This is a genomic window from Streptomyces sp. LaBMicrA B280, from assembly GCF_049222185.1.
GTDB classification, from domain to species: Bacteria; Actinomycetota; Actinomycetes; order Streptomycetales; family Streptomycetaceae; genus Streptomyces; species Streptomyces murinus.
In genome coordinates this window covers 1-227,478 of the sequence record NZ_JBMJCT010000004.1, presented here as the reverse complement: position 1 = coordinate 227,478, position 227,478 = coordinate 1, and the positions used below count along the sequence as shown (strand labels likewise).

General features: G+C 72.0%; 189 protein-coding genes, 1 tRNA gene, 1 other RNA gene, 12 pseudogenes and 1 riboswitch. Of the genes and pseudogenes, 79 read left to right on the top strand and 124 right to left on the bottom strand.

Going from position 1 to position 227,478, the window contains the following annotated elements; all coding sequences use genetic code 11:
- The coding region (locus tag ACLF5H_RS04565) for a transglycosylase domain-containing protein (protein WP_421674777.1) at nt 1–2,529 on the bottom strand (2,529 nt) is incomplete at its 3' end.
- 830 nt (nt 2,530–3,359) lie between these two features.
- Between ACLF5H_RS04565 and ACLF5H_RS04560 the strand changes: the two genes are divergently transcribed.
- The 4 genes from ACLF5H_RS04560 to ACLF5H_RS04545 are packed head-to-tail and all read left to right on the top strand — an operon-like array spanning nt 3,360 to nt 6,612.
- Complete coding sequence (locus tag ACLF5H_RS04560) at nt 3,360–4,160, top strand: ABC transporter permease (protein ID WP_421674758.1); 801 nt, start codon at nt 3,360–3,362, stop codon at nt 4,158–4,160.
- A 49-nt stretch (nt 4,161–4,209) separates the two neighbouring features.
- Nucleotides 4,210–4,974 carry an ABC transporter permease gene (locus tag ACLF5H_RS04555; protein WP_421674776.1) on the top strand — a complete coding sequence of 255 codons (765 nt, stop codon included), beginning with the start codon at nt 4,210–4,212 and terminating at the stop codon, nt 4,972–4,974.
- 6 nt (nt 4,975–4,980) lie between these two features.
- Nucleotides 4,981–5,943, top strand: coding sequence for an ABC transporter ATP-binding protein (locus tag ACLF5H_RS04550; RefSeq protein ID WP_421674757.1), 963 nt, complete (start codon nt 4,981–4,983; stop codon nt 5,941–5,943).
- Between the two features lie 9 nt (nt 5,944–5,952).
- Complete coding sequence (locus tag ACLF5H_RS04545; RefSeq protein WP_421674756.1) at nt 5,953–6,612, top strand: DUF1707 SHOCT-like domain-containing protein; 660 nt, start codon at nt 5,953–5,955, stop codon at nt 6,610–6,612.
- Nucleotides 6,613–6,633: 21 nt separating this feature from the next.
- Here ACLF5H_RS04545 and ACLF5H_RS04540 read toward each other — a convergent pair whose 3' ends face one another.
- The 3 genes from ACLF5H_RS04540 to ACLF5H_RS04530 form a co-directional block, all read right to left on the bottom strand.
- Complete coding sequence (locus ACLF5H_RS04540; RefSeq protein WP_421674755.1) at nt 6,634–7,020, bottom strand: hypothetical protein; 387 nt, start codon at nt 7,018–7,020, stop codon at nt 6,634–6,636.
- A 74-nt stretch (nt 7,021–7,094) separates the two neighbouring features.
- Nucleotides 7,095–7,832, bottom strand: a complete 738-nt coding sequence (gene rph, locus ACLF5H_RS04535; RefSeq protein ID WP_421674754.1) for a ribonuclease PH — start codon at nt 7,830–7,832, stop codon at nt 7,095–7,097.
- A gap of 98 nt (nt 7,833–7,930) precedes the next feature.
- Nucleotides 7,931–8,164, bottom strand: a complete 234-nt coding sequence (locus ACLF5H_RS04530; RefSeq protein ID WP_037651475.1) for a glucose PTS transporter subunit EIIB — start codon at nt 8,162–8,164, stop codon at nt 7,931–7,933.
- Nucleotides 8,165–8,361: 197 nt separating this feature from the next.
- Here ACLF5H_RS04530 and ACLF5H_RS04525 point away from each other — a divergent pair, with 197 nt between their 5' ends.
- Nucleotides 8,362–9,654 (top strand): PTS transporter subunit EIIC, encoded by a 1,293-nt coding sequence (locus ACLF5H_RS04525; protein WP_421674753.1) that lies wholly within the window; start codon nt 8,362–8,364, stop codon nt 9,652–9,654.
- A 150-nt stretch (nt 9,655–9,804) separates the two neighbouring features.
- Nucleotides 9,805–11,058 carry a PTS transporter subunit EIIC gene (locus tag ACLF5H_RS04520; protein ID WP_421674752.1) on the top strand — a complete coding sequence of 418 codons (1,254 nt, stop codon included), beginning with the start codon at nt 9,805–9,807 and terminating at the stop codon, nt 11,056–11,058.
- Nucleotides 11,059–11,141: 83 nt separating this feature from the next.
- Here the strand turns inward: ACLF5H_RS04520 and ACLF5H_RS04515 are convergent, their stop codons facing one another.
- On the bottom strand, nt 11,142–11,894 hold the full coding sequence (locus ACLF5H_RS04515) for an MBL fold metallo-hydrolase (RefSeq protein WP_421674751.1): 753 nt from the start codon (nt 11,892–11,894) through the stop codon (nt 11,142–11,144).
- 267 nt (nt 11,895–12,161) lie between these two features.
- Here ACLF5H_RS04515 and ACLF5H_RS04510 point away from each other — a divergent pair.
- Together ACLF5H_RS04510 and ACLF5H_RS04505 are read left to right on the top strand one after the other, a co-directional pair.
- Nucleotides 12,162–12,275, top strand: a pseudogene (locus tag ACLF5H_RS04510) (mechanosensitive ion channel domain-containing protein); the annotation flags it as partial.
- Nucleotides 12,276–12,280: 5 nt separating this feature from the next.
- Nucleotides 12,281–12,700: a type II toxin-antitoxin system PemK/MazF family toxin gene (locus tag ACLF5H_RS04505; RefSeq protein WP_421674775.1), complete on the top strand. Its 420-nt coding sequence runs from the start codon at nt 12,281–12,283 to the stop codon at nt 12,698–12,700.
- A 16-nt stretch (nt 12,701–12,716) separates the two neighbouring features.
- Here ACLF5H_RS04505 and ACLF5H_RS04500 read toward each other — a convergent pair whose 3' ends face one another.
- The 8 genes from ACLF5H_RS04500 to clpS form a co-directional block, all read right to left on the bottom strand.
- Nucleotides 12,717–13,151, bottom strand: a complete 435-nt coding sequence (locus ACLF5H_RS04500; RefSeq protein ID WP_421674750.1) for a hypothetical protein — start codon at nt 13,149–13,151, stop codon at nt 12,717–12,719.
- 177 nt (nt 13,152–13,328) lie between these two features.
- On the bottom strand, nt 13,329–15,416 hold the full coding sequence (locus ACLF5H_RS04495; RefSeq protein WP_421674749.1) for a putative Ig domain-containing protein: 2,088 nt from the start codon (nt 15,414–15,416) through the stop codon (nt 13,329–13,331).
- A 295-nt stretch (nt 15,417–15,711) separates the two neighbouring features.
- Nucleotides 15,712–16,662: a PLP-dependent cysteine synthase family protein gene (locus ACLF5H_RS04490; protein WP_421674748.1), complete on the bottom strand. Its 951-nt coding sequence runs from the start codon at nt 16,660–16,662 to the stop codon at nt 15,712–15,714.
- A 16-nt stretch (nt 16,663–16,678) separates the two neighbouring features.
- Nucleotides 16,679–16,957 carry a MoaD/ThiS family protein gene (locus ACLF5H_RS04485; protein ID WP_086808566.1) on the bottom strand — a complete coding sequence of 93 codons (279 nt, stop codon included), beginning with the start codon at nt 16,955–16,957 and terminating at the stop codon, nt 16,679–16,681.
- A gap of 196 nt (nt 16,958–17,153) precedes the next feature.
- Complete coding sequence (locus ACLF5H_RS04480) at nt 17,154–17,576, bottom strand: Mov34/MPN/PAD-1 family protein (RefSeq protein ID WP_421674747.1); 423 nt, start codon at nt 17,574–17,576, stop codon at nt 17,154–17,156.
- Nucleotides 17,577–17,721: 145 nt separating this feature from the next.
- Nucleotides 17,722–19,155, bottom strand: a complete 1,434-nt coding sequence (locus ACLF5H_RS04475; RefSeq protein WP_421674746.1) for an amino acid permease — start codon at nt 19,153–19,155, stop codon at nt 17,722–17,724.
- A gap of 327 nt (nt 19,156–19,482) precedes the next feature.
- Nucleotides 19,483–20,088 carry a DUF2017 domain-containing protein gene (locus ACLF5H_RS04470; RefSeq protein ID WP_421674745.1) on the bottom strand — a complete coding sequence of 202 codons (606 nt, stop codon included), beginning with the start codon at nt 20,086–20,088 and terminating at the stop codon, nt 19,483–19,485.
- A 12-nt stretch (nt 20,089–20,100) separates the two neighbouring features.
- The gene (gene clpS / locus ACLF5H_RS04465) at nt 20,101–20,418 is read right to left on the bottom strand and encodes an ATP-dependent Clp protease adapter ClpS (protein WP_421674744.1); all 318 of its coding nucleotides are present in this window, start codon (nt 20,416–20,418) and stop codon (nt 20,101–20,103) included.
- Between the two features lie 56 nt (nt 20,419–20,474).
- Between clpS and ACLF5H_RS04460 the strand changes: the two genes are divergently transcribed.
- The gene (locus tag ACLF5H_RS04460) at nt 20,475–21,821 is read left to right on the top strand and encodes a nicotinate phosphoribosyltransferase (protein WP_421674743.1); all 1,347 of its coding nucleotides are present in this window, start codon (nt 20,475–20,477) and stop codon (nt 21,819–21,821) included.
- A gap of 79 nt (nt 21,822–21,900) precedes the next feature.
- Entirely contained in the window at nt 21,901–22,494 is a 594-nt protein-coding gene (locus ACLF5H_RS04455; RefSeq protein ID WP_421674742.1) for a nicotinamidase, read from the top strand.
- A gap of 4 nt (nt 22,495–22,498) precedes the next feature.
- Here the strand turns inward: ACLF5H_RS04455 and ACLF5H_RS04450 are convergent, their stop codons facing one another.
- Together ACLF5H_RS04450 and ACLF5H_RS04445 are read right to left on the bottom strand one after the other, a co-directional pair.
- Entirely contained in the window at nt 22,499–22,819 is a 321-nt protein-coding gene (locus ACLF5H_RS04450; protein ID WP_421674741.1) for a hypothetical protein, read from the bottom strand.
- A gap of 121 nt (nt 22,820–22,940) precedes the next feature.
- On the bottom strand, nt 22,941–25,298 hold the full coding sequence (locus ACLF5H_RS04445; protein WP_421674740.1) for an immune inhibitor A domain-containing protein: 2,358 nt from the start codon (nt 25,296–25,298) through the stop codon (nt 22,941–22,943).
- 317 nt (nt 25,299–25,615) lie between these two features.
- On the opposite strand from ACLF5H_RS04445, the gene ACLF5H_RS04440 reads away from it, so the two are divergent.
- Nucleotides 25,616–25,855: a hypothetical protein gene (locus ACLF5H_RS04440; RefSeq protein ID WP_421674739.1), complete on the top strand. Its 240-nt coding sequence runs from the start codon at nt 25,616–25,618 to the stop codon at nt 25,853–25,855.
- Between the two features lie 10 nt (nt 25,856–25,865).
- On the opposite strand, the gene ACLF5H_RS04435 is transcribed toward ACLF5H_RS04440, so the two are convergent.
- Both ACLF5H_RS04435 and ACLF5H_RS04430 read right to left on the bottom strand, forming a co-directional pair.
- Nucleotides 25,866–26,654 carry an RDD family protein gene (locus ACLF5H_RS04435; RefSeq protein WP_421674738.1) on the bottom strand — a complete coding sequence of 263 codons (789 nt, stop codon included), beginning with the start codon at nt 26,652–26,654 and terminating at the stop codon, nt 25,866–25,868.
- Between the two features lie 89 nt (nt 26,655–26,743).
- Nucleotides 26,744–27,893, bottom strand: a pseudogene (locus tag ACLF5H_RS04430) (RDD family protein).
- Nucleotides 27,894–28,138: 245 nt separating this feature from the next.
- Here ACLF5H_RS04430 and ACLF5H_RS04425 point away from each other — a divergent pair.
- Complete coding sequence (locus ACLF5H_RS04425; protein WP_421674737.1) at nt 28,139–28,552, top strand: SsgA family sporulation/cell division regulator; 414 nt, start codon at nt 28,139–28,141, stop codon at nt 28,550–28,552.
- Between the two features lie 29 nt (nt 28,553–28,581).
- Here the strand turns inward: ACLF5H_RS04425 and ACLF5H_RS04420 are convergent, their stop codons facing one another.
- Nucleotides 28,582–30,006, bottom strand: a complete 1,425-nt coding sequence (locus ACLF5H_RS04420; protein WP_421674736.1) for an FAD-binding oxidoreductase — start codon at nt 30,004–30,006, stop codon at nt 28,582–28,584.
- 92 nt (nt 30,007–30,098) lie between these two features.
- Here ACLF5H_RS04420 and ACLF5H_RS04415 point away from each other — a divergent pair, with 92 nt between their 5' ends.
- A complete protein-coding gene (locus ACLF5H_RS04415; protein ID WP_421674735.1) occupies nt 30,099–31,625 on the top strand; it encodes a tetratricopeptide repeat protein in 1,527 nt (508 codons plus the stop codon).
- A gap of 73 nt (nt 31,626–31,698) precedes the next feature.
- Here ACLF5H_RS04415 and hppD read toward each other — a convergent pair whose 3' ends face one another.
- Nucleotides 31,699–32,847, bottom strand: a complete 1,149-nt coding sequence (hppD, locus tag ACLF5H_RS04410; protein ID WP_421674734.1) for a 4-hydroxyphenylpyruvate dioxygenase — start codon at nt 32,845–32,847, stop codon at nt 31,699–31,701.
- Between the two features lie 122 nt (nt 32,848–32,969).
- Here hppD and ACLF5H_RS04405 point away from each other — a divergent pair, with 122 nt between their 5' ends.
- The 3 genes from ACLF5H_RS04405 (at nt 32,970) to ACLF5H_RS04395 (ending at nt 34,328) form a co-directional block, all read left to right on the top strand.
- A complete protein-coding gene (locus ACLF5H_RS04405; protein WP_037651437.1) occupies nt 32,970–33,437 on the top strand; it encodes an Lrp/AsnC family transcriptional regulator in 468 nt (155 codons plus the stop codon).
- A 94-nt stretch (nt 33,438–33,531) separates the two neighbouring features.
- Nucleotides 33,532–34,116: an ArsR/SmtB family transcription factor gene (locus ACLF5H_RS04400; protein WP_421674733.1), complete on the top strand. Its 585-nt coding sequence runs from the start codon at nt 33,532–33,534 to the stop codon at nt 34,114–34,116.
- Nucleotides 34,117–34,142: 26 nt separating this feature from the next.
- On the top strand, nt 34,143–34,328 hold the full coding sequence (locus tag ACLF5H_RS04395; RefSeq protein WP_421674774.1) for a hypothetical protein: 186 nt from the start codon (nt 34,143–34,145) through the stop codon (nt 34,326–34,328).
- Nucleotides 34,329–34,345: 17 nt separating this feature from the next.
- Here the strand turns inward: ACLF5H_RS04395 and ACLF5H_RS04390 are convergent, their stop codons facing one another.
- From ACLF5H_RS04390 to ACLF5H_RS04365, 6 genes are all read right to left on the bottom strand, one after another.
- Nucleotides 34,346–35,137, bottom strand: a complete 792-nt coding sequence (locus ACLF5H_RS04390; protein ID WP_421674732.1) for a S16 family serine protease — start codon at nt 35,135–35,137, stop codon at nt 34,346–34,348.
- A gap of 117 nt (nt 35,138–35,254) precedes the next feature.
- On the bottom strand, nt 35,255–35,896 hold the full coding sequence (locus ACLF5H_RS04385; protein WP_421674731.1) for an IclR family transcriptional regulator: 642 nt from the start codon (nt 35,894–35,896) through the stop codon (nt 35,255–35,257).
- Between the two features lie 290 nt (nt 35,897–36,186).
- Nucleotides 36,187–37,977: a DEAD/DEAH box helicase gene (locus tag ACLF5H_RS04380; RefSeq protein ID WP_128790254.1), complete on the bottom strand. Its 1,791-nt coding sequence runs from the start codon at nt 37,975–37,977 to the stop codon at nt 36,187–36,189.
- A gap of 112 nt (nt 37,978–38,089) precedes the next feature.
- On the bottom strand, nt 38,090–38,539 hold the full coding sequence (locus ACLF5H_RS04375; protein WP_421674730.1) for a type II toxin-antitoxin system death-on-curing family toxin: 450 nt from the start codon (nt 38,537–38,539) through the stop codon (nt 38,090–38,092).
- Nucleotides 38,536–38,736 carry a CopG family ribbon-helix-helix protein gene (locus ACLF5H_RS04370; RefSeq protein ID WP_421674729.1) on the bottom strand — a complete coding sequence of 67 codons (201 nt, stop codon included), beginning with the start codon at nt 38,734–38,736 and terminating at the stop codon, nt 38,536–38,538. The genes ACLF5H_RS04375 and ACLF5H_RS04370 overlap by 4 nt, the downstream gene beginning before the upstream one ends.
- A gap of 42 nt (nt 38,737–38,778) precedes the next feature.
- Entirely contained in the window at nt 38,779–40,230 is a 1,452-nt protein-coding gene (locus ACLF5H_RS04365; RefSeq protein ID WP_421674728.1) for an MFS transporter, read from the bottom strand.
- Nucleotides 40,231–40,403: 173 nt separating this feature from the next.
- On the opposite strand from ACLF5H_RS04365, the gene ACLF5H_RS04360 reads away from it, so the two are divergent.
- Nucleotides 40,404–40,478: transfer RNA gene (locus ACLF5H_RS04360), tRNA-Cys, on the top strand.
- A gap of 125 nt (nt 40,479–40,603) precedes the next feature.
- On the opposite strand, the gene ACLF5H_RS04355 is transcribed toward ACLF5H_RS04360, so the two are convergent.
- From ACLF5H_RS04355 to ACLF5H_RS04315, 9 genes and pseudogenes are all read right to left on the bottom strand, one after another.
- A complete protein-coding gene (locus ACLF5H_RS04355; RefSeq protein WP_393954042.1) occupies nt 40,604–41,047 on the bottom strand; it encodes a PIN domain-containing protein in 444 nt (147 codons plus the stop codon).
- Complete coding sequence (locus ACLF5H_RS04350; protein ID WP_421674727.1) at nt 41,044–41,304, bottom strand: CopG family transcriptional regulator; 261 nt, start codon at nt 41,302–41,304, stop codon at nt 41,044–41,046. The genes ACLF5H_RS04355 and ACLF5H_RS04350 overlap by 4 nt, the downstream gene beginning before the upstream one ends.
- Nucleotides 41,305–41,361: 57 nt before the next feature.
- The gene (locus tag ACLF5H_RS04345; RefSeq protein WP_421674726.1) at nt 41,362–42,522 is read right to left on the bottom strand and encodes an SUKH-4 family immunity protein; all 1,161 of its coding nucleotides are present in this window, start codon (nt 42,520–42,522) and stop codon (nt 41,362–41,364) included.
- A gap of 146 nt (nt 42,523–42,668) precedes the next feature.
- Nucleotides 42,669–44,972 (bottom strand): xanthine dehydrogenase family protein molybdopterin-binding subunit, encoded by a 2,304-nt coding sequence (locus ACLF5H_RS04340; protein ID WP_421674725.1) that lies wholly within the window; start codon nt 44,970–44,972, stop codon nt 42,669–42,671.
- Nucleotides 44,969–47,219 (bottom strand): annotated as a pseudogene (locus ACLF5H_RS04335) (2Fe-2S iron-sulfur cluster-binding protein). The gene ACLF5H_RS04340 and the pseudogene ACLF5H_RS04335 overlap by 4 nt, the downstream one beginning before the upstream one ends.
- Nucleotides 47,216–48,109 (bottom strand): FAD binding domain-containing protein, encoded by an 894-nt coding sequence (locus tag ACLF5H_RS04330; protein ID WP_085564975.1) that lies wholly within the window; start codon nt 48,107–48,109, stop codon nt 47,216–47,218. The pseudogene ACLF5H_RS04335 and the gene ACLF5H_RS04330 overlap by 4 nt, the downstream one beginning before the upstream one ends.
- Nucleotides 48,110–48,402: 293 nt before the next feature.
- The gene (locus tag ACLF5H_RS04325; RefSeq protein WP_421674724.1) at nt 48,403–49,944 is read right to left on the bottom strand and encodes a beta-N-acetylhexosaminidase; all 1,542 of its coding nucleotides are present in this window, start codon (nt 49,942–49,944) and stop codon (nt 48,403–48,405) included.
- A 426-nt stretch (nt 49,945–50,370) separates the two neighbouring features.
- Nucleotides 50,371–50,664 carry a DUF3039 domain-containing protein gene (locus ACLF5H_RS04320; protein WP_421674723.1) on the bottom strand — a complete coding sequence of 98 codons (294 nt, stop codon included), beginning with the start codon at nt 50,662–50,664 and terminating at the stop codon, nt 50,371–50,373.
- 29 nt (nt 50,665–50,693) lie between these two features.
- Nucleotides 50,694–51,266, bottom strand: coding sequence for a YqgE/AlgH family protein (locus ACLF5H_RS04315; protein ID WP_421674722.1), 573 nt, complete (start codon nt 51,264–51,266; stop codon nt 50,694–50,696).
- A gap of 272 nt (nt 51,267–51,538) precedes the next feature.
- On the opposite strand from ACLF5H_RS04315, the gene murA reads away from it, so the two are divergent.
- The gene (gene murA, locus ACLF5H_RS04310) at nt 51,539–52,879 is read left to right on the top strand and encodes a UDP-N-acetylglucosamine 1-carboxyvinyltransferase (RefSeq protein ID WP_085564978.1); all 1,341 of its coding nucleotides are present in this window, start codon (nt 51,539–51,541) and stop codon (nt 52,877–52,879) included.
- Between the two features lie 213 nt (nt 52,880–53,092).
- On the opposite strand, the gene ACLF5H_RS04305 is transcribed toward murA, so the two are convergent.
- The 5 genes from ACLF5H_RS04305 to ACLF5H_RS04285 all read right to left on the bottom strand — a co-directional run bounded on the left by ACLF5H_RS04305 (nt 53,093) and on the right by ACLF5H_RS04285 (nt 60,055).
- Nucleotides 53,093–53,374, bottom strand: a complete 282-nt coding sequence (locus ACLF5H_RS04305) for an HU family DNA-binding protein (protein ID WP_014673024.1) — start codon at nt 53,372–53,374, stop codon at nt 53,093–53,095.
- Between the two features lie 308 nt (nt 53,375–53,682).
- A complete protein-coding gene (locus ACLF5H_RS04300) occupies nt 53,683–55,098 on the bottom strand; it encodes an NAD-dependent malic enzyme (RefSeq protein ID WP_421674721.1) in 1,416 nt (471 codons plus the stop codon).
- 369 nt (nt 55,099–55,467) lie between these two features.
- Complete coding sequence (locus ACLF5H_RS04295; protein ID WP_421674720.1) at nt 55,468–57,834, bottom strand: HelD family protein; 2,367 nt, start codon at nt 57,832–57,834, stop codon at nt 55,468–55,470.
- A gap of 139 nt (nt 57,835–57,973) precedes the next feature.
- Complete coding sequence (locus tag ACLF5H_RS04290; RefSeq protein ID WP_421674719.1) at nt 57,974–58,537, bottom strand: CGNR zinc finger domain-containing protein; 564 nt, start codon at nt 58,535–58,537, stop codon at nt 57,974–57,976.
- Between the two features lie 105 nt (nt 58,538–58,642).
- The gene (locus ACLF5H_RS04285; RefSeq protein ID WP_421674718.1) at nt 58,643–60,055 is read right to left on the bottom strand and encodes an FAD-binding oxidoreductase; all 1,413 of its coding nucleotides are present in this window, start codon (nt 60,053–60,055) and stop codon (nt 58,643–58,645) included.
- Nucleotides 60,056–60,227: 172 nt separating this feature from the next.
- Between ACLF5H_RS04285 and ACLF5H_RS04280 the strand changes: the two genes are divergently transcribed.
- Nucleotides 60,228–61,052, top strand: coding sequence for a class I SAM-dependent methyltransferase (locus tag ACLF5H_RS04280; protein ID WP_421674717.1), 825 nt, complete (start codon nt 60,228–60,230; stop codon nt 61,050–61,052).
- 1 nt (nt 61,053) lies between these two features.
- On the opposite strand, the pseudogene ACLF5H_RS04275 reads toward ACLF5H_RS04280, so the two are convergent.
- The 6 genes and pseudogenes from ACLF5H_RS04275 to ftsE form a co-directional block, all read right to left on the bottom strand.
- Nucleotides 61,054–61,236, bottom strand: a pseudogene (locus ACLF5H_RS04275) (ankyrin repeat domain-containing protein); the annotation flags it as partial.
- Nucleotides 61,237–61,369: 133 nt separating this feature from the next.
- Nucleotides 61,370–61,738: a transfer-messenger RNA gene (ssrA, locus tag ACLF5H_RS04270) on the bottom strand.
- Between the two features lie 92 nt (nt 61,739–61,830).
- On the bottom strand, nt 61,831–62,373 hold the full coding sequence (smpB, locus tag ACLF5H_RS04265; RefSeq protein ID WP_421674773.1) for an SsrA-binding protein SmpB: 543 nt from the start codon (nt 62,371–62,373) through the stop codon (nt 61,831–61,833).
- A 57-nt stretch (nt 62,374–62,430) separates the two neighbouring features.
- The gene (locus ACLF5H_RS04260; protein WP_421674716.1) at nt 62,431–63,597 is read right to left on the bottom strand and encodes a S41 family peptidase; all 1,167 of its coding nucleotides are present in this window, start codon (nt 63,595–63,597) and stop codon (nt 62,431–62,433) included.
- Nucleotides 63,598–63,664: 67 nt separating this feature from the next.
- Nucleotides 63,665–64,582: a permease-like cell division protein FtsX gene (gene ftsX / locus ACLF5H_RS04255; protein ID WP_145485249.1), complete on the bottom strand. Its 918-nt coding sequence runs from the start codon at nt 64,580–64,582 to the stop codon at nt 63,665–63,667.
- Nucleotides 64,583–64,625: 43 nt separating this feature from the next.
- A complete protein-coding gene (gene ftsE, locus ACLF5H_RS04250) occupies nt 64,626–65,315 on the bottom strand; it encodes a cell division ATP-binding protein FtsE (protein WP_037651391.1) in 690 nt (229 codons plus the stop codon).
- Nucleotides 65,316–65,542: 227 nt separating this feature from the next.
- On the opposite strand from ftsE, the gene ACLF5H_RS04245 reads away from it, so the two are divergent.
- Entirely contained in the window at nt 65,543–65,734 is a 192-nt protein-coding gene (locus ACLF5H_RS04245) for a hypothetical protein (RefSeq protein ID WP_421674715.1), read from the top strand.
- Nucleotides 65,735–65,848: 114 nt separating this feature from the next.
- Here the strand turns inward: ACLF5H_RS04245 and ACLF5H_RS04240 are convergent, their stop codons facing one another.
- The 4 genes from ACLF5H_RS04240 to ACLF5H_RS04225 form a co-directional block, all read right to left on the bottom strand.
- A complete protein-coding gene (locus tag ACLF5H_RS04240) occupies nt 65,849–66,697 on the bottom strand; it encodes a hypothetical protein (protein WP_421674714.1) in 849 nt (282 codons plus the stop codon).
- Between the two features lie 306 nt (nt 66,698–67,003).
- Entirely contained in the window at nt 67,004–68,110 is a 1,107-nt protein-coding gene (gene prfB / locus ACLF5H_RS04235; protein WP_145485246.1) for a peptide chain release factor 2, read from the bottom strand.
- Between the two features lie 136 nt (nt 68,111–68,246).
- Nucleotides 68,247–69,626 carry a serine/threonine-protein kinase gene (locus ACLF5H_RS04230; RefSeq protein WP_421674713.1) on the bottom strand — a complete coding sequence of 460 codons (1,380 nt, stop codon included), beginning with the start codon at nt 69,624–69,626 and terminating at the stop codon, nt 68,247–68,249.
- A gap of 112 nt (nt 69,627–69,738) precedes the next feature.
- Nucleotides 69,739–71,439 (bottom strand): protein kinase domain-containing protein, encoded by a 1,701-nt coding sequence (locus ACLF5H_RS04225; RefSeq protein WP_421674712.1) that lies wholly within the window; start codon nt 71,437–71,439, stop codon nt 69,739–69,741.
- A 436-nt stretch (nt 71,440–71,875) separates the two neighbouring features.
- Between ACLF5H_RS04225 and ACLF5H_RS04220 the strand changes: the two are divergent.
- The 4 genes and pseudogenes from ACLF5H_RS04220 to ACLF5H_RS04205 all read left to right on the top strand — a co-directional run bounded on the left by ACLF5H_RS04220 (nt 71,876) and on the right by ACLF5H_RS04205 (nt 78,742).
- A pseudogene (locus ACLF5H_RS04220) lies at nt 71,876–74,792 on the top strand (FHA domain-containing protein).
- Between the two features lie 320 nt (nt 74,793–75,112).
- Nucleotides 75,113–76,489, top strand: a complete 1,377-nt coding sequence (locus ACLF5H_RS04215; RefSeq protein WP_421674711.1) for an ABC transporter substrate-binding protein — start codon at nt 75,113–75,115, stop codon at nt 76,487–76,489.
- Between the two features lie 7 nt (nt 76,490–76,496).
- Entirely contained in the window at nt 76,497–77,840 is a 1,344-nt protein-coding gene (locus ACLF5H_RS04210) for a carbohydrate ABC transporter permease (RefSeq protein WP_421674710.1), read from the top strand.
- A complete protein-coding gene (locus ACLF5H_RS04205) occupies nt 77,837–78,742 on the top strand; it encodes a carbohydrate ABC transporter permease (protein ID WP_421674709.1) in 906 nt (301 codons plus the stop codon). The genes ACLF5H_RS04210 and ACLF5H_RS04205 overlap by 4 nt, the downstream gene beginning before the upstream one ends.
- A 56-nt stretch (nt 78,743–78,798) precedes the next feature.
- Here ACLF5H_RS04205 and ACLF5H_RS04200 read toward each other — a convergent pair whose 3' ends face one another.
- The 7 genes and pseudogenes from ACLF5H_RS04200 to ACLF5H_RS04170 form a co-directional block, all read right to left on the bottom strand.
- Nucleotides 78,799–79,350, bottom strand: coding sequence for a GNAT family N-acetyltransferase (locus ACLF5H_RS04200; RefSeq protein WP_421674772.1), 552 nt, complete (start codon nt 79,348–79,350; stop codon nt 78,799–78,801).
- A 7-nt stretch (nt 79,351–79,357) separates the two neighbouring features.
- Nucleotides 79,358–80,089, bottom strand: a complete 732-nt coding sequence (locus tag ACLF5H_RS04195; RefSeq protein ID WP_421674708.1) for a lasso peptide biosynthesis B2 protein — start codon at nt 80,087–80,089, stop codon at nt 79,358–79,360.
- Complete coding sequence (locus ACLF5H_RS04190) at nt 80,082–81,146, bottom strand: albusnodin/ikarugamycin family macrolactam cyclase (protein WP_421674771.1); 1,065 nt, start codon at nt 81,144–81,146, stop codon at nt 80,082–80,084. Before ACLF5H_RS04190 ends, ACLF5H_RS04195 begins: the two co-directional genes overlap by 8 nt.
- A 122-nt stretch (nt 81,147–81,268) precedes the next feature.
- A pseudogene (locus ACLF5H_RS04185) lies at nt 81,269–81,358 on the bottom strand (hypothetical protein); the annotation flags it as partial.
- Between the two features lie 625 nt (nt 81,359–81,983).
- The gene (locus tag ACLF5H_RS04180; RefSeq protein WP_148024611.1) at nt 81,984–82,121 is read right to left on the bottom strand and encodes an albusnodin family lasso peptide; all 138 of its coding nucleotides are present in this window, start codon (nt 82,119–82,121) and stop codon (nt 81,984–81,986) included.
- Between the two features lie 213 nt (nt 82,122–82,334).
- Nucleotides 82,335–82,799, bottom strand: coding sequence for a hypothetical protein (locus ACLF5H_RS04175; protein WP_421674707.1), 465 nt, complete (start codon nt 82,797–82,799; stop codon nt 82,335–82,337).
- Nucleotides 82,796–83,233, bottom strand: coding sequence for an ATP-binding protein (locus ACLF5H_RS04170; RefSeq protein WP_421674706.1), 438 nt, complete (start codon nt 83,231–83,233; stop codon nt 82,796–82,798). The genes ACLF5H_RS04175 and ACLF5H_RS04170 overlap by 4 nt, the downstream gene beginning before the upstream one ends.
- 252 nt (nt 83,234–83,485) lie before the next feature.
- Between ACLF5H_RS04170 and ACLF5H_RS04165 the strand changes: the two genes are divergently transcribed.
- From ACLF5H_RS04165 to ACLF5H_RS04145, 5 genes are all read left to right on the top strand, one after another.
- Nucleotides 83,486–84,373, top strand: a complete 888-nt coding sequence (locus ACLF5H_RS04165; RefSeq protein ID WP_421674705.1) for a helix-turn-helix domain-containing protein — start codon at nt 83,486–83,488, stop codon at nt 84,371–84,373.
- The gene (locus ACLF5H_RS04160) at nt 84,360–84,551 is read left to right on the top strand and encodes a DUF397 domain-containing protein (protein ID WP_153814167.1); all 192 of its coding nucleotides are present in this window, start codon (nt 84,360–84,362) and stop codon (nt 84,549–84,551) included. Before ACLF5H_RS04165 ends, ACLF5H_RS04160 begins: the two co-directional genes overlap by 14 nt.
- Nucleotides 84,552–84,610: 59 nt before the next feature.
- Nucleotides 84,611–84,826, top strand: a complete 216-nt coding sequence (locus tag ACLF5H_RS04155) for a DUF397 domain-containing protein (RefSeq protein ID WP_421674704.1) — start codon at nt 84,611–84,613, stop codon at nt 84,824–84,826.
- Between the two features lie 107 nt (nt 84,827–84,933).
- Nucleotides 84,934–85,125 (top strand): DUF397 domain-containing protein, encoded by a 192-nt coding sequence (locus tag ACLF5H_RS04150; protein WP_402146244.1) that lies wholly within the window; start codon nt 84,934–84,936, stop codon nt 85,123–85,125.
- A gap of 191 nt (nt 85,126–85,316) precedes the next feature.
- Nucleotides 85,317–85,760 (top strand): NUDIX hydrolase, encoded by a 444-nt coding sequence (locus ACLF5H_RS04145; RefSeq protein WP_421674703.1) that lies wholly within the window; start codon nt 85,317–85,319, stop codon nt 85,758–85,760.
- A 69-nt stretch (nt 85,761–85,829) separates the two neighbouring features.
- Here the strand turns inward: ACLF5H_RS04145 and ACLF5H_RS04140 are convergent.
- Nucleotides 85,830–86,347: pseudogene (locus tag ACLF5H_RS04140) on the bottom strand (DUF6879 family protein).
- 344 nt (nt 86,348–86,691) lie between these two features.
- Between ACLF5H_RS04140 and ACLF5H_RS04135 the strand changes: the two are divergent.
- From ACLF5H_RS04135 to ACLF5H_RS04110, 6 genes and pseudogenes are all read left to right on the top strand, one after another.
- On the top strand, nt 86,692–88,941 hold the full coding sequence (locus ACLF5H_RS04135) for a bifunctional glycosyltransferase/CDP-glycerol:glycerophosphate glycerophosphotransferase (protein ID WP_421674702.1): 2,250 nt from the start codon (nt 86,692–86,694) through the stop codon (nt 88,939–88,941).
- A 147-nt stretch (nt 88,942–89,088) separates the two neighbouring features.
- A complete protein-coding gene (locus tag ACLF5H_RS04130; RefSeq protein ID WP_421674701.1) occupies nt 89,089–91,290 on the top strand; it encodes a bifunctional glycosyltransferase/CDP-glycerol:glycerophosphate glycerophosphotransferase in 2,202 nt (733 codons plus the stop codon).
- A 2-nt stretch (nt 91,291–91,292) separates the two neighbouring features.
- Nucleotides 91,293–93,502 (top strand): annotated as a pseudogene (locus ACLF5H_RS04125) (bifunctional glycosyltransferase/CDP-glycerol:glycerophosphate glycerophosphotransferase).
- Between the two features lie 103 nt (nt 93,503–93,605).
- Nucleotides 93,606–93,959, top strand: a complete 354-nt coding sequence (locus tag ACLF5H_RS04120; RefSeq protein WP_421674700.1) for a hypothetical protein — start codon at nt 93,606–93,608, stop codon at nt 93,957–93,959.
- On the top strand, nt 93,956–95,248 hold the full coding sequence (locus tag ACLF5H_RS04115) for a WXG100 family type VII secretion target (protein WP_421674699.1): 1,293 nt from the start codon (nt 93,956–93,958) through the stop codon (nt 95,246–95,248). The genes ACLF5H_RS04120 and ACLF5H_RS04115 overlap by 4 nt, the downstream gene beginning before the upstream one ends.
- A gap of 25 nt (nt 95,249–95,273) precedes the next feature.
- A complete protein-coding gene (locus tag ACLF5H_RS04110; protein ID WP_421674698.1) occupies nt 95,274–96,278 on the top strand; it encodes a hypothetical protein in 1,005 nt (334 codons plus the stop codon).
- A 149-nt stretch (nt 96,279–96,427) separates the two neighbouring features.
- Here ACLF5H_RS04110 and ACLF5H_RS04105 read toward each other — a convergent pair whose 3' ends face one another.
- Nucleotides 96,428–96,841 (bottom strand): organic hydroperoxide resistance protein, encoded by a 414-nt coding sequence (locus ACLF5H_RS04105; RefSeq protein WP_421674697.1) that lies wholly within the window; start codon nt 96,839–96,841, stop codon nt 96,428–96,430.
- 123 nt (nt 96,842–96,964) lie between these two features.
- On the opposite strand from ACLF5H_RS04105, the gene ACLF5H_RS04100 reads away from it, so the two are divergent.
- Complete coding sequence (locus ACLF5H_RS04100) at nt 96,965–97,450, top strand: MarR family winged helix-turn-helix transcriptional regulator (RefSeq protein ID WP_421674696.1); 486 nt, start codon at nt 96,965–96,967, stop codon at nt 97,448–97,450.
- Here ACLF5H_RS04100 and ACLF5H_RS04095 read toward each other — a convergent pair.
- The gene (locus ACLF5H_RS04095) at nt 97,395–98,981 is read right to left on the bottom strand and encodes a glycosyltransferase family 39 protein (protein ID WP_421674695.1); all 1,587 of its coding nucleotides are present in this window, start codon (nt 98,979–98,981) and stop codon (nt 97,395–97,397) included. The two genes, ACLF5H_RS04100 and ACLF5H_RS04095, sit on opposite strands and share 56 nt — an antisense overlap.
- Before the next feature lie 180 nt (nt 98,982–99,161).
- Here ACLF5H_RS04095 and ACLF5H_RS04090 point away from each other — a divergent pair, with 180 nt between their 5' ends.
- From ACLF5H_RS04090 to ACLF5H_RS04075, 4 genes are all read left to right on the top strand, one after another.
- Complete coding sequence (locus ACLF5H_RS04090; protein WP_421674694.1) at nt 99,162–100,433, top strand: glycosyltransferase 87 family protein; 1,272 nt, start codon at nt 99,162–99,164, stop codon at nt 100,431–100,433.
- Nucleotides 100,434–100,477: 44 nt separating this feature from the next.
- Nucleotides 100,478–102,118 (top strand): glycosyltransferase family 2 protein, encoded by a 1,641-nt coding sequence (locus tag ACLF5H_RS04085; protein ID WP_421674770.1) that lies wholly within the window; start codon nt 100,478–100,480, stop codon nt 102,116–102,118.
- 140 nt (nt 102,119–102,258) lie between these two features.
- Entirely contained in the window at nt 102,259–103,254 is a 996-nt protein-coding gene (gene galE / locus ACLF5H_RS04080; protein WP_421674693.1) for a UDP-glucose 4-epimerase GalE, read from the top strand.
- A 58-nt stretch (nt 103,255–103,312) separates the two neighbouring features.
- Nucleotides 103,313–104,254, top strand: coding sequence for an ADP-ribosylglycohydrolase family protein (locus tag ACLF5H_RS04075; protein ID WP_421674692.1), 942 nt, complete (start codon nt 103,313–103,315; stop codon nt 104,252–104,254).
- A gap of 27 nt (nt 104,255–104,281) precedes the next feature.
- Here ACLF5H_RS04075 and ACLF5H_RS04070 read toward each other — a convergent pair whose 3' ends face one another.
- A complete protein-coding gene (locus ACLF5H_RS04070; RefSeq protein WP_421674691.1) occupies nt 104,282–104,920 on the bottom strand; it encodes a TetR/AcrR family transcriptional regulator in 639 nt (212 codons plus the stop codon).
- A gap of 208 nt (nt 104,921–105,128) precedes the next feature.
- On the opposite strand from ACLF5H_RS04070, the gene ACLF5H_RS04065 reads away from it, so the two are divergent.
- The 4 genes from ACLF5H_RS04065 to ACLF5H_RS04050 all read left to right on the top strand — a co-directional run bounded on the left by ACLF5H_RS04065 (nt 105,129) and on the right by ACLF5H_RS04050 (nt 110,976).
- Complete coding sequence (locus ACLF5H_RS04065) at nt 105,129–106,040, top strand: ABC transporter permease (RefSeq protein WP_421674690.1); 912 nt, start codon at nt 105,129–105,131, stop codon at nt 106,038–106,040.
- Nucleotides 106,041–106,119: 79 nt separating this feature from the next.
- Nucleotides 106,120–106,929 carry an ABC transporter ATP-binding protein gene (locus tag ACLF5H_RS04060; RefSeq protein WP_421674769.1) on the top strand — a complete coding sequence of 270 codons (810 nt, stop codon included), beginning with the start codon at nt 106,120–106,122 and terminating at the stop codon, nt 106,927–106,929.
- A 181-nt stretch (nt 106,930–107,110) separates the two neighbouring features.
- On the top strand, nt 107,111–109,306 hold the full coding sequence (locus ACLF5H_RS04055; RefSeq protein WP_421674689.1) for a CDP-glycerol glycerophosphotransferase family protein: 2,196 nt from the start codon (nt 107,111–107,113) through the stop codon (nt 109,304–109,306).
- The gene (locus ACLF5H_RS04050; protein WP_421674688.1) at nt 109,303–110,976 is read left to right on the top strand and encodes a glycosyltransferase family 2 protein; all 1,674 of its coding nucleotides are present in this window, start codon (nt 109,303–109,305) and stop codon (nt 110,974–110,976) included. The genes ACLF5H_RS04055 and ACLF5H_RS04050 overlap by 4 nt, the downstream gene beginning before the upstream one ends.
- Nucleotides 110,977–111,070: 94 nt before the next feature.
- Here the strand turns inward: ACLF5H_RS04050 and ACLF5H_RS04045 are convergent, their stop codons facing one another.
- Together ACLF5H_RS04045 and ACLF5H_RS04040 are read right to left on the bottom strand one after the other, a co-directional pair.
- Nucleotides 111,071–112,585, bottom strand: a complete 1,515-nt coding sequence (locus ACLF5H_RS04045; RefSeq protein WP_421674687.1) for a hypothetical protein — start codon at nt 112,583–112,585, stop codon at nt 111,071–111,073.
- Between the two features lie 182 nt (nt 112,586–112,767).
- On the bottom strand, nt 112,768–117,720 hold the full coding sequence (locus ACLF5H_RS04040; RefSeq protein WP_421674686.1) for an NAD-glutamate dehydrogenase: 4,953 nt from the start codon (nt 117,718–117,720) through the stop codon (nt 112,768–112,770).
- 598 nt (nt 117,721–118,318) lie between these two features.
- Here ACLF5H_RS04040 and ACLF5H_RS04035 point away from each other — a divergent pair.
- On the top strand, nt 118,319–118,885 hold the full coding sequence (locus ACLF5H_RS04035) for a DJ-1/PfpI family protein (RefSeq protein ID WP_421674685.1): 567 nt from the start codon (nt 118,319–118,321) through the stop codon (nt 118,883–118,885).
- A gap of 63 nt (nt 118,886–118,948) precedes the next feature.
- Here the strand turns inward: ACLF5H_RS04035 and ACLF5H_RS04030 are convergent, their stop codons facing one another.
- Together ACLF5H_RS04030 and ACLF5H_RS04025 are read right to left on the bottom strand one after the other, a co-directional pair.
- Nucleotides 118,949–119,617 carry an HAD family hydrolase gene (locus ACLF5H_RS04030; RefSeq protein ID WP_421674684.1) on the bottom strand — a complete coding sequence of 223 codons (669 nt, stop codon included), beginning with the start codon at nt 119,615–119,617 and terminating at the stop codon, nt 118,949–118,951.
- Nucleotides 119,618–119,675: 58 nt separating this feature from the next.
- Nucleotides 119,676–120,179 (bottom strand): DUF6912 family protein, encoded by a 504-nt coding sequence (locus tag ACLF5H_RS04025; protein WP_421674683.1) that lies wholly within the window; start codon nt 120,177–120,179, stop codon nt 119,676–119,678.
- 289 nt (nt 120,180–120,468) lie between these two features.
- Here ACLF5H_RS04025 and ACLF5H_RS04020 point away from each other — a divergent pair, with 289 nt between their 5' ends.
- Nucleotides 120,469–120,972, top strand: a complete 504-nt coding sequence (locus ACLF5H_RS04020) for an Rv3235 family protein (protein ID WP_421674682.1) — start codon at nt 120,469–120,471, stop codon at nt 120,970–120,972.
- Between the two features lie 96 nt (nt 120,973–121,068).
- On the opposite strand, the gene secA is transcribed toward ACLF5H_RS04020, so the two are convergent.
- The gene (secA, locus tag ACLF5H_RS04015; protein WP_421674681.1) at nt 121,069–123,882 is read right to left on the bottom strand and encodes a preprotein translocase subunit SecA; all 2,814 of its coding nucleotides are present in this window, start codon (nt 123,880–123,882) and stop codon (nt 121,069–121,071) included.
- A 253-nt stretch (nt 123,883–124,135) separates the two neighbouring features.
- Here secA and ACLF5H_RS04010 point away from each other — a divergent pair, with 253 nt between their 5' ends.
- Together ACLF5H_RS04010 and ACLF5H_RS04005 are read left to right on the top strand one after the other, a co-directional pair.
- Nucleotides 124,136–124,708: a GNAT family N-acetyltransferase gene (locus tag ACLF5H_RS04010; protein WP_421674680.1), complete on the top strand. Its 573-nt coding sequence runs from the start codon at nt 124,136–124,138 to the stop codon at nt 124,706–124,708.
- A 48-nt stretch (nt 124,709–124,756) separates the two neighbouring features.
- Nucleotides 124,757–125,932, top strand: a complete 1,176-nt coding sequence (locus ACLF5H_RS04005; protein WP_421674679.1) for a winged helix-turn-helix domain-containing protein — start codon at nt 124,757–124,759, stop codon at nt 125,930–125,932.
- A 17-nt stretch (nt 125,933–125,949) separates the two neighbouring features.
- On the opposite strand, the gene ACLF5H_RS04000 is transcribed toward ACLF5H_RS04005, so the two are convergent.
- The 14 genes from ACLF5H_RS04000 to ACLF5H_RS03935 all read right to left on the bottom strand — a co-directional run bounded on the left by ACLF5H_RS04000 (nt 125,950) and on the right by ACLF5H_RS03935 (nt 139,704).
- The gene (locus ACLF5H_RS04000) at nt 125,950–126,705 is read right to left on the bottom strand and encodes a response regulator (protein WP_037661626.1); all 756 of its coding nucleotides are present in this window, start codon (nt 126,703–126,705) and stop codon (nt 125,950–125,952) included.
- 204 nt (nt 126,706–126,909) lie between these two features.
- A complete protein-coding gene (gene hpf, locus ACLF5H_RS03995; protein WP_421674678.1) occupies nt 126,910–127,602 on the bottom strand; it encodes a ribosome hibernation-promoting factor, HPF/YfiA family in 693 nt (230 codons plus the stop codon).
- Nucleotides 127,603–127,916: 314 nt separating this feature from the next.
- Nucleotides 127,917–128,762 carry a ComF family protein gene (locus ACLF5H_RS03990; protein WP_421674677.1) on the bottom strand — a complete coding sequence of 282 codons (846 nt, stop codon included), beginning with the start codon at nt 128,760–128,762 and terminating at the stop codon, nt 127,917–127,919.
- Between the two features lie 138 nt (nt 128,763–128,900).
- Nucleotides 128,901–130,610, bottom strand: a complete 1,710-nt coding sequence (locus tag ACLF5H_RS03985) for an LpqB family beta-propeller domain-containing protein (protein WP_421674768.1) — start codon at nt 130,608–130,610, stop codon at nt 128,901–128,903.
- Nucleotides 130,505–132,844, bottom strand: coding sequence for an MtrAB system histidine kinase MtrB (gene mtrB / locus ACLF5H_RS03980; RefSeq protein ID WP_421674676.1), 2,340 nt, complete (start codon nt 132,842–132,844; stop codon nt 130,505–130,507). The genes ACLF5H_RS03985 and mtrB overlap by 106 nt, the downstream gene beginning before the upstream one ends.
- 1 nt (nt 132,845) lies before the next feature.
- Complete coding sequence (mtrA, locus tag ACLF5H_RS03975; protein WP_187279108.1) at nt 132,846–133,535, bottom strand: two-component system response regulator MtrA; 690 nt, start codon at nt 133,533–133,535, stop codon at nt 132,846–132,848.
- Between the two features lie 73 nt (nt 133,536–133,608).
- Nucleotides 133,609–133,890 (bottom strand): hypothetical protein, encoded by a 282-nt coding sequence (locus ACLF5H_RS03970; RefSeq protein WP_421674675.1) that lies wholly within the window; start codon nt 133,888–133,890, stop codon nt 133,609–133,611.
- Complete coding sequence (locus ACLF5H_RS03965; RefSeq protein WP_421674674.1) at nt 133,890–134,612, bottom strand: RNA polymerase sigma factor; 723 nt, start codon at nt 134,610–134,612, stop codon at nt 133,890–133,892. Before ACLF5H_RS03965 ends, ACLF5H_RS03970 begins: the two co-directional genes overlap by 1 nt.
- Nucleotides 134,613–134,927: 315 nt before the next feature.
- On the bottom strand, nt 134,928–135,242 hold the full coding sequence (locus ACLF5H_RS03960; RefSeq protein ID WP_421674673.1) for a hypothetical protein: 315 nt from the start codon (nt 135,240–135,242) through the stop codon (nt 134,928–134,930).
- A gap of 17 nt (nt 135,243–135,259) precedes the next feature.
- On the bottom strand, nt 135,260–135,865 hold the full coding sequence (locus ACLF5H_RS03955) for an RNA polymerase sigma factor (protein ID WP_421674767.1): 606 nt from the start codon (nt 135,863–135,865) through the stop codon (nt 135,260–135,262).
- 178 nt (nt 135,866–136,043) lie between these two features.
- A complete protein-coding gene (locus tag ACLF5H_RS03950; protein WP_421674766.1) occupies nt 136,044–136,385 on the bottom strand; it encodes a hypothetical protein in 342 nt (113 codons plus the stop codon).
- A gap of 214 nt (nt 136,386–136,599) precedes the next feature.
- Nucleotides 136,600–137,166, bottom strand: a complete 567-nt coding sequence (locus ACLF5H_RS03945) for a hypothetical protein (RefSeq protein WP_421674672.1) — start codon at nt 137,164–137,166, stop codon at nt 136,600–136,602.
- Nucleotides 137,167–137,257: 91 nt separating this feature from the next.
- Nucleotides 137,258–137,977, bottom strand: a complete 720-nt coding sequence (locus ACLF5H_RS03940; RefSeq protein WP_421674671.1) for a DUF4328 domain-containing protein — start codon at nt 137,975–137,977, stop codon at nt 137,258–137,260.
- 158 nt (nt 137,978–138,135) lie between these two features.
- Nucleotides 138,136–139,704 carry a beta-N-acetylhexosaminidase gene (locus ACLF5H_RS03935; RefSeq protein WP_421674765.1) on the bottom strand — a complete coding sequence of 523 codons (1,569 nt, stop codon included), beginning with the start codon at nt 139,702–139,704 and terminating at the stop codon, nt 138,136–138,138.
- Nucleotides 139,705–139,912: 208 nt separating this feature from the next.
- Here ACLF5H_RS03935 and ACLF5H_RS03930 point away from each other — a divergent pair, with 208 nt between their 5' ends.
- The 8 genes from ACLF5H_RS03930 to ACLF5H_RS03895 all read left to right on the top strand — a co-directional run bounded on the left by ACLF5H_RS03930 (nt 139,913) and on the right by ACLF5H_RS03895 (nt 145,978).
- Nucleotides 139,913–140,461 carry a 2-oxo-4-hydroxy-4-carboxy-5-ureidoimidazoline decarboxylase gene (locus ACLF5H_RS03930; protein WP_421674670.1) on the top strand — a complete coding sequence of 183 codons (549 nt, stop codon included), beginning with the start codon at nt 139,913–139,915 and terminating at the stop codon, nt 140,459–140,461.
- Between the two features lie 192 nt (nt 140,462–140,653).
- Nucleotides 140,654–141,034, top strand: a complete 381-nt coding sequence (gene sdhC / locus ACLF5H_RS03925) for a succinate dehydrogenase, cytochrome b556 subunit (protein ID WP_078967379.1) — start codon at nt 140,654–140,656, stop codon at nt 141,032–141,034.
- A gap of 5 nt (nt 141,035–141,039) precedes the next feature.
- Entirely contained in the window at nt 141,040–141,522 is a 483-nt protein-coding gene (locus ACLF5H_RS03920; RefSeq protein ID WP_037656035.1) for a succinate dehydrogenase hydrophobic membrane anchor subunit, read from the top strand.
- A 19-nt stretch (nt 141,523–141,541) separates the two neighbouring features.
- Nucleotides 141,542–143,296 (top strand): succinate dehydrogenase flavoprotein subunit, encoded by a 1,755-nt coding sequence (gene sdhA, locus ACLF5H_RS03915; protein WP_421674669.1) that lies wholly within the window; start codon nt 141,542–141,544, stop codon nt 143,294–143,296.
- Nucleotides 143,296–144,075, top strand: a complete 780-nt coding sequence (locus ACLF5H_RS03910) for a succinate dehydrogenase iron-sulfur subunit (protein ID WP_037656031.1) — start codon at nt 143,296–143,298, stop codon at nt 144,073–144,075. The genes sdhA and ACLF5H_RS03910 overlap by 1 nt, the downstream gene beginning before the upstream one ends.
- A 96-nt stretch (nt 144,076–144,171) precedes the next feature.
- Nucleotides 144,172–144,684 (top strand): hypothetical protein, encoded by a 513-nt coding sequence (locus ACLF5H_RS03905; protein ID WP_421674668.1) that lies wholly within the window; start codon nt 144,172–144,174, stop codon nt 144,682–144,684.
- Between the two features lie 63 nt (nt 144,685–144,747).
- Nucleotides 144,748–145,158, top strand: a complete 411-nt coding sequence (locus tag ACLF5H_RS03900) for a VOC family protein (protein WP_037656029.1) — start codon at nt 144,748–144,750, stop codon at nt 145,156–145,158.
- A gap of 37 nt (nt 145,159–145,195) precedes the next feature.
- Nucleotides 145,196–145,978: a TetR/AcrR family transcriptional regulator gene (locus tag ACLF5H_RS03895; protein ID WP_421674667.1), complete on the top strand. Its 783-nt coding sequence runs from the start codon at nt 145,196–145,198 to the stop codon at nt 145,976–145,978.
- Between the two features lie 51 nt (nt 145,979–146,029).
- Here the strand turns inward: ACLF5H_RS03895 and ACLF5H_RS03890 are convergent, their stop codons facing one another.
- Both ACLF5H_RS03890 and ACLF5H_RS03885 read right to left on the bottom strand, forming a co-directional pair.
- A complete protein-coding gene (locus ACLF5H_RS03890) occupies nt 146,030–147,574 on the bottom strand; it encodes an ABC transporter substrate-binding protein (RefSeq protein ID WP_421674666.1) in 1,545 nt (514 codons plus the stop codon).
- A gap of 227 nt (nt 147,575–147,801) precedes the next feature.
- Entirely contained in the window at nt 147,802–148,050 is a 249-nt protein-coding gene (locus ACLF5H_RS03885) for an SCO4848 family membrane protein (RefSeq protein ID WP_421674665.1), read from the bottom strand.
- A 79-nt stretch (nt 148,051–148,129) separates the two neighbouring features.
- Here ACLF5H_RS03885 and ACLF5H_RS03880 point away from each other — a divergent pair, with 79 nt between their 5' ends.
- A complete protein-coding gene (locus tag ACLF5H_RS03880) occupies nt 148,130–149,353 on the top strand; it encodes a D-alanyl-D-alanine carboxypeptidase family protein (RefSeq protein ID WP_421674664.1) in 1,224 nt (407 codons plus the stop codon).
- Here the strand turns inward: ACLF5H_RS03880 and ACLF5H_RS03875 are convergent.
- Complete coding sequence (locus ACLF5H_RS03875) at nt 149,301–150,212, bottom strand: YihY/virulence factor BrkB family protein (RefSeq protein ID WP_421674663.1); 912 nt, start codon at nt 150,210–150,212, stop codon at nt 149,301–149,303. The genes ACLF5H_RS03880 and ACLF5H_RS03875 overlap by 53 nt on opposite strands.
- Nucleotides 150,213–150,372: 160 nt before the next feature.
- Here ACLF5H_RS03875 and ACLF5H_RS03870 point away from each other — a divergent pair, with 160 nt between their 5' ends.
- A complete protein-coding gene (locus ACLF5H_RS03870; protein ID WP_421674764.1) occupies nt 150,373–151,128 on the top strand; it encodes a decaprenylphospho-beta-D-erythro-pentofuranosid-2-ulose 2-reductase in 756 nt (251 codons plus the stop codon).
- Nucleotides 151,129–151,144: 16 nt separating this feature from the next.
- On the opposite strand, the gene ACLF5H_RS03865 is transcribed toward ACLF5H_RS03870, so the two are convergent.
- The 5 genes from ACLF5H_RS03865 to ACLF5H_RS03845 all read right to left on the bottom strand — a co-directional run bounded on the left by ACLF5H_RS03865 (nt 151,145) and on the right by ACLF5H_RS03845 (nt 156,297).
- Nucleotides 151,145–151,729: a 2'-5' RNA ligase family protein gene (locus tag ACLF5H_RS03865; protein WP_421674662.1), complete on the bottom strand. Its 585-nt coding sequence runs from the start codon at nt 151,727–151,729 to the stop codon at nt 151,145–151,147.
- 214 nt (nt 151,730–151,943) lie between these two features.
- On the bottom strand, nt 151,944–152,960 hold the full coding sequence (trpS, locus tag ACLF5H_RS03860) for a tryptophan--tRNA ligase (RefSeq protein ID WP_421674661.1): 1,017 nt from the start codon (nt 152,958–152,960) through the stop codon (nt 151,944–151,946).
- Between the two features lie 115 nt (nt 152,961–153,075).
- Entirely contained in the window at nt 153,076–154,524 is a 1,449-nt protein-coding gene (locus ACLF5H_RS03855) for a glycine hydroxymethyltransferase (protein ID WP_421674660.1), read from the bottom strand.
- Between the two features lie 33 nt (nt 154,525–154,557).
- Nucleotides 154,558–154,646: riboswitch (ZMP/ZTP riboswitch) on the bottom strand.
- 72 nt (nt 154,647–154,718) lie between these two features.
- On the bottom strand, nt 154,719–155,903 hold the full coding sequence (locus ACLF5H_RS03850) for a glutathionylspermidine synthase family protein (protein WP_421674659.1): 1,185 nt from the start codon (nt 155,901–155,903) through the stop codon (nt 154,719–154,721).
- Nucleotides 155,904–155,916: 13 nt separating this feature from the next.
- Entirely contained in the window at nt 155,917–156,297 is a 381-nt protein-coding gene (locus ACLF5H_RS03845) for a hypothetical protein (protein WP_421674658.1), read from the bottom strand.
- A 128-nt stretch (nt 156,298–156,425) separates the two neighbouring features.
- Between ACLF5H_RS03845 and ACLF5H_RS03840 the strand changes: the two genes are divergently transcribed.
- Both ACLF5H_RS03840 and ACLF5H_RS03835 read left to right on the top strand, forming a co-directional pair.
- Nucleotides 156,426–157,259 (top strand): DMT family transporter, encoded by an 834-nt coding sequence (locus ACLF5H_RS03840; RefSeq protein WP_421674763.1) that lies wholly within the window; start codon nt 156,426–156,428, stop codon nt 157,257–157,259.
- 785 nt (nt 157,260–158,044) lie between these two features.
- Complete coding sequence (locus ACLF5H_RS03835; protein WP_421674657.1) at nt 158,045–158,902, top strand: helix-turn-helix domain-containing protein; 858 nt, start codon at nt 158,045–158,047, stop codon at nt 158,900–158,902.
- 11 nt (nt 158,903–158,913) lie between these two features.
- Here the strand turns inward: ACLF5H_RS03835 and ACLF5H_RS03830 are convergent, their stop codons facing one another.
- Nucleotides 158,914–160,302, bottom strand: coding sequence for a PLP-dependent aminotransferase family protein (locus ACLF5H_RS03830; RefSeq protein ID WP_421674656.1), 1,389 nt, complete (start codon nt 160,300–160,302; stop codon nt 158,914–158,916).
- Between the two features lie 46 nt (nt 160,303–160,348).
- On the opposite strand from ACLF5H_RS03830, the gene ACLF5H_RS03825 reads away from it, so the two are divergent.
- Both ACLF5H_RS03825 and ACLF5H_RS03820 read left to right on the top strand, forming a co-directional pair.
- Nucleotides 160,349–160,846, top strand: a complete 498-nt coding sequence (locus tag ACLF5H_RS03825) for a carboxymuconolactone decarboxylase family protein (protein WP_421674655.1) — start codon at nt 160,349–160,351, stop codon at nt 160,844–160,846.
- Nucleotides 160,843–161,592, top strand: coding sequence for an isocitrate lyase/PEP mutase family protein (locus ACLF5H_RS03820; RefSeq protein ID WP_421674654.1), 750 nt, complete (start codon nt 160,843–160,845; stop codon nt 161,590–161,592). Before ACLF5H_RS03825 ends, ACLF5H_RS03820 begins: the two co-directional genes overlap by 4 nt.
- 4 nt (nt 161,593–161,596) lie before the next feature.
- Here ACLF5H_RS03820 and ACLF5H_RS03815 read toward each other — a convergent pair whose 3' ends face one another.
- The 6 genes from ACLF5H_RS03815 to ACLF5H_RS03790 all read right to left on the bottom strand — a co-directional run bounded on the left by ACLF5H_RS03815 (nt 161,597) and on the right by ACLF5H_RS03790 (nt 169,858).
- Nucleotides 161,597–162,550, bottom strand: a complete 954-nt coding sequence (locus ACLF5H_RS03815; protein ID WP_421674762.1) for an ABC transporter substrate-binding protein — start codon at nt 162,548–162,550, stop codon at nt 161,597–161,599.
- Between the two features lie 7 nt (nt 162,551–162,557).
- The gene (locus tag ACLF5H_RS03810; RefSeq protein WP_421674653.1) at nt 162,558–164,486 is read right to left on the bottom strand and encodes an ABC transporter permease; all 1,929 of its coding nucleotides are present in this window, start codon (nt 164,484–164,486) and stop codon (nt 162,558–162,560) included.
- Complete coding sequence (locus ACLF5H_RS03805) at nt 164,486–165,604, bottom strand: quaternary amine ABC transporter ATP-binding protein (RefSeq protein WP_421674652.1); 1,119 nt, start codon at nt 165,602–165,604, stop codon at nt 164,486–164,488. The genes ACLF5H_RS03810 and ACLF5H_RS03805 overlap by 1 nt, the downstream gene beginning before the upstream one ends.
- The gene (locus tag ACLF5H_RS03800; RefSeq protein WP_421674651.1) at nt 165,601–167,139 is read right to left on the bottom strand and encodes a GMC family oxidoreductase; all 1,539 of its coding nucleotides are present in this window, start codon (nt 167,137–167,139) and stop codon (nt 165,601–165,603) included. Before ACLF5H_RS03800 ends, ACLF5H_RS03805 begins: the two co-directional genes overlap by 4 nt.
- 69 nt (nt 167,140–167,208) lie before the next feature.
- Nucleotides 167,209–168,729 (bottom strand): aldehyde dehydrogenase family protein, encoded by a 1,521-nt coding sequence (locus ACLF5H_RS03795; RefSeq protein ID WP_421674650.1) that lies wholly within the window; start codon nt 168,727–168,729, stop codon nt 167,209–167,211.
- 160 nt (nt 168,730–168,889) lie between these two features.
- Complete coding sequence (locus ACLF5H_RS03790; RefSeq protein ID WP_421674649.1) at nt 168,890–169,858, bottom strand: LysR family transcriptional regulator; 969 nt, start codon at nt 169,856–169,858, stop codon at nt 168,890–168,892.
- 94 nt (nt 169,859–169,952) lie between these two features.
- Between ACLF5H_RS03790 and ACLF5H_RS03785 the strand changes: the two genes are divergently transcribed.
- Complete coding sequence (locus tag ACLF5H_RS03785; RefSeq protein ID WP_421674648.1) at nt 169,953–171,260, top strand: MFS transporter; 1,308 nt, start codon at nt 169,953–169,955, stop codon at nt 171,258–171,260.
- Between the two features lie 70 nt (nt 171,261–171,330).
- Here ACLF5H_RS03785 and ACLF5H_RS03780 read toward each other — a convergent pair whose 3' ends face one another.
- The 4 genes from ACLF5H_RS03780 to ACLF5H_RS03765 all read right to left on the bottom strand — a co-directional run bounded on the left by ACLF5H_RS03780 (nt 171,331) and on the right by ACLF5H_RS03765 (nt 175,312).
- On the bottom strand, nt 171,331–172,320 hold the full coding sequence (locus ACLF5H_RS03780) for a malate dehydrogenase (protein ID WP_421674647.1): 990 nt from the start codon (nt 172,318–172,320) through the stop codon (nt 171,331–171,333).
- A 306-nt stretch (nt 172,321–172,626) separates the two neighbouring features.
- A complete protein-coding gene (locus ACLF5H_RS03775; protein ID WP_421674646.1) occupies nt 172,627–173,811 on the bottom strand; it encodes a DUF2690 domain-containing protein in 1,185 nt (394 codons plus the stop codon).
- A 186-nt stretch (nt 173,812–173,997) separates the two neighbouring features.
- A complete protein-coding gene (locus ACLF5H_RS03770; protein WP_421674645.1) occupies nt 173,998–174,468 on the bottom strand; it encodes a DUF3017 domain-containing protein in 471 nt (156 codons plus the stop codon).
- Nucleotides 174,458–175,312, bottom strand: a complete 855-nt coding sequence (locus tag ACLF5H_RS03765) for a bifunctional methylenetetrahydrofolate dehydrogenase/methenyltetrahydrofolate cyclohydrolase (RefSeq protein ID WP_421674644.1) — start codon at nt 175,310–175,312, stop codon at nt 174,458–174,460. The genes ACLF5H_RS03770 and ACLF5H_RS03765 overlap by 11 nt, the downstream gene beginning before the upstream one ends.
- 277 nt (nt 175,313–175,589) lie before the next feature.
- On the opposite strand from ACLF5H_RS03765, the gene ACLF5H_RS03760 reads away from it, so the two are divergent.
- From ACLF5H_RS03760 to ACLF5H_RS03745, 4 genes and pseudogenes are all read left to right on the top strand, one after another.
- A complete protein-coding gene (locus ACLF5H_RS03760) occupies nt 175,590–176,114 on the top strand; it encodes a hypothetical protein (RefSeq protein ID WP_421674643.1) in 525 nt (174 codons plus the stop codon).
- 147 nt (nt 176,115–176,261) lie between these two features.
- Complete coding sequence (locus ACLF5H_RS03755; RefSeq protein WP_421674642.1) at nt 176,262–177,059, top strand: FHA domain-containing protein; 798 nt, start codon at nt 176,262–176,264, stop codon at nt 177,057–177,059.
- A pseudogene (locus ACLF5H_RS03750) lies at nt 177,056–178,602 on the top strand (serine/threonine protein kinase). The gene ACLF5H_RS03755 and the pseudogene ACLF5H_RS03750 overlap by 4 nt, the downstream one beginning before the upstream one ends.
- A 94-nt stretch (nt 178,603–178,696) precedes the next feature.
- A complete protein-coding gene (locus ACLF5H_RS03745; RefSeq protein ID WP_421674641.1) occupies nt 178,697–179,167 on the top strand; it encodes a hypothetical protein in 471 nt (156 codons plus the stop codon).
- 118 nt (nt 179,168–179,285) lie between these two features.
- On the opposite strand, the gene purH is transcribed toward ACLF5H_RS03745, so the two are convergent.
- Both purH and purN read right to left on the bottom strand, forming a co-directional pair.
- Complete coding sequence (gene purH / locus ACLF5H_RS03740; RefSeq protein WP_421674640.1) at nt 179,286–180,848, bottom strand: bifunctional phosphoribosylaminoimidazolecarboxamide formyltransferase/IMP cyclohydrolase; 1,563 nt, start codon at nt 180,846–180,848, stop codon at nt 179,286–179,288.
- Nucleotides 180,845–181,474 (bottom strand): phosphoribosylglycinamide formyltransferase, encoded by a 630-nt coding sequence (gene purN / locus ACLF5H_RS03735; protein ID WP_421674639.1) that lies wholly within the window; start codon nt 181,472–181,474, stop codon nt 180,845–180,847. The genes purH and purN overlap by 4 nt, the downstream gene beginning before the upstream one ends.
- 281 nt (nt 181,475–181,755) lie before the next feature.
- Here purN and ACLF5H_RS03730 point away from each other — a divergent pair, with 281 nt between their 5' ends.
- A complete protein-coding gene (locus ACLF5H_RS03730) occupies nt 181,756–182,658 on the top strand; it encodes a hypothetical protein (protein ID WP_421674638.1) in 903 nt (300 codons plus the stop codon).
- A gap of 21 nt (nt 182,659–182,679) precedes the next feature.
- On the opposite strand, the gene ACLF5H_RS03725 is transcribed toward ACLF5H_RS03730, so the two are convergent.
- A complete protein-coding gene (locus ACLF5H_RS03725; protein WP_421674761.1) occupies nt 182,680–184,386 on the bottom strand; it encodes a DUF6350 family protein in 1,707 nt (568 codons plus the stop codon).
- A gap of 113 nt (nt 184,387–184,499) precedes the next feature.
- On the opposite strand from ACLF5H_RS03725, the gene ACLF5H_RS03720 reads away from it, so the two are divergent.
- Nucleotides 184,500–185,552, top strand: a complete 1,053-nt coding sequence (locus ACLF5H_RS03720) for a sigma factor-like helix-turn-helix DNA-binding protein (protein ID WP_421674637.1) — start codon at nt 184,500–184,502, stop codon at nt 185,550–185,552.
- Nucleotides 185,553–185,657: 105 nt separating this feature from the next.
- Here the strand turns inward: ACLF5H_RS03720 and sucD are convergent, their stop codons facing one another.
- The 6 genes from sucD to ACLF5H_RS03690 all read right to left on the bottom strand — a co-directional run bounded on the left by sucD (nt 185,658) and on the right by ACLF5H_RS03690 (nt 192,954).
- Complete coding sequence (gene sucD / locus ACLF5H_RS03715) at nt 185,658–186,542, bottom strand: succinate--CoA ligase subunit alpha (protein WP_421674636.1); 885 nt, start codon at nt 186,540–186,542, stop codon at nt 185,658–185,660.
- A gap of 27 nt (nt 186,543–186,569) precedes the next feature.
- Nucleotides 186,570–187,748: an ADP-forming succinate--CoA ligase subunit beta gene (gene sucC / locus ACLF5H_RS03710; RefSeq protein ID WP_086811745.1), complete on the bottom strand. Its 1,179-nt coding sequence runs from the start codon at nt 187,746–187,748 to the stop codon at nt 186,570–186,572.
- Between the two features lie 514 nt (nt 187,749–188,262).
- A complete protein-coding gene (locus tag ACLF5H_RS03705) occupies nt 188,263–189,420 on the bottom strand; it encodes a VWA domain-containing protein (protein WP_421674635.1) in 1,158 nt (385 codons plus the stop codon).
- On the bottom strand, nt 189,417–191,654 hold the full coding sequence (locus ACLF5H_RS03700; RefSeq protein WP_421674760.1) for a DUF5682 family protein: 2,238 nt from the start codon (nt 191,652–191,654) through the stop codon (nt 189,417–189,419). The genes ACLF5H_RS03705 and ACLF5H_RS03700 overlap by 4 nt, the downstream gene beginning before the upstream one ends.
- A gap of 35 nt (nt 191,655–191,689) precedes the next feature.
- Nucleotides 191,690–191,818 (bottom strand): hypothetical protein, encoded by a 129-nt coding sequence (locus tag ACLF5H_RS03695; protein ID WP_421674634.1) that lies wholly within the window; start codon nt 191,816–191,818, stop codon nt 191,690–191,692.
- Nucleotides 191,815–192,954 carry an ATP-binding protein gene (locus tag ACLF5H_RS03690; protein WP_421674633.1) on the bottom strand — a complete coding sequence of 380 codons (1,140 nt, stop codon included), beginning with the start codon at nt 192,952–192,954 and terminating at the stop codon, nt 191,815–191,817. Before ACLF5H_RS03690 ends, ACLF5H_RS03695 begins: the two co-directional genes overlap by 4 nt.
- Nucleotides 192,955–193,086: 132 nt before the next feature.
- Between ACLF5H_RS03690 and ACLF5H_RS03685 the strand changes: the two genes are divergently transcribed.
- Together ACLF5H_RS03685 and ACLF5H_RS03680 are read left to right on the top strand one after the other, a co-directional pair.
- Nucleotides 193,087–194,445 (top strand): SWIM zinc finger family protein, encoded by a 1,359-nt coding sequence (locus tag ACLF5H_RS03685; RefSeq protein WP_421674632.1) that lies wholly within the window; start codon nt 193,087–193,089, stop codon nt 194,443–194,445.
- A 38-nt stretch (nt 194,446–194,483) separates the two neighbouring features.
- A pseudogene (locus ACLF5H_RS03680) lies at nt 194,484–195,881 on the top strand (DUF5691 domain-containing protein).
- Between the two features lie 189 nt (nt 195,882–196,070).
- Here ACLF5H_RS03680 and ACLF5H_RS03675 read toward each other — a convergent pair.
- Nucleotides 196,071–196,493, bottom strand: a complete 423-nt coding sequence (locus tag ACLF5H_RS03675) for a cobalamin B12-binding domain-containing protein (RefSeq protein WP_421674631.1) — start codon at nt 196,491–196,493, stop codon at nt 196,071–196,073.
- Nucleotides 196,494–196,700: 207 nt separating this feature from the next.
- Between ACLF5H_RS03675 and ACLF5H_RS03670 the strand changes: the two genes are divergently transcribed.
- Both ACLF5H_RS03670 and ACLF5H_RS03665 read left to right on the top strand, forming a co-directional pair.
- Complete coding sequence (locus tag ACLF5H_RS03670; RefSeq protein WP_421674630.1) at nt 196,701–197,558, top strand: esterase/lipase family protein; 858 nt, start codon at nt 196,701–196,703, stop codon at nt 197,556–197,558.
- A gap of 228 nt (nt 197,559–197,786) precedes the next feature.
- Entirely contained in the window at nt 197,787–199,322 is a 1,536-nt protein-coding gene (locus ACLF5H_RS03665) for a M23 family metallopeptidase (RefSeq protein ID WP_421674629.1), read from the top strand.
- 59 nt (nt 199,323–199,381) lie between these two features.
- On the opposite strand, the gene pcrA is transcribed toward ACLF5H_RS03665, so the two are convergent.
- Nucleotides 199,382–201,946, bottom strand: coding sequence for a DNA helicase PcrA (pcrA, locus tag ACLF5H_RS03660; protein ID WP_421674628.1), 2,565 nt, complete (start codon nt 201,944–201,946; stop codon nt 199,382–199,384).
- Between the two features lie 297 nt (nt 201,947–202,243).
- Here pcrA and ACLF5H_RS03655 point away from each other — a divergent pair, with 297 nt between their 5' ends.
- A complete protein-coding gene (locus ACLF5H_RS03655) occupies nt 202,244–203,233 on the top strand; it encodes a tellurite resistance/C4-dicarboxylate transporter family protein (protein WP_421674627.1) in 990 nt (329 codons plus the stop codon).
- Here the strand turns inward: ACLF5H_RS03655 and ACLF5H_RS03650 are convergent.
- A complete protein-coding gene (locus ACLF5H_RS03650) occupies nt 203,211–203,564 on the bottom strand; it encodes a hypothetical protein (protein WP_159704256.1) in 354 nt (117 codons plus the stop codon). The genes ACLF5H_RS03655 and ACLF5H_RS03650 overlap by 23 nt on opposite strands.
- Before the next feature lie 349 nt (nt 203,565–203,913).
- Here ACLF5H_RS03650 and ACLF5H_RS03645 point away from each other — a divergent pair, with 349 nt between their 5' ends.
- The gene (locus ACLF5H_RS03645) at nt 203,914–204,981 is read left to right on the top strand and encodes an NlpC/P60 family protein (protein ID WP_421674759.1); all 1,068 of its coding nucleotides are present in this window, start codon (nt 203,914–203,916) and stop codon (nt 204,979–204,981) included.
- Between the two features lie 66 nt (nt 204,982–205,047).
- On the opposite strand, the gene ACLF5H_RS03640 is transcribed toward ACLF5H_RS03645, so the two are convergent.
- Both ACLF5H_RS03640 and ACLF5H_RS03635 read right to left on the bottom strand, forming a co-directional pair.
- On the bottom strand, nt 205,048–205,794 hold the full coding sequence (locus tag ACLF5H_RS03640) for a LuxR C-terminal-related transcriptional regulator (RefSeq protein ID WP_421674626.1): 747 nt from the start codon (nt 205,792–205,794) through the stop codon (nt 205,048–205,050).
- Nucleotides 205,791–207,080: a PspC domain-containing protein gene (locus ACLF5H_RS03635; RefSeq protein ID WP_421674625.1), complete on the bottom strand. Its 1,290-nt coding sequence runs from the start codon at nt 207,078–207,080 to the stop codon at nt 205,791–205,793. Before ACLF5H_RS03635 ends, ACLF5H_RS03640 begins: the two co-directional genes overlap by 4 nt.
- Before the next feature lie 222 nt (nt 207,081–207,302).
- Between ACLF5H_RS03635 and ACLF5H_RS03630 the strand changes: the two genes are divergently transcribed.
- A complete protein-coding gene (locus tag ACLF5H_RS03630) occupies nt 207,303–208,871 on the top strand; it encodes a PspC domain-containing protein (RefSeq protein ID WP_421674624.1) in 1,569 nt (522 codons plus the stop codon).
- The gene (locus ACLF5H_RS03625) at nt 208,858–209,067 is read left to right on the top strand and encodes a hypothetical protein (RefSeq protein ID WP_421674623.1); all 210 of its coding nucleotides are present in this window, start codon (nt 208,858–208,860) and stop codon (nt 209,065–209,067) included. The genes ACLF5H_RS03630 and ACLF5H_RS03625 overlap by 14 nt, the downstream gene beginning before the upstream one ends.
- Nucleotides 209,068–209,438: 371 nt before the next feature.
- On the opposite strand, the gene ACLF5H_RS03620 is transcribed toward ACLF5H_RS03625, so the two are convergent.
- The 3 genes from ACLF5H_RS03620 to ACLF5H_RS03610 all read right to left on the bottom strand — a co-directional run bounded on the left by ACLF5H_RS03620 (nt 209,439) and on the right by ACLF5H_RS03610 (nt 212,407).
- On the bottom strand, nt 209,439–209,951 hold the full coding sequence (locus tag ACLF5H_RS03620; protein WP_136100084.1) for a DoxX family membrane protein: 513 nt from the start codon (nt 209,949–209,951) through the stop codon (nt 209,439–209,441).
- 165 nt (nt 209,952–210,116) lie between these two features.
- Complete coding sequence (locus tag ACLF5H_RS03615; RefSeq protein WP_421674622.1) at nt 210,117–211,397, bottom strand: hypothetical protein; 1,281 nt, start codon at nt 211,395–211,397, stop codon at nt 210,117–210,119.
- A 215-nt stretch (nt 211,398–211,612) separates the two neighbouring features.
- Nucleotides 211,613–212,407: a class II aldolase/adducin family protein gene (locus ACLF5H_RS03610; protein ID WP_421674621.1), complete on the bottom strand. Its 795-nt coding sequence runs from the start codon at nt 212,405–212,407 to the stop codon at nt 211,613–211,615.
- A 187-nt stretch (nt 212,408–212,594) separates the two neighbouring features.
- Between ACLF5H_RS03610 and ACLF5H_RS03605 the strand changes: the two genes are divergently transcribed.
- Entirely contained in the window at nt 212,595–213,062 is a 468-nt protein-coding gene (locus tag ACLF5H_RS03605) for a pyridoxamine 5'-phosphate oxidase family protein (RefSeq protein ID WP_421674620.1), read from the top strand.
- 30 nt (nt 213,063–213,092) lie between these two features.
- On the opposite strand, the gene guaA is transcribed toward ACLF5H_RS03605, so the two are convergent.
- Nucleotides 213,093–214,667 carry a glutamine-hydrolyzing GMP synthase gene (gene guaA / locus ACLF5H_RS03600; protein ID WP_421674619.1) on the bottom strand — a complete coding sequence of 525 codons (1,575 nt, stop codon included), beginning with the start codon at nt 214,665–214,667 and terminating at the stop codon, nt 213,093–213,095.
- Nucleotides 214,668–214,960: 293 nt separating this feature from the next.
- On the opposite strand from guaA, the gene ACLF5H_RS03595 reads away from it, so the two are divergent.
- Complete coding sequence (locus ACLF5H_RS03595; RefSeq protein ID WP_421674618.1) at nt 214,961–215,239, top strand: chorismate mutase; 279 nt, start codon at nt 214,961–214,963, stop codon at nt 215,237–215,239.
- Nucleotides 215,240–215,703: 464 nt separating this feature from the next.
- Here the strand turns inward: ACLF5H_RS03595 and ACLF5H_RS03590 are convergent, their stop codons facing one another.
- The 8 genes and pseudogenes from ACLF5H_RS03590 to ACLF5H_RS03555 form a co-directional block, all read right to left on the bottom strand.
- Nucleotides 215,704–217,485, bottom strand: a complete 1,782-nt coding sequence (locus ACLF5H_RS03590; protein WP_421674617.1) for a GMC family oxidoreductase N-terminal domain-containing protein — start codon at nt 217,483–217,485, stop codon at nt 215,704–215,706.
- Nucleotides 217,486–217,558: 73 nt separating this feature from the next.
- The gene (locus tag ACLF5H_RS03585) at nt 217,559–219,187 is read right to left on the bottom strand and encodes a succinic semialdehyde dehydrogenase (protein WP_421674616.1); all 1,629 of its coding nucleotides are present in this window, start codon (nt 219,185–219,187) and stop codon (nt 217,559–217,561) included.
- A 136-nt stretch (nt 219,188–219,323) separates the two neighbouring features.
- The gene (locus ACLF5H_RS03580; protein WP_421674615.1) at nt 219,324–220,325 is read right to left on the bottom strand and encodes a serine/threonine-protein kinase; all 1,002 of its coding nucleotides are present in this window, start codon (nt 220,323–220,325) and stop codon (nt 219,324–219,326) included.
- Nucleotides 220,326–220,440: 115 nt separating this feature from the next.
- Nucleotides 220,441–221,458 (bottom strand): annotated as a pseudogene (locus ACLF5H_RS03575) (serine/threonine-protein kinase); the annotation flags it as partial.
- Between the two features lie 295 nt (nt 221,459–221,753).
- Nucleotides 221,754–223,412: a serine/threonine-protein kinase gene (locus ACLF5H_RS03570; RefSeq protein WP_421674614.1), complete on the bottom strand. Its 1,659-nt coding sequence runs from the start codon at nt 223,410–223,412 to the stop codon at nt 221,754–221,756.
- Between the two features lie 121 nt (nt 223,413–223,533).
- Nucleotides 223,534–225,301 (bottom strand): annotated as a pseudogene (locus tag ACLF5H_RS03565) (serine/threonine-protein kinase).
- A 164-nt stretch (nt 225,302–225,465) separates the two neighbouring features.
- Nucleotides 225,466–226,764 (bottom strand): serine/threonine protein kinase, encoded by a 1,299-nt coding sequence (locus ACLF5H_RS03560; RefSeq protein ID WP_421674613.1) that lies wholly within the window; start codon nt 226,762–226,764, stop codon nt 225,466–225,468.
- Nucleotides 226,761–227,478: protein kinase (locus tag ACLF5H_RS03555; RefSeq protein ID WP_421674612.1), on the bottom strand; the 718-nt coding region annotated here is incomplete at its 5' end. The genes ACLF5H_RS03560 and ACLF5H_RS03555, both read right to left, overlap by 4 nt.

The following is a 227,478-nucleotide window of genomic DNA, read 5'->3' as shown; positions in this document are numbered from 1 at the left end:
GCCGCCGTCGGTGGGGGTGCCGCTCGGGGTGCCGCCGGGCTCGGTGGAGCCGCCGGTGTCGCCGCCGTCCGTGGTGGCGGACGCGCTGGGGTCGCCGGGGCCGGGCGGCTGCGGCTGGTCCGCGCCCTCCTGGAGCTGGAGGTCGAAGGACGAGGCCGGGGTGTTCTTCAGGGCGTCGCGGGTGTACTGGGCCCAGATCTGGGTGGGCGGGCCGCCACCGTTCATACGGGTCTGGCCGAGCGCGCCGTACAGCGGCATGTGCTTGGCCGTCACCGGGTCCTGGCCCATCACGGAGACCACGGTGGCGAGGTCGGGGGTGTAGCCGGCGAACCAGGCGGCGGTGTCGTTCTCCGCGGTACCGGTCTTACCGGCGGCCACATGGCCCGAGGTCTGCGCGGCGACGGCGGTGCCGCCCTGGACCACGCTCTTCAGCATGGCGGTGGTGGTGTCGGCGGCGGCGCGGCTGACGGCCTGCTTGACGGTGTTGTCGGGCAGCTTGACCTCGTCGGTGCCGTTGCGGGTGATCTTCTTGACCATGGTGTACGTGCCGTGCTTGCCGTGGTTGGCGAGCGTGGCGTATCCCTCCGCCATGTCCAGGACGCTGGCGGTGGCGGGGCCGAGCGCGATGGACGGGTAGGGCTGGAGGTCCGGGGTGTCGGCGGGGATGCCCAGGTCGATCGCGGTCTGCTTGACCTTGCTCGGGCCGACGTCGACGGCCATCTGCGCGTACACGGCGTTCACCGACAGGTCGGTGGCCTTGGTGACGGTGATCTGGCCGTACGACTTCAGGTCCTCGTTCTGCGGGGCGTACGCGCCGCCGCTCCAGCCCTGTACGGGGCGCTCGTTGGTGCCGTCGTACTGGGTGTTCGGGGTGATGCGGCGGCCGTCCTGGGTGGTGGACCCGTTCTGCACGGCGGAGGCGAAGACGAAGGGCTTGAAGGTGGAGCCGACCTGGAAGTCACCGCGGGTCGCGCCGTTGGTGTACTGCTTCACGTAGTCGATGCCGCCGTACATCGCGACGACCTGGCCGGTCTTCGGGTCGACGGAGGCGCCGCCCGCGCGGACGTAGTTGTCGGCCTTGAGGGCCTTCTTGTCCAGCTTGGAGACCAGCTGGTCGTTCACGGCCTTGACGAAGGCGTCCTGCCGGCTCTTCTGGATGGTGGTGGTGATGCGGTAGCCGCCGGCCTCCAGCTGGTCGGAGTCGAGGATGTGGTTGGCGATCAGGTAGTGCTTGACGGCGTCCACGAGGTAGCCGCGCTGGCCGGACATGCCGGTGGACAGCGTCTGCTCCTTCGGCATGGGGAACTTCATCCCGGTGCGCTCGGACTGGCTGAGCCAGCCCTGCTTGACCATGCCGTCCAGGACGTAGTTCCAGCGGGCCACGGCCGCGGACTTGTTCTCCGGGTGCGCGACGACGTCGTACTCGCTGGGCGCGTTGACGAGCGCGGCGAGGTAGGCGGCGCGGGCCGGGTCGAGGTCCTTGGCGTCGCGGCCGTAGTAGGCCTGGGCGGCGGCCTGGATGCCGTAGGCGTTGCGGCCGAAGTAGCTGGTGTTGAGGTAGCCCTCGAGGATCTCGTCCTTGGACTTGTTCCGGTCGAGCTTGATCGAGATGAAGAATTCCTTGGCCTTGCGGGTGACCGTCTGTTCCTGGGCCAGGTAGTAGTTCTTCACGTACTGCTGGGTGATCGTGGAGCCGGACTGCTTGCCCTTGCCGGTGGCGGTGTTCCAGGCGGCGCGGAGCATCGCCTTGGGGTCGATGGCGGACTCGGTGTAGAAGTCGCGGTCCTCGGCGGCCAGTACGGCGTGCTGGGCGTTCTTGGAGATCTCGCCGAGGGTGACCTTCTCGCGGTTCACCTGGCTGTCGCGGGTGTCGCGGGCGATCTGGGAGCCGTCGGCGTAGAGGTAGACGTTGGCCTGCTTGGTGGCGAGGGCGTTGGCGGGCGGGATGTTGACGAGGGAGTAGCCCACGAAGAACAGCCCGACGACCGCGAGCACGAGGAGGACGAAGGTGCCGAGCACCATCTTCCAGGTCGGTACGAGGCGGCGCCATCCGGTGCGCTTGGGCTTCTTGGCCTTGGTCTTGCCCTTGCCCTTGCCCTTGCCCTTGCCGTCGTCCGCGCCGGTGCCGGTGGCGGTGTCCGAGGCGGTGGGGGGCGTCGGGCCGGAGGCGGCACCGGCGGTGGCGTTCGCGGCGCTCGCGGCACCGGCCGTGCCCGCGGCCTTCGCGGTGGCCGCGGCACCGGCGGCTCCTGCTGCCGCCGCGCCGCCCGTGCGGCGGGGGCCGCCCGGCCGGGAGCCGGTCGTGTGGCCGGTGGGTCCGCTCGCGTTCGCCCCGGTCGTGGACGTGCCCGTCGTGGCGGGGCCGCCGGGCTCGCCCTTGCGCGGGGCGTTGACGCGGCGGAGCACCTGGGTCGTCTCGGGTGCCGGTGTGTCCTGGCCGGGCTTGCCGGGCTGACCGGACTGACCGGGCTTGCCGGATCCCTTCGCGGGGTCCCGGGGCTCCCGGGGCGGCGTGACGCGGCGCAGCACCTGGGTGCTCTCGGCGGGCTGTTCGGGGGTACGGGCGCCCGGTACCTGCGGCTTGCCGGTGCCGGTGGGCTTGTCGGTCCCGCCGCGTTCGGCGGTGCCCTCGCCCTCGGCGGCCGTGGCCGCGCCCTTCTCGGTGCGGGCGTCCCGCGCCGCCTGCCGGGCGCGGGCGATGGAGGCCGTACGGTCCTGGGGCGCGGGCACGGCAGCGCGCGCCGCGTCCGCGGTCGCCGTCCCGGAGTCCCGGGTCGCGCCACGGTCACCGGCGGGCGTGTCGTCGGCCTCGCCCCGGGCCTTGCCCGCGCCCCGGGTGCCGTCGGCGCCCTGTGCCTTCCCGGTGGCCTCGGCCGCGCCGGAGCCCTCGGTCAAGGTCGCGTCGTCGGCGCGCCCCTCGGACCCCTCGGCCCGCTCGGGCCTCCCGGTCTTCCCGGATCCCGCGGGCTTCTGTGCCGCCTCGGGCTTATCCGATTCCTCGTCCCTCCCCGATTCCTCGGTGTCCTTCACTCGGCCGGCCCCCTCCGACGGGGTGGTGGGGGATCCCGGCGTCGGGGTCCCGGGCCTCGCAGCCGGCAGCGGCTTATCCGGTGCCACGCCTTCGTTCGGCTGCTGCGGCTGTGGCTCGTCGCTCATGTCGTGCACGGACTCCTGTTTCGCGTCGTACGTCGCCGTACGCCTCGTACGCCTTCTGCGGCCCCCCGTTTGAAGACTCTCGCACCTGGCGTTCCGTTCCCGGATTCCGGCACGCTTCGGCCACAAAATGCGTGGCAGGCCGCCGGGCCTCCGGACTAGGCTCCTGCGCTTCGGTGTCGAGCTGTCCGAGGAGGTCGACTGACGTGGGCGCGGGACGGTTGTACGCGGCCGTCGCGTTAGGGGGATTCAGACGGTACGCGACGTATAGGGCCGCCACTGCGGCAGGGGTCTTCACCAACACGGTCTTCGGGCTCATTCTCGTCTACACCTACAAGGCCCTATGGGACCTGAAACCGCATCTGGGGGGATACGACCAGGCGCAGGCCGTCACCTATGTGTGGCTGGGTCAGGCCTTCCTGTCGACGCTCGCGATCAGTGGCGGGGGCGTCGAGGACGAGCTGATGGAACGCATCCGCACGGGGGATGTGGCGATCGATCTGTACCGGCCGGCCGACCTCCAGCTGTGGTGGCTCTCCGCCGATCTGGGCCGGGCGTTCTTCCAGCTGCTGGGGCGGGGCGTGGTGCCGTTCGTCTTCGGCGCGCTGGTCTTTCCGGCGTACCTGCCGACGGAGCCGGGCACCTGGGCCGCGTTCCTGCTGGCCGTGCTGCTGGCGATGCTGGTCGGCTTCGGCATCCGCTATCTGGTGGCGCTGAGCGCGTTCTGGCTGCTGGACGGCACGGGCGTGAGCCAGATGACGTGGCTGCTCGGCTACTTCTGCTCGGGGATGCTGCTGCCGCTGAACGTGTTCCCGGGGGCGCTCGGCACCGTCGTACGCGCCCTGCCCTGGTCGTCGCTCCTCCAGGCGCCCGCGGACATCCTGCTGGGGCAGGGGGACCCGGGGCGCACCTATCTGTTCCAGGGGGCGTGGGCCGTGGTGCTGCTGGGCGGCGGGCGGCTGCTCCAGTCGGTGGCGACGCGGCGGGTGGTGGTGCAGGGTGGCTGAGCGCGGGCGGCTCGCGGCGGGGGCGCGGGCGTACGGGCTGATCGCGGGGATGTGGATCCGGTCGACGATGACGTACCGGGCGTCGTTCGCCATGACCACGTTCGGGAGTTTCGCGGCGACCTTCTTCGACTTCGTCGCGATCATGCTGATGTTCTCGCGGGTGCGTGCGCTGGGCGGCTGGACGCTGCCCGAAGTGGCGTTCCTGTACGGCCTGTCGGCGGTCTCCTTCGGTCTCGCGGACCTGGTGATCGGCTCGATGGACCGGCTGGGCCGGCGGCTGCGGGACGGCACGCTGGACGCGCTGCTGGTGCGGCCCGCGCCGATACTGGCGCAGGTGGCGGCGGACCGGTTCGCGCTGCGCCGCCTCGGCCGGGTGACCCAGGGCTCGCTGGTGCTGGGCTGGGCGCTGACCCGGCTGGACGTCGACTGGAGTGTGGGGCGGCTGCTGCTGATGCCGGTGGCGCTGCTCGCGGGCTGCGGGATCTTCTGCGCGGTGTTCGTGGCGGGGGCGGCGTTCCAGTTCGTGGCGCAGGACGCGGCGGAGGTGCAGAACGCGTTCACGTACGGCGGTACGACGCTGCTCCAGTACCCGCCGACGGTGTTCGGCCGGGAGCTGGTGCGCGGGGTGACGTTCGTGCTGCCGCTGGCCTTCGTCAACTGGCTGCCCGCGAGTTACCTCCTCGGGCGGCCGTATCCGCTGGATCTGCCGGGCTGGGTGGCCTGGACGACCCCGCTGGTGGCGGCGGGCTGCTGCGCGCTGGCCGGGCTGGCCTGGCGGGCGGGACTTCGTTCGTACCGGAGCACAGGGAGCTAGGGCCTCATGGACGACTTCATCGCGCTGGAGAAGGTGGAGAAGGTCTTCTCGGTGCGCCGCAGGACCGGTTTCCTCAAGCGGGAGCGGCACGAGGTGCGGGCGGTGGACTCGCTGTCGTTCACCGTGGCGCGCGGGGAGATGGTGGGCTACATCGGGCCGAACGGCGCCGGGAAGTCCACCACGGTCAAGATGCTGACCGGCATTCTGACGCCGAGCGGCGGGCGGCTGCGGGTGGCGGGCATCGACCCCTCACGGGAGCGGGCGCGCCTCGCGCACCGCATCGGGGTGGTGTTCGGGCAGCGCACCACTTTGTGGTGGGATCTGCCGCTGCTCGACTCCTACCGGCTGGCCCATCGCATGTACCGCATCCCGGACGCGCGTTACCGGGAGAACCTGGACCGGCTGGTCGAGCTCCTGGAGCTGCGGACCCTGTTGGACACGCCGGTGCGTCAGCTGTCGCTGGGGCAGCGGATGCGCGGGGACATCGCGGCGGCGCTGCTGCACGATCCGGAGGTGCTGTACCTGGACGAGCCGACGATCGGTCTGGACGTCGTCTCCAAGGCCAAGGTGCGGGGGTTCCTGCGGGAGTTGAACGCCGTGAGCGGTACGACCGTGCTGCTGACCACCCATGACCTCCAGGACATCGAGCAGTTGTGCTCCCGGGTGATGGTGATCGACCAGGGCCGGCTGGTGTACGACGGCGCGCTCACGGGGCTGCACGAGGCCGGGGAGAGTGAGCGGACCCTGGTGGTGGACCTGGAGCGGGAGCTGCCGCCGGTGGATGTGCCGGCGGCGCGGGTGGTGCGGGTGGAGGGGCCCCGGCAGTGGCTGGCGTTTCCGGCGGGGCAGTCGGCGGCGCCGCTGGTCGCGGATCTCGCGGCGAGGTATCCGCTGGTGGACCTGTCGGTGCGGGAGCCGGACATCGAGGCCGTCATCGCGAAGATGTACGCGGAGAAGGCGGTCTCGTAGGCTGCTGCCATGACCGACGACGCACGTCCCGAACTCCGCGCCTCCGACACCGACCGGGAACGGGTCGCCGAGGTGTTGCGCGACGCCCTCGCCGAAGGGCGCCTCGACATGGGTGAGTTCGAGGAACGGCTGGAGGCGACGTACGCGGCGCGTACGTACGGCGAGCTGGTCCCGATCACCCGTGACCTGCCCGCGGGCTCGGCCCCCGCGCCGGTCTCCTTCAGCAAGGCGCCGGTTCAGGGCGACGACTGGGCCTCTCGCATCGTCGGCGGGGAGGGCTCGTCCTCGGGTGGCATCGCCATCCTGTCCGGCTTCGAGCGCAAGGGCCGCTGGACCGTGCCCAAGCGCTTCAAGTGCTTCGCGTTCCTGGGCGGCGCCAACCTCGATCTGCGTGACGCGAACTTCGCCGACCGCGAGGTGCAGATCAACATCGTGGCCCTGCTGGGCGGCGCGCAGATCACCGTGCCGCCGGGTGTCGAGGTCGTCGTACGCGGTCTGGGCATCATGGGCGCGTTCGAACACCCGCGGGACGAGGGCCTCGCGGACCCGGGCGCCCCGAGGGTGGTCATCGGGGGCTTCGCGTTCTGGGGCGGGGTGGGGGTGGAGCGCAAGGCGGGCAAGCGGTCGCTGAAGCGCGGCCCGAAGGGGCGCGGGGAGCTGCTCGACTAGCCGGGACGGGCCCGCGGCCGACTACTTCGCGCACCCCTTCGTCAGCTCCCCCGCCGCGTCCGTCACCGGTCCGACGTCCGGCGTCCGGTCCCCGTTACGGATGGCCGTACGAACATGGCCCACGGCCTTGTCCAGATCGTCCACCGCCTTGTTGACATCGGCGTCGTCCGTCTTGTCGCCGATCTTCCGCACGTTCTTCTCGATCGTGTCGAGCGCGGAATCGGCCCGCCCGGGGTCGTGCGCGGCGTTCTCCACCGCCTGCTGAAGATCCGTGACGCCGTCGGCGATGGTGTCGGCGGTGTGCACACAGTCCATCGCCTTGTGCACGGCGCCGCAGCCGCCGACGAGGCCTGCGGTGAGCGCGGCGGTCGCCATGACGGCGGCGAGACGGCCTCGGCTGGCGGCCATGATGATGTTCCCCTCCCCGGGTGTCCCTCTACTGCGTAGAGGTAGGACGCGGGGAGGGGCCGGCAGGTTGCCCGTCAGGGGGCGAGCACGGCTTCCAGGGCCGCCCGCTGGTGCGCGGCCAGCGCGTCGCAGCCGCCGACCGCGAGGTCGAGCAGCGCGTTCAGCTCGTCGCGGGCGAACGGCTCGGCCTCGGCGGTGCCCTGGACCTCGACGAAGCGGCCGTCGCCGGTGCAGACGACGTTCATGTCGGTCTCGGCGCGCACGTCCTCCTCGTAGCAGAGGTCGAGGAGGGGGACGCCGCCGACGATGCCGACGGAGACCGCGCTGACCGTGCCGGTCAGCGGCTGCCGGCCGGCCTTGATCAGCTTCTTGCCCTGCGCCCAGGTGACGGCGTCGGCGAGGGCGACGTACGCGCCGGTGATGGCCGCCGTGCGGGTGCCGCCGTCGGCCTGGAGGACGTCGCAGTCGAGGACGATGGTGTTCTCGCCGAGCGCCTTGTAGTCGATGACGGCGCGCAGGGAGCGGCCGATGAGGCGGGAGATCTCGTGGGTGCGGCCGCCGATGCGGCCCTTGACCGACTCGCGGTCGCCGCGGGTGTTGGTGGCGCGGGGCAGCATGGAGTACTCCGCGGTGACCCAGCCCTCGCCGCTGCCCTTGCGCCAGCGCGGGACGCCCTCGGTGACGGAGGCGGTGCAGAAGACCTTGGTGTCGCCGAAGGAGACGAGGACGGAGCCCTCGGCGTGCTTGCTCCATCCGCGTTCGATGGTGACCGGGCGGAGCTGATCGGGGGTACGGCCGTCGATGCGAGACATGACATGGAGCCTAGCCGTAGATACGGAAGGGGCTCCTCCCGCGTCGGGAGGAGCCCCTTACCGGTGAATCCCGGCAGAACCCGTACGGGTCCCGGGGTTCACATCATGTCTTCGATCTCCGCGGCGATCGGGTCGGCGTCGGTGCCGATGACGACCTGGACGGCGGTGCCCATCTTGACGACACCGTGGGCACCGGCGGCCTTCAGGGCGGCGTCGTTCACGAGCGAGGGGTCGGACACCTCGGTGCGCAGGCGGGTGATGCAGCCCTCGATCTCCTCGATGTTGTCGATCCCGCCGAGGCCGGCGACGATCTTCTCAGCCTTGCTGGCCATGTTGCTTCTCCCCTGATCCGAACCGCTTTGTCGCAGTAACCCACAGTTGGCCCATCTTCGCGAGCGGTCATGCCGTCCGTGCCGAAAGATGGCGTTCACGACAGCGGAACCGTCCGGGCAACTGGTCTACACCAGCGGAGGGACGGTCGCCAAACCGCGCCCGAGTCGAGTGGCCGCCGAGTGGCCGGAGGACGCCCATGAGCGAGGGGAGCGCGACGGGGGGTGTGGCGCGGGAGCGCTGGGGCCGGTTGTTCCAGGGGCTGCAGAAGATGGGGCGCAGCCTCCAGCTGCCGATCGCGGTGCTGCCGGCGGCGGGGCTGCTGATCGGGCTCGGGCAGCAGGGCGTGGTGGGCGCCGACGGGCTGGGCTGGACGACGGTCGCGAAGGTGATGCGGGGCGCGGGCGGGGCGCTGCTGGACGGTTCGCTGGGGTTGCCGCTGCTGTTCTGTGTGGGCGTGGCCATCGGGATGGCGAAGAAGGCGGACGGCTCCACGGCGCTCGCGGCGGTGGCGGGCTTTCTCGTCTACTACGGGGTGCTGCACCAGTTCCCCGAGGACTGCCCGGCCGGTTCGACGGCGCTGGCGGGGATCGGCTGCCGGGCCGGGGACGGGACGGTGGCGGCGTTCACCTTCCAGAATCCGGGGGTCTTCGGCGGGATCGTGCTGGGTCTGCTGGCCGCGTTCCTGTGGGCGCGGTTCCACCGGACGCGGCTGGTGGACTGGCTGGGCTTCTTCAACGGACGCCGTCTGGTGCCGATCCTCATGGCGTTCGCGGCGATCCTGTTCGCGGCGCTGTGCCTGTGGGTGTGGCCGCCGGTCGGTGCGGGGCTGGAGAGCTTCAGCCACTGGCTGCACGCGGCCGGGGCGTGGGGGGCGGGGCTGTTCGGTGTCACCAACCGGGCGCTGCTGGTGGTGGGCCTGCACCAGTTCCTGAACGTGCCCATCTGGTTCCAGTTCGGCAGTTACACCCAGCCGGACGGGACGGTGGTGCACGGTGACATCAGCATGTTCCTTGCGGGCGATCCGCACGCGGGGCAGTTCACCTCGGGCTTCTTCCCGATCATGATGTTCGCGCTGCCGGCCGCGGCGCTGGCGATCACGCACTGCGCGAAGCCGCATCGCCGCAAGGAGGTCGGGGGGCTGATGCTGTCGGTGGCGCTGACGTCGTTCGTCACCGGTATCACCGAGCCGATCGAGTACTCGTTCATGTTCATCGCGCCCCTCCTGTACGCGATCCACGCGGTGCTGACCGGGGTGTCGATGGCGGTGACCTGGGCGCTCGGGGTGCACGACGGCTTCAGTTTCTCGGCGGGGCTGATCGACTACGTCATCAACTGGCATCTGGCGACCAAGCCGTGGCTGATCATCCCGATCGGCCTGTGCTTCGCGGTGGTCTACTACGCCGTCTTCCGCTTCGCCATCACCCGCTTCGACCTCAAGACCCCGGGCCGCGAGCCGGAGGCGGAGGTCGAGGACGTGACCGGACTCTGACTCCCCCGGCCCGCCCGCGCGGCGGCCCCGCCCTGCACGGCGCGTAGCGCTCCGGTCGCGGAATTCGTGGTTCCTTACGGCACCTTCATCGTGCTACAACAGGTCTACACCAGTGAGTGGTGTAGACCACCACCCGATGGAGGACGACGTATGAGCACCGCCACCGCCACGGCGGCCCCCGCAAAGAAGCGGGGAGCGGGCCTGTTCCAGGGCCTGCAGAAGATCGGCCGGAGCCTTCAGCTCCCGATCGCCGTACTGCCGGCCGCGGGCATCATGGTCCGACTGGGCCAGGATGACATCTTCGGCAAGGACGGCCTCGGCTGGGACAAGGTCGCGACCGTCTTCAACGCGGCCGGCGGTGCCCTGACCGGCTCGCTCCCGCTGCTGTTCTGCATAGGCGTGGCGATCGGCTTCGCCAAGAAGTCCGACGGTTCCACCGCCCTGGCCGCGGTGGTCGGCTTCCTCGTCTACAGCAAGGTGCTCCAGGCCTTCCCCCTGGTCGACCAGCACGTGGACGCCCACGGCAAGATCGTGGACGCCACCTACAACGACCCCGGTGTCCTCGGCGGCATCATCATGGGTCTGCTGGCGGCCGTGATGTGGCAGCGCTTCCACCGCACCAAGCTGGTGGACTGGCTCGGCTTCTTCAACGGCCGCCGCCTGGTGCCGATCCTGATGGCCTTCGTCGGCACGCTGGTCGGCGTCTTCTTCCTCCTGATCTGGGAGCCCATCGGCAAGGGCATCACGCACTTCGGCGAGTGGATGACCGGCCTCGGGGCCGTCGGCGCCGCGCTGTTCGGTCTGGTCAACCGCGGTCTGATCCCGATCGGCATGCACCAGTTCGTGAACACGGTGGCCTGGTTCCAGATCGGCGACTTCAAGAAGGCGTCCGGCGAGGTCGTCCACGGCGACATCACCCGGTTCCTCGCGGGCGACCCGTCCGCCGGTCTCTTCCAGTCCGGCTTCTTCCCGATCATGATGTTCGGCCTGCCGGCCGCCGCCCTCGCGATCGCGCACTGCGCCCGGCCCGAGCGCCGCAAGGTCGTCACCGGCATGATGGTCTCCCTCGCGCTGACCTCCTTCGTCACCGGTGTCACCGAGCCGATCGAGTTCTCGTTCATGTTCATCGCGCCGCTGCTGTACGTGGTCCACGCCGTGCTCACCGCGGTGTCCATGGCCGTGACATGGGGGCTGGGCGTGCACGCCGGCTTCAACTTCTCCGCCGGCTTCATCGACTACGCGCTCAACTGGCATCTGGCGACCAAGCCATGGCTGATCATCCCGATCGGACTGGTCTTCGGCGCGGTGTACTACGCCGTCTTCCGCTTCGCGATCATCAAGTTCGACCTGAAGACGCCGGGCCGCGAGCCCGAGGAAGAGGTGGAGGACCTCACGAAGGCGTGAGGCCGCTCCGTACGACCTGACGAAGGCCCCGGAACCGACCAGGTTCCGGGGCCTTCGTGCGCGTACCGGCTCCTACCGGACCCTCAGATCTCGTACACCGCGCCGCGCGCGGCCAGCTCCACCGGGCCGGGGAACGCCTCGCGGGCGTCGCGGAGGTTGATCTCCGGGTCGGTCCAGGGGGCGATGTGGGTCAGGACCAGGCGGCGGGCGGCGGCGCGGGTGGCGGTTTCGCCGGCCTCGCGGCCGTTGAGGTGGAGATCGGGGATGTTCTCCTTGCCGTACGTGAACGCGGCCTCGCACAGGAACAGGTCGGTGTCCCGGGCCAGCTCGTCCAGTGCGGGGGTGACCCCGGTGTCCCCGGAGTACGTGAGGGATCTGCCCCCGTGCTCGATCCGGATCGCGAACGCCTCCACGGGGTGGCGGACCCGGTCGGTGTGCACCGTGAAGGGGCCGATCTCGAACGTGGCCGGCTTGACGGTGCGGAAGTCGAAGACCTCGCTCATCGCGGAGGCGGCAGGCGTGTCGCCGTGCGCCGTGGTCAGCCGGTGCTCGGTGTGCTCAGGCCCGTAGACCGGCAGCGCCGCGCAGCGGCCGCCGTCATGGCGGTAGTAGCGGGCGACGAAGTACCCGAGCATGTCGATGCAGTGATCGGCGTGCAGATGGCTGAGGAAGATCGCGTCGAGGTCGTAGAGACCGCAGTGGCGCTGCATCTCGCCCAGGGCGCCGTTGCCCATGTCGAGAAGCAACCGGAAGCCGTCGGCCTCGACGAGGTAGCTCGAGCAGGCCGATTCCGCGGACGGGAACGACCCCGAGCAGCCGACGACGGTGAGCTTCATGAAGCAGAAACCTCCGTAGGCGAAGACAGGTGGGCCGAGGGTCCTCATGGGGGGCGAGGAACCTCGAAAAAGGGCTGACGGGGGTCGTGCGGTCCGTCGAGCGTACGGCGCCCGGGCGCGGGCCGCTCCTCTGCCAGGGGCCGTTGTGGGCGAACTCACCTGTGCTGTCACCGGTTCGGCTGGTGCCCGGGGCGCACGGGATCCGTACAAGGGCGCGCGCCCGGCGCCGCGCGCCGGTAACGTCGTCGTATGGACACGTCCTGGTGGCTGGCGCTCGCGCTTCAGGACACCCTCGCGAACCTCTTCGCGGGCGTCCACATCCTGGCGTCCAAGACCGTCCAGCCGGGCGACTACATCCAGCTGAGCAGCGGTGCGCCGGGCGGCGGCTGCGGCCACCGGGCCGGGCGGGCAGCAGGCCCCGGCAGGCCGGGGCCGCCCTCGGCGGGCGCCCGTCACCGGGCGACATCTGGTGGGCGAACGTCCCGTACGAGGACCGCGCAGAATCCAATGGGGCCGCGCGCAGCGCGTCGGACAGGGTGGCGGCGGGCGACGGGCGGGCGAAGGACCGGCCCTGTCTGGTGCTGGCCGTGCGCGGGGACCGGGCCACGGTCGCGAAGATCACCACCAAGTACCACGACGAGCGCGCCGGGGTGATCCCGCTGCCGCCCGGCGCGGTGGGCGACGCGCGGGGCCGCCCGAGCTTCCTGCAGACCGACGAGCTGCGCGAGGTGCCGGTCGGTGACTTCCGCCGCCGGGTGGGGGTGGTCGACCCGGTCCTGTGGGACCAGGTGCGCCACCTCGCCTAGAAACGGTGCGGACCGGTCAGCCGCTCTTCACCGTCACGGTGACCGTCCACTCCTGGATGCCCTTGCAGGACATCTGGCCGGGGGCGGTCGCGCACATGGGGCGGGAGGACGTCAGCTTCCCGGTGCCGGGCGCGCTCGCGTGGTAGGCGGCCTCGGCGGTGCCCGGCCGGACGACAAGGCCGGAGTTGATCGCCTTGAGGGCGCCGCCGGTGACCGCGACCGGCTTCCAGGGGCGCTCCTTCGTGCCGCCGAGGCTCAGCCGTACCTCTCCGCCCTTGGCCACGCAGACGGTACGACCGCTGTCGGCGGCGGTCAGCCGCACGTCGTTGCGGCACACCGGGCCGCCGGGGGCCGGGGAGACCTTGGCGCTGCCGGTGGGGGTGGTGTGGGTGCCGCAGCCCGCGAGGAGCAGGGGGGTGGCCGCGAGGGCGAGAAGTGTCGTACGGCGCATGGGGGGACCGCCTTTCTGCGGGGCCGCCGGTTGGCCCGCCTGGTACGGATGGGACGTACCGCGACCGCGAACGGATCCCGCCATCAGGCAAAGTACCGGCCAACGAACGGATCCCGCACGCGGAGTTCCGCGTGCGGGATCACAGGGTGGTTCAGGTGATGCGGGTGGTGCGGGTGATCAGCTGGTGGTCACGGACGCGTCGTCCACGACGAAGCTGGTCTGCAGCGAGGAGTCCTCGACGCCGTTGAACTTCAGGGTGACCGTCTGGCCCGCCAGCGAGGACAGGTCGAAGGTCTTCTGGGCGTAGCCCGTCGCCTTGTTCAGGTTCGAGTACGACGCCAGGGTGGTCGAACCGGCGGTGACCGTCAGCTTGTCGTACGCGGTGCTGGTGGTGGTCTCGGCGGAGTCGATGTGCAGGTAGAAGGACAGGGTCGCCTTGCAGCCCGCGGGGATCGTCACCGACTGGGAGAGGCTGTCGGTGTGCGAGGTGCCGTAGCCGTCCATCCACGCCTTGTACGAGCCGCCGTGCGCGGCCTCACCGGTGTCGTTGGTGATGACACCGCTGGAGGCGGTCCAGCCGGTGTTGCCCGACTCGAAGCCCGGGTTGGCCAGCAGCTGCGAGGAGGTGCAGCCGCCGCCACCGCCGCTGGTGCTCACGGTCCAGGTGAAGGAGGCGGAGCCGGTGGCGCCGGTGGAGTCGGTCGCGGTGACGGTGACCTGGTAGGTGCCCGCGGTGGACGCGGTACCGGAGATCACGCCGGTGGAGCTGTTGATCGACAGGCCGGTCGGCAGGCCGGAGGCGCTGTAGGTCAGGGCCGCGCCCGCGCTGTCGGAAGCCTTCACGGAGAGGCTCACGGAGCTGCCGGTCGTGGTGGACTGGCTGCCCGGGTTGGTGACGGAGACGGTGTTGCCACCGGTGCTGCCACCCGAGGTGAAGGCGGCGGTGCCGTTCGGGGTGCCCCAGCCGGTCGGACCGTCGTAGCCGGTCTGCGCCTTGCAGTAGTACGCCGTGGAGCAGGAGCCGTTGGAGCCGCTCGTCACGTCGTTCAGGTTGCTGGTGTGGCTGTAGGGGTACTTCGCCGGGTAGTCACTGGAACCCGGGGTGCCCGCGAGCGCGTAGACGCTGGCGATGATCGGCGAGGAGGCGCTGGTGCCGCCGTAGACCGCCCAGCCGCCGCTGTAGGTGTCGTAGACCGCCACGCCGGTGGCCGGGTCGGCGACCGCGGAGACGTCGGACTCCATGCGCTTGGAGCAGCCCGTGTCGGTCTGCCAGCTCGGCTTGGCGTCGTACGCCGAGCAGCCGGAGCCGGTGCCCTCGGTGGAGCTGGTGTTCCACACCGACTCGCTCCAACCGCGGGAGTTGGAGGCGGTGTTGAGGGCGGTGCCGCCGACGGCGGTCACGTACTGCGAGGTCGCCGGGTACTCGGCACCGTAGCCCTCGTCACCGGCGGAGACGGTGATCGCGACGCCCGGGTGCTTGAAGTACTGGGTGTCCTCGCTGGTCTGCGAGGAGTCCTCGGAGCCGCCCCAGCTGTTGGAGACGAACTTGGCGCCGAGCGAGACGGCCTCGTTCTCGGCGGTGCCCAGGTCCGCGTCGGTGGCCGAGTTGGCCTCGACGAGAACGATGTTGCAGTTCGGGCAGACCGCGCTGACCATGTCGATGTCGAGCATCTCTTCGCCGGACCAGCCACTGTCGTTGGTCGGCAGCGAGGTGGTGGAGCCGGTCTGGCTGACCTGCTTGAAGCAGCCGTTGGCCTTGGTGCAGGCGGAGAGGCCGTACTGGGACCGGTAAGTGGCCAGGTCCGACTCGGCGTTGGGGTCGTTGTAGGCGTCGACGATGCCCACGGTCATGCCCGAACCGGCCGCGGTGGGCAGGTTGTAGGCGCTGTGCAGGTTGGCCGGGGAGAGGCCGGAGGGCGTGGCGTTCGGCGAGATCGCCGCGGCCAGCTTGCTCTTGATGTCCGTGCGGCGCTGGGCGAAGCAGGACGCGTGGCCCGGCGTGTGGTCCGAGGCACACACATGGGTCGTGGGCACCTTCTGACCGGCCTTGCCGGTCGAGTGGAACGCCTGGCGCTGGGGGTCGGTCAGCGCCTTGTTGTTCGTGGTGACCTTGCTGGTCGCCGGGTGGGCCGCGACGGCGGGCTGGGCCGCGCCGGCCGTCGGCGCGGCGGCGAATCCGGCGACGGTCAGGGAGAGAGCGGGAAAGGCGACGGCCAGAAGTCTTCGGGCACTTCGGGTTCGCCCGCTCGGGCGTGACTCACGCATGTGGGTACTGCCTCCATCGGGAAGTGGGGTTTCTCGCACTGGTTGGCAGCCCGTGACGCGCGTAGCGGCGACCACGCAGTCATGAGCATGACACCTCAGACACTCTCCATGTCGCTGAACGTGACATGACAGGGTGCGGGAGGAACCTAGCCCCGGACACCGACCACCGGGCAGTGCCAGAAGGATTTCTTTGCTTCCCCATAGGAACGGCTTAGCCCCCTCGTGAGAGGGGGCTGGCGATCACTTGAGACGTAACGCGGCCGAAACCGACGCCCCTGAACCGGCGCTCCGGGACCTACGCCCAGAGCTGGCCCTGGAGGGTGTCGACGGCGGCTTCCGTGGTGGGTGCCGTGTAGACGCCCGTGGACAGGTACTTCCAGCCGCCGTCGGCCACGACGAAGACGATGTCGGCGGACTCCCCCGCCCTCACCGCCTTGTTGCCGACGCCGATCGCGGCATGGAGGGCCGCGCCCGTGGAGATGCCCGCGAAGATGCCCTCCTGCTGGAGGAGTTCACGGGTGCGGGTGACCGCGTCGGCGGAGCCCACCGAGAAGCGGGTGGTGAGGACCGAGGCGTCGTACAGCTCGGGCACGAAGCCCTCGTCCAGGTTGCGCAGGCCGTAGACCAGGTCGTCGTAGCGCGGCTCGGCGGCCACGATCCTGATGTCCGGCTTGTGCTCGCGCAGGTAGCGGCCCACGCCCATCAGGGTGCCCGTGGTGCCGAGACCCGCGACGAAGTGGGTGATCGAGGGCAGGTCGGCGAGGATCTCCGGGCCCGTCGTGGCGTAGTGCGCGCCCGCGTTGTCCGGGTTGCCGTACTGGTAGAGCATCACCCAGTCCGGGTGCTCGGCCGAGATCTCCTTGGCCCTCCGCACCGCGGTGTTGGAGCCGCCCGCGGCCGGCGAGGAGATGATCTCCGCGCCCCACATGGCGAGCAGGTCCCGGCGCTCCTGGGAGGTGTTCTCCGGCATCACGCACACCATCCGGTACCCCTTGAGCTTGGCCGCCATGGCCAGCGAGATACCGGTGTTGCCGGAGGTCGGCTCCAGGATGGTGCAGCCGGGGGTGAGCCGGCCGTCCTTCTCCGCCTGCTCGATCATGTGCAGCGCGGGCCGGTCCTTGACCGAGCCGGTGGGATTGCGGTCCTCCAGCTTCGCCCAGATCCGGACCTCGGGGGACGGCGACAGCCGCGGCAGGCGCACCAGAGGGGTGTTGCCCACCGCGGCCAGCGGGGAGTCGTAGCGCATGCTGCTCAGCGGCCGATCAGCGCATGCCACCGGCGACGGCCGGCAGGATCGTCACGCTGTCGCCGTCCGACAGCTTGGTGTTGATGCCGTCCAGGAAGCGGACGTCCTCGTCGTTCAGGTAGACGTTGACGAACCGGCGCAGCTGGTCGCCGTCCACGATGCGGGCCTGGATGCCCGCGTGCCGGCTCTCCAGGTCGGTGAACAGCTCGGCGAGGGTGTTCCCGCTGCCCTCCACGGCCTTCTGGCCGTCGGTGTACGTGCGGAGGATGGTCGGGATGCGGACCTCGATGGCCATGTTGCGGGCTCCTGTCGGAAGGGTCTTCGGGGGCTGCGGGCTCGGTACGTCAGCCGAGGGGCACCGAGGGGCACACCACCGTCAGAAGCCGAGGGCGCGCACCACAGTCGTAACCATGGGCTCATCGTATCGATTCCCGGTCAGTGGACCGGAATGTGATCCCACCTGGCGGACGGATCTCGGTCGGATGCTGAGATCAGTAGGTTTCGACGACCCTGACCTCCTCCTCGGTGACCTCTCCGTCCACGATCCGGAAGGATCGGAACTGGAAGTCGCCGAGGCCGTCCGTGTCGGCCGTGGACACCAGGACGTAGTGGGCACCGGGCTCATTGGCGTACGAGATGTCCGTGCGCGAGGGGTACGCCTCGGTCGCGGTGTGCGAGTGGTAGATGACCACCGGCTCCTCGTCGCGGTCGTCGAGCTCGCGGTAGAGCTTGAGCAGATCGCCGGAGTCGAACTCGTAGAAGGTCGGCGACATGGCCGCGTTCAGCATCGCGATGAACCGCTCGGGGCGGTCCGCGCCGGCCGGGCCCGCGACGACGCCGCACGCCTCGTCGGGGTGGTCCTTGCGGGCGTGGGCGACGATCTGGTCGTACAGGGCCTGGGTGAGGGTCAGCATGGGGGTCAGGATAAGCAGAGAGCCGCCTCGTACCGAGGGATGGTACGAGGCGGCTCGCATGCTGGACGTCCTTGAGCGGCGGCCGCCGGGGGCGCCACGAGTGCTCCCGGCGGCCGGACGTCCCGGTGAGGGTCCGGCGGTGGCGTCAGCGCTTGGCGAAGGCCGCGGCCTGCGGGTTGCGGCGCTTGAGCACCGCGTAGGAGACGCCGAGGATCACACCCCACAGCGGCGCGCAGTACAGCGAGACCCGGGCGTCCTTGTCGATGCCCATCAGCACGATCACCATGCCGATGAACAGCAGGGAGAGCACGCTGGCGTACGGGGCGCCGGGGGCCCGGAACTCCGAGCGGGGCAGGAGCCCGCGGTCGGACGCCCTCCGGTAGCGGATGTGGCAGATCAGGATGACGATCCACGCCCACATGCCGGAGATGGTCGCGAAGGAGACGACGTAGTCGAACGCCTTGCCCGGCCACTGGTAGTTGATCCAGACACCGACGAGCATCAGCGCGGCGGAGAACGTGGTGCCGACGAGCGGGGTACCGCTGCGGGTCAGCCGGGTGAACAGCTGGGGGCCCTGGTTGTTGAGCGCCAGGTCACGCAGCATGCGGCCGGTGGAGTACATGCCGGAGTTGCAGGAGGACAGCGCGGCGGTCAGCACCACGAAGTTGACGATACCGGCGCCGACGGACAGGCCCATCTTCTGGAAGGCGGCCACGAAGGGACTCACCCCCGGGTGGAACTCGGTCCAGGGCACCACCGACAGGATCATGATCAGCGCGCCGACGTAGAAGACGGCGATCCGCCACGGCACGGTGTTGATCGCCTTGGGCAGCACCTTCTTGGGGTCCTTGGACTCGCCCGCGGTCACACCGACCAGCTCGACGGCGAGGAAGGCGAACATGACCATCTGAAGCGTCATCAGGGTGCCGCCGACGCCGTGCGGGAAGAAGCCGCCCTGGTTCCACAGGTGGGCGACCGAGGCGGTGTCGCCCGCGTCGGAGAAGCCGACCGTCAGGATGCCCGCGCAGATCAGGATCATGCCGATGATCGCGGTCACCTTGACCATGGAGAACCAGAACTCCAGCTCACCGAAGAGCTTCACGGAGATCAGGTTGGCGGCGTAGAGCACGAACGTGAAGATCAGCGCCGAGGCCCATTGCGGAATGTCGAACCAGTACGTCATGTAGGCGGCCGCGGCGGTGACCTCGGTGATGCCGGTGACCACCCAGAACAGCCAGTACGTCCAGCCGGTGACAAAGCCCGCGAAGGGGCCGATGAACTCGCGCGCGTACTCCGAGAACGAACCGGAGACCGGGCGGTACATCAGCAGTTCGCCGAGCGCGCGCATGATGAAGAAGATGACGAGGCCCGCGACGGCGTACGCCAGGATGAGGCTGGGTCCCGCCTTGGAGATGCCCTTGCCCGCGCCGAGGAACAGACCGGTGCCGATGGCGCCGCCGATGGCGATCATCTGGATCTGACGAGAGCCGAGCCCGCGCTGATAACCCTCGCCCTCGCCGCCCTCCGCCGACACGGGCTCCGTGCCGTCGGAATGCTGGTCGACCTGCGCTGAGGTCATGGTGGTGCGCCTTTCTCCATTCCGATCCGTGCCTTTCGTCGGCCGCGGACCGGGTTTCGAATCCCCCCGGATTGATGGAGTTGATGCCTGGCCGACGGTCGTCGGCTCGGTGGCGCACCCGGCGGACAAGGGTGGTGTTCGCCGGGCGGTCGTGAAGATTTATCACGACCGCAATATTGATCGCGGGATGGAAATGTGGCGCGCTTCACAGGGAAAAGCGGACAAAGAGCGAGCGAATACGGCAAACCCGGCCGCAAGGGTGACGGGATCGTTATCCGGATTTGAGCGTCCGCTGAGCGGACGCACAAATCACCGGGTTCGCCGGAATCACGGCATAAGGGTCAGAACCAGGGTCTCCTGGAGGCTGCCCAGCCACAGATAGGCCATCACCGTCGGCTTGCGCGGGTCCGCGTCGGGGAGCCGGTAGAGCAGCTCGGTGTCGTCGTCGTCCGCGATCTCCAGCCGGGAGCCGATCGCGAGGCGCAGATCATTGAGCGAGCAGAGCCAGCGCCGGGACTCCTCGGGCGACAGCTTCAGCACGGCGCCGCCCTCGTCCACCGGGGCGAGCGCGTCGAGGCTCCGGATCACCGCGAGGGCGTTCTCCCGCTTGCCGGCCCTGAGGTCGTTCTCCGTGAAGCGGCGGAACTCGGCGGAGTGCGCGCGCCGCTCCTCGGCCTGGGCGGGCGAGTCCGGGGCCTTCTCCGGGTCGCTGTAGGCGTCCGGGAAGAGCCGGCGCAGCACCGGGTCGGCGGGCGGCTCGCTCGGGCCCTGCGCGAACAGCTCGGCGAGCGGGTCGCTGGGGGCGTCCGCGCCGGGGCCCGGTCCGATCAGCTCCAGGAGCTGGACGGCCAGCGAGCGGATGATGGAGATCTCGACGTCGTCGAGTGCGACGGCCGCGCCGCCGCCGGGGAGCGGTTCGAATTGTCCGGGCATGGGATGGGGTCGCTACTTCCGGTCCTGCTGGAGGGTGGCCCACAGACCGTAGCCGTGCATCGCCTGCACGTCGCGCTCCATCTCCTCGCGGGTTCCGCTGGAGACGATCGCCCGGCCCTTGTGGTGGACATCGAGCATGAGCTTGGTGGCCTTGTCCTTGGAGTAGCCGAAGTACGTCTGGAAGACGTACGCCACATAGCTCATGAGGTTGACCGGGTCGTTGTGCACGATGGTGACCCAGGGGACGTCGGGCTCGGGTACGGCGAAGACCTCCTCCGCCGACTCGGTGCGTTCGATCTCTACGGGCGCGGGTGACGTCACAGTGCCCATGCTGCCACGTGGCCCGGAAATCGTCACACTGACGAATAGGGGGTACGATCCCTGCCATGAACACAGGGGACCTTGGGCTGCCGGTGGATGTGCCCTCGACGGCGCTCTTCACGGACCAGTACGAACTGACGATGTTGCAGGCCGCGCTGAAGGCCGGCACGGCCGAGCGACGCAGCGTGTTCGAGGTCTTCACCCGGCGGCTGCCGGAAGGCCGGCGCTACGGCGTGGTCGCGGGCACCGGGCGCGTCCTGGACGCGGTGGAGAACTTCCGCTTCGACGAGGGCCAGCTCGGCTTCCTGCGCGAGCGGCGGATCGTCGACGAGGAGACCCTGGCGTGGCTCGCCGGGTACCGGTTCACCGGGGACATCTGGGGCTACCCCGAGGGCGAGGTGTACTTCCCCGGCTCCCCGATCCTGCGGGTGGAGGGCAGCTTCGCCGAGTGCGTGCTGCTGGAGACGGTGATCCTCTCCATCCTCAACCACGACTCGGCGATCGCGGCCGCCGCCTCCCGGATGGCCTCCGCCGCCGGTGAGCGCCCGCTGATCGAGATGGGCGCCCGCCGCACCCATGAGCTGGCGGCCGTGGCCGCCGCGCGCGCCGCCTATGTCGGCGGTTTCGCCACCACGTCCGATCTCGCGGCCGGTTTCCGCTACGGCATCCCGACCGTCGGCACCTCCGCGCACGCCTTCACCCTGCTGCACGACCACGAGCGGGACGCCTTCCGGGCCCAGGTGGACACCCTCGGCCCCGGCACCACGCTGCTGGTGGACACGTACGACGTCGCCGAGGCGGTCCGTACGGCGGTGGAGGTGGCCGGGCCCGGCCTTGGCGCGGTGCGCATCGACTCCGGGGATCTGCTGCTGGTGGCGCACCGGGTCCGCCAGCAGCTGGACGAGCTGGGTGCGACCGGGACCCGGATCGTGGTCACCTCGGACCTGGACGAGTACGCCATCGCCTCGCTGGCCGCGGCGCCCGTGGACGCGTACGGGGTCGGCACCCAGCTGGTCACCGGTTCCGGGCATCCGACCGCGTCCATGGTCTACAAGCTGGTCGCGCGCGCCGAGACCGCGGATCCGGGGGCGCCGCTGGTGTCCGTCGCGAAGAAGTCAAGCGGCGGCAAGGCGTCGGTCGGGGGCCGCAAGTGGGCGGCGCGGCGGCTGGACGCGGACGGGGTGGCCGAGGCGGAGGTCGTGGGCACCGGACCGGTACCGGCGCAGCTCGCCGACCGGCAGCTGCTGGTACGGCTGGTCGAGGCCGGCCGGGTCGTGGCGCGCGAGCCGCTGGACGTGGCGCGCGAGCGGCACCTCGCCGCGCGGGCGAACCTCCCCCTGTCCGCGACGCAGCTGTCGCGGGGGGAACCGGTCCTCCCGACGGAGTACGTCCACGAGCACTCGGGTAGCTAGGGTCTGTCGTCCGCCCCCTCCCCTACGGGCCCGTCATTCTCTAGGCTCGGGTACTTCACACCAGTAGAAGGACACCATCATGCGTCGCGCGTTGATCGTCGTGGATGTGCAGAACGACTTCTGCGAGGGGGGCAGCCTCGCGGTGGCCGGGGGGGCGGACGTCGCCGCCGCGATCACCGAGCTGATCGGGCAGGCGGGCGGCACCGGGTATCGCCATGTGGTGGCCACCCGGGACTGCCACATCGCGCCCGGCGGCCATTTCGCGGACGACCCGGACTACGTACGCTCCTGGCCCGCGCACTGCGTCGCGGGCACCGAGGGGGTGGGCTTCCATCCGAACTTCGCCCCCGCGGTCGCCTCCGGCGCGATCGACGCCGTCTTCGACAAGGGCGCCTACTCCGCCGCGTACAGCGGTTTCGAGGGCGCCGACGAGAACGGCACTCCGCTCGCCGACTGGCTGCGGGCCCGGGAGATCGACGAGGTCGACGTGGTGGGCATCGCCACGGACCACTGTGTGCGCGCGACCGCCCTGGACGCCGCCCGGGAGGGCTTTCGCGCCCAGGTCCTGCTGGACCTGACCGCGGGCGTCTCCCCGGCGACGACGGAGCGGGCCCTGGAGGAGCTGCGGGAAGCGGGCGTGGAGCTGGCCGGCAAGCCGGTCGTGAGCGGCTGATCCGCTACCGCGCCACCGCTGACCTGCGCAGCAGCGCCCGGATCGGATGCCAGAGCTCGGGCGGCAGGACCCCGTTGTCCGCGGGTGCCGTGCGCCATATGAGGCCGTCGGGGTGGTGCAGGACCGCCGTGATCTCGTCCGGCGTCGGAGGCGCGCTGTTGCCCCGCAGATAGATCGGCCGCAGGCCCAGATTGCGCAGCCGGGTCAGGGCGCGGGCGCGGTTGCCGGCGTGCACCAGGACCCGTACGCCGGCGGCGTCGTCGGGCAGGTTCAGCGCGACGACGACCGTGCCGTTCGGCAGTTTGCAGAAGCCTCCAGCGGCCATGCGGTCACATCCCCGTTCCGGTCGGTGTCAATAAGCGAGTCACAGAACGCACCTAAACACGATCGGCGGCAACCCGCCAGGGGGTTGCCGCCGATACGCGTCTGACCTGCGAAGGTGCCGACTACTTCACCGCGGGTCCGACCTTGACCGAGATCGTCGAGCCGTCCTTGGCCTCGCGGACGATCGAGATCTTGGTGTTGGTGTCAGTTACCTTCACGCCACCGGCGGGGTTCGCCGGGTCGTAGTAGGTGCTGGCGTGGTCGTTGAAGACCGAGACGCCCCTGGAGGACTTGATCTTCGTCGCGACGTCCGCGTTGTGCAGCGTGAGGCCGTCCGTGCGGTACAGGCTGAACGGGGAGTCGTACGCCTGCATCCGGTTGCGCATCAGCGTGCCGTCACTCCAGCGCAGCGCGGTCGGGTGCGAGTCGATCGGCAGGATCTGGCCGACGCCCGGGTGGTCCTTGGCGTTGGTGTTGTTGTCCGCCTGGGACAGGTCCCACTTCCAGATCAACAGGCCGTTCTGGTACGGGTAGTGCTCCACCCAGTCGGGCCGCGCCTTCGAACCGAAGTTGTACGGGCCGGTCTTGAGCGTGGTGTCGTACGACACGTACTGCCGGTTCTCGGCGATGTAGTACTGCTTGTAGTCCTTGGTGAAGGACGCGCCGATGCGGGAGAACCCGGTCGAGGTCCACGCGTTGTCCGCCGACTCGGCGTCGTCCGAGAAGAGCGCGGCACCGTCGGCGGTCACGGTGATCTCGTCCGCGGTGAAGCCGTTCTCCGCGACGCCGCCGTCCGTGAGGTAGCGGAAGCGCAGCTGGATCTTCTGGCCGGCGTAGGCGTCCAGGGGGTACGACAGCTTCTTGTCGGTCTCCGAGAAGCCGGTCAGCGCGGGCTTGCCGCCGCCGTCACGCGGGATGGGCTGGCCGTCGGCGGTGCCGTCCAGGGCGGTCCAGTTGGCGCCGCCGTCGGTGGACACCTCGGTGTAGAGGAAGTCGTAGTTGTTCTCGGTGGCCCACCAGCCGTCCAGGCTCAGCGTGGCCGAGGACTTGCCCGTGAGGTCGACGGACCGGGTCAGCGTGTTCTTCAGGTCGTTGCCGCTGCCGCTCCACCACTGGGTGGCACCCTGCGCGGGCTGGGTGATCTCGGTGGTGACCGCCTTGTCGGGCAGGCTGACCACCAGGGCCTGCTTGTTCTTGGTGTTGTACTCGGCGACGCCCAGCTTGTGCGAGGACTTCTTGCCGGCCTTGGCGGTGTCGTAGTTCAGCCAGCCCAGCTGCAGCTTGTCCCAGGCGTTCATGTCGCCGGGCAGGTCGCCGATGGACTCCTTGCCGGTGCCCAGCCAGGAGCCGGAGGACATCAGGGTCCAGAAGCCGGTGGAGTTGTCGCCGCCGTCGGTGTCGTACTCGTCCGGCAGGCCGAGGTCGTGGCCGTACTCGTGGGCGAAGACGCCGAGTCCGCCGTTCTCCGGCTGGATGGTGTAGTCGCCGACCCAGATGCCGGTGTCGCCGATCTGCGCGCCGCCGAGCTTGTTGGCGTCGGGGCCGGTGGAGCCGGTGTCGGTGCCGAAGGCGTACCAGCGGTGGGCCCAGATGGCGTCCGTGCCCTGGGCGCCGCCGCCCGCGGACTCGTCCTCACCGGCGTGCACCAGCTGGAAGTGGTCTATGTAGCCGTCGGGCTCGTTGAAGTTGCCGTCACCGTCGTAGTCGTAACGGTCCCACTGGTCGTACTTGGCCAGGTCCTTCTTGATGTCGGCCTCGGACTTGCCGGCCGCCTTCTGCTGGGCGACCCAGGAGTTCAGGCCGTCGCTGACCACGTTCCACACGGTGGTGCAGTTGGTGGAGCCGCACGCGTCGTTGCCGTAACGGGCCTCGTTGTAGGGGACCTTGACCCAGTCGGAGACCTCGCCGTCCACGGAGTAGCGGCCCGAGGACTGCTTCTCGTAGTACTTCTTCAGCGACTCGGTCTTCTTGCCGGTGCCGAAGTACAGGTCCTGGAAGTGCTTCTGGTTGTAGTCCTTCTGCCAGGCCGTGGAGTTGTCCTGCTTGCGGTCCGGCGCGGCGATCGTGTTGTGCAGCGGCCCGGGGGTGCCGCCGAACTTGGGATCGGTCTTGTCGCCGAACTCCACCAGGATCGTGAAGATCTTGTCGGTCTTCTCGCGGCTCAGCTCGACGTACTTGCTCTTGCCCTTGCCGCTCTTGAGCTTGACGACCTTGGAGCCGCCGCGCTCCTGCGGGCTCGCCTTGCCCGCGATGATCTGGTTGAGCGCCTCTTCGCGCTGGGCCTTCTGGGTCTTGCTCAGCGGGCCGTCGAGGTCGTGCGACTTCTGCTGCACCGGGGCCGGGTCGTGCCGGTGCACGGCGTCGGCCGGTGCCTGCCGGGTGCTCGCCTCCGCGACCGCGAAAGTGGCGAACGTGGCGGAGGCCGCCGCGATCGTGACACCGATCGCCGTCGCTCTGAACGTCCAGGATCTGCTGGTCACTTGAGTTCCTCCCCCGCGCCCCGCGCGCGGACAGGGGGTTCCCGTGTTCGGAAGTCCGTGCGCGCATGACAAGCGCGTGTTCAAGTGACGACATTTGACTAGAGGTTTAGAAGAAAAGACAGATCTTGACTCGGTAAGGCTCGGTGCACTATGCGGAGTTGACACCGGCTTTAGACAGAGCGTGCTTCCTGTGCGCCCCCCATGCATCGGCGGCGTGGGTTAGGTCACGCTTACCGCGGCGCCCGCTCGGGCATGCAGGCGGGGAGAGAGTCGAACGGCCACCCCGACACCCGAAGACCTCCGAGGACACGATTGCCATGCCTCGTCCGACCGTCGCCCAACTCGCCTACGGCGCGAGCACCGTGATCTTCTCGACCCTCGCCATGCTGCTGCTGTCCCAGACGAGTTCGGGCGTCGGGATCGCCGTCATCGCCCTCGCGGCGCTCGCGCTCGGACTGCTGGTCGCGATGACGGTTCCGGCGCCGGGGGCCCGCGGCGCACAGCAGGAGGCCGCCGGCACGGCCCCGGAGGGGGAGCGCGTCCCGACGGCCCTGTGAGGCCGACCGCTCAGCGGCGCGGTTCGGTCTCGGTGCTGACCACGACCGTCTTGGCGGCCTTGTCGTGCAGACCCTGTTTGTAGGGCTTGTCGAAGAAGCTCCAGCCGCCGCAGATCACGGTCCAGATGCAGGCGCAGCAGAAGGCGAACGGCAGCCACAGCACCAGCGCGCGCAGCAGCGAGGTCTGCGCGCTGGGGGTCGCGCCGTCGGACAGGTTGGCCACCCGCAGGTGCAGCCACTTCTTGCCGAGGGTCTGGCCGGTCTTGTGGATGAAGAAGGTGTCGTAGGCGATGTAGAGCACGGCGGCGATGACGGACTGCCCCAGGGAGCGGGCGGCGTCGATCCGGTCGCCGTTCACGTCGTACTCACGCACGTTGAACGCCCAGGTGAGCAGGTAGACGACGATGCCGACGAGGATCATGTCGATGATGCGGGCGAGGGTCCGCTTGGCGCTGTCGGCGAGCGGGGGCATCCCGGCCAGCGGGTCGCCCGGGTAGCCCCCGGCGCCCTGCGGGCCTCCCCCGTAGGGGCCGCCACCGGGCGGGGGCTGGCCGCCGCCGTAGGGACCGCCCCCGTAAGGGCCGCCCGAGGGTGGGGGCTGCTGGCCTCCGTAGGGGGGTGGCTGCCCGCCTCCGTAGGGCGGGGGCTGCTGCCCGTCGTAGGGAGGCGGCTGTCGGCCGTCGCCCGGGGGCGGGGAGTCGTACGGTGAGCCCTGCCCCTGGTTCGGCGGGGGCGGCTTCCTGAACGGGTCGTCCTCGGGTGGCTGCTCTCCGGAGCCGGGGGGCGGTGCGCTGCTCATGGCCCGAGTGGATCGCGAACGCCCCGGCTCCGCACCCGGCGGACGGCCGTACGGGCTACGGGGTACGGCCGATCCGCCGACGCCCGGGGTCAGCCCGCGACGAAGGTGTGCGCCGCCTTGTCGTGCCAGCACTGGTGCCAGGGCCGGTCGAACAGGCACCACAGCACGCCCACGATCCCGATGCCGAGCAGCCCCGGAACGCTGTACACCAGCCAGCGGCGCAGCGCCGGGGCGAAGGCCGGGGGCTCATGGCCCTCGATGTCGCGGACGTCGAGGCCGCACAGCTTCTTGCCGAGGGTGCGGCCCCATCTGACGGTGGGCAGCACCTCGTAGAGGACGCCGAGGACGAGCAGGACGGCGAGGACGATGCCGAGGCTGGTGCCGGTGGTGCCGTCGAGCAGCCAGACGGTGACCTCGTGCCCGGACCGCCGGGCCGTGTCGACCTTCTGCTGGATGTGGTCGAGGGCCCGGGTGCCGAGGGGGACGGCCGCGACGGCGGTCACGGCGCCCACCACCACGGTGTCGATCAGCCGGGCCGCGAGCCGCTTGCCGAGTCCGGCGGGGCGGGCGGCGGCCTGCCTGCGCGCCGCCGCCTGGAAGACGTCCTCCACCGGTGGCTTCCACGGCGCGACGGGCTGCTCCTCCGCCGCTCCCCCGGCCAGTTGGTGCACCTGCTGCGCCCAGGACCCCTGGCCGGGACCGCCCTGCTGCGGCACCTGCGGGGCGGCGGGCGCGGGCCCCCGGTTCTGGGGCGGCTGCACGGCGCCGAAGCCGGGCCCCGGGCCCCGCGGGCCCCGACACGCCTGCCGGGCCCGCCTGTTGGCCGGGTACGCCCGCGCCCGGCTGCCCGGCCGCCGCCGCGGGGCGGCCGGAATCACCCGCGTGGCCCCCTTGACCGGGCACCCCCGACAGGCCCGGGGCACCTGCTCCGTCCGCCGCGGGCCACTGTCCGGGCATCCCCGAACCCCCCGTCTGCCGGGCGGAGTCGCCCGTGACCGCCGGGCCCGAGGCGGCCGGGCCGCCGGGTTCCTCGTCGAAGAAGTGCGGGCCCGTCTCCTCCACGGCCGGGGTGGCACCCGGGGGCGGGGCGAGCGATTCGCCGTCCTTCGGGGCCGGGCGACTGGTGCCGGGCACCCAGGCGGCGCCGTTCCAGTACCGGACGTAGCCGGGGATGGACGGGTCCGGGTAGTAGCCCTCGCGGGGCCGGTCGTCACCGGGGGCCGGGGTTGGGGCGCTCATGTCCGTCGTCCCGTATCTGCTCGTGGGTGGGATGGGGCCTCCCACATCTATCAGACGCGGGCACCCGCCACCGCCAGTCCCGCAGGACCCACTCCTTCCGGGCAACGCCGCGCGCGCCGCGCGGACCGGGCCGAAAAAATTTTCTCCGGACCCGCGTAATGCCCGGGCCGTCGCCCCCTCTCCCCTGGTACGGGCCCGCACCGAGCGGCCCCGCGCAGTCCCCGGCACGAAAGGAAACCCAGGTCATGCAGCACACCGTGGTGGAGCGGGAGCTCGAACTCAAGCTGATCCTGTCGCCCGAGCGGAGCATCCCGGTCCCGGCCCGGCTCGTCTACCGCTCCGACGACCCCTACGCCGTCCATGTCGTCTTCCACATCAACTCCGAGTTCCCGGTGCACTGGACCTTCGCCCGCGATCTGCTGGTGGAGGGGGTGTTCCGGCCGTGCGGGCACGGGGACGTGCGGGTGTGGCCCACGAAGTCGGCGGGGCGCAGCGTCGTCCTGATGGCGCTGAGTTCGCCCGACGGGGACGCGCTCCTGGAGGCGCCGACCCCGCAGGTCTCCGCCTGGCTGGAGCGCACCCTGCGGGTGGTCCCGCCGGGCGCGGAGGGCGGGCAGCTCGGCATCGACGACGCCCTCGACCAGCTGCTCGCCCGGTGAGCCCGGCCGGAGCGACCCGCCCGGCGGACTCAGAAGAGCTTGCCCGGGTTGAGGATGCCGAGCGGATCGAAGACCTGCTTCACCGACCGCTGCATCTCCACCCCGACCGGCCCGATCTCCCGTGCCAGCCAGTCCTTCTTCAGGACCCCGACGCCGTGTTCGCCGGTGATGGTGCCGCCCAGTTCCAGGCCGAGCGCCATGATCTCGTCGAAGGACTCGCGGGCCCGGCGGGACTCGTCCTCGTCCGTCGCGTCGAAGCAGACGGTGGGGTGGGTGTTGCCGTCGCCCGCGTGGGCGCAGACGCCGATCGTCAGGTCGTACTTCTGAGCGATCCGGTCGATGCCCTCCAGCATGGCGCCGAGCTGGGAGCGGGGCACGCACACGTCGTCGATCATCGTCGTGCCCTTGACCGCCTCCAGCGCGGTCAGCGAGAGCCGCCGGGCCTTGAGGAGCAGCTCGGACTCGGCCGCGTCCTCGGCCGGGACGACCTCGGTGGCGCCGGCGGCCTCGCACAGGGCGCCGAGGGCGGCGAGGTCGGCGGCCGGGTCCGGGGTGTCGAAGGCGGCGAGCAGCAGTGCCTCGGTGGTCTCCGGCAGGCCCATGTGGGCCAGTTCGTTGACCGCCTTGACGGTCGTACGGTCCATCAGTTCGAGGAGCGAGGGGAGGTGGCCGCCGGCCATGATCCGGCAGACGGCGTCGCAGGCGCTCGCGGCGGAGGGGAACTCGGCGGCCAGCACGAGCTGCTGGGGCGGCTTGGGCTTGAGGCCGAGGACCGCGCGCACCACGATGCCGAGGGAGCCTTCTGAACCGACGAACAGCCGGGTGAGGTCGTAGCCCGCGACGCCCTTGGCGGTGCGCCGTCCGGTGGACATCAGCCGGCCGTCGGCGAGGACGACGTCCAGACCGAGGACGTACTCGGCGGTCACGCCGTACTTCACACAGCACAGGCCGCCGGAGCCGGTGCCGATGTTGCCGCCGATGGTGCACATCTCCCAGCTGGAGGGGTCCGGCGGGTAGTACAGGCCGTGCTCCTCGACGGCGCGGGAGAGGTCCGCGTTGATCACGCCCGGTTCGACCACGGCGACCCGGTCGACGGGGCTGATCTCCAGGATGCGGTCCATCTTGGTGAGGGACAGCACGACGCAGCCGTCCGAGGCGTTGGCCGCGCCGGACAGTCCGCTGCGGGCGCCCTGGGGGACGACGGGGACGCGCAGCGCGGTGGCGGTGCGCATGACGTGCCGCACCTGCTCCACGGTGCGCGGCAGGACCACGACGGCGGGGGCCCCGGCGGGGCAGAAGCTGGCCATGTCGTGGGCGTAGGCGGCCGTGATGTCGGGGTCGGTCAGCACGGCCTCGGGGGGCAGTCCGGCCAGGAGCCGGTCGGTGAGGCTGCCGGTTGCTGCGATGGCTTCGATGGCTTCATCGCGACGTGCTTCGATGCGGCTCATGATCACAGGTTCGCACTCACGGCCATCGGTGTGAACCCCGTCAGCCTCTCGCCACGCCCGGCGCGATCTTCTTGTCATATTGACGCACAGTGAGCGCCATGGACAACCGAGTGAGCGAGCCGGGAACGCCCCTGCCGAGCGGGCCGCCCGCGCCCCGCCGTTCCCGGCGGTTGCTGCGGCGAGTACTGATCACCGCGCTGAGCGGCGGGGTGGTCGCGGGAGCGGTCCTCACCCTGTGGCCGGGGATCGGACCCGGGGCCGCGAGCCCGCCCGCCCCCGGGCCGCGGGCCCACCGGGCGCAGCTGCGCGCCCCGGCGCAGGCGGCCCACCGGGCGCAGCTGCGCGCCCCGGCGCAGGCGGCGCTGGCGCTGACCGCGGTGACCTCCGGGATGCCGGCGACGCTGCCGGCCCTGACGGCGCTGATCGGGCAGCAGGAGCAGCGGGTGCGGGCCCGGCCGCAGGACGCGAGGGCGTGGGCGGTGCTGGGGACGGCGTACGTCGAACGGGGGCGCGCCACCGCCGGGACGGCGGACTTCCCGCGGGCCGAAAAGGCGCTGGAGACCTCGCTCCAGGTGGTGGACGAGGAGCAGAACGTCCAGGCGCTGGACGGCCTGACCGCGCTGTCCCTGGCCCGCCGTGACTTCACCGAGGCGAAACGTTACGCCGAGCATGCCCAGGAGCTGGCGCCGACGCGGTGGTCGTCGTACTCCCAGCTCATCGAGGCCGATACCGGGCTCGGTGACGACGACGCGGTCGGCGACTCCTTCGACAAGCTGATGGCGCTCAAGCCGGGCCCGGCCGAGCGCCCCGCGGTGATGGCGCGGGCCGCCGCGGTCTACCGGAACCGGGGCTGGCGCGAGGACGCGGTGGCCCAGCTGACCGACGCGGCCGCCGCCGCCCGCACCCCCGCCGAACAGGCCGCCTATCTCACCCAGTTGGGCCAGCTGGCGTTCGAGCGCGGCGACCTCCAGGACGCGCTGCGGCACTATGACGCGGCCCTGCGCCAGGACGCCGACCAGCCGGCCGCCCCGGCGGGACGGGCCCGGGTGCTGGCGGCGCTGGGCCGTTCGACGCAGGCGGTGACCGCGTACCGCACCGCGCTGGCCCGCCGCCCCGACCCGCGCGACGCGCTCGACCTGGGCGAGCTGTACGAGTCGCTGGGCATGGTCAAGCAGGCCCGCGCGAGCTACGACCAGGTGCGGGAGCTGGCGCGGCGGGAGACCTCGAACGGGGTGGACGACGAGCTGGTGCTCGGCCGGTACGAGGCCGACCACGGGGACGCGCAGCAGGCCGTGGAGCGGCTGCGCGGCGAGTACGACCGCCAGCCCGGCACCGAGGTGGCCGACGCCCTCGGCTGGGCGCTGCACCGGGTCGGCGAGGACGACGAGGCCCTGGAGTACGCCACGACGGCCACGGACGGCACGAAGGGCGGGGGCGTGCGCAGCGCGCTGTACGCCTATCACCGGGGCGCGATCGAAGCCGCGCTGGAACTGGACGGCCCCGCCCGGCGCAGCCTCCAGAAGGCGTTGCAGATCAGCCCGGCGTTCTCCCCGCTGTGGGCCCGCGAGGCGAAGTCGGCGCTCGCGGCGCTGGGGAACCCGCCGGACGTGGCGGTGCCGGGCTGAGCCATGACGGGGACCGGCCGGTGGGTGCGGCACCGGGCGGTCCCCGTCATGCGGGGGGTGGCGGTCGCTCGGTCTAGAGGTTGCCGCGCTTCTCCTGCTCGCGCTCGATCGCCTCGAACAGGGCCTTGAAGTTGCCCTTGCCGAAGCCCATCGAGCCGTGCCGCTCGATCATCTCGAAGAACACCGTCGGACGGTCCTGGACCGGCTTGGTGAAGATCTGGAGCAGGTAGCCGTCCTCGTCGCGGTCGACGAGGATCTTCAGCTCGCGCAGGGTCTCCACCGGCACCCGGGTCTCACCGGCCCACTCGCCGAGGGTGTCGTAGTACGAGTCCGGGGTGTTGAGGAACTCGACGCCGGCCGCGCGCATGGTGCGGACGGTCCCCACGATGTCGTTGGTGTTCAGCGCGATGTGCTGGACGCCGGGACCGCCGTAGAACTCCAGGTACTCGTCGATCTGGGACTTCTTCTTGGCGATCGCGGGCTCGTTGAGCGGGAACTTCACCTTCAGGGTGCCGTCCGCGACGACCTTCGACATCAGCGCGCTGTACTCGGTCGCGATGTCGTCGCCCACGAACTCCTTCATGTTCGTGAAGCCCATGACCTTGTTGTAGAACCCGACCCACTCGTCCATCTTGCCGAGTTCGACGTTGCCCACGCAGTGGTCGATCGCCTGGAAGGTGCGGTGCTCGGGCTGCGCGACCATCGGCGCGGCGGCCACGAAGCCGGGGAGGTAGGGGCCGTCGTAGCCGGTGCGCTCCACCAGGGTGTGGCGGGTCTCGCCGTAGGCGGCGATGGCCGCGAGGACGACGGTGCCGTGCTCGTCCTTGACCTCGTACGGCTCGTCGATCGAGCGGGCGCCCTGCGCGACGGCGTACTCGTACGCGGCGCGGGCGTCCGGGACCTCGATGGCCAGGTCGATGACGCCGTCACCGTGCTCGGCGACATGCTGCTCGATGAAGCGGCCCCACTCGCTCGACTGCTTGATCACCGAGGTGAGGACGAACCGGGCCGAGCCGTTCTCCAGGACGTAACTGGCGGTCTCGCGGCTGCCGTTCTCCGGTCCGGAGTAGGCGACCAGCTTCATGCCGAAGGCGGCGGAGTAGTAGTGCGCCGCCTGCTTGGCGTTGCCCACGGCGAAGACGACCGCGTCCATTCCCTTGACCGGGAAGGGGTCGGCCTGCCGGGTGGTCGCGTCGGGAGTGTGCTGTGTGGTCTGCGTCATAGCGGAAGGGTGACCGGACTCTGCAAGGTGCGCAATAGTTTCCGCATTCACTGGGCATTTTGTTAAGCGGAACGGCCCAGTGGCCGGACTTTCTGTACATGATGACCACCCCGGGAGCGGCTGTGGCGATCGATCATCTGGACGGGCAGATCATTGTGCTGCTGGCGCGGGAGCCGCGGATCGGCGTGCTGGAGATGTCCCGGCGGCTCGGGGTCGCCCGGGGCACGGCACAGGCCCGGCTCGACCGGCTCCAGTCGAACGGCGTGATCCGCGGCTTCGGCCCCCAGGTCGACCCCGCGGCCCTCGGCTATCCGGTCACCGCGTTCGCCACGCTCCAGATCCGGCAGGGCCAAGGGGCCGACGTCCGGGCCTACTTGACGACGGTGCCGGAGGTGCTGGAGCTGCTGACCACGACCGGCAGCGGGGACATGCTGTGCCGTCTGGTGGCCCGTTCGAACGCCGATCTGCAACGGGTGATCGACCGGGTCGTCGGCTTCGAGGGCATCGTGCGGGCCTCCACGGCGATCGTGATGGAGAACCCGGTGCCGCTGCGGGTGATTCCACTGGTGGAGCAGGCGGCGGAGGAGTGAAGGACCCAAGGGGCTGACGCGCGGGAGTTGATGCAAAGAAGTTGATGCAAAAGAGGCGTTGCAAAGGAGGCTTTGCATAGCTATCTTTGTACGCATGACGGAGCACGAGACACCGAAACAGCGCCGGCTGGACGCCCGCTCACTGCGCGGGCTCGCCCATCCCCTGCGGATGCAGCTGCTGGACGCCCTGCGGGACCACGGCCCCGCCACCGCGTCCCAACTGGCCGAGCGGCTCGGTGAGTCCAGCGGCGCGACCAGCTACCACCTGCGCCAGCTCGCCGACCACGGCTTCGTCGAGGACGCGCCGGAGCTGGGCAAGGGCCGGGAGCGGTGGTGGCAGGCGGTCGCCCAGGGACTGGCGTACGACAGCACGGACTTCGAGGACGCGAGCCCCGAGGTACGGGGGCTGACGGAGGTCTTCCTCCAGGAGGGCGCCGCCCGGCACGCCCGCGAGCTGGCCGCCTGGCTCGGCACCCGCGACGCATGGTCCCCGGCGTGGTCCCGCGCGACCGACATGAGCGACATGAAGCTGCGGCTCACGCCCGACCTCGCGCTCGAACTCATCGAGAAGATGCACGAGTTGATCGACGGCTACCGCGACCGCGAGATCGCCGCGGACGCTCCGGAGGCGGAGCAGGTCCGCGTGCACACGCACCTGTTCCCCATCGACGCGAAGTAACCCGACCCGAAGTGAGAGGCAACGCCATGGAGATCAACGCCCAGCTCGCCCGGCAGCACCGCGCCGACCTCCGCACCCGGGCCACCGCCCACCGCCTCGCCGCCGCGGTGCGGCCGGCGACGGAACTGCGGACCCGCGTCGGCTGGACCCTGGTCGGCCTGGGCCTGCGGCTCGCTACCGCACCCCGCCCGACGGTGGCGCTCGCGCGCTAAGGCTCGTCGGACAGGCCCTAGCAGCTCGGTACCGAGCCCTTTCCGGTCTCCAGGGCGCGCAGCGCGTCGACCGCGCTCTTCAGGGTGGTCACCGGGACCAGGCGCAGCCCCTTGGGGAGATCGCCGCGGGCGTCGGCGCACTCGGCCCTCGGCACCAGGAACACGGTGGCACCGTCCCGGCGGGCGGCCTGCGTCTTCAGGCCCACCCCGCCGACCGCGCCGACCTTGCCCGCCTCGTCGATCGTGCCCGTACCGGCGATCGTACGGCCGCCGGTGAGATCGCCGCCGCGGCCGTCGCCGTGCAGCTTGTCGATGATCCCCAGCGTGAACAGCAGGCCCGCGCTCGGGCCGCCCACGTCCGCCAGCTTCAGCGTGACCTTGACCTTGTCGGGGCTCAGATCGAGGTACGTCAGCGCCGCGCTGGTCGCCGCGTCCTGCGACTGCCGCATCTGCGCCGTGTTGTGCCGCTCGATCTCCTTGAGCGTGTCGCCACTCGGGTACACCGCGTCGCGGGGCATCACGGCCCGGTCGGTACGGAACCAGTCACCGGCGAGGTCCCAGAAGGTGAGGCGGGCGTCGGGGTTGGTCGCCTCGATGGTGACCATCCGCAGCTGGCCGCTCGTCGGGCGGGTGTCGGCGCCCTTGACCGTGATCACCTGCGCGCCCCGGTTCGAGCCCAGCACGTTCGCCGTCATCCCGGGCTGCGCCACGGAGAAGGGCAGCGGCGCGAACACCGCGGTGGCGAGGAGCGCGACGACGGGGAGCGCGCACAGGGTGAGGGCCTGGGGGCGCGTGAGACGTGAGAGCACGGGTTCAATTTACGTGACGCGTGCCGTCCGGCGGCTCGGCGGTGACCGGCAGGGGTGCCGGGCGCCGATTTCGGCTCCCGTCGAGCGGGGGCCGGGCGCGCGCCTTCGGGACGCCGGTCAGCGCAACGCCTCCGCCACCTCCCGGGCCGCCTCCACCACCCTCGGTCCCACGCGTTCCGGGACGGAGTCCGCGAGCATGACGACGCCCACGCTGCCCTCCACCCCGGTCACCCCCACCAGCGGCGCGGCCGCTCCGCACGCGCCGGTCTCCAGTTCGCCCCGGGTCAGGGTGTAGGCCGGTTCCGCGGCGGGGGCCCGGCGCGCGGCCAGGATCGCGCGGCCCGCGGCGCCCCGGTCCAGGGGGTGCCGGAAGCCCGCGCGGTACGCCACGTGATAGTCGGTCCAGGTCGGCTCGACCACCGCCACCGCCAGCGCCTCCGTGCCGTCGACCAGCGTGAGATGCGCCGTCGCGCCTATCTCCTCCGCCAGCGACCGCAGCGCGGGCAACGCGGCCTCCCGGACCAGCGGATGCACCTGGCGCCCGAGCCGCAGCACCCCCAGCCCGACGCGGGCCCGGCCGCCCAGATCACGTCGTACCAGAGCGTGCTGCTCCAGCGTGGCGAGCAGCCGGTACACCACGGTCCGGTTCACGCCCAGTTTGTTGGACAGCTCGGTGACGGTGAGGCCGTGGTCGGTGTCGGCGAGCAGCTTGAGGACGCGCAGTCCCCGATCGAGCGTCTGAGAGGTCTCCGCGGTCACGACGCCCACTCCTTCGGCGGTGAGGTCGGCGTACCCCCGAGCGGGAAATGCGTCACCGAGTCCCGTCGGCGACGCGCTCCAGAGGCCGCCGATCGGCAGGACGGCCCGGCGGCTCCGGACCCTGTCGCTTTCACGGCTGCGCTCCGCGGCGGCGCTGCCACGGGGCGTTGCGTAGCGGGACAGTAGCGAAGCGGGTTCGCTGAGCGGAAGTCTTGGTCCAGAATCCGGGCAAGGACGAAGACGAACTGACGGTATACGTCCAGATACGTACGGCAGCGTAACCTGACGCGTCAGCGCATCCGCGTCGCCCACTCCTGCACCTTGGTGATCCGCTGCTTCAGCTGTCCCGCCGTCGCCTCCGCGCTCGGCGGTCCGCCGCACACCCGGCGCAGCTCGGTGTGGATCACCCCGTGCGGCTTGCCGCTCTGGTGGACGTAGGCGCTCACGAGCGTGTTGAGCCGCTTGCGCAGCTCCATCATCTCCTTGTGGGAGACGACGGGGCGCCGCTCGGCGGGCAGTTCGAGCAGATCGGCCTCGGTGTCCGGCTTCTTCTTGCTGTGCGCGATCTGCCGGGCCTGCCGCTTCTGGAGCAGCATCTGCACCTGGTCGGGCTCCAGCAGTCCGGGGATGCCGAGGTAGTCCTGCTCCTCCTCGCTGCCCGGGTGGGCCTGCATGCCGAACTCGGCGCCGTCGAAGAGCACCCGGTCGAAGACGGCCTCGGACTCCAGCGCCTCGAAGGAGAACTGCTCCTGCTCGCCGGTGTCCTCGTCCTGCTCCTTGTTCGCCTCCTCCATCTCCTTCTCGGATTCGGCGTACGGGTCCTCCTCGCCCTCCTTCTTCGGCTTGTCGAGGGCGTGGTCCCGTTCCTTCTCCATCTCGTTGGCGAAGGTGAGCAGGTCGGGCACCGTCGGCAGGAAGACGGAGGCGGTCTCGCCGCGCCGCCGGGAACGCACGAAACGGCCGACGGCCTGCGCGAAGAACAGCGGGGTGGAGATGGTGGTGGCGTACACGCCGACCGCGAGCCGGGGCACGTCGACGCCCTCGGACACCATGCGGACCGCGACCATCCAGCGGTCCTCGCTCGCGCTGAAGTCGTCGATGCGTTTGGAGGCGCCGGTGTCGTCGGACAGGACGACCGTGGCCTTCGTACCGGTGATCTCGCGGATCAGCTTGGCGTAGGCGCGGGCGGAGTCCTGGTCGGAGGCGATGACGAGGGCACCGGCGTCCGGGATGGCCTTCCTGACCTCGGTGAGCCGCTGGTCGGCGGCGCGCAGCACGCTGGGCATCCAGTCGCCGCGCGGGTCGAGCGCGGTGCGCCAGGCCTGGCTGACCGCGTCCTTGGTCATCGGCTCGCCGAGCCGGGCGGCGATCTCGTCACCGGCCTTGGTGCGCCAGCGCATCTGCCCGCTGTAGGAGAGGAAGATGACCGGGCGCACGACGCCGTCGGAGAGCGCGGAGCCGTACCCGTAGGTGTAGTCGGCGGCCGAGCGGCGGATGCCGGCGTTGTCCTCCTCGTACGTCACGAAGGGGATGGGGTTGGTGTCGGAGCGGAACGGCGTACCGGTCAGCGCGAGCCGCCGGGTCGCGGGTTCGAACGCCTCCAGGCACGCCTCGCCCCAGGACTTGGAGTCGCCCGCGTGGTGGATCTCGTCCAGGATCACCAGGGTCTTGCGCTGCTCGGCGCGGTTGCGGTGCAGCATGGGCCGGACGCCGACGCCCGCGTACGTGACGGCGACGCCGTCGTACTCCCGGCCGAGCGGCCCGGCGCTGTACTCCGGGTCGAGCTTGATGCCGACCCGCGCCGCGGCCTCGGCCCACTGCTTCTTCAGGTGCTCGGTGGGCGCGACCACGGTCACCTGCTGCACCACGTGGTGGTGCAGCAGCCACGAGGCCAGCGTCAGCGCGAAGGTGGTCTTGCCGGCGCCGGGTGTGGCGACGGCGAGGAAGTCACGCGGCTGCTCCTGGATGTACTTCTCCATCGCCCCCTGCTGCCAGGCACGCAGCTTGTTGGCGGTGCCCCACGGCGCGCGGCCGGGGAACGCGGGGGAAAGGTGATGCGAGGAAGCGGCGGTGGTAGTCACGGTCTCCGTGGTCAGGTTCAGTCGGCTACGTATGACAACCGGGCCACCCTACCGGCGTCACCCTCCCCTCCCGCCCCGAACGACCCGGGGTCACCGCCGGGTGGGACCCACGTCACAGCCCCCGCAGCCGCCCCGCGATCACACCCACGTCGCTCTGTGTCCCCGCCGCCACATCGATGACCAGCGCGTACGCCGCCTCCTGGTCGACTCCGGCCAGATCGACCCCGTTGAGCGCGAGGAAGGTGGCGGTGGCGAGCCAGGCGGTGCGCTTGTTGCCGTCGACCAGGGGGTGGTTGGCGGCGAGGGCGTGCAGGAGGGCGGCGGCCTGTTCGTACAGGTCGTCGTAGGCGGCCGTGCCGAACATCCGGGCGCGGGGCCGGTGCACGGCGGAGGCGAGCAGCCCCGGCTCCCGCGCCTCGGGCGGCCGGCCGCCGAAGGCGAGCGTGGCGAGGGCGGTGACGTCGGCGACGGTGAGGTGGCGGGTGGGGCGGGTGTCCTGGGCGCCGTGGGTGTCCTGGGTACCGGGGGTGACTCGGGTGCCGTGGATGTCTCGGGTGTTCATTCGCCGAGCCTCCTCAGCAGGTCGGCGTGGGCGCCCGCCAGCCGCTCGGCGGTCTCGCGCACGGCCGTCTCCTCCGTCGCCAGATATCGGCGCACGGCCTCCACCACCGCCTGCTCCGGTGTACGCCCCTGCGCGTCGGCGAGGTCGCGGAGGGCCTGGTGGGTGGCGGGGTCGAGGTGCACGGTCAGTGGGCGCATGACGGCCAGCCTCATCGCCTGGTCAGGGGCCGGACCACGGGATTACGAGCCCGCCGGGGCCGTCCTCGTGGTGGCCGGCCGAGCGCCGCTCCCGCAGCGGGTCGCCACCCACACACCCGCCAGGGCGACCACCGCCATGGCGAAGAAGACGACGGCGAACGCGGCGGGACGGGCGGCGGTGCCGCCGCCGAGGGCCGCGAAGGCGGCGCCCGCGGCGGCGAGGAGGAGGGCGTTGGAGAGGGCGTCGGAGATCTGGAGGGCGGCGGAGTTGGCACCGGCCTCCTCGGGGGCGGACAGGCGCAGCAGCAGGACGCTGGTGGAGGAGATCACCAGGCCCATGCCGAGACAGCCGAAGGCCCAGACGACGGCGACGATCCAGGCCGGTACGGCGGGCAGCAGCACGCTCGGCGCGGTCACCAGCGCGGCGACGACCAGCACCATCCCGGCCGTCATCAGCCGCTCCCGGTACGGCGCGAGGCGCGGCCGGGACTGGAGCCAGGAGCCCAGCGCCCAGGTGCCGCCGCCCGCGGCCAGCGAGAGTCCGGCGAGCGTCGGCGACAGGCCGCGCTGGGTGACCAGCATCAGCGGCACGAAGGACTCGGCGGCGACGAACGATCCGGCGCACACCCCGCGCAGCAGGACGACGGAGGGCAGGCCGCGGGCGGCGCGGTAGGTGCCGCGCGGCAGCAGGCCGAGGACGGCGGGGACCAGCAGGGCGGCGCCGGCCGCGGCGGGGAGCAGGGAGAGGGGGCGCAGGTCCTGGGCGGCGTACTGGACGAGCCCGGCGCCGAGGGCGATACCGAGGGCGAGCCGGATGCGGCGGCGGTCGAGGGGGGCCGCGGCGGCCTCCGCGTCGACCGGTCCCGACGCCCGGCGGCGTATCTGGGGCAGGGCGAGGGCCAGCGGGAACACGACGAGGACCGGGATGCCGAGGAAGACCCAGCGCCAGCCGAGCTGTTCGGTGACGGCGCCGGAGGCGAGGGGGCCGACGATGGACGGCACGACCCAGCCGGCCGCGAACGCCGCCATGATCGCGGGGCGCAGCCGCTCGGGGTAGGCGCGGCCGACGACCACGTAGAGCGCGACGATGACGAGGCCGCCGCCGAGTCCCTGTACGGCGCGCCCGAGGATGAACACCCACATGGTCCCGGCGGTGCCGGCGATCACGAGGCCCGCGGCGAACGCGCCGATGCCGGTGGTCAGCGCGGCGAGCGGGCCGCGGCGGTCGGCCCACTGACCGGCCAGGACCATGCCGAAGAGGCTGGTGGTGAAGAAGCCGGAGAACGCGAAGGCGTAACTCGCCACGCCGTCCAGTTCGCGGGCCGCGACGGGCATGGCGGTGCCGACGGCGGTCGCCTCGAAGGCGATCAGGAACACGACGGACACGATGCCGACGCTCAACGCCCGGTGGGCCCGGCCCAGCACGCCGCCTTCCGGCTCGAAGCCTTCCTCCACCACGACGTCGTCGTCGGCACGGGACCCCAGCACACTCATGCCCGCCAGGGTAAGGCCCACAACCCCCGATGACTCCTGTCGAAGGTCCCCCTCTCCCCTGCGACCTTGGACCTAGGCCCCCTCCCATGAACGCCGTATGGCAGTCACATTGCACCCGCCCCAGACCCCTTGAGCCCCCCTCCGCCCCCGCCATACGGTCGTCCCATCAACACGGCCGTGTGCCCGAGTGGTTCAGGGGCTCGCCTGCAAAGCGAGTTACGCGGGTTCAATTCCCGCCACGGCCTCCAAGCATCACCTGAGCCCGCCCGAGCGGTTCAGGGGCTCGCCTGCACCGCATCCATCAGCGAGCTCCGCTCGCGGGGAGTTACGCGGGTTCAATTCCCGCCACGGCCTCCAAGCGGTGCCGCTCGCCTCAGAGTGGCAGGTCGTCGGGGAGTACCCGGAATGCCTTGTGTCGGCCCAGTGGCCGCACGGCCCGGAAGTCGCGTCGGTCGAGGGTGAGGATCGCATCGGTGTCGTAGTCCGCCGCCAGCGCCATGTTCACCGCGTCGGCGAGGTCGAGGTTCAGGGCGCGGTAGCGGATGCGCAGCATCTGCGCGGCACCTAGATGATCCTCCGTGATTTCCGGAACGACGACCCGGCCGCGGCGCATCCAGCGGCGGATGTCATCGACCGCGCTGAGGGCGGCCTCACGTCCCAGCTCACGCGTGGCGACGTGATCGAGCTCCGCCAGCAGGAGCGGAGATGCGATCAGGAGGCCGGCGGCCATGATCGCCTCGTTCGCCGCTCCGTGATCCGAGTGCGTCGAGTCAAGGGCGGCCAGGAGACCGGACGTATCGGCGATGACGATGATCACGCGGCGGTTCCGGTGTCCGTCTCGCGGCGAACCGCATCCGCGACCGTGTCACGGACCTCCGAGTTGGACAACGTCCGGCCCGCTCCTTCGAAGGTGCGTGAGAACAGCGGCTCGTCCCAGACACGGTTCGCCATCGCCGCGAGGTGAATCCCCTGGCGGATGATCTCGGCCTCGCTTATCCCCCGGCGTTTGGCCGCCTCCTTGATGATCGCCAGATCCTCCGGGTCGGCGTAGACATTGGTGCGCTTCATAGACATGTACCAAGCTTAGTCCATGTACCAAAGCTGCACATACTGCTGGCTCGGCTCTCGTACTCAGAGCACCCCGCCCGCCTCGTCCTGGAAAGTGTCCGTCCAGTAGTGCCACGTCGTGCCCGGGAGGGTGGCGGTGGGGTCGAGGGTGGTCAGGGTGTGGAGCATGGCGGCGGCCAGTTGGTCGTAGGAGGTCGTCGTCAGTTCGTGGGAGAGGTGCTGGTCGATGGTGCGTTCGTGGTGGAGGAGCCAGAGGGTGAACGCGAGGGTGGAGACGTCGGTGTTGAGGGGGTAGAGCGCGGCCTCGGGGGCGGAGAAGGTCAGTACCGCGCCCGTGCGGCCGTCGACGACCAGGCTGTTGTCCTCGACCAGGTGGCCGAGGCGGATCAAGTGGTCGCAGTGGGCCGGGAGTTCGGCCGGAGGGTACTCGGCGCGCTCCTGGGTGAAGTACTCGCGCAGCGTCGGCAGCGGGGCGTCCGGGTCGGTGAAGAAGAGGACCGCCTCCTCGGGCAGCCCGGTCTCGCGCAGGAAGCGGCGGGTCGGCTCATGGGTGAGCGTGGCCGGGAAGTCGACGTCCTCGAAGCGGGCCACCCTGCCGTGCCCGAACTCCTGGTCGAGGACGCGCGCGGGGATGTCCAGGGTGAGCCCGGACACCGTGCCGGGGCCCGCGGCGAGCGCGAGCGGGCGGATCAGGGCCGCCGCCTTCCAGTACGGCGGCACCCGGCCGTCCGTGCCCTCCTCGAAGAGGGCGAGCAGCCGGCGGGACGCCTCGGCGACCGTCCGCGGGCCGTACTGCCCGGCCAGTGAGGCGAACCGGCCGCGCAGGCCCGCCAGTTCCTCGGTGACCGCGGCGAAGCGCAGCAGCGTGGCCAGGGACGGGGCGAAGGGGCGCCATTCGGCGGGGTCCCGCAGATACGCCGTGGTGATCTCGCCCGTGTCGCCGTCGAGCAGGATCGACTCCCGCTCCATCCCGGCCGGATTGAGCAGCTCGCCTATCACCAGGCGGTCCCGCAGCTCCTCCGCCAGATGGAAGGGGCCGTCCGCCGCGTCCGCGAGGGTGCGCAGTCCGTGGGCGCGCAGGGGCGAGAAGGTCAGCACATCGGTGACGGCGGGCAGCCCGGGGCCCGCGAGCAGGCCCCGCGTCGCGGCATGCGTGACATGGCGGTCCAGCTCGGCCTCGGTCAGCGTGATCGCCGCTGTCCCGGCATCCGTCGTCGTACCCATCGCTCCCCCGCGGTCTGGCCCGTGCGTGAAAAGTACGGGCGCCCGCCACGCGGCTCCCCCACCGCTGAGCACACTACGCGGCCCCACTGACAACGCCCCCGCGGTGGAAAGACGCCGGGCGGCCCCGACACGTTGCGCGGCGCCGGTCAGCGGTCGGTGACCACGGCCGCCTGGGGGCGGATCGGGAGCCGGTTGACCGGGCGCCCGGTGGCCGCGCGGACGGCGGAGGCGATGGCCGCCGGGGACGTCACCACCGGCACCGCGCTGACCGACTTGGCGCCGAACGGCGCGACCACGTCCCGCTCCTCCACCAGCTTGACGATCCGGATGTCCGGCACGTCCAGGGCGGTCGGCAGGGCGTACCCGGTCAGATCGGGGTGCCGGATCAGCCCGCGCGGGGTGCGCAGGTTCTCGGTGAGCGCGATGCCCACACCCTGCGTGACGCCCGCCTCGATCCGGGCCGCCAGCTGGGCGGGGTTGAGCACCCGGCCCACGTCCTGGGCGACGGCCAGCTCCACCACCCGCACCGAGCCCAGCTCGATGTCCACGTCCACCACCGCGCGGATCGCGCAGAACGCGAGGCCCACGAACGCGTCGCCCTGCCCGGCCGCGTCCAGCGGCTCGGTGGGGTGCGGGCGGCACTGCGCGGTGGCCCACAGCTCCTTGCCGTCCAGCGCCTCGGTGACGGTGGTCGAGAGCACCCCGTCGTACGAGGTGATCTTGCCGTCGTCGATCTGGAGCAGCTCCGTCGACATGCCGAACTTGTGGGCCAGCGGCTGGAGAAGCTGGGTGCGGACCATCTTCGCGGCCCGCTCCACCGCGCCGCCCGACACCCAGGTGTGCCGGCCCCGGCTGCCCGGTCCGGACGGCGGCTGGTCGGTGTCGACCGGGGCGACCCGGACCTCCTCGATGCCCAGGGTCTCCTGGACGATCTGCCGGGCCAGCGTGGTGAATCCCTGGCCTGCCTCCACGGCCGCGCACAGCACGGTCGCGATGCCGTCGTGGACCTTGACCGTCGCCGTGGACACCTCGTCGGCGCCCTCCCCGCCGAGCATGTGCACCATGCCGAGGCCGTAGCCGACGCCCCGGCGCACCGCGCCCGGCTCCCCCGCGCCCTCGGGTCCGCCGGGCAGCAGCCAGTCCTCCTCGGGGGTGTCCTTGGGCAGCTCCGGAAGCGGGAAGTCCCGTACGGCCTGGAGGAGTTCGGCGACCGGGGCCGGGCAGGTCACGGTCTGGCCGATGGGCAGCACATCGCCGGTCGCGAGCGCGTTGCGCAGCCGCAGTTCGGCCGGGTCCACATCCAACTTGCGGGCCAGCTTGTCCATTTGGGCCTCGTACGCGGCGCACACCTGCATCGCGCCCTCGCCGCGCACATGGCCGGAGGGCGGGTTGTTGGTGCGTACGGCCCAGCCCTCGATGAAGGCGTTCGGCACGACGTACGGCCCGCACGCGAAGGAGACGGCGGCCGCCAGCGCCTCCGCGGAGGTGTCGGCGTACGCGCCCGCGTCCAGGAGGATCTGCGCCTCCACCTTCACCAGGTTGCCCTCGGCGTCCGCGTGATGGCGGTAGCGCAGCAGGGTGGGGTGGCGGTGGGCGTGGCCGAGGAAGGACTCCTCGCGGCTCGCGGTGAGCTTCACCGGCAGGCCGGTGCGCAACGCCAGCAGGCCGAGCGGGAGTTGGAAGCTGCCGTCCTCGCGGTCGGCGGTGGCGCCGGGCACCCCGGTGACCACGATCTTCACCCGATCCGGGGACAGCCCGAAGCAGGCGGCGGCGGTGTCGCGGTCGTGGTGCGGGTCGGTGGAGGCCAGGTACAGCTCCACCCCGCCGTCGGGGCGGGGCACCGCGAGACCGGCCTCGGCGCCGATCGGGGCCGGGTCCTGGCGGCCGATCCGGTACAGCCCCTCGACCACGACCTCCCCGGCCGCGTCCGGGTCGCCGTGGCGCAGCGGGATGTGCCGGATCAAGTTGCCGTCGGGGTGCAGGGGTTCGGCCTCGAACGCCTGCTCGGGGTCGGTCACCGGGTCGAGGATCTCGTACTCGACGATGATCGCGGCGGCGGCGATCCGCGCGGTGTCCGGGTGGTCGGCGGCGACGGCGGCGATGGGCTCGCCGTGGTGCCGTACGACCTCGGCGGCGAACACCGGCCGGTCGGGGGTGCCCCGGCCGTGGCGGGGGGCGCCCGGCACGTCCTCGTGGGTGATGACGGCGCGCACGCCGGGCATCTCGCGGGCGTGGGAGGTGTCGATGGACACGATCCGGGCGTGCGCGTGCGGGGAGCGCAGGACGGCCGCCCAGAGCAGCCCCTCGGCCCACAGGTCGGCGGCGTACGGGAAGGTGCCCTCGGTCTTGGCGCGGGCGTCCGCGTGCGGCAGCGAGACGCCGAGGCCGTGCAGTACCTGCTCGGGCTCGGGGGCGGGTTCCGCGGTGGCGGTGGCGGCTTCGTCGCTCACGCCTGGCCTCCGTCCTGGCCGTAGTGCTGGTCGTACGGGCCGGGCGTGTCGCCGTAGCCGTCCGGGGTGGGTGGCGGCGTGTCGAAGACGCCCGGGGCCTCGAACACCGACGGGCCCGCGCTGCCGGAGCCGGGGCCCGCCTGGTGCGGTACGCGCGCGTCGTCGGCGTCCGCGGCCGCCTCCTGCTCGGGGGCGTGCGCGCTCTCGCGTTCGGCGACGACCTCCTGGACGGCCTGGACGACGCCCCGGTAGCCGGAGCAGCGGCACAGGTTGCCGCACAGGGCCTGCCGGGTCTCCAGTTCGGTCGGCGCGGGGTTGCCCTCCAGCAGGTCGTGCACGGTCATCGCCATGCCGGGCACGCAGAAGCCGCACTGCACGGCGCCGCACCTGGCCAGCGCCCGCTGCACGTCCGAGGGGTGCCCGTCCTGGGCCAGCCCCTCCACGGTGCGCACCTCGGTACCGGCCGCGGTGACGGCGGGCACCAGGCAGGAGGCCACGAGCCGCCCGTCGACCTGCACGTTGCAGGCCCCGCACTCGCCCTGCGAGCAGCCGTCCTTCGCCCCGGCGAGGCCGAGCCGCTCGCGCAGCACGTAGAGCAGCGACTCCCCGATCCAGGCGTCGGTGACGGGCCGGTCGGCGCCGTTGACCCGCAGGACGTAGGAGGCGAGGGGGTGGTCGTCGTGGGGCGGGAGGGGGGCCGGTTCCGGCTCCTCCGGTGCCTCGGCGGCTTCGGACGCCCCGGCCTGCCCGGGCTCGGCGTCGGCGTGTTCGGCCGCCTCCGGCGCGGGGGTCGGCGTGTCGCCGTCGTGCGCCGGAGCGGGCTCCGTGGGTACGGCGGGCGCGGGCACGGGCGTGTCGGACCGCTGCCCGGGAACACCGGGCACGGCCGCGCCGGACCGCTGTTCGGGTACGACGGGTACGGCGGGTACGGCCGGGTCGCCGGTGGGCGCCGGGGTGCCGTGCGGCGGCGTGGCGGCCGGGTCGGGCGCCGTCTCCGGCGTTCCGATCTGGCGCCCTGCGCGTGCCCGGCGGGGTCGTACCCGCCCTGCGCCTCCACGCCCCGCGCGTGCCCGGCGGCGTCGTACGCGCCCGGCGCCACCGCGGGCTCCCCGGCGCCACCCTGCTCGTACGCCTCGTGCCCCAGCGTGTCCTGGCCGTACGCGCCCGGCGCGGAACCGTTCTGCTCCGGCGCGCGGCCGGTCTGCTCGTGGGCGCCCGGGACGGGACCGGTCTGCCCATGGGCGGCAGGCCCGTACGCGGCGCCCGGCTGCTCCCGCACGGCGTGTTCCTGACCCGCGTGGGCGGCCTGCTCGGGCCCCGTGTGCTCGTACTCGCCCTGCCCGGCCCCGGGCTGCTCGTACGCGGGCTGTGCGGCCCCCGACTGCTCGTACGCGGCCTGGGCGCGGGCCTGGCGGCGCGCCCGCGCGCTGCCGACCCCTTGCGCCGTGCTCTGCGCGCGCGCCCGCGCGCTGCCGACCCCTTGCGCCGTGCTCTGCGCGCGCCCGGCGCGGAACTCGCCGGTCCCGGGGTCGTACGCCTCGGCGTGGCCGCCGGTCTCGGGACCGAACGCCTCGCCCTCGACGGGCGCTCCGGCCTCGCCGCCGTACGTCTCGTGTCCGTACGCCTCGCCGGATCCGTACGTGTCCGGGCCCTGCGCGGCCTCTTGCCGGTCGCCCCACGGCTGGCCCGCGTTGGTGGCCCAGGGTGCGGGCGCGCCGCCCGGGAGCGTGGCGGGCGGGGTGCCGCCCCACTGCTCCACCAGGGACGACGTGGTGAACTCGCCCGATTCGTCCGGAAGTTCCCCACCGGCGACCGGGATGGACCACTGCCCGGTGACGTCATGGCCGGGCGCGGCGGGCGCCGGGGGCTCCTCGAAGTTCCAGTGCTGGGTGGCCGCGGGGTCGTACGTGAAGCGGTCGCCGCCCTGCGTCGCCCCCTGCCCGGTGTCCGGGTCGGGCCACTGGCCGCCGCCCTGGCCGCCGTTCGGGTCGGGCCACTGGGCGGCGCCGCGCCCTCCGGCGCGGGCCAGCCGCCCTGGCCGCCCTCGGCCGGGGCCCCCGGGATGCGCGGCGGCACATAGCCGTGGCCCGGCGCGGCCAGCGGGCTGTTGCCGGACAGCAGGGCGTCTATGCCGCCCTCGGGGAGCTTGACGAAGGCGGTGGCGCCGTCGTCGTAGTCGCCCTGGGGCAGCGGGTTCCAGCGGCCGCCGCCCTCGGGCGTGCCCTCTCCGTGCCGGTCGTCGGTCACGACAGCGCCCTCCCCAGTGCTCGTCGGGCCAGCGCGGCGACGGTGCGCCGCAGGTGCAGTACGGCGGGCGGCAGCGACGGCACCGTGCCGTCCGCCTCCGGCGCCGGGTCGGGGATGCAGGCCGCGGCGACGTACTCGCCGAAGGCGCTGAGCGCCTCGGGGACGAGCGCGCGGTCGTTGTCCCAGTCGATGAGCTGCGCGACCCACTGCTCGGCCTCCAGCGGCCGCAGCGGCATCGGCGCGATGGCCCCGACCGCGCAGCGCACCCCGCGCCGGGCGGGGTCGAGGACGAGGGCCACGGAGGCCAGCGCGCGGCCGGGTCCGGTGCGCCCGGTCGCCTTCAGGAAGACCTGCGGGGCGTGCAGCAGCGGCACCCGCACGAAGCCGATGAGTTCACCGGCGCCCAGCATCTCCACGCCCGCCAGCAGGTGCGAGACCGGGACCTCCCGGCGCGCCCCGCCCGGTCCCGCGACGATCAGCGTCGCCTCCAGCGCGGCGAGCACCGGCAGCGCGTCGCCGGTGGGCGCGGCGGAGGCGATGTTGCCGCCCAGGGTGCCCGCGTTGCGGATGTGCGGCGGGCCCGCGGCGCGCGCGGCGGCGGCGAGCGCCGGGATCAGGGCCGCGAAGTCGGGGCGGCCCATGCGCGCGAGGGTGAGCCCGGCGCCGAGCAGCGCGTGGCCGTCCTGGTACTGCCAGCCGCGGATCTCGCTGATCCGGCCGAGCCCGACCAGGGCGGCGGGCCGCAGCTGCCCGGAGTTGACGGCGGCCATCAGGTCGGTGCCGCCCGCGACCGGGACCGCGGTGGGCATCGCGGCGAGTGCCGCCACCGCCTCGTCCAGCGTCGTGGGCAGCGTGACGGCCTGCCCCGCCTGCGGTGCGTGCGTGGTCAACCCGGCTGCCCCTTCCCGCTGCCCCACCTGGTCCCGCCTGTTGCGCCGTACGGTACGTGCTGACAGGGCGGACGTGGCAACTCTGGCACATCTTCGCAGGGCTCGAACGCGGGGGTCCGCTAGGAGGCATTCGCCCACCCCACCGAGGAGATGGTCTGGTTTCGCACCGCTTCACCGGTGCGCGCGAATTGCCACTCTTCGGTGAAACTGACGGGGTTTTTCCGCTATCTGTTCCATCCGCGTTGCGCGACCCGCCCGTTGGGGTACACCCGGCGGGTTCCGGCCGTTCGGGATCACCTGTTGGGCGGCGGTCCGTCGAGCGGGCGGCCCAGCACACCGGGTCGGCGCTGCCACGGCCGGGGTCCGCCCGGCGGCCGGTAGTCGACGCCCAGGGCGTCAAGTCGCCGGTAGTGCGCGGTCATCCGGCGTTCGAAGTCCGCGAAGTCCCGCTCCGGGGGCGCGGGCAGCCGGCTCCAGGCGACCTCCGCGAACGCGACGAGCCGGGGAAACGCCTGGTAGTCCACGCGCCGGGCGTCCTCCAGGGCCTCGGTCCACACATTGGCCTGGGTGCCGAGCACATGGCGCGCCTCGGCCTCGGTGAGCGCGGCGGGAACGGGTTCGAACCGGTAGACGTCCTCCAGGGTGCGTACGAAGCCGATCGGCACGGGTTCCTCGTCGCCGGGGGCCTGCCGGTGGTCCAGGTAGACGTACTGCTCGGGGCACATGACGACGTCGTGTCCGGCGCGCGCCGCGGTGACCCCGCCCTCGTAGCCGCGCCAGGAGGAGACCGCGGCGCCCGGGGCGAGTCCGCCCTGGAGGATCTCGTCCCAGCCGATCAGCCGGCGTCCGCGCGCCCCGAGCCAGGTGTCGAAATGCCGTACGAACCACGACTGGAGCTGGTCCTCGTCGGCGAGACCGAGATCGGCGATGCGCTCCTGGGCGGCCGACGACTTCTGCCACTGGTCCTTCGGGCATTCGTCACCACCGATGTGGATGAACCGTGACGGGAACATCTCCAGGACCTCCTCGAACACCCCTTCGTAAAACCGGAGGGTGTTGTCGGTGGGGGCCAGTACGTTGGAGTTGATCCCCCAGGTGTCCCAGACGGAGAGCGCGGAGGTGTCGATGACGTCGGTGTTGCCGAGTTCCGGATACGCGGCGACGGCCGCCTGCGAATGCCCCGGCACATCGATTTCCGGCACGACGGTGATATGCCGCTCGGCCGCGTAGGCGACGATTTCCCGGATGTCGTCCTGGGTGTAGTAACCCCCGTGCGGCTTGTCCTCCCACAGCGGTGAGGCCCGGTGACCGAATTTCGTCCGCGCCCGCCAGGAGCCGGTCTCGGTCAGTTCCGGATACCGCCTGATCTCGATCCGCCAGCCCTGGTCGTCCGTCAGATGCAGATGCAGCACATTGAGTTTGTGCGCGGCCATCAGATCGAGATAGCGCAGCACCCCGTCCTTGGGCATGAAGTGCCGGGCCACGTCGAGCAGCAGCCCGCGCCAGCCGAACCGGGGGCTGTCGTGCACGGTGAGCGCGGGGAATTCCCAGGTGGCGCGGCCGCTGACGGGAGCCCGCCGGAAGGCCTCGGGTCCGAGCAGCTGCCGGAAGGTGCCCGCGGCCCAGAACAGCCCGGCCTCACTCGCCCCGTCCAGGGTGACCACCCTGTTTTCGGCGGTCAACCGGTACGACTCCGGGCCGCCGAGTTCGTCGGCGAGCGCGGGCACGATCCGCAGCCGTACCCGGCCGTCCTGTATACGGCTTTCACCCTCGCGGTACGGCGCGAAGGGCAGCCCCGTCGCCGCGCCGACCGTCGACCGCAGCCAGCGGGCCACCCGTTCGGTGCCCTCGGCGGCCTCGATCCCGGTGTCCGCGTCGACCGCGCAGCACGGCCGGGGTCCAGCGGGCGATGCCGTACTCCTGGGTGCCCGGGTCGGCGAGGTCCGCGTCGAAACCGCTCTCGGCCCTCAGCATGGCCGCGACGCGCCGCCCGGCACCGAGACCCGGCCCGGGGGAGGGGGGAGGGGCAACTCCCCAGCCGTTGCCGCTTCCCCCCCCCCCCCTTCCCCCCCACTGGCTCCACGCCCCGTGTTGCACCCCGTGCAACAGCCGTTTCGCTCTGCACAACCAGTCGATCGGCAGGAAGGCTAGGACCCCCGGAACCGGCCCACAAGAGGTCTCGACCAATCGGGTATGCAAAGGGCCCCGGCGCACACCGAAGCGCGCCGGGGCCCTCGCGGGTCACAACGGGAGGCGGGGCCTTACTTGCCCTTGCCCTTGTCGCCGCCCTTGTCCTTGTCGCCACCGGCGCCCATGGACTCGTAGATCTCCTTGCACATGGGGCACACGGGGTACTTCTTCGGGTCGCGGCCCGGCACCCAGACCTTGCCGCACAGCGCCACGACGGGGGTGCCGTCGAGGGCGCTCGCCATGATCTTGTCCTTCTGGACGTAGTGGGCGTAGCGCTCGTGGTCGCCGTCGCCGTGGGACACCTGCGGCGTCGGCTCTACGAGGGTCCCCGTACCAGTCCCGCGCTCGGGCTCAAGAGTGCTCATATTGCCCAGGGTACTGAAGCGTCCGGGCATCAGTTGAGCGAAGGGTCGTCCGGATACGTGGCCACCATCGCCAGCTCGCTGCGCTGGCGGCGCAGCACCTCCCGCCACAGCCGTTCGGGCTCCGGCGAGGACACGTCGCCGGGCTCGGACTCCACCACGTACCAGGCGCCCTCGGCCAGTTCCTCCTCCAGCTGGCCGGGCCCCCAGCCGGCGTATCCGGCGAAGATCCGCAGCGAGCCGACGGCCGGGGCGAGCAGCTCGGGCGGCGCCTCCAGGTCGACCAGGCCGATCGCGCCGTGCACCCGCCGCCAGCCCAGCGGGGCCTCTTCTCCGTTCGCCCCGCCCGGTATGACCGCCACGCCGAGCGCGGAGTCCAGCGAGACCGGTCCGCCCTGGAAGACGACGCCGGGCTCGCCGGTCAGCTCGGCCCAGCCCTCCAGGATGTCGCCGACACCCACCGGGGTGGGGCGGTTGAGGACGACGCCGAGGGAACCCTCCTCGTCGTGGTCGAGGAGGAGCACCACCGCGCGGTCGAAGTTCGGGTCCGCCAGGGCGGGGGTGGCCACGAGCAACCGCCCTGTGAGCGAGGACACCTCGGTCATGCCAGACATGATCCCGCATCTTCCCCCGGAGTGGGGAGCCAATCGGAGTGCCCGGGTGAACGCAGCTCAGGGTGCGTGGAAGCAGGCCCGGCGCACGCTCACGGTCGGTGACCCCGTGTGTCCGATTGCAAACGGTTCGTGTTGTGACACACCCATGACGCGACAGGGCGGTGCGTGGACTTACGGACGGGGGGTGATCGGCGATTACCCTGTCCCACGGCCCGCCCGTGATCGGCGGCCCCCCATGCCCATCTGATCGGAACGCGAGATTCATGACCGTCAACGACGATGTCCTGCTTGTCCACGGCGGAAACCCGCTTGAGGGTGAGATCCGTGTCCGCGGTGCGAAGAACCTCGTGCCGAAGGCCATGGTCGCCGCGCTGCTCGGCAGCGCGCCGAGCCGGCTGCGCAATGTTCCGGACATCCGTGACGTGCGCGTCGTACGCGGGCTGCTCCAGCTGCACGGGGTGACGGTCCGTCCGGGTGAGGAGCCCGGCGAGCTGGTGCTCGACCCGACGCGCGTCGAGAGCGCCAACGTGGCCGACATCGACGCCCACGCCGGCTCCAGCCGGATCCCGATCCTGTTCTGCGGCCCGCTGCTGCACCGGCTCGGGCACGCGTTCATCCCCGGCCTCGGCGGCTGCGACATCGGCGGCCGGCCCATCGACTTCCACTTCGACGTGCTGCGGCAGTTCGGCGCGACCATCGAGAAGCGCGCGGACGGGCAGTACCTGGAGGCGCCGAAGGGCCTGCGCGGTACGAAGATCACGCTGCCGTACCCGTCGGTGGGCGCGACCGAGCAGGTGCTGCTGACGGCCGTACTGGCCGAGGGCGTCACGGAGCTGTCCAACGCGGCCGTCGAGCCGGAGATCGAGGACCTCATCTGCGTGCTGCAGAAGATGGGCGCGATCATCGCGATGGACACCGACCGGACCATCCGCATCACCGGTGTGGACCAGCTCGGCGGCTACACCCACCGGGCCCTGTCGGACCGCCTGGAGGCCGCGTCCTGGGCCTCGGCGGCGCTGGCGACCAGCGGCAACATCTACGTCCGCGGCGCCCAGCAGCGCTCGATGATGACGTTCCTGAACACCTACCGCAAGGTCGGCGGCGCCTTCGAGATCGACGACGAGGGCATCCGCTTCTGGCACCCGGGCGGCCAGCTGAAGTCCATCGCCCTGGAAACGGACGTGCACCCCGGTTTCCAGACCGACTGGCAGCAGCCGCTGGTGGTGGCGCTCACCCAGGCCACGGGCCTGTCGATCATCCACGAGACAGTCTACGAGTCCCGGCTGGGCTTCACCTCGGCGCTCAACCAGATGGGTGCGCACATCCAGCTCTACCGCGAGTGCCTGGGCGGCTCCGACTGCCGCTTCGGCCAGCGCAACTTCCTGCACTCCGCGGTCGTCTCGGGCCCGACCCGGCTGCAGGGCGCCGACCTGGTCATCCCCGACCTGCGCGGCGGCTTCTCCTACCTGATCGCGGCCCTCGCCGCCGAGGGCACCTCCCGGGTCCACGGCATCGAGCTGATCAACCGCGGCTACGAGAACTTCATGGAGAAGCTCGTGGAGCTGGGCGCCAAGGTCGAACTCCCGGGCAAGGCCCTCGGCTGACCCCGAGCAAACAAGCAAACAGGGCGGTCCCCCTCCGTGGAGGGGGACCGCCCTGTTTTCACGCCTTCAGCTGACATGCCCCGAAAGGGGCACGGGGCTGTACTCGATCTGCGGCTCCACCGCGCGGGCGCGACCAGCCACAGCGGCTCCGCGGCCGCGGCACGGCGCTGGAGCGCAACGGCGCTTCAGTGAACGGCGTTGCAAGCGCAGCGCTTACTTGCCCTTGGCCGCTTCCTTGAGCTTGGAGCCCGCGGTGACCTTCACGCTGAACCCGGCGGGGATGTTGATCGGCTCGCCGGTCTGCGGGTTGCGCGCGGTACGAGCGGCACGGTGGGTGCGCTCGAAGGTCAGGAAGCCGGGGATGGTGACCTTCTCGTCGCCCTTGGCGACGATCTCGCCGACGGTCTCGGCGAACGCGGCCAGCACGGCGTCGGCGTCCTTGCGGGTCACCTCGGCACGGTCGGCCAGCGCGGCCACCAGCTCACTGCGGTTCATGTTGTTACTCCCGTGTTTTCTTGCCGTTGGGGTGTGCCACGCGGCGGTTATGCCCGCGGCACTGCGATGCCGATGCGCTCGCGCCCAGGGACGCATCCTGCCCCTACCTGCGGCGGGAAAGCCAATCCGGCACCCGTAGGAGTCGTGAGAACACCCTGGGGAGTCACACGAAAAGCGCCTGATCGGCGTCACCCTAGAGTGCACCCGGCGTCAGGTGGTTCCACGACGCGCCGGTGCGGGGGCCAGCGTGGTGATCCTCACAGCCCCCGGCACCGTACGACACGCCGTGGTCGGGCGATCCGCCCTGGTCAGACCGTTGCGCCGACCGCCTTGGCGGCCTCGCGGACCGCACCGGCGACGGCGCCCGCGACCTTGTCGTTGAAGACGCTCGGAATGATGTAGTTGGGGTTCAGCTCGTCCTCGCTGACCACATCGGCGAGTGCCTTCGCGGCGGCGAGCATCATCTCAGTGTTGACGGTACGGGACTGCGCGTCCAACAGCCCGCGGAAGACACCCGGGAAGACCAGCACATTGTTGATCTGATTGGGGAAGTCCGAGCGGCCGGTGGCCACCACCGCGGCCGTCTGGCGGGCGATCGCCGGGTCGACCTCGGGGTCCGGGTTCGCGAGCGCGAACACGATCGCGCCGTCCGCCATGGTGGCCACGTCGTCGCCGTCCAGGACGTTCGGGGCCGAGACGCCGATGAAGACGTCCGCGCCGCGCACGGCCTCCTTCAGGGTGCCGGTGAGGCCCTCCGGGTTGGTGTTGTCGGCGATCCAGCGCAGCGGCGAGTCGGCCGGGGCGTTCACCAGGTCCTCGCGGCCCGCGTGCACCACGCCGTGGATGTCGGCGACGACGGCGTTCTTGGCGCCCGCCGCGAGCAGCAGCTTGAGGATGGCCGTACCGGCCGCGCCGGCGCCGGACATCACGATCCGGATGTTCTCGATCGCCTTGCCCGTGACGCGCAGCGCGTTGGTCAGCGAGGCGAGCACCACGATGGCGGTGCCGTGCTGGTCGTCGTGGAAGACCGGGATGTCCAGGGCCTCGCGCAGCCGGGCCTCGATCTCGAAGCAGCGGGGCGCGGAGATGTCCTCCAGGTTGATGCCCGCGAAGCCGGGGGCGATCGCCTTGACGATCTCCACGATCGCGTCGGTGTCCTGGGTGTCCAGGCACAGCGGCCAGGCGTCGATACCGGCGAAGCGCTTGAAGAGGGCCGCCTTGCCCTCCATCACGGGCAGCGCGGCCTTGGGGCCGATGTTGCCGAGGCCGAGCACCGCGGAGCCGTCCGTCACGACCGCGACCGAGTTGCGCTTGATGGTGAGCCGACGGGCGTCCTCGGGGTTCTCGGCGATCGCCATGCAGACGCGGGCCACACCCGGCGTGTAGACCATGGAGAGGTCGTCACGGTTGCGGATGGGGTGCTTGGACTGCATCTCGATCTTGCCGCCGAGGTGCATCAGGAACGTACGGTCGGAGACCTTGCCGAGGGTGACGCCCTCGATCCCGCGCAGCTTCTCGACGATCTCCTCGGCATGGGCCGTGGAGGTGGCCGCGATGGTGACGTCGATACGGAGCTTCTCGTGCCCGGACGCGGTGACGTCGAGGCCGGTCACCGAGCCTCCGGAGGACTCCACGGCGTTGGTGAGCTGCGAGACGGCGGTTCCGCTCGCGGGCACCTCCAGCCGGATGGTCATCGAGTAGGAGACGCTGGGCGCCGTTGCCATGGCCGACTTCCTCTGCTTTCACCGTGTCGCTAAGTTGTGCCGTCCGATCGTCGCACCTACCGATCAGTACGTGGTAGTCGCCCTCGGTTGCGGACGTTTTGTTCATGGGTGACTACCGAGTGGTGCGTGTTTTCGGAAAACGACTTCCACCATACGAGAGTCAGCGGGCATAAGAAAGAGGCCCACGTCACTCTGTCGTGACGTGGGCCTCCCACGTAGATGACACCGGCCCGCCATGCTCGCCTCGCGGCAAGTGGTCCCTCGAAGGGACGAAGGTTGGGCCCGGGGGCTTGGATCGAGCCGGTGCCGTACCAAGGCTAACAAACGGATGCCGGATGCCGTTCCCCGCGCGGGGAGTTCGTCGAAAACTCAGTCGCGCAGCAGATCCGGCACCCCGGCCGGATCCGGCTCGTCCCGCTCCCCCGACACCACCGTGAGCTGCTGGGTCGCCCGGGTGAGCGCCACGTAGAGCACGCGCAGCCCCGCCGGGGACTCGTCGGCGATCTCCGCGGGCGAGACGACGACCGTCGCGTCGTACTCCAGCCCCTTGGCCTCCAGGCTGCCGAGCGCCACCACCCGGTCGCCGAGCCCGGCGAGCCAGCGTCTCGCCTCCTCGCGCCGGTTCATCGCGACGACCACGCCGACCGTGCCGTCCACGAGGTCCAGCAGCCGCTCCGCCTCGGCCCGCACGGTGGCCTGTAGGGACTCCCGTACGACGGTGAAGCGCGGCGCGACACCGGTGGACCGTACGGCGCGGGGCGACTCGGAGCCGGGCATGGCGAGCGCGAGCACCTTGGCGGCCAGCTCGGCGATCTCGGCGGGGTTGCGGTAGTTCACGGTGAGCTGGAAGCGGCGCCGGGGGCGGCTGCCCAGGGCCTCGTCGCGGGCCTCGGCCGCCTCGTCCGGGTCGGACCAGGAGGACTGGGCCGGGTCCCCGACGACCGTCCAGGTGGCGTGCCGGCCGCGGCGGCCGACCATCCGCCACTGCATCGGGGTGAGGTCCTGCGCCTCGTCCACGATGACGTGCGCGTACTCGGTGCGCTCCTGCGCCAGCCGCTCGGCCCGCTCCCGCTGGGTCTCCTCGCGCACCGGCATCAGCTCCTCCAGACCGGTGAGCTGGTCCAGCGGGTCCAGCTCCCGCTTCTTGCGGGGCCGGGCGGGGACGCCGAGGATCGCCTGGAGCTCGTCCAGCAGGGCGATGTCATGCACGGTGCGGCCGTCGCGCTTGAGCGAACGCGCCACCTTGCGCACCTCGCCCGGGTTGAGGATCCGGCGCGCCCAGCGGCCGAGCCGCCTCTCGTCGGCCATCGCGTCGAGCACCCGCGCCGGGGTCAGCTCCGGCCACCAGGCGTCCAGGAAGCCGATGAAGGCGTCCTCACCGGTGATGTCCTCGTCGAAGGAGGAGCGCAGCTCGGCGGCCAGCTCCGGGTCGGTGTGCCGGGACCCGGCGCCGGACCTCGCCCACAGGGCGTCCAGCAGCAGCTTGCGGGCGCGCGGGCGCAGCAGGTTGACGGGGGCGGTGCCGCCGAGGGCCGTACGGCGGATGCGGTCCAGCTCCTCGGCCTCCAGTTCGAGCCGGCGGCCGAAGGCGACGACGCGGAGCCGGGTGGGGTCGACGGCGGGACGCGGCGTGTCCTCGTCGTCCTCCTCGTGGCCGTTCACCGGAGCCGCCAGGTCCTGGCCCAGTTCCAGAGCTCCCCTGGCGGCCTTCCGCAGCACCTTCAGCATCCGGTACGAGCCCTTGGCGCGGGCCACGGACGGGGAGTCGTACAGCGTCGCCGTCACGCCGTCGACCAGCGAGCCGATCGCCCGGATCGCGACCTGGCCCTCCTCGCCGAGCGAGGGCAGCACGCCCTCGGTGTAGGCGACGAGCAGCGGGGTCGGGGAGACGATCAGGATGCCGCCCGCGTACCGCCTGCGGTCCTGGTAGAGCAGGTAGGCGGCGCGGTGCAGGGCGACGGCGGTCTTGCCGGTGCCGGGGCCGCCCTCCACGTACGTGATCGAGGCGGCGGGCGCCCGGATGACGAGGTCCTGCTCGGCCTGGATGGACGAGACGATGTCCCGCATGGTGTGGCCGCGGGCCTGGCCGAGGGCGGCCATCAGGGCGCCGTCACCGATGACGGGCAGTTCCCTGCCGTCGAGGCGGGCGGTGAGCGCGGGCCGCATCAGGTCGTCCTCGACGCCGAGCACCCGGCGTCCCTTGGACCGGATGACACGCCGGCGCACCACCCGTCCGGGCTCCACGGGGGTGGCTCGGTAGAAGGGCGCGGCGGCGGGGGCGCGCCAGTCGATGACGAGCGGGGCGTAGTCCGCGTCGAGGACGCCGATACGCCCGATGTGCAGGGTCTCGGCGATGTCGGCGGTGTTGTCCTCGCGCACCGCGCCCTCGGCCGGCTCGACCGCCGTGTAGGCCCCGTCCGGCCCCTTCTTGCCGTCCTTGCCGAGCAGCAGGTCGATGCGCCCGAACAGGAAGTCCTCGAACTCGTTGTTGAGCCGGTTCAGGTGGACACCGGCGCGGAAGACCTGCGCGTCCCGCTCGGCGAGCGCGCCGGGCGTGCCGACCTGGCCGCGCTGGGCCGCGTCGTTCATCAGGAACTCGGCCTCGTGGATCTTCTCCTCCAGCCGCCGGTACACCCGGTCCAGATGTGCCTGTTCGACGCTGATCTCTCGGTCGCGCACGGAGTCCTGTGCGCCGTGTTCCGAACCGACCGCGGAATGCTGAACCTGAGCGGCCACCGGGCCCCCTTCTGACGTGCTGGGCAGCCGTCAACCGTACGCGAAGGAGGGCGGGCGAGGCTACGGGACCCGGGCGCTTCGCCGGATACGGCGATCTTGTACGTGCGGGTGCCGGAGGCGGACGCGCGGGCGCCGGGGCTCAGGCGCGGGTCGGGGCGGCCGCCCGGCGGCGGTGGCGGGCCACCCGCTCCCGGTTGCCGCAGACCTCGCTGGAGCACCAGCGCCGGCGGCGGCCCCGGGAGGTGTCGAGGTAGAGGAGCGGGCAGTTGTCCCCCTCGCACTCGCGCAGGGCGGCCCGCGCGACGGGGTCGGTGAGCAGTTCCACGGCGTCCCGGGCGAGGAGCGCGAGCAGGGCCCCGGGGCCGGGCGGCGCGACCAGTTCCCGGACGAGCGGCCCGTCGCCACGCCGTACGGCACAGGGCACCGGCGGCGTCTCCCGGGCCACCTCGTTGACCCGCCCGAGCGCCCCGCCGTACGACACCGTTCCGCCACCGCGCCGTACCAACTGCCCTATGTCCTCCCGCACTTCCCGGAACCGCACGACCCAGGTCTCGTCGGCGTGCCCGAGGCCCGTACCGGCCGGCACCAGTCCGGCCTCCTCGATCCAGCCGCACAACGCCCGGACGGAGTCGAGCCGTTCGCCCGGATGACCGGTCGCCAACAGGTCCAGACAAATCCGTCCGGCATCGAACCGCAGCGCCATGTGCCTGCCACCGCCTAGGCATACGGGGAGTCGTACAGCCACCTCCCTCCCACAGTGCCCGTCCGACCGCTTCCCCGGAACCCCCCGCACGGGGGCCGGTCGCGGTCAGGCCGGCGGGATGTTCTGGTTGGCCCGGAAGAAGTTGGTCGGATCGTAGGTGTGTTTGACCTCGGTCAGCCGGTCGTAGTTGCCGCGATAGGCGGCCCGCACGCGGTCGGTTGGCTCCTCCTCGCCCAGGAAGTTGAGGTAGCCGCCGCCCATGGAGTGGGGGTGCAGGTCGGTCCAGTAGTCGACGCACCAGCGGCGGAGCAGGGCGGCGTTGGCGGGGTCCGGGTCGATGCCCGCGATGACGCCGGACCACAGGGCGTCCCGGTAGGCCCAGGCCGTCTCGTCGGGGCCGGGGCGGTGGGCCGCTCCGTCCACCGGGTAGAGGTGCATGGTGGACAGGCCGGTGGGGAGGTTCTGGCCGTACTTCTCGTGCACGGCGATGGCGTCGTCGGAGATGGCGTCGAAGAAGTCCCCGCGCCAGTACCACTGGAGCCCCTTGGGCAGCAGCTGGTCGAACATGGTCTGGAGAGCGGGGTAGGGCATGACCGTGGTGAAGTGGAAGGCGGGCGGCCCGGCCCCGGCCACGGCGGCGACGGCCTTCTCCAGCCGCGCCTGCTCTTCCTCCGGGGCCGTCCCGGGGTGCGTCGGCGTGTGGCACCACACCACCCCGCACATCTTCCGCCCGTGCAGCGGTTCGGGGAACGGCGGCCCGGGCGGGACCGTCAGGAGCGCGAAGAACCCGCTCAGCTCCTCCGGCGCGCCGGGCAGGAACTCCCGGTACCAGCACAGCACTTCACGCACCTGGTCGAGTGGCCAGAGGGTGATCGCGACCCCGACGGCGTCCACCGGGTGCAGCCGGAAGGCGAAGGACGTGACGACGCCGAAGTTCCCGCCGCCGCCCCGGAGCGCCCAGAACAGATCGGGGTGCTGGTCGACGGACGCGGTGACGAAGCTCCCGTCGGCAAGCACCACGTCCGCGGAGAGCAGGCTGTCGATGGTGAGTCCGTAACGGCGGGTGAGATGTCCATGTCCACCGCCGAGGGTGAGCCCGCCGACCCCGGTGGTCGACATGATCCCCGAGGGCACCCCCAGCCCGAAGGTGTGCGCCGCGTGGTCGAGATCGCCGAGCCGGCTCCCGCCGCCGACCCGGGCGGTCCGGGCCTCCGGCTCGATGTGCACCCAGCGCATGGGCGTCAGGTCAAGGGTGAGCGCGCCGTCCACCAGGCACAGCCCCGGTCCGCTGTGCCCGCCCCCGCGCACGGCCGTCGCCATCCCGTTGTCCCGCGCGAAGGCGAGCGCGGTCCGTACGTCCGCCACGTCCACGCACCGCGCGAACGCGGCGGGGCGCCGGTCGATCATGGCGTTGTAGAGGCCGCGGTCCCGGTCGTACCCGGGATCCCCCGGTCCTACGACGCCTCCCCGCAGAGCCCCCCGCAGAATGTCCAGAGCGGTCTCGTCGATGACGCTCATGGCCGAACACCTCGGTTCGCACAGCGGAACCCCTGCCAAACGCCGCAAACATTGTCCGCCCGGGAAGCGGATCCCGCATGTCAGGGGCGCCCGGACGGGGAGCGGCGGCGCCGGGGCGGTCCGTCGTACGGAACCCGCCCAGGGGCGGCGCGGGGCGCCGTAGGTTCGGGGGATGACGAACAGCGCCGTGCAAGAAGAGTTCCTCCGGTCCTTCCACGCCGTGCGGCCCGCCGTGACCGCCGAGGCGTTCGGGCGGGGGCGGGGGCCGGACGGGCGGTCCAGCTACGAGCTGCTGCGCGACCGGGTCGCCGGGCACCGGCGGGTGCTCGATCTCGGGTGCGGGGACGGCCTGTTGCTCGAACTGCTCGCGCGGGACGGCGGCAGGGAGTTGGCCGGGGTGGATCTGTCGCCCCAGTCGCTGGCGCTCGCGCGGCGGCGGCCGGGGCTCGGCGCGGCACGGCTCCACATCGGGCGGGCGCAGGAACTGCCGTTCGCCGACGGGAGTTTCGATGCCTGCGTCTCCCATCTCGCGCTGATGCTCATGGGTGACATCGAGCAGGTCGCGGCCGAGGTGGCGAGGGTGCTCGTGCCGGGCGGGGTGCTCGCGTGCGTGATGGGCGGCGGGGCGGTCGGCGGGGAGGCGTACGAGCGGTTCGTGCGGCTGCTGCGGCGCGCGGGCGAGGAATCCGCCACGCGCATCCCCGCGTTGGGGGACGGGCGGGTGCGCGGCCGGGAGGGGCTTGAGGAGGTGCTGCGTCCGGTGGGGTTCGGGGAGGTCGAGTGGGAGACCGTGCCCATCGACATCGGCGGGACCCTGGAGCAGGTGTGGGAGTGCGTGTCCGGGCTCTACGATCTCGCGCCGATGGAGGCGAGGACCGTCGCCCGGCTCCGCCAGGACTTCCTCGCCGAGGTCACCGACCTGCTCACGCCGGAGGGCACCGTGCCCTGCGGGTTCAAGGTGCGCCTCGCCTCGGCGCGGCTCGTCCGGCTGGTCTGACTCACACGGCCCCCGCCGCGGTCAGACGGTCGGCGGTCTCGGCGTGCGGGCCGGGCAGCGCCTGTGCAAGCGCCGTAAGGCCGGTGCCGTGATCCTCCCGGAGGTTCGGGTCGGCACCGTGGGCCGGCAGCGCGCGCACCGTCTCGGTATGGCCCCAGCACGCCGCCGCGCACAACGGCGTCCCCCCTCAGGATCGCGGTGAACAGACGTCGGAGGCCGCCCATGAGGCGGTGCCAGCGATAAAGGCGCATGGCAAAGGCCCCGTCGCGTGAAGCGGCGGGGCCTTTGCCCACATGGGGTTACCTCCCGGGGGAGGTTCGTGGAGATGGCGGGAATCGAACCCGCGTCCAACGGTGCGGAATCAGGGCTTCTCCGTGTGCAGTTCGCTGTGATTTTCTCGGCCCCGGCAATCACGCGAACAAGTCGCCGACGGGCTCAGTCACTGTTTGATTTCCCTCTTCACCCCGTGACCGGGATCAAGGTTTAGTCCCCTAGCTGATGCCAGGATCCGGGTCGGGAACAGCCCCGGGCTGACACTTCGCAAGTCGCTACTTAGGCAGCGAGGGCGAAGGAATCGCGCTTGGTATTGGCGATTATTTTTTTCGGCCTGTGGTTTACGAGATCATGGCCGCTTCCTCGACACGCTTCCCCTGCTTCGACATCCGCTGTCGAAACCGATCATCCCCATGTTGTTTTTTCAAGGTGCGCACCGGGCTGACGTCCGATGCTGCCGCCATCGTACGGGAACAACGCGGCTCCGTGCCACCGTATTCCCGCCCTACACGCCGCGCTGCCTCCGCTTCGCCGCCGCGATGGCGCGGTCCGACTCACGACGGTCCTGCTGCTCCCGCAGGGTCTGCCGCTTGTCGTACTCCTTCTTGCCCCGGGCGAGCGCGATCTCGGCCTTCGCCCGGCCGTCCCGGAAGTACAGGGCGAGCGGCACGATGGTGTGACCGGTCTCCTGGGCCTTGGACTCCAGCTTGTCGATCTCCTCGCGGTGCAGCAGCAGCTTGCGCTTGCGGCGCGCGGAGTGGTTGGTCCAGCTGCCCTGGTGATACTCGGGGATGTGGGCGTTGTGCAGCCACGCCTCACCCCGGTCGATGTGGACGAAGCCGTCGGTCAGCGAGGTCCGGCCCTCGCGCAGCGACTTGACCTCGGTGCCGGTGAGCACGATGCCGGCCTCGTAGGTGTCGATGATCGCGTAGTCGTGCCGGGCCTTCTTGTTCTGGGCGACGATCTTGCGCTTGCCGCCCTTCTCGCCGTCCCTGGCCTTGCCCGCCCCGCCGCCCTGCTTGGGCTGGGACTCCTTGGGTACGTACATTCCCTTACTCATAGTGCCGTCCATTTTCGCACTACGCGGGGGGCTCGGGGCCAGCCTTTAATCGGCGTCGCCCAGGCCGGTGAGCACGGTCTCGGCACGCCGCAGGACGCCGTCCCCCGCCTCCAGGTCGGGCGTGATGCCCCGGCCGTCGACCGCGTGCCCGGACGGGGTGCGGTAGTGGCCCACGGTCAGCTCGGCCACCGAGCCGTCGGGGAGGTTCGTCGGCATCTGGATGGAGCCCTTGCCGAAGGTGCGGGAGCCGATCACGACCGCGCGGCCCCGGTCCTGGAGGGCGCCGGTGAGCAGCTCGGCCGCGCTCATGGTGCCGCCGTCGACCAGGGCGACCAGGGGGCGGGCGGTGTCCCCGCCGGAGGTGGCGTGCAGGGCGCGCGGGGCGCCGTCGACGTCGTAGGTGGCGACCAGGCCGCCGTCCAGGAAGGCGGAGGCGGTGGCCACGGCCTCGGTGACCAGGCCGCCGGAGTTGCCGCGCAGGTCCAGCACGATCCCGTCGCCGGGCGGGGCGGCCCGCAGCGCCTCGCGGACCTGGGCGCCGGTGCCCTTGGTGAAGGCGGCGATCCTGATCAGGGTGGCCCGCACGGACAGCCTGCGGACGCTGACCGAGTCGGTGGTCAGGGTCGCCCGGCGCAGGGTCTCGGACCAGGCGCGGGTGCCGCGCTGGAGGCCGAGCGTGACGGTCGTACCGGCGGGCGCGTCGTCGGCGTCGCCGCGCAGCCGGGCGACCACCTCGGTGACCGGGAGGCCGTCGGCGCGGGCGCCGTCGACGCTGCGCAGCCGGTCTCCGGTGCGGATGCCGGCCGCGGCGGCGGGCGATCCGGGGCGCACCCCGGTGACCTCGATACGGCCGTCCTGTTCGCGTGCCGCGGAGAGGCCGACGCCGGTGTAGCGGCCGTCGAGGGAGTCCTGGAACTCCTGGTACTCGCCCTCGGAGTAGACGGCGCCCCAGCGGTCGCCGCTGCGGCTGACGGCCCGCTCGGCGGCCTCCATCGGGGACGTGCCGTCGGCCATCGCACGGGCGGCGGCCTCCCGTACGTCCTCCTTGCGCCCGGCGCCCACGGGCACCGTCGTCGTACGGCGGGCCGGGTGGTCCGGGTCCGGGAAGGCCCCGGTGACCGCCCCGGCGACGATGACTCCGGCGAAGACCAAGGTCAGCGCGGCCCCTTGGCGGGCGCGCCGAGGCGGACAGAGCGGGTCTCGGCCGGACATGGCGGTGAGTCTAGGACAACGGGCCTCTCGTCACGGCCCGTTGCCCCGCCCACCGCCTTGGTTTGCGTCACACCTTCAGGTACTTGCGCAACGCGAAGAACGCGGCCAGGGACGGCATCAGCACACTGGTCGCGAGGATCAACGGCAGCTTGGTCAGCACCGAGTCCCAGCCGACGAAGTTGATCAGCGTCAGCTTGTGGGAGAGATCCATGCCGTGGTCGATGGTGAAGTACCGGCCGACCACCAGGAACACGCAGGCCAGGCCACCGCCGATGAGCCCGGCGACCGCGGCTTCGGCGATGAACGGCGCCTGGATGTAGAAGCCGGAGGCGCCGACCAGGCGCATGATCCCGGTCTCACGCCGACGGCTGAACGCCGACACGCGCACGGTGTTGACGATCAGCAGCAGCGCCACGAACAGCATGAGCGCCATCACGCCGAGCGCGCCCCGGTTCATCAGGTTGAGCAGCTGGAAGAGGTTGTCCAGGATGCCCTTCTGGTCCTGCACCGACTGCACTCCGTCACGGCCGTTGAACGCGGTCGCGACCACCTGGTACTTCTGCGGGTCCTTGAGCTTGATCCGGTACGACTCCTGCATCTGGTCCGGCGTCAGCGAGCCGGCCAGCGGGGAGTTGCCGAACTGCTCCTTGTAGTGCTTGTACGCCTGGTCCTGCGACTCGTACGACACCTTCTCGACGATCGGCATCTTCTGCAGGTCGGAGAGGATCTGCTTCTTCTGGTCCTCGGTGACCGCGCCCTTGGCGCAGTGCACGTCCTGCTCGGCGTCGTGCTTGTTGCACAGGAAGATCGAGACGTTGACCTTGTCGTACCAGTAGCCCTTCATGGTGCTCACCTGGTCGCTCATCAGCAGGGAGCCGCCGAAGAGGGCCAGGGACAGGGCGACGGAGACGATGACAGCGAAGGTCATCGTCAGATTGCGGCGGAGACCGACACCGATCTCCGACAGGACGAACTGGGGGCGCATGGCGTCGGGTTGTGCCTTTCCGTGGACGAACTGGGGCGCGAGGTCAGTGCTGGTAGCCGTAGACGCCGCGGGTCTGGTCGCGGACGAGGCGGCCCTTCTCCAGCTCGATGACGCGCTTGCGCATCTGGTCCACGATGTTCTGGTCGTGCGTCGCCATGATGACGGTGGTGCCCGTCCGGTTGATCCGGTCGAGCAGCTTCATGATGCCGACGGAGGTCTGCGGGTCGAGGTTGCCGGTGGGCTCGTCGGCGATCAGCAGCTTGGGCCGGTTGACGAACGCGCGCGCGATGGCCACGCGCTGCTGCTCACCGCCGGACAGCTCGCCGGGCATCCGGTCCTCCTTGCCGCCGAGGCCGACGAGGTCGAGCACCTGGGGCACGGACTTGCGGATCTCGCCGCGGGACTTGCCGATCACCTCCTGCGCGAAGGCCACGTTCTCCGCGACCGTCTTGTTGGGCAGCAGGCGGAAGTCCTGGAACACGGTCCCCAGCTGGCGGCGCATCTGCGGCACCTTCCAGTTGGAGAGGCGGGCGAGGTCCTTGCCCAGCACGTGCACCTGGCCGTGGCTGCACCGCTCCTCACGGAGGACCAGCCTCAGGAAGGTGGACTTTCCGGAGCCGGAGGACCCCACGAGGAAGACGAACTCGCCCTTTTCCACTTCCAGTGAGACATCCCTGAGTGCGGGACGGGTCTGCTTGGGGTAGACCTTGGAGACATTGTCGAATCGGATCACGGATGCACCACGGGTCGCCGGGGGTAGATGAGCGTGACCATACGCGAACCGGGTGCGCAAGCGCAGGCGCAGGCAGAGGTTGGGCAAGACTTGTACGCTTTTGCCCCGGCCGCCGCGGCACGGGCCCCGCGCACGCCGCGGCGGAAACTGGCACAGTGGGAGGGGAACGTTCGCGTTCCTGTGAGCGTTGTACGAAGTGATACGGCCGGTGCGAGGAGGGCGAGCGCATGACGTACGACCGGTTGGTGTGCGCGAACTGCGCGGCGCCCGTGAGCGAGGGCCGGTGCCCGGTGTGCCGTGCCAACCGCGCGCGTCTCCAGCAGGAGGGCTTCCTGGGCGGGATCAATCCGATGGCGCTGATCGCGCTGCTGGCGGTGCTGATCGCCGCGGTGGCGCTGCTGGCCCACCAGACCGCCTGACCGCGCAGGCCCGAGACGTAAGAAGCGGCCGAGAAAACCCCCAGAAACCCGTCAGGGCCCGGAGCCGAAGCTCCGGGCCCTGATCGCGTACGGCGGGTACGCGGGCGGCTACCGTCAGGCGGCCGCGCCGCCCCGGCCCGCCAGACGCGGCAGGACACGGAAGCCGATACCACCGGCGATCATCGTCGCGGCGCCGATGACCAGGAACGTGGTCTGCCCGGCACCGGTCTCGGCGAGCTGCTTGCCGCCGGTCTGCGGCTGCGGGTTGTCCGACCCGGTGTTGGTGAGCGCCGAGGAGCCCTCCTCCTGGGTGGCGTTGTCGTTGCCGCCGCCCTGGGGGCTGTCGCCACCGGTGCCGGAGCCGCCGCCGGTGCCGCCGCCGTGGTGACCGCCACCGCCGTTGCCGCCACTGTTGCCACCGCCGGTGCCGTTGCCACCGGAGTTGCCCTGGCCACCGGTGTTGCCGTTGCCGCCGGTGGTCTGATCGCCACCCGTAGTGGTGGTGTCGCCGCCGGTGGTCTGGTCGCCGCCGGTTGTGGTGGTGTCCCCGCCGGTGGTCTGGTCGCCGCCCGTGGTGGTGTCGCCGCCGGTGGTCTGGTCGCCGCCCGTGGTGGTGTCGTCCCCGCCGGTGGTCTGGTCGCCACCGGTCGTGGTGGTGTCCCCGCCGGTGGTCTGGTCGCCACCGGTCGTGGTGTCATCGCCACCGGTGGTCTGGTCGCCGCCCGTGGTGGTGTCGTTGCCGCCGTCGGACTGACCACCATCGGTGCAGATGCTGATCGGGCAGCCGCCATCGGTGTCGCCACCGTCGTCCTGGCCGTCGACACTCGCACCGAGGCTGATCGGGCCCGCGTGGACATCGAGGTCCAGGGCGGAGGCCGCGCCGGCGGCCGTCAGGGACGCACCGGCCGCGATCACGGCGCCCGCGGCTATCCGCGCGACCCGGATCCGCGTCTTCTTCGTCATATGGTTGCTACCCCCAGTAGCTGTTCGTCAATGAGGCCGCGCAGTGGGGCTGGCCGTGATCGACGGAGGCAGCTGGCCAAGCCCGAATCAAGGTCGAGCGATTCGGCACCCCCGGTTCACATGCGCCCCAGATACACGCATGCCGCGCTCACCCTTCCGATTTTTCAAAGCAACGTCAAGGGCGTTCTATTCGCTTTGTCCGAACCAGAGGGTATTCAGGGGGATTTGAAACATGTGACTGTGACGTAAAAGCCGGACAAAACAACAACTGCCGCCACGCGGGCGGCAGTTGTCATGTCGACAAAGTTACTTCTCCTGCTGCTTGCGCCAGCGAATGCCGGCCTCCAGGAAGCCGTCGATCTCGCCGTTGAAGACGGCCTCGGGGTTGCCGACCTCGTGCTCGGTACGCAGGTCCTTGACCATCTGGTACGGGTGGAGCACGTACGAACGCATCTGGTTGCCCCAGGAGTTGCCGCCGTCGCCCTTGAGGGCGTCCATCCTGGCCTGCTCCTCCTGGCGGCGGCGCTCCAGCAGCTTGGCCTGGAGGACGTTCATCGCGGTGGCGCGGTTCTGGATCTGCGACCGCTCGTTCTGGCAGGAGACCACGATGCCGGTGGGCAGGTGGGTGATGCGGACCGCGGAGTCGGTCGTGTTGACGCCCTGGCCGCCGGGGCCGGAGGAGCGGTAGACGTCGATGCGCAGCTCGGACTCGTCGATCTCGACGTGGTCGGACTGCTCGACCACGGGCAGCACCTCGACACCGGCGAAGGACGTCTGGCGGCGGCCCTGGTTGTCGAAGGGCGAGATCCGCACCAGGCGGTGGGTGCCCTGCTCGACGGAGAGGGTGCCGTAGGCGTACGGCGCCTGCACGGAGAAGGTGGTCGACTTGATGCCGGCCTCTTCGGCGTACGACGTCTCGATGAGCTCCGTCTTGTAGCCGCGCTGCTCGGCCCAGCGCAGATACATCCGCTGGAGCTTCTCGGCGAAGTCGGCGGCGTCGACGCCACCGGCCTCGGCGCGGATGTTGACCAGGGCCTCGCGGGAGTCGTACTCGCCGGACAGGAGGGTACGGACCTCCATCTCATCCAGCGCCTTGCGCACGGCGGCCAGCTCGGACTCGGCCTCGGCGCGGGTGTCCGGGTCGTCCTCCTCCTCGGCCATCTCGAAGAGGACCGAGAGGTCGTCGATGCGACCGCGCAGCGCCTCCGCCTTCCTGACCTCGGCCTGGAGGTGGGAGAGCTTGCTGGTGATCTTCTGCGCCTCGTCCGGGTTGTCCCACAGGGACGGGACCGCCGCCTGCTCCTCAAGCGCGGCGATATCTGCCCTCAGCTTGTCGAGGTCCAGGACGGCCTCGATCGACTCCATGGTCGAGGAGAGGGACTTCAGCTCTTCGGATACATCGACGACTGCCACGGTTCAAGCGTAACGGCTGTGGCAAGCGACCTCCGCCGCGCTGGTCACGGCCGGGTCTCGTCCATCCGCCCACCCGACTCGGTGGCTTGCCGGGTGAACGTCTGGACCCGGGGTCGGAGTGAAGAGGGCGGGCAGGTCAGGGGGCCGAGGATGTCGATGCCGGGGGCGGAGTGTCCTGCGGGGAGTCCGAGGTCGCCCACCACGCGCCGACCGACACCAGCGCCGCCACGGCCACCCCCGCCACCCCCAGCGTGATCCGGCGCCGTCGCACCGCCGCGCGGTGTTTCGCCGAGCCCGGCCGGGGGGCACGGAGAAGCGTTCGGCCGTCATATGGGCCAGCGTGGTGTCCACGTCGAACACCGGCTGCGGGATCATCGTCGCCCCGCGCATCAGACACGCGAGCACCCCGGCCTTGTAACCGAACGTGTGGAAGAAGGGAGCCCGGCCGGGGGGCTCCCGCGGGGCGGGGTGCCCGGGCCGTGCCGTGCGCGCCGCCGGCCAGCTCGTCGGGCGCCGGCACCCGCATCGACGTGTGGGTGTCGCGGTTGGAGTCGGGCCGGGCGCCCTGGACGAGGGAGACCGCGCCCCGTCGTCGTACCGGCTCACCCGGCGCGGGAGCCGACGGCGTCGCCGGTTCCTCCTCGGCCGCCTCCTCCGGGAGGTCCGGCTCGTCCACGTCCAGCGGCGGCAGCCCGGCCAGGGTGGGCAGCTGTTCCCGCAGCCGCGCCGCCAGCTCGGACGCCCGCAGCCGGGACGCGGGCGCCTTGGCGAGGCACTGCACGATCAGCTGCCACAGCTCCTCGGGGATGCCGGGGAGCGGGACCACCGTCTCGGTGACATGGCGGCGCAGCACCGCGCCCGGGTGGCCGCCGCCGAACGGCGTGAAGCCCGCCAGCAGCTCGTACAGCACCGTGGCCAGCGCGTAGATGTCCACGGAGGCCCGCGGGGGCAGCCCCTCGACGATCTCGGGGGCCAGATAGTCCGGCGTACCGATGATCTTCGTGGCGCGCGTCCGCCGGGGCGCGTCGATCAGCTTGGCCACCCCGAAGTCGGTCAGCAGCGCCGGATGCGCCCCGCCGGGGCCGAGCGGGCCCTGCATGTCGAGCAGCACGTTCTCCGGCTTGACGTCCCGGTGCACGACCCCCGCCGCGTGCGCCGCGGCCAGCGCGTCCGCGACATCGGCGACGATCGCCACCGCGGCCTCGGGCGAGAGCCTGCGCTCCCGCTCCAGGCGGGTGCGCAGATCGGTGCCGCGCACCAGGTCCATCACCAGGGCCAGGTCATTGCCGTCGACGACGAGGTCGCGCACGGTGACGATGTGCGGGTGCTCCAGCCCGAGCAGCGCCGTGCGCTCCTGGACGAAGCGCCCGACCAGCTCCTGGTCCGAGGCGAGGTCCTCCCGCAGCAGCTTGATCGCGACGGGTCCCTCGGGCCCCTCGCCCAGCCACACCGTGCCGGCGCTGCCCCGCCCCAGGATCTGGTGCGCGGTGTACCGGCTGCCGATCTTCCGTGCCAAGACTGCTCCTACAGACGCGTGTTGTCGTTAAAACTACGCGTCCGGCGAGCCAACCTTCACCGTGGAGGCGGAAATCACCCGTCAGATGTCGACAAATCCCCTACCCCATGGATCAGTTGTTGCCGCCCAGGTCCTTCACCCAGCCGCTCACCTGACCGGCCCAGTGGGACAGCTCGTGCCAGTAGCCGCGGCCCTGGCCGACCCAGGTGTGCAGCGGGGTCAGCTCCCAGATCAGCCAGCTCGCCACCACCAGGATGACGATCGTGAACAGGCAGCCCTTCAGACAGCCGAGCCCGGGGATCTTCATCGGGTTGGCGCTGCGCTGCCGCGGCGCCCTGGGCTCCCGCGCGGGTCGCTGCGGCTGCTGGGGCTGCTGGGGCTGCTGCGGCGGGGCGTACTGCTGGGGCTGGCGCTGAGGCTGGTGTTGCTGAGGCTGCTGGGGCGCGTAGCCGTACCCCTGCTGGTACCCCTGGGGCCCCTGCTGCCGTCCGCGCTGCTGCGGCTGCTGGGGGCGCGGCTGCGGCGCCTGCCGCGGCTGGTGCTGCGGGCGGGCCACCTGCCGCTGGGGCCGGTGGTGCAGCGGGTCGTCCTCCGGGGAGAGGTACTGGATCTGCGTCTGCTCATTGCGGTCCCGGGCGGCCCGCAGCTGGTTCTGCCAGGGGTGCGGCTGCTCGGGTCCGGGGCCCTGCGGTCCGGTGTTCGGCAGCACGGCCGTCGGATCGGCGGCGCCGGTGTGCGGCAGTACGGCGGTGGGGTCCGCGGCACCGGCGGGCCCGGCGGTGTGCGGCAGGACGCTGGTGGCGCCGTTCGGGTCGTACGAGCCCTGCGGGGCGCCCGTCGGCAGGACGGCGGTGGGGTCCGCCGCGCCGACGATGCCCGGCTCGCCCGGCACCGAGGTCGGGGCCGGGTCGGGGGCGAGCAGCGCGCCGACGCCCTCGGCCGCCGCGATCTGCGCGGAGTTCGCGTGCACCCCGATGCCCTCGGCGACGACCCGCAGGCCGCGCGCCAGGTTCTCGGCGCTGGGCCGCTCCAGGGGGTTCTTGCGCAGGCAGCGCTCGATCACCGTCCACAGCGGGTCGGGCACGGTGGAGGGCCGGCGCGCCTCGGCGCTGAGGTGCTGGTGCAGCACTTCGAGCGAGGTGGCGCCGGAGAACGGCGGACGGCCGGTGACCAGCTCGTACAGCAGGATGCCCGCGCCGTACACATCGACGGCGGAGGTCTGCGGGCGGCCCTCGGCGGACTCCGGCGCGACGTACGCGGGCGTGCCGACGAACTCCTGGGTGCGGGTCAGGCCCGGGGAGTCGGCGAGGCGGGCGATGCCGAAGTCGGTCAGCATCGGGTGCATCTCGCCGTCCCGCTGCCGCAGCAGCACGTTGGCGGGCTTGAGGTCGCGGTGGACGACGCCGTCGCGGTGGCTCGCGGCGAGCGCGTCGGCGACCTGCGCGGTCAGCAGGGAGGCGGCGACCGGCGTCAGGGGGCCGTTCTCGCGCAGATAGCGGTGCAGGTCGGGGCCGTCGACCAGGTCCATGACCAGCGCCAGCAGCTCACCCTCGACGACCAGGTCGCGGACCCGGACGATGTTCGGGTGGGTGAGCCGGAGCAGGACGGAACGCTCGCGCAGGAAGCGCATCACGATGTCCGGGTCGCTCGCCAGCTCTTCCTTCAGGACCTTGATCGCGACCGTTTCGCCCGGCTGGCCGGCGACGGCCGCCTCCGCGCCCGCGGTCTCGCGCTGGCGGGCACGCCAGACGGTGCCTGTGGCGCCGCGTCCGAGCGGCTCCTCAAGCAGGTACTTGCTGCCGACTGGCCGCACGTCACGCGCTCCCTGCTGCTTGCTGATGCTGCTTGCCTGCATTCCGGATGTTCCGAACCACTGTAGTGGTGCCGGATGGGACGCCACGTAAGCGTTCCCGGGCGGGCTCGAAGGAAAGACGCGCGTCTTTCGTCCGTGGTTGCCCGAAGCCAGACGGAAGCCAGACGGAAGCCGACGGAAGCAGCAGGAAGCAGCCATAAGGCCGACGGAAGCCGCCATAAGAGGGGACGTGACCGATCTCAACTGATCGCCGTGGTGGTCCATGTCAGGCACTTTTGGGGTCAGAGCCGACCAATCAAGATCACTTCGCACCGGGTGGCGGGCACGGTGTCGGCGGCAGGTGCGAGGATGCTCCCCGTACTGGCCGACGTGCTCGTGTGGGGTGGGGGGTAGTCCGCGCCCGCGCAGACCCGCGCAGAAGGGACCGCTGACGCCGATGCAGATCCGGCTGACCGTCGTAGACCCGCCGGGCCCGCCCCCACAGCGAGGCGCGAGCCGCGACGTGCTGGTCACGGCGCCCGTGGGCACCGACCTCGCCGCGGTCGCGTCCGCGCTGGCCGGGGCGGTCACCGGGGAGGGCGCGGGCCGCGACACCGGGGGCGCGGCGGTCGTGCTGTACTCCGGCGGTGAGCGGCTGGATCCGCGCCGCGCCGTGCTCGGGGAGCCGCCGCTGGTCGACGGCGCCGTACTGGCCCTGGGCGCGCCCCTGGCCGCCGAACCGCATCCCGAGCTGGACGACGCGCCCACCCAGCTGCATGTGGTGGCGGGCCCGGACGCGGGCGGGGTGCATCTGCTGCACGGCGGCCGGATCACGGTCGGGCGCTCCGCGGACGCGGACGTACCGCTGGACGATCCCGATGTCTCCCGGCTGCACTGCGCGGTGACGGTGGGCGCGGACGGCCGGGTGTCCGTGGTGGACCTGGGCTCCACGAACGGTACGACGCTGGACGGCACCCGGATCGGGGAGCGGGCGGTGCGGGTGCCCGCCGGGGGCCTGCTGCGGATCGGGGAGTCGGCGCTGCGGGTCGCGCCCGGGGGCCCGCGGGTGCGGGTGCCGGTGGTCGCGGACGGCGAGGGCTGTCTGCGCGTCGGGCCCGGCGCGGCCGTGCTCTTCCGATCTGACACCGGGGTCCCGCAGCGGCCCGACACCTGGCCGGACCCCGCCTCGCTGCTGCTCACCGCGCTCGGCCCCGGGCCCCGGCTGTGGGAGCGCGGCCCCGGCCACCCGGAGGCGCTGACCGTGCGGCTCGGTACCGCCGACCGGAGCGCGCCGGACGGCTCGGGCCTGCTGCCCGCCGTACCGGTGACCGCCGCGCTGCGGGAGGCGGGCGCGCTGGGCCTCGCCGGTCCCCGGCCCCGGCTGTCCGGGCTGGCCCGCGCGGTGCTGGCCCAGCTCGCCGCGCTGCACTCCCCCGATCTGCTGGAGATCGTGCTGATCAGCGCGGACGGCTCCCGCCCGGTGGAGGAGCGGGCGGCCGAGTGGTCCTGGCTGGGCTGGCTGCCGCACGTCCGTCCGAACCACGGCCAGGACTGCCGGCTCCTGCTGGCCTACGACCGCGAACAGGCCGCCGCCCGCACGGAGGAGCTGCTGCGCCGGGTGGACGACCTCACGGCGCGCGGCGCGGGGACCGCCGTCACCCGCTCGATCCCGGCGCAGAGCACGAGGGGCTCCGGGGGCTCCGGACCGCGGTCGCACCCGGCGCCGTACGACACCCCGCTGATCCCCCACCAGAGCCAGGCGCCCGGCACGCCCGGCACGCCCGCCGGGCCGCTCGGCGACCCGGCCTCCGGCACCCTCTCCCCCGCCTTCGGCACGCCGCCGCGGAGCCCGCGCCGCCCGTCCTGGGCCAAGGAGGAGGCCGACCTCGGCGGCACCGGTTTCCCCGGCCCCTACACGGTGGTCGTGGTCGACGGCGACCCCGGCGGGACCGGGCTCCAGGAGGCCCTGGCCCGGCTCGCCGCGGTGGGCCCCCGGGCCGGGGTGCATGTGCTGTGTCTGGCGGAGGTCTCCGCGTCCTCGGCGTCCTCCCCGGTGTCCCGTACCTACGACACCGCGTGCACGGTGACCCCGACGCTGCGGCACTGCGGGGCCGTGGCCCTGCTCAGCGGCGATGTGGCCGGCACCCTCCAGCTGATGCGGGTCGCCCCCGGCGGGCCGGTGGCGCCCGGGGTGCTCGCCACGGTGGACGCGGTGTCCCCGGCGTGGGCGGAGCGGTTCGCGCGGGCGCTGGCCCCGCTGCGGCCGGGACGAGCTGGGCCTGGCCCGGGCCACCCCCGCCTCCCTGATGGCCCGCTGGGCGGACGCGGCCGACGATCCGGAGGCGCTGGGCGGCCGGGCGCGTGCCGTGCTCGGCGCCGGTCCGCACGGCCCGGTCACCGCGGACCTGGTGGCCGACGGACCGCATCTGCTGATCGAGGGCCCGGCGGGCAGCGGCCGTACCGAGCTGCTGCGGGCCGTGGTGGCCTCGCTGGCCGCGGCCGAGCGGCCGGACCGGCTCGGCATGGTGCTCATCGACGGCCGGGACGGCGTCGGCACCGGCAACGGGCGCAACGAGGGTCTGCGGGTCTGCGTGGAGATACCCCATGTGACGACCCATCTGATCGCCAACGACCCGGTCCGCATGCGGGAGTTCGCGCAGTCGCTCAGCGCGGAGCTGAAGCGGCGCGCCGAGCTTCTGGGCCGGACCGACTTCGCGCAGTGGCACGCGGGGCGGGCGACGCCCGGCCGGGTGGTCGCGCAGCGCACCCCGCCCGGCGCGGGGGACATCGAGGCGCCGCCCAGCTCCACGCTGCGGCTGCGGCCGGGCGCGGCGGCACGCCAACGCGCCGAGGCGGTACCGCCGTTGCCCCGGCTCGTGGTGGTCGTCGACGATCTGGACGCGCTGGTCTCCCCCGCGCTCGGCGCCCCGGGGCGGCCCGCCGCGGGCTCGGTGACGCGGGCCCTGGAGGCGGTGGCCCGGGAGGGTGAGCGGCTCGGCGTGCACCTGGTGGCGGCGACCGGCACGGACGGCCGTACGGCGGACAGCGAACCGGCCCGCCGGGCGACCCTCCGCGTCCGGCTCGCGGCCCCCCAGCAGGGTCCCGACGAACCGGCTCCGGGGCGCGGTGAGTTGGCCCATCCGGACGCGCCCGCGGTGGAGTTCCAGGCGGGCCGGGTCACCGGCCGTATCCCGCGCACCGCGACCCAGCGCCCCACGGTGGTCCCGCTGGACTGGCACCGGGTGGGCGATCCCCCGACCCGCCGCCCGGTCCGCGAACTCGGCAACGGCCCCACCGACCTGGCCCTGCTGGCCAGTGCCGTGGAACGCGCCGCCCGCCAGGTCGCGGCCGCTCAGGTGCCGTCGCTGCTGTAGGCGCCCGCAGGCCCCAACTCGCCCTGGATCACGGCGCATACGCCCCTGATCACGACCCGGTCACGATCACCCCTTCGCGCCCGCAGGCGCTCTTGCCGCGCCTCCACGGCCCGCGTACACCGGAGCGCACGGACAGTGTTCCGGCGTTCACGATGCACGGACGTTGACGGTGCACGGACGTGCGCGGTGCGCGGACGTGCCCGATGGGCGGACGTGCCCGATGGGCGGACGTGCCCGATGGGCGGACGTGCCCGATGGGCGGACGTGCCCGATGGGCGGACGTGCCCGGTGGGCGGCGGAGAACGACGAACGGGGAAGTGATGCACAGCAGGAGCAGCACCATCCGGACCGGCAGGACCGTCGGCGCGGTCGCCGCGTTGCTCGCGGGGGGCCTTGTGCTCGGCGCGTGCTCCGGCGGGGGCGGCGACGGCAAGACGGGCAAGGAGAGTTCGCCGTCCACCGGCGGCTCCGTGCCGCTGCCCAAGCTGGACGGCGCGCGTCTGGAGATCGCGGCCGTGTGGACCGGGCAGGAGCAGACGAACTTCAAGAAGGTGCTTGCGGAGTTCGAGAAGCGGACCGGGGCGCAGGTCACCTTCGTGCCCGCGCAGGACCCGATCATCAACTTCCTCGGCTCGAAGATCGCGGGCGGGCAGCCGCCGGACATCGCGCTGCTGCCGCAGCCGGGCGCCATCAGGCAGGCCGTGGACAAGGGCTGGGCCAAGCCGGTCGGGCCGGACGCGCTCAAGGAGGTGCAGAAGAACTACTCGCAGGGCTGGCAGGACATCGGCAAGGTGAACGGCAAGCAGTACGGCGTCTATTACAAGGCCGCCAACAAGTCGCTCATCTGGTACAACGCCAAGGTCTTCGAGAACGCGGGCGCCAAGGAGCCCGCGACCTGGAAGGACCTGCTGACGACCGCGCAGGCCGTCTACGACTCCGGGGTCACGCCCTTCTCGGTGCCGGGCGCGGACGGCTGGCCGCTCACGGACTGGTTCGAGAACGTCTACCTCTCGCAGGCGGGGCCGGAGAAGTACGACCAGCTCGCCCAGCACAAGATCAAGTGGACCGATCCCTCGGTCAAACAGGCGCTCCAGACGCTGGCGCAGATCTGGGGCAAGAAGGACTATCTGGCGGGCGGGCAGGACGGCGCGCTCCAGACCGAGTTCCCGAACTCGGTCACCCAGACCTTCACCGGCGGCGACCAGCCGAAGGCCGCGATGATCTACGAGGGCGACTTCGTGCAGGTGAACATCGGTGAGACCAAGGCGAAGGTGGGCACGGACGCCAAGGTGTTCCCGTTCCCGGCCGTCGGCTCCACCGCGCCCGTGGTCTCCGGCGGTGACGCGGCGGTCGTCCTGAAGGACTCCAAGGCGGCGCAGGCCCTGATGACCTTCCTGGCCTCCCCGGACGCGGCCACCATCCAGGCGAAGCTGGGCGGCTATCTCTCGCCGAACAAGAACGTGGCGATCTCGGCGTACCCGAACAGCGTCCAGCAGAAGATCGCCAAGTCGCTGATCGCGTCCGGCGACGACTTCCGCTTCGACATGTCCGACCAGGCCCCGCAGGCGTTCGGCGGCACCCCCGGCAAGGGCGAGTGGAAGGATCTCCAGGACTTCCTGAAGAACCCGGGCGATGTCGCGGACGCCCAGGCGGCGCTGGAGAAGGACGCGGCGGCCGCGTACGGAAGCGGGAGCTGAGCCGGCCATGGCGTCGGCAGCGGCGGCCGGGGCCCCACCGGGTCCCGCCGCGCCCCGCGCGCGCAAGAGCGTGACCGGCACCCGCAGGGCCGTGGCAGTGCTGTTCCTGCTGCCCGCCCTGGTGCTGCTGGGCGCGCTCGTGGTCTACCCGATCGGGTACTCGGTCGTCCGCAGCTTCGGCACGAACTCCGGGCACGGGTTCGCCGGATTCGACAACTACAAGACGGTCTTCACGGACGACGGCATCCTCACCGCCCTGAAGAACAACGTCATCTGGGTGGTGTTCGCGCCCGCCGTCTCCACCGCGCTCGGGCTGATCTTCGCGGTGCTGACCGAACGGGTGCGCTGGGGTACGGCGTTCAAGCTGGTCGTCTTCATGCCGATGGCGATCTCGATGCTCGCGGCCGGGATCATCTTCCGGCTGGTGTACGACCAGGACCCGGGCAAGGGCGTCGCCAACGCCGCGTGGGTGTCGGTGCACGACACCTTCGCGCGGTCCTCGGCGTTCCCGATGGCGCACCCGGGCCGTGAGTCGCCGCTCGTCCCGCAGGGCGGCGGCTTCGTCACCAGGGCCGCGGTGCACGCCGGGCAGCCGGTCACTCTGCCGCTCGTCGGGGTCGCCCCGGACAAGATGCCCGGCGACGCGCACCGGGCGGCGGCCGCGCACGCCGAGCCGGGCAAGGTCACCGGCACCACCTGGCAGGACTTCACCCGCGGTAAGGGCGTCGGCCGGCTCGGCGCGCCCGACCCGGGCGAGCTGGGCTATCCGGGGATGCGGATCGAGGCGGTGAAGGACGGCAAGGTCGTGGCCTCGACGAAGGCGGCGGCGGACGGCACCTTCACGCTGCCCGCGGCGGCCGACGGGGCTCGGCTGCGGCTGCCCGCGGCCAACTTCCGGGAGCCGTACAACGGCGTCGAATGGCTCGGCCCCTCGCTGGTCACCCCGGCGATCATCGGCGCGTACGTCTGGATGTGGGCGGGCTTCGCGATGGTGCTGATCGCGGCCGGACTCGCGGGCATGCCACGGGAGTTGCTGGAGGCCGCGCGGGTGGACGGCGCCAATGAGTGGCAGGTGTTCCGCAAGATCACCGTGCCGCTGCTCGCACCGGTCCTCGCGGTCGTCGCCGTCACCCTGATGATCAATGTGCTCAAGGTGTTCGACCTCGTCTACATCATCGCCCCCGGCTCCTCCCAGGACGACGCCAACGTGCTGGCCCTGGAGCTGTACCGCAGGGGCTTCGCGGAGGGCCAGCCGGGCGTGGCGAGCGCGATCGCGGTGTTCCTGCTGGTGCTGGTGATCCCGGTGATGCTGTTCAACATCCGACGGCTCCGGCGGGAGGTACGACGATGACGGCGCTCGCCACCGATACGCGCGGGACGACCCCACCCGCCTCCGCGCCCCGGCCCTCGCTCGGCACCCGGATCACTCGCGCGCTGGGCGGCCCCCTGGTCCGCGTCCTCCTCATCCTGGTCGGCCTGTTCTGGCTGGTGCCGACCATCGGCCTGCTGATCTCCTCTCTCCGCTCCCCCGACGACATGAGCGCGAGCGGCTGGTGGACGGTCTTCACCAAGCCCTCCCAGCTGACCTTCGGCAGCTACCAGAAGCTGCTGGAGAACAGCGACATCACCCACTCCCTGCTGAACACGGTCCTGATCACGGTCCCGGCGACCGTCCTGGTCGTGGTCATCGGCTCGCTCGCCGGATACGCATTCGCGTGGATGGAGTTCCCGGGCCGGGACTGGTGGTTCCTCGGCGTGGTCAGCCTGCTGGTGGTGCCGGTGCAGGTGGCGCTGATCCCGATCGCCGAACTCTTCGGCAAGATCGGCCTGTTCGGGACGATCCTCGGCGTGGTCCTGTTCCACACCGGCTTCGGACTGCCGTTCGCGGTGTTCCTGCTGCGGAACTTCTTCGCCGAGATCCCCCGCGAACTGCTGGAGGCCGCCCGCCTGGACGGCGCCGGTGAACTGCGCCTGTTCACCCGCGTGGTGATGCCGCTCGGCGGCCCGGCCATCGCGAGCCTCGGCATCTTCCAGTTCCTGTGGGTCTGGAACGACATGCTGGTCGCCCTGGTCTTCACCAAGTCCGGCACCCAGCCGATCACGGTCGCCCTCCAGACCCAGGTCCGCCAGTTCGGCAACAACATCGACGTCCTGGCACCCGGCGCGTTCATCTCCATGGTGATTCCGCTGGCCGTGTTCTTCGCGTTCCAGCGGCAGTTCGTGTCGGGGGTGATGGCGGGGGCGGTGAAGTAGGCCCTGCCGGACGTGGCCGACGGCCCTGGTACCCCGTGCACGGGGGCCGGGGCCGTCTACGACTCCAGCGGGACGATCACGGAGGGGCCGGTGAACTCGACGGCGAGCGCGTCCATGATCACCTCGTCGCAGACCTGACCGAGCCAGTACCCCGCCTGGCGGAGCCTTCCGACGGTGCGGAAGCCGGCCTTCTCGTAGGCGTGAACGGCGGCGGTGTTGGGTGCGAGGACCTTGAGCCAGATCATCCGCAGGTTGGTGATGTGGAACCCGTAGTCCAGGACAAGCCGGGTCGTCGCCGCCCCCAAGCCCTTCCCGCGTGCCTCGGGGGCGAGCATCACGACGTACTCGGCGGTGCGGACAGCGGAGTCGGGCAGCAGGGTGGCGATTCCGGCGGGAACCGGTACCTCGCCGGTGAGGTCGTAGACGGTGAAGCGGATGTTGTCGCCCCGGATCTGGTGGGACATGCCCTCGGTGCGGGCCTCCAGCGACTCGGGCTGCTGGCGGCCGTAACCGACGAGGACGACGGGATCCTGTTCCCACCGCCAGTAGGTCTCCACCAGATCGGCACGGTACGGGCCGAGTCCGCAGGCGTTGTCACGGACCCAGATGGTCGGCTCAGGGCTGGCGGTGATGGCGGCCTCCGATGGTGAGGACGGGCGTGTAGACGAGGGTGGACTCGGGCTCGGCGACCGGGGCGCCGTCTTCAGTCTGCACCCAGGCGTGCAGTCGCACGGGGTCGGCGGCGATGCCGTGGCACCAGGTGACGGCGAGCCGTCGAGCGGCCAGCAGCAGCACGGCGGCGGCGGACTCCTCCAGACAGGCGGTGCGTGCCGGGGAGCACCACCCGGCGGCTCGGACCGCTCGAACGGCGGCTTCCGCCTGCCGAGGGGTGGCCGGGCAGCGGCAGGTTGACGCGGCCCGCTCGACGACCCGGACGACGCGGTTCATCGCGGTGCCGCGCTCGCCGACGGCCTTGACGGCAGCGACGACGGCAAGCGCTCCGGACCCACCCAGCAGGGCAGATGTCCGGACGGGGCCGGGGCGGACAGTGCCGGCGGGGTGCTCGGTGCTGCCCCAGCTCGCGGCCACGGTGGCGGCCGGGGTCACCGGCCACGGACCAGCGGCCGGGGTGGGGGCCAGGAGCCCTGCGGTCAGCAGCTGGTCGGCGAGCCGCCCCGGTAAGGAGCCGACGTGGCCCGTGCGGGCGGCGGTGCGGAAGCGTTCAGCGGCGGCGGGCAACAGTCCACGGACTTGGCCGGTGCGGTAGTCGATGAGGACCAGGACGTGCCCGAAGTCGACGGCGCGGACGTGTGCGGGTGGGACGGCGAAGCTGGTCGGCTCAGGCACGAGGTCTGCTCCTCACCGGCGTACGGGTCCAGCCGGGGGCGAGGTCGCGGTGATGGGCGGTGAGCCATGCTTCGGCGGCGAGTGCCTGTTCGAGGGTGGCAAGCGGCATCGGCAGCCCGGCCGCGGCCTGGGCCAGGTGCCGACGGAAGTTTCCGGGATGGAGCAGGCCGAGCGCGGCTAGGTAGCCGTCCGCGAGGGCGGACAGGTCACCCAGGTTGGCCCGCATCCCGGTGTAGTGGTCGGCGTCGAAGCTGCCCTTGGTCGTGCGGGCGGTGGTCTGCGGCGGCAGCAGGTCAGCCATTGCGCGGGCCAGGTGCGGTTTGTAGGCGTACAGCGCGGGTCGGCTGCCGATCGGGCAGGTCAGCACGGCGTCCACCACGACCGGGTCGAGGAAGGGGTTGTGCAGGTCTATGCCGCAGGCAGCGGCGAGCCGGGCGTCGGCGACAGCGGTGCGGGCGACCTCGCGGATCTCGTCCACGAGTACCCGCACCGCGAAGTCAAGGGCCGGCAGTGGGTCGGGCTCGGCGGCGGCCCGTTGGGCGGCCTCGGCCAGCAGACGCCGGGCCTGCGGCTCGGCCCAGGACGGGAGAGGCAGCAGCGGGAACCAGGTGACGCGGCCGTGGTCGTTGCGGCCGGCCGCCGTTCCGGCCTGTGCGGCAAGCAGGTCCAGAGCCCGGTGCCGGGTGGTGCGCACGAGGCGGACTGCGTCTCGTAACAGCGGACCGACCGGAACGTGTCGAAGGCGAGCCCACCCGAGGGCCTCGGCCACCGCGCGGCCCGGGTTGCGGTGGCGGATCAGGTCGGCGAGGTGGGCCGGTGGCTGAAACAGGATGCTGTCGCCGCCGTCGCCGGTCAGGTGAGTACAGCTGCCCAATTCAGCGCGCATCCAGTTCAGTTGGTGGATCAGACGGGTGTTGGTCAGCGTCGAGGGCGCTGGTTCGTCGGACGCCGGGACATCGGTGATCCGCGTGTAGGGCAGGTGCCGGTCCGTGAGCGGCAGCAGATGGTGGGCGATGCGGCGCGGATATCGGTCGGCGGCCAGGCGGGCGTGGTGCAGGTCGGCCCCACGGAGGTTGCCGTCCGGGTGGACGGTGACCGCGTCCAGTCCAGACGCTGCCCGGCGGGCAGGGTGGTGGCGGCCAGCACCGCGATACTGGTGGAGTCCAAACCGCCTGACAGGTCCGAGGACAGATCAGGGGCGTCTGCCCGTAACTCGACCGCGCTCTCCAGCGCGGTACGCAGCCGGACGTGGGGCGGGCCGCCGAGCACCGGCTCCGGGCGCCAGACGGTGGTTGCCCGCCAGGCGGTGGCATGCGCCGGCAACTCGACTCGTGCGCCGGGGGGCAGCTGACGCACGCCGCTGAAGAAGGTCCGGTCTCCCGCGAGAGCGGGCACCGAGGGCAGCAGAACCGCGCAGGCCAAACGCCCGGTGTCGATGGCCGCACCGGTCAGGCTTGCCAGCAGTCGGGCGGAGGTCGACCAGGCCCAGCCGCCGTCCCACCGGGCGGCGTACACGGGGTAGGCAGCGGCAGGGTCGGTGTACACGACCACCGCACCGTCGTCGGCCTCCTCGACGATCGTGTAGGTGCCGGGCCAACGCCAGGCCGCGTCTGCGGGCAGGGCGCCGTCGGCCAGATGAGAGAACTCGACAGCGCTCGCCCCGCACCAGCCAAGGAGCAGGACGCGGCGTCGGCCGACGATGTCGGCGAGCACGTGGGCAGGGCCGTCGCCGAGTCGCCAGGAACTCGATGCGGCCGCGAGCGGGGTGGAGCCGATGGGACGCGGCAGGCAGACGTCAGGAGTGGTATTGAAACCGCCGAAGATCACGAATTCCTCCCTGGTTGCGGTTGGACCGGTGGTGCGGCCCGGCCGGACCGCACCACCGGGTGGAGGATCAGCTGTTGTAGGCCCGTCGCTTGTCCTCGCTGTGGCCGCCGCCCTGGCCCTCGGTGAGGGCGGCAGCGTCGCCGAGCTCGACCAGCGTCAGCTCGTCCTCGTCGGCCTCGGTGGCGCGAATCTGCTGCTCGATCATCGTGTGATTCCTCTCTGTGTGAACGGAGTTGTGTCCGCCCGGCTTGCCTCAACAGGCCGGGTCCGACGCCCAGAAGGGGGCGCCATCTCCCGCCCGGGGTACCTGCGGCGGGAAGTCTCGGTGGTTCAGCTCACGGGGTCAGCGGGCGTCGGGTGCGCCAGGTGTGGTCGCCGGTCCCGCGAACTGGCGGCGCCGGTCCTCGACCAGGAGCTGTCACTGGTTCCGAAGGGCCGTCGTGCCCGCATAGGCCCGTCGAGTGGAGGCGACGCGGTCCAGGTAGTTCGCGAGGGCGTCGGGGCCGGCGCCCGGGGGGATCGGGTCGAGGGCGACGACGAGCAGGGCGGGGCCGCCACGGTTGAGATGAGACCGCCATGCGACACCGACGGTGGGTACCTGCATGAAGACTGTGGGATGCCCGTAGTCGAGGGCGACGTAAGGGCCTCGCATCACAATGCGGAGCCCCACAGCCGGCACGGTCTCAGCTGCGGGACGCAGCCCCATGGCGTCGACCATGCCCATCAGGCCGACCTCGATCGATTCGGCCGTCTCACCGGGGCGTTGCGGAGGAGGGTGTCCGATCAGCAGGAAGGCAACCATGTCGAGCCATGTCGACACGGTGCACCCCGCGACGAAGTCGGCGCCGGGTACGGCCCGGATGGTGAGGCCGGGGCCGGTCACCTGGTCACCTCGACCCATACCTTCTTGCCGAACGGCCTGTCGTCCACACCCCACCGATCCGCGAGGGCACCGACGATGTGCAGACCGCGCCCTCGGATGCTTTCGCCCGTTGCCTCACGAGGCCGAGGGCGGCGTCGTCTGGGGTCGTGCACCTCGACGCGCACGCAGTCGGGCGTCGTACTGACCACGACGAGGACCGAGTCGCCCGGCTCGGTGCCATAGCGGTAGGCGTTCGTCACCAGCTCGGAGACGATGAGCACGACGGTGTCGACACAGTCGGCGGCAACCGGGGGTTCACCATGTGCCAGTACCTCGCGCACGTAGGTGCGGGCCCGACCGACTGATTCGGGATCGCTCGCCAACAACAGCGTGGGCGGTGGGCCGTCGGGAGGCGGGCAACATGCGGGCGGAGGCGCTTGCGGCAGATTGATCACGATCACCCCTCATGGGCAAGTTCCGTGCGTGGTAGCCGACTTGTATGGGCTGGTACGGCTACGTAGCGAAAAGTTGGCTTACGGGAAGCGGATTTTCAGGCTGCACGGCTGGCTCGACTGCGTGCAAGACTTCACGGCGTAACACCACCGAGAAGGTGTCGAACGAACGTCCTGCATTGCGGAGCGGGTGTCCGAGGGCTTTCATCGTGAGGGGCGAAAGTCGCTCATACCGAGTTCTCGGAGGGGCTGTAGATGACTGAGGGCCCGACCGGATCAACCGTTCCTCGCCGCCAACTGGGACGGAACTTACGAGATTTGCGTAACCGAGCACGCCTGACAGTGCGTGCGGCGGCGACGAAGCTGGAATGGTCCGAGGCGAAGATGTGGCGCATCGAGACCGGCCAGACTCCGCTGCGGAGCCTCGATGTTCAGGCGATGTGCTCGGTGTATGGCGCTCCACCGGACATCACCGAGGCCCTGATGGGACTCGCGAAGGAGACCAAGGCGCGCGGCTGGTGGCACGCGTACGGCGACGTGATCCCGGAGGGCTTCGACATCTATGTGGGCCTCGAAGAGGCTGCGCAGTCCCTGTCGTCGTACGAGAGCGATCTCGTACATGGTCTGCTTCAAACCGACGGGTATGCGCGCGAGATCATCCGCACACATATCCGGGGAATTGACGACGCAGACCTTGATGGCCGCGTGCGCTTCCGCCTCGCACGGCAGGCACTCCTGACCCGAGCCACCGACCCGCCGGTGTTTCGGGCGGTTCTGGGCGAGGCCGTGCTACGTCGTCCCGTCGGCGGGCGGGAGGTGATGATGCAGCAACTCGCGCACCTTGTCTATGTCTCAGAGCTGCCCAACGTCTCGATTCGCGTGGCGCCCTTCGCTGCTGGTATGCACTCAGGAGTGGTTGCCGGCCCGTTCATGATCCTCCGGTTCCCGTTGACCGGTGACGGGGTGGACACGGAACCGCCGACGGTCTACGCGGACGGGTACACCGGGGGCCTGTACCTGGACAAGGAACGGGAGGTGCAGCAGTACGACGCGGCCTTCAACAACGTCTGGGAAGCATCACTGAACGAGCAGGCGTCGAGGCGTCTGATTGCTGAAGTTGCAGGGAGCTATGAAGAGAGTTGAGAACGCCGAGTGGTTCAAGTCGAGCCACAGCAACGGAAACGGCAACTGCGTCGAGGTGGCCTACCTTGACGACGTAGTCGCCACGCGAGACAGCAAAGAGCAGGCAGGCCCGGTCCTGACCAGCGCCTTCGAAGGGTGGCAGGCATTCATCGGAAGCCTGGTCAAGGGCGAGCTTTAGGTGCTGCCAGGCGCTGATCCGGGCACGTCTCCCCTCTGTTCCGGAAGGGAAGATCACTGATGGCTCACGTTGAAGACTCGTCGCTCCTGCCCGTGACGTGGTGGAAGTCGTCGGCGAGTGGTACGCAGTTCGACTGCGTCGAGCGCGGCATCGTCGATACGCAGACGATCGCGGTACGGGACAGCAAGAGGCCGACCGGCCCCGCGTTGCTTCTGTCGCGGGCGAGCGTTGCCAGGCTGGTGAGCGGTATCCGGATGGGCGGTTTCGAAGCGTAAGGCGCCACACAACGACAGAACGCCTCCCGCACAGACCGTTCGGGAGGCGTTTCTCATGCTCTCCGCTGGGCCATACCTGGACAAGGGACAGGAGGTAGCAAGGAACTATGAACAAGGCTGAGAACGCTCAGTGGTTCAAATCGAGCCACAGCAACGGAAACGTCAACTGCGTCGAGGTGGCCTACCTTGACGACGTGGTCGTCACGCGAGACAGCAAAGAGCAGGCGGGACCGATCTTGACCAGCGCCTTCGAAGGGTGGCGGGCATTCATCGGAAGCGTGGTCAAGGGCGAGCTATAGGGATTGCCCGGAGCGATCCGAAGGGCAACGCGCCTCCTGTGGCCACACAGGAGGCGTTTGTCAATTCCCACCGAAGAGGCCAGGTACCAGATGGCCTGCTCGTCTACGGCTCGCGCGCCGAATCGCCGACGCGATCCCCGCCCTCCCCCTACCGTCAGGGCCCCAGTCACCACCCCAACCCCCCAGGAAACATGAGCGGACAGCCGGCACAGCCCATCATCGACACTCACGTTCTTCTCCTCGACGGCGAGAAGATCCTGCTCTCGCAGAGAGGCGGCCCCTACGGCTACCGCCGGTGGCACCTGCCCTCCGGCAAGCTCGACCAGGGCGAAACCCTCACCGTCGGGGCGGCCCGCGAACTCTTCGAGGAGACCGGTGTCACGACCGACCCCGGCCACCTGGAACTCCGGCACGTCGTGCACCACCGCCAGGAGGACGGTTCCGAGCGAATCGGATTCTTCTTCGTGGCCACCGAGTGGGCGGGAACACCTGTCGACAAGGAGCCCGATAAGTGTCTCGCCCTCCAGTGGTTCGCCCCCCATGACCTCCCCGAGGACATCATCGAGTACCCCTACGCGGGCTTGCACGGCTGTCTCGACCAGTCCGGCACCCTGACGCTGCACGGGTGGCAGTAGCCACTGCGTATCAGCATCTGACCAACCGCACATGACGACCGGCCGGCTGTGGGCACGGAGCGGCTCTCGTCAGATCTTGTACAGGTGGTGCGGGATCGCTCGCTCCCAGACCGCTTCGAAGCCTGCGGAGCACAGCTTCACGGCTTCCGGGTCCGTCGTGATCTCGTCCTCCACCACCACGCCGTCACCCGAGAAGTGGTGCACCCGAAGCAGTGCGCCATCGAACAGCCAGAAGTCATTTCCCGGCAAGGGGATACTCGTGGCCTGTCTCCGCGGCAGCCTGCGCACTTCCTCACCGGCCGTGACGTTGGCACGGGTGACATAGTGCTCCCACCGGATGTAGAGTCCGATACCGGCTCGGAGATCACCCGGGCCCGGCGGATCGTCACGCCCCGGGCCACGGCGTCAGTGGTCAACTGATCGTAGGGGTGCCACCAGGACTCACGGTCCTCCCAGTCGATCCGCTCGCCCCGCTTCCACGCCTCGAAGCGGTCCGTCGACGCGTAGGAGTCACGCAGCTCCAAGTGGATGGCGGACCGCTCGCACTGGCCAAGCAGCTCAGCGAAGCCGGGCACGCTCGACGGCATCACATGCCTCCCTGACCAACGAGACGTCAGCCATGGGGCGGCTGGCGAACGCCGGTTGGTTCACAAGCAGTTACAGCGCCGCCGACAACGAGCGCGTGGAAGTAGCACTCCACGGTACGACAGTCCCCCGGGCCGACTTCGATCGCACGAGGGAAGCGTTGTCATGTGGCGACCGGGACGTGAACGCAGCGCCACAGAAGCCTCGTTGGCTCCCTGTCCGCCAGGACCCAGCCACCCCCTCCCGTTCACCGGGCATCCCCCGAATGCCGTACGGACCGTAACCCCGTCACCCTTTCGGCCGTTCCCGGGCAGAACGCCCGCGCCGTCAGACCCATGGATGTCCCGTGCCCAGGTTCAGTGTCATCGTCCCCGCGTACCAGGTCCAGGCGTATCTCTCCGAGTGCCTGGACTCGGTGCTGTCGCAGTCGTACCCGGATCTCGAAGTGATCGCAGTGGACGACGGTTCGCCGGACGCGTGCGGCGAGATCATCGACGAGTACGCGGCCCGGGATCCCCGGGTGAAGCCGTTACACCTGGCCGAGAACCGGGGGCTCGGCCGGGCCCGCAACGCCGGGATCGCGCAGGCCGGCGGCGAGTATCTGATCTTCCTGGACAGCGACGACACCCTCACCCCGGGCGCCCTCGCGGCGATCGCCGGGCGGATCGAGGCGACCGGCGAACCGGATGTGCTGGTCTACGACTACGAGCGCACGTACTGGGACGGCCGACGGGTGCGCAACCACCTCGCGGCCGAGCTGAGCGAGTGGGGCCGGGCGCCCTTCCGGCTCACGGACCGGCCCGGGCTGCTGCGGGTGCTGATGGTGGCCTGGAACAAGGCGTACCGGCGGGAGTTCGTCGCGGCCGAGGGCTTCACCTTCCCGCCCGGCTACTACGAGGACACCCCCTGGACCTTCCCGGTGCTGATGACGGCCGGTTCGATCGCCACGCTGGACCGGGTGTGCGTGCACTACCGGCAGCGCAGGCAGGGCAACATCCTGTCCACCACCAGCCGTAAGCACTTCGATCTGTTCGACCAGTACGAGCGGGTCTTCGCCTATGTCGCCGACCACCCGGAACTCGCCTCCTGGAAGCCCGAGTTGTACCGGCGGATGATCGACCACTACGGCGTCGTGTTCACCCGCCCCGGACGGCTGCCGCGCGGCAGCCACGGGGAGTTCCTGCGCCGGGCCCGCGACCACCACCGCCGCTACCGGGTGCCGAAGGCGCGGCTGCGGCGCCGGCATCTGCTGATCCGGTTCGGGCTGCACCGCACCTTCCGGGCGCTGCGCCACATCGCCGCCGCCCGCCGCCGTCTGCGGAGGCTCGTACTGGGTCCGGCGCGCGCGATGCGCTCCGCCGCGCTGCGGCTGCACTACCGGATCCAGCTGCGGCTGCCGCTGCGGCCCGAGCGCGCGGTGTTCGCCGTCGAGGGCGGGTACGGCGGGGACCCGGCCGCGCTGGAGGAGGCGATGCGCCGGTACGCCCCGCATGTGCGCTCCTCCTGGATCGCCGACCCGGCGCATCCGCGTCCGCTCCCGGCGGGCCCGCGCCTCGTCACCCCGGGCACGGCCGCCCACTGGACGGCGCTCGCCCGCTCCACGTACCTGTTCGGCGACGCCCGTCTCACCCGGGGGCTGCGCAAGCGGGACGGGCAGATCCTCGTGCGCGTCCTCGGCGGAACCCCCCTGGGACATACGGGACTTGATCTGGTGGAGCGACCCGCGGCCGTCCCCGGCGCCGACCCCGTGGGCCTGCTGCGGGACGTCGACCGGTGGGACCACGTCATCTCCGGCAACCGGCACTCCACCCTGACCTGGGAGCGGGTCCACCCGGGCCGCTGGACCACGCTGGAGTACGGCAGCCCGCGCACCGATGTCTTCCAGCGGGCCACCCCGGACGACGTGGCCCGGCTGCGCGCCACCCTGGGCATCCCCGCGGGCGCGGTCGCGATCCTCTACGCGCCCGCCCGCCGCGACCACCGCCGCACCCAGCACCTCCCGCTGGACCTGCCGAGGCTCGCGCACGGCCTCGGCCCGCGCTTCGTGCTGCTCGCCCGTGCCCACGGGGACGTCCCGGTCGAGGGCGCCCGGGTCATCGACGTCTCCACGCACCCCTGCCCCGAGAACCTGTGCCTGGCCGCGGACGCGCTGCTCACCGACCAGTCGCCGCTCATGTTCGACTACGCGGGGCTCGACCGGCCGATCGTGCTGCACACCGGGGACTGGGCGGCGTACACGGCCGTCCGGGGCGCCTATGTCGACCTGCCCGGCGCCCCGCCCGGCGCGGTGGGGCGCGACGAGGACGAACTGATCGGCGTGTTCACCGAAGGCCACTGGAACGGCGCGCGGGCCGCGCTGCTGCGGGCCGCGTTCCGGGAGCGGTTCTGCCCGTGGGACGACGGGCGGGCGGCCGAACGGGTCGTACGGCACATCGTGCTGGGCCGCACCGAGCCGTCCCCGGTGGTGCCGCTCGGCGAGCGCCGCCCGGTGCGCTCCGCCATGGCGAACACCTCGTATCCGGCGCGCTCCCCGCTGGTCACCGTGCCGCATCCGACCGGTCCGCGCACGGCCCCCAAGGCCGCCGAACACCGTTGATCCGCCCGGGAGTTCCCCTGCTCCGCGACTCGACCCGGCCCGCCCCGAGCCGCCCGCCCACCTGGCGCCCGGCGGGCCGGGTGCGCGCCGCGCCGTAGAGACACGACACGTCCGCAGGACGACAGAAAGAACGACAGAAAGAGCAGTATGCCCCGCTTCAGCATTATCGTCCCCACCCATGGGGTCGCCGGCCGACTGTCCCAGGCGCTGGACTCGGTCCTCGGCCAGTCCTTCGGCGACCTGGAGCTGATCCCGGTCCCCGACGCGCCCGACACCCCGGCCGCCGAGGTGGCCGCCGGGTACGCCGGGCGGGACCCCCGGGTGAAGCCGGTCCACTCACCGCCGTCCGCCGGGCTCGGCGGGGCGCGCAACGCCGGGATGCGGGCGGCGAGGGGCGCGTATGTGCTGTTCCTGGACGGCGACGACCTGCTGCCGCCGGGCGCGCTGGCCGCCGTGGACGCCCGGCTGACCGAGACCGCCGGGGTGGATGTGCTGTACGTGGAGCACGAGCGCGCCCCCTGGTGGGAGGGCGATCCGGTGAACCCGGTCGGGCCGCTGTTCGCCGGTGCCCCGAAGGGCGCCTTCGCCCCCGCCGAGCTGCCGGGGCTGACCGGCGCCGCGCTGCCCGCGTGGAGCGCGGTGTACCGCCGTACCTTCCTCACCGAGCATGAACTCACCTTCCCCGAGGGCCACTTCACGGACCTCGGCTGGGGCGGTCTGGTCACGGTCGCCGCCCGGCGGATCGCCGTACTGCGCCGGGTCGTCGTCCGGCACCGGCTGCGTCGGCAGGGCAGTCGGCTGAACCTGCCCGGCGAGGGCCAGCACGCCCTGCTCGACCAGGTGGAACTGGTCCTCGCGCGGGCCGCCTCGTGCGCGCTGCCCGCCGAACGCACCGGCCCCCTCTTCGACCAGCTGTTCGCGCTGGTCCTGAAGACCGCGGCCCGGCCGGAGCGGCTGGCCCGCGGACACCGGGCGTTCTTCCGCCGCGCGGCCCGCCTGTACCGGCGGTTCCGGCCGGCCGGGCACCGGATGCCGCGCGGCAGCCTCGGGGTGCAGCACCGGCTGCTCGCGGTCGGCGCGTACGACGCCTTCCGCGCCCTGCGCGACGCGAACCGGCTCGCGGGCCGGGCCGTCGAGACCGTGCCGCGCCCGCACGCGGTCCGCACCCGGCTGCGCTACCGCGCCGCCCTGCGCCGCCCGCTGGACCCCAATCTCGCGGTGTACTGCGCCTATTGGGGCCGCGGCTACGCCTGCAACCCGGCCGCGATCCACGCCAAGGCCCGTGAACTCGCCCCGCGGTTGCGCTCGGTGTTCCTGGTGGAGGCCGGGCAGGAGCACACGCTGCCGAAGGACGTGGAGTACGCGGTGCTCGGCTCGCACCGCGCCTGGGAGCTGCTGGCCCGCGCCACCTATCTGGTCAACAACGCCAACTTCGCGGAGGGCGTGGTCAAACGGCCCGGCAGCGTGCACCTCCAGACCCAGCACGGCACCCCGCTGAAGACGATGGGCGTGGACCAGTCGACGTACCCGGTGGTGGCCGCGCGCTCCGGCAGCTTCACCCGGCTGCTGGGCCGGGTCGACCGCTGGGACTTCAACCTCTCCGCCAACCGGCACTCCACCCGTATGTGGGAGCGCGCCTTCCCCGGCTCCTGGGAGGCGCTGGAGTACGGCTATCCACGCAACGACGTCTTCTACACGGCGACCGCCGCCGATGTGGCCCGGATCCGGCGGGAGTTGGGCATCCCCGAGAACCGGCTCGCCGTGCTCTACGCCCCCACCCACCGCGACCACCACTCCGGCTTCGAACCCGGCCTGGACCTCGCGGAGTTCTGCGCGGCCGCCGGTGAGGACGTCGTCGTGCTGCTGCGCGCCCACTACTTCTACGACCAGGGCCGCACCCGGCACTCGGACCGGATCATCGACGTCACCGCGCACCGCAGCACCGAGGACGTCTGCCTGGCCGCGGACGCGCTGATCACCGACTACTCGTCCATCATGTTCGACTACGCCAATCTGGACCGGCCGATCGTGATCTACGCCGACGACTGGGAGGTCTACCGGCGGTCGCGGGGCGTCTACTTCGACCTGATGGCCGAGCCGCCGGGACCGGTCGCCCGCACCCCTGAGGAACTGGCCGCCGTCTTCCGCGAACGCGCCTACGCGGACGCCGAGTCGACGGCGCTGCGGGCCGGATTCCGGGCGCGTTTCTGCGAGTTCGACGACGGGCGGGCCGCCGAACGCGTCGTACGGCGGGTGCTGCTGGGCGAGCCGCCGCAGGCGCTCCCGCCGGTGCTGCCGCTCGCCGAACGCGTCCCCGCCCCCGCCGCCGTGACCCTCGTGAGGAGCTGACCGTGCCCCGCTTCAGTGTGATCGTGCCCTGTTACCGGGTGCAGGCGTACCTGAGCGAATGCCTGGACTCGGTGCTGACGCAGTCGTACCGGGACCTGGAGGTGATCGCCGTGGACGACCGCTCGCCGGACGACTGCGGCGCGATCCTCGACGAGTACGCCGCGCGCGACCCCCGGGTGAAGGTGCTGCACCTGCCGGAGAACATGGGCCTCGGGCGGGCCCGCAACGCCGGGCTGCCGCACGCCACCGGGGACTACCTCTTCTTCCTGGACAGCGATGACACCCTCACCCCGGGCGCGCTCGCGGCGATCGCCGACCGGCTGGCGGAGAGCGGTGATCCGGAGGTGCTCGTGTTCGACTACGCGCGCACGTACTGGTGGGGCGGCACCCGGCGCAACGCCCTCGCGGAGGTGCTCGCGGAGGCCGGTCCCGGCACCTTCACGGCGGCCGGGTACCCGCGGATCCTGGATCTGCTGATGGTGGTGTGGAACAAGGTCTACCGGCGGGAGTTCGTCGCCGCGGAGGGCTTCACCTTCCCGCCCGGCTACTACGAGGACACCCCCTGGACCTTCCCCGTCATGCTCAGCGCCGGGCGGATCGCCGCGCTGGACCGGATCTGCCTGAACTACCGGCAGCGCAGGCAGGGCAACATCCTGTCCACCACCAGCCGCAAGCACTTCGACGTGCACGACCAGTACGAGCGGGTCTTCGCCTTCCTGGACGCGCATCCCGAACTCGACTCCTGGCGGCCCTACTTGCACCGAAAGATGGGTGAGCACTGCCTGGACATCCTGGCCAAGCCGGACCGGCTGCCGCCTGCCGACAAGGCCGAGTTCTTCCACCGCACGGCCGACCTGTTCCGCCGGTTGAAGCCCGAGGGCGCCCAAGTGGACGGCGAAGTGGCCCTGTTGGAGGGCGGCTGGGCGGGCTACCGGCTGCGGCGGCAGGCGGTCCGTGCCGGGCGGGGTGCGGCACGGCGGGCGGGCGCGGTACGGCGGGTGGCGGCCGGGCCGACGCTCTTCCGATCTGCTGGGCCTCGCTGCACGCCCGCCGCCCGCTGGACCCGGAGCTGGTGGTGTACTCGGCGTCCGCGCACCGGGGCCTGCTCGGCGACCCGGCCGCCGTCCACCGCGCGGCCCTGCGGATCGCGCCGCGGCTGCGCGGGGTGTGGGTGGTGCGGGACGCGGAGACGGCGGCGGGGCTGCCGCCGGACGTGGAGCATGTGATCGCCGGCACCCGGCGCTGCGCCGAGGTCATGGCGCGGGCCGCGTTCCTGGTGAACGACGTGCCCTGGACCGGCGTCCCGGCCAAGCGGCCCGGCGGTGTGCACATCCACACCCATCAGGGCACCCCGCTGAAGTACCTCGGCGCCGATCTGCTGGACAAGCCGGGCGCCCGGCTCGGCGTCGACGTGCCGCAGCTGCTGCGCCGCGCCGACCGCTGGGACCACAGCCTGGTCGCGAGCCGCTACGCGGAGCTGGTGTACGAGCGGGCCTACCCCTGCCACTTCGCCTCGGCGCGCACCGGCAGCCCGCGCAACGACGTTCTGGTCAACGGCGGTTCGAGCGACTTCCGCGCGCGGCACGGCATCCCGGACGACCACACGGTGGTGCTGTACGCGCCGACCCGCCGGGACTACCGCAGGGGCGGCCATGTGGACCGGATCGACGTGGCCCGGCTCGCGGCCGACCTCGGCGCGGGCCACACGCTCGTGGTCCGGCTGCATCCCGCGCTGGCGACCGGTCCCGCGCGCGGCCTTGGCCTCACGGAACTGGCCCGGCGCGGCACCGTGCTCGACGCGACGGACGAGCCCGACCTGGCCGACGTGCTGCTCGCGGCGGACGCCCTGATCACCGACTACTCGTCCATCATGTTCGACTACGCCAACCTGGACCGGCCGATCGTGATCCACGCCGACGACTGGGACGTCTACCGGCAGACCCGGGGCGCCTACTTCGACCTGCCGACCGAACCCCCCGGCCATGTCACCTACTCCCAGCGGCAGTTGACCCAGCTGTTCACCTCAGGACGCTGGCAGGACGACGACTCGACCCACCTGCGCTCCCGATTCCGCTCCCGCTACTGCGAGTTCGAGGACGGCCGGGCCGCCGAACGCGTCGTCCACACCCTGCTCCTGAACGAGCCGATGCCGGGCACGGTACGACTCCCGGGCCAGCCGACGACGGGACGGGACGCGCTGACGTCGGCGTGAGGGTCGTACCGGCTGGTCTCCGGCTTCTTCAGACCGCGTCCAGCACCCGGGACCAGCCGAAGGCCGAACCACTCGCGGAATCATGGCGGTGAGGAAGGAAGTCATGGGCGACAGCGGCGAAGTACTCGATATCAAGATCGCCGATCTCAAGGCGACAGCACCACGCTTCGACCATGAAAGCGTCGCCCTTGCGCACGCCCTGACCAAGCTGAGGAACGGGCTGACCGCGGCCGGGGCGCCATGGGGCGATGACGACCAGGGCGGGGAATTCCACAAGGCGTACGGGCCGCGCGTCGAACAGATCGAGCACGCCACCCAGATCCTGGTCACCGGCCTGGCCGGCATCCACGAGGCCATGGCCGACATGGCCGACGGGCACGTCGACAACGAAGAACTGGTCCACAGCATGTTCAGCCGGATCCAGATCCCTCATGGCGCCAAAAGCGACGGCCGGTGAGCGTCGCCGACAAGGCCCGCGAGATCGTCCAGGACATGACCGGCATGTGGTGGCCGGCGGCCGACGAAGACGGGCTGCGACATGCCGCGAAGGCATGGCGGGACTTCGCCGACGATGTCGAAGACGTCACCTCCGGCGCCAACAACGCGGCCCGCACCATCATCGAGCACAACAAGGGCGAGGCCATCTCCGCCTTCGCCGACCCGTACTGGCGTCGCTACTACTACGACAAACGCGGCTGGCTGAAGGATCTGGCAGACGCCGCTCGCGACATGGCCAAGGCGCTGGACGCCTACGCGGACGCTGTCCATGGAGCGAAGAAGAAGCTGGAACACGAGCTGGAGATTGTCGGCGCCACCTTGGTCGCCGGCACTCTGCTGGCTGTCTTCACCGCGGGCCTCTCGACGGAGGCAGCGGCAGCCGCGGCGGCCTCGGTCGCGGACGTGGCCGTCGGCTTGGGCATCGCCGTGACCGAGGAGATCGCCGCGATCGCGGGTACCACGCTGGCCACTGCGGCCTTCGCCGGCGTCGAATCGGTTGCCGTCGACCTGGCCGTCACCCAGCCCGTTTCCATCGCTCTCGGCGAGAGCAAGGGCCTCAGCCTCGACGAGGCCGGCCGGACAGCCGTTGAAGGGATGCTCTACGGCGGTATGTCCGGCGCCGCGGGACGCGCGACAGGAGTCGTCGCCGAGAACGGTTTCGAGGCGGTCTTCGGTGATTCACTGCGCGTGAAAAGTGCCGCCCTCGACCAGATGGGCAAGTCCCGCACATGGAATCTCCTGCGCGGCGAAGACTCGAAGGTTCCGGTGCCTCCGGGGAAACCCGGGGACTACGAGCTCGTATCAGGAGATCCCGTCTACTTCGGCAAGTCCACCACCACGATCGGCTACGACCAGCGCACCCTGAACAATCTGCAACGTGTCGCCCGGATGCCCGGCGTCCACGACGTGGTCGTCCACGGGACGAACGAGGGCGTGTTCCTGCCCGGGCGCGTCAATATGGCGGGCAAGACGCTGACCGACTTCGAGGTACACCCCAATAACGTCGTGGACGCGATCCGCAGCAACCCCGACTACCGCGGTGGACCGGTACGCCTCGTCTCCTGCCACTCCGGGGCCGACGCGAAGCCGCCGGAGCTGCCGCTGGCGCAGTCTGTGGCCAACGAGCTGGGCGTACCCGTGTACGCCCCCACGAACAGGGTGGGCACCTCACCCGACCTGGGCCTCAACCAGACTCCTACGATCGGCAACAATGGCTATTGGCGCACCTATCTCCCCCTGCACCACTGAGGCCCGCGGTTCGACTGGAGAGACGATGATCAAGCGAGTGGGCTTCTTCACCGAGCTCGGCGGCCACAGCGACGCGTCGGGCCCCGCCCCTTCGCTCCGGGACTCGACCCGGGTCGCCGGTCAGTGGGACGAAGACCAGGTGGTCGCATACCTGGAGTCATCCACCGAGATCTACTCCACCATGGGAGCCGAGCGGGACATCATCACCGGCGACGTGTGGATCCCAGGCGCCGGATCGCTGGTCACGGACGGCGCCTGGCTCTGGCCCGTCGAACTCGCACACTACGTACGCCACCACCACGTCGCTCTCCCCGCCGATTTCGTCGACCACATCCGAGCCAACGGCTACGCGAGCCCCGCCCTGTCCCGCGAGCAGGCCCTGGAAGTCTTCAACGAGTACTTCGACCGGGATGCCTCGGACGACTCGGCCGCACCAGGCTCTGCCCTGAGACCGTATTTCACGTGGTATTCGCCGACGCTGACCGGTGCAACGGGCCGAGAGCTGGTCAAGCAGCTCGGAACGGCGGGCCTCTCGGTCGCACATCCGCTCACGGACGCCGTGTTCGGCTTCGGCGAGACCGCGGAAGGCACAAAGGAACCGTTCATGGGTGGTCCCGGCCTACTGACGGCATCCCTGGCCGACGGCAAGTACCGCGAAGTCGAATTCCAGTGCTGGACGGGATACGACCAGTACTTCACGGTCAATGTGCAGCGCATCGATCCGTCGATCCAGAGATTCACCTTCCAGATCGCCGATCTCCCCTCAGCCGATCGGGAGAAGGCCGTCGCAGCGCTGGTACGAACGCTCGACCAGGGCGCGGCGCGCTGCCTCGGATTCGTCATCGACCGCGTCGGCACATCCGGCGGACAGGACTGGGACCGCATCCTGATCGGTTCCGGAGAGCGACTGGCCGTCTGGCCGGACATCGTCGGTATCCAGCGGGATCGCCTGCCCGCCCACCCGGAACTCAGCGCCGCGCAGCCCACTGAGTACGGGGCGCTCGCGGTCTTCCATCGCCCTGAGCGCTGACATCGGCGTGAGAGCCGTACGGCCGCAGCGCGAAAGCCGTACCGGCCGGTGGCGGGGGGGGGGGAAGCCACGGCCGGTACGGCGGCTGCGGGGTCTGCTCGGTCCTGTTCGACCTGCTCGGCTTGCCCGACTCGCTCGCCTTACCCGACTTACTCGACGACGAGGTCGACCTCGATGTTGCCGCGGGTCGCGTTGGAGTAGGGGCAGACCTGGTGGGCGGCCTCGACGAGCTTGCGGCCGGTCTCCTGGTCCACGGTCTCGGGCAGTTCGACCCGCAGGGTGACCTTCAGGCCGAAGCCCTCGCCCACCTTGCCGATGCCGACCTCGGCGGTGACGGCGGCGTCGGTGACGTCCACCTTCTCCTTGCGGCCGACGACGCCGAGGGCGCCGCCGAAGCAGGCCGCGTAACCGGCGGCGAAGAGCTGCTCGGGGTTGGTGCCCTCGCCGTTGCCGCCCAGCTCCACCGGCGGGGCCAGCTTGACGTCGACCTTGCCGTCGGAGGAGACGGCACGGCCCTCACGGCCGTGGGTGGCGGTGGCGACGGCGGTGTAGAGCGCGTCCATGACGAACCATCCCTCTCGATGTGTCCTGCGTCGTGCTGATTCGTTGGCTTCCTGCCGGCACAAGTAGAGCACACAATTTAGTTGCACACAATCAAATGCCGGACGAAGAGCTACCCTGGACCCATGACCGCTTCTCCCGCCGAGACCGAGACGGACTGGCTCCGCCTGGACAACCAGATCTGCTTCTCGCTGCACGCCGCGTCCCGCGCCTTCAACGGCGTCTACCGCGTGGTCCTCAAGGAGCTCGGCCTCACCTACCCGCAGTACCTGGTGATGCTGGTGCTGTGGGAGCAGGGCGAGCTGCCGGTCAAGAAGCTCGGCGAACAGCTGCGGCTCGACTCCGGCACGCTGTCCCCGCTGGTCAAGCGGCTGGAGGCGGCGGGCCTCGTGCGCCGGGAGCGCAGCGTCGAGGACGAGCGCTCGGTGCGGGTGCTGCTCACCGAGGAGGGCGCGGCGCTGCGCGAGCGGGCCCTGGAGGTGCCGCGCCGCATCATGCGTTCCACCGGCTTCGACCGCGCCGAGATCGCCGAGCTGCGCGCCCGGCTCGACCGGCTCACCAGCGCGCTGGACGCGGCGGCAGCGACGGAGGCCGAAGACTCGCGGGGCTGAGGGGCCGTACGTAGAGCCGTACGACGGTCCGCCCGCGCACGGCCTCGCCGCCCACGGTGAACTCCCGCTGGAGCAGGTCGAGTTTGGCCCGCTCGCCCGGGTTGCGCGGTGTCCAGCGGCCCGCCAGTACGGACCGGTCGGCGACGACCCACACCCGCCGCACCCCGGCCACCCGGCTCCGCACCTCCGGGGCCGGGACCTCCACCCCGTACAGGGTCCCGGACACGTCCCCGGCCCGCGCGAGCACGAGATCCCGTGTACCGCGAAACGCGCCGGGGTACGCCAGCTCGGTGTTGCGCGTGTACGCCGGCAGATACAGCACCGCGTCCCCCTTCCGCACCCCGTGCGCCGCCGCCCGCGCGATCGCCGCGAGGTCATCGGGCCGCCGGGCGGGGTCGCGGTCCTGCCGGAGGAGAGGGAACTGCTGGAGCGGGACGAGGGCGACGGCGAGGAGACCGAGGAGGGCGGCGGAGGCACGCCCACGCGACCAGGACCCGGTGCCCGGGCGAGCGGGCGGGCGCGCGCCCCCGGGCCGAAGGCGTGCCGCGGTCCCCGCCACCCACTCACCCCCCGCCGCGACCAGCAGCGGTGCCCCCGCCAGCGCGTACAGCACATACCGGTCGACGTACAGCGGCGGTGAGGACTGCGAAGCCAGCATCAGCACCGCCGGCGGCACCACCACCAACGGCGCCGCCACCCCCACGAGCGTGACCCGCCCCTTTCCCGCACCGGCCCCGCCCCGCAGCCCGGTCACCCCCGCCAGCAGTCCCGCCGGCACCCCCGCCAGCAGTCCCGCCACCGCGAGCCCCAGGCAGACCCAGTACACGCCCTCGGACGCCCCGAAGAACTGCCGGGCCAGCCCCGCCGCCGTCTCCCCCGTCGGCCTGCGCAGCCACGCCACCTGTGCCGCCTGCGCCCGGGACACGACCACCAGCGGCAGCAGGGAGAGCAGGACCGCCCCGGCCGCGCATCCCCAGCCCCGCCACACCCGTCCCCGCACCCGGGCCAGCGCCAGGGACAGACCGTGGGCCAGGACCACCAGCACCGCGAACTCGTGCAGCCAGCAGGTGACGCCGAGGACGAGGCCGTACCCCCACCACGCCCCGCGCTCCACCCCGCGCACCAGCAACACCGTCGCGCCCATCACCCCGGCGGCGACCAGCGCGTACGACCGGCCCTCCTGCGCGTAGTGGCCGACCATCGGGTTCACCGCGTAGAGCAGCCCCGCCCAGAGCCCCACCCGCGGCCGGGCCAGCCGCGCCCCCACCTCGGCCACCAGAGCCGTGGTCAGCACCGCACCGGCCACCGACGGCAGGCGCAGCACCACCTCGTCGGCGCGCACGGCGAGCACCGCGTGCAGGAGGACGTAGTAGAGCCCGTGCACCGCGTCGACCCCGTGCACGAGCCGCCAGATCTGCGGCACCGTCCGCCCCGCGACCTGGAACGTGACCGCCTCGTCCCGCCACATCCCGCCCCGGTCCACCCCCCACAGCCCGAGCGCCAGCATCACCGCCGCGGGTACCCCCACCACGACCGCGCGCCGCCCCCGCCCCCCGGGCGGCTTCCGCGACGGCGCTGGCACAGCTTCGACAGCTTCCACAGGGAGCCCGACGTTCACCACGGCCCGATCTTTTGCGATGAGACGATGTTTGCGGGTGATTGCGGCGTATCGCCGCCGATACTCCATCCACCCGGCTTAGGCTCCAACGCGATGAACGGTCCCCGTGTCACCCCCGGCCCCGTCCTCAAGCTCACCCTCGGCTGGCTCGCCACCCGGGCGTTGATGCTGTGGCTGCTCGCGCACGACAGTTCGCCGCTGCTCAGCGGCGGTTCGGTGGCGCGGGAGGTGGGGCGGTTGTACTTCCACTGGTACGGCGTGCTCGAACAGGGGTCGTACCCGGTGCACGACACGCTGTGGCAGTACCCGCCAGGCGCGGGCGCGGTGCTGCTGGCGCCGGGGCTGGTGCCGGGGTTGTCGTACGTCCAGGCGTTCGTGACGCTCACGCTGGCCGCGGACGCGCTGATCGAGGTGGCGCTGGTGCGCGCGGGGCGGCGGCCGGGGCGCAGTCTGCTCGGCGCGGCGCTGTGGACGGGCGGGCTGCCGCTGCTGCTGCACCTGCCGCTCGCGCGGTACGACGTCCAGGTCACCGCCCTCGCCGTCCTCTCCCTGCTGTCGCTGGCGCGCTCCCCGCGCGCGGGCGGTGTGCTCGGGGCGCTCGGCGCGCTGGTGAAGGGCTGGCCCGCGCTGGTGCTGCTGGGCACGCCCCGGGGCGCGGCGACGCGGAGCGCGTGGACATGGGCGGCGGGCGCCGGGGTCGTCGTCCTGGGGCTGCTGTCCGTCGCGTTCCGGCACCCGCTGTCCTTCCTGGCGGAGCAGGGCGGGCGCGGGGTGCAGATCGAGTCGCTGGGCGGTACGGCGCTCAACCTGGCCCGGCACGCGGGATGGTCGGGCCGGCCCCATTACCGGTACGGCGCCATCGAGTTGGTGGGTCCGTACGTGCCCGTCGTCGCCGCCGTGTCCCTCGCGCTGACGGCGGTCGCGTTCGGGCTGCTGGTGCTGTGGCGGGTGCGGGCGCGGCGCTGGACCGAGGCGACGGCGGCCGACGCGGCGCTGTGCGCGGTGCTGCTGTTCACGGTGACCAGCCGGGTGATCAGCCCGCAGTACATGGTCTGGCTGCTCGGGCTCGCCGCGGTGTGCCTGGTCTCGCGGCACACCGGTCAGCGCCCGGTCGCGGTGCTGGTCCTGGCGGCCTCGGCGCTGAGCACGGTGGTGTATCCGCTGTGCTACGGGCAGGTGATCGGGGGCAGTTGGGCCGGGTGTCTGCTGATGCTGGGCCGCAACGGGCTGCTGGCGGCCGCGGCGGTGCTGTCCTTCGTCAGGCTGTGGCGGGCCACGGTCGCACCGATGGTAAATGGTAGGCAAAGAACACAACCTTGCCCTGATTCCGACCGTCTACCAAACCGAGCACTAAGCCTCTCTTAACGGAGTATTACCGAACATTTCTACGCTCCCGGCCTGTGGACCCCATGCTTCCCGACCTGCCCGCCCAGTCAGAGAACACACAGACCCCACAGCGCACTCCGCGCACCGGTGCCGTCGGTGTCGTCGTGATCGACTACAACGACCGTGCCCATGTGGCCGACGCCGTGCGTTCGGCGCTCGCGCAGGGGCCCTCGGTCGCGGAGGTCGTCGCGGTGGACGACCGGTCCACGGACGGCAGCGCCGAGTGGCTCGACCGGCTGGCCGCCGACGACGCCCGGTTGCGGGTGATCCGGCGGGACGTCAACAGCGGTGGCTGCGGCAGTCCGCGCAACACCGGGATCGACGCGGTGACGGCGCCGTACGTGATGTTCCTGGACAGCGACGACGTGTTGCCGCCGGGCGCGGTGGACGCGCTGCTGACGGCCGCCGAGGAGGCGGGCGCCGCGGTGGCGAGCGGGCTGTGCGTGCGCCGGGAGCTGCCCTCGGGGCGTGAACAGCCCTGGCAGGAGCCCCTCTACACGGCGCACTCCGTTCTCGCGCGCCCCGCCCAGCGCCCGCTCCTGGTCCACGACACGCTGTGCGTCAACAAGCTGTACCGCACCGACTTCCTGCGCGAACACGGCATCCGCTTCCCCGAAGGCCGTTTCCTCTACGAGGACTTCGTCTTCACCGCCCGGGTGCTGGCCGCGGGCCCGCGCATCGCGCTGGTGCCGGACCGCGTCTACGTCTGGCACGTGCGCCGCGCCGCCGAACGGCTGTCGCTCTCCCTCGACCGGGGGCACATCGACAACTGGGAGGCGCGCACGCGGGCGTGCGCGCTGGCGTACGACATTCTGCTGGCCGCCGGTCAGAAGGAGCTGGCGCGGGCGGCGCGGGCGAAGTTCCTCGACCACGACGTGCGGATGTACGCGCGGGAACTGGGCCTGCGCGACGCGGAGTACCAACGCGCGTGGTGGACGCACACCCGTGACTACCTGCGGCGCTACGACGCCGCCGACTGGGAGCAGGACCCGGCGGCCCCCGGCCGGCTGCTGGGCCGGCTGCTCCTGGAGTCGCCCGAGCCGCGCGATCTGCCCCGGCTGCGGGACCTGGCCGCGCGTCCCGGCCGGCTGCTCCCGCCGTACGCCCGTACCCCGGACGGCGCCCCGGTCTGGTCCGGTGACCTGCCCCAGGTGTCCCTCGGCCCCTTCCTGACCGGCCCCGTCGAGACGCTCCCCCTCGCGCTGGACGCGGAGGCGCGGCCACGGGCGGGCACCGGGGCGCTCACGCTGCGGCTGCACGAGCTGTACGGCAGGGTGGCACAGGCGGGGCCGCGCGAGGTGGCGGTGCGCTGGGAGTCCCGGGACGACGCGCGGACCCGGGGGCGTACGACGGCCGCCCTCACCCCCGCCGGACCGGATCTCTGGTCGGCCGAACTGCCCCTGGACGTGGGCGCGTTCGGCGCGGGCGTCTGGGATCTGCGGCTGGCCGTGCGCTTCGCGGACGGCGCGGAACGCGAGGTCACCGCGGCCGCCCGCGCGGGCGCGGGGCGGCTCCGCCGACGGATCGTGCCCGACCTCCGGCACGGCGTGCTGCTCGTACAGCCGTACGCGACGCACTCCGGCGCGCTGGCGCTGCGCGTGGCGACGGGGGCCCGCGGGCTCGCCCGGATACTGCGCGGACGGCTGCGGCGACTGCTGCGCTGACGGCCGGCGGGCCGCTCGCTCGTACTGTGTCCGGAACCGCCGGGCCGTCCGGAACTGCTGAGCCGTCCGGAACTGCTGAGTCGTCCGGAACTACTGAGTCGTACTACTGGGTCTGGAACGAGACCGGGAAGAGAGTCAACGTGTCTGTCCTCATCGCCGGTGGAGCGGGTTACATCGGAAGCACCGTCGCGTCGGCCTGTCTGGACGCGGGCATCACCCCGGTGATCCTCGACAGCCTGGTCCGCGGCCGCGTCGAGTTCACCGAGGGGCGGATCTTCTACGAGGGCGACATCGCGGACGGCGCCCTGGTCGACCGGATCTTCGCCGAGCACCCGGACATCTCCGCTGTGGTGCACTGCGCGGCGCTGATCGTGGTGCCGGAGTCGGTGGCGGACCCGATCGGCTACTACGAGGCGAACGTCACCAAGAGCCTGGCCTTCGTCGAGCATCTGCGGCGCAACGGGTGCGACCGCCTCGTCTTCAGCAGTTCGGCGGCCGTCTACCGGGCCGAGGACGGCTCGCCCGTCACCGAGGACTCGCCGCTGGCGCCGCAGAGCCCGTACGCGCGGACCAAGGCGGTGTGCGAGGAGATGTTCGCCGACATCGCCGCGGCCGGGAAGATGCGGGTGCTGTCCCTGCGGTACTTCAACCCGGTCGGCACGGATCCCCTGCTGCGCACCGGTCTCCAGCTCAAGCGGCCCAGCCACGCGCTGGGGATGCTGATCCAGGCCCACCAGGCGGGGACGCCGTTCCCGGTCACCGGCGTGAACTACCCGACCCGCGACGGCACGGGCATCCGTGACTACGTCCACGTCTGGGACCTCGCGGCGGCCCACATCGCGGCGATCGAACGCTTCGACTCCATCCTCACCGCGTCCGCGCCGTCGATCGCGATCAACCTGGGCACGGGCTCCGGTACGACGGTCCGCGAGCTCTGCGCGGCCTTCGACAACGTCGTGAGCACGCCCCTGGCCACGATCGACGCGGATCCCCGGCCGGGGGACGTGGCCGGCGGCTACACCACGAGCGACCGCGCGTCCCGCCTGCTCGGCTGGACCCCGGCCCGCTCCCTGGAAGAGGGCATCCGCTCGGCCCTGGAATGGATCCCGGTCCGCGACAAGATGCTGGGGGACTGAGCGGGGGCGCGCCGCAAGGGGGCGCAGGGCGTACGCCGGGGAGAACTACCCTGAGCCGATGACTCCCCCTCGCCCCTCCGCCCTCGATCGAGCCGTCGGCGCCGTCGTCGGCAGCGCCGTCGGTGACGCCCTCGGCGCGCCCTTCGAGTTCGGGCCCGAGGGTGCCTTCTCGGGCCGTTTTCCGGCCGCCGGTGACGAGATGTGCGGCGGCGGTGGCTGGGACCCCGGGGAGGCCACCGACGACACGCAGATGGCCGTGCTCGTCGGCGAATCCCTCCTGGAGCGCGGCGGGTTGGACCTCCCCGACGTCTTCCGGCGGTTCCGGCGCTGGGCCGCGGCCGAGCCCAAGGACATCGGGTTGCAGACGGAGGCGGTGCTGACCGGCGGCCACCCCTGGGACACCGCCGCCGACCTGCACTTCCGGGTCAGCCAACGGGCCGCCGGAAACGGTGCGTTGATGCGGGCCGCGCCCTCCGCCGTGTACTTCGCGCGGCACGGCCGTACCGCCACCCTCGACGCCGCCCGCCGCCTCTCCGCGCTGACGCACGGCGATCCGGCCGCCGGTGAGGGCGCCGCCCTCCTGCACGATCTGGTCCGGGTCGCGCTCGCCGGTGGGGATCCGCTCGACGCCGTACCGGAGGCGCTCGCCGCGGTGCGGGCCGGTCAGCGTGCGCGGTTCGCGGTGGTGCTCGCGCCCGGCTGGCACCCGGACGAGGCGACCGAGTTCAACGGCGCGGTGTGGCCCTGCCTGGGGTCCGCCGTGTGGGCGCTGCGGACCACGGCGTCGTACGAGGGGGCCGTGCGCGCCGCCGTCGACCTGGGCGGCGACACGGACACCGTGGCGGCGGTCACCGGGGCGCTGGCGGGTGCGGTGTACGGGATCGGGGCCGTGCCGGAGCGATGGACCCGCGCCCTGCACGTGCCGCTGCCGGGCTTCGACGGGCGGGTGCTGCGGGCGCCGGAGCTGACCGCCCTCGCCCGCCGCCTCACCTCCCCCTGAGCCGCGCCCCGAGCCCCTCCCCGCCCCTCACAACGCCTTCAGCGCCCCCGCCGTAGCCCGTGCCAGCTTCTCCAGGTATCCCTTCGGCGGCTTCGGGGAGCGGATGACCACCGAGCGCCAGTAGAGCGGGCCGGAGATGAGGTCGAGGGCGAGGTCGGGGTCAAGGTCGGGGGTGAGCTCGCCGCGGGCCGTCGCCGCCGCGATGACCTTGCTGGCCACGCCCTCCTGACCGTCCCGCAGGGCCTTCTGGAACGCCTCGGCGATCTCGGGGTTGCGGGCCGCCTCGGCCTGGAGGTCCGGGATGACCTGGGAGGCCACGGGGTGGCGCAGCGCGCGCGAGGTCACCTCGTAGAGGAGCCGCAGATCGCCCTCCAGGGAGCCCGTGTCCGGCGCCGGCAGGCCGAGGACCGCCATCGCGGAGACCACGTCGAGCACCAGGTGCAGCTTGGAGCGCCAGCGCCGGTACACCGCCGTCTTGCCGACCCCCGCCCGCCGGGCGATCCCCTCGATGCTCATGCGCGCGTAGCCGACCGCGGCCAGTTCCTCGAAGACGGCCGCCCGGATGGCCTCGGTCACATCCGGACGCAGCACCGCGGCCCCGGCAGGGGTACGGCGGCGTGCGCGCTGCGGCGGTTCGGCTGCGGGCCCGGCGACGTTCGTGGTCATGGAACCCAGCATAGGGCGTTACGACGAAACGGTTGCGTTGCGACGTCATCACGTTCTACGCTCACGTCACGACGATACGGTCCCGTCCCGTCGTAAGAGAACGTGAAGAGAAACGTAAGGAAACGCCGGACGACGGGACCGGCCCGCCCTGGTTCCGGACACAGTCGGAGCCGTGGCACCCCCCTCCCCCCGAGCGAAAGCAGCGGATGTGAGCCAGGTCCTCGACACACCGCCCCCGATCCAGGCCCCGGCCGACGACCTCAAGGCGCTGGCCGCCCGGCACGGCCTGTCGGTCAGCGGCGCCCGCCCCTCCCTGCCGGAGTACGTCCGCCAGCTGTGGGCCCGGCGTCACTTCATCACCGCCTTCGCCACCGCCAAGCTCACCGCGCAGTACAGCGAGGCGAAGCTGGGCCAGATCTGGCAGGTCATGACCCCGCTGCTGAACGCGGCGGTCTACTACTTCATCTTCGGCGTCCTGCTCGGCACCAAGAAGGGCGTCCCGGACTACATCCCCTTCCTGGTCACCGGCGTGTTCGTATGGACGTTCACGCAGAGCTCGATCCAGGTCGGCACCCGGGCGATCTCCGGCAACCTCGGCCTGGTGCGCGCCCTGCACTTCCCGCGCGCCGCCCTGCCGATCTCCTTCTGCATCCAGCAGCTCCAGCAGCTGCTGTTCTCGATGGCCGCCCTGGTCGTCATCCTGCTCTGCTTCGGCGTGCCGGTCAGCGCCTCCTGGCTGCTGGTGATCCCCGCGCTGATCCTCCAGTTCACCTTCAACGCCGGCGTGGCGATGATCATGGCGCGCTGGGGTGCCAAGACCCCCGACATCGCCCAGCTGATGCCGTTCATCCTGCGCACCTGGATGTACGTGTCCGGCGTGATGTGGAGCATCGACAAGCTCACCAAGAACGACCATCTGCCGCACATCGTCACGGTGCTGCTCCAGACCAACCCGGCCGCGGTCTACATCGACCTCATGCGCTTCGCGCTGATCGACAGCTTCCACTCCAAGCAGCTGCCCCCGCACGTGTGGCCGATCGCCATCGGCTGGGCCCTGCTCGCGGGCATCGGCGGCTTCATCTACTTCTGGAAGGCTGAGGAGACGTACGGCCGTGGCTGAGCAGAGCGAGCAGAACCAGCGGACCACCACCGATCAGTCTCAGCAGACCACTCATCGGACCGAGCAGACCGGGCAGACCATGCAGAGCGAGCGGATCCCCACCGTCGTCGCCGACAGCGTCGACATCGTCTACCGGGTCAACGGCACCGGCACGGGCCGCGGCTCCGCCACCGCCGCCCTCAACCGCATCATGCGCCGCAAGCAGGCCGACACGGCCGCCGGTGTGCGCCGGGTGCACGCGGTGAAGAAGGTGTCGTTCGTCGCCTACAAGGGCGAGGCGATCGGCCTCATCGGCACCAACGGCTCCGGCAAGTCCACCCTGCTCAAGGCCGTCGCCGGCCTGCTGCCGGTGGAGAGCGGCCACATCTACACCCACGGCCAGCCCTCCCTCCTCGGCGTCAACGCGGCGCTGATGAACGACCTCACCGGCGAGCGCAACGTCTACCTCGGCGGACTCGCCATGGGCATGTCCCGCGAGCAGGTCAGGGAGCGCTACCAGGGCATCGTCGACTTCTCCGGGATCAACGAGAAGGGCGACTTCATCACCCTGCCGATGCGCACGTACTCCTCCGGTATGGCCGCCCGGCTGCGCTTCTCCATCGCCGCCGCCAAGGACCACGACGTGCTGCTCATCGACGAGGCCCTGGCCACCGGCGACCGCAGGTTCCAGGTGCGCTCGGAGGAGCGGATCCGCGAGCTGCGCGAGACGGCGGGCACCGTCTTCCTGGTCAGCCACAACAACAACTCGATCCGCGACACCTGCGAGCGGACGCTGTGGCTGGAGCGCGGCGAGCTGCGCCTGGACGGCCCCACGGAGGACGTCCTCAAGGAGTACGAGGCCTTCACCGGCGACAAGGCGAAGAAGCCCGCCCCGAAGAAGGCCGCGTAACGCGCTCACAAACCCCTCACCACATGAAGGTGGCCAAGAGGGCAACCAGGGACCCGGGACGTCTGTCTAACACCCGGGTCCCTTTCTTCTTACCCCGAACGTGGTCATCCCTTTCATCCGCTTAGTGACAGTATGTTATGAAGGGTGATCCTCCACCGACGAGCCGAAGGAGTCCACCGCGATGCCCCAACTCAGCGTCATCGTCTACGGACCCAACGCGCAGGGGCATCTGACGGAACTGCTCGACTCCCTGGAAGCGCACCCCCTGTCCGACGCCGAGGTCGTGGTCGCCGCGGTCGGTGACTGGGCCCGGGAGACGGCCGAGGCCCACGCTCCCGACACGGTCGTGGTCCCGCTGCCCGACGGCACCACCGACGCGGCCGCCCGGGCCGCGGGCGCCGCCCGTGCCAGGGGCCGCTGGCTGCACTTCGTGCACGCCAAGGACGGGCTGCCGGCCGGCGCGCCCCGCCTGATCGCCGAGCGCGCCGCCGAGCTGGACGACTCCGTGGACGTCCTCCTCCTCGACCACCTCACCACCACCTGGCAGGCCGCCGCCCGGCCCTCCCGCGACGGCCGCTTCCTCGCCGCCGTCGGCCGCGCCGCCCTCCCCCTGGACGAGGCCGTCGACCTGCTGCGGCTGACCCCGCTGCTCGGCAACCGCGCCCTGCGCAGGGAGTTCTGGGCGGCCCACGAGGAGCGGCTGACCACCGACGACGAGCCGCGCGCCGCCCGCGCCGCCCTGCTGTGCGCGGGCCGCGTCGCCTGCCTCAACCAGGTGGCGTACGAGAACCGGGAGCTGCGCCCCGAGAGCCTGCCGCCGCTCACCCCCGAGGACCGCTTCGAGCTGGTCGAGCGCTACGAGTCGCTGATGCCGCTGGCCCGCGACCGCCGCGCGCCCCGGGTGGTGCTCTACGACCTGATGATGCGCGACCTGGTGCGCACCTTCGCCGGTGAGGACCTGCCCGACGAGGTGGCCCGCGAGTTCTTCCGCCGCGCCTCCCTCGCGGCGGTGCGCTGGCGGCCCGAGCGCCATGAGCACCCGGCGGGCGTGGAGGGCGTACGGCACGCGCTGCTGGAGGAGGGCGCGTACACGAAGTACCGCGCGTTCCAGGCCGCCAACCGCGCCCGCCGCGCCGCCCGCAAGGCCGTACGCGTCCGTAAGCGGCAGGTCGGCGCCAAGCTGCGCGAGCAGCAGTACCGGCGCGCCCTGAGCCGCCCCGTCGACCCGGACCTCGCGGTGTTCGCGGCCTACTGGGAGCGCGGGGTGGCCTGCAACCCGGCCGCGATCGCCGCGAAGCTCGCCGAACTGGCCCCGCACATCCACCCGGTGTGGGTGGTGGCCAAGGACAACACGGCCCTGCTGCCGCCCGGCACCGACCATGTGGTGCCCGGCACCCGCCGCTACTGGGAGGTGCTGGCCACCGCCAAGTACCTCGTCAACAACGTCAACTTCCCGAACGCGGTGGTCAAACGGCCCGACGCGATCCACCTCCAGACCCATCACGGCACCCCGCTCAAGCGCATGGGCCTGGACCAGATCGAACACCCGGCCGCCGCCAAGGGACTGGACTTCGACGCGCTGCTGGCCCGCATCGACCGCTGGGACTACAGCGTCAGCGCCAACAGCCACTCCACCCGGATGTGGGAGCGCGCCTACCCGGCCCGCTACACCTCGCTGGACCACGGCTATCCACGCAACGACGTCTTCTACACCAGCGGCGCCGACGCGGTCCGCGCCGCCCGCGCCCGGCTCGGCATCGCCCCCGGCAAGACGGCGGTCCTCTACGCCCCCACCCACCGCGACTACGAGGCCGGCTTCACCCCCCGCCTCGACCTCGCCGAACTCGCCGACCGGCTCGGCGAGGACACCGTCCTGCTGGTGCGCGCCCACTACTTCTACGGCGGCGCCACCTCCCCGCTGACCGGCCTGCGCCGCTCCGGGCGGCTCATCGACGTCTCCTCCTACGACCCCGTCGAGGAGCTGTGCCTGGCCGCCGACGCGCTGGTCACGGACTACTCGTCGATCATGTTCGACTACGCCAACCTGGACCGCCCGATCGTCGTCTACGCCGACGACTGGGAGACCTACCGCACCACCCGCGGCGTCTACTTCGACCTGATGACCGACCATCCGGGCCAGGTCGCCCGCACCCAGGAGGAGCTGACGGAGATCTTCCGCTCCGGCGCCTGGCGCGACGAGACCGCGGCCAAGGCCCGCACCGCCTTCCGGCGCCGGTTCTGCGAGTACGACGACGGGCGCGCCGCCGAACGGGTCGTACGACGGGTGTTCCTGGGCGAGCCGGAGGACGCCCTGCCCCCGGTGCTGCCGATCGAGGACCGCACCCCCGCCCCGACCCCCGAGGAGGCCACGGCATGACGACCCCGGCCACGACCCCCGACGTCACGGTCACCGTCATCGTGTTCAACGACGCGGACCGCCTGCCCCGGGCGGTCGCCTCGCTGCGCGCGCAGACGCACGCCAACATCGAGATCGTCATCAGCGACGACCACTCCACCGACGACACGCCCGCGGTGGCGCGCCGCCTGGAGGCGGAGGACCCGCGGGTCCGCTACCTGCGGCTGCCCAAGAACAGCGGCGGGTGCAGCGCGCCGCGCAACCGGGCCATCGAGATCGCCCGCGCGCCGTATCTGATGTTCCTGGACAGCGACGACGAACTCCCGCCGCAGGCCGTGGAGTCGCTGCTGGCCGCGCACCGCGAGCGCGAGGTCGACTTCACCATGGGCGCGGTGCGCCGGGTACGGGTGGACAACGGCCGTCGTACGACATGGATGCCGCACCTGGTCGCCGAGCGGCGCACGGTCGAGGGCATCGAGGCGGACCCCCGGCTGCTGTTCGAGCACCTGTCGACGAGCAAGATGTACGCGCGCTCCTTCCTGGACCGGCACGAACTGCGCTTCCCCGAGGGCATCCACTACGAGGACCAGCTGTTCTCGGCCCAGGCGTACTGCCTGGCGAAGGCGTTCACGATCATCCCGGACCCGGTGTACGTCTGGTACATCGACCCGTTCGCGGCCGCCGCGTCGGCGTCCATCTCCAACCAGCGGCACAAGGTCACCAATGTGCGCGACCGGGTCCATGTGCAGCGGCTCATCGACGACTTCCTGGTGGAGAGCGGGCACGCCGGGCTGCGCGAGGACAAGGACTTCAAGTTCCTCAAGCACGACTTCCGGATGTACGCGGGCGATCTGCCCTACCGGGACGAGGAGTGGCTGGCCGCGTTCGCGGACATCATGAACCCCTACCTCGACACCCTGGCCCCGGGCGCGTTCGCCCGGCTGCCCCGGCCCGAGCGGGTGGTCCTCGAACTGCTGCGCTCCGGGCGCCTCGACGACGCGCGGCTCGCGGCGCGGGGGCTGGGCCAGGAGGTGGCGCCGCGCCAGGTCACGACGGACGCGGCGGGCGTGCCGTACTGGGGCGGGAGCGTCCCGGACACCGAGCGCGGCCGACGTGAACTGTCCGTGGCCGACCTGGAGCTGGAGACCCGGCCGTTCCCGACGGCGCAGTTCCGGCACGAGATCACGGACTTGAGCCGGGGCAGCGGGGCGACCGTGACGCTCGCCGTCCGGACGTACGACCCCGGGCTGCGGCTCCCGGTCGGGCCGCAGCGCGCCGGTCTGATCGTCTCCCCCGGCGGGCGCCGGATGACGGTGCCCTTCCGGCTCGACCCGGTCAGCCCCGGTGTCTTCGAGGGCACGGTGCGGCTGGACCTCGCCGCCGCGCGGATCCCCCTCCAGGGCTTCCAGGGCATCCGGCATCCGCTGGTCCGCCTGAACCAGCAGGGCCTGTGGAACTCCGGGGTCCTGCTGGCCCCCCTGGACTTCCCCCCGGCCACGACCCGCGTCGACTACCGCTCCGGTGCCTCGCCGCACGCGGTCACGGTGGAGCCGGAGGGCCGCAACCCCGGCCGCCTGCAGCTCCGCTGGGAGCCGGTGGGGGTGACGGCGGTGATCCGGCCGGTGCTCCACAAGGTCGCGCGGCCGAGGGTCCGCAAGGCGGCGAAGCTGGTGGCGAGCCTGCTGAAGTAGCGAGCGCCGCTGGGCTCCGGGTGCGTGGGCGGCTGCGACTGCGTCGTGGCCGCTCGCGCAGTTCCCCGCGCCCCTTCGGGGCACGGGCCCCAGCTCAGCCCACCACCCGGTACAGCACCTGCTCCCCGGGGCCCGTCGTCACCTTCCGCAGACCGGGTCCGGCCAGGTCCGCCGAGCCCACGACCCACCGCACCCCGTACTCCCGCAGAATCCCCCGCCGCTCCGCCGCGGACGTCCCCGCCGCGAAGAACCGGTCCACCGCGGCGGAGCGCCGCGCGGAATCCCGTAGGAACACATCCGGATATCCCGGCGCCACCGTGTATCCCCCGTACGCCGGAATCTGCCGCGCCGCGATCGTCCGCGCCATCACCACGTCCCCGTACCGCACCCACGGCGTGATCCAGTGATAACCGACCCACGGGATCTGGTACTTGTCGGCGAGCGCCGACGGCAGCGCGGACCTCCCCGTCGCGTACCCGATCGTCCCCGCCTGCCCCCAGAAACCCACCGCCAGCGCGAGCCCGAGCACACACGCCCATCCGGCCCGCACCGCCCGCCGCCCCGCGGACACCACCTCAAGCGCGGCCGCGAGCTGCGCCGGGATCAGGGCGGCGGGCATCGCGCGGCCCCAGGAGTAGTGGCCGGTCAGCCCGCCCGCCGCGACGACCAGGGCGCCCAGCGCGAAGAACAGCGCCAGCGCGTCCCACCGGTCCCGCCGCAGCCGCGGCGCCAGCGCCGCCACGCCCAACAGCACCAGCCCGAACCGCGCGAACAGATGCTGGTAGAGCGACTTGTGGATGGCCTCCAGATCCGCCCCGGCGGAGAACAGCGAGAAGAAGTCGTAGTACGGCCACACCCACAGCAGCACCGCCCCGAGCAGCAGCCCGGCCCCGAGCCGGAGCCACACCTGGCGGCCCGGGCGGGCGGAGAGGACCATGGCCAGCGCGCCGAGCGTGGCGACGACGCCCGTGAACTGGTGGCAGAGCAGGATCAGCGCCCACAGCAGCCCGAGGGCGAGCCACCGCGCCCAGGACGCCCGCTCGCGCAGCGCCCGGGTGAGCCAGGCCCAGAAGTGGAAGCTCAGACCGAGCGCGAACACGCTCGGGTAGGAGATGGTCAGGGCGAGCGAGTGCAGCCCGATGAACCCGCTCCAGTTGAGGACGGCCGTCCCCCACAGCAGCACCAGGCTCAGCAGCGCGAGCGCCGGTGCCGCGCGCTGGGCGCTGAGCGTCCTGACGTACCGCCAGACCCCGGTGACCAGCAGGGTCAGCCCGATCAGCGCCCCGATGCGCAGCACCACGAACACCGACAGGCCACTCACCTTGGCGAGCGCGCCCAGCAGCAGCATCCACGGCGAGTAGTAAGGACTCGGTGTGTCCGCGTCGACCAGCGGATTGCCGGGGTGCAGCAGGCTGTGGCCGAGCCGCTGGATCGTGGCCGCGTGCATGCCGAGGTCACCGATCCACGGCAGCCGGACGATCACCGCCAGCAGCAGCGCCACCACCAGCACCGCGGCCCCCTGCGGCACCGCACGGGCCACCCGCGCGCCGCCACCGGAGGGCTCCGGGGTGCTCAGCTGTTCTTCGAGGTCGGACTGTGCTGCGTGCATTCTGCTGGAACACCCAATCGCGGAAGCCCAGGTAATTACAGCGCAGACCCTATCCGAAACACCCCGATAAGCAGGAAACGGTAAATCCGCCTATCTCCTTTGTACAAAGGACGGCAAGAAAAGGAACGCCCCGGACCGATTCTCCATCGGCCCGGGGCGTTCCGCCCGCTTGCGCGGTATCGCTACGAGTGCGTGCGCAGCAGCGTCCGCATCGTCCGCATCGCCACCGACAGGTTGGCGAGGTCGAAGGCGTCCGAACTGCGGATCTCCTCCAGGGTGGTGCGCGCCCGGCCCAGGATCGGGGCGTTCTTCTGCTCCCAGTCCCCGAACCGCTGCTCCGGCGACGCGGTGCCGTTGCCCGCCGCGAGCACGTCCGCGGTGAGCGCCGCGTGCGCCGCGTAGAGGTCCTCGCGGATGGAGGCGCGGGCCATGGACTGCCAGCGGTCGTTGCGGGGCAGCTCGATGATGCGGTCCATCAGCTGGGTGATGCCGAGGCGGTCGGCGAGGTCGTAGTAGACCTCGGCGACGTCCAGCGGCTCCTTGCCCATGCGGTCGGCCACCGAGACGATGTCGAGCGCCGGGAAGGCGGAGGAGAACCCGGCCACGCGAGTGGCGAGTTCGTCCGGGACGCCGGCCGCGGACAGCTCGTCGTACACGTGCTGGTACCACTCCAGGTCCGCGCCGCGCACCAGCTTGGGCAGCTGCTGCCAGACCTGCTCGACGCGCTCGGCGAAGAACTCCACCGTCTCGGCGAGCTGGAGCGGCTGCGGCCGGTTGTTGAGCAGCCAGCGGGTGCCGCGCTCGATCAGGCGCCGCGAGTGCAGCCGGATGCGGGTCTGCACGGCCGCGTCGACCTGGTTGTCCAGCGCCTCCACCGCGTCCCACACCGGGGCCGAGCAGAAGATCGCGCGGGCCGCGGTCTGGGCGCGGACGATCTCCTCAAGGGAGGCGCCGGTCTCCTCGCGCAGCCGGTGCAGATACGTCGTACCGCCCGTGTTGACCGTGTCGTTGACCAGCACCGTGGTGGTGATCTCGCGGCGCAGCGGGTGGTTGTCGACGGCCTCCGAGAACCGCTCGCGCAGGTCGGACGGGAAGTACGCGTGCAGCAGGCCGCGCAGGTACGGGTCGTCGGGCAGCGAGGTGGCCAGCAGCTCCTCGGCGACCGTGATCTTCGTGTACGCCATGACGACGGCCGTCTCCGGGCCGGTCAGGCCCTGGCCCTGGCCGAGCCGCTCGCGGATCTGGCGGTCGGTGGGCAGGAACTCCAGCGCCCGGTCGAGGTGGCCCTCGCGCACCAGGTGGCGCAGGAAGCGCTGCTGGGCGTGGAGCATGTCCTTGGCCTGGAACAGCGCGTTGGCGAGCGCGGTGTTCTGCGCGTAGTTGTTGCGCAGCACCAGCGCGCCGACCTCGTCGGTCATCCCGGCGAGCAGCTTGTTGCGCTGCTTGACGGTCATGTCACCGTCCGCGACCAGGCCGTTCAGCAGGATCTTGATGTTCACCTCGTGGTCGGAGGTGTCCACGCCGGCGCTGTTGTCGATCGCGTCGGTGTTGATCTTGCCGCCCTGGTGGGCGAACTCGATGCGGCCGAGCTGGGTCAGGCCCAGGTTGCCGCCCTCGCCGACGACCTTCACGCGCAGGTCGGCGCCGTCGACGCGGATGGCGTCGTTGGCCTTGTCGCCGACGTCCGCGTTCGACTCGGCGGACGACTTCACATAGGTGCCGATGCCGCCGTTCCACAGCAGGTCGACCGGCGCCTCCAGGATCGTCTTCATCAGGTCGGCCGGGGTCATCTTGGCGACCTTGGCCTCGATGCCGAGGGCCTCGCGGATGTGCGCGTTGAGCTGGATCGACTTGGCGCTGCGCGGGAAGATCCCGCCGCCGGCCGAGAGCAGCTCGGTGTTGTAGTCGGCCCAGCTGGAGCGGGGCAGCTCGAACAGGCGGCGGCGCTCGGCGTACCCGGTCGCCGCGTCCGGGTTCGGGTCGATGAAGATGTGCCGGTGGTCGAAGGCGGCGACCAGGCGGATGTGCTCGGACAGCAGCATGCCGTTGCCGAACACGTCACCGGACATGTCGCCGATGCCGACGACCGTGAAGTCCTCGGACTGGGTGTCCACGCCCAGCTCGCGGAAGTGCCGCTTGACGGACTCCCAGGCGCCGCGCGCGGTGATGCCCATGCCCTTGTGGTCGTAGCCCGCCGAACCACCGGAGGCGAAGGCGTCGCCGAGCCAGAAGTTGTACTTCTCGGCGACCCCGTTGGCGATGTCGGAGAAGGTGGCAGTGCCCTTGTCGGCCGCGACGACCAGGTAGGTGTCGTCGCCGTCGTGCCGGACCACGTCCTTGGGCGGGACGACCTCGCCGCCGACCATGTTGTCGGTGATGTCCAGCAGCGCCGAGATGAACGTCTTGTAGCTGGCGACGCCCTCCGCGAGCCACGCGTCCCGGTCCTGCGCCGGGTCCGGCAGCTGCTTGGCGACGAAGCCGCCCTTGGCGCCGACCGGCACGATGACGGTGTTCTTCACCATCTGCGCCTTGACCAGGCCGAGGATCTCGGTACGGAAGTCCTCACGCCGGTCGGACCAGCGCAGACCACCGCGCGCGACCTTGCCGAAGCGCAGGTGCACGCCCTCGACCCGCGGCGAGTACACCCAGATCTCGAACGCCGGGCGCGGCGCGGGCAGGTCCGGGATGGCCTGCGGGTCGAACTTCATCGACACGTAGTCGTGGGGGTGGCCGTCGGCGCGGCGCTGGAAGAAGTTGGTCCGCAGGGTCGCCTTGATGACGGTCAGGAAGGAGCGCAGGATGCGGTCCTCGTCCAGGCTCGCCACCTGGTCGAGGGCCGCGTCCAGCTCCTCCAGCAGCGCGTCCGTCAGCTCCAGGCCGGCCCCCTGCCGCTCCGGCGACATCCGCGCCTCGAACAGGGAGACGAGCAGCCGGGTGGTGTGGACGTTGTTGCGGAGGGTGTCCTCCATGTAGTCCTGCGAGAAGGTCGAACCGGCCTGGCGCAGGTACTTGGCGTAGGCGCGCAGCACCATCGCCTCGCGCCAGTTCAGCCCGGCGCTGAGCACGAGGGAGTTGAAGCCGTCGTTCTCCGCGCGGCCGGTCCAGGTCGCGGCGAACGCCTCCTGGAAGCGCTCACGGCCGTCGTCGCCCAGGTGGTCGCCGCCCGCGCCGGCGGGCGACTTGGGGATGCGCAGACCGAAGTCGTAGATCCAGCCGGTGGTGCGGTCCGAGCAGCGCAGCTCGTACGGCCGCTCGTCCACGACCTCGACGCCGATGCGCTGGAGGACCGGCAGCACGGCGGACAGGGAGACGGAGGCGCCCTTGCGGTAGATCTTGAAGCGGCGCTCGTCGGGGGCGGCGCCGACCGGCTCGTACAGGCTCAGCGCGAAGTCGTTGCCCGGCTCCTCGGTCAGCCGCTCCAGGTGCACGAGGTCGGCCACGGCCGCGCGCGGGGTGTGGTCGGCCTTGTAGCCCTCGGGGAAGGCGTTGATGTAGCGGCGCAGCAGCTCGGCGGCGCGCTCCTCGCCCAGCTCGGCGTTGAGCGCCTCGGCGAATCCGTCCGCCCAGGAGCGGGCGGCCTCGACCAGGCGGGACTCGATGCGGTCCTTGTCGGCGTCCGACAGCTCGGGCAGCTCGGTGCCCTGCGGGACACGGACGACGAAGTGCAGCCGGGACAGGATCGACTCGGTGTTCCAGGCGGTGAAGTCGACGTTGGTGCCGCCGAGCTCCTCCTTCAGGATGTCGATGATCCGCAGGCGCACGCCGGTGGTGTAGCGGTCGCGCGGCAGGTAGACGAGGGCCGAGTAGTAGCGGCCGTACTCGTCCTGGCGCAGGTACAGGCGCAGCCGGCGGCGCTCCTGGAGGTAGAGCACGCTGGTGACGATCGCCTGGAGCTCGGCGGCCGGCGTCTGGAACAGCTCGTCGCGCGGGTAGGTCTCCAGGATCTGGAGCAGGTCGCGGCCGTCGTGGCTGTTGGGCGAGAACCCGGCGCGGTCGAGGACCTCGGCGACCTTGCGGCGGATCACCGGGACGCGGCGCACCGACTCGGTGTACGCGGCCGAGGAGAACAGTCCGAGGAAGCGGCGCTCCCCGACGACGTTGCCGTCCTTGTCGAACTTCTTGACGCCGATGTAGTCCAGGTACGACGGCCGGTGCACGGTGGCCCGGCTGTTCGCCTTGGTCAGCACCAGCAGCTTGTGCTCGCGGGCCTTGGCGCGGGCGTCGGCCGGCAGCCGCTCGAAGGAGGGGCTGACCGGGTGCTGGTCGTCCTCGGCGTGCTGCGGGTCGGAGCGCAGGATGCCGAGGCCGGTGCCGGGCACGGCGGCCAGGGTGTCGTCACCGCGCAGTTCGTACTCGCGGAAGCCCAGGAAGGTGAAGTGGTCGGTGGCGAGCCAGCGCAGCAGCTCGCGGGCCTCCTCCACCTCGGCCTTCGGCAGGTCGGCGGGGACCGGCTCGCTCTCCAGCTCGCCGGCGACCCGGGCCGCCGCCTCCCGCATCTTGTCCCAGTCCTCGACGGCCTCGCGGACGTCGGAGAGCACGCGCAGCAGGTCGGAGGTGATCTGCTTGAGGTCGGCGCGGTCGGTCTCGCGGTCGATCTCGACGTGGATCCACGACTCGACGTGCGCGTCGTGCGGCAGCTCGGCGGAGGGGGCCGGGGTCGGCAGGATCTCCAGCAGCTTGCCGGTGAGGTCGCGGCGGACCACGAACTGGGGGTGGATCACGACATGGATGCCGCGCCCGCCCCGGGTCAGCTCATTGGTGACGGAGTCGACCAGGAACGGCATGTCGTCGGTCACGACCTCGACGACCGTGTGGCTGCACGTCCAGCCGTTCTCCTCGACCGTCGGGGTGTGCACCCGGACGTTCGCGGTGCCCTGGGGGCGGTTCTCGGCGAGACGGTAGTGCGAGACCGCGGCGCCGAAGGCGTCCACCGGGTCGCGGTCGGCGAGGTCTTCCGGTGCGGTGTGCAGGTAGTAGCGCTGGAGGAACGCGAGGGTTGACTCACTGTCCGGGGTGTCCGGGGAGCCCTCGCCCGTCGACCCGGTCGGTAGGTTCCCCCCGACCGGGCTGTTCTCAGCTACCCGAGCGGCCCGTTCGAGCATCTCGGCCTTGGCTTCGTCCAGCTTGGTCTGCATTGTCCTCTGGCTCCTGTCGCGCGCCGTTGCGTGACGTAGAAGGAAGTACTGGCTCTTCCCCTGCGGCTCGACGCCACGGCCCGGAGTTTCCGGTCCGTTCCGACGCTATGCCGACAGGTGAGATGAGCGGGGGGTATTCGGCCATTTCCGACACGACCACGGGATGTGACGCTGCTCTCGGCACCGTCGTGTTCCGGGCCGGCCTCGGCGTCCTGGGGGCTGCGGCGCCCCCGTCCCGCCCGCGCGGACCAGCGACCGCCGCCCGGTCACGGAGGTCCTCCGTGCAACCCGGGCGCAGGGCGGGAGCCTGATCGCTCCCGCGAGCTATCGCGCTGATCACGCCACAAGGCTATCGCCCCTGACCCCGGAACCGTCATGAGCCGTATGTGTACAAAACAGGGGGTCAAAGTTTGACGTTCTGCACAGCACCGGGGGCCGCCCGGGTGGCGTAACCGGATTCGGCCAGGTGAGAGGCGGGGTGGGGTAGCGGCCCCGCGTCTTCCGCCGCACCCTGAGAGCTACGACCCCGGGGGACCGGCCGAGGAGTCCGTCCCCGTCCGTCCCTGTCCGTCCCCGTCTGTCCCGGAGGAGCGCCGACATGCCCGCGAAGATCCTCATCGTCACCGGCGACGCCGCGGAGTCCCTGGAGGTCATGTACCCCTACCAGCGCCTGCGCGAGGAGGGCTACGACGTCGACATCGCGGCCCCCTCCCGCAAGACGCTGCGCTTCGTGGTGCACGACTTCGAGCCCGGCTACGACACGTACACCGAGAAACCCGGGTACACCTGGCCGGCCGACCTCGCCTTCGCCGAGGTGGACCCCGGCGCGTACGCCGCCCTCGTCATCCCCGGCGGCCGGGCCCCCGAGTATCTGCGCAACGACCCCGAGCTGCGCAAGATCCTCAAGGCCTTCTTCGACGCGGACAAGCCGGTCGCCCAGATCTGCCACGGACCGCTGCTCACCGCCGCGATCGACACCCTGCGCGGCCGCCGCGTCACGGCCTATCCGGCCCTGGAACCGGACATGCAGGCCGCGGGCGCGAGCTTCCAGGACACGGAGACGGTGACGGACGGCACACTGGTCTCCGCGCGTGCCTGGCCGGACCACCCATCCTGGATGCGGGAGTTCATCAAGGTGCTGCGGGCGAAGGCGCCGGTGAGCTGAGACCCGCGGGGGCTCCTCACAGGGCTGTTCGCCGCGCGGCCTCACACGGCCGTTCGCGGGACCTCACACGGCTATTCGCTGTGCGACCTCCACCGCCTCCGCCAGCGTGTCCACCACCGGGACGCCGACCTCCTCCAGGCTGGCCCTGCTGTGCGACCCCCCGGTGTACAGCACCGCCCCGGCCCCCACATGCCTCGCCGCGACCGCGTCGTCCGCCGCGTCCCCGATCACCACGGTCCGCCCCGGCTCGACCGCCCCCGTGAGCCGCGACAGATGCCGCACCATGTGCTCCGCCTTGCTCCCCCCGGACGGCCCCGTCCGCCCGTCGACGCGCACGAAATGCTCCTCGATCCCGAACCCCCGCACGAGCGGCACCAGTTCCTCGTGTCCGTACATGCTCAGCAGCGACTGGCTGTGCCCCGCCGTCCGCCAGCCGCGGAGCAGCTCCGCCGCCCCGTCGGTCAGCACGCACTCGGCCCGCCGCTCCGTGTACCGCTGATGGAACGTCCCGTCCATCAGCTCCCACTCGGCCTGGCTCGGCAGCCGCCCCATCAGCCGCTCGTAGAACTTGGGCACCGGCACGCAGTACAGCGCGCGGTACTGCTCCAGCGTGATCGGCGCCAGACCCAGCTCCGCGAAGGCGGCGTTGGTCGCCTCGATGATCGCCTCGTTGTCATGGAACAGCGTGCCGTTCCAGTCCCAGACGATGTGCGCGCGTGCGTGCTTCCCCATGCCCAAGACCGTACCCGCCCCCACTGACAATCCCCCGGGGGCGGCCGATCCTGCCTGGTCAGCGGCGCCCGAGGAGGTTGGGCAGCTCCTGTGTGGCGAACCACAGCAGCTCGTGGTCCTCCGCCTCGTCCACGACGCTCTGCGCGGCCTCGTCCCCGCCGTCCGCCGCCGCCAGCGCCCGCGCGGCCTCCGTCACGTCCCGCTCGGCGTCGTCGGCGTCGGCGTGGACCGCCGCCGCCTTGGCGAGCGGCACCGTCACCCGCACGGTCACCTCGCCCGGCTCGGCCCCGCTGTCGGACGCGGCCACGACCGCGCCGTCGGCCACGTCCACGGCCACCACGATCCGGCGCCGCGGCGCGTCCTCGTCGGCCGCGAGCAGGCGCAGGGAGGCCAGCGCGGCCCGGCCGAGCGCGGCGTACTCGAGTTCCTCGACGTCGTCGGAGCGGTACCAGGCGCGCAGGGCGGGCGTGACGGCGTACCCGGCGAAGGGGCCCGCCCCCAGCTCACCCGACCTGTGCGCCTCGGCGAGACCGGGGAGGGTCAGGGGGACGTAGACGCGCATGCTCGCCGCTCTTTTCCTGGTCGTTCCGGGGGGCTTCAGGATACGTGTGGCTGTCCCCTTTCGAGTCCCTGCCCACACCCCGTAAATGTCAGCCCCGTACGTCGTACTTCACCCGGTGCACCCGCGTGATCTCGGGGCTCAGCCCTCTGTCCATCCTCCCGGAGGGTGAATCCCCTGGCCCCCTCGCCACCACCGCCCACGTCCTTGCCGCGCGGCCCCCGGCCCCGTACAAGATCCCCACCACCTAGTTACCGCCCGGTATCCCCCGGGCCGTCGAACGGGGACCCCCATGAACAAGGTCATGAGCCGCACCCCTCACCCCCGCCCCCGGCACCGCCCGCCGACCCGCCACGACACCCGCCGCCCCGCCCCGGGCCCACGCCGGGCATCCGCCGAGGGCCGTACGACCGCCGCCCGCACGGCGCGCCCCCAGCCGCCCCGTACGGCCCCTCTGGAGCCCGCCCGGCCCACTCGCCCCACCGACCTCTTCGCGGACCGTCTGGTGGCCGTCCTCAGCGGTCAGCGCCCGGTCCACTGGATGCTCCGCCACACCGCGGGCCGCGCCTACGACGACCTGGCCCGCCTCGCCGCCGACGGGCCCCTGCGCACGCGGGGCACCCGCCCGGTCGTCCACGACATCGGCTACTACGTCGCCGGCGAGGGCGCGCTGGAGGTCTTCGCCCGCATCGCCGCGGGCAGCCGGCTCCGCGCCCTCGCCTTCCGCCTCGAACGGGGCGCGGACCTGCGCTGGCGCTGCACAGCGGTGGAAACGGGCCCGCGGTCTGCGCCGTAAGCAGACGGGCGCCGCTGGGCCCCGCACCCGGCGGCGACCGGAGACGCGAAAGGGGCCGGGCTCCAAAGGAACCCGGCCCCCCTCACGGAGTGCGCGTCACTTCTTGCGACGCCGTCCGCCCTTCGCCTGCTTACGCCGCTCCGCCCGCGTCAGCCCGTCCGACTCGGACCGCACCGGCCCGTCGTCCTCCAGGTCGCGCTCGACGATGCCGCCCTCGCCGTCCACCGTCGGCGCGGAGAAGTGCAGATCCCGGCGCTGCGGAACATCGAGCCCCTTGGCGCGGATCTCCGGGCGCCCCGCACCGGCCTGCGCCGGCACCGCGTCCTCGGCACCCTCGCCGACCTGCTCGGCCGCCTCGACCGGCACCTCCTCGACCTGCTGCTCGACCTGGACCTCCAGGTTGAACAGGTAGCCGACGGACTCCTCCTTGATGCCCTCCATCATCGCGGTGAACATGTCGAAGCCCTCGCGCTGGTACTCGACCAGCGGGTCCTTCTGGGCCATCGCGCGCAGGCCGATGCCCTCCTGGAGGTAGTCCATCTCGTAGAGGTGCTCGCGCCACTTGCGGTCGAGGACCGACAGCACGACCCGCCGCTCCAGCTCACGCATGATCTCGGAGCCGAGCTGACCCTCACGGGCCTCGTACTGCTGGTGGATGTCCTCCTTGATGGACTCCGAGATGAACTCGGCGGTCAGACCGGCACGGTCACCGGCCGCCTCCTCCAGCTCCTCCACGGTGACCTTCACCGGGTAGAGCTGCCTGAAGGCGCCCCACAGCCGCTCCAGGTCCCAGTCCTCCGGGAAGCCCTCGGCGGTCTCCGCGGCGACGTACGCGTCGATCGTGTCGTCCATGAAGTGCTGGATCTGCTCGTGCAGGTCCTCGCCCTCCAGCACGCGCCGGCGCTCGCCGTAGATGACCTCGCGCTGGCGGTTGAGCACCTCGTCGTACTTCAGGACGTTCTTACGCGTCTCGAAGTTCTGCTGCTCGACCTGCGACTGCGCGGAGGCGATCGCGCGGGTGACCATCTTGTTCTCGATCGGCACGTCGTCCGGCACGTTCGCCATGGACATCACGCGCTCGACCATCTGGGCCTTGAACAGGCGCATCAGGTCGTCGCCGAGGGAGAGGTAGAAGCGGGACTCGCCGGGGTCGCCCTGACGGCCGGAACGACCGCGCAGCTGGTTGTCGATACGCCGCGACTCGTGCCGCTCGGTACCGAGGACGTACAGGCCGCCGAGGTCCTCGACCTCGTCCTTCTCCGCCTTGACGGCCTGCTCGGCCTTCTCCAGGGCGGCGGGCAGCGCCGCGGCCCACTCCTCGATGTGCTCCTCGGGGTCGAGGCCGCGCTGGCGCAGCTCCGCCTCGGCGAGGTCCTCGGGGTTGCCGCCGAGCTTGATGTCGGTACCGCGGCCGGCCATGTTGGTGGCGACCGTGACGGCACCCTTGCGGCCGGCCTGGGCGACGATCGACGCCTCACGCTCGTGGTGCTTGGCGTTCAGCACCTCGTGCTGGATGCCGCGCTTGCTGAGCTGCTGCGAGAGGTACTCGGACTTCTCGACCGAGGTGGTGCCGACGAGGATCGGCTGGCCCTTCTCGTGCTTCTCGGCGATGTCGTCGACGACCGCCTCGAACTTGGCCACCTCGGTGCGGTAGATCAGGTCCGACTGGTCCATCCGCACCATCGGCTTGTTGGTCGGGATGGGGACCACGCCGAGCTTGTAGATCTGGTGGAACTCGGCGGCCTCGGTCATCGCCGTACCGGTCATGCCGGAGAGCTTGCTGTAGAGGCGGAAGAAGTTCTGGAGGGTGATGGTGGCGAGGGTCTGGTTCTCGTCCTTGATGTCCACCCCTTCCTTCGCCTCGATCGCCTGGTGCATGCCCTCGTTGTAGCGGCGGCCGGCGAGGATACGGCCGGTGTGCTCGTCGACGATCATGACCTCGCCGTCGATGACGACGTAGTCCTTGTCCTTCTTGAACAGTTCCTTCGCCTTGATGGCGTTGTTCAGGTAGCCGACGAGCGGGGTGTTCACCGACTCGTAGAGGTTGTCGATGCCCAGCCAGTCCTCGACCTTGCTGACACCGGACTCGTGGATGGCGACCGTGCGCTTCTTCTCGTCCACGTCGTAGTCGCCGGTTTCCTCGACGCCCTTGAGCGGGTTTCCGGCCTCGCCCTTCTTCAGGCGCAGGACGAGCTTGGCGAAGTCGCCGTACCACTTGGTGGCCTGGTCGGCCGGGCCGGAGATGATCAGCGGCGTACGGGCCTCGTCCACGAGGATGGAGTCGACCTCGTCCACGATGGCGAAGTTGTGGCCGCGCTGCACCAGTTCGTCCTGCGACCACGCCATGTTGTCGCGCAGGTAGTCGAAGCCGAACTCGTTGTTGGTGCCGTAGGTGATGTCGCAGCCGTACTGCTCGCGGCGCTGGGCCGGCGTCATGTTGGCGAGGATCACGCCGACGTCGAGGCCCAGGAACTTGTGGACGCGACCCATCATCTCGGAGTCGCGCTCGGCCAGGTAGTCATTGACCGTGACGATGTGGACACCGTCGCCGGACAGCGCGTTCAGGTACGCGGGCAGGGTGCCGACGAGGGTCTTGCCCTCGCCGGTCTTCATCTCGGCCACATAGCCGAGGTGGAGCGCGGCGCCACCCATCATCTGCACGTCGTAGTGACGCTGGCCGAGGACGCGCTTGGCGGCCTCGCGGACGGTGGCGAACGCCTCGGGGAGCAGGTCGTCCAGGCTCTCACCATCGGCGTACCGCTGCTTGTACTCCTCGGTGAGGGCCCGCAGCTCGGCGTCGGAGAGGTCGACGAAGTCCTCTTCGATGGAGTTGACCTGGTCCGCGATGCGGTGCAGCTTGCGCAGGATCTTGCCTTCGCCTGCACGCATGATCTTCGAGAGGACGGACACGGGGGCTGGTCTCCTTGCCGGTCGGGCCTGGGACGGTCGGGTTTCCATGTGACGTACTGAGCAACGGCCATCGTATGCGAGGACCCCGCCGCGCCGGGAGTGCCTGGTGCCCCGGCCGCTGCTTCACAGGAACAACGGACGGGATATGCGGATAGTGCCGCATCGGCGCAGGGATTTGTGCGAAATGTGATCGCGCGCTCACGGATCGCGGAAATCGATGGCCCTTGCGGGGTGGTACGAGCAGAATCGCCCGATGGAACCCGTCACGCTCACCACCGGCCGTCTTCGTCTGCGCGCCGTCGGACCGGCCGACACCGAGGCCGTGCACGAGGCCGCCCAGGACCCGGACATCCAGCGCTGGACCACGATCCCGTCCCCGTACCTGCCCGAGCACGCGCGCGGCTTCACGCACGAGACGGTCCCGGGCGGCTGGGTCCACGGCGCGATGTTCACCTGGGGGATCTTCCTCACCGGCGGGGAGCTGGCCGGCATGCTCAGCCTGACCATGCGCGCCCCCGCCGCCGCGGAGGTCGGCTTCTGGGCCACCAAGGAGCACCGCGGCCTCGGCTACGTCACCGAGGCCGTGCTCGCCGCCTGCCGCTGGATCTTCACCGACCTGGGCGTCGACCGGGTCGAGTGGCGCGCCGAGGTGGGCAACCACGGCTCGCGCGGGGTCGCCGAACGCGCGGGCTTCACCCTGGAGGGCACCCTGCGCTCCGCCATCGACAACAAGGGGGTGCGCCGGGACTGCTGGATCGCCTCCCTGCTGCCCTCGGACCTCGGTCTGCCGTCCACCGCCCCCTATCTGCCCGGGCCGGTTCGGTAAACCGCAGCTCAGGACGGGTTGTCAGTGGCGCCCTCTATCGTCCGGGGCATGACGACCCTGCCGCGCCCGACCCTCACACTCACCGCGGACGACGCCCGCCGTATCGCCCTGCGGGCCCAGGGCCTGCTGGGCGCGCCCGACCGGCGGGCCGGGGTGCGCGGGGTGCTGCGCCACCTCGGCGCGGTCCAGCTCGACACGATCTCGGTCCTCGCCCGGTCGCACGAACTGGTGCCGTACGCCCGTCTCGGCGCCGTCGGCCGCACCGCGGTGGAGGACGCCTACTGGAAGGACACACACGCCTTCGAGTACTGGTCGCACGCCGCCTGTCTGCTGCCCGTCGAGGAGTGGCCGCACTTCGCCTTCCGCCGCCGCGCCTACCGCAGCCGCCCGCACTGGAACCACGAACTCCCGGACGGGGTCTACGAACAGGTCGTCAAGCAGCTGCGCACCGAGGGCCCGCTGACCGCGACGGAGCTGGGCGGCGCGAAGCGCACCAGCGAGTGGTGGGACTGGTCCGGCACCAAGGTCGCGGTCGAAAGGGCGCTGATGTACGGCGAGGTGGTGTGCGTCGAACGCCGCGGCTGGAAGCGGGTGTACGACCTCGCCGAGCGCGCCGTCCCCACCGCGCTGCTGCACGACGAGCTGGACGACGCCGAGTGCCTGCGCCGCCTGGTCCGGCTGGCCGGCGAGTCCCTGGGGGTGGGCACCCGCTCGGACATCGCCGACTATCACCGGCTGAAGGGCGAGCAGGTGGACGCGGTGCTCGCGGACTCGGGTCTGGTGCCGGTCGAGGTGGCGGGCTGGGGCAGGCCCGCCTGGGCGGATCCGGCGGCCCTGGCGACCCCGCCGCGCGGCCGCCACCGCACCACCCTGCTCTCGCCGTTCGACTCGCTGATCTGGGAACGGGCGCGCACGGAACGGATCTTCGGCTTCACCCACCGCCTGGAGGCGTACACCCCCAAGCCCAAGCGGGTGTACGGCTACTTCGCCATGCCGGTGCTCGCGGGCGGCCGCCTCGTCGGGCGTGTCGACCCGGCCCGGGAGGGCCGCACCCTGGTGGCCCGGCAGGTCACCCTGGACGGCCCCAGGGCGGTCCCCGCGGTCGCCCAGGCCCTGCTGGAGGCCGCCACCTGGGTGAACTGCACGAACATCCGGGTGGAGCGCGTGGACGACCCCGCACTGCGCGGACCGCTCACCGCGGAACTCGCCCGCGCCCTCGGCTGAGGGCCGGTGCCGGGCGGCTAGCGGATCTCCAGGATCTTCTCCCGCATCGCGTAGACCACGGCCTCCATCCGGGAGTGCAGCTGGAGTTTCTCCAGGATGTTGCGGACGTGGTTCTTCACCGTGTTCTCGGAGATGAACAACTCCTTGGCGATGTCCCGGTTGTTCATCCCCGTGGCGACGAGTTTGAGGACCTCCAGTTCACGGTCGGTCAGCCGGGGCGCGGGCACCAGCCGGCGTTCGTCGGTGCGCTGGATCATCGACTTGAACTCGGTGAGGAGTTTCGACGCCATGGACGGGCTGATCTGCGACTGCCCGTCGGCGACCGCGCGAATGGCGGTGGCCACCTCGTCGGTGGAGATCTCCTTGAGCAGATATCCGGTGGCGCCCGCCTTGATCGCGTCGTAGAGGTCGGCCTCCTCGTCGCTGATCGTCAGCATGATGATCTTCGCGCTGGGGGCGACCTCCTTGATGGAGGTACACGCCTCGATCCCCCCGCGCCGGGGCATCCGGACGTCCATCAGCACGATGTCCGGCAGCAGATCGGCGGCCTTGTCCACGGCCTCGGCGCCGTCGCCCGCCTCGCCGACGACCTGGATGTCCTCCTCGGCCGCGAGCACGATCTCCAGGCCGCGTCTGAAGAGCGCGTGGTCGTCCACCACCAGGACTCTGATCGGTTCATCCCGCGAAGAGCCCCCGTCAAGGCACCTGCCGAGTACACCGTCGTCGGTGTCGTCGGCCTCCTCGCTCCGCATCGGTCCGAAGGTGTCCGCCATCGTTCCTCCCCCTGAAGGCTGTGGCCTGTGTGGTCCCGTGCCATCGCCAACCCAAGGCAGCGGCCCACCGGTTGGGCCCTTGCGGTCATGATTTCATGCCGGAACGACACCGAGGCGCCGTGCGCGGCGCGAAGTGGTCGCACACTGGTGCCCCGGGGGCGCACGCGCGCTCCAGGGGCACCGGTCAGGCTTCGACGCCGGCGGTCAGCCGCCCAGCGTGCCCCCTGCCGCTGGGGGCTGCGCCTCGGCGACCATCGGGTCCGTGCTGAGGTGGATCACGCCGTAGTCGTAGGCGTGCCGCCGGTAGACGACACTCGGCTCCTTCGTCTCGGAGTCGACGAACAAGTAGAAGTCATGGCCGACCAGTTCCATCTCGTAGAGGGCCTGGTCCAGGCTCATGGCGGAGGCGACGTGGGTCTTCTCGCGGACCACGAGGGGGCCTTCGCCCTTGACCTCGAGCGAGCCGATCTTCGTGGTCGGCACTCCGTCCGTCTCGTCCTCCGCCACCGGGACGCCGTTTCCGTTCAGCGTCGCCGCGCCCGGGACGTGGTCGGGGACCTCCGCCGCCGAGATCCGCCGTGCGCCGCGGCGCGAGAACCGCTTGTCGTGCTGCTTGCGCAGTCGCGCGTCCAGCTTTTCCGCCGCCATGTCGAGTGCCGCGTACGGGTCGCTGGCCGCTGCCTCCGCCCGGATCACCGGGCCCCGGGAGCGGAGCGTGATCTCCACCCGGTCGCAGCGGTCGGCCTGTCGAGGGTTGGGCTCCTTGGACACCTCGACGTCGAGGCTGATCACCTTGCCATCGAGCTTCTGGATCTTCTCCAGCTTCAGCTTCTCGGCCACGTGCTTGCGGAACCGCTCGGGCACCTCGGTCTTGCGGCCTTTGACGACGATGTCCACGCAGAACTCCGTTCCCGGATCGCTCCGCTGCTTCGGCGGAGCATCTCCCTTTTGCACCAGGTCCGGTGAGTACCGAACCTCGGACTCGGTGACGTCCACCTCCTCCTCCCCCAAGGGCGGGATCTCCACCCCACCGGCGCGGGTGATTGCGCAAAACCCGCGGCACGGCATTCGGATATGAGAGGTGTGGCCTGCGCCTCTTTCCTCACAACCGAACATATCTCGCCCGGACGGATGTCGTCACCCTCTACTGCGGCGTACCTCCGTTCAGGTGAATAAACCCTCTCGCTACCTGCAACGATGCAGGTCGGCGGTCAGTTCCTGTTTATTTCGAAAGAATCCGCAGGAGCGGCGATCACGGCCGCACGCGGCGGCGGTCCGAGGGCGTTCACCACCGTCTTTTTCGCTGCACCATGCACCCACTTCGCCTTCACCCGCTTCGCCTTCTCCGGTCCTTGGGTACTTCGTTCCTCCCTTCCTTCCCGAGTTGCGTTCTTGTACACAGCTCTTGACTCGCCGATTCGCAGGGCCCGTGCCGCCTCCGCCAGACTGGCGCCGGTGGTGACGAGGTCGTCGACGAGCACGATCCGGCCCCCGGCGAGCAGCCGGTCCCCGCCCGCCGTCACCTCCAGCGCGCCCGCCATGTTCGCCAGTCGCCGCCGCGCGTCCAGCCCCGCCTGGTCCGCCACGGGCCCGCGCTGGCGCAGCACCGCCGCCACCCGGGCCGGTGTCCCGGTGCGCCGCAGCTCCCCGGCCGCCGCGAGCGCCATCCGCCGTACCGGATCGTGTCCCCGCGCCCGCACGGCCCATCGCGCGGAGGGCACCGGCACGAGCACGACGGGCCCCGGGGCCCCGGTCCCGGCCGACGCGTCGAGGCCCGCCCGCACGGCCCCCGCCAAGGCCGTACCCAGCGCTCCCGTGAGCGTCAGCGCGCCCCGCTCCTTGTGCGCGAGAAGCAGCGCGCGCACCGCCTGCGCGTACGGCGCCGACGCGTACACCGCGGGGAGTCCCGGCGGCTCCGGCTGCGGCCGCACCCGCCGGGGCGCGCTCCCGGCCAGCGCGGTCCGGCAGCGCGCGCAGAGCGTCGTACGAGGTGCTCCACAGCCCGCGCAGTCGGTCGGCAGCACCAGGTCGGTGAGGTCCCGCCACCACCCCCGCATGACCACCACTGTGCCAAGGCCGGAGCCGGCCCCACCACCCCTGTGGACAACGGCCTGTGGACAACGCGCACAGGCCGTTGCCCTGGTCTCCTCGACCAGGCTCTCTCGTCTCGGCCGGGCAGCCCCCCGTCAGCCCCGTCAGCCCGGATAGACCGGTGCTGTCCCGTCCTTGTCGACCTTCTGCCACTGCGCCCCGGTCGGCAGCCGGACGATCCCGTCGTCCGAGTAGGCCACCAGCGGCACCCGGTCGTCCTCGGAGGCGGCGATCGCCTTCAGTCCGGGCAGCGCGCCCGGCGCCGGACCGTCGAGGGTGGCGCCGTCGACCTGGACGTAGCGCATCTGCTGCACACCGCCCTGCTCCTGCCCGACCACCAGCAGCTGGCTGTCCCCGGCCCAGGTCATGGCGCTGACCTGCTCCAAGTCGGGTGCGGCGGGACGGAGGTCGACCACCGAGGGCGCCTCGTCGGTCCCGTCCTCGCGCTCGATCCGGCCGATCTGCAGGGACTGCTTGCCGTCCTTCTCCACGACCAGCGCGACCCGCACGCCGTCGGCGGCCACCCGGACGTCCTTGATCCGGCCGGGCAGGTCCGGGACGGTGACCTTCTCCGCCTTGGCGACACCGTGCTCCACGACGTACAGAGCCGTGGCCTGCGGATCACGGTCGGCCACCCACAGGTCGCCGCGCGCGTCCCAGCTGGGTGTGGTCAGCCGGTCGGCGGGCGTCGGGCCCTTGCTGGTGACCAGGGCGCTGCCGAGCGAGCCGTCGGAGGTCAGCGATGTCACGCGCAGCGTCGCGCCGTAGTCGTCGACCGCGGCCACGCTGTGCTCGTCCCGCGACACGGCCACCGACCGGAGCGTTTTGTCGCCCTCGCCGAGCACGCCCGGCACCTGCAGGGACGCGGTGCCGGTGCTCCCGGTCGGCATCCGCACCAGCCGGTGCTTGCCGTCGACGTAGTACAGGTATTCGGGCCGCTTGGACGAGCCGTGCCAGGCGGCGGACTCGGCGCGCTCCTCGGTCAGATCGCACAGCCGGTGGCCGCCGGTGCCCTGCAGTTCGACGGACTCCAGGGTCGGCGCCAGGTTCCGCAGCGTGAACAGCAGCTGGGTGGCCATCTCGGTGCACTTGGACGCCGAGACGCGCGACTCCTTGAGGTTCAGGGGCACCGTCAGCCGGTTCTGGTCGTCCGGCGTCAGCCCGGACACGCCCTTCTGGAGGGCCGTGCCGGTCGGGAAGCTGGAGCGCACCACCGGGCGGAGCCAGGTGGACGGCTTGCCCAGCACCGAACGGACCATCTGTGTCATCGCGTCGACCTTGCCGCGCAGGAACACCGGATCGGCGACCGCCACCGGCTCCCCGGCCGACCCGACCGACGTACCGGAGGCGAAGTAGTACTTGTCGACGGACGTGTAGTTGCGCTGGAAGTCCGACTTGCCCATGACCACACCGTCGGGCAGCTCGTCGATGCGCCACTGCCTGGTCTTGCTGTCCCGGCTCAGATGCACCTTCTTGCGATAGGTGCCGGCCGCGGGCTCGTACGCCTGCTCCCCGTCGACCGTGGCCACCTGGGCACCGGTCAGCACACAGGTGCTGCTGTCGGCCGCCTCCCTGCCGCTCGGGCGGCAGGCGGTCTCGATGCTCGGCCCGTTCGCGAGCACCGTGGTCGACTTCTCCGGCCGCCAGGTGCGCGCGGCGTCGTCCGCCAGGTACTTGCGCGCCGTGTCGTACGACGGGTCGTCGCTGGTCAGCGCCTCCAGAAAGCCCTGCACGATCTCGCCCGGGTTGGCGTCCTCGGCGGGCGGCATGGCGAACACCCGTACCCCGGTGTCCTGCCGGGGCGTGGACTCCACGTCCCGCAGATCACCGCTGTCGGGCATCGAGGCGCACCCGGCCAGCAGAACGACCCCCAAGGCGGTGTACGCCGCCGCGCGCCATGGCTTGCGCCGGGCGCCCCCCTCGCGGTCAGCGCCCACGAAATGCCTCCCCTGGCTCGGTCGAATCCTCCGGCCGCGCCGTCTGCCGCCGATCGGATTCCGGTCGTACGGCTCCGGTGTCCGGGCCCGGCTCCGCGGCGGGCCGCTCCGCCGGGCGCCGTACGGGCCCCGTGGGCCGGGGCACCACGCGCGCGCCGTTGCCGTTGCCCGGCACGTCCAGGTGAGCGGGGCGACGGTGCGGAACACCGGCACGGTCGTGGTGCAGGGGGCAGCGCGGGCGCATGGCCGCCGTTCTGCTGCGCCGGAACGGTCGCCCGCTTCTCCGTGCGGGGCGCCCCGGAGTCGTCGGGGCGGCGCCTGCGGCGCGCGTCCTTGGGCTCCAGCGGTATCGGCGAGCCCCGCAGCGGCTCGTCCGCGGTCCTGGGCAGAGTCAGCCGGAACTGCGAACCGCCGCCCGGCTCGCCCCAGGCCTGGAGCCAGCCGCCGTGCAGGCGCGCGTCCTCCAGGGCGATCGACAGCCCGAGGCCGGTGCCACCGGTGGTGCGGGCGCGGGCCGGGTCGGCCCGCCAGAAGCGGCTGAACACGCGGGTCGCCTCGCCCGGCTTGAGCCCGACGCCGTAGTCGCGCACCGCGACGGCGACCGCGCCACCGGCGGAGGCCAGCTTGACGATGACGTCCTTGCCCTCGCCGTGCTCGACGGCGTTGACGACGAGATTGCGCAGCACCCGCTCCACCCGCCGGGCGTCGGCCTCGGCGACTACGGGCTGGAGATCGCCGACCACCCGTATACGGGTGCCCTTGCGCTCGGCGAGCGGCTCGGCACCGCCGACCACGCGCCGTACGACCTCTCTGAGGTCGATCGGCTCGGCCTCCAGGGCCGCCGCGCCCGCGTCGAAGCGGCTGATCTCCAGCAGGTCCGCGAGCAGCGACTCGAAGCGGTCCAGCTGGTCGGCGAGCAGTTCGGCGGAGCGCGCGGTCACCGGGTCGAAGTCCTGGCGGGCCTCATGGATGACATCGGCGGCCATCCGGACCGTCGTCAACGGGGTGCGCAGTTCGTGCGAGACGTCCGAGACGAACCGGCGCTGCATCCGCGACAGGTCCTCCAGCTGCTGGATCTTGCTCTGGAGGTTCTGCGCCATCTTGTTGAACGCCTCGCCCAACCGGGCGATGTCGTCCTCGCCGGTGACCTTCATGCGCTCCTGGAGCTGACCGGCGGACAGCCGCTCGGCGATCCCGGCCGCCATCCGCACCGGCGTGACGACCTGCCGTACTACCAGCCAGGCGATGGCGCCCAGCAGTACGACGACGAAAAGCCCGGCGGTCGCCAGGGTGCCCTTGACCAGGCTGAGGGACTTCTCCTCCTGGGTGAGCGGGAAGAGGTAGTACAGCTCGTACGGCCGCCCGTTCGGGTCGTTGACCTGCTTGCCGATGACCAGCGCGGGCTGCGCGCCCTTGCCGTTGGAGTAGACGATCTGGGTGTAGCTCTGGGCTGCCGTCGTGCCGTTGTTGACCCGTTTGCGCAGGTCGGAGGGGACACTGGAGGTCGGGTTGACGTTGCCGGAGCCGCGCGGGCTGCGGCCGCCGCCGCTCTCGTCGTCGACGGGCAGCGTCACCACGTCGAAGGCGCCCGCGCCGCCGCTGGACAGCGACTCCACGAGGTCGCTCATCCACTGGATGACGTTCTGGGTGGGCCGGCCGTCCGCGGCGCCCGCGGTGCCGTCCGTGCTGCCGTCGGCGGTGCCGGTGCCCGTGCCATTGGTGCTCGCCGCCTCGTCGGCGCGCTGCTTGGCCACCGCGAAGCCGCCCGTGGCCTGACTCTGCGAGGCGCGCACCTTCGCGTCCAGCAGGCCGTTGCGGACCTGCCCGATCACGACGAAGCCGAGCAGCAGGACGACGCCCAGCGACATCAGCAGCGTGGTGGCGACGACCCTGAGCTGGATGTTGCGCCGCCACAGCCGCATCACCGGCAGCAGCGGACGGCGCACCCAGCGCAGGAAGAGCCGCAGGACCGGGCTGCCCTGCACCCCGCCCTGAAGCAGTCCGCCCTCGAAGAGGCGCCTCAAGCGTGTACCTGCCGCCGTCCGGCCGACAGGCCGCTTCGGACGGTCCCCGGGCATGCCGGACCCCGAAGCGACACTGTCCCCGGACACGTCAGCTCGGTCCCGCCTTGTAACCGACACCACGGACGGTCACCACGATCTCCGGCCGCTCCGGGTCCTTCTCGACCTTGGAGCGCAGCCGCTGGACATGCACGTTGACCAGGCGGGTGTCCGCGGCGTGGCGGTAGCCCCAGACCTGTTCCAGCAGCACCTCGCGGGTGAAGACCTGCCAGGGCTTGCGGGCGAGCGCGACCAGCAGGTCGAACTCCAGCGGGGTCAGCGCGATCGACTGCCCGTCCCGCTTCACCGAGTGCCCGGCCACGTCGATGACCAGGTCACCGATGGTCAGCTGCTCGGGCGCCGGTTCCTCGGAGCGCCGCAGCCGCGCCCGGATCCGCGCCACCAGTTCCTTCGGCTTGAACGGCTTGACGATGTAGTCGTCCGCGCCCGACTCCAGGCCGACCACGACATCCACGGTGTCGCTCTTGGCCGTGAGCATCACGATCGGCACGCCGGACTCGGCGCGGATCAGCCGGCACACCTCGATGCCGTCCCGTCCGGGCAGCATCAGGTCCAGCAGCACCAGATCGGGCTTGCTCTCACGGAACGCGGCCAGCGCCTTGTCGCCGTCGGCTACGAAAGACGGCTCAAAACCTTCACCACGCAGCACGATGCCGAGCATCTCGGCCAGTGCGGTGTCGTCGTCGACGACAAGGACTCGTCCCTTCATAAACGACATCATCCCATTCTCGTAACGACGGCAGAGGCGCAGGTGAGCAGGCTCACTGGCCTGTGACGATAGTCGTACGGAGCAGTCACTGTCTGCCCCCGGCCGTCTCGCGGGGCGCCCCGCGGCGGAGCGCGGCCGTGCGCTCGTCGGCGGCGGCCTCGCGGGCCTTGCGGAACGCGGCCAGGGCGGCCTGCTCACCGGGGAGTTCGACGGCGGCGGGCGTCGCCTGCGCGGACAGCGCGCCGAGCACCCGGGCGAGGCGTTCGGCCTGGTCACGGGTGGCGGGGTCGACGGCTTCCAGGGGCTCCCCGGCCAACAGGCGTTCCGCCGTCTCCGGGTTGAGCCACGTGTCCTGCTCGTCGGCCATCACATGTCCTTCTGCGTCCGCGCGCGCGTATGCGTCACAGTGGCGGACGTCACCGCGCGTGCACGCGGTTCTCGCTCGGGTTCCTGCCGGTCCGCTCGCCTCGATCCCGGCCGGGGTGTCTGCTCGGGGTCCCGCTGGGGTGGCAGCGCGTCGAGGACGCCCGCCGTCTCCGGGTCGTCGCCGAGCAGTTCGGCGAGCCGTTTCAGGCCGCGGTGCGCGGCGGTGCGGACGGCTCCGGCGCGTTTGCCGAGGGTCTCGGCGGCGGTCTTGGCGTCGAGGCCGACGACCACGCGCAGGACGACCGCCTCGGCCTGGTCCTGCGGGAGCCGGGCGATGAGGGAGAGGGTGCTGCCGGTGGTGAGCGCCTCGATGGCCTCGCCCGCGGTGTCGGACTCGGCGGCGCGGCCGGTCAGTTCGGTCTCGTCGCCGCCGATCGCGGGGCGGCGGCCGCGCATCCGGATGTGGTCCAGGGCACGGTTGCGGGCGATCCGGGCGGCCCAGCCGCGGAACCGGTCGGCGTCCCCGCTGAACCGGTCGAGGTCGCGGGCGATCTGCAGCCAGGTCTCGGAGGCCACGTCCTCGGCGTCGGGATCCCCGACGAGCGTGCGCACGTACCCGAGCAGGCGTGGATGCACCGCGCGGTACACCGCACGGAACGCGCTCTCATCGCCGTCCTGTGCCGCACGCACCGCGGCGGTCAGCTCCGCGTCGTCCCCCAGCACCGCACTCCCTTTACGCCTGTCTTCTGGTCGGCGCGAATGGCACGTTACGGCCTGAAACCTTGCTCCGTCCATGTCCGTAGAAGATGCAACTAACTCGTGACCGGGTGCGGGTATGCGCAGGGTGAGCACCGGGTGAGGACGGAACGCACCCGGGGTGTGACAGAAAACGCACCCACGGCGCTGTAGAGAGTACGGGTCGCCCAGCGGCCCTCAGAGCGACGGTCGGGGCCTCTCCTGTGGGGGGTGGCGGCCCCGGCCGTTGCCCTTGCCGCCGCCGTGGCGCCCCGCGGGCCGACTCGCCCCCGCTTTCTTACCTCACTTCTTACGGCCGCCCCGCTTCGAATGTGCGCCGTTTTCGCCCGACTTGCGAGTTGTCTGCGCCGCGCCACCCACGATGGAGGCAGGGCGCCAGTCGTCGCGGGGGCGGGTGCGCAGGGGGTGGTTGGTGGAGGCGTAGGCGGTGCGGAAGGCGGCCAGGGCGCGGTGTTCGGCCTCGGGGTCGGGGGCGTACGCGCGCAGGGCCGGGCCGAGGTGGGACTCGACGGCGGACGCGGCGCCGCCCCCGGTGTCCCGCCGGTCGCCGGGCGGGCCGTCGTCGCCGTCGCGTTCACCCATGTCCGATTCACCCATGTCCGATTCCGCGCCGGTCACTTCGGCTCCCCGTCGTCCGTCGCACCCGGGTCGGCCGCCAGGGTGCGGGCGAGGCGTTTGAGGCCGCGGTGCGCGGCGGTACGGACCGCGCCGGGGCGCTTGCCGAGGACGCGTGCGGCGGCGGGGCCGTCGAGGCCGACGACCACCCGGAGCAGCACGGCCTCCGCCTGGTCCCGGGGCAGGGAGCGCACCAGTTCGAGGGCGCGCGCGGTGGACAGCGACTCCAGGGCCTGCTCGGGGGTGGTGCCCGGGGCCGCCCGGTCCAGCGCTTCCTGGTCGAGCGCGGTGGTGCGGGGCCGGGTGCGGCGGCGGCGCAGATGGTCCAGGGCGCGATGGCGGGCGATGGTCGCGGTCCAGCCGCGAAAGCCCGCGCCGTCGCCGGTGAAGCGGCCGAGGTCGCGCGCTATCTCCAGCCAGGCGTCGGCGGCCACGTCCTCCGCGTCCTCGCCGACCAGAGCCCGCAGATAGCCGATCAGGCCGGGCTGCACGATCCGGTAGGCCACCGCGAAGGCGCTCTCGTCGCCGCCCTGGGCCCGCACGACGGCCGCACCCAGCTCCCCGTCCCGCGGCCGCCGGCCGCGGGGCTGCCCTCCCTGGCCCAAGACCGTCCCCGTCGTGCCGAGTTCATGGCCACCGGCGCGTCCCGCACGGTGCGGCACGCTCCGGCCGTGTCTTTCGCCCTCCATGGTCATCAGCGTCCCCCCTGACAGAAGTGTCACAGCGAACGCCCCGGTGGGCGCCTCTCGGTGAACGGCCCGTCAGGCGGCGGCCGCCACGCTCTCAGGCGTCCGCCGTCGCGTCCCTGCACAGCAACCGCAGCGAACCATGGCCCAGGAAGGAGCGCCGGGCCTCCTCGATGGGGTCCCAGAGCCGGCCGTCGGGGGTACGCACCCAGTGTTCGCCGCCGGTCGCCCACCACTCGGCGCCGGTGCGGCGCACGACCACCTCACCGGCGTACGCGCCGAAGCCCCGCAGCACGCCGCCGACCGCCTCGATGGGCGCACCCTCGCGCCGTATCTCCTCGATCACGCGGTCCACGCGCCACAGGCTCCGCGCCGAGTAGTCGAGCCGCACCCGGGCGCCCTCGCGCAGGGTCGCGACCGCGTCCGCCGCCCAGCGCACGGGCTTCGCGGCGGCGTGGGGCCTGGTCTCCTGCGCGGCCGTCCCGTCCGGGGCGGTCGCGGCAGCGGTCGTATCGGCCGTCGCACGGGCCGTCACATGGGCGTTCACATGGGCGTTCACATAAAGAAGAGCGAGCGGGGCGGAGCTTTCGTCACCCTCCGAGGAAGCGTTTCGCCAACCGTCGCAGGACCACCCCACCGCCACCGCACGACCGTCACACCCCGCTCTCCGCGTTCCCCCGCGCCCGCCGCGAGACCACCGCGCGCAGCACCCGGCGCCCCTCGCCCGACACATCGAGCGCGCGGCGCAGGCCCTGCTTGCCGTGGCCTTCGAGGAGTTCGAGCACGGTGATCTGGCGGCGCAGCTCGGCGGCGACGAGCGGCGGCGGGTCCTCGGTCCCGGCGGGGTCCGGGGCGCCCTCGGCCGCGGGGTCGAGCAGCCGGTGGACGCGCAGCGAGACCGCGGAACAGGACTCGGCCCAGGGCCGTACCGCCTCGGCGGTGCGCTCGGCCGGGGCCGTGTCCAGCAGGTGTGCGACGAGCCGTACCGCCTCCGCGTGCTCGCCGCCGCCCGCCGCCTCTTCCCCGCCGAGACCGAGGAGCGCGCCCCGGGCCTTCTCCAGGGGGGCGCTCCAGTCCGATCCGTCGGCGAGGCTCCCCCACAGCGGGCGCAGCAGTTCCTCGTCGCCGTCGAGCAGGGGCAGGCACCGATCCAAACAGGCCAACCCACTGGCGGCGAGCCCCCGTTCGTCGGCCCGCGCGATCCGTTCCTCAAGGCTCATGAAGCCTCCCTGGTCTGGGCGCCGACCGGCACGGAGCCCGCACTTCCCCTTACTGCGTGCGACCGGGCGGAAGTGTCACAGCGGTCGAGTTTCAGCCAAAGGCGGGCATGGCGGCGGGGCCCGCGAGGATCCTGGCCCGCTGCATCCGGGTCAGGTGGACGACGACCAGGACGGCGAGGATCGCGGCCGCGGCGTCCACCGCGTCGGAGAACAGCATCTGCCGGGCGGCGTCGGCGAGTTGATCGGGGGCGTGCGCGTCGTCGTACTCCCGGGCGGCGAACCTGCCCAGGAGCAGGCTGAGCACCCACAGCGTCCACCAGGCGTTGACCGGGGTGGTCCGCACCCGGGCGCCCGGCGGGACGCTGGCCCGCCAGACGTCCACGACGACCCGGCGCGGCAGCCACAGGTTCCCGATCGGCACGAACCAGCCCCCGATGGCCCAGCCGCGCTTCATGCGGTGCCCGTGCGGCTCGAACACCTCGGCGTTCGTCCGCACCCGCCACAGCCAGCACAGGTAGACGGCGATGGTGGCCACCAGGGTGATCCCCTGCGCGACGCTCGCCGCGTTGTAGAACGTGTCGGCATGGTGGGCCCGGTCGATCATGCCCTGGTCGACAGCGCCGCCGACCATGTCCTGGGCGGCGTTCACCTCCATCTGGTCCGCGAAGCAGGCGAACAGGTCGGTGACGGCGACCAGCCCCAGCAGGACGGCCGCGGCCAGTCCGAGCCCGGCGGGCGAGCGCGGCCAGTGGCCGTACGGAGGCGCCAGGGGCGGCGCGGGCTGGGGCGGGACGGGCATGGGCGTGGCCATGGTGCGGAATTCCCCCGAAGGTGAGAAACGGCGACCGGCGGCCCGTGTACGACATGCACACGTCCCGCCGGAAATATGAACACCGGAAGATACGCCCGAAGATCAGCCCGCGTCCACAGAAATCGCACAGTCCCACCGGGTACCGGCCCGGCCAGGCGTCAGCCCAGCCGGTCCGCCAGGGACTTGAAGTCCGTCCAGGACAGGGCGGGCGTGCCCGGGTCCCACAGCTTCTGGACGGTGGCCCGCAGCGGCATCCGGATGCCGGCCGCGACCTGGTCCGGCGTCTGCGCGTCGGGGAAGTCGCCCCACACCGCGAAGGCGCCGCCGAGGATCTGGTCGTCGTACCGCGCCGGGACGGCGGTGGTGCCGCGCACCACCCGGGGGTTCCACTGCTCGTAGATCCGCTGCCCGGTCGGGTAGACGAAGGTCTGCGGCTGACCGAGGACGTAGTAGAGGAACTCGTCGTTGTAGTTGATGAGTTTGCGGCCGGCGCTCAGATAGTCCTCCGGCGGCCGGGCGCCGATCTCCTTGCCGGTCCAGTAGGCGACCTGGAGATCGTCCGCGGGCCGCACGGCGGTGGCGCTGCGGTAGAAGCCGTCGTTCCAGGCGCGCATGGTCCTGCCGTGGGCCCGGACGGTGGCGGCGCGGTCGTTGAGCCACTGGGTGGTGAGGTCGGCGACATTGCCGTGCGCGCCGAACTTCTGCCGGGCGGCCGCGGCCAGCTGCGGATAGGCGGTCTGGGGATTGCTCGCCATCAGCGCCTGGTACTCGTCGCCGCCGAGGTTCCACCGAGCGCCGGTGAACAGCCCCGCGTACTCGTTCAGCAGATCGTCGATCAGCTTGGCCGAGCCGGGCTCGGAGATGTCGATCGCGCCCTTGGTCACCACGCCGTTTCCGTTGCGCAGTTTGAGATCGGGGTGGGCGGCGAGGACCGCGCCCAGGTGTCCGGGCGAGTCGAGTTCCGGTACGACGGTGATGTGCCGGCTGTTCGCCAGGTCCACGATCCGCTTGACCTGCGCCTTGGTGAGATGGTCCGGGGAGACGATCTCCGGGTGGGTGCTGGACTCGATCCGGAAGGCCTGGTCGTCGGAGAAGTGCAGCCCCAGCTCGTTGTACTTCAGGTCCCCCAGCTCCCGTATCCGGTCCTCTATCCAGGACTCGGAGTACGGTTTGCGCGCGATGTCCAGCATGAAGCCGCGCACCGGCTTGGCCGGTTCGTCGCGCACCACGCCCTCCGGCGCCGTACCGCCCCCGTGGACCTCCTGTTTCAGGGTCCGGGTGCCGTAGAAGACCCCCGCCTGGCCCGGCCCGCTGATGTCGACCCGGCCGCCCCGGACGGTCATGGTGTACGACTCCTGGCCGCCACCCCCGCCGCCCAGCGACAGCCGCAGATCGCCCGCCCTGGTGTCGTCCTTCTGTCCCGCGTAGCTCATCCCCAGCTCGCCGGCTATCAGCCTGCCCTCGTCGGCGAGGCCCGCGTCACCGATCACCACGCGGTCGCCGGGCGACGGACGCCAGCCGGGCCCGCGCGCCGGGGTGTGGGAGCGGACCGCCGGGATCGTCCGCGGCGCCTTGGACATCGGGTACGAGCGGGTGGGCGAGGGACTCGTCTCGGCGACGGTCGCCTGTCCGGCGGAGCCCTGGTCACCGCCGCCGCCCGACGAGGCCCACACCCCGATGCCGGTCCCGAGGGCGACGGTCCCGGCCACCGCCGCGGCCACCGTCATCCGCTTCCGCTTCACCTGTTGCGCCGACGCCCGGCGCCTGTGCTGGGTCACTGGCCCAACGTAAGGCCCCTCGCCACCCGAACGGTCACCCGAGCGTTCGCAAACTCTCCCGTCCGGGTGAATTTCAGGCATCAGGCGGACACAGAGTTACCACTCTCGATAACCTGACGACACATCTTTCACAGCACTCCCCTGCCACACACGATCTGTGACGCGAGGACCCACGCTGCCCGCCCACCACCCCCCACAGCTGCCCCGCCCCCTCGACGCCTTCAACGCGGCGTGCGCCACCGAGGTCCGGGCCCTCCTTCTGCGCTGCCTGCACAGCCCGCGCTGGTCCCACCGCGTCGCGGCCCACCGTCCCTACCCCGACCTGGACGCCCTCCTGGCCGCGGCGGACGAGGCGGCGTACGACCTGTCCCCGCTCGACATCTCCGAGGCCCTCTCCCACGAGTCCCTGCCGCGGCTGCCCGAGGACACGTACTCGGCCGCACATATGGCCCTGGACGCGGCACATGCCGCCTACGAGGCACGATTCGGACACGTGTTCGTCATCTATCTGGGGGACACCGAGCCGGGCGAGACCGCCGACCGCGTCCTGGAGGCCATCCGGTCACGATCGGCGAACGATCCCGACGAGGAGCGCGCGATAGCCGCGGACGAGCTGCGCCGCCTCGCAAGGGGCCGTCTGGGCACCTTTCTGCGGGGCGCGGGGAGCTGTGCGACCAGCCCAAACGCACCCACACCCGGGCGATAACGGGACGGATCGCCCCCGTATCCGCCCCCCGCTAGCCCAACCGCGTGCCAGTTTGATCACACAGGTAGGCCCCCCGTAAGCCTCGCCCCGCCACACGGATACCATGCTGGGGGCCGGTGGACCGTACCCGGCCGGGCCCGACCGACAGTGAAGCCGGCGCGGCCCTAATCCCCGCTCCCGGAGGGTTCTTCCGTGCCGGCTGGAACGCTGTACCGCGGCCGGGAAGGAATGTGGTCCTGGGTGGCTCACCGAGTCACCGGCGTCCTCATCTTCTTCTTCCTGTTCGTTCACGTGCTGGACACCGCTCTCGTGCGTGTCTCCCCCGAGGCCTACGACAAGGTCGTGGCCACGTACAAGACGCCGATCGTCGCGCTGCTGGAGTACGGCCTCGTCGCCGCAATCCTCTTCCACGCGCTCAACGGTCTGCGCGTCATCGCCGTCGACTTCTGGTCGAAGGGCCCGCGCTACCAGAAGCAGATGTTCTGGACCGTGATGGGTGTCTGGGTCGTGCTCATGCTCGGCGCGATCTACCCCGTGCTCGGCCACGCCGCTCGTGTTCTGTTCGGGAGCTGACGCCGATGTCTACCACTGAGACCACCGCCTCCGGGGTCGGCCCCGTCGAGGGTGCCGCCGTCTACAACGTGGACAACCCGGCCCCGCTGATCGAGGCGCCGCGCAAGCGGACCAAGAAGACCCCGAAGTCCACCCGCGGCAACTTCGAGCTGGCGGCGTGGCTGTTCATGCGCCTGTCCGGCATCGTGCTGGTCGTCCTCGTCATCGGCCACCTGGTGATCCAGCTGGTCCTGGACGGCGGCGTCTCCAAGGTCGGCTTCGCCTTCGTGGCCGGCCGCTGGGCCTCCCCCTGGTGGCAGATCTGGGACCTGGCCATGCTGTGGCTCGCGATGCTGCACGGCGCCAACGGCCTGCGCACGGTCATCAACGACTACGCCGAGCGGGCCGCGTCCCGCATGTGGCTGAAGGCCCTGCTGTACACCGCCACGGTGTGGACCATCCTGCTGGGCACGCTGGTGATCTTCACCTTCGACCCGAACATCCGCTAGGCACGGGGCTGCGAGAATCATGAAGATCCACAAGTACGACACCGTCATCGTCGGCGCCGGTGGCGCGGGCATGCGTGCCGCCATCGAGGCGACGAAGCGCAGCCGCACCGCGGTCCTGACCAAGCTCTACCCCACCCGCTCCCACACGGGCGCCGCGCAGGGCGGTATGGCCGCCGCGCTCGCCAACGTGGAGGAGGACAACTGGGAGTGGCACACCTTCGACACGATCAAGGGCGGCGACTACCTGGTCGACCAGGACGCCGCCGAGATCCTGGCGAAGGAGGCCATCGACGCGGTCCTCGACCTGGAGAAGATGGGCCTGCCGTTCAACCGGACGCCCAAGGGCGAGATCGACCAGCGCCGCTTCGGCGGCCACTCCCGCAACCACGGTGAGGCCCCGGTCCGCCGCGCCTGCTACGCGGCCGACCGCACCGGCCACATGATCCTCCAGACGCTGTACCAGAACTGCGTCAAGGAGGGCGTGGAGTTCTTCAACGAGTTCTACGTCCTGGACCAGCTGATCACCGAGGTCGACGGCGTCAAGAAGTCCGCCGGTGTGGTGGCCTACGAGCTGGCGACCGGCGAGATCCACGTCTTCCAGGCGAAGTCGGTCATCTACGCGTCCGGCGGCACCGGCAAGTTCTTCCGGGTGACCTCCAACGCGCACACCCTGACCGGTGACGGCCAGGCCGCCTGCTACCGCCGGGGTCTGCCGCTGGAGGACATGGAGTTCTTCCAGTTCCACCCGACCGGCATCTGGCGCATGGGCATCCTGCTCACCGAGGGTGCCCGCGGTGAGGGCGGCATCCTGCGCAACAAGGACGGCGAGCGCTTCATGGAGAAGTACGCTCCCGTCATGAAGGACCTGGCGTCCCGTGACGTCGTGTCCCGCTCCATCTACACGGAGATCCGCGAGGGCCGCGGCTGCGGTCCCGAGGGCGACCACGTGTACCTGGACCTCACCCACCTGCCGCCGGAGCAGCTGGACGCCAAGCTCCCGGACATCACCGAGTTCGCGCGCACCTACCTCGGTATCGAGCCGTACACGGACCCGATCCCGATCCAGCCGACCGCGCACTACGCGATGGGTGGCATCCCGACCAACGTCGAGGGTGAGGTCCTGGCGGACAACACCACCGTGGTGCCGGGTCTGTACGCGGCCGGCGAGGTCGCCTGCGTGTCGGTGCACGGCGCCAACCGCCTGGGCACCAACTCGCTGCTCGACATCAACGTCTTCGGGCGCCGCGCGGGCATCGCCGCCGCCGAGTACTCCCACACGGCCGAGTTCGTCGAGCTGCCGGAGAACCCGGAGAGCCTCGTCGTCGCGCAGATCGAGCGACTGCGCAACTCCACCGGCAACGAGCGGGTGGCCACGCTGCGCCGCGAGCTGCAGGAGACCATGGACGCCAACGTCATGGTGTTCCGCACCGAGCAGACGATCAAGACGGCGGTCGAGAAGATCGCCGAGCTGCGCGAGCGCTACAAGAACGTGTCCATCCAGGACAAGGGCAAGCGGTTCAACACGGACCTCCTGGAGGCCATCGAGCTGGGCAACCTGCTCGACCTGGCCGAGGTCATGGCCACGTCGGCCCTGGCCCGCAAGGAGTCCCGCGGCGGTCACTACCGCGAGGACTACCCGAACCGCGACGACGTCAACTTCATGCGCCACACCATGGCGTACCGCGAGGTGGGCGACGACGGCACCGAGTCCATCCGTCTCGACTACAAGCCGGTCGTCCAGACCCGCTACCAGCCGATGGAGCGTAAGTACTGATGGCTACCCCTGTTCTGGACAAGGCGGACGCGGCCGGCCAGCCCGAGCCCGGCTTCGCCGACTCCCCCTACATCACGGTCACCTTCCGGATCCGCCGGTTCAACCCGGAGGTCTCGGCGGAGGCCGTCTGGGAAGACTTCCAGCTGGAGATCGACCCGAAGGAGCGCGTCCTCGACGGTCTCCACAAGATCAAGTGGGACATCGACGGCACCCTCACGTTCCGCCGTTCCTGCGCGCACGGCATCTGCGGTTCGGACGCCATGCGGATCAACGGCAAGAACCGTCTTGCCTGCAAGACGCTGATCAAGGACATCAACCCCGAGAAGCCGATCACGGTCGAGCCCATAAAGGGCCTGACGGTCCTCAAGGACCTGGTCGTGGACATGGAGCCGTTCTTCCAGGCGTACCGGGACGTCATGCCGTTCCTGATCACCAAGGAGACGAACGAGCCGACGCGCGAGCGTCTGCAGTCCGCGGAGGACCGGGCGCGCTTCGACGACACCACCAAGTGCATCCTGTGCGCCGCGTGCACGTCGTCCTGCCCGGTGTTCTGGAACGACGGCCAGTACTTCGGCCCGGCCGCGATCGTCAACGCCCACCGCTTCATCTTCGACTCGCGTGACGAGGCCGGGGAGCAGCGTCTGGAGGTGCTGAACGACCGTGACGGCGTGTGGCGCTGCCGTACGACCTTCAACTGCACCGACGCGTGCCCGCGTGGCATCGAGGTCACCAAGGCGATCCAGGAAGTCAAGCGGGCGCTGATCACCCGCCGCTACTGACGCGACGACTGGCACAATACGAGGGCCGTTCACCCGTTCGGGGGAACGGCCCTCGTATCTTTCCCACGCCTTTCACGACCTACCGGGGGCACCAGCGTGACCGAGCAGAACCCGTACCAGAGCGGCGCCGGCAACTGGGGTCCCGGTCATCCGCCCGGGCCGTCGGACACACCGCCGCCGGGGTACGGGTACCCCGGCGCGGGTGCGCCGCAGGGGTACGGCTTTCCGCAGCCGCCGACCGCGGGCGCGCTGCCGATGGGCGGCGCCCCCCTGCTGTCCATCGGAGACATCACCGTGATGGGCGATCAGATCATCACGCCGGCCGGTCAGCTGCCGCTGCGCGGTGCGGTCTGGAACGTGACGGACATGTCGCGCACCGAGGAGAAGATACCGACGCACGCGATCGTCCTCGCGGTCGTGTTCGCCCTGCTCTGCCTGCTCGGGCTGCTCTTCCTGCTGATGAAGGAGAAGCGGACCACGGGCTACATCCAGGTCACCGTGACCAGCGGCGGGCGGCACCACCAGACGATGGTGCCGGCGTTCGGCCCCGAGGCGTTCCCGGCGATCATGGGGCAGGTCAACTACGCCCGCTCGCTGAGCAACATGTGACGCACGCGAGCCGACGGCCCGGCAATCACGGGATCCCGGCGGCCCGCGCTCTAATCTGACGACATGTCAGACGAAGAGTCGTACGAACTGCTCGGGTTCGACAACGTCCTGCTCCCCGTCGGGGACCTCGCGGAGGCCGTCGGGTTCTACGAGCGGGCCGGGTTCGGGGTGGGGTTCCGGTTCGACGAGGCCGGGATCGCGCTGCTCACGGCGGGCAAGGAGACGCCGGGGATCCTGCTGCGGGTGGAGGAGGCGCTGGGCCATCGCAGTCCGCCGTGGCCCTCGCCGCGCCTGTGGCTGGAGGTGCCGGACGCGCGGGTGGCGGCGCGGCGGCTGTCCGCGGTGGGCATCGAGCCGGTGGACGAGGTGTTCCAGACGGCGACCGGCTGGACGGTGGAGATCGCGGACCCCTGGGGCAATGTGCTCGGGCTGACGGACTACACCCGGCGTCCGGAGCTGGGGCGCCGAGGCTGAGCCGAGCGCGCGGACGGCACTCGTTAGGCTTCGTGGCGTGCCCGTGAAGAACGACGGTCCCGAGGCGGCCGGTACCCCCAGCAGCAAGTCCGAGCAGACCCGTGCGCTGATCCTGGAGACGGCCCTGCGGCTGTTCCGGGAGCGGGGGTACGACAAGACCACCATGCGGGCGATCGCCCAGGAGGCGGGCGTCTCCGTCGGCAACGCGTACTACTACTTCGAGGGCAAGGAACACCTGATCCAGGGCTTCTACGACCGGATCGCGGCCGAGCACCGGCAGGCGGTCCGGGGGCTCCTGGAGCGGGAGACGGATCTGGAGACGCGGCTCGCGGGCGTCCTCACCACCTGGCTGGACATCGCGCGGCCGTACCACGAGTTCGCGGTGCAGTTCTTCAAGAACGCCGCCGATCCGGACAGTCCGCTGAGCCCCTTCTCGCAGGAGAGCGAGCACGCGCGCGAGCAGGCGATCCAGGTGCACCGGGAGGTGCTGACCGGCTCCAAGGCCAAGGTCCCGGCCGAACTCCGCGATGTGCTGCCGGAGTTGATGTGGCTGTCCCAGATGGGCCTGATCATGTACTGGATCTTCGACCGCACCGAGAACCGCGAACGCAGCTACCGCCTGGCCCGCCGCGGCGCCCGCCTCACCACCCGGGGCGTCACCCTCTCCCGCTTCCGCGTCCTGCGTCCGCTGGTCCTGGAGGTCCACGAGCTGTTCACGGACTTCCTGCCGGGCATGACGAGACTGCTGCCGACACCGAGCCCGGCCACGAGCCCGGCTCCGGGCACGGCTCCGGGCGCGGGCGCGGAGACCCGGGACTGAACGACGCGGGGCCGCCCCCTTTCCCGGGGGCGGCCCGCGCTGCGTCCGGGGTCAGATCCAGTCCAGCCGCCACAGGCGGTACACGCCGGTGCCGTCCATCAGGTACTGGCCGCCGCCCACGTCCTCCGTGGTGACCGTGTACTCCTTGCGCTGCCACAGGGGGACCAGCGGGACGTCCTGCGCGATGGTGGACTGGATCTGCTGGAAGTCGGAGGCGGCCCGGCCCCGGTCGGCGAACTGCTGGCTGTTGCGGATGAGTTGGTCGACCGTCTTGTTGCTGTAGCCGGTGGCCATGGTGGAGCCGGTGCCGACCAGAGGCTGGCCGAAGGTGTCGGCGTCGGGGTAGTCCGCGACCCAGCCGACGGCCCAGGCGTCGAGCTTGCCCGCGGCCATCCGCTCCTGGAAGTCCGTCCACTCGTAGCCCTTGACGTCGACCTTGAACAGGCCGCCCGCCTCCAGCTGCTTCTTCAGCGCCGCGGCCTCCTGCTCACCGGGGCCCTGGCCCTTGCCGTAGGCGAAGGTGAAGTGCACCGGCAGGCTCACCCCTGCCTGGGTGAGCAGGGCGCGCGCCTTCTTCGCGCTCTGCGTCGGGTAGGCGTCGAAGAAGGACGTGGTGTGGCCGGTGATGCCGGTCGGGATCAGCGAGTACAGCGGGTCGACCGTGCCCTGGTAGACCGTGGCCGCCAGCTGCTCCTGGTCGACCAGCCAGGCGACCGCCTGCCGCACCCGCACGTCGTGCAGCGGGGAGCTGGTCCGGGTGTTGAGGTACAGATTGCGGGTCTCGGAGGAGTCGGACTCGGTCACCCGCTCCTTGGGGTCGCTCGGGTTCAGCCCGGCGAGCACGTCCGGCGGCAGCGTCCGCGACGCCACGTCCACGTCCTTCGCCTTCCACGCAGCGTTCAGCTTCGCGGAGTCGGTGTAGTAGCGCAGCTCGATCGGGCGGCCGGTGGAGCTCAGATAGCCCTTGTACGTCGGGTTCGGCGCGAGCCGGGCCACCTGGTCCTTGGTGTACGAGGTGAGCCGGTAGGGACCGGTGCCGTCGACCGAGGAGTCCTTGCGCAGCGCGTTCGCCGGATAGGTGTCCCGGTCCACGATCGCGCCCGCGCCGGTGGCGACCTTCAGCGGGAAGGTGGCGTCCGGCTCCGAGAGCTGGAAGGTGACGGTGTGCGCGTTGTCGGCGGTCACCGAGGAGAGGTCGGCGAGCAGCGAGGAGGGGCCGACGTCGGAGTTGATCCGCTTGACCCGGTCGAAGGAGAACTTCACGTCCTCGGCGGTCATCGCCCGCCCGCTGGGGAAGGTGATCCCCGCGCGCAGGGTGCACCGGTACGTCTTGGTGGCGCTGCCGACGAAGGCGCAGCTCTTGGCCGCGTCCGGCACCGGCTGCACACCGTCCGGCTCGAAGGTCATCAGCGTCTGGAACACGTTGCTGAACAGGGCCCAGGACCCCGCGTCATACGCGCCGGCCGGGTCGAGCGAGGTGACCGCGTCCGTCGTTCCGACCGTGATGGTCTTGTTCTTGTTCTCCTGTGACGGCAGCAGTTTCCAGCCGCCGATGCCCACGATCGCCAGCACGAGCAACGTCACGACAATCCGCATGCGAACAGATCGCACGGTGGTGCCCTCCCCAGACCCTTGTGAGGTCCTACCCCTGGTCAGCACAGATCCCGCCACTCCCCTGAGTGACGCGGCTCACCCAATCACACGTGTTTCGGTGTGTGAAGGGCTTTCTGACCAGTTGTGGAAGAACTTGCCCAAGACGTTGTCTCCGCCGGGCGTTTGCCGCGCCTTCACAGCTTCTCCACAGGTGGTGAGGGAGATTCCGGTCACATGGGCGCGGTCTCCCGGCGCAGGGCCCGCAGACCGCGCAACCCGATGCCCCCGATGACCGTCCCCAATACGAAGGAGACGATCGCCAGCACCAGGTGCACCCAGAAGTAGGCGGTCGGCCGGCCGTCGTGGAAGGCGAGACCGCTGCCGTCCTTGACCAGGTTCTTTACGAAAGTGACCCAGATGAACCAGCTCCACACCCCGAAGGCGAGCAGGAACCAGGAGACCGGGCGGCTGAGTTTCATACCTCCAGTATCCGGGGCGCGCTTCGGTGGCCGGGGCCGGGGCGGGTCCTCCCGGTCCGCCACGGGTACGTTCTCGGTCGTGCCCGCACCCATGAACACCGCCCGGCGCTCCCTGCTGATCGGCGCCGCGACCCTGCTGTCCCTCGCCGCCACCGCGCCCGCCGCCCTCGCCGCCCCGGCCGCGGGCAAGACCCCGGCCGCCACGCCCCCGGCCCATATGTCGACGCTCGGCGGCGCCCGGCTCGGCAGGCCCGGCACCCAGGTGAACCTCGCGCCCGGCGTCCCGGTGCTGCCCAAGGACCTGACGGCGCGCTCCTGGATCGTCTCCGACGCCCAGAGCGGCGAGGTGCTGGCCGCGCACAACGCGCACTGGGCGCTGCCCCCGGCGTCCACGATGAAGATGCTGTTCGCGGACACCCTGCTGCCCCGCTTCCCGCGCACGACGGAGCACAAGGTGGCCGCGAAGGACCTCGCCGGGATGGGCGAGGGCTCCAGCGTGGTCGGCATAGCGCCGGGCAAGACCTACAGCGTGCACGATCTGTGGCTCGGGGTGTTCCTGCGCTCGGGCAACGACGCGGTGCATGTGCTCTCCGCGATGAACGGCGGTGTCGCCCAGACCGTCCAGGACATGCAGCACCACGCGGACGAACTCCAGGCCCTGGACACCCATGTGGTCTCCCCCGACGGCTACGACGAGCCGCGCCAGGTGTCCTCGGCGTACGACCTCAGCCTGGTCGCCCGCTCCGGGCTGCAGAAGAAGGACTTCCGGGACTACTGCTCCACGGTGAGCGCCGACTTCGGGGGCAAGGAGATCCGCAACACCAACCGGCTGCTCAGCGGGGACACCGATGTGCCGGTCTACCAGGGCATCGCGGGGGTGAAGAACGGCAACACCACGCACGCGGGCGCCACCTTCACGGGAGTCGCCCAGCGCGGCAAGCAGGTGCTGCTCGTCACCGTGATGAACCCGCAGAAGCAGGAGCACAACGAGGTCTACAAGGAGACGGCGAAGCTGTTCGACTGGGGCTTCCAGGCGGCCGGCAAGGTCGAGCCGGTGGGCGAGCTGGTGCCGCCGCGGGGCGCCGCTCCGGCGGGTACGGCGCCGAGCGGCGCGCCGAAGGGCTCCGCACCGGCGGGCAAGGCGGGTTCCGAGCCGGTGGCGGCGGCCACGACCGGCTCCCGCGGGATCGGCACCGCGCTCGCCGTCGCGGGCGGGCTGGTGGTGCTGCTGGCGGGCGGGGTGTTCCTGGTCAACCGCCGGTGGCCGCTGCCGGACCTGATGCGCCGTCGGCCACGGCCGTGAGCTTCGCCGTGCCGCCCGGCGTGGCCGTCCAGGCGGCGCAGTAAAGGACCAGTTTCGCGGTGAAGTTGATCCACAGCAGCAGCGCCACGGGGACCCCGAAGGCGCCGTACATGCTCTTCGCCGCGACCCCCTGGATATAGCCGCTGAGCAGCAGCTTCAGCAGTTCAAAGCCGACCGCGCCGAGCAGCGCCGCGACCACCAGACGGCGGCGCGGCGGCTCCGCCCCGGGCAGCAGGGTCAGCACGTAGAGCAGCACGAGGAAGTCGGCGAGCACGGCGACGGTGAAGGCGGCGACCCGCAGCAGCGCGGTGCCCCAGCCGTGCTGGGCGAGACCCAGCTGGTCGGAGATCCGGCCGACGGCCGCCGAGGCGAGCGTGGACGCAGCCAGGGTGACCAGCAGGGCGCCGCCGAAGCCGATCAGGATCCCGGCGTCCTTGGCCTTGGCGACCAGCGGGTTCTGCTCCTGGTCCGGCAGCTCCCAGACCACGCGCAGGCAGTCCCGCACCTGCCCGACCCAGTTGACGCCGGTGAGCAGCAGCACGGCACCCGCGATGACACCGACGGTGCCCGCGTTGTGGACCAGCGTGGTGATGTCCAGCTGCTGGGAGACGACGCCCGGGAACTGCTCGGCGACCTTGTGCTCGACGGTCTGCTGCCGGGCCGGGCTGAGCGTGGCGGCGGTGATCGCGGCGGCCACGGTGAGCAGCGGGAACAGCGCCACGAAGCTGACGAACGTCATCGCCGCCGCCAGCCGGGACCACTTCACCCGGTCGAGCCGCTCGTACGCCCGCCAGGCGTGGGTGGCCGTCAGCCAGGTCACCAGCGGCCCGACGACGGGCAGTCTCTTGAGCCAGTCCATGATCCGTCCCTGCCCGGTGTGCGAGGTCCCATGTGCGGGTACCCGCAACGGTTGGCGGGCCGAGGCCCGGCCCTCCCACTTTCGAGTGATCTTCGACCTTACAAGGTGACGTTCACGAGCGAAGAGCGCACTTCCGGACGATACGGTCACGGACATGCCTGTGAAGGACGCCCTCGCCCTGCCCCAGTCCCTGCTCGTCCTCGGCGGCACCTCCGAGATCGGGCTCGCCACCGCCCGTCGGCTGATCACCCGCGGCGCCCGCACCGTATGGCTGGCCGGCCGCCCCTCCCCCGCGCTTGAGCAGGCCGCCGGGAGTCTGCGCGCGCTCGGCGCGGACACCCGTACGGTCGACTTCGACGCCCTGGACCCCGCCTCCCACGAGACCGCGCTCGGCAAGGTCTTCGCCGAGGACGCCATCGACCTGGTGCTGCTCGCCTTCGGGGTCCTCGGCGACCAGGCCCATGACGAGCGGGCGCCGCTGCGCGCCGTGCACGTCGCCCAGACCAACTACACCGGGGCGGTCTCCGCCGGGCTTGTCGCCGCGAGCGCCCTCCAGGCCCAGGGCCACGGCTCGTTGGTCGTGCTGTCCGCCACCGCCGCCGAACGCGCCCGCCGCGTCGACTTCATCTACGGCTCCAGCAAGGCGGGCCTGGACACCTTCGCCCAGGGCCTCGGCGACGCGCTGTACGGCACGGGGGTGCGGGTGATGGTCGTACGCCCCGGGTTCGTGCGGACGCGGGCGACGGCGGACCGGCCCCGCGAGCCGTTCGCCACCACCCCGCAGGCGGTCGCCACCGCGATCGAACTGGGCCTGCGCCGGGGCGCGGAGACGGTGTGGGTGCCGGGGGTGCTGCGGCTGGTGACGGCCGCGCTGCGGCACGCGCCGCGCGCGCTGTTCCGCAGGCTGCCGCTCTAGGCGTTCCAGGACGCGGCTACCGGCTGGCGATGGTCCCGTGGCCGATGTCGGCACGGCCCGCCTGGGGCGGTACGAGGGGGCCGCCGAAGGTGTACTCGCGCAGCTTGCGCCACACCCCGTCCGCGCCCTGTTCGTACAGCGCGAACCCGTTGCACGGCCACTCGGCCTCGAAGTCGGCCAGTTCGGCGAAGGCGCGGTCCATCGCCGCGTCCTCGATGCCGTGCGCCACGGTGACGTGCGGGTGGTAGGGGAACTGGAGCTCGCGGGTGCAGGGCCCGGTGCTCTCGCGGACCCGCTGCTGGAGCCGGCCGCAGTCCTCGGCGCCGCGCACCACCCGGACGTAGACCACCGGGGAGACGGGCCGGAAGGTGCCGGTGCCGTGCAGCCGCATCGGGAACGGGCGGCCGGTGGCGGCCACCTTGACCAGATGGGCCTGTACGGCGGGCAGCGCGGCGCGGTCCACCTCGGTCGGCGGCAGCAGCGTGACATGGGTGGGGATGCCGTAGGCCGCGGCGTCGCCGAAGCCCGCGCGCCGCTCCTGGAGCAGGCTGCCGTGAGGCTCCGGAACCGCGATCGACACGCCGATCGTTACGGTCCCCACGTCGTCTCCTGTCGTCGCGTCCGTCGTCTACTCGGCCGACTCGTACGGGCCTTCGGCTTCGACTGTACGGCCATGGGTGTCCTGTGGGCAGGCGCAACGGAAGTGATGTGCAGCGCTCTGCCCACAGGGACGTGCGAACGGTCGTGCGCCTTCGCGCCGGTTCCGTGCCTCGCGGCGCGGGCCGTGCCGTTCGGTGCTCCGGTCGGTGCTCCGGTCAGTGCTTGGCCGGGAGGAAGCCGACGCGGTCGTACGCCTGCGCGAGGGTCTCGGCGGCGACGGCGCGGGCCTTCTCGGCGCCCTTGGCGAGGAGCGAGTCGAGGGTCTCGGCATCGTCCAGGTACTGCTGGGTGCGCTCCCGGAACGGCGTCACGAACTCGACCATGACCTCGGCGAGGTCGGTCTTGAGCGCGCCGTACATCTTGCCCTCGTACTCCTGCTCCAGCTGGGCGATCGGCGTGCCGGTGAGGACGGAGTAGATGGTGAGCAGGTTGGAGACGCCCGGCTTGGCCTCCGCGTCGTAGCGGATGACGGTGTCGGTGTCGGTGACCGCGCTCTTGACCTTCTTGGCGGTGGTCTTCGGGTCGTCCAGGAGGTTGATCAGGCCCTTCGGCGTGGACGCCGACTTGCTCATCTTGATCGACGGGTCCTGGAGGTCGTAGATCTTCGCCGTCTCCTTGAGGATGTACGGCGCCGGGATGGTGAACGTCTGCCCGAAGCGGCCGTTGAAGCGCTCGGCCAGGTCCCGGGTCAGCTCGATGTGCTGGCGCTGGTCCTCGCCCACCGGCACCTGGTTGGCCTGGTACAGCAGGATGTCCGCGACCTGGAGGACCGGGTAGGTGAACAGGCCGACCGAGGCGCGCTCGGCGCCCTGCTTGGCGGACTTGTCCTTGAACTGGGTCATCCGGCTGGCCTCGCCGAAGCCGGTGAGGCAGTTCATCACCCAGGCCAGCTCGGCGTGCTCGGGCACATGGCTCTGCACGAACAGGGTGCAGCGCTCCGGGTCCAGACCGGCGGCGAGGAGCTGGGCGGCGGCCAGACGGGTGTTGGCCCGCAGCTCCTCGGGGTCCTGGGGCACGGTGATCGCGTGCAGGTCGACGACCATGTAGAAGGCGTCGTGGGTCTCCTGGAGGGACACCCACTGGCGGACGGCGCCGAGGTAGTTGCCGAGGTGGAACGAGCCGGCGGTGGGCTGGATACCGGAGAGCACGCGGGGCTTTTCAGCGGGGGCCATGTCGCCCATTCTCTCATCGGCCGAGGGTGGGATCGGCCCGGGAGGCGGGGGTGGTGCGGAGCCGCGTACCGGACACGGCCCCGCGCCCCCGGGGCATCGCCCCTGACGGCGTTGATCAGCCCAGGTCGACTTCCGGGTACAGCGGGAAGCCCGCGACCAGGTCCGTGGCGCGCTGCGCGATCTCCTCGGAGACCTTCTCGTCCAGGACGTGGGACGCCTTGCTCGGGGCGCCGGACTTGGTGGTGCCCGGTTCGGTGGCCGCGAGGACGCGGTCGATCAGGCCGGCCACCTCGTCCATCTCCGCCGTGCCGAGGCCGCGGGTGGTCAGGGCGGGGGTGCCGATGCGGATGCCGGAGGTGTACCAGGCGCCGTTGGGGTCGGCCGGGATGGCGTTGCGGTTGGTGACGATGCCGGAGTCGAGCAGGGCGGCCTCGGCCTGGCGGCCGGTGAGGCCGTAGGAGCCGCCGACGTCGATCAGGTTGAGGTGGTTGTCGGTGCCGCCGGTGACGAGGGTGGCGCCCCGGCGCATCAGGCCCTCGGCCAGCGCGCGGGCGTTGTCCACGATGCGCTGCGCGTAGTCCTGGAACGCGGGCTGCCTGGCCTCCGCCAGGGCGACCGCCTTGGCGGCCATGACGTGCGGCAGCGGGCCGCCGAGGACCATCGGGCAGCCCCGGTCGACCTGGTCCTTGAGGGAGTCGTCGCACAGCACCATGCCGCCGCGCGGGCCGCGCAGCGACTTGTGGGTGGTGGTGGTGACGATCTGGGCGTGCGGCACCGGGTCGAAGTCGCCGGTGAGGACCTTGCCCGCGACCAGACCGGCGAAGTGGGCCATGTCGACCATGAGGGTCGCGCCGACCTCGTCCGCGATCTCGCGCATGATCCGGAAGTTCACCAGACGGGGGTACGCCGAGTAGCCCGCCACGATGATCAGCGGCTTGAATTCGCGGGCCTGGGCGCGCAGCGCGTCGTAGTCGATGAGGCCGGTCGCGGGGTCGGTGCCGTAGGAGCGCTGGTCGAACATCTTGCCGGAGATGTTCGGGCGGAAGCCGTGGGTGAGGTGGCCGCCGGCGTCCAGGGACATGCCGAGCATCCGCTGGTTGCCGAACGCCTGGCGCAGCTCGGCCCAGTCCGCGTCGGAGAGGTCGTTGACCTGGCGGGCGCCGGTCTTCGCGAGGAAGGGGACCTCGACGCGGTCGGCGAGTACGGCCCAGAAGGCGACGAGGTTGGCGTCGATGCCGGAGTGCGGCTGGACGTAGGCGTGCCGGGCGCCGAAGAGCTCACGGGCGTGCTCGGCGGCCAGGGACTCCACGGTGTCGACATTGCGGCAGCCCGCGTAGAAGCGGCGGCCGACGGTGCCCTCGGCGTACTTGTCGCTGAACCAGTTGCCCATCGCGAGGAGGGTCGCCGGGGAGGCGTAGTTCTCGGAGGCGATCAGCTTGAGCATCGCGCGCTGGTCGGTGACCTCCTGGCCGATGGCGTCGGCGACCCGCGGCTCCACGGCGCGGACCACGTCGAGGGCGGCGCGGAAGGCGGTGGACTCGGTGGACAGGGGCTGCTCTGGCATGGGGACCTCCGGACGGGGTGCGTTTCGGCGTTCACGTTCGGCCCAGGCGCACGGCACTGTTTCCCGCGGGGCCGCTCCCCGATGGTCCGTCCCATCCCAGCGCGCCAGTCACGGCCCGTGGCTCAGCGTACCGGCCGGGCCGCGGGGCGGAGGTCCGGCGTCCACCATGCGGGCGAGGGCGCGGACCGCCCGGCTCAGAGGATGACGTGCGGCAGGAACCGCGCGTATCCGTCGGTGACGGGGCCGGACGACTCGCGGATGCCGAGGCCCGCGGGCTCGCCGTCGATGACCCAGGCGCCGAGCACGACGTGGTTGCCGTCGAAGGCGGGCAGCGGCGCGAGCTCCTGGTAGCAGCAGGGCTCGGGGCGGACGGCGGGCGGGCGGCCCGGCGGGTGCAGGGTGATGCCCTCGCCCTCGCGGCCCAGCAGGGGCTTGGCGGCGTAGCCGCTGGTGGCGGCGAGCTCGCGGGGGCCGTCGAGGTAGGAGGCCAGGAGGTTGGGGTGGCCGGGGTACAGCTCCCACAGGACGGCCAGCAGGGCCTTGTTGCTCAGGAGCATCTTCCAGGCGGGCTCGATCCACAGGGTGCTGCCGGTGCCGCCGCCGTTGTCCAGGGTGTCCAGGACATGGCCGCCGAAGGCGTCGGTGGTGAGCCATTCCCAGGGGTAGAGCTTGAAGAGGGCGCGGATGAACCGCAGCCGGTTGTCCACGAACCGGCCGGAGAGGGTGTCCCAGCCGATCTCCTCCATGGCGAGCCAGTCGGTCTCCAGGCCCGCCTGTTCCGCGGTCTCCTTCAGATAGGCGACCGTCATCAGGTCCTCGCCCAGCTCGTCGGCGGCGGAGTGCGCGAAGTGCAGCGGGCTCCCGGGCGGGAGCAGCGCGGACTGCCTGCGCCAGGACTCCACCAGGCGTTCGTGCAGCGAGTTCCACTGGTCGGCGCCGGGGAAGCGGTCCTCCATCCAGAACCACTGCGGGGAGGCGGCCTCCACCAGGGAGGTGGGGGTGTCGGCGTTGTACTCCAGCAGCTTGGCGGGGCCGGTGCCGTCGTAGCGCAGGTCGAACCGGCCGTAGAAGGAAGGGAGTTCGGCCCGGCGGTGCCAGGACTCGGTGACCGCGGCGGCGACGGCGGGGTCGGTGATGCCGAGGTCGGCGAGGCGGCCGCGCTCCACGAGGTGGCCGGCCGCCGCCAGGCACATGGCGTGCAGTTCGGCGACCGTCTCCTCCAGCGCCTCGATCTCGGGCAGCGAGAAGACGTAGTACGCGCTCTCGTCCCAGTAGGGGCGCAGGCTCCCGTCGGGGTGCCGGGTGAGCGGGTAGATCAGGCCCTGTTCCTCGACGGTGCGCTGCCAGTCGGGGCGGGGGGTGATGGTACGGCGTTCCATACGGCGGTCCCGGTCAGCCGCCGGAGCTGTGCGAGCCGCCGCCGAAGCCGCCGCGGTGCACCCCGCCGGAGCCGGAGCCGTAGTGCGTCGAGGAGTGGTTCGTGGAGTGGCCCGTGGAGTGCCCGGAGCCGCTGCGGGGCTTGGTGAAGGAACCGCCGCTCACCCAGGTGCCCTTCTTCTTGCCGCCGTAGTACCAGGCGCCGTTGACCGCCGACTTGACCGACTTGCAGTTCTTGTCGGAGACGACCTTGTAGCCCTTGGCGTAGGTGTAGCTGCTCTGGTCCACGCAGCGCTTGTCCGGCTGGGACGAGCAGGCGGTGAGCGCGGCGGCCAGCAGTCCGACACCGCCGAGGACGACCGTGCCGGAGCGCAGTCGTCGCCTGGTTTCGGCCATGTTCGTGTCTCCCCCGTGTGCGATGTGCGGTGCGGCAAGCCTAGAGACCGGTATGAGAACCGGCCAAGGGGGGTGAGCATGACAGGGTGGTGGCGGGGCTCCCTTAGAGTCCCTTTGTGCTCTTTGGAATGGTGTGCGCCCTTGGCGCGGCGGTCTGTTTCGGTACCGCGACGGTGTTGCAGGCGGTGGCGGCGAGGCAGGCCGGTCCCGGTGGTGGCGGTGAGGCGGCGCTGCTGCTGCGGGCGTTGCGGCAGTGGCGGTACATCGCCGGGCTCGGGCTGGACGGGCTGGGGTTCCTGTTCCAGATCGTGGCGCTGCGCTCGCTGCCGATCTACGCGGTCGGCGCGGCCCTCGCGGCCAGCCTCGCGGTGACGGCGGTGGTCGCGGCGCGGCTGCTGGACGTGCGGCTGCGCGGTGTGGAGTGGGGCGCGGTGGGCGTGGTGTGCGCCGGGCTCGCGATGCTGGGCCTCGCCTCCGGGCCGGAGGGCGGCGAGGGCGGGTCGGACACGCTGCGGTGGGTGATGCTCGCGGTGGCGGTCGGACTGCTGCTGCTCGGGCTCGCGGGCGGGCGGCTGTCCGGTCCGGCGCGGGGGCTGGTGCTGGGGCTCGGCGCCGGGTGCGGGTTCGGGGTGGTCGAGGTGACGGTGCGGCTGATCGACAGCCTCGCGCCCGTCGACCTGCTCACCAACCCCGCGACGTACGCCCTGGTGATCGGTGGCGGCGCCGCGTTCATCCTCTTGACCTCGGCCCTCCAGCGCGGCTCGGTCACGACGGCGACCGCCGGGATGGTGCTCGGCGAGACGCTCGGCCCCGCCGCGATCGGCGTCGTCTGGCTCGGCGACCGCACCCGCGAGGGCATGGCCTGGCTGGCCGTCCTGGGCTTCGCGGTGGCCGTGGCGGGCGCCCTGGCCCTGGCCCGCTTCGGCGAGGCCCCGGCGACGGAACCGACGCCGGAAAGCTGACGGCCCGGCCCGGCCCGCACGCCGAAGAACACGGACCGGGCGGCGGAAAGCTGAGGGGCCGACCACTTCTCGCCGAGCGAGCAACAGACAGCGGAGGGCCGACGGCCCGGCCACCGGGGGCCCGCCGAGCGGGCCACGCAGGAAGACGACGGACCGGTGACGGAGACCCGCCGGGCAGACCGCGAAACGAGCGACCGCCCAGCGGCAGAGGCCGACGAGCGCGCTGCGGAAGGCTGACGGGCCCATGGCGGAAGCCGCCGAGCAGGCCGCGGAACGAGCAGCCGACCAACGGCGGCGGCGAGCGGCCCGCAGAAGGCTGACGAGCCCGTGGCGCGAGGCCGCCGAGCGCGCCACCCGGAAGGGCGACGGACCGGTGACGCAGACCCGCCGGGCAGACCGCGAAACGAGCAGCCGACCAACAGCGGAAGCCGACGAGCAGGCCGCAGAAAGCTGATGGGCCCGTGGCGGGGGCCGCCGACGAACAAACCGGGCAAGGTCGACGGCCCGGCGTCGAGCGGGCCGTACGAGGCTGGTGGGTCGGGCGGTGGAGATGTCCGGGCAGGTCGCCGGAGAACGGCCAACCGGCGGCGGAAATCAGCGGGTAGGCGACCCGAGCGCCGACGGACCGGCTGCGCCCCCCGCAGCGCAACCGGTCCGGGCACCATCCTGCGGTACTCGCGCCTCCGTGACCAGGAGCCGCTTTTTCCGGAACCGGAATTTCAGGAACGTAGACTTCCGTTATTTGTCGGGCCGGTGCGGCGCACCGCGCCGAGAGGGAGTCGGGGATGGACAGGGAAGCCCTGCGGTCGCTGCTGCGGCACAAGCGCTCGCTGATCGACCCCAGCGAACTGGGCTGGCCCCGCCGCACCGGTCGCGGCCGCCGGTCCGCCGGGCTCTCCCAGGCCCAGGTGGCGCACGCGCTGTACGTCTCCGAGCGCACGTACGCGCAGCTGGAGCGGGGCGACATGCCCTCCCCCGCGCCCGAGTTCCTCGACGCGGTCGCCACCGTGCTGCGGATGGCCGAGCCGGAGCGGAGCGCGCTGTACGTCTACGCGCTGGGCCATGAGCCGCCGGTCCCCATGAACCCCGAGGCCGGCACCCGGGTCGACCCGGCCTGGTTCACGGCCGTCCAGGGCGTGTCCGGCGTGCCCTGCTACGTCAACGACGTGGCGTGGAACCTCCTCGCCTGGAACGACGACTTCCTGCGCATGTTCCCCCGAGTCGAGGGCGCGGAGCCCGAGTTGCCCGAGCGGAACGTGATGCGCTGGATGCTGCTGCGCGAGGAGGCGCGCGAGCACCATCTGCTGGACTGGGCGGAGCGCTGGGCGGCACCGGTCGCGGCCCAGCTGCGGGCGGCGGTCGCGGCCCACCCCGACAACCCCGATCTGCGGCAGCTGGACGCGGAGGTGAACGACGACCCCGTGGTCGGGCCCGTCTACCGGCGGCACGACATCACCTATGTGCAGCAGGACGGCGACACCCGGCCGGTGCGGCACGCGGGCCTCGCCGCCGACGAGGCCGATCGGTGCTGCGAGAAGCACTCCCCCTCCGCGCGGGGCCTGGTGACCCTGTGCGCCGCGCAGCCACTGGGTTCACCGGGCGCCCGGTTCTTCTTCCTGATCTTCCGCCCCCTCACCGGCTGACCCCCCGCCCCTCAGGGCAGCACCCTGCACAGCGCCTCCAGGGCTCCCGCCCACGCGCTGTCCGGTGGTGTTCCGTAGCCCACCACCAGCGCGTCCACCGGATCGGCGACGGCCTCGGGGTGGCGGTGGAAGGAGAGGCCGTGCAGGGCGAGGCCCTGCCAGGCGGCGGCCTGGACGATGGAGGGCTCGGTGCCCGGGGGCAGCCGCAGCAGCGCGTGCAGACCGGCGGCGACCCCGGTGACCCGGACGCCGGGGGCGCGTTCGGTGACGGCCGCGGCAAGGGCGTCGCGGCGGCGCCGGTAGCGCAGCCGGGAGGCGCGGACCTGACGGTCGTACGCCCCCGAGGTGAGGAACTCGGCGAGGGTGAGCTGTTCGAGCACGCCCACGGTGTCGACGTGCCCCTTGACCGCGATCACCTCCCGGGTGAGGGCCGGCGGCAGCACCATCCAGCCGAGCCGGATGCCGGGGGCGAGGGACTTGCTGGCGGTGCCGAGGTAGACGACGCGGTCGGGGTCGAGGCCCTGAAGGGCGCCGACCGGCTGGCGGTCGTAGCGGAACTCGCCGTCGTAATCGTCCTCCAGGACAAGGGAGTCGGTGCGCCTGGCCCAGTCCACGACGGCCGCGCGCCGGTCGGGGTGCAGGGGCATGCCCATGGGGAACTGATGGGCGGGGGTGAGGAGTACGGCGCCTTCGGTGGTCAACGGGCTGGTGTCGGTGCCGAGTTCGTCCCAGGGCAGGGCGGGGGTGGCGAGTCCGGCGGCCTGGAGGAGGCTCCAGTAGGCGTCGAGGCCGTACGACTCGACGGCCACCGAGTCCGCCCCGCGGGCGCGCAGCACCGGGCCGAGGACGCGCAGCGCGTGCGAGAAGCCCGCGGTGACCACCAGGTGGTCGGGGTCGCAGCGGACGCCCCGGACCCGGGCGAGATAACCGGCGAGCGCGGTGCGCAGTTCGACCCGGCCGCGTGGATCGCCGTAGCCCAGCGCGTCGTTGGGCGCGGCGGTCAGGGCGCGGCGGGCGGCCCTCGCCCATGCGGCGCGCGGGAACGCGGCGAGGTCGGGGGTGCCGGGGACGAGGTTGTGGGTGGGCCGGGGCGGGACGCGGGGCCTGCGGGCGGGGCCGCTCGGCGGGACCACGGTGCGTTCGGCGACCCTGGTGCCGGAGCCCTGCCGTGCGGTGAGCCAGCCCTCGGCGACCAGGTCGGCGTACGCCTCGCCGACGGTGTTGCGGGCGATGCCGAGGTCGGCGGCGAGGGCCCGGGAGGAGGGCAGCCGGGTGCCGGGGGCCAGTCGGCCGGTGCGGACCGCGTCGCGCAGGGCGTCGGTCAGCCCCCGGCGCAGCCCGCCCGGGCCGGCCGGTTCCAGATGCAGGTCGACGCCCGAAGTGGCCCACGTTTCCGCCATGGAAATGGACCATACTCCTGGGCTGCCTGGCTTCTACGGTTGAGGCATGAACACGGACGAGAACACCGAGTACGCCGCCGAGCACGCCCCCCGTCTGCACTGGAGCGAGCACGCTCCGGACGTGTACAAGGCGATGGTGCGGCTGGACATCGCGGCCCGGCAGGGGCTGGACCCGAAGCTGCTGGAGCTGGTGAAGATCCGCGCCTCGCAGCTCAACCACTGCGCGTTCTGCCTGGACATGCACACCAAGGACGCGCTGGCGGCCGGGGAGAGCGTGGAGCGGATCATCCAGCTCTCCGCGTGGGAGGAGTCGCGGCACTTCTACACGGAGAAGGAGCTGGCGGCGATCGAGCTGACCGAGGCGATCACCGTCCTGACCGACGGCTTTGTGCCGGACGAGGTGTACGAGCGGGCCGCCAAGCAGTTCGAGGAGCCCGAGCTGGCCCGGCTGATCGCCGCGATCACGGTGATCAACGCCTGGAACCGGTTCGGCGTCACCGCCCGGATGACCCCGGGCCACTACCGGCCGGGGCAGCACCAGTGAGCGACGGCGTGCAGGTGCTGCGCGCGCTGCACCGGGGGCGCCCCCAGGGGGACCCGCTGATCCTGCCCGGCCCCTGGGACGCGGCCAGCGCGCGGGCGCTCGCGGAGGCGGGGTTCGAGGCGCTGGCCACGCCGAGCGCGGGGGTCGCCGCCGCGCTCGGGTACGCGGACGGCGAGACCCCGGCGGACGAGATGTTCGCGGCGGTCGCCCGGATCACGCGCGCGGTGGACGTGCCGGTGACGGCGGACATCGAGGACGGGTACGGGCTCGCGCCGAGGGAACTGGTGGAGCGGCTGCTGGCGGCGGGCGCCGTCGGCTGCAACATCGAGGACTCCATCGGGGGTTCGCTCAAGGACCCCCGGGAGCACGCCGAGTACCTGGCCGCGTTCTGCGCGGCGGCCGGGGGACGGATCTTCCTGAACGCCCGCGTCGATGTCTTCGTGCACGGCGACGGCGATCCCGGACGGGCCGTCGAACAGGCCGTCGAACAGGCCGTCGAGCGGGCCGCGTCGTACATCGCGGCGGGTGCCGAGTGCGTGTACCCGATCATGGCCCCGGTGGCCGTACTGCCCCTGCTGCGCTCCGGCATCGAGGGCCCGCTGAACGCACTGGCCCCGCTGACCCCGGACGGCCCCTCGCCCGCCGCGCTCGGCGAACTCGGGGCCACCCGGATCACGTTCGGCCCGCAGCTCCAGCGCCGGGCCGCCGCGGCGGCGGCCGAACTCGCCGCCGGGCTGCGTCAGTAGCCGCTCAGGACAGCCACTGCTTCCAGACGGAGGGGTGGCTGTCCACCCACTTCTTCGCCGCCGCGTCCGGGGACAGCTTGTCCTGGGCGATCAGCAGGGAGACCTCGTTCTGGTCGTCGGTGGTCCAGCGGAACTTCTTCAGGAAGTCGGCCGCCTTGCCGCCCGACCTGGCGAAGTCCGCGTTGAGGTACTTCTGGAGCGGGGTGCGCGGGTAGGCGCAGGCGATCTTCGCCGCGTCCGCGTCGCAGCCGTCCTTGTACGGCGGCAGCTTCACCTCCGTCATCGGGACCTTCTTGAACAGCCACTGCGGTGAGTACCAGTACGTCAGGAAGGGCTTCTTCTCCTTGGCGAACTGCTTCATCTGGGTGATCTGCGCGGCCTCGGAACCGGCGAAGACGACCTGGTAGTCCAGCTTCAGGTTCTTCACCAGGGCCTTGTCATTGGTGACATAGGACGGTGAGCCGTCCATCAGCTGGCCCCTGCCGCCGCTCTCCGCCGTGCGGAAGAGGGAGGCGTACTTGTTCAGGTTGTGCCAGTCGGTGATGTCGGGGTGCTGCTTGACGAGGTACGTCGGCACGAACCAGCCGATGTGACCGGTCACCCCGAGATCCCCGGCGCGGGCGATCGTCTTCTTGTCGTCGACGTAGCGCTTCTCCTGGTCGGGGTGGCCCCAGTCCTCCAGGATGGCGTCGACCCGGCCCTGGCTCAGCGCGTCCCACGCGGGCACCTCGTCCACCTGCACGGTGTCGACGCGGTAGCCCAGCTTGTGCTCCAGCAGGTACTGGGCGACGGCCACATTGGACTCGGCGCCCACCCAGGACTGCACGGACAGCGTGACGCTCTTGCCGCCGCCGGTGTGCGCGAACGGGCTGGCCTGCTTGGTCATGTCGGCGGCGCCGCAGCCGGTGGTCAGCCCCAGCACGGCGAGCGCGACGGGGATCGTCGTGCGCAGTCGGATCCGCATGTCAGGCTCCCTTCCCCGGGCGGCGTTCGGTCGGCTGGGTCACCCGGTCCAGCATCAGGCCCAGGCAGACGATGGCGGCACCGGCCACCAGACCGGTCGCCAGGTCGCCCTGGGCGAGACCGAAGGCGACGTTGTAGCCGAGGGCGCCGCCGCCGACCAGACCGCCGATGATGACGACGGCGAGGACCAGGACCACGCCCTGGTTGACGGCGAGCAGCAACGCGCGGCGGGCGAGGGGAAGTTGGACCTGCCACAGCTGCTGGCGCCCGGTCGCGCCGAGCGAGCGCGCCGACTCCAGGGCGGCCGGGTCGACCTGCCGCAGGCCCTGCGCGGTGATGCGGACGACGGCGGGCAGCGCGTAGACGACGGCCGCGGCGACCGCGGGGGCGCGGCCGACGCCGAACAGGGCGACGACCGGGATCAGGTACACGAACTGCGGCATCGTCTGGAAGACGTCCAGGACCGGGCGCAGCGCGCGCTCGACGCGGTCGCTGCGGGCGGCGGCGATGCCGGTGGCGAAGCCGAGCACCAGGGTGACGGCGACGGCGGCCAGTACCTGGGAGAGGGTGTCGAGGGCGGGCTCCCACACGCCGAGCACGCCGATCGCGGCCAGGGCGAGCACGGCGGTCAGTGCGGTGCGCCAGGTGCCGATCAGCCAGGCGAGGGCGGCGACGATCAGCAGCAGCGACCACCAGGGCAGCCCCTGGAGTCCGTCGCGGATCGGGTCCAGGACCCAGGTGGTGAAGTGGGCCGCCCAGTCGGCGGTGCCGCCGATGACCGGGACGCCGGAGTAGAGGTGGCCGGTCATCCAGTCGACGGCGCGGTTGACCGGGGCGGCGATCTGCACGCTCCAGCCGGTCGGCCAGTCGAGGGCGCCGAGGAGGCGGGCGGCGAGGGCGGCGGCCGCGGTGACGGCGAGGGCGTACGGCCAGCCGATCGTCCGGGATCCCTTCGCGCCGTCGGCGCCGGCCGCGCCGGTCACCCGGTCCAGGACCACGGCGAGCAGCACGATCGGGATGCCGGCGGCGAGGGCCTGGCCGACGTCGACGGTGGACAGGGCCTGGTAGACGCGGTCACCGAGGCCGCCGGCGCCGATGACGGAGGCGATGACGGCCATGGAGAGGGCCATCATGATCGTCTGGTTGAGGCCCAGCAGCAGTTCCTTGCGGGCCAGCGGGATGCGGGCGGTCAGCAGCCGCTGGCGGCGGGTGGCACCGAGCGACTCCACGGCCTCCAGGACCTCGGGGTCGGCGCCGCGCAGGCCGAGCGCGGTGAGGCGGGCCATGGGCGGGGCGGCGTAGACGACGGTGGCGAGGACGGCCGCGGGGACGCCGATGCCGAAGACCAGGACGACGGGGAGGAGGTAGGCGAAGGCCGGGAGGACCTGCATGGTGTCCAGGACCGGGCGCAGGGCGCGGTCGAGGCGCGCGGACAGTCCCCCGGCGAGGCCGAGGGCGGTGCCGACGAGCACCGAGGCGAGGACGGCGGCGACCATCAGCGCGAGGGTCTGCATCGTCGGTTCCCACATGCCGAGCGCGCCGCAGGCGAGGAAGGCTGCGGCGGTCCCGGCGGCGAGGCGGGGGCCCGCCACCCGCCAGGCGACGAGGGCGCCGAGCGCGGTGACGCCCGGCCAGCCGAGGGCGAGGAGGGCGACGTAGACCGCGCGGACGGCGAGGACGACGGCGTCGCTGATGTAGCCGAAGAAGTAGAGGAAGAGGGGGTGGGTGTCGCGGTTGTCGATGATCCAGTCGCTGGCGCTGGTCAGCGGCTGGGTGAGGCTGACCGTGAGGTGGTGCGGCCAGGCGCGGCCGTGCAGCAGCGGGAGCAGGACGGCCGTGATCAGGGCGAGCAGGAGGAGCTTGCCGACGGCTCTGTTGCGCAGGACGGCGGGGGTCCTGGTGCGCAGGGCGGGGACGGTGAGGGTAGCCATCAGACGGCCTCCGGGGTGGCGCGGGGGCCCGTGGCCGGGGCGACGGGCACACCGGCCACCACGCCCAGCAGCTGCTCGTGGTCGACCACGCCCAGGCACTTGCCGTCGTCCATGACACGGGCCGGAGTGCCGGTGCGGGCGACGGCCTCGATGGCCTCCGAGACCGTGGCGTCCGGCGTGAGCGCGGGGCCTTCGGCGCTCTCCACCACGGACGCGGGGCGCATGGCCGTACGGGCGGTCAGCACCTGCTCGCGCGGCACGTCCCGGACGAACTCGCGGACGTAGTCGTCGGCCGGGGAGCCGACGATCTCCTCGGGGGTGCCGAGCTGGACGACCTGGCCGTCGCGCATCAGGGCGATGCGGTCGCCGAGCTTGAGGGCCTCGCTGAGGTCATGGGTGATGAAGACCATCGTGCGGCCCTCCTCCTCGTGGAGGCGGGCGACCTCGTCCTGCATGTCGCGGCGGATGAGGGGGTCGAGGGCGCTGAACGGCTCGTCGAAGAGCAGCACTTCGGGGTCGACGGCGAGCGCGCGGGCGAGGCCGACGCGCTGGCGCTGGCCGCCGGAGAGCTGGCCGGGGCGGCGGTGCTCCATGCCGTCGAGGCCGACCTTGGCGACGATCTCGGCGGCGCGCTCGCGGCGCTCGGACCTGCCGACGCCCTGGATCTCCAGGCCGTAGGCGACGTTGTCGAGCACGGTGCGGTGCGGGAGCAGGCCGAAGTGCTGGAAGACCATCGCGGCGCGGTGCCGGCGCAGTTCGCGCAGCCGGGACCTGTCCATGGCGCGGACGTCCTCGCCGTCGATGGCGATGGTGCCCGCGGTCGGCTCGATCAGCCGGGTCAGACAGCGCACAAGGGTGGACTTGCCGGAGCCGGACAGGCCCATCACCACGAAGACCTCGCCCTTGCGGACGTCGAAGGAGACATCGCGGACGGCGGCGGTGCAGCCGGTGCGGGCGCGCAGCTCGGCGGCGTCGAGGGCGCCGAGTTCGGGGTCGGCGGGGACGCGCTCGGGCTTGGGGCCGAAGACTTTCCACAGGCCGGAGACCGAGAAGACGGGTGCGTCGCCCCCGGCGGTGGGGGGCTTGCGGGTGGGGACGGTGGGAGTGGTGGTGCTCATCGGCGATCGCCTCCGATCAGATCGACGGCCTTCTCCCCGACCATCAGCACCCCGATCATGGGGTTGACGGCGGGAACGGTCGGGAAGACGGACGCGTCCGCGATGCGAATGCCGTCGAGACCACGGATCTTCAACTCCGGGTCGACCACGGCGAGTTCGTCGTCGGCCGCGCCCATCCGGCAGGTGCCGGCGGGGTGGTAGACGGTGTGGTGGGCCTTGCGCAGCAGCTCGCTGAGCTGTTCGTCGTCGGTGACCTCGGGGCCGGGGAAGACCTCCCGCTTCAGCCAGCCCGCGAACGGCTCGGTCCGGGCGATCTCGCGGGCTATCTTCACGCCGTCGACGAGGGTCCGCGCGTCGTAGCCGTCCTCGTCGGTGAAGTACCGGAAGTCGAGGGCGGGCTTGGCCTCCGGGTCGGCGCTGGTGAGGTAGAGGCGGCCGCGGGCGCGGGACTTGGGGATGTTCGGGGTCATCGACACGCCGTGCTCGGGGCGTTCGTAGCCGAGGCGCTCGGGGTTGTCGGTGAAGGGAATCTGGTAGAAGTGGAACATCAGGTCGGGGGCGTCCAGCGACGCGTCCCGGCGCACGAACAGCGCGGCGTCGGAGTCCATCGCCGAGTTCTCCGGCAGCGGCCGGTTGGTCTCCCAGACGATCACCGACTCGGGGTGGTCCTGGAGGTTCTCGCCGACGCCCGGCAGATCGTGCGCGACCGGGATGCCCAGCGCTTCGAGGTCCCGCTTCGGGCCGATGCCGGAGAGCAGCAGCAGGCGCGGGGAGTCGACGGCTCCGGCGCAGACGACGACCTCCTGACGGGCGCTGATCAGCCGCTCGGCGCCGTCCTTGGTGCGGACGTGGACGCCGGTGGCGCGCTTGCCGTCCAGCTCCAGCCGGTACGCCCAGGTCTCCAGCAGCAGCGTGAGGTTGGGGCGGTCACCGGCCTCGATGTGCGGGTGGAGGTAGGCGACGGAGGCGGAGGAGCGCTTGTTGTCCTCCGGGTGGTAGGCGAGGTCGAGGAAGCCGACGCCCTCGTGGAACGGCTTGTCGTTGAAGCCGATCACCTCGGGGACGCCGATCGCGGTCTTCGTCGCGTCGATCCAGTCCTTGGCGATGGCGTTCTGGTCCTTGTCGGCGACGCGCACGATGTTGTTGCGCAGCCGGGCGAAGTACGCCTCCATCGGCACCGCGCCCCAGCCCTTGGCGCCGCCCTGCTCCCACTCGTCCCAGTCGGAGGGCAGCGGCTTGAAGGAGATCAGGGTGTTGTGCGAGGAGCAGCCGCCGAGGACCTTGGCGCGGCTGTGCAGGATGTGGGAATTGCCGTTTGGCTGCTCGACGGTGGTGTACTCGTAGTCGAGATCACCGCCGAGCAGGCCCAGCCAGCGGCGCAGGGTGAGGACGTCCTCGCGGTCGATGTCGCTGGGGCCGCCCTCGATGACGGCGACGGTGACATCGGGGTCCTCGGTGAGGCGGGAGGCGATGACCGAGCCCGCGGTGCCGCCGCCGATGACGACGTAGTCGTAGACGTGGGGGGTGTGGGACATGGAGTGCCGCTCCAGGGGGTGTCGAGAGGTCTCGGGGCCCGAACCAGGGCTTTTCCGAACGGAGTTGACTCAGCCGGAGAACCAGCGCACCGGCTTCGGCGCGAGGTTCTGGTAGACGTGCTTGGTCTCCCGGTACTCGGCGAGTCCGGCGGGGCCCAGCTCGCGGCCGGTGCCGCTCTTGCCGAAGCCGCCCCACTCCGCCTGCGGCAGGTAGGGGTGGAAGTCGTTGATCCAGACGGTGCCGTGACGCAGCCGGGCCGCGACGCGCCGGGCCCTGCCGGGGTCGGTGGTCCACACGGCACCGGCGAGGCCGTACTCGGTGTCGTTGGCGAGGCGGACGGCCTCGTCCTCGGTGGTGAAGGTCTCGACGGTGAGGACGGGTCCGAAGACCTCCTCGCGGACGACCTTCATCTCGCGGTGGCAGCCGTCGAGGACGGTCGGCTCGTAGTAGTAGCCGGACTCGGGCCGCTCGGGGGCGGGTTCGGGCCGCTTGCCGCCGCAGCGCAGGACGGCGCCCTCGGCGAGCGCGGAGGCGACGTACGCCTCGGTCCTCGCGCGCTGCTGCGCGGAGACGAGCGGGCCGACCTCGACGCCGTCCGCGGTGCCGCGGCCGATCCTGATCCGCTGGGCGCGGCGGGCGAGTTCGGCGACGAAGCGGTCGCGCACCGACTCCTCGACGATGAGCCGGCCACCGGCCGAGCAGACCTGGCCGCTGTGGATGAAGGCCGCGTTCAGCGCCTGGTCGACGGCGGTGTCGAAGCCCTCCTCGGTGGCGCAGGCGTCGGCGAAGACCACGTTGGGGTTCTTGCCGCCGAGTTCGAGGGCGACCTTCTTCACGCTCGGCGCGGCTGCCTGGGCGACCTTGGTGCCGCTGACCAGTCCGCCGGTGAAGGAGACCAGATCGACGTCGGGGTGCTCGGCGAACCGGGCGCCGACGGTGTGGCCGGGGCCGGTGACGATGTTGGCGACGCCCGCGGGCAGTCCGGCCTCCACCAGCAGCTCGATCAGCGCGACGGTGGTCATCGGGGTGATCTCGCTGGGCTTGATCACGAAGGTGTTGCCGGCCGCGAGCGCCGGGGCGATCTTCCAACTGGCCTGGAGCAGCGGGTAGTTCCAGGGGGTGATCAGGGCGCAGACGCCGACCGGCTCATGTACGACGACGCTGTGGATGTCGGGCGACCCGGCGTCCACGACGCGGCCGGGGGCCTCAGCGGCCACCAGGTCGGCGAAGTAGCGGAAGGCGTCGGCGACACAGTCGATGTCGACCCGGCCCTCTTCCACGGTCTTGCCCGCGTCCTGGGCCTCTAGACGGCCGAGCGCTTCGCGATCGCGTACGAGGAGATCGGCGACGCGGCGCAGCAGGGCGGCGCGCTCGGCGACGGGGGTGGTCGGCCAGGGGCCGTGGTCGAACGCCTGCCGGGCCGCGGCCACGGCGCGCTCGGCGTCCTTCTCGTCCCCCTCCGCGACCACGGCGAACGGCCGGGCGTCCGCGGGGTCGAGGATCTCCCGGGTCGCCCCGGAGACCGCCGTCAGCCACTCGCCTCCCGCGTGGATGGTCGCCTGGGTCTGTCGTGCCGTGCTGTCCGCCATGATCGGTGTTGCCTTCCGTTACTGTTCGATGCCCCCGTGTCACGCGAAGGGCCGGCTCAGGGACCGTGGCCCCCTGCCCCCGACCTCCGTTTGCATGCGGAATCAGTCACCAAAAGTGCGCGGCGTCACTAAAAAGACGGCGGAAAACAGACAGAAACGGTTATCCGGGGCGCTGCGTTCGGTCCATGGGACCGGTACAGCCCGTGGCGGTGGGACCGGCGCCCTGTTCCATCAGCTCGCGGACCCGGGCGCGCAGCCAGGCGTGGGCCGGGTCGGCGTCGTGGCGGGGGTGCCAGGCGAAGCCGACCGGGGCGGCGGGGAGCCGCAGCGGGACCTCGAAGACGGTCAGCCCGAGGGGTTCGGCGAGCGGGCGGGCCCAGGGGCTGATCAGGCCGATGAGATCGGTCTCGCGCAGCACGAACAGCGACGCCGGGTAGGTGCCGACGCTGGCCACCACCCGTCTGCTCAACCCCAGCTCGGCCAGCGCGTCGTCGACCGGTCCGCGCAGCCGGCCGCGCCGGGACACGATGAGGTGACCGGCCGCCGAGGCGAACCGCTCGGGGGTCAACTCGCCGTCCAGCAAAGGGTGTCCGGACCGTACGACGCCGAGCATGCGGTCCTCGTAGACCGTCTCCTGACGCACCTCGGGGGCGGTGGTGTCGATCACCCCGATCTCCAGGTCCGCGGTGCCCTGGCGCAGGAACGGGCCGTCGATGTGGCTCTCGGACAAAAAGCGCAGCCGGATGCCGGGGGCCTCGCGCGCGGCGCGGGCGAGGAGGGCGGCGCCATGGGTGGCGACGATCGCGTCATGGCCGAGGATCGTGAAGGTACGGCTGACCGTGCCCAGGTCGGTGTCCCGGCCGGGCGCGAACAGGGCGCGGGCCCGCTCCACCACGGCACTGACCTCGGCGCGCACGGCCAGGGCGTGCGGGGTCGGCACCAGCTGCCGGCCGGCCCGCACCAGGACGGGATCGCCGAGCGCCTTGCGGATGCGGCCGAGGGTGCGGCTCATGGCCGGCTCGGACAGATGCAGTCGGCGCGCGGCGCCCCGCACGCTCTGCTCCTCCAGGAGCACGTCCAGCGCGACCAGCAGATTCAGGTCGAGGCTCGTGGATTGCGTCATGCGCATTCATTCCTTGCATAAGTTGCACTGGAGTGCAGGTCGGAGAGGAGCCTACGGTGAACGCGCATCCCCTTTCACCGTCCAGCTCCCAGGAGGAGCCGTGCCCTCGCACGCCCTGAAACGCCCCGCCCTGCTCGCCCTGTGCGCCTGTGTCCTGGTCGCGCAGAGCATGGTGGCGGCGATCAACCTGCTGATACCGCAGCTGAGTTCGTCCGCGCTGCGTCCCTCGGGCGCCGAGATCCTGTGGACGGTCGACGCCTATGTCATCGTCTTCGCCGGACTGCTGATCCCCGCCGGGGCCCTCGGGGACCGGCACGGGCGCAAGGGCGCGCTGCTCGCCGGGCTCACGCTGTTCGCGGCGGGCGCCGCGACCAGTGCGCTGGCGGGGGCGCCGCTCGTGCTGATCGTGGGCCGGGGGCTGTCCGGCGCGATGGCCGCGTGGACGCTGTCGATCGGCCTCGGCGGGGCCGCGGGCAATCTCGGCGGCGGGCTCGCGGGTCAGTTCCTCGGCTGGCGGGCGCTGTTCTGGGCCATGGTGCCGCTCGCGGCGCTGCTGATCGCGGTGGTGGCACGCGTCGTCCCGCGCACGGAGCGGTCGGCGTCGGGCCACACCGATCCGCTCGGCGCTTCGCTGCTGATCGCGGGGCTTGTGGCCGTGCTGTTCGGGATCATCGAGGGGCCGTCGTACGGCTGGCTGTCGGCCCGGATCGCCGGTGCGTTCGGTGCGGGGGCGGTGCTGGTGGCGGCGTTCACGGTGCACGCGCTGCGCGCCCGGGGTCCGCTGTTCGACCCGCGGGTCTTCGCCTCGCCCCGGCTGCGGGCGGCGTCCCTCGGCACGGCGACCGGGTTCTTCGGCCTCTTCTCCCTGTTCTTCGTCAACTCGCAGTATCTGCAAGAGGTCAAGGGGTACGGTCCCGCCGTCACCGGGGTGGCGATCATGCCGCTGGTGATCGGGATGGCGGGCGCGCAGATCCTGGCCAAGCGCTGGTCCGACCACCCCCGCACCCTCGTCGGCACCGGGCTCGCGCTCATCGGTCTCGGTCTGCTCGGCGCGTCCACGGCGTCCGGATCCACCCCGTACGGGCTCTTCGTCTGCTGGCTACTGGTCATCTCCACCGGCGCGGGCCTGTCCATGCCGCCGCTCACCCTGGGCGTCGTCACCTCCCTCCCCCCGCACCAGGCGGGCCTGGGCTCGGGCCTCGGCACCACGGCCCGCGAAACGGGCGCGGCCCTCGGCGTCGCCGTGACCGGCACGGTCCTCTCGGGCCATGCCGACCTGCTCCAGGGAATGGGACCGGCGCTGCGGGCGGTGGGGGTGGCGGTACTGGTGGCTACGGGGGTGGTGGTGAGGGGGTACGGCAGGCGCGAGACGTTGACCGCACGACCGGCACCGGCGGCAACCCCCTAGGGGCACACGGCACATACACGCGGGCCCCGCACCGGAGGATTCCGGTGCGGGGCCCGCGTGAGAACTACCGTCAGATCAGGCCGAGCGCGCGCACCGCCTCGCGCTCCTCCGAGAGCTCCTTGACGGACGCGTCGATGCGGGCGCGGGAGAACTCGTTGATCTCCAGACCCTGCACGATCTCGTACGCGCCGTCCTTCGTGGTGACGGGGAAGGAGGAGATCAGGCCCTCCGGCACACCGTACGAACCGTCGGACGGGATGCCCATGGACGTCCAGTTGCCCTCGGCCGTGCCGTTGACCCAGGTGTGCACGTGGTCGATCGCGGCGTTCGCGGCGGACGCGGCGGAGGACGCGCCACGCGCCTCGATGATCGCCGCGCCGCGCTTGGCGACGGTCGGGATGAAGTCCTCGGCCAGCCACTTCTCGTCGGCCACGACCTCCGCCGCGTTCTTGCCGCCGACCGTCGCGTGGAAGATGTCCGGGTACTGCGTGGCGGAGTGGTTGCCCCAGATCGTCAGCCGCTTGATGTCGGCGACGGTCGAGCCCGTCTTCTTCGCCAGCTGCGTCAGCGCCCGGTTGTGGTCCAGACGGGTCATCGCGGTGAACCGCTCGGCCGGTACGTCCGGCGCCGCCGCCTGCGCGATCAGCGCGTTCGTGTTGGCCGGGTTGCCGACGACCAGGACCTTGATGTCGTCCGCGGCGTGGTCGTTGATGGCCTTGCCCTGCGGCTTGAAGATGCCGCCGTTGGCCTCCAGCAGGTCACCGCGCTCCATGCCCTTGGTGCGCGGGCGGGCGCCGACCAGCAGGGCCACGTTGGCGCCGTCGAAGGCGACGTTCGGGTCGTCGGAGATGTCGATGCCCTGGAGCAGCGGGAAGGCGCAGTCGTCCAGCTCCATGGCCGTACCCTCGGCGGCCTTGAGCGCCGGGGTGATCTCCAGGAGGCGCAGGCGGACCGGCACGTCCGCGCCGAGCAGCTGGCCGGAGGCGATGCGGAAGAGCAGGGCGTAACCGATCTGGCCGGCCGCGCCGGTGACGGTGACGTTCACGGGAGTGCGGGTCATGGCGTTCTCCGTATGACAGCTGGCGGTGGGGCGTCCCTGCCCCGGGCGGATGATCGATCTCTTGGCATCAAGAGAGATCCAGCGGTCAGGCTATCGCGCATCCGGCATGCGAGACGTACGGGGCCCTGTGGCTCACCCCACAGAAGATCACGGGGTACGAAAAAGGCGGCCGTCCGTCCGGAGAGGGTGGACGGAAACGGCCGCCGGTGGGGGTACCGGCGTACCGGTCTCCCGTGGGGGGTATCCGTTCGCGTGCCCAGGATCCGCGCGGCCATGCCTGCCGATCCCGAATTCATTCGTTCGGCTTCACCGCGTGCACCCCGTGCGGCCCGACGCGAGCGTGGCGCACGCCGTCGCCCGGGCCGGATCCGGCACGGCGATCATCGGGGTGTAGGCGATGGTGTCGCCCGCCTCGGTGGCCTCCCCTGACTCGCGGACCTTGCCCCGCGCCGCGGTGACCTGGACCTTGTCGCCGGGCACCGCGCCGGTGATACGGCCCCACGCGGTGCCGCAGACCTTGCTGTAGCGGACCTCCAGGATGGTGGTGCCGAGGGTGACGGTCTGGGCGGTGGTCACCTGGTCGCCGCTGCACCCCATCGTCTCGGCGTCCTTGCCCGCACAGTCCGAGCCGGAGCACTCCACCCCGGGCGGGGGGCTCGCCTTCGGACTCGCGCTCCGTGCGGGCTTCCCGGACCCGGCCGCGTGCCTGCCGCCGCCGTGGGACCCGGTGAAGTGGAAGACGCCGAGGATGATCAGCAGCACCGTGACGAACCCGCCGAGGAACATCAGCACCGGCTGCCGGTACCCGGGCTTGGCGTCGGGGCCGGGCTCGGGGTCGGGGGCTGAGCCGGGGGCGGGGGCGGGGGGCTGTACGGGGGCGGAACCCTGAGGTCCCTGAGGTCCCGGTCCCTGAGGTCTCTGAGGCCCCTGAGGCCCCTGAGGGTTCTCGGGGCCCTGAAGACTCTGTGGACTCTGCGACTCCGGCTCATCGGGGACCCGCACCGGCTCCGGCCACGCCCCCGGCCGCCCGGTCGCCCGCGAGGGACCCTGGTACCCGGCCAGCCCCCACGAGTTACCGCCGGACGAGTCCGCCGCCGTACCCCCGCGCCGCGCCGCCTCCGCCGCCGTCGGCTGAGCGGGAATCCTCGGGACGCCGAGCGACCCGCCCTCGGTCCCGCTCACGGCCCGGTCTCCCGGCGCCGCGTGCTCGTGCCCCAACTCCGCCCGGCTCCACGCCCGTTCGGCCAGCTCCCACATCGTGATGATCGGCACCGGGCTGGTCCCCGCCGCCTCGGCCAGCGCGACGGCGGCGCCCTTGGGGGCGAGACGTCGTCCGGCGAGGTAGTCCTCCCAGGACGCCCTGCCGTAGCCCGTGCGGTCGGCCAGGGCCGCGCCGCCGAGCCCGCCGAGGTCCACGAGCCACCGCAGCTGACTGACGAACTCCTTGATCTCCGGGTCGAGTTCGCTCGGCAAGGTCTGCCAACGAGACATCGTCTCCCCCCTCATCCCCAATTCCGTACCGGACGGTCACCGTTCAGCGGAACGGTCACTTCCGTGCCACAGCGCGAAGACAGCTGTTGATCAGGTCCTCGGCCACGAGCCAGGGTGTGTCGGGCGGCGGTTCGTCCCTCATCGGGGGTGGGGACGAACCGCCGTACCACCGGCCCTACTTGGTCATCATTTGGTCATCGTGAAGTGCAGCGTGTTGCTCAGGAACGGGATCTCCAGCAGGGGATGCGGCTGGGCCATCAGGGCCAGCAGGACGATCGCCAGACCGAGGACGCCGTAGGTGCTGATGTCGGTGAAGCGGGAGCGGACCGCGAGCATGCCGACGCCGGGCAGCATCCAGCGCAGCACCGCGCCGGCCAGCAGCGCGGCGCCGATCAGCAGGGTGCCGACCCGGAACGCGTCGAACGCGGTCAGCAGCAGGCCGAGCCCGACCGTGCCGAGCACCACCAGCAGGGGCCACTGCCGGGCGGGCGCGGGCGCGCCGCCGGACGCGGCCCGGCCACCGCCCTCCGGCCGTGCGGTGTCCCGCGTGAACAACGGGAAGCGGCGGGTGACCCGCCGCGGGCGCCCCTCGGCGTCGGGGGCGCTGATCGCGTCACGGACGGTCTCCGCACCGTCCCGCGTGTCCTCAGCCGGCACTGCGCTCCGCCGCCTCGACCACGTTGACCAGCAGCTGGGCCCGGGTCATCGGACCGACACCGCCGGGGTTGGGGGAGATAAAACCGGCCACCTCGGTCACGTCCGGGTGGACGTCACCGACGATCTTGCCCTCGGCGTTGCGGGAGACGCCCACGTCCAGGACGGCCGCGCCCGGCTTGATGTCCTCGGCGCGGATCAGGTGCGGGGAGCCGGCCGCCGCGACGACGATGTCGGCCCGCTTGAGGTGGGCGGACAGATCGCGGGTGCCGGTGTGGCACTGGGTCACGGTGGCGTTCTCGCTGCGGCGGGTGAGCAGCAGCGGCATCGGGCGTCCGATGGTGACGCCCCGGCCGACGACCACGACCTCGGCGCCCTTGATCTCCACGCCGTAGCGGCGCAGCAGGGTGAGGATGCCGTTGGGGGTGCAGGGCAGCGGGGCGGGCTCGTTGAGGACCAGGCGCCCGAGGTTCATCGGGTGCAGGCCGTCCGCGTCCTTGGCCGGGTCCATCAGCTCCAGGATGCGGTTCTCGTCGATGCCCTTGGGCAGCGGCAGCTGGACGATGTAGCCGGTGCAGGCCGGGTCCTCGTTCAGCTCGCGAACGACCGCCTCGATCTCCTCCTGGCCGGCCGTGGCCGGCAGCTCCCGCTGGATGGAGGCGAGGCCCACCTCGGCGCAGTCGCGGTGCTTGCCCGCGACGTACTTGCGGCTGCCGGGGTCGTCCCCGACCAGGATCGTGCCGAGGCCGGGCGTGACGCCCTTCTCCTTCAGCGCCGCCACGCGGGCGGTCAGATCGGACTTGATCGCGGCTGCGGTGGCCTTGCCATCGAGAATCTGGGCGGTCATACCCCCATCCTCCAGGATGACCGCCCCCGGGTTCCAATCCGGGGCCGTATCCGGGTCCCGACCAGGGTCCGGGCACATGTCCGGGTGATCACCGATGTTGCACTTGCACAACACCCGGGGATTACGGCTGGACAAGTCAGTATCCGGTCAAGAACCATGAACAGCACAGTGCAGCGGGCAGCTCATCGGGGGGATGGACCGCATCTGTAGAAACTCTCCTCCGTGCAGTGCCGCGCCTCGTCCCCGCACTCGCTCGAACAACGGAGGAACACCAGCCATGAGCTACGGCGACCCGAACAACCCCTACGGCGCTCCCCAGGGACAGCCGCAGCAGCCCGGGTACGGCTACCCCGCCGCGCCGCCGGTCCAGCAGTCGTACGGCGCCGCCCCGATGACCACCATGCCGGGCAAGGTCAACGCGGCCCGCGTGATGCTGTGGGTGATCGTCGCCCTCCAGGTCATCGGCGTGGGTCTCTTCGCCTTCTTCGCCGTGGCCGTCAACAAGGCCAAGAACGACAACTCCGTGCCGGGCGTCGCCGACTACCCGGTGGGCGTGCTGTGGGCCTTCGTGGTGCTCGCGCTCGCCTGGCTGGTGTGGGCGATCGTGCTGGCCACGAAGTTCTCCTCCGGCGGCAACAACCTGCGGGTCACGACGCTGGTGTTCGGCATCCTGACCGCGGTGCTCGGCGTCTACCCGTTCCTCGTCGTCGTGGGCATCTTCCACATCGTGCTGGGCATCCTGATCGCCTGCTTCGTCGGCGGTGCCGACGGCAAGGCCTGGTTCGGCCGCCCGCGCTACTGAGCCGCCCGCGTCACCGCGCCGCCCGCGCGAAAAGGAACACTTCGCGCCATTCGGCATCCGGGGCCGTGTCTCACCCTTGAAGGGGGGACACGGCCCCGCTGCGTCGCCCTACTCTGGGAACAGCCGTCAGGCACGGGGAGACGCACCTTGTACAGCATCATCGTCGTACCTCCGCCGACCACGGAGGACCGGCAGCAGCACGGTCAGATCCGCCTCGCCCCCGGCGAGCGCCTCCGCTTCGGGCGGGCGCCCGGGAACGATCTGCCGATCCCGCACGAGGGGGTCTCGCGCCGGGCCGGTGAACTCGGCGCCCAGGGCGCGTTCTGGACGCTGAGCAATCTGTCCGCGCACCAGACGTACGTCGTGGAGAACCCGGAGGGCGCGGGCGAGCACATCAAGGTCGGGCCGGGCAGGCTCGACGCGCCGGTGCCCTTCGAGTTCTCCCGGATCGTGCTGCCCGCGGGCGGCGACCTGCTCGCCGTCGAGGTGTGGGCGCCGCGCCACGACTATCTGCGCGACGGCTGCGGGACCGACGGCGACACCACCGCCCCGGCCTTCTCCGTCGACCGCACCAAGCGCTACTTCGCCGTGCTGGCCGCCCTGTGCGAGCCCCGGCTGCGCGGTGATCCGCACGCCCCGCCGCCCACCGTCGACCAGGTCGTGGCCCGGCTGGCGCCCCGCTGGCCGGCCGCCTCGCGCACCTCGGTGCAGTGGAACATCGACTACCTCGCGGTGAAGCTGCGGCTCAAACCCGGCCCGGACACGGCGGATCCGGGCCCGCGGCTGAACGGCAAGAAGGAGTCCCTGGTCTCGCTGGCGCTCCGCTTCGACCTGGTGCGCGAGGACGACCTGATCGTGCTGGCGGGCACCGGACCGAGGACCGGCCCCGGACCGGGGTCCGGCACCGGGTCCGGATCCGGTGCCGCGGGCCGGACCGCCCGGTGACCGAGCCGTACGCCGTCCCGGTGCCCAGGGGTTACCGGGTCGGCGACTGGGAGGTCCGCCGGCCGCTCGCGACGGGCGCCTTCGGGAGCGTGTACGCCGCCCGGCGGACCGGCGGGCCGGACGCCCGGCTCCCCCGCGGCGCCGCCCTGAAGTTCCTCCCCACCGGCACCGGCACCCCCCGTCACCTCGCCCATCTGCGCGAACTGGTCGAGCGCGAGGTCGCGTTGTTACGACGGCTGCGGCAGCCGCGGCTGATCCGGATGTACGAGACCCTCGTCGTCGACGACCCCGGGTGCCCCGAACTCGACGGCGCCACCGTCCTCGTACTGGAACGCGCGGAGGGCTCCCTGTCCGCGCTGCTCGCCGCCGCGCCCCGGCCGGCCGCCGGGCCCGCGCTGCTGGTCCATGTCGCCGAAGGACTCGGCCAGTTGCACCGGGCGGGCTGGGTGCACGGCGATCTCAAACCGGCCAACGTGCTGCTGATGGCGGACGGTTCGGCGCGGCTCGCCGACTTCAACATGGCCGCCGAGCTGGAGGGCACCCATGGCTACACGCCCGCCTTCTCCACCCCCGACTACACCCCGCCCGAGCTGCTGTGGGCGGAGATCGGCGAACGCGGCCGCCCGATCCGCCCGTCGGCCGACATCTGGGCCTTCGGCGTGCTCGCCCACCTCCTGCTCACCGGCTCCTTCCCGCTGCCCGGCGGCACCCCCGCGGCCCGCCGGGACGCCGCCGTCGCCTATGCGCGCGGCACCGAGGAACTGCGGCTGTCGGCCGAACTCCCGGACGCCTGGCGGGAGATCGTCCGGGACTGCCTGGCCCGTACGCACGCCGACCGGATCGGCACCGGGGCGCTGCTGCGCCGGGTCACGGCCGCCGCGGGCACCGGCCGGCCACCCCGGCCGCCCCGCCTCACGGCACCGGCCGGCCACCCCGGCCGCCCCGCCTCACGCGCTCCGGCCGCCGCCGTACGGCCGTCCTGGCCCTCGGGGCCGCCGCACTCGCCGCACTCGCCGGGTACGGCCTCGACCACCGGCACTCCGGCGACGACGGCAAGGCCCTGGCCCGTTACGGCGCCGCCGAACTGCGCACCGACCGGGGCGTTCCGGTGCGCTACCGGCGGCTGATCGTGGACGCCGCCCACGGCTGCCCCCGCCCGGACGTCAGCCCGGCGCTGATCGCGGCCATGCTGAGGGCCGAGAGCGGTTTCGACGCGGACCTCGCCGACCCGGGCACCCAGGAGTACGGCATCGCCCGCTGGACCCCGGCCGTGCTGCGCTGGTGGATGCGGGACGACGGCATCCCCGCCGCCGCGACCCCCACGCCCCCGCTGACCCCGGCGGTGTCCATCCCGGCGATGGGCCGCTATCTGTGCTTCATCGACGCCCACTTGAAGGCGGACCTGCCCGGTGACCGGCGGCTGCTGGACGCGGCCGCGTACCGGACGTCGTACAAGAAGGTCGAGGCCGCGGGCGGGATCCCGGCGGCGTACCGCGCGTACTGCGCGGAGGTCGCCCGCGGGCTCGCACAGTACACACCCTGAGACGTCCGAGGTACCGGCCCCGGGGCCCGGCTGGGACGGTGGAACCACTCCGCCACGGCGGAGCGACCACCTCGCTCGTTCACATGGGGGAACAGTGAATATCGCCAAGCCCGCCGCGCTGCTCGTCGCGGCCACCGCCCTGCTCGCCGGCTCCACGGCCGCGGCCACCGCCGCCGCCCCGGACGGCACCCGGGTCACCGCCGTCGAGCGCGTCGCCGACCAGGTGCTGCCGGGCCACCCGGCCGCGCTGAAGGTGACGCGGGACCAGGTCCGCTACGACGGCCTCACGCTCACGAAGGCCCCGCGGGGCAGGCTCGCCGCGAAGGACCTGGACTGCGCGTACGGCCACCTCTGCATGGTCGTCAAGGGCACGAAGTTCGACTTCTACAAGTGCCAGACCTGGACGGTGAACAACTGGACCGGTGACGGCCCGTTCACCAACAACCAGACGCCCGGCACGGTCGCCCGGTTCTTCAACCAGGACGGCAGCGTCCGCTGGACCTCGACCGCGTACCAGGCCGGCACCGCCACCTGGAATCCGATCTTCTCCCTGCGTCCCTGCTGACCCGGCATACGGCGCGGCGGCCTCCGGTCCCCTCGGGGGAGGGCCGGAGGCCGCCGTACGCGTGCCCGCTCAGCGCGACGCGACTCAGACGCGGCTCAGACGCGGCTCAGACGCGGGCTCAGTGGAAGAAGTGGCGCGTGCCCGTGAAGTACATGGTCACGCCCGCCTTCTGGGCCGCCTCGACGGCCAGCTCGTCACGGACGGAGCCGCCGGGCTGGACGATCGCGCGGACACCGGCGTCGATCAGGATCTGCGGGCCGTCGGGGAAGGGGAAGAAGGCGTCGGAGGCCGCGTAGGAGCCCCGGGCGCGCTCCTCGCCGGCCCGCTCGACCGCGAGCTTGCAGGAGTCGACGCGGTTGACCTGGCCCATGCCGACACCGACCGAGGCGCCGTCCTTGGCGAGCAGGATCGCGTTGGACTTCACCGCGCGGCACGCCTTCCAGGCGAACGCGAGGTCCTTCAGCTCCTCGGCGGACAGCGCCTCGCCGCTGGCCAGCGTCCAGTCGGCGGGGTCGTCGCCCTCGGCCTGGAGCCGGTCGGCGACCTGGAGCAGCAGACCGCCGTCGACCGGCTTGGCCTCGACCGCGCCCGCGGGCCCGCCCTGGGCCCTCAGCACGCGGATGTTCTTCTTCTTGGTGAGGGCCTCCAGGGCCCCCTCCTCGTAGTCCGGGGCGACGATGACCTCGGTGAAGATCTCCGCGACCTGCTCGGCCATCTCCTTGCTGACCGGCCGGTTCACGGCGATGACGCCGCCGAACGCGGACAGCGGGTCGCAGGCGTGCGCCTTGCGGTGCGCCTCGGCGACGTCCGCGCCGACCGCGATGCCGCAGGGGTTGGCGTGCTTGATGATCGCGACGCAGGGCTCGGCGTGGTCGTACGCGGCACGGCGCGCGGCGTCCGTGTCCGTGTAGTTGTTGTACGACATCTCCTTGCCGTGCAGCTGCTCCGCCTCGGCCAGGCCGCCGGTGCCGTCGACGTACAGCGCGGCGCCCTGGTGCGGGTTCTCGCCGTAGCGCAGGGTGTTCTTGCGCTCGTAGGTGGCGGCGGTGAAGTCCGGGAAGGCCGAGTCGTCCACGGGCGCGTAGTCGGCGGCGAACCAGGAGGCGACGGCCACGTCGTAGGCGGCGGTGTGCTTGAACGCCTCGGCGGCCAGCCGCTTGCGGGCGGCCAGGTCGAAGCCGCCGTCCTTGACGGCCGCGAGGACGTCCGCGTACCGGTCGGGGCTGGTGACCACGGCGACCGAGGGGTGGTTCTTGGCGGCGGCGCGGACCATCGAGGGGCCGCCGATGTCGATCTGCTCCACGCACTCGTCGGCCGAGGCGCCGGAGGCGACGGTCTCGCGGAACGGGTAGAGGTTCACCACGACCAGGTCGAACGGCGCCACGCCCAGCTCGTCGAGCTGCGCGCGGTGGCTCTCCAGGCGCAGGTCGGCGAGGATGCCCGCGTGCACCTTCGGGTGCAGGGTCTTGACCCGGCCGTCCAGGCACTCGGGGAAGCCGGTCAGCTCCTCGACCTTGGTGACCGGGACCCCGGCGGCGGCGATGCGGGAGGCAGTGGAACCGGTCGACACCAGCTCGACACCGGCCTCGTGCAGCCCGCGCGCCAGCTCTTCCAGGCCGGTCTTGTCGTAGACGCTGACGAGCGCCCTGCGAAGGGGCCGCTTGTTGCTCTCGGCGGTCACTGGATAACTACCTTTCGTCCCTCAATGCGATGGCCGTTGCGGGCGAGCCGCCCCACGACCTCGACGAGCAGCCTTCGCTCGACTTCCTTGATGCGCTCGTGCAGCGCGCTCTCGTCGTCCTCGTCCCGGATCTCCACCACGCCCTGCGCGATGATCGGCCCGGTGTCGACGCCGTCGTCGACGAAGTGGACGGTGCAGCCGGTGACCCGGGCGCCGTACGCGAGCGCGTCGCGGACCCCGTGGGCGCCGGGAAAACTGGGCAGCAGGGCCGGGTGGGTGTTGACGAACCGCCCGCCGAAGCGCGCGAGGAACTCCTTGCCCACGATCTTCATGAACCCCGCGGAGATCACGAGGTCGGGCTCGTACGCCGCGACCGCCGCGGCGAGGGCGGCGTCCCACTCCTCGCGGCTCGCGTGGTCCTTCACCCGGCACACGAAGGTCGGCAGCCCGGCGCGCTCGGCGCGGGCGAGCCCCTCGATGCCGTCGCGGTCGGCCCCGACGGCGACGATCCGCGCGCCGTACGCCTCGGCTCCGGCGCTCTCGATCTCGTCAAGGAGCGCCTGGAGGTTGGTGCCGGATCCGGAGACCAGCACGACGAGGCGCTTGGCCACGGGGTTGGCGGCCACGGTGGAGCCCTTTCTCAAGAAACGGTCTGTACCGTCGGCTGTTTGTACATTCGTACGAATGCTTCGCGCCCCGGGATACGGGGAAGTCTACGAAGCGGCCGACCGCCAGCAACGATACCGGCACCGCGGACGGCCCCCACGGGACGGGTGCGTGGCCGGGAGGTAGCGTTCGCAGGGAATCGACAGGAGCAGCCCCGGGAACGCGGTCGTCGTGCGGCACGTTGACGGGGTGGAAGCTCACGACGACCAGCCGTGTTGATCTAGGGGAAGACGCTCTTTTGATGCCCGTCCGCAGCCTGCGACTCCTCACGTTCCCGCCAGCACCGGCCCAGGGAGGGGAGCGCGACGGAGTGCTGCTGCGCGAGCGGCCTTCGACGCCGCCCGACGCCCCGCGGGGCGGTTCCGGTGGATCCAGCGGGTCCGGCGGCTCCGGCGCGGGGCAGAACGGCGACCCCGGGCGGGACGGCCGCGGGGACGAGGGCGGACGGCAGCAGGACAATCCGTTCGCGCCGCCGCCGGAAGGCACACCGGACCGGCCGTGGCAGCCGCGGCACCCGGGCGGCTCCTCCGGTTCTTCCGGTCCTTCCGGTTCTCCCGGTTCCGGTGGGGGTCAGGGTGATCACGGCGGTCAGGGCGGTCAGGGCGGCGGCGCGTGGGGCAGCCAGTGGAGCGACCGGCAGCCCGGCCGGTCCTCGGGCGGCTTCGGCGAGCGTCCCGGCGCGGGTCCCCAGGGGCCTGGCGGACAGGGCGGCGGCGGCCGGGGCGGCCCGGGCTCGGGTATGCGCTGGGACCCCACCGACCCGGTCCAGCGCCGGGCGCGCTACGCGCTGCTGTCCGGGATGTGGGCCATCTTCTTCGCGCTGTTCAGCTGGCCGTACGTGTCGCTGCTGCTGGGCGCCCTCGCGCTGTACTGGGGCATCAGCACCCTGCGCGCCCAGCCCCGCGCCGCCGACCCGGACAAGCCGGCCCCGGCCCCCGGCCGCCCCCAGACGACGGCGGCCGTCGGCGGGCTGGTCACGGCGTCCCTGGCCCTGGTGCTCGTCGCCTCCACCTTCACCGTCCAGTTCGTCTACCGCGACTACTTCACATGTGTGGACGACGCGCTCACGCACGAGGCCAAGCAGTCGTGCCAGACGCTGCTGCCGGAGCAGCTGAGGGGCGTCCTCGGGGCGGGGAACGAGTAGCGAACGGAACAAAAGGCGAGGTCAGGGGGTTCCGGGGGTTCCGGGGGTTTCCTTGGGCGGGGCGGTCTCCGTGGGTTCGGCGGCTGCCGCGGGTTCGGCTTCCGTGGTTTCCGGTTCGGCTTTCGTGGTTTCCGTGGTGGGAGCCTCGGCGGGGAGCCCGACGCGGAGTTCCGCCGGGGGCTCGGCCGGGAGGATGTCGTAGGCGTCCTCGTCGGGGCGGCTGTCCTCGCGCCTGGCCTTGTCCTCGGCGCGCTTGGCCTTGCCGTCGGCTTTCGCCGAGTCCTTCGGCTTCCCGGTGTCTTTCGGCTTCCCGGAGCCCTTCGGCTTCCCTGAGTCCTTGGGCCTCCCTGAGTCCTTCGGCTTCCCTGAATCCTTGGGCTGCTGCCCGCCCGCCGGTTTCTCCGAATCCGTCGCCGCCCTCAGGGCCCCCGCGCCCCGCATCCGCCACGCCCGTGCGACGAGGGCCGTCGGCATGCCGAGCAGCGCGGTCCAGGCGCCCGCCGCCGGACCGGTCCGCCACCACAGGGGGCCGAAGCGGGAGAGCGCGCCGACGCCCAGCGGACCGCCGGAGAAGGTGGCGAGCAGGGCCAGCAGCAGGGTGCAGACCAGGGCCGTCAGCAGGGTCACGCCGGTGGTACGGGCCGCCGACCAGCGCACCCGGGGCGGCTCCCCGTGCCCCCGGCGTCGTACCGCCGCGCGGGCCACGAACCATCCGGCCACGATCCCGGCCGCCACCGGCAGCAGCGCGGCCGCCCAGTTCAGCCGGGTGCCGGGGCCCGCGTCCGGGACCGCCGCGAGCAGCGGGAACGGCGGCAGCAGCGGGGCCGGGTCGGAGGCCAGCGGATGCACCGGGTGCCCGGCGCCGAGGACGAAGCCGGGGCCGAGGGCGTAGGACGCGGCCCACACGGAGGCGTTGGGGACCAGCGCCATGCCGAGCAGCAGCACCGCGAACCGTCCCGTCCACCCCTCCGTCAGCTGGAGGAACGACGCCCGCGCCACGTCCCCGTGCCACACGGTCGAGGCGGCGACGAGCAGCGCCCCGCCGCCGACCAGCACGGCGGTCGACGCCCCGGCGGCCCGTACGGCCGTGTCCACCCGGGCCCGCGCGTCCGCGCCGAACACCACCCGCCGTACCGGACCCGGCACCGCCTTCAGCGCGACCAGCAGCGGCTCGGGCGGGCAGCCGTGCGCCGACCAGACCCCGGCGCCCGCCCCGGCCGCCGCGACCAGGGGCAGGGACACCGCCAACCAGCCCCAGGAGGGCCTCAGTTCACCGCCGGAGCAGTACAACGCGGTGGCAGTGCCGACCGCGAGATAGCCGAGGACCACACCGAGCCAGGCCGTGCGTGCGGGTACCGGGGGCGGTCCGTCGGGCTCGGCGGAGGCGTCCGTGGCGTACCGGCCCGCCCGGTACAGCAGCCACGCGGGCAGCGTGAGCAGCAGCAACGGGGTGACGCCCACCGGGAGGGGCGCGCCCGAGAGGGTGTCGGTGCGGACCAGTTCGACGCCGTGCGCCAGCAGCCACAGCGCGGCGGCGATGTGCAGCGCGCCGCCCGGCCCGCTGTCGGGGTACGGCGAGCTGATCCACAGGCCGAGGACCAGCACGGTGAGCGCGCCGAGGCCGAGTCCGGCCGCGACCACGCCGTTCAGCAGGCTCGCGGACAGGCCGGGCGAGCGGTCGCGCAGCCGGGTGGACAGAGGGGTGAGCGACGGTCGGCGCGCGGTCATCTGGGTCACCCGGCCATGGTGCCAACGACACGCGCTTTCCCGGCGTAACAGGTGAAGCACCGTAGTGTCGCTCAATATATGTTTATGTCACTTATCGTACGAAAGGGTGCACGGTGAGCACGCAGATCTCCGCAAGCCCGTTGCCACCGCCGAAGGAACGCCGACGCCTGCGCCAGTCCCGCTCCCTGACCCGGGCTCAGCTGGCCAGACGCCTCGGCGTGGCCCGCACCACGGTGCGCGCGTGGGAGTCGGGGCGCCGGACGCCGGCCGGTGCCGAGGGGCGGGCGTACACCGAGTTCCTCGGCGCGTTCGCCCCGCCGAGGGGCCCTGACGAACCGTCCGCCGATCCGAGCCCCGGCAAACCCGAGCCGCTGACGCCCGCTCAGGCCTTCGACGCGCTCTACGCCTTCTGCGCCCCGGCCCTCGTACGCCAGACCTATCTGCTGTGCGGGCGCCGCGAACTGGCCCGGGAGGCGGTGGAGCGCGCCTTCCAGCTGGCCTGGCAGCGCTGGCCCGAGGTGGCCAGGGACCGGGAGCCGGCCGGGTGGGTCAGGGCGGTGGCGTACGACTGCGCGCTCTCGCCCTGGCACCGGTTCCGCCCCTGCTACCGGCACCCGGAGCCGCCCCCGGCCGACCCGGCGGACCGGGACCTGCTGGGCGCGCTGCTCAAGCTGCCGCCGTCGTACCGGCGCACGCTCGTGCTGTACGACGGGGTCGGCCTCGACCTCCCGGAGACGGCGGCGGAGACGGAGGCGAGCACACCGGCGGCGGCGAACCGGCTGACGCACGCGCGGGAGGCGATGGCCGCGCGGGTCCCCGAGCTGGCGGACACGGCGCTGCTGCACCGCCGGCTGACGGAACTGTCCTCCCGCGAACGGCTGCGCGCGTCCCGCCCCCCGACGGTCCGCACGCTCGGCGAACGCCGCAACGTCTTCTGGACCCGGGCGGCGATCGCCTTCACGGTGACGATCATCGGCGCGACGACGCTCACGCTGCGGACGGCGCCGACCCACTACGAAGCCCCGATCGCCCCCGCCCAGGCCGTGCGGGGCGTGCCCCGCGCGGTCCCGATGGGCCCCCTGTCCCGTGCCGAACTGGCCCTGCGCACCAAGCTCCGCAAGGAGGCGTCGGCGGGCCCCGAACGCATCGCACCGACACCGCGGTGACCCGCGGGACCCACCCGCGGGACGAGCGAAGACGCCGGTAGGCCCGCCCCGGAAACGGGACGGGCCTACCGGCGTCAGGTCAGAGGCTCAGCTCTGCCGAAAAGGTCACGCGCCCAGGATCTCGCGGGCGAGCTTGGCCGTCTCGGTCGGGGTCTTGCCGACCTTGACGCCCGCGGCCTCCAGGGCCTCCTTCTTCGCCTGCGCGGTGCCGGAGGAACCGGAGACGATCGCGCCGGCGTGACCCATGGTCTTGCCCTCCGGCGCGGTGAAGCCCGCGACGTAGCCGACGACCGGCTTCGTCACGTTCTCCTTGATGAACGCGGCGGCACGCTCCTCGGCGTCGCCACCGATCTCACCGATCATCACGATGAGCTCGGTCTCGGGGTCGTCCTGGAACGCCGCGAGCGCGTCGATGTGCGTGGTGCCGATGATCGGGTCGCCACCGATGCCGACGGCGGTCGAGAAGCCGATGTCACGCAGCTCGTACATCATCTGGTACGTCAGCGTGCCGGACTTCGAGACCAGACCGATGCGGCCCGGCTTGGTGATGTCGCCCGGGATGATGCCGACGTTCGACTGACCCGGGGTGATGATGCCGGGGCAGTTCGGGCCGATGATCCGGGTCTTGTTGCCCTTCTTGCCGGCGTACGCCCAGAACGACGCCGAGTCGTGCACGGCGATGCCCTCGGTGATCACGACGGCCAGCTCGATCTCGGCGTCGATGGCCTCGACGACGGCGTCCTTCGTGAACTTCTCCGGTACGAAGATGACGGAGACGTTGGCGCCGGTCTTCTCGATGGCCTCCTTGACGGTGCCGAAGACGGGTACCTCGGTGCCGTCGAAGTCCACGGTCTGACCCGCCTTGCGCGGGTTCACGCCGCCCACGACGTTCGTGCCGTCACCGAGCATGAGCTTGGTGTGCTTCATGCCGGTGGCGCCGGTCATGCCCTGGACGATGACCTTGCTGTCCTTGTTGAGCCAGATAGCCATGGTGTGTCGGTGTCCTCGTCCTCGTGCTTACTTGGCGGCGGCCAGCTCGGCGGCCTTGGCGGCCGCGCCGTCCATGGTGTCGACGCGCTGCACCAGCGGGTGGTTGGCGTCCGTGAGGATCTTCCGGCCCAGCTCGGCGTTGTTGCCGTCGAGGCGGACGACGAGCGGCTTCTCGACCTTCTCGCCGCGGTCCTCCAGCAGCTTCAGGGCCTGCACGATGCCGTTGGCGACCTCGTCACAGGCGGTGATGCCGCCGAAGACGTTCACGAAGACGGACTTGACGTCCGGGTCGCCCAGGATGATCTCCAGGCCGTTCGCCATCACCTGGGCGGAGGCGCCGCCACCGATGTCCAGGAAGTTGGCGGGCTTCACGCCACCGTGGTTCTCACCGGCGTACGCGACGACGTCCAGGGTGCTCATGACGAGACCCGCGCCGTTGCCGATGATGCCGACCTCACCGTCGAGCTTGACGTAGTTGAGGTTCTTCTCCTTGGCGGCGGCCTCCAGCGGGTTGGCCGCGGCCTTGTCGTGCAGCGCCTCGAAGTCCGGGTGACGGAACTCGGCGTTGTCGTCCAGGGAGACCTTGCCGTCCAGGGCGATGACCTCACCCGAGGCGACCTTGGCCAGCGGGTTGACCTCGACCAGGAGGGCGTCCTCCTTGATGAAGGTGTCCCACAGCTTGACCAGGACATTGGCGACCTGGTCGGCGACCTCGGCCGGGAACTTGGCGGCCGCGACGATCTCGCGGGCCTTCTCCGGGGTCACGCCGTCGATCGCGTCGATCGGCGTCTTGGCGACGGCCTCGGGGCGGGTGGCCGCCACCTCCTCGATCTCCATACCGCCCTCGACGGAGGCGATGGAGAGGAAGGTGCGGTTCGCACGGTCGAGGAGGAAGGAGACGTAGTACTCCTCGACGATCTCCGGGGCGGTCTCGGCGATCATCACCTTGTGGACCGTGTGGCCCTTGATGTCCATGCCGAGGATGTCCGTCGCACGCGCGACGGCCTCGTCCGCGGAGGCGGCCAGCTTGACGCCGCCGGCCTTGCCACGACCACCGACCTTCACCTGCGCCTTGACGACGGACTTGCCGCCCAGACGCTCGGTGATCTCGCGCGCCGCCTCAGGCGTGTCGATGACTTCACCGGCCAGCACCGGTACATCGTGCTTGGCGAAGAGGTCCCTCGCCTGGTACTCGAACAGGTCCACGCGCTTCCGTCCCTATCAGTGATCTCGCGGTTCGTTGGATGCGTGGGCGTGCCGCGAAGGGCAACGTGACGTCCGCTTGTCACTAGGGGGGCGCACACGGTGTCCGAGCGCGCGGCATGTCCGTCTCGCAGGTTATCGCCGGTTGCGGGGGGTCCCTAAATCGAGGGTCACACGCGAGCGGTGATACCTGTCACATGATGCCGGGTTCGCTGGCACGCCGTGCCGCACCACCTTCACCCTACCGTCGGGTACGAGGCCTCACCGGGCTGGGGTTGACCCGGTGAGGCCCCCGGACGACCCCGATGGCGCCGGGGCCGGAACGGTTGATCCCCACCCCAATGGGGACCACCCGCCCCACCCGCGAGGCTCTGCCCGGTCGGTCCGACGGCATTCGGCCGACCGGGTGCAGCCGCCCCACGGAGCGAGGTGGCCGGGCGGCGAGCGGACGTGCCGGCTACCCGATGCCCCCTCCGACGCCCCGCACACCCCACGGGTTCCCGGTTTCTCCCCTTCATTACGCCGTCTCCGGTATCGGCAGCGGCCGCTTCTCCAGGGCCGCCGCCATCACCTCGGGGAACAGGTCGGGGGTGCAGGCGAAGGCCGGGGCGCCGAGGGCGGCGAGCGCGGCCGCGTGCTCCCGGTCGTAGGCAGGCGCGCCCTCGTCCGACAGCGCGAGCAGGGTCACGAACTGCACCCCGGACGCCTTCATGGCCGCCACCCGCTTGAGCATCTCGTCACGGATGCCGCCCTCATAGAGGTCGCTGATCAGCACGACGACGGTCTCGGCGGGCCGGGTGAGGTGCGCCTGGCAGTGGGCGAGCGCCCGGTTGATGTCCGTGCCGCCGCCGAGCTGGGTGCCGAAGAGGACGTCCACCGGGTCGTCCAGCTGGTCGGTGAGGTCGACCACCGCCGTGTCGAAGACGACCAGCCGGGTGCTGATCGACCGCATGGAGGCGAGGACCGCGCCGAAGACGGAGGCGTAGACCACGGACGCCGCCATCGAGCCGGACTGGTCGATGCAGAGGATCACCTCCTTCTTCACCGACCGCGCGGCCCGCCCGTAGCCGATGAGCCGCTCCGGTACGACCGTGCGGTGCTCGGGCAGGTAGTGCTTGAGGTTGGCCGCGATGGTGCGGTTCCAGTCGATGTCGTGGTGGCGCGGCCGGCTGACGCGCGCGCTGCGGTCCAGGGCGCCGGTCAGGGTGGCCCGGGTGCGGGTCGCGAGCCGCTTCTCCAGGTCGTCCACCACCTTGCGCACGACCGCCCGTGCCGTCTCCTTCGTGGTCTCCGGCATCGCCTTGTTGAGCGAGAGCAGCGTGCCGACCAGGTGCACATCGGCCTCCACCGCCTCCAGCATCTCCGGCTCCAGGAGCAGGGCGGAGAGTCCGAGCCGGTCGATCGCGTCGCGCTGCATGATCTGGACGACGGAGGACGGGAAGTACGTGCGGATGTCGCCGAGCCAGCGGGCCACGGACGGCGCCGAGGCCCCGAGCCCGGCCGTGCGCTCCCGGCCCGACTGCGGTCTGTCCCCCTTGCCGTAGAGCGCGGCCAGCGCCCCGTCCATGCCCGCGTCCCGCCCGGACAGCGCGCATCCGGTGCCGTCCGCCTGCTCCCCGCCGAGCACGAGCCGCCAGCGCCGCAGCCGCTCCGTCGGTGCCGTCCCGGTCGTCATGCGCCCACCCCCGTGAGGTGCTTCTCCTCGGTCGCGGTCCCGAGCAGCAGCCGCAGCACGGGAAGTACGGCGTCGGCGCGTCCGGCATCCGGCTCGGCGCCGAAGCCCGGTACGCCGAGTCCCCGGACCGCCGTACCGCCCCGGCCCCCGGGTCCCCGCCGCACCAGTTCGCCGAGGGTTCTGCGCACCCCCGGGTCGTACGCGGCGAAGGTGCGCCGCAGCAGTGGCAGTACGTCCGTGAACGCCTCCGCCGGCACCCCGGTCAGCCAGGTGTCGACCAGGCCGAGCAGCCGCTCGTCGTGCACCAGCAGCATGCCGCCCCCGCCGCCGACGAACCCCTCGATCCAGGCGGCGGCCTCGGCGGGCGGGGTCCCCCGCGACAGCGCGACCCCCATCAACCGCGCCGCCTCGTCGGCCCCCACCTCCCCCTCGTCCATCAACAACCGCACCGCCCGCCCCCGGACCAGCCCGACAACGGCGTCCCGCCCCGCGAGCCCCCGCAACACGGCCCGCCAACGCCCCCGCAGCCCCCGAAGACCCCGATCGGGGCCGACGCCCTCGGGGACGGGGGGCACGCTTCCGTCGAGGCCGGGGACCGGGGCGGCCGCACTCCCCAGCGCCTCCCCCAGCAGCCCCACCGCCAGGTGCACGGCGTCCACATGCCCCCTCAGCCGCTCCGCCGCCTCGCTGTCGAGGGCGGTGCAGGCCGGGGGCAGGCCGACGAAGACGCGTTCGGCGAGGGCGGCGGCGACGGCGGACAGGGCGTGGGTGTCGGTGCCGCGGACGTCGCCGTAGCGCAGGGAGCGGACCAGGGCGGGCAGGGCCTGGGCGAGGTGGCCGACGTCCGTGTCCAGGGCCGCGCGGTCGGCGAGCGCCCGCATGACCGCGGGCAGGGCGTCGGGCAGTCCGGCGAGCAGGCACCGCTCGGCGAGCGCCGTGACATCGGCGAGGGTCCCCGCCGCCGCCGCGTCCGCCTCCGCCCTGGCCCGTGCCGCCGCGGCGACGGTCGTCCCCCACCCGCCCGCCTCCGCGACCCGCACCGACAGCTCCGGCTCCCAGCGCAGCCGCCAGGTCTCCCGGAACGTGCCCGTGCTCCCCCGCGAGGGGCCCGGCTCCCCCCAGCCGACCCCGAGCAGCCGCAGCCGGTGCAGCAGTCGGCTGCGGCCCGCGTCCGTGTCCCCCCGCAGATCCAGCTCCAGCTCGCGCTCCAGCGCCTCCGGCTTGAGCCGCAGCGCGCGCTGCCGCCGCACCAGGTCGCGCTGCAACGGCACGGCGGGAGCCGACTCCGGCACCTCCCCGAGGACGTCCCCGACCACCAGCCGGTCGTGCACCAGCGCCAGCGGCACGTCCGAGCCGTCGCACATCACCGCGCGCACCGCGTCGGTGGCCTCGCCCAGGCCGGGCAGCGGGCGTCCGCGCATGGCCGCGAGGGTGTCGGCGAGCCGTACGGCCTCGATGACATGCGCGGAGGACACGATCCGGTCCTCCTCCCGCAGCAGCCCGGCCACCTTGGTCAGCCACCGCTCCACCGGCCGGTCGGGGGCGTGGAAGAGATGGCCGTACCAGCCGGGCGAGTCGATGCCCGCGCCGTAGCCGCTCGACCGGGCCAGCCTGCGGTGCGTCCAGGGCACCCAGGTCAGGTCGGCCTTGACCTTGGGCAGCCCCTTCAGCAGCGCCCGGTCGGCGGTGACGGTCGTCCGCTCGCGCAGCGCGGGCACATGCCAGGCCCCGCACACCACGGCGACCGCGTCCCCGAACTCCTTGCGCGCGGCGCGCAGCCGGAGCCGCATCTGCGCCTCGCGCACCAGGTCCCGGGGGCGTCCGCCCGCGCCGTACCGCTCGCGCAGCGCGCCCATGGCCTCGGCCAGCGCCTCGAACGGGGCGAAGGGGTCACGCTCCCCCGCCCCCCGGTGTTCCACGACGTCCTCCCACCAGCGCTCGGGGTCGTCGTACCCGGCGGCCCCGGCGAGCGCGGCGAGCGGGTCGACACGGACCTGCTCGCCCTCGGTGTCCTCGGACTCCCCTTCCGCCGAGGGGAGTTCGGCGTCCCAGGCGAGGGTGTGGGCGGCCGGCAGGTCGATGAAGCGGGCCGGGACGCCGTGCTCCAGCGCCCAGCGCACGGCCACCCACTCCGGGCTGAAGGCGGCGAACGGCCAGAACGCGGAGCGGCCCGGCTCGTCGACGGCATGGGCGAGCAGGGCGACCGGTGGCCGCAGCTCCGGGTCGGCGGCCAGCGGGATCAGCGCGTCGGCCTCGGGCGGCCCCTCGATCAGGACGGCGGCAGATCGGAAGAGCGTCGTGTCGGGGAAGAGGGGGCGGCCAGCGCGGCGCGCACGGCGCGGGCGGAGCCGGGCCCGTGGTGCCGCACCCCGAGCAGGAGCGGACCGGCGCCGGTCATGCGCTCACCTCCCGGCACGCGCGGTAGAAGTCCGTCCAGCCCTCGCGCTCGCGCACGACCGTCTCCAGGTACTCCTGCCAGACGACCCGGTCGGCCGCCGGATCGCGGACGACGGCGCCGAGGATGCCGGCCGCGACATCGGCCGGGCGCAGCACGCCGTCGCCGAAGTGCGCGGCGAGCGCGAGGCCGCCCGTGACGACGGAGATCGCCTCGGCCGTGGACAGGGTGCCGCTGGGCGACTTCACCTTCGTACGGCCGTCGCCGGTCAGGCCGTCGCGCAGTTCGCGGAAGACGGTCACGACCCGGCGGATCTCCGCCGTCCCGTCGGGCGCGGCCGGCAGGTCGAGGGAGCGGCCGAGCTGTTCGACGCGGCGGCTGACGATGTCCACCTCCGCCTCGGCGCTCTCCGGCAGCGGCAGTACGACGGTGTTGAAGCGGCGGCGCAGCGCGCTGGAGAGGTCGTTGACCCCCCGGTCGCGGTCGTTGGCGGTGGCGATGAGGTTGAAGCCGCGGACCGCCTGGACCTCCTCGCCCAGCTCCGGGACGGGCAGGGTCTTCTCGGACAGGATGGTGATCAGCGTGTCCTGCACATCGGCCGGGATCCGGGTCAGCTCCTCGACCCGGGCGGTCCTGCCCTCGGCCATGGCCCGCATGACGGGGCTGGGCACGAGGGCGTCGCGGCTGGGCCCGTGGGCGAGCAGCCGCGCGTAGTTCCAGCCGTAGCGGATGGCTTCTTCGGGGGTGCCCGCGGTGCCCTGGACCAGCAGGGTCGAGTCGCCGCTGACGGCGGCGGCCAGATGCTCCGACACCCAGGTCTTGGCGGTGCCGGGCACCCCGAGCAGCAGCAGGGCGCGGTCAGTGGCGAGCGTGGTGACGGCGACCTCGACGATCCGGCGCGGGCCCACGTACTTCGGCGAGATCACCGTGCCGTCCGGCAGGGTGCCGCCGAGCAGGTACGTGGCCACCGCCCACGGCGACAGGTTCCAGCGGGCCGGGCGCGGCCGGTCGTCCTGCGCGGCCAGCGCGGCGAGTTCGGCCGCGAACGCGTCCTCGGCGTGCGGCCGCAGCGCCGTCGCGCTCTCGCCCGGGTGCGGCGCGGCGGTCTTCGATGGCGTGGACGCAAGGTTGGCTGACATGGCTGAGGCCCCCTCCAGCTCGGCCGGTTCGGATCTGCCACCAACGATGAACCACCCCACTGACAATCGCTCTGACCAGCACAAACGCCCGCTCGGAGTCGATTGTCAGTGGGGGGATCTACCGTCGGAGACATGACTGAGCAGGGGGTGCGCTGGACCGCGGACCAGGTGCTGGCACTGGCGCCTGACGCCGCGTCACGCAAGGCGGGCGGCAGGCTCGGCACGGCCGGTCCGTGGTCCGAGGCGGGCAGCGGGAAGGAGTCGGTGTGGGGGCTGTGCAAGGGCAGCGGCAGCAGGCCGTACCAGACGGTGGTCGACCTCACCGGGCCCGCGTACACGTGCAGTTGTCCGAGCCGTAAGTTCCCGTGCAAGCACGCGCTCGGGCTGCTTCTGCTGTGGGCGGGGGACGACGGTTCGGTGCCGGTCCGCGCCGAGCCGCCGGACTGGGCCGGGCAGTGGCTCGCGGGCAGACGTGAGCGCGCGGAGGACAAGCGGCCGGACGGCGGCGGTGGGGCCGCCGATCCGGAGGCGGCCCGGCGCCGCGCGGAGCGCCCGGCCCGGCGCCGCGCGGAGCGCCGGGCCGAGCGGGTCACCGCGGGCGCGACCGAGCTGGAGCAGCGCCTGACCGACCTGCTGCGCGGCGGCCTCGCCGCGGCCGAACAGGCGGGGTACGGACTGTGGGAGGAGACCGCGGCCCGCATGGTCGACGCCCAGGCGCCCGGACTGGCCGCGCGAGTGCGGGAGTTGGGGGCGATACCGGCGTCCGGCGCGGGCTGGCCGGCCCGGCTGCTGGAGGAGTGCGCGCTGGTGCACCTGCTCGACCAGGGCTGGCTGCGCCGCGACCGGCTGCCGGAGCCCCTCGCGGCCACGGTCCGCTCCCGGCTCGGCCTGCCCGCCCCGGCGGACGGCCCGCCCGAGCGCGACCGCTGGCTGGTCCTCGCCCAGTACGACACGGCGGACGCGAAACTGACGACGCGTCGGGCATGGCTGTACGGCATCGCGTCGCACCGCGTCCGGCTGCTGCTGTCCTACGGCGCGGGCGGCCGGGCCCCGGAGCTGTCCCTGCCGGTGGGTCTCGCCCTGGACGCCGAGCTGTCCGCGTATCCGGGCGCCGGTCAGCTCCGGGCGGCGCTGGGCGAGCGGTTCGCGGCGCCCGCCCCGGCCGGGCTGTGTCCCCCGGGTGTCCCCACGGGCGAGGCCGTGGCCCGGTACGGCACCGCGCTGCGCGAGGATCCCTGGCTGGAGTCGGTCCCGGCGGTCCTGGAGCGGGTCGTCCCGGTCCCGGACGGCGAACAGTGGCGACTGGCCGACGCCGACACGGACGCGGCCCTGCCCCTCACCCGCGCCGCCCGCTCCCGCCCCGGCCTGTGGCGGCTGCTCGCGCTGTCCGGCGGCGCCCCGCTCACGGTCTTCGGCGAGTGCGGCCACCGGGGCTTCACCCCGCTCACGGCCTGGCCCGAGGGCGGCGGGGAGGCGGTCCCGCTGTGCTGACCACCCCGCCCCACTCCACCCGAAGGGAAGGCAACGCGATGAACGGCAGCGCACCCCGCCCGGACACCGTGGGCGGCTGGGAGGACCTGGTCACCACCGCACTCCTCGGCACCGACCGGCGCCCGCCCGCGCGGCTCGCGCCCGGCCGCCCCGCCCCTGTCGCCCTGCTGGACGCGGCCGCCGAGGCGACCGTACGACGACGGGAGATCGGAGCCACCTCCGGCCCCTGCCTCCAGCAGAACCTGGTCGCCGTACTCGAAGGGGATCCGCGATGAGCAAGGAGCCCGTGGCCGTCGTCGGCATCGGTCAGAGCAAGCACGCGGCCGCCCGGCGCGGCGCTCCCGGGCCCCGGGGACGCGGAGGCGGTACGACGGCTGTGGGCGGAGGGCCTGTTCGCCGAGCGGGTGGCCCTGCTGGGCGCGCTGCGGGCCCGGTCCCCCGAGCTCGCCCGCAAGGTGCTGGCCGGGACCTGGCCGACGGAGCGGGCGGAGGACCGGCTGATGTTCCTGGACTCGCTGCGCTCGGGCCTGTCCGCGGCGGACGAGCCGTTCCTGGAGAAGGCGCTGGGCGACCGCAGCCGCAATGTCCGGGCCACGGCGGCGGAGCTGCTGTCCGCGCTGCCGGGCTCGGCGCTGGCCGCGCGGATGGCCGCGCGGGCCACGGCGTGTGTGGCCCTGGACCGTTCGGGTGACGGGCCGGTGATCGTGGTGGAGGCGCCGCACGAGTGCGACTCCGGCATGGAGCGCGACGGCGTGGCGGCCACCCCGCCCGCCGGTCGGGGCGAACGGTCCTGGTGGCTGGGGCAGTTGGTGGAGGCCACGCCGCTCGGCACCTGGCCGGGGCGGCTCGGCGGGCGCGACGCACGGGAGATCGTGGCACTGCCGGTGGCGGACGGCTGGCAGGGCGAGCTGCACGCGGCCTGGTGCCGGGCGGCGGTGCGACAGCGGGACGCGCGCTGGTCGCGGGCGCTGCTCGGCGCGCCGTCGGCACCGGAGGCGGGCGGCCCGGGAGCGGTGTCCCTGGCGGAGCGCGCCAAGCTGCTGGCCACGCTGGATCCGGCGGAACGCGCCGAGTGGGTCGCCGGGTTCATCGCGACCCACGGTCTGTCGGAGGCGTTCCAGCTGCTCGGTGTGTGCGCGGTGCCCTGGTCCGCGCCGCTGGGCCGGGCTGTCGTGGACGCCCTCAACATCGCGCGGGACGCGGGGAGTTATCCCTGGAGCTTCAGCGGCGTGATGGGCCTGGCGGAACGCTGCCTGGACCCGGCCGAGGTGGCCCGGCTCCAGTCCCTGCTGGCGATACCCGACGAACGCGAGGACGCCGCGCCGGGCGCCGGAGGCTACTGGGCGGAGGCGTTCCAGCGCCTCGTCACCACGCTGCGGCTGCGGGCGGCGATGACGGAGGAACTGAGACCGGCGGGGGCTTCGGGGGTGGGGTGACAGCGGCGGCCGGGACACCGGCTATGGGGGCGGGGCCGGTATACGGAGCGGGACCGACATGTGGGGCGTGACCGACACGCGGGGGCGGGCCCGCACGCCGGGGCGGGCCCGGGCCCGCACGCCGGGGCGGGCCGGAGGCCCGCCAGCACGGGCCCACGGGCATGTGACGGCCCGGCCCGCCGCGCCGCCTCAGCCCCCGGACGCCGCCGGCTGCCGTACGTTCGCCCTGACCCACTCCACGATCGACGCGGTCGTCGCGCCCGGAGTGAAGATCTCCGCGACGCCCCTCTCCTTCAGTGGCGGGATGTCCTCCTCCGGGATGATGCCGCCGCCGAAGACGAGGATGTCCTCGGCGTCACGCTCCCTGAGCAGGTCGATGACCGCGGCGAACAGGGTGTTGTGCGCGCCGGACAGGATGGACAGCCCGATCGCGTCCGCGTCCTCCTGGAGCGCGGTGTCCACGATCTGCTCGGGCGTCTGGTGCAGCCCGGTGTAGATGACCTCCATCCCGGCGTCCCGCAGGGCGCGCGCGATGACCTTGGCCCCCCGGTCGTGGCCGTCGAGGCCCGGCTTGGCGACCACCACCCGGATCGGACCGGTTGCCACACCCATCACTGCCTCCCTCACACGTCCCCCGCTCTCCGACAAGTACCGCACCTTCGGCACACCCCGCCACCCGTCGCGGGGTGAACGGACGTGGTCTCCAGCATCCCGCGCCCGGCGGTTTTACGGTGCGCGACGACGGGGAATTCATTGAGTGGGACATGAAGGCACACGGGGGATGGAGCCGTCCTCCGGTGTGCCGACGGGAGGTCGGCCATGAAGGTCACCGGAGTAGCGCCACTCTTCTCCCCGTACGCGTACTGCCGTCGCCTGTGGCCCGGCAAGCTGGCCGGGCTGTCGGTGACGCTGCTGAAGGCGACCGCCCTGGACGCCGCGATCCTGGCCGGACACGTCCTGCTGTATCCGACCGGCCTCTTCCAGGAGCGACTCGCCCCCGCCGTGGCCGTGCCCGACGGCACCGCCCGGCTGCCCGTCCGCCCCGGCCTCCCGGTCGTGCTGCTGCACGGCTTCATCGACAACCGCTCGGTGTTCGTGCTGCTGCGCCGCAGCCTGGCCCAGCACGGCGGGCAGCGCGTGGAATCGCTCAACTACTCCCCGCTGACCTGCGACATCCGCACCGCCGCCGAGCTGTTCGGCCGGCATGTGGAGGAGATCTGCGAGCGCACCGGCAGCGACCGGGTGGACATCGTGGGACACAGCCTGGGCGGTCTGATCGCCCGGTACTACGTGCAGTGCATGGGCGGTGACCTGCGCGTACGCACTCTGGTCACCCTCGGCACCCCGCACTCCGGCACCCGGGTCGCGCCGCTGGCCGACGCTCATCCCATCGTGCGCCAGATGCGGCCCGGTTCGGGGGTCATCGAGGAGCTGGGCCGCCCCGCGCCCGGCTGCCGCACCCGGTTCGTCAGCTTCTGGAGCGACCTGGACCCGCTGATGGACCCGCTGGAGACGGCCTGTCTGGACCACCCCGACCTGGACGCGCACAACATCCGGGTGACCGGCATCGGCCATCTCGCCCTGCCGGTGCACCCCGCCGTGGCGGCCGGGATACGCGAGGCGCTGGACTTCGCCGACGCCAAGGAGGGGCCCGCGAACGGTCTGACGGTGGCGTGAGGCCGTCCGAGGGCGCCGCGCGGGTCGCGGAACGCCGCCTCACAGCCGTCTGACATCGAACACACATCGAACAGAAAGCCAAACTCGGGTCGAGCGCCCCCCGAAACGGCGCCGAATGCCCTTTTCCGGCTCAGCGAAACCGGCCGAAGATTGTCGCGCCCGCATACCGCCGGGTACAGTCGCCGCACTGCTCTGGCAGCCCCTGTTGTCGAGGCGAAAGAGAAGTTGGTGAACGACCGTCACCCGTCGGGGACCCTGACCACCCCGGCCCCGGCTTCCGACGCCTCCGCGGCGCCCCCGGCGTCGTACGGCACTCCGGAAGTCCCCTACGACGACTTCACCACGTACGGCGGCTATGACGCCACCGGTTTCACCAGTGGTTCCGGCACCGGCGTCACCCCGGACCCGCTCTTCGGGCACCTCCCCGGCGATACCCATGCCACCGGTGAATATGCCACCGGCCCATGGCATTTCGACACCGGCCAGACCCCGGCCTACGGCGCCTACGCGCCCCAGCACCAGGCCGGTTACGACACGGGTGCCTACGACAGCACCGCCTGGACCGTCCCCGCGCAGGCCACCGGCAATGAGGTGAGCGGCCAGTGGGACACCGGCGCCTGGCTGCACCCCGACCGGTCCGGCACGCCCGACGCCACCCAGCAGTGGGAGTGGGGCACCCAGACCTTCGACACCGGCGCGTACGACGCCACGCAGTGGAACTCCGGCGGTCCGGCCGTGCCCGCGGGCGCCGAGCAGGAGACCGTGCCGTACGAGCAGGAGACCGTGTCGTACGAGCAGGACGGCATGCCGTACCAGCAGGACAGCGTGTCGTACGAGCCGGAGAGCGCGTCGTACGAACCGGACGCCGTGCCGTTCGACCAGCAGGAGACCGCGACCTTCGAGGGGTTCGCCGACCTGGACGGCACCGGCGAACTCACCGCCGTACCGCATCTGTTGGAGGAGCAGCAGGAGCCCGCACCGGCTCCGGCCCCTACGGGTGGGCGCGCCGGTGCGCGTGCCGGGGCGCGTTCCCGGCGCCGTACGCCCGCGAAGCGCTCCGCGCTGCTGACCGTCGCCGTTCCCTCGGCCTGTGTGGTGGGGGTCGCCGGAATCGCCGCGGCCTCCGTCGGCGCCCTGCACGACAACGGTTCCACCGAGACCACCGCCTCCGCCTCGGACGCGCACGCGGTCCAGCCGTCGGCCGCCAACAGCAAGCTGGACACCCAGCTCAGGGGGCTGTCGGCCGGCGCCGACGACTTCGCCGACCGGGCGAGCCGCACCCAGGAGCGGATCGACCTCAAGCAGCAGCAGGACCAGCAGAAGAAGAAGGCGGCCGCGGAGGCCGCGCTGAAGGAACGGCTGCGGCCCAAGTTCGTGCTGCCGGTCCTCCAGAAGGGCCTCAGCGCCTACTTCGGCCAGGCCGGCGTGAACTGGATGTCCGTGCACACCGGCATCGACTTCCCCGTCGCCTACGGCACCACGGTGATGGCCGCGACCGACGGCACCGTCGCCACCAAGTGGAACAGCGCCTACGGCAACATGCTGATCCTGACCGCGAAGGACGGCACGGAGACCTGGTACTGCCACCTCTCCCACTATGTCGTCGCGCCCGGTACGACCGTGAAGGCCGGCCAGCCGATCGCCGACTCCGGCAACTCCGGCAACTCCACCGGCCCGCATCTGCACTTCGAGGTGCGGCCCGGCGGCGGGGCGGCGGTCGACCCGCTGCCGTGGCTGCGCAGCCACGGGCTCGACCCCACGTAGGGAAGCCTTGAACGGAAAGGGGCCCCCGCCGGTCGGCGAGGGCCCCTTGTCGCGTCTGTCTACAGCTTCTCCACCGGCGCGTACCGCAGCAGCAGCCGCTTCGGCTTGGTGTCGCCGAAGTCGACCGTCGCCTCCGCGTTCGCGCCCGTGCCCTTGACCCCGACGACCGTGCCGAGCCCGAACTGGTCATGGGTGACCCGGTCCCCGACGGACAGCCCGACCACCGGCTTCTCCGCGGTGCGCCGCGTGGCGAAGCCGGACGCGCCCGAGGCCGAGGAACGCGAACGCGACGAGGACAGCGAGGCCGCCACCCCGGACGCGGGCCCGGAGGACAGCGGCGCCGTCGCGCCCGTGCGCTTCCAGTCCACATGCGTGGCCGGGATCTCCTCCAGGAAGCGGGAGGGCGGGTTGTACGACGGCTGCCCCCAGGCGCTGCGCATCGCGGCCCGCGTGAGGTACAGCCGCTCCCGCGCGCGGGTGATGCCCACGTACGCCAGGCGCCGCTCCTCCTCCAGCTCCTTGACCTGCCCGAGGGCGCGCATGTGCGGGAAGACGCCGTCCTCCATGCCGGTCAGGAAGACGACCGGGAACTCCAGGCCCTTGGCGGTGTGCAGGGTCATCAGGGTGATGACGCCGTCGCCGTCCTCCTCGTCGGGGATCTGGTCGGAGTCGGCGACCAGGGCGACCTGTTCCAGGAAGTCGGACAGCGTGCCGCCCGCGGCGGGGGCGTCCGGCGTCGCGGCGGGGGCGTCCGGTGCGGCGGCGGGGGCCTCCGGTGCCGTTTCGCGCTCGCCGCGCTCCTGTTCGAACTCCAGGGCGACGGCGGCGAGTTCCTGGAGGTTCTCGATGCGGGTCTCGTCCTGCGGATCCGTGGAGTTCTGCAACTCGGCGAGATAGCCGGTGCGTTCGAGTATGGCCTCCAGGACCGTGGCCGGTCCGGCGCCGGACTCCACGATGGTGCGCAGGTCCTCCATCAGCGTGTTGAAGCGCTTGACCGCGTTGGTGGAGCGCGCGGCCATGCCGTACGCCTCGTCCACCCGCTTGAGCGCCTGCGGGAAGCTGATCTTCTCGCGCTGGGCAAGGGCGTCGATCATCGCCTCGGCGCGCTCGCCGATGCCCCGCTTGGGCACGTTGAGGATGCGGCGCAGCGGCACCGAGTCCTCGGGGTTGGCGAGAACGCGCAGGTAGGCCAGGACGTCCCGGACCTCCTTGCGCTCGTAGAAGCGGACCCCGCCGACGACCTTGTAGGGCAGCCCGACGCGGATGAAGATCTCTTCGAAGACACGGGACTGGGCGTTGGTCCGGTAGAAGACGGCGACATCACCGGCGCGCGCCTCGCCCGCGTCCGTGAGGCGGTCTATCTCCTCGGCGACGAACTGGGCCTCGTCGTGCTCGGTGTCGGCGACATAGCCGGTGATCCGCGCGCCCTGCCCGGCGTTGGTCCACAGGTTCTTCGGGCGGCGGGACTCATTGCGCTCGATGACCGCGTTGGCGGCGGACAGGATGGTCTGCGTGGAGCGGTAGTTCTGCTCCAGCAGGATCGTCGTCGCGTTCGGGTAGTCCTCCTCGAACTGGAGGATGTTGCGGATGGTCGCGCCGCGGAAGGCGTAGATCGACTGGTCCGCGTCACCCACGACGCACAGCTCGGCGGGCGGGAGGTCGTACTCGCCCGGCGGTACGTCCGTGTCGTCCGTGTCGTCCGTGTTGCGCGCGCCGGTGCCGACCAGCTCGCGGACCAGCGCGTACTGGGCGTGGTTGGTGTCCTGGTACTCGTCCACCAGGACGTGCCGGAAGCGGCGGCGGTAGTGCTCGGCGACGTCCGGGAAGGCGCGCAGCAGGTTGACCGTCGTCATGATCAGGTCGTCGAAGTCGAGCGCGTTGGCCTCGCGCAGCCGCGACTGGTAGAGCGCGTACGCCTGGGCGAGGGTCTTCTCGAAGCCGTCGGCGGCCTGGGCCGCGAAGTCCTCCTCGTCGATCAGCTCGTTCTTCAGATTGCTGATCTTGGCGCTGAAGGACTTGGGCGGGAAGCGCTTGGGGTCGAGGTCCAGGTCGCGGCAGACCAGGGCCATCAGACGCTTGCTGTCGGCGGCGTCGTAGATCGAGAACGACGAGGTGAAGCCGAGCTTCTTGCTCTCCCGGCGCAGGATGCGCACGCACGCGCTGTGGAAGGTCATCACCCACATGGCGTTGGCCCGCGGGCCGACGAGCTGCTCGACGCGCTCCTTCATCTCGCCCGCGGCCTTGTTGGTGAAGGTGATCGCGAGGATCTGCCCCGGGTGCACATCGCGCTCGGCGAGCAGATGGGCGATCCGGTGGGTGAGCACCCGGGTCTTGCCGGAGCCGGCGCCGGCCACGATGAGCAGCGGGGAGCCGGCGTGCGCGACCGCGGCACGCTGGTTCTCGTTCAGCCCTTCCAGCAGGGCGGCCGCGTCGAGCGGGGGGCGCGGGGCGCCGTCGCGGTAGTGGGTGTCCCGGTCCGGCGGCACGTCGAACTTCCCGCCGAACAGATCCTCCGGGATCGGCTCCGGAGCATGATCGTCCTCGGGGGGCGGCGCATGTTCCTCCTCGTGCCCACGCGGGGCCTGGAGATCCGCCAGGAAGCTGTCGTCAAAGAGGCTGCTCATCGCCTTCCGAGTCTAGGGCGCCCCACCGACAACCGGTCCCGCTCCCGGAAACCTGAGGGTAAAGCCGGGGGAATCACGCAGGGGAATCGGCGGGGATCGGGGGGATCCGGGGGGGATCGGGGGCGGGAGACCGGCGGGCTGCCGGAAGGGAAGCGGTGAGTGGCCCGGCCGGACGGCTCGCCAAGGGTCACCGTCCCGCCCGCCCCGTCGGCGCCCCTCCGTCCCGTCGGAGTGTTTTCGCGGCCCCGCGCGCGTGCCCGCGGCGCTCGGCTCGGGACGCTGCCTAGCATCGGGCGCATGTCCGGTCTGCGTACGTGGTGGGCGGGCCGGTCACCGGCCGCCGGGTCCGCCGTGATGGCGACCGGCATCGTGTCGACGGGGCTGCATCTGATCGGCGCCGAGGCGCTCTCCCTGGCGGCGCTGGCACTGGCGGGCGCCGCCTGGGTGATGCTGGGTCTCGGCTTCGTACGGCGGCTGGTCCTCGACCGGGGACGCTGGGCGGCCGAGGCACAAAGTCCCGGGGCGCTGACGGCCGCCGCCGCGACCGCCGTACTGGCCTCCCGGCTCGCCGCCCTGGACCGGCACCCCCTGGCCGAGGCGCTGCTGGCCCTCGCGGCGGTGCTCTGGGCGGTGCTCCTGCCGATCGTCGTACGGCACTGGCGGTCACGTATGCCCGGCGCGGTGTTCCTGTGCTGTGTGGCCACCCAGGGGCTGGTGGTGTCCGCGGCGGCGCTGGCGGCGGCCGAGCACCGGGCGTGGCTCGCGCACACCGCGCTGGTGCTGTTCTGGCTCGGCCTGGTGCTCTATGCCTTCGCCCTGCCCCGCTTCGATGCCCGGCAGGTGCTGGAGGGGCCCGGGGACCACTGGATCGCGGGCGGGGCGCTCGCCATCTCGGCGCTGGCCGGGGCGGGCCTGCTCGCCGCCGGGGACACGGGCGGGCTGTATCTGTGGAACGACGACGACCGTGACGCCCTGCGCACCACGACGGTCCTGCTGCTCGCCCTGTGCCTGGCGGCCTGTGCCGTCCTGCTGGTCGCCGAGGCGGTCCGCCCCCGGCTCCGCTACGACCAGCGCCGGTGGGCGACGGTCTTCCCGCTGGGCATGACGGCCGCGGCGACCCTGTCCGTCGGGACCGCGGCGGGCGTCCGCTGGCTCAGCGGGCCGGGGCGGGTGCTGGTCTGGATGGCGGTGGCGGGGTGGCTCTGGGTGGCCGCCGGCACGGTCACCGACGCGGTGCGCACGGCCCGCGCCGGGTCCGGCGAGATCAGGTCCAGAGCACCGCGATGAAGATGTTCGTCGCGGTCAGCGCGCCGACCAGGCCGAACTGCGCCTTGTCGATCCGCTCCTCGTCCCGCTTGACGTAGACGAGACCGAGGATCACGATCAGCAGCGCCAGCTTGATGCCGATCTTGACGGTGTTGATCTGGGCACCCTGCGCCTGATTGAGCCCGACCAGGGCCACACCGGTGACCAGCATGGTCAGCGCGCCGTGCAGCATCCCGGGCACGAACCGCGCCGTGCCCTGGCCCATCGCCTTCATCTGGGTAAGGAAACCACCGAGCAACGCGGCAATGCCGATGATGTGCAGGCCGACGAAGAGATGGATGAGTACGTCCATGGAGCGGGAGCCTAGCCAGCGCCCCGCGACCTCCCGTCACCGCCCCCAACCATGCGCGCATCCCGCACCAATGCGCCGCATAGCACCCCACCGCCCTCTCCTTCATCAGTTCTCGCCCTTCGATCATCACGCCGTACGAAGGCGTCGCCCGGACCTTCCGGCTCGGTCACATACGGACACGTACCGCCCCATCGAAGCCATTTCCGCACACCGCGTTACCAACTCGTCACCGTCCGGCTTAGCGTCCTCCCCCAGGCACCCGGCCCCAGCCGCCGGGTCCGCATCGGATGTATCGGTGAATCGGTCGCATCGACCGGCATCAGTCGTACGAAAGGACGTGACGGCACAGGTGGCAGCGCACCGCAGGCCACGGCAGTATCCGTTCGGGGGTCGTACGGCCCGGACGGCGGCCGTCCTCGCCATGGCGGGGGCGGCCACCGCGACGGGCTTCGACGGCACCGGACAGGCCGAGCCCCGGCTGACGCCGACGCAGGTGAAGACCGAGGTGGACACCCTGTACCGGGAGGCCGAGACCGCCACGCAGAAGTACGACGGCGCCAAGGAGCGGGCGGACGCGGGCAGACGCCGGCTGAACGCGCTGCGCGACGAGGCCGCCCGCAGGACGCAGAGGCTCAACTCCGCCCGGAACGCGCTCGGCACCTTCGCCGCCGCGCAGTACCGCTCCGGTGACATCGCCCCCGCCTGGCAACTCGCCCTGTCCAGCGACCCGAACCGCTACCTGGACGACGCCGCCCTCGCCGAACGCGCCCGCGACCGGCAGGCCGCCGCCGTGTCCCAGGTGCGCCAACAGCTCCAGAAGATCGAGCGGTTGCGCGGCGCCGCCCGCGTCGAGCTGAAGTCGCTGAAGACCCACCAGGACGAACTACGGCGGCAGAAGGCGTCCGTCACCGGCAAACTGACCGAGGCCCGGCGGCTGCTGGCCGAGCTGAGCCCGGCACAGCGCGACCGGGTGACCGGCGCCGACGGCACCGCCCCGAACGCCGCGTCCCGGTCGGCCGACGGCGCCCGGCAGGCGCTGGAACGGGCCGGTGCCGTCGCCGCCCCCGACTCCCGCGCCGCGGCGGCCGTCGCCTACGCCTTCGCCAAACTCGGCAGCCCGTATGTGTGGGGCGCGACCGGCCCCCACTCCTTCGACTGCTCGGGCCTGGTCCAGGCCGCCTACCGCTCCGCCGGAGTGTCCCTCCCCCGCACCACCTACGCCCAGATCGACGCCGGCCACCGCGTCTCCCGCTCCGAACTGCGCCCCGGCGACCTGGTGTTCTTCTACTCCGGCGTCAGCCACGTCGGTCTCTACATCGGCAACGGCCGCATGATCCACGCCCCCAACCCCTCGGCCCCGGTCCGCGTGGCCCCGATCGACCAGATGCCGTTCGCCGGGGCGACGCGGGTGGTCTGAGGGGGCCTGCGAGGGGGCCCGGTCCGGGTCGGGGATCCGCTCTGCCGGGGATCCCCTCTGCCGGGGTCAGACCAGTCGCCGCGCCGTCGCCCACCGCGTCAGCTCGTGCCGGTTGGACAGCTGGAGCTTGCGCAGGACCGCCGAGACATGGGACTCGACCGTCTTCACCGAGATGAACAGCTGCTTGGCGATCTCCTTGTAGGCGTAGCCCCGGGCGATCAGACGCAGCACCTCCCGTTCGCGCTGGGTGAGGCGGTCCAGGTCCTCGTCCACGGGCGGGGCGTCGGTGGAGGCGAAGGCGTCCAGGACGAACCCGGCCAGCCGCGGCGAGAAGACCGCGTCCCCTTCCTGGACCCGGAAGATCGAGTCCACCAGGTCGGTGCCGGTGATGGTCTTGGTGACATAGCCGCGGGCGCCGCCGCGGATCACGCCGATGACGTCCTCCGCCGCGTCCGACACGGACAGCGCGAGGAAGCGCACCGGCCGCTCGGCGTCCGCCATCAGCGCCGCGCACCGGCGCAGCACCTCGACCCCGCCACCGCCCGGCAGATGGACGTCGAGGAGGACCACCTCGGGCCGGGCCGCGGTGATGACGGTGACCGCCTGGTCCACGTCCGCGGCTTCGCCCACCACCTCGACACCGGTCGTGGCGGTCTGGCCGATCTCCGCCTGTACGCCGGTGCGGAACATCCGGTGGTCGTCCACCAGCACCACCCGTACGTGCCGCCCGCCCGCACCGCCACCGGCGAGCCCGCCGATCGCGGCAGTATCCGCCGTCTCCGCCGTGCCGTTCGCCTCGGTCGCGTCGCTCATGCCGTCTTCTCCGCCCTCTCCATCTCCAGCTCGACCTCCGTGCCGCCCCCCGGTACCGCCCTTAGCCGGGCCGTACCGCCGTTGCGCTCCATGCGTCCGATGATCGATTCCCTGACACCCATGCGGTCGGCGGGTATCGAGTCGAAATCGAAGCCCGGACCGCGGTCGCGCACGGACACGAACACCGTTGTGCCCTCGACCTCGGCATAGACCTGCACGGCGCCGCCGTCGCCACCGTACTTGGCGGCGTTCACCATCGCTTCCCGCGCGGCCTGCATCTGCGCACCGATCCGCTCGTCCAACGGGCAGTCGCCGACGACGACCACCTCTATGGGCACCCCGTGCTTGTCCTCGACCTCCGCCGCATTGCGCCGCACCGCCTCCGCGACCGTGTCCGGCTCGTCGGCCTCCTCCTTGCCGGTGCCCTCCGGCTTGTAGAGCCAGGTACGCAGGTCGCGCTCCTGGGCGCGGGCGAGGCGGCGGACCTCGCCCGCGTTGTCCGCGTTGCGCTGGATCAGGGTGAGGGTGTGCAGCACGGAGTCATGGACATGGGCGGCGACCTCCGCACGCTCCTGGGCGCGGATGCGCATCAGCCGCTCCTCGGAGAGGTCCTGGGTCATCCGGACCAGATACGGACCGGCGAGCAGGGTGATCCCGACGAGTACGGCGAGCGCGGCCTGGAGGACGGCGCCGAGGTGCGCGGCCGAACCCTGGAGCACGAAGATCGCCGAGACACCGGCCGTGACCAGCAGGACACCGGCGGCCGCGCGCACCAGGGTCAGGGTGCGGCGGTGCCGGCCGACCTCGACCCAGCGGGCCCGGCGGGCGTTGTCCGCCTGACGCCAGACGAGGGCGACACCGGCCGCGACGAGCACGGCGGGCACCAGATACGCCTTGGCCGCGCCGGTCGGATTGACGCTGCCCACGAAGACCATGGACACGATGACCATGAGGAGCAGCGCGACCATCTGACCGCGGTCCGGCTTGCGGGCCACCAGTCTTCTGCGCCCTCCGGGCGTGGTCTCGGCGGTGACCGGGGACGACTTCTGTCCGCCGACGCCACCGACGCCGAGCGGGACGAAGAACCAGAAGGCCGCGTACAGCAGCGCGCCCAGACCGTTGGCCATGAACAGGCCGACGAACGCGAGCCGGACCCAGACGACGGGCAGCCCGAGATGCCCGGCGAGGCCCCGCGCCACTCCGCCGAGCCAGCGTCCGTCGCCGCTTCGGTAGAGCTTGCGCGGCGGCCGCGGGTCATCGAGTGGCAGGCTTGCGGCTTCCGGCATGGCATCGATGGTCACACGGCCGGCCGGGGCGGGGCATCAGGGTCGGCCCCCGAGACTCCCCTGATCTTCCCCTGGGCCGGGTCGGGGGCCTCGCGCCCGCACCGGTTCCGGCCGCCCCGCGCCGCTCGAACGCTTCCCCCGGCCCGCCTCAGGGCCGATTTCAGGGTTCGCCCAGGGTTGTCCCGACTGCCGCCGCGCCGCCCCGGCCGTCACCATGGACTCATGACGGATCACGAGCACGCCGCGACGGGTCCGGGACCCGGCGGCCCACGCCCGGCCCCGGGCACCGGGCCGACGGATGCCGCGCCCGCCGCGACGGAAGGGACGGACGCGGCCACCGGCGGCTCCGCCCCTCGCGCGGAAGGCACGGAGAAGCGCGCGGAAGGCACAGAGAAGACGGACAACGCGGAGAAGACGGACAGCACCGGCACCGGACCGGCGGGCCAGGCCCGGAGCGAAGGACAGCCGCAGGGGCCCACACGACAGCCTGGTCCGGCCGAGGACGCACCCGAGCGGTTCCGGCGCGGTCGCCGGTACAAGATGATCGCGGGCGTGTGCGCGGGGCTCGGCCGGCAGGCCGACATGGACCCGGTGATATTCCGGATCACCCTGGCCGTCCTGTCCGCGACCGGCGGCATCGGCCTCATCTTCTACGGCTTCGTGTGGCTGCTGGTGCCGTACGAGGACGAGGAGGAGAACGAACTGCACAAGCTGCTGACCGGCCGGGTCGACGGCCAGGCGCTGGCCGCCGTGCTCTTCGCCCTGGTCGGCTGCGGGACCTTCCTGACCATGCTGAGAAACGGCGCGGCACTGGCCTTCGCCGCGGTGCTCTCGCTGATGCTCGCGGGCGCCGGGTACTGGTCGCGGCGCCGTGGCGCCCCCGACCCCGACCCGCTGGCCGCGCAGGCCGCCGCCGACGCACCGCCGGAGGCGCAGGCGCCGCCGATCGCCATCAGCTACCCGTCGTGGTGGCGGGACCCGATCGTCAAGGACGGCACCCATGTCGGCGGCACCGGCTATCTGTGGGGGCCCGGCGACGCGCGGATCCGGGACGGCGACCTGCTCTCGGTCGTCGACATCCGCCTCGCCACCCCCTGGACCCACCCCGGTGCCGCGCGGCCGCAGCCGCCGCGCCCCGCGCCCCCGAAGCCGCGCGGGCCGCGCTGGATAGGCGGCCCGGTCTTCCTGCTGGCGCTGCTGGCGGGCGGCCTGGGATCCGGGCTGACGTGGCACACCCACACTCTGGGCGCCAGCCTCCAGACCGGACTCGCCTGTGCGCTGGCCGTCTTCGGCCTGGGCATCGCGGTCAGCTCGTTCCTGGGCCGCACCGGCGCCGGGACGGTGTTCCTGGCGATCGTCACGGCGGCTCTGCTCGGCGGCGCGGCGGCGATGCCCCGGGACATCACCACGCACTGGCGGGAGACGTCCTGGATACCCGGCGCCGCGGCACAGGTCCAGCCGACGTACGAGCTGGGCACGGGCCGGGGCACCCTCGACCTGACCCGGGCACGCCCGGCCAGGGGGCAGACCGTCACCACGGACGCGCACATCGGGGCCGGCCAGCTGAAGGTGATCGTGCCGCCCGACACGACCGTGCGGATGAACATCGATGTGGGCGTGGGCGACATCAAGTTGCCGGGAGAGAAGAACGGACAGGACGTGGACGTGCTGCCGCAACGGCACCGGGAGGTGACCCTGGCACCGGCCAAGGGCGGCAAGGACAGCGGCACCCTGGACCTCACCCTCGAGGTCGGGGCCGGAGAAGTGGAGGTGGACCGTGCTGCGCCATGAGTTCCGGCCGGGAAAGCTGGTCGCCGGGTTGTTCCTCGTCGCCACCGGGGTGGTGTACGCCGGGGACGCGGGCGGCCTGTGGAAAACCCCCTGGTTCGCGATCGTCCCGCTGGTGGTGGGCGGCCTGTGCCTGGCCGGTGTCACGGCGACACTCAACCGGGCGATACGCGGACGGGGCGGGACCGAGCGGGGCTAGGGTGGGCGGCTTCCAGAGCCGGGGTCGCGCATCGGCCGGGGTCAGACATCGGCAGAGGTCACGCGCGAGGTCACGCGACGGCGAGCCGCTACCGTGCCCGACGGCTCCGACGGCTCCGACGGAGCCGTCGGAGCCGCGGGACGGCGGCACGGCGGGGGCGGCGGGACGCAACGCCGTGATGCCCAGTCGGGCGGCCCGAGTACGCGGCAGCTCTCCGCAGGCGCCGGGAGGCGCCCCGCGGACGGCCGACCGGCGGGCCGACCTCGCGACGCCTTCTCCGCAGTCCCAGTCCCGGCCCCGGCCCCGGCTCCGCCCCGGCTCCTGGCCCAAGCCCTCAGCCACGGCCCCAGCCGCCCTCCCCCTCAACCGCCCTACAGATAACCGAGCGAGCGCTGCCGCCCCCGTGCACGCCATGCCGCGTCCAGCGAGAGGTACGGGGCTCCGGCGAGGATCAGGGGCAGCCAGGCCATCAGGTAGGCGAGGTCGTTGCCGTAGTAGTAGGGGGTCGTCGCCCAGCTCATGGTCAGCCACAGGCTGAGGGAGATCAGCGCGCCGCCCAGCGCGGCGAGACGGCCGAGCAGTCCGAGGAGGGTGGCGATGCCGACGGCCAGTTCACCGAGGGCGATGGCGTAGCCGAAGCCGACCGGGCTCTTCAGGGCGAGGTCGATCAGGGCGGGGAGGGCGGCGGTGCCGCGGGCCGCGTGCATGGTGTCGCCGATCGAGCCGGCGCCGGCGGCCTTCATGAAGGCGCTGTCGGTGAGCTTGTCCAGACCCGCGTAGAGGAAGGTGACGCCGAGGAAGACGCGCAGGGGCAGCAGGGCGTAGTGGGCGGCGGTGTCCCGCCAGCCGTTGCGGCTGTTCAGCCGGGTGGTGCGCGTGTCCATCCGAATACCGGTCATCCTGCCTGCCGCCTCTCGCCCGCTGTCCCTGCCGTACCTGCCCGCTCTCCCGACCATATGTATGACAAGGAGGGGACGCTCAATCATCGCCCAGGGGTTTTTCCGGATTTCAGGCGTTCGTATGAGAGGAGGATCGCGAGTGGCGGAGGCTCACTCGGTGATCTGGACCGTGTAGCGGTTGGTCGGCACCCCGGCCGCGGTCACCACCTGGACGTCCACCGAGCCGGGCTCGACGTCGGCCGGGACGGGGACGGTCAGGACGGTGTCCGTGGGGTTGCGGAAACCGCCGGTGACCGGGACCAGCGGGACGTGGACGTCTACGGCGCCGATGCGGACGACCATCCGGGAGAGCCGTTCGGCGGTCCGGGCGCCGGGCGGGACGAAGCCGGTGCCGCGGATCTCGATGTCGTCGCCGGTGCGGAGCGGGCCGTCCAGGTCGCCGGGTTCGCGGGCGCGGACCACGGAGAGGATGACCGCGCGGCCGCCCTCCGCGTACTTGCCCGCCAGATAGGTGGCGGCCGAGATCAGGACGACGACCGCGAGCCCCCAGGGCAGGTCGGGCAGTTGGTCGGGGCGGCGGGCGAGCCGGACGGCGGCGAAGACCAGGGCGACGGCGCTGATGGCGACGTACTGGATGTCGGTGAAGGCGCCCCGGCCGGAGTCATCGGTGAGCAGGTCGGCGGCGCGCGGGCGGTGGGCCGGGACCTTCTGCAACCGCTGGGCGAGGATGCGCAGCCCCACCACCCGGCGGACCAGGACGGCGATCCCGCACACCACGGCGAGGACGGTCACCACGCCGACGCCGCGGGCGAGGTCGAGGCCCGCGATGAGCGCGTCGCGTTCGGTGTGGTCGGAGGCGGCGGCCAGACGGGCGGCGAGCAGCAGGACGGCATAGCCGATGAACAGGACCCAGCAGACGGCGACGGCACGGGAGGTGGACATGCGATGGTCCTCGCCGATCACCGGGGCGAGAGCGCCGCCGCGCGCCCGGTGGAAGAAGCAGGCGGCGGTCAGCGCGCCGGCCACCACGAGGGCGGCGAGCAGGGCCGCGGTGCGGGCGGTGGTCCAGCCGGCGCCGATCGCGGTCAGCGCCTCGCCGAGCAGCAGGGCGAGCACCGCGCCCCACACCGTGCACAGGGTGCGCAGCCACAGGCGGGTGAGCCACATCTCGCCCTCGGCCCGGCCGCGTTCGGCGACGGCCTCCGCGCGCTGGGTCAGTTCCTCGGAGACCCACTGGCGGGAGGCCGAGGGAGAGTAGGCCACGGCGGCGGGCAGGCCCTGGCCGGCGGCGAACTCGTCGCGGCGTCGCAGGAACGCGGCGACGGCCCGCCGGTGTCCCTCGCGGGCGCCGTGCGGACAGTCCCCGCAGCCGCAGCCGCCCTCGTGGACGCCCTCGGCGTCCGCGCCCTCTCTGGCCTCCTGCACCGCCACGTCCGACGCCCGCCTTCCCCGCGACCTCGCGGCACGGCCGACGGCCTCTCGGTGAGCCGTCCCGCCGCCGTGCAACTCCCGTACGTCAACAGCGAATTGTGCCCTACCGGGACCGGGCGGAGCGCGCCGACATGATCCTGAAGAGTGAACTGTCGAGCAGTGTGTTGACGCGACCGCCCCCGGCTGCCCTCGATCGCTCCCCGCCGCCCCGGGGCTCAGTCGAGCAGGTCGGGTTCGCTGCGGGTGACTTCCCGCCAGAGGGGCTGGTAGTTGATCCAGGCCACGAGGTCGCCGCCGAGTTGTTCGCGGGTGGCGACGGCGAGTTTGTGCTCGATGAGGACCGGGCGGCCGGCCGCGCGGGCCAGCAGCTGCACCTGGCAGGAGCGGTCCATGGACAGGAACCACCAGGCGGCGGCGTCCACGGAGCCGCCGACGGTGAGCAGCCCGTGGTTGCGCAGCACCAGCGCCTTGCGGGAGCCGAGCGCGGCGGCGATGCGGCGGCCCTCCTCGGCGTCGACGGTGACACCGGTGTAGGCGTCGTAGAGGGCGGCGTCCTCGTAGAAGGCGCAGCTCTCCTGGGTGAGGGGGTCGATGAGGTCGCCGAGGGCGGCGAGGGCGCGGCCGTGCACGGAGTGGCAGTGGGCGACGGCGACGACGTCCGGGCGGGCGGCGTGGACCTGGGCGTGCACGGTGAAGGCGGCCTGGTTGACGTGGTAGCGGCCCTCGATGACCTGTCCGTCCTGGTTGACGAGGACGAGGTCGCTGACGGTGACATGCCGGAAGGGCATGCCGAAGGGGTTGACCCAGAAGCAGTCGCTGAACTCCGGGTCCCGGGCGGTGATGTGGCCGGAGACGCCGTCCTCGAAGCCGTTCCGCCCGAAGATCCGCAGGGCTCCGGCGAGCCGTTCCTTGCGGTGCCGGCGCTCGTCCTCGACCGAGTCGTGCATCGGCGGCATGGCGAACTGCAGCTGGTCGGTGGACAGCGGCAGCGGCGGGGTGGGCCCGGACATAGGTCCTCCAGCGCTGGTAGGGCGGTACGGCCGGAAGTTACCGCCGGTCAGCCCAAAAAGGCAGGGCTGTGCCGTAAAGATGGCGCGCAGATGGGGATCGGACGAAGGATCGGACGGGGTACAGGTCGGGGATTCGGACGGGAAAGGCGACAGGAGGTGTCGGGTTGGGTGAGCACACTCGGCCGGTATGAACTGGGCAGACTTCAGCACGGCCGAGCCGGACTTCGCGGCGGTGGCCGAGCGGCGCTTCGGCGCCTTCCGGCACCACGTCCTCGTCACCCTCCGCCGGGACGGCTCGCCGCGTCCCTCGGGGCTGGAGGTGCGTTTCCTCGGCGGCGAGCTGTGGCTCGGCATGATGCCGGGCTCGCTGAAGGCCCGCGATCTGCGGCGCGATCCGCGGTTCGCGCTCCAGGCCAATCCGGGCGACGGCACCGCGATGGCCGGCGGGGACACGCGGATCGGCGGGCGGGCCCACGAGGTCGGGGAGGGGGCGGCGAGGGCCGGGTACGTGAAAGAGGTGGAACCGCCGGAGCCGTTCCACCTCTTCCGCACCGAGTTGACGGAGGTCGTGCGGACCTGGGTCGAGGACGACCGTCATCTGGTCGTCCAGGTCTGGAAGCCGGGAGAGCCGGTGCGGACTCTCAGGCGGACCTGAGCCCCAGGGGGGGCCTGCTCCCCCGCGGGCCTACTCCCACTCGATGGTGCCCGGCGGCTTCGAGGTGACGTCGACGACGACGCGGTTGACGTCCCGGACCTCGTTGGTGATGCGGGTCGAGATGCGGGCGAGGACGTCGTAGGGCAGCCGGGACCAGTCGGCGGTCATGGCGTCCTCGGAGGAGACGGGGCGCAGCACGATCGGGTGACCGTAGGTGCGGCCGTCGCCCTGGACGCCCACGCTGCGGACGTCGGCGAGCAGGACCACCGGGCACTGCCAGATCTCGCGGTCGAGGCCGGCCGCGGTCAGCTCCTCGCGGGCGATGGCGTCGGCGTCGCGCAGCAGGTCCAGGCGCTCCTTGGTGACCTCGCCGACGATGCGGATGCCGAGGCCCGGACCCGGGAACGGCTGGCGCTGGACGATCTCGTCCGGCAGGCCCAGCTCCTGGCCGACCATCCGGACCTCGTCCTTGAACAGCTTGCGCAGCGGCTCGATCAGCTTGAACTCGAGGTCCTCGGGCAGGCCGCCGACGTTGTGGTGCGACTTGATGTTGGCGGTGCCGGTGCCGCCGCCGGACTCGACCACGTCCGGGTAGAGGGTGCCCTGGACCAGGAACTCCACGGCCGGGCCCGCGTCGGCGATGATCTCGGCCTGCGCCTGCTCGAAGACGCGGATGAACTCGCGCCCGATGATCTTGCGCTTCTCCTCGGGGTCACTGACCCCGGCGAGCGCGGCCAGGAAGCGCTCCTCGGCGTCGACGACCTTCAGCTGGACGCCGGTGGCCGCGACAAAGTCCTTCTCGACCTGCTCGGTCTCGCCCTTGCGCATCAGACCGTGGTCGACGTAGACGCAGGTCAGCTGGGAGCCGATGGCCTTCTGCACCAGGGCGGCGGCCACCGCGGAGTCCACGCCGCCGGACAGACCGCAGATCGCGCGCTTGTCGCCGACCAGCTCGCGGATGGCCTCGACCTGCTCCTCGATCACATTGCCCGTGGTCCAGGTCGGCTCCAGGCCCGCGCCGCGGTACAGGAAGTGCTCCAGGACCTGCTGGCCGTGCGTGGAGTGCATGACCTCGGGGTGGTGCTGGACGCCGTAGAGCTTCTTCTCGTCGTTCTCGAACGCGGCGACCGGGACCAGGTCGGTGGACGCGGTGACGGCGAAGCCCTCGGGGGCGGCGGAGCAGGCGTCGCCGTGCGACATCCAGACCTGCTGCTCGTCCGGGGTGCCCTCGAAGAGGGTGGAGGAGGACTTGGAGACATGCAGGTCGGTGCGGCCGTACTCACGGGCGCCGTTGTTGTCGACGGAGCCGCCGAGGGTGAGCGCCATCAGCTGGAAGCCGTAGCACATGCCGAAGACGGGGACGCCGGCCTCGAAGATCTCGCGGTCGAGGCGGGGCGCGCCCTCCTCGTACACCGACGAGGGACCGCCGGAGAGGATGATCGCCGCGGGCTTCTTGGCGAGCATCTCCTGGACCGGCATGGTGCTCGGCACGATCTCGCTGTAGACCCGCGCCTCGCGGACGCGTCGGGCGATGAGCTGGGCGTACTGCGCACCGAAGTCGACGACCAGGACGGTGTCGGGGGCAGTGGGAGTCGCTGATGACACGGGGTGCCTTCTGGTGGTCCGGGCGGGGGGTCTGTACTACGAGTCTAACGGTGCGGGCGGACGAGGACCCCGCCGTACCGGCACCGTGGCATACTGGCCGCATGCTTCAGCACGCGACCTTCGTCTTTACCTATGGCATCCGGCCCGCCGGTTGCCATGGTCGTGCTGCTTAGCCGAACGCTTAAGCGACATCCCAGGCGCCCCGGGCCGACAAGGCCCGGGGCGCCTGTCGTTTCTCCGGGCCACGCCGTCCAGGGCATCCGCGTCCGTACGAACGATCAGGAGCCCCCGCCATGAGCACCACCACCCCCGAAGAGACCGCCGCGACGCCGGATGCGGCCATCGCCGCCGCGCGGGAGCGCATCGACGCGATCGACGACCGGATCATCGGCCTCATCCAGGAGCGGACGGCCGTCTCCGCCGTGGTCCAGCAGACCCGTATCTCCTCCGGCGGCCGGCGGGTCAGCCTCTCCCGCGAGATGGAGGTCCTCGGTCACTACCGCGAGGCGCTGGGCAAGCCCGGCACCTCGCTCGCCATGACCCTGCTGGAGCTGTGCCGGGGCCGTATCTGAGTCGGCTGATTATCCGACGTGAGTTCGTCCCCCGTCTCACCCGTACGGCGCGTGACCGCCGCGCGGAAGCCTTCGTTAGCGGGGTGTCCGTGCCAGCCAGGGGCGGGCCCGACAGAACCACGCGTGGCTCGCTGGGGCGATGAGGCGTACGGGTCGTGCCGTGCGCCGTGGGACCTCGCTCCAGGGAAGTGACCGGACGGCAGGGGACAGCAGCCCGGTCACCAAGAGAACGGTCGGCTCCGGGGACGCCCGGAGCCGACCGACGGAACACCGGCCCCCGTCCCCGTCCCCGCGCAGACCACGGCACCCCCCGGTGAATGAGAAGAGGGACCTGCATCCCCCTCCGAAGGCAGGTCCCCCACCGTCTCCTTGAATCCGGTAGCAGGTTTGATCGGCGACGGCGGAGGAGGGTTGTGCCGGGATCCGGGATTTTCGAGTGATCCGGGTCACACCGTCATGGCGGGCTACTCGCCCTTCGGCCGCACCGTCGGCATCCCCAGGAACGGCAGCCGCAGCGCGCCGAACGCCTCCGCCGGGACCACGGGCGAGCGCGGCTCCACCGGCTTCAGCCGCTCGTACGACACCCCCGGCGCCGGCCGCGGATCCGCCTCGCCCTTGTTCGGCCAGAACGACATGGCGCGCTCGGCCTGCGCGGTGATCGTCAGCGAGGGGTTGACGCCCAGGTTCGCCGAGACCGCGGCGCCGTCCACGACCGAGATACCGGGGTGGCCGTACAGCCGGTGGTACGGGTCGATCACCCCGGTGTCCGCCGAGTCGCCGATGGGGCAGCCGCCGAGGAAGTGCGCGGTGAGCGGGGTGCCCATCAGCTCGCCGACATTGCTGCCCGGGAAGCCGTTGATCTCGGCGGCGAGCGCGGCGGCGGCCTCCGAGGCGGCCCTGATCTGCTTGGGGTTGGGCGCGCCGTGCCCCTGCCGCGCGGTGAGCAGGCCCTTGCCGACGCCGTCCGGCTTCAGATACGTCGTCAGCGAGTTGTCCAGGGACTGCATCACCAGGCCGATGATGCTCCGCTCGGACCAGCGGCGGTTGGACAGGGAGCGCAGCACCAGGGTGGGGTGCCGGGCCGCGTTCGCCAGCCAGGCCAGCGCCCGCGAGGAGCCCTCGGTGTACGGCACCTGGAGGATGGACAGGCCGCCCATCGCGTTGGAGCCCTTGCCGTAGCGGACCGGCTCTATGTGGGTGTTCTCGTCCGGGTGGATCGAGGAGGTGATCGCGACGCCCCGGGTGAAGTCGGCCCGCGGGGTGCCGTGCGCCTTGCGGTAGCGGTGGTCGTCGGTCTGCGCGCCGACCAGCGCCTCCGAGTTGGTGCGGGTCAGCACGCCCAACCGGGGCGAGAGGTACGGCAGTTGGCCGTGCGCCTTCATACGGTGCAGCAGGGTCTGGGTGCCGTACGTACCGGCGGCGATCACGATCCGGCGCGCGGTGAACAGCCGTCCCGCGCCCTTCTTCCTGCGGTCCGTCGGCAGGGTGGCCACCGCGTAGCCGCCGCGCGAGTCGTCGGTGACGGAGACGACCGTGGTCATGGAGTGGACCACCGCGCCCGCCTTCTCGGCGAGGTGGAGGTAGTTCTCGTTCAGCGTGTTCTTGGCGCCGTGCCGGCAGCCGGTCATGCACTCGCCGCACTCGGTGCAGGCGTTGCGCTCCGGTCCGGCCCCGCCGAAGTACGGGTCGGGCACCGGCTGTCCGGGGGACGCCTGCGCCGCGCCGTCCGCGTCCTTGCCGTCGCCGAAGAAGACGCCGACCGGCGCGAAGTGGAAGGTGTCGCCGACGCCCATCCGCTCGGCGGCCGCCTTCAGATGGACGTCCGAGGGGGTCATCGTCGGGTTGAGCCGCACCCCGAGCATGCGCTTGGCCTGGTCGTAGTACGGCTTCAACTCCTCCTGCCAGTCGGTGATGTCCTTCCACTGGGGGTCCTCGAAGAACGCCTTCGGCGGTACGTAGAGGGTGTTGGCGTAGTTGAGCGAGCCGCCGCCGACGCCCGCGCCGGCCAGCACCATCACATTGCCCAGCAGATGGATGCGCTGGATGCCGTACATGCCGAGCTTGGGGGCCCAGAGGTAGTTCTTCAGGTCCCAGGAGTTCTTCGGCAGGGACTTCCGGGTGAAGCGGCGCCCGGCTTCGAGGACGCCCACCCGGTAGCCCTTCTCGGTCAGGCGCAGGGCCGAGACGGAACCGCCGAAGCCGGAGCCGACCACGAGGACGTCGTAGTCGTAGGAGTCCTGGGGCACGGGTCTCTCCTCGTTGTGTTTCGGGTGCGGGCCGTCCCTGGTTTCTCGCGCGGTTCCCCGCGCCCCGAGCGGCTTACTTGAACCGGAGCGCCTTCAGCACGCGCAGACTCGTGGTCATGAAGCGGGCGTAGCCCTCCTCCGACATGCCCAGCGAGGGCGCCATCGGCAGCAGCCGCTGCTGGGCGACCGTCTGGGCCTCGGTGTACTTGAGGATGCCCTCGGAGCCGTGGCGGCGGCCGAGGCCGGAGTCCTTCATGCCGCCCATCGGGGACTGGACGCTGCCGTAGGCGGGGGCGTAGCCCTCGTTGATGTTGACCGTGCCGGTGCGCAGCCGGGCGGCGATGTCCCGGCCGCGGCTCGAACTGGTCGTCCAGACGCTGGCGTTGAGGCCGTACGGGGTGGCGTTGGCGCGCTCGACGGCGTCGTCCACGTCCGAGAAGCGGTAGACGGAGACGACCGGGCCGAAGGTCTCCTCCTCGCAGACCGCCATGGAGCCCTCGACGCCGTCGAGGATGGTCGGCTCGAAGAAGTAGGGGCCGATGTCGGGCCGGGCCGCGCCGCCCGCGAGCACCGTGGCGCCCTTGTCGACGGCCTCGCGCACATGCCGTTCCACGGTCTCCAGCTGGCGTTCGCCGACCAGGGAGCCCATCTCGGCGCCGTAGGCGAGGGAGTTGCCGAGCCGCATCGCCCTGGTGCGGGTGGCGAAGCGTTCCAGGAAGGCGTCCGCGATCGACTCGTGGACGTACAACCGCTCGATGGAGATGCAGAGTTGACCGGCGGAGGAGAAGCAGGCGCGTACCGCACCGGCGGCGGCCTTCTCGATGTCGGCGTCGTCCAGCACCAGCATGGCGTTCTTGCCGCCGAGTTCGAGGGAGACGCCGATCAGCCGGGCGGCGGCGCCCTGGGCGACCTCGCGGCCGGTGCGGGTGGAGCCGGTGAAGGAGACGTAGTCGGCGTGCTTGACCAACTCGGGCCCCACGACCGGGCCTTCGCCGATGACGACCTGGAAGACGCCCTCGGGCAGCCCGGCCTCGATCAGCAGGTCCCGGGCCCACAGGGCGGTCAGGCAGGTCTCGGTGTCCGGCTTCATCACGACCGCGTTGCCCGCGACGAAGGCGGGCAGCGCGTCGCCGACGGACAGTTCCAGGGGGTAGTTCCAGGGCGCGATCTGGCCCACCACCCCGCGCGGATGGCGCAGTTCGGTGACCTGCGTCAGGGTCGGCACGGCGCCGGTGTGCCGCTTCGCGCGCAGATAGGCGGGGGCCTTGCGGCCGTAGTGGCGGGCCGCGATGGCGACGGCCAGCACCTCCTCGTGCGCGTGCAGCCGGGCCTTGCCGGTCTCCAGCTGCACCAGGTCGAGGACCTCGGCCTGGCGTTCGAGGATCAGATCGTGGAAGCGGAGCAGGACGGCGGCGCGCTGCCGTACCGGGGTGCGCTCCCAGACGGCCTGCGCGGCACGGGCCGCCTCGAACGCCCTGAGCACGTCCTCGGGGGTGGACTCGGGCAGGTCGGCCAGCTTCTCACCGGTGAACGGCGTGTGGTTGGCGGTCCGGCCGGAGCCGGTGACGCCCTTGGTCAGCCGGGCCACCAGTTCCGGGGTGACCACGTCGGCGGCGGTGCGGACGCCCTCGGGGGAGGGCGCGAGGGGGTTGGTACCGATGCTGTCCGGCGCCTGCGTGTCCGGGGCCTGCGTGTCCGTCATGAGGCGCAGGGTATGCCGCGGCGAACGCTTTGTGTACCCGTCGGTAACGGGGATTCACCGAGCGCTCACACCATGCCAGCGATCACTGGCAACGAATGGCCTGATCAGCAGGTTGCCGGTTCGAACACCCGCCCGATCAGTCGCCCGCGGGTTTTTTCGCCAGGAAGAGGGTGAGAGTGGTGAAGGGAGTGCGGCGCCGGGGCGCGGTCCGGGACTCGGGGGCGGCCGCCTGCGGCCGTGCGTCCGGCCGGGACCGCTCGTCCGGTACGGCACCGAGGTCACGCTCGTCCGGTACGGCGTCGAGGTCGCGCCCGTCCCGTACGTCGGCCGGTTCCGGTACGTCCGGCACGCCCAGGTACCCGCGCAGCTCCGCCGCCACCCGGTCCGCACCCGGCCGGGCCTCGGGCCGCTCCGCGCCCAGCCGGTCCAGGAGGGGGCCGAGCGGGCCGGGGTCCGTGTCGCCGAGGGCGGCGCGCAGCAGGGCGCCCAGCGACCACAGATCGGAGGCGGGCCCGGCCCCGGGCCCGGCCGCCCGCTCGGGAGCGACGAAGGAACCACTACCACCGGTCCCACCGTCACCGGCCCCGGCGCCACCAGCCCCCGTGTCCCCGCCCCCGCCCGGTCCGTCTCCGATTCCGAAGTCGGTGAGGACGACGCGTCCCGTGCGCGATTCCAGCAGCACGTTGGCCGGTTTGAGATCGCGGTGGACGATGCCGACGGCGTGCGCGGCGCGCAGGGCGCCGAGGACGGCGAGTCCGATGCGCGCGGCCTCGGCGGGCGGCAGCGGCCCGCGGCGCAGCGCCTCGCCCAGGGACTCGCCCTCCACCAGCTCCATCACGATCCAGGGGACGCCCGCCTCGGTGACGACGTCGTACACCGTGACGGCGGACGGATGCCGCACCCGGGTCGCGGCGCGGGCCTCCCGGTACAGCCGGTGGGCGAGCCGCCGGCTCTCCTCGTCCGCGGCCGGATCGCCGGGCAGCGACGGCTCCTTGACGGCGACCCGGCCGTACCCCTCGCCGCCCTCGTCCTTTGCGCGCCAGACGGTTCCGGTGGGCCCGGTGCCGAGGCGGTCGGTCAGCCGGTAGCGCCCGCCGATCAGACGTGCGCCGAGCGGGTGTTCGCCGTCGTCAGCCATGTCCCATCAGTACCGTGCGCACCGCACCGTTGTCGAAGCGGGCGGTCCGGACGGGCCGACCGGCAACGCGCCTTCGTCCGCCGCCCGTTGGAGCAGCCGCCGGAAGGACGACCGTGTTGCGCGCGGCCTCCCGGCCCTTGTACGTCGCGATGTCGTCCGGACGCGTCCTCGCGCCCTTGGGCATGTCGAGGGAGTACTCGCCCTGGGCGCGGAAATCCTCGTCGTCCGCGTACATCTGGGACCGCGCCGAGTTCTTGATCTCCCCGGAGTCGTCCTCCGACTTCCTGGACAGGTCGAGCGTGATCGAGACCGCGCCGCTCCAGTCGGTGTACTCCACTCAGTTCTTGTCGGAGTCGTCGGAGTCCGGCCGGGACACCCGGTACCCGGCGGGCACGGCGAGGGTCGCGCCCAGCCTGCCCTCGGGCCGCATCGCCCACCCCTCGGGCAGCGGGCCCGCGAAGGGATCGGCCAGCACGAGGTACGCCCCCACCGCGAGGGCCACCACCGCCGCACCCGCCGCGCCGACGGCCGGCGCGCCGGGTCCTTGTGCAGCAGCCCGTCGATGGCCTCGGCCAGCGGGCCCCCGGCCGCCGTGGGCGCCGCCGGGGTCGCGTTCTCGGGCGAGCCGACGAACCCGCCGGTGTCCGTGAGCCGGGTGTCGCCCTCGATCCGCGCGATGCCGAAGTCGGTGAGGACGACCCGGCCGTGCCGCCCCAGCAGCACGTTGCCGGGCTTCACGTCCCGGTGCAGGACGCCCGCCGCGTGCGCCGCCTCCAGCGCGCCGAGCACCTCCAGGCCGATCCGGGCGGCCTCGCGCGCGTCCAGGGTGCCCTCGTCGAGGGCATCGCCCAGCGTGCGGCCGTGCACCAGCTCCATCACCAGCCACGGGCGGCCGTCGACCACCGCGACGTCGTACACATGCACCACGGCCGGATGGTCGAGGCGGGCCGCGGCGCGGGCCTCGCGGCGCATCCGCTCGAAGGCGTTGGCGCGTTCCCGTTCGGGAAGGTGGTCCGGTGTCCGGGTTCCTTGACCGCGACCTCGCGGTCCACCGTCTCGTCCCGGGCCCGCCACACCGTGCCCGTCCCGCCCCGGCCCAGCCTGGCCGTCAGCCGGTAACGGCCCGCTATCAGGGGTCCGTCGCCGGTGGCCGGGCCGGGGGCCGGGAGCGGATCCTGCCGTGTGCGCGTGTGCGCGTGTGCGCGTGTGCGCGTGTGCGCGTGTGCGCGTGTGCGCGTGTGCGCGTGTGCGCGTGTGCGCGTGTGCGTGGTCTCGGCGGCCGGAGGACGAAGCTCGTCGTGTCCTCGGCCGCCCGGCCCGTTCCCCCGTCACCGCTCATGCACCATCCATATCGCGCCACCGCGCCCCGATCCCCCCGGAAGCGGTACCGGTCACGAACCCGTGACGCGGCGCGCCGAGGGCGTACGGTCAGGGCGCCGACGCCGAGAACGTGTCCAGCGCGACATCGAAGTACTCCCGCGCCTCCCGCACCTTCCCCACCGGCGCCGACACCCATACGTCGTACAGCCGCCCGGACTCCTGCCAGCACAGGTCGTACGTGTGGCGCGCCCCCTCCGCCGCGCTGTAGCCGTTCCAGGTGAACTCCCAGAGCGCGGCGGGGTGTCCGGCGTGCGTGGTGCGGGTGACCCGGCCGTCGTGGTAACCCGGATTCGACACCGACCCGTTGGCCGCCTGCCCCTTCATCACCGCCTGCGGGCCCCCGGGTTGGGGAGCGGCGATCTTGACGCCGAGCCGGTACGTCCCCTCCGGCGAGAGGTAGAACACCCGCTCCCCCTGCGGGCTGCGGGTGAAGTCGTCGGGCACGGCGAGCGAGAACCCGGCCGGGTCGCGGGCGGTGCGGTAGCCGGAGGGCGCGGTGCCGGGGCCCGGGGGCGAGGAGCCCGGCCGGGACGGGCTCGGGGTCGTGGCCGAGGGCGACGCGCGGCCATCCGTACCGCTCGTGCCCCCGGGCGCCGGTGTCGTCGCCGTACCCCCCGGATTCCCACCGCCCCCGCTGTCCTCCCGGTTGATCAGCAGGGTCGCGGCCGATCCGCCCGCCGCCGCGAGCGCCGCGATCAGCAGGGCCGCCACCAGCACCGAGCGGGTCGAGGAGCGCCCGCCCGTGGCCTCCGCCGTGGCCCCGGGCGCGCCGGAGAGGGGTTCGGGCACGCCCGGCTGGGTGGGCTGCGCCGGGCGCCCCGCCCCGAGCCGGTGCCCGCGCGCGGCACCCGGCGCGTCCGGCGTCTCGGGGGTGTGCCCGGTCGCCAGATAGCCGCGCAGCATCCGCTCGGCCTGTGCCGCGCCAAGCCGCCGGTCCGGGTCGCGCTCCAGCAGCCCCCGTACGACGGGTCCCAGCGGCTCGGCCTCGACGGGCGGGCGGATCTCGGCCGCGACCACGGCGTGCAGGATGCCGCCGAGCGAGTCGCGCCGGAACGGCGACTCACCGGAGAGCACCGTGCACAGCAGCGCGCCCAGCGACCACAGATCGGACTCCGGGCCGGTGCGCACCCCGGACATCCGCTCGGGCGCGGTGTACTCGGGCGAGCCGACGAAGGAACCGGTCTCGGTGAGCGTCGTGGCGCCCGCGACCTGCGCGATGCCGAAGTCGGTGAGCACGACCCGCTCGGTGCCGGACTCGATCAGCACGTTCGCGGGCTTGATGTCCCGGTGCAGCACCCCGGCCTCGTGCGCGGTGTCCAGCGCGCTGAGCAGGGCGATGCCGATCCGCGCGGCCTCGGCCGGGGTCACCGGGCCGTGCCGGGCGATCCGGTCGGCCAGCGAGCAGCCGTCGATCAGCTCCATGACCAGGTACGGCCGTTCGTCCTGCTCCACCACGTCGTGCACGACGATGATGTGCGGGTGCCGCAGCTGCGCGACCGCGCGCGCCTCCCGGAACGTACGGTCGCGGCGGCGGCGCGCGTCGTCCTCCGGGAGCGCGTCGTCCGCGAGGATCTCCTTGACCGCGACGAGCCGGCCCAGCAGCTCGTCGCTCGCCCGCCATACGACGCCCATGCCGCCGCGCCCGATACGCGCCTGGAGGCGGTAACGGCCGGCGATCACCCGGAAGTCGGCGCCCTCGGTCCCCATGCGCCCATCATGCCGCAACGGACCCACCCGCTCCGGGGCTCCGATCGGCCAAGCCGCACCGTTCAGTGACTCGTTTTCAGCCGTTTCAGTCGCAAAGAGCACCCGTCCGGCGCAGCGCCGGTCATCTCGTCTGACCCGGCTGCTGCCAGCTCTGGAGCACCCACTTGAACTGCTTGCCGGTCTTCGGCCAGTCGGCGGCGGGCCCGGACATGTAGAGGGCGTACTCGGTGCCCTCGCGCGAGAAGTACGTCTCCTCGACGGCGTGCCGCGGTCCCGCCACGTACGGCGGGTCCTTCTTCAGCGCGGTCCAGGTGTACTCCCACAGCGCGCCCGCCCGGTCGCGGTAGACGTTCTGCTTGAGGGTCACCCGCTGGTAGCCGACCAGCCGTTGGAGCTGCTGCTCCAGGTCCTTCTGGTGCTCGTAGGCGCTGGCGAAGTCCGGCGAGGTGTCGATGGATATCCGTACGAAGTGCTTGCCGCCGTCGGGGGTGTAGTCGATCTGCTTCAGGGGGCCGTTGATGCCGTAGACCTGGCGCTGCCAGCCCTTGGGCAGGGAGATGCTGAAGCCCAGCGGGTCGTGGTGGGTCTCCCAGCTGTCCGGGACGGTGCCGGTGTCCGGGTCCTGGTCGCCGCCGGGGCTCGCCGAGGAGGCCGGGCCGGGGTTCGTGCCGTGGTGCGCCGCGCCGTCGTGCCGTGCGTTGTTCCACTCCTGGAAGCCCACCGCGGCGCCACCGCCGAGCACGGCCGCGGCCGCGACGACGAGCAGATCGGAAGAGCGTCGTGTAGGGGAAGAGGGTGCATGCACCACACGCCAGGCGATCAGCCACATCGCCCCGTGGCAGCCGTCGAAGGGATCGAAGGACAGCAGAACCGAGGCGAAGGTGAACACCGCGAAGCCGCAGTTGTAGATCCGGATACGGACCGCCCGGATGCGCCCCGGACACGGCCGGGCCCGCCGCGTTCGCGCCGGTCAGGGACCGGTCCGCCGCGCCCGGGGTGCCGTAGCCGCCGGTGTCCCCCAGGCGGCGTACGCCGGAGGTCTGGGTCGGCACGTACGCCTGCGCGGCGTTCGGCCGGCGGCCCTCCGCGGCCTCGGCGAGCATCTGCTCGGCCTCCTCCGCGCCCGGCCGCCGCTCCGGCTCCTTGCGCAGCAGCGCGGAGATGACCGGGCCGAGCGGCCCGGCGTTCACCGGCTGTTCGGCCTCCTCCTCGACGACCGCCTGCATGGTGCTCAACGGTGAGGTGCGGCGGAACGGCGAACGCCCCTCCACCGCCGTGTACAGCGTCGCGCCGAGCGCCCACAGGTCGGAGGCGGGGCCGGGGTCGTGGCCGCGCACCCGCTCGGGCGCGAGGTAGTCGACCGAGCCGACGACCTCTCCGGTGCGGGTGATGGTGGAGTCGCCCTCGATCTGGGCGATGCCGAAGTCGGTGAGCAGCACCCGCCCGTCGCTGCCGAGGAGAACGTTGCCGGGCTTCACATCGCGGTGCAGCACACCGGCGGAGTGCGCGGCGCGCAGCGCCCGCAGCACCCACAGCCCGATCCGCGCGGCCTCCCGGGGCTCGATGCGCCCCTGCTCCTTGACCGCGTCGGCCAGCGAGTTGCCCTCGACCAGCTCCATCACGATCCAGGGCCGGCCGTCGTGGTCGAGGACGTCGTGCACGGTGACGACCGCGGAGTGGTTGATGCGCGCCGCGGCCCGCGCCTCGGCCCGGGTACGGGCCAGCAGGACGGCCTGGTCGCTGTCGGAGACGTAGAGCGCGGCGGTCAACTCCTTGACGGCGACCGCCCGGTGCAGCACCTCATCGTGGGCACGCCACACCCGGCCCATGCCGCCGCTGCCGATGGATTCGGCAAGCCGGTAGCGGCCCGCTATGAGCAGGCCCTGCATCTGATTCACGTTGCCCCGCAATGCTCTTGTCAGGGGTCAGACTAAGGACCGGCCCGTTCGCAGGGAACAAGCGGGGTCCCAAGGAAACCGCACTGTGACGATGGTCATTTCCGCGTGAGAACGGGAACCGGCGCGCCGGGCCGGGCCCGTTGAATACGCCACGCTCAACCGGTGTAGCGGTACGTCGCGGTAGCTTCCTCGTACAGCCTGCTCACCTCGTCCCGGTCGGCGTCCGGGCCGCGGACCTGGAGGATGTGGTACCGCCCGTTCAGCAGGATCGCCATGTTGCGTACGTAAAGATCGCGGCCCTGCCCGTCGGTCCAGGTGAACTGCCCCTCGGCCATGGTCCGTCCGCCCACCTCGATGGTGCGCAGCCCGGTGGCGGTGGCCCAGCTGGAGTCCCGGTACGGCTGGAGCTCGCGTTCCTTGTCCCGCTGATAGGCCATCGGATCGCCGCCGTACGTCGCCGAGCCGTCCCGCCCGGGGACGACGAGCAGCTCGAAGTCGCCGTGCGCGTAGACGACTTCGCCGCTGCCGTTCTTCGGGGTGCGGGTCCAGCCCCTGGCGACGGCGATGTCGAAGCCCTCGGGGTCCTTGCGCAGCGCGAAACCGGCGGGCACGGAGGAGGTGCCGCCCGCCTGGGTGTCGGAGGCGGAGGGACTGTGCCGGGAGCCGGAGGGAGCGGGGCCCGACTGCCCGGCCGACGGTGTCGGTCCGGTCCCGCCCCGCCCGTGCGAGGTGTGCTGTCTCGGCATGAACAGCATCGCGTACGCGACCGCGCCGGCCAGCAGCAGGAGGATCAGCACGAGCAGCGTCCGGCCGAGCCGGCTCGGTGAACTGCCCTCCTCCCGGTCCCGCTTGTGTCTGGCGTGCGCGTCGGGGAGCCCGGCGCGGCGCCGCCGCACCAGTTCGCCCCGGCGCCGGACGATCGGCAGCCGCCGGGGGTCGGGCGGTACCGGCACCACCCGGGTACCGGCCTCCGGCTCGGGCGCGGACCGCACCAGCGAGCGCAGCCAGCCGCCCAGTTCCTCGAAGTCGGGCCGCTCGGTGGGGTCCTGACGCAGCAGGGACTCCACCACCGGCCGCAGCGCACCGCACTCCTCGGCGTACGCGGGCGGCTCCGCGCACACCAACTGCACCAGTTCGGCGGTGGATTCCTCGGGGTAGGGCGCGTGTCCCTGCACCGCGCGGAACAACAGCGCGCCCAGCGCCCACAGATCGGTGGCGGGCCCGACCGGCGCCGCCAGCTGCCAGTTCTCGTGCACGGGCCCGGCCTGCTCCGGCGCCCACCGCTCGGTCACCGGCCCCACCAGGGCCATCCGCGCCTGCCGCGCCCGCTCGGCCGCGAGCGCCCCGGAGGCGGTCGCCGTCTCGCCCCAGCGGGCCTGCCCCTGCGCCGGTACGGCGGCCGCCGGGGCCGGGGTGTCGTGCCGCACGGGTTCGAGACCCCGCGGTCCGCTCACCGGCGCGCCGTGCGTCCCGTAGGGGTCGGCGCTACGACCGGGCGGGGGGACGTCGGGTCGGGGGGCGGGTACGGCGGGGTAGGGCGCGTCGGACGGGCGGTGCGGCGCCGGGCCCTGGGGGTACGGCGCGCCCTGCGGGTACGGCTGCCGGGGGCGGACGCCGGGGACCCCCCGCCGGACACGGCGTTCGCGCCCGGCACTCCCGGCGCGCCGGCCGCCCGTGCCTGGATGGCGGCGCGCCGGGCGGCCTCGGGGTCCACGGCGTCGGGCACAACGATGTCAACGGGCCCTCCGGCCCCCGGCAGGGCCTCGCCGCCGTCCTCCTCCGCCCCCGGCACCGGGTCGTACCCGCACAGCGCCTCCTCTGCGGCACCGGCGGCGAGGCCGGTCAGCAGGACGCGGCCGTCGTCGCAGACGAGGACCGTGCGGGCGGTGACATTGCGGTGGACCCAGCCATGGGCGTGCAGGACGCGCAGGGCCATCAGGACGTCGGAGGCGACCTCGGCGGCGCGGTAGGGCGTGAGGGGGCGCTCGGCGAGGAGCGCGGACAGCGGGCGGGCGGCGACCCACTCGCTGACGATCCACAGCGAGCCGCCCTCGGCGAAGACGTCGAAGACCTGGTCCAGGCGCGGATGGTCGGGGATGCGGGCCGCCGCCTGGGCGGCCTCCACGGCGCGCCGCACCGCGGGCTCGGCGGGCCGGCGGGTCGCGGCC

What these genes read in the sequence shown, in the direction of transcription:
- ACLF5H_RS03760 (WP_421674643.1), top strand. Translation starts at nt 175,590, where the DNA reads ATGAGCTACGGCGACCCGAACAACCCCTACGGCGCTCCCCAGGGACAG.
- ACLF5H_RS03875 (WP_421674663.1), bottom strand. Translation starts at nt 150,212, where the DNA reads ATGGACTGGCTCAAGAGACTGCCCGTCGTCGGGCCGCTGGTGACCTGG.
- ACLF5H_RS03910 (WP_037656031.1), top strand. Translation starts at nt 143,296, where the DNA reads ATGGCTACCCCTGTTCTGGACAAGGCGGACGCGGCCGGCCAGCCCGAG.
- ACLF5H_RS03890 (WP_421674666.1), bottom strand. Translation starts at nt 147,574, where the DNA reads ATGCGGATTGTCGTGACGTTGCTCGTGCTGGCGATCGTGGGCATCGGC.
- ACLF5H_RS04205 (WP_421674709.1), top strand. Translation starts at nt 77,837, where the DNA reads ATGACGGCGCTCGCCACCGATACGCGCGGGACGACCCCACCCGCCTCC.
- ACLF5H_RS03935 (WP_421674765.1), bottom strand. Translation starts at nt 139,704, where the DNA reads ATGACGGTGGCCGCGGCGGTGGCCGGGACCGTCGCCCTCGGGACCGGC.
- ACLF5H_RS04450 (WP_421674741.1), bottom strand. Translation starts at nt 22,819, where the DNA reads ATGGCCGCTGGAGGCTTCTGCAAACTGCCGAACGGCACGGTCGTCGTC.
- ACLF5H_RS03990 (WP_421674677.1), bottom strand. Translation starts at nt 128,762, where the DNA reads ATGCGGGGGTGGTGGCGGGACCTCACCGACCTGGTGCTGCCGACCGAC.
- ACLF5H_RS03825 (WP_421674655.1), top strand. Translation starts at nt 160,349, where the DNA reads ATGAACACGGACGAGAACACCGAGTACGCCGCCGAGCACGCCCCCCGT.
- ACLF5H_RS04315 (WP_421674722.1), bottom strand. Translation starts at nt 51,266, where the DNA reads ATGACCGAGGTGTCCTCGCTCACAGGGCGGTTGCTCGTGGCCACCCCC.
- ACLF5H_RS04180 (WP_148024611.1), bottom strand. Translation starts at nt 82,121, where the DNA reads ATGATCGAGCAGCAGATTCGCGCCACCGAGGCCGACGAGGACGAGCTG.
- ACLF5H_RS03585 (WP_421674616.1), bottom strand. Translation starts at nt 219,187, where the DNA reads ATGACGGACACGCAGGCCCCGGACACGCAGGCGCCGGACAGCATCGGT.
- ACLF5H_RS03610 (WP_421674621.1), bottom strand. Translation starts at nt 212,407, where the DNA reads ATGTCCGGGCCCACCCCGCCGCTGCCGCTGTCCACCGACCAGCTGCAG.
- ACLF5H_RS03960 (WP_421674673.1), bottom strand. Translation starts at nt 135,242, where the DNA reads ATGGGTGAATCGGACATGGGTGAACGCGACGGCGACGACGGCCCGCCC.
- ACLF5H_RS03945 (WP_421674672.1), bottom strand. Translation starts at nt 137,166, where the DNA reads ATGAGCCTTGAGGAACGGATCGCGCGGGCCGACGAACGGGGGCTCGCC.
- ACLF5H_RS04515 (WP_421674751.1), bottom strand. Translation starts at nt 11,894, where the DNA reads ATGAAGCTCACCGTCGTCGGCTGCTCGGGGTCGTTCCCGTCCGCGGAA.
- trpS (WP_421674661.1), bottom strand. Translation starts at nt 152,960, where the DNA reads ATGGCCCCCGCTGAAAAGCCCCGCGTGCTCTCCGGTATCCAGCCCACC.
- ACLF5H_RS04145 (WP_421674703.1), top strand. Translation starts at nt 85,317, where the DNA reads ATGAGCGGACAGCCGGCACAGCCCATCATCGACACTCACGTTCTTCTC.
- ACLF5H_RS04010 (WP_421674680.1), top strand. Translation starts at nt 124,136, where the DNA reads ATGGAACCCGTCACGCTCACCACCGGCCGTCTTCGTCTGCGCGCCGTC.
- ACLF5H_RS04155 (WP_421674704.1), top strand. Translation starts at nt 84,611, where the DNA reads ATGGCTCACGTTGAAGACTCGTCGCTCCTGCCCGTGACGTGGTGGAAG.
- ACLF5H_RS03730 (WP_421674638.1), top strand. Translation starts at nt 181,756, where the DNA reads ATGCCCGTCCGCAGCCTGCGACTCCTCACGTTCCCGCCAGCACCGGCC.
- ftsX (WP_145485249.1), bottom strand. Translation starts at nt 64,582, where the DNA reads ATGCGCCCCCAGTTCGTCCTGTCGGAGATCGGTGTCGGTCTCCGCCGC.
- ACLF5H_RS04120 (WP_421674700.1), top strand. Translation starts at nt 93,606, where the DNA reads ATGGGCGACAGCGGCGAAGTACTCGATATCAAGATCGCCGATCTCAAG.
- ACLF5H_RS04045 (WP_421674687.1), bottom strand. Translation starts at nt 112,585, where the DNA reads ATGCACGCAGCACAGTCCGACCTCGAAGAACAGCTGAGCACCCCGGAG.
- ACLF5H_RS04025 (WP_421674683.1), bottom strand. Translation starts at nt 120,179, where the DNA reads ATGCGCGTCTACGTCCCCCTGACCCTCCCCGGTCTCGCCGAGGCGCAC.
- ACLF5H_RS04475 (WP_421674746.1), bottom strand. Translation starts at nt 19,155, where the DNA reads ATGACCTCAGCGCAGGTCGACCAGCATTCCGACGGCACGGAGCCCGTG.
- ACLF5H_RS04245 (WP_421674715.1), top strand. Translation starts at nt 65,543, where the DNA reads ATGACGTACGACCGGTTGGTGTGCGCGAACTGCGCGGCGCCCGTGAGC.
- ACLF5H_RS03800 (WP_421674651.1), bottom strand. Translation starts at nt 167,139, where the DNA reads ATGTCCCACACCCCCCACGTCTACGACTACGTCGTCATCGGCGGCGGC.
- ACLF5H_RS04090 (WP_421674694.1), top strand. Translation starts at nt 99,162, where the DNA reads ATGAACGGTCCCCGTGTCACCCCCGGCCCCGTCCTCAAGCTCACCCTC.
- ACLF5H_RS03685 (WP_421674632.1), top strand. Translation starts at nt 193,087, where the DNA reads ATGACTGAGCAGGGGGTGCGCTGGACCGCGGACCAGGTGCTGGCACTG.
- ACLF5H_RS04415 (WP_421674735.1), top strand. Translation starts at nt 30,099, where the DNA reads ATGGACAACCGAGTGAGCGAGCCGGGAACGCCCCTGCCGAGCGGGCCG.
- ACLF5H_RS04350 (WP_421674727.1), bottom strand. Translation starts at nt 41,304, where the DNA reads ATGTCTATGAAGCGCACCAATGTCTACGCCGACCCGGAGGATCTGGCG.
- ACLF5H_RS04020 (WP_421674682.1), top strand. Translation starts at nt 120,469, where the DNA reads ATGAACAAGGTCATGAGCCGCACCCCTCACCCCCGCCCCCGGCACCGC.
- ACLF5H_RS04370 (WP_421674729.1), bottom strand. Translation starts at nt 38,736, where the DNA reads ATGCGCCCACTGACCGTGCACCTCGACCCCGCCACCCACCAGGCCCTC.
- ACLF5H_RS03620 (WP_136100084.1), bottom strand. Translation starts at nt 209,951, where the DNA reads ATGGACACGCGCACCACCCGGCTGAACAGCCGCAACGGCTGGCGGGAC.
- ACLF5H_RS03845 (WP_421674658.1), bottom strand. Translation starts at nt 156,297, where the DNA reads ATGGCCGAAACCAGGCGACGACTGCGCTCCGGCACGGTCGTCCTCGGC.
- ACLF5H_RS04500 (WP_421674750.1), bottom strand. Translation starts at nt 13,151, where the DNA reads ATGCGCCGTACGACACTTCTCGCCCTCGCGGCCACCCCCCTGCTCCTC.
- ACLF5H_RS04075 (WP_421674692.1), top strand. Translation starts at nt 103,313, where the DNA reads ATGACTCCCCCTCGCCCCTCCGCCCTCGATCGAGCCGTCGGCGCCGTC.
- ACLF5H_RS04005 (WP_421674679.1), top strand. Translation starts at nt 124,757, where the DNA reads ATGACGACCCTGCCGCGCCCGACCCTCACACTCACCGCGGACGACGCC.
- ACLF5H_RS04425 (WP_421674737.1), top strand. Translation starts at nt 28,139, where the DNA reads ATGCAGCACACCGTGGTGGAGCGGGAGCTCGAACTCAAGCTGATCCTG.
- ACLF5H_RS04530 (WP_037651475.1), bottom strand. Translation starts at nt 8,164, where the DNA reads ATGGCCAGCAAGGCTGAGAAGATCGTCGCCGGCCTCGGCGGGATCGAC.
- ACLF5H_RS03690 (WP_421674633.1), bottom strand. Translation starts at nt 192,954, where the DNA reads ATGTCAGCCAACCTTGCGTCCACGCCATCGAAGACCGCCGCGCCGCAC.
- ACLF5H_RS03850 (WP_421674659.1), bottom strand. Translation starts at nt 155,903, where the DNA reads ATGGAACGCCGTACCATCACCCCCCGCCCCGACTGGCAGCGCACCGTC.
- ACLF5H_RS04055 (WP_421674689.1), top strand. Translation starts at nt 107,111, where the DNA reads ATGCCCCAACTCAGCGTCATCGTCTACGGACCCAACGCGCAGGGGCAT.
- ACLF5H_RS03795 (WP_421674650.1), bottom strand. Translation starts at nt 168,729, where the DNA reads ATGGCGGACAGCACGGCACGACAGACCCAGGCGACCATCCACGCGGGA.
- clpS (WP_421674744.1), bottom strand. Translation starts at nt 20,418, where the DNA reads ATGGGCACTGTGACGTCACCCGCGCCCGTAGAGATCGAACGCACCGAG.
- ACLF5H_RS04470 (WP_421674745.1), bottom strand. Translation starts at nt 20,088, where the DNA reads ATGCCCGGACAATTCGAACCGCTCCCCGGCGGCGGCGCGGCCGTCGCA.
- ACLF5H_RS04375 (WP_421674730.1), bottom strand. Translation starts at nt 38,539, where the DNA reads ATGAACACCCGAGACATCCACGGCACCCGAGTCACCCCCGGTACCCAG.
- ACLF5H_RS03810 (WP_421674653.1), bottom strand. Translation starts at nt 164,486, where the DNA reads ATGGCTACCCTCACCGTCCCCGCCCTGCGCACCAGGACCCCCGCCGTC.
- ACLF5H_RS04035 (WP_421674685.1), top strand. Translation starts at nt 118,319, where the DNA reads ATGCCCGCGAAGATCCTCATCGTCACCGGCGACGCCGCGGAGTCCCTG.
- pcrA (WP_421674628.1), bottom strand. Translation starts at nt 201,946, where the DNA reads ATGAGCAGCCTCTTTGACGACAGCTTCCTGGCGGATCTCCAGGCCCCG.
- ACLF5H_RS04060 (WP_421674769.1), top strand. Translation starts at nt 106,120, where the DNA reads ATGCAGAGCGAGCGGATCCCCACCGTCGTCGCCGACAGCGTCGACATC.
- rph (WP_421674754.1), bottom strand. Translation starts at nt 7,832, where the DNA reads ATGTCTCGCATCGACGGCCGTACCCCCGATCAGCTCCGCCCGGTCACC.
- ACLF5H_RS04480 (WP_421674747.1), bottom strand. Translation starts at nt 17,576, where the DNA reads ATGCTGACCCTCACCCAGGCCCTGTACGACCAGATCGTCGCCCACGCC.
- ACLF5H_RS04100 (WP_421674696.1), top strand. Translation starts at nt 96,965, where the DNA reads ATGACCGCTTCTCCCGCCGAGACCGAGACGGACTGGCTCCGCCTGGAC.
- ACLF5H_RS04290 (WP_421674719.1), bottom strand. Translation starts at nt 58,537, where the DNA reads ATGGCGCTGCGGTTCGATGCCGGACGGATTTGTCTGGACCTGTTGGCG.
- ACLF5H_RS03630 (WP_421674624.1), top strand. Translation starts at nt 207,303, where the DNA reads ATGACGGATCACGAGCACGCCGCGACGGGTCCGGGACCCGGCGGCCCA.
- ACLF5H_RS03830 (WP_421674656.1), bottom strand. Translation starts at nt 160,302, where the DNA reads ATGGCGGAAACGTGGGCCACTTCGGGCGTCGACCTGCATCTGGAACCG.
- ACLF5H_RS04285 (WP_421674718.1), bottom strand. Translation starts at nt 60,055, where the DNA reads ATGAGCGTCATCGACGAGACCGCTCTGGACATTCTGCGGGGGGCTCTG.
- ACLF5H_RS03655 (WP_421674627.1), top strand. Translation starts at nt 202,244, where the DNA reads ATGTCCGGTCTGCGTACGTGGTGGGCGGGCCGGTCACCGGCCGCCGGG.
- ACLF5H_RS04300 (WP_421674721.1), bottom strand. Translation starts at nt 55,098, where the DNA reads ATGGCAACGGCGCCCAGCGTCTCCTACTCGATGACCATCCGGCTGGAG.
- ACLF5H_RS04110 (WP_421674698.1), top strand. Translation starts at nt 95,274, where the DNA reads ATGATCAAGCGAGTGGGCTTCTTCACCGAGCTCGGCGGCCACAGCGAC.
- ACLF5H_RS04440 (WP_421674739.1), top strand. Translation starts at nt 25,616, where the DNA reads ATGCCTCGTCCGACCGTCGCCCAACTCGCCTACGGCGCGAGCACCGTG.
- ACLF5H_RS03920 (WP_037656035.1), top strand. Translation starts at nt 141,040, where the DNA reads ATGTCTACCACTGAGACCACCGCCTCCGGGGTCGGCCCCGTCGAGGGT.
- ACLF5H_RS03570 (WP_421674614.1), bottom strand. Translation starts at nt 223,412, where the DNA reads ATGGGGACCGAGGGCGCCGACTTCCGGGTGATCGCCGGCCGTTACCGC.
- ACLF5H_RS04345 (WP_421674726.1), bottom strand. Translation starts at nt 42,522, where the DNA reads ATGGGTACGACGACGGATGCCGGGACAGCGGCGATCACGCTGACCGAG.
- ACLF5H_RS04320 (WP_421674723.1), bottom strand. Translation starts at nt 50,664, where the DNA reads ATGAGCACTCTTGAGCCCGAGCGCGGGACTGGTACGGGGACCCTCGTA.
- ACLF5H_RS03605 (WP_421674620.1), top strand. Translation starts at nt 212,595, where the DNA reads ATGAACTGGGCAGACTTCAGCACGGCCGAGCCGGACTTCGCGGCGGTG.
- sdhA (WP_421674669.1), top strand. Translation starts at nt 141,542, where the DNA reads ATGAAGATCCACAAGTACGACACCGTCATCGTCGGCGCCGGTGGCGCG.
- ACLF5H_RS04555 (WP_421674776.1), top strand. Translation starts at nt 4,210, where the DNA reads ATGTGGATCCGGTCGACGATGACGTACCGGGCGTCGTTCGCCATGACC.
- ACLF5H_RS03790 (WP_421674649.1), bottom strand. Translation starts at nt 169,858, where the DNA reads ATGCGCATGACGCAATCCACGAGCCTCGACCTGAATCTGCTGGTCGCG.
- ACLF5H_RS03940 (WP_421674671.1), bottom strand. Translation starts at nt 137,977, where the DNA reads ATGGCCACGCCCATGCCCGTCCCGCCCCAGCCCGCGCCGCCCCTGGCG.
- ACLF5H_RS03580 (WP_421674615.1), bottom strand. Translation starts at nt 220,325, where the DNA reads ATGGCTGACGACGGCGAACACCCGCTCGGCGCACGTCTGATCGGCGGG.
- ACLF5H_RS04455 (WP_421674742.1), top strand. Translation starts at nt 21,901, where the DNA reads ATGCGTCGCGCGTTGATCGTCGTGGATGTGCAGAACGACTTCTGCGAG.
- ACLF5H_RS03675 (WP_421674631.1), bottom strand. Translation starts at nt 196,493, where the DNA reads ATGGGTGTGGCAACCGGTCCGATCCGGGTGGTGGTCGCCAAGCCGGGC.
- ACLF5H_RS04545 (WP_421674756.1), top strand. Translation starts at nt 5,953, where the DNA reads ATGACCGACGACGCACGTCCCGAACTCCGCGCCTCCGACACCGACCGG.
- ACLF5H_RS03640 (WP_421674626.1), bottom strand. Translation starts at nt 205,794, where the DNA reads ATGAGCGACGCGACCGAGGCGAACGGCACGGCGGAGACGGCGGATACT.
- ACLF5H_RS04210 (WP_421674710.1), top strand. Translation starts at nt 76,497, where the DNA reads ATGGCGTCGGCAGCGGCGGCCGGGGCCCCACCGGGTCCCGCCGCGCCC.
- ACLF5H_RS04160 (WP_153814167.1), top strand. Translation starts at nt 84,360, where the DNA reads ATGAAGAGAGTTGAGAACGCCGAGTGGTTCAAGTCGAGCCACAGCAAC.
- ACLF5H_RS03780 (WP_421674647.1), bottom strand. Translation starts at nt 172,320, where the DNA reads ATGACCCGCACTCCCGTGAACGTCACCGTCACCGGCGCGGCCGGCCAG.
- ACLF5H_RS04240 (WP_421674714.1), bottom strand. Translation starts at nt 66,697, where the DNA reads ATGACGAAGAAGACGCGGATCCGGGTCGCGCGGATAGCCGCGGGCGCC.
- ACLF5H_RS03725 (WP_421674761.1), bottom strand. Translation starts at nt 184,386, where the DNA reads ATGACCGCGCGCCGACCGTCGCTCACCCCTCTGTCCACCCGGCTGCGC.
- ACLF5H_RS04215 (WP_421674711.1), top strand. Translation starts at nt 75,113, where the DNA reads ATGCACAGCAGGAGCAGCACCATCCGGACCGGCAGGACCGTCGGCGCG.
- ACLF5H_RS04070 (WP_421674691.1), bottom strand. Translation starts at nt 104,920, where the DNA reads ATGACCACGAACGTCGCCGGGCCCGCAGCCGAACCGCCGCAGCGCGCA.
- ACLF5H_RS03900 (WP_037656029.1), top strand. Translation starts at nt 144,748, where the DNA reads ATGTCAGACGAAGAGTCGTACGAACTGCTCGGGTTCGACAACGTCCTG.
- ACLF5H_RS04050 (WP_421674688.1), top strand. Translation starts at nt 109,303, where the DNA reads ATGACGACCCCGGCCACGACCCCCGACGTCACGGTCACCGTCATCGTG.
- ACLF5H_RS04260 (WP_421674716.1), bottom strand. Translation starts at nt 63,597, where the DNA reads ATGTCCGGCCGAGACCCGCTCTGTCCGCCTCGGCGCGCCCGCCAAGGG.
- ACLF5H_RS03670 (WP_421674630.1), top strand. Translation starts at nt 196,701, where the DNA reads ATGAAGGTCACCGGAGTAGCGCCACTCTTCTCCCCGTACGCGTACTGC.
- ACLF5H_RS04485 (WP_086808566.1), bottom strand. Translation starts at nt 16,957, where the DNA reads ATGGCCATCGAGGTCCGCATCCCGACCATCCTCCGCACGTACACCGAC.
- ACLF5H_RS04550 (WP_421674757.1), top strand. Translation starts at nt 4,981, where the DNA reads ATGGACGACTTCATCGCGCTGGAGAAGGTGGAGAAGGTCTTCTCGGTG.
- ACLF5H_RS04280 (WP_421674717.1), top strand. Translation starts at nt 60,228, where the DNA reads ATGACGAACAGCGCCGTGCAAGAAGAGTTCCTCCGGTCCTTCCACGCC.
- ACLF5H_RS04085 (WP_421674770.1), top strand. Translation starts at nt 100,478, where the DNA reads ATGCTTCCCGACCTGCCCGCCCAGTCAGAGAACACACAGACCCCACAG.
- ACLF5H_RS03635 (WP_421674625.1), bottom strand. Translation starts at nt 207,080, where the DNA reads ATGCCGGAAGCCGCAAGCCTGCCACTCGATGACCCGCGGCCGCCGCGC.
- sucD (WP_421674636.1), bottom strand. Translation starts at nt 186,542, where the DNA reads ATGGCTATCTGGCTCAACAAGGACAGCAAGGTCATCGTCCAGGGCATG.
- ACLF5H_RS04400 (WP_421674733.1), top strand. Translation starts at nt 33,532, where the DNA reads ATGACGGAGCACGAGACACCGAAACAGCGCCGGCTGGACGCCCGCTCA.
- ACLF5H_RS03775 (WP_421674646.1), bottom strand. Translation starts at nt 173,811, where the DNA reads ATGTCTCGTTGGCAGACCTTGCCGAGCGAACTCGACCCGGAGATCAAG.
- ACLF5H_RS04490 (WP_421674748.1), bottom strand. Translation starts at nt 16,662, where the DNA reads ATGCGCTACGACTCCCCGCTGGCCGCGGTGGGCAACACCCCTCTGGTG.
- ACLF5H_RS04165 (WP_421674705.1), top strand. Translation starts at nt 83,486, where the DNA reads ATGACTGAGGGCCCGACCGGATCAACCGTTCCTCGCCGCCAACTGGGA.
- ACLF5H_RS04395 (WP_421674774.1), top strand. Translation starts at nt 34,143, where the DNA reads ATGGAGATCAACGCCCAGCTCGCCCGGCAGCACCGCGCCGACCTCCGC.
- ACLF5H_RS03835 (WP_421674657.1), top strand. Translation starts at nt 158,045, where the DNA reads ATGGACAGGGAAGCCCTGCGGTCGCTGCTGCGGCACAAGCGCTCGCTG.
- ACLF5H_RS04000 (WP_037661626.1), bottom strand. Translation starts at nt 126,705, where the DNA reads ATGGCGGACACCTTCGGACCGATGCGGAGCGAGGAGGCCGACGACACC.
- murA (WP_085564978.1), top strand. Translation starts at nt 51,539, where the DNA reads ATGACCGTCAACGACGATGTCCTGCTTGTCCACGGCGGAAACCCGCTT.
- ACLF5H_RS03805 (WP_421674652.1), bottom strand. Translation starts at nt 165,604, where the DNA reads ATGAGCACCACCACTCCCACCGTCCCCACCCGCAAGCCCCCCACCGCC.
- ACLF5H_RS03970 (WP_421674675.1), bottom strand. Translation starts at nt 133,890, where the DNA reads ATGGCCGACGAGCAGGACACGTGGCTCAACCCGGAGACGGCGGAACGC.
- ACLF5H_RS04305 (WP_014673024.1), bottom strand. Translation starts at nt 53,374, where the DNA reads ATGAACCGCAGTGAGCTGGTGGCCGCGCTGGCCGACCGTGCCGAGGTG.
- ACLF5H_RS04030 (WP_421674684.1), bottom strand. Translation starts at nt 119,617, where the DNA reads ATGGGGAAGCACGCACGCGCGCACATCGTCTGGGACTGGAACGGCACG.
- ACLF5H_RS04525 (WP_421674753.1), top strand. Translation starts at nt 8,362, where the DNA reads ATGAGCGAGGGGAGCGCGACGGGGGGTGTGGCGCGGGAGCGCTGGGGC.
- ACLF5H_RS03595 (WP_421674618.1), top strand. Translation starts at nt 214,961, where the DNA reads ATGAGCACCACCACCCCCGAAGAGACCGCCGCGACGCCGGATGCGGCC.
- ACLF5H_RS04460 (WP_421674743.1), top strand. Translation starts at nt 20,475, where the DNA reads ATGAACACAGGGGACCTTGGGCTGCCGGTGGATGTGCCCTCGACGGCG.
- mtrA (WP_187279108.1), bottom strand. Translation starts at nt 133,535, where the DNA reads ATGATGTCGTTTATGAAGGGACGAGTCCTTGTCGTCGACGACGACACC.
- ACLF5H_RS04435 (WP_421674738.1), bottom strand. Translation starts at nt 26,654, where the DNA reads ATGAGCAGCGCACCGCCCCCCGGCTCCGGAGAGCAGCCACCCGAGGAC.
- smpB (WP_421674773.1), bottom strand. Translation starts at nt 62,373, where the DNA reads ATGTACGTACCCAAGGAGTCCCAGCCCAAGCAGGGCGGCGGGGCGGGC.
- ACLF5H_RS04130 (WP_421674701.1), top strand. Translation starts at nt 89,089, where the DNA reads ATGCCCCGCTTCAGCATTATCGTCCCCACCCATGGGGTCGCCGGCCGA.
- ACLF5H_RS03765 (WP_421674644.1), bottom strand. Translation starts at nt 175,312, where the DNA reads ATGACCGCCCAGATTCTCGATGGCAAGGCCACCGCAGCCGCGATCAAG.
- ACLF5H_RS04040 (WP_421674686.1), bottom strand. Translation starts at nt 117,720, where the DNA reads ATGCAGACCAAGCTGGACGAAGCCAAGGCCGAGATGCTCGAACGGGCC.
- ACLF5H_RS03840 (WP_421674763.1), top strand. Translation starts at nt 156,426, where the DNA reads ATGGTGTGCGCCCTTGGCGCGGCGGTCTGTTTCGGTACCGCGACGGTG.
- ACLF5H_RS03855 (WP_421674660.1), bottom strand. Translation starts at nt 154,524, where the DNA reads ATGCCAGAGCAGCCCCTGTCCACCGAGTCCACCGCCTTCCGCGCCGCC.
- ACLF5H_RS03885 (WP_421674665.1), bottom strand. Translation starts at nt 148,050, where the DNA reads ATGAAACTCAGCCGCCCGGTCTCCTGGTTCCTGCTCGCCTTCGGGGTG.
- ACLF5H_RS04495 (WP_421674749.1), bottom strand. Translation starts at nt 15,416, where the DNA reads ATGCGTGAGTCACGCCCGAGCGGGCGAACCCGAAGTGCCCGAAGACTT.
- ACLF5H_RS04365 (WP_421674728.1), bottom strand. Translation starts at nt 40,230, where the DNA reads ATGAGTGTGCTGGGGTCCCGTGCCGACGACGACGTCGTGGTGGAGGAA.
- ACLF5H_RS04150 (WP_402146244.1), top strand. Translation starts at nt 84,934, where the DNA reads ATGAACAAGGCTGAGAACGCTCAGTGGTTCAAATCGAGCCACAGCAAC.
- ACLF5H_RS03705 (WP_421674635.1), bottom strand. Translation starts at nt 189,420, where the DNA reads ATGACGACCGGGACGGCACCGACGGAGCGGCTGCGGCGCTGGCGGCTC.
- ACLF5H_RS04540 (WP_421674755.1), bottom strand. Translation starts at nt 7,020, where the DNA reads ATGGCCGCCAGCCGAGGCCGTCTCGCCGCCGTCATGGCGACCGCCGCG.
- ACLF5H_RS03695 (WP_421674634.1), bottom strand. Translation starts at nt 191,818, where the DNA reads ATGACCGGCGCCGGTCCGCTCCTGCTCGGGGTGCGGCACCACGGGCCC.
- ACLF5H_RS04105 (WP_421674697.1), bottom strand. Translation starts at nt 96,841, where the DNA reads ATGGACGCGCTCTACACCGCCGTCGCCACCGCCACCCACGGCCGTGAG.
- ACLF5H_RS03650 (WP_159704256.1), bottom strand. Translation starts at nt 203,564, where the DNA reads ATGGACGTACTCATCCATCTCTTCGTCGGCCTGCACATCATCGGCATT.
- ACLF5H_RS04520 (WP_421674752.1), top strand. Translation starts at nt 9,805, where the DNA reads ATGAGCACCGCCACCGCCACGGCGGCCCCCGCAAAGAAGCGGGGAGCG.
- hppD (WP_421674734.1), bottom strand. Translation starts at nt 32,847, where the DNA reads ATGACGCAGACCACACAGCACACTCCCGACGCGACCACCCGGCAGGCC.